Source organism: Pseudomonas sp. P9_2 (assembly GCF_034008255.1).
GTDB classification, from domain to species: Bacteria; Pseudomonadota; Gammaproteobacteria; order Pseudomonadales; family Pseudomonadaceae; genus Aquipseudomonas; species Aquipseudomonas synxantha_A.
The window spans coordinates 2011912-2242597 of record NZ_CP125376.1; the positions used below are offsets into that span (position 1 = coordinate 2011912).

A 230686-nucleotide genomic window follows, 5' to 3' on the forward strand; every position below is an offset into this window, starting at 1 on the left:
CCCTTGCTGGCACTGGCCATTTCCATGGCCTGTGGCACTGCATCGACGTATTTGCAGGCCGCCGAGACTACGCAAGCCCAGACGTACCGTTTTGATATTCCGGGGCAAAGCCTGGACGGCGCGTTGGCGGCGTTTTCGGCGGTGACGCGCGTTCAGGTGCTGGTGTCGGGTGAGTTGACCCAGAGGGTGATATCGCCAGGTGTGAAAGGCAATCTCGGTCAGCGCGAAGCGCTCGCGCAACTGCTTGGCGGCACGGGATTGAGCGCGGCGTTTATCAATGCCGATACGGTCACCCTGGAAAAGCGCGTGGCCAGCGGTTCGGCCATCGAAGTCGGCGCCACCACCATCAGCGCCGAACGCCTGGGCGCCACCACCGAGGGTAGCGGCTCTTACACCACGGGCGCGGTGACCCTTGGCAAAGGCGAACAGAAGCTCAAGGACATCCCGCAATCGGTCAGCGTCATGACACGCAAGCAGATGGATGACCAGAACACCACCAAGCTGTCCGAAGTGGTCAAGCGCACCCCCGGCCTGACAGCGACCAAATCCCCTGGGCCCGGTATGTTCATTTTCTCCCGTGGCTTTGAGGTCGGCACCCTGCAATACGATGGCGTGGGCATCCCGCGTAACACCTATGCGTTGGGCAGCTACCTCACTGAAAACATGGCCATCTATGACCGTGTAGAAACCCTGCGCGGCCCGGCCGCCTTGCTGCAAGGCGCCAACAGCCCGGGCGGCACCATGAACCTGGTGCGCAAGCGTGGCCAGCAGGACCCGACCGTGACGATCACCGCAAAAGCCGGCTCCTGGGACCACTACGGCACCCAGGTCGATGCCGGTGGCCCGCTCAATGCCGAAGGCACCCTGCGCGGCCGGTTTGTGGCGGATTACGACACGACGGACTCGTTCGTTGACTATGCCGGTGGCTGGAATCAGACGGTGTATGCCGCCGTGGACTACGACTTCACGCCAGACACCACCGTCGGTGTGGGGGTCAGCAACCAGAAAGGCCACTCGCGCCCCAACTTCATGTCACTGCCCCGTTACGCCAATGGCAGCGATATCGGCCTGCCGCGCTCGACTTTTGTCGGCGCCAGCTGGAACCGCAACGTCAATAACCAGACCCAGGTGTTTGCCGATATCGAGCATCGCTTCAACGATGACTGGAAGGTGAAAGCTGCCCTCGTGGCCATGGATGAACACAACGACGCGACCTACCAGGCGACCTGGGATGAGATTCCCAACCCCGGCACCGCCGGCAATGTGCGTTATGTGGACTGGGTCACCGACTTCAATACCAAGAGCCGTGGGGTGGATGTGTATGTGAACGGCAAGTTTGAAGGTTTGGGCTTGCAACAGGAGATGGTGCTGGGCGCCAACTATTCCAAACTCACCACCAACGACCAGTGGGCGCGAGCAGCGACGGCCGGCGCGGACATTTTCAACATCGATCACAACCGTCCACAGCGCGACAAAAACCAGCTTTTCCAGGCGGGCAATGCTACGAAAAGTTGGTATGACATTCGCCAGAAAGGGGTTTATGGCACTTGGCGCGTCAAGGTTGTGGACCCACTGACCTTGATTCTCGGTGCACGTACCAGTTGGTATGACTATGGCTACACCGACGAGAGCGGTTCCCGGGGTGTGTATGGCGACCCAACCCGCAGCACCACGCAGAGCAATGGTCACGTTACCCCGTACGCCGGCCTGGTCTATGCCCTCAATGACCAATGGTCGGCCTACGCCAGCTACGCTGACGCGTTCGAACCCCAGACCAACCTGACCACGTCTTTGACCGTGCTCAAGCCCATCGAAGGCCAGAACTACGAACTGGGCCTGAAGGGTGAACTGGCGGACGGTCGTCTGAATACCTCGTTCGCCATCTTCCGTTATGACCAGGAAAACCGTGCGGCTCAAGACCTGCAAGGCGGCAAAGTCTGCGGCGGCTGGTACTGCTCGCTCGCCTCGGGCAAGGTTCGCAGCCAAGGCTTCGAAGCCACTTTGAGCGGCGAAGTGCTGCCGGGTTTGCAACTGGTCTCCAGCTACACCTACAACACCACCAAATTCCTCAAAGACGACACTTACGAAGGCAAGATCTTCAGCACCTGGACACCCAAGCACCTGCTCAAGGTCTGGGGTGACTACCAGTTGCCGGGCGATTGGCAGCAGTTCAGTGTCGGTGCCGGCGTAACCGCACAAAGCAGCACCGAAGCCTACGACCGCAACTTCAGCGTACCCGGCAATGCACTGTGGGATTCGCGGGTGGCCTACAAGATCAACCAGGAATTCACCGTGGCGGCGAACCTGAACAATATGTTCGACAAGAAGTACTACATCCCTGCGTATAACGCGACGTGGGGCAGTAACTACTATGGCGACCCGCGTAACGTGATGTTCAGCATGACCTACACCCCACAGTTCTAAAGCCTGACGCATCACTTCTGTGGGAGGGAGCAAGCCCCCTCCCACATTTTGATCATCATTGTGCTTGGGGTTATCTCCAGGCAAAAAAATGCCCCGCACCTGGCGGGGCATTTTGATGCGCGGGGCTTACAGGCCGTCGAGCATTGCCTTGTTACGTACAGCACCTTTGTCGGCACTGGTGGCCAACAATGCGTAAGCCTTCAACGCGGTAGTAACTTTTCGCGGGCGTTTTTCTACCGGCTTCCAACCCTTTTTGTCCTGCTCAACCCGGCGTGCCGCCAGTTCTTCATCGCTGATCAACAGGTTGATCGAGCGGTTCGGAATGTCGATCAGCACCTTGTCGCCATCCTGCACCAGGCCAATCGCGCCACCGGCAGCGGCTTCCGGGGAAGCGTGGCCGATGGACAGGCCCGAAGTCCCGCCGGAGAAACGCCCGTCGGTCAGCAGCGCGCAGGCTTTGCCCAGACCTTTGGATTTCAGGTAGGACGTGGGGTAGAGCATCTCCTGCATACCCGGGCCGCCTTTGGGGCCTTCGTAGCGGATGATCACGATGTCGCCTTCCTTGACTTCGTCAGCGAGGATGCCGCGTACCGAGCTGTCCTGGCTTTCGTAGATCTTGGCGCGGCCTTCGAAGACGTGGATGGACTCATCCACTCCGGCGGTTTTCACCACGCAGCCATCGAGAGCGATGTTGCCGTACAGCACGGCCAGGCCACCTTCTTGCGAGTAGGCGTGCTCGACACTACGGATGCAGCCGTTTTCGCGGTCGGCGTCCAGGGTGTCCCAACGGGTCGACTGGCTGAACGCGGTCTGGGTCGGGATACCGGCCGGGCCAGCCTTGAAGAAGGTGTGCACGGCTTCGTCGTCAGTCTGGGTGATGTCCCATTTGGCGATGCCTTCGGCGATGGACTTGCTGTGCACGGTCGGCAGGTCGGTGTGCAGCAGGCCGCCGCGGGCCAGGGAGCCGAGGATCGAGAAGATCCCGCCGGCGCGGTGCACGTCTTCCATGTGGTACTTCTGGATGTTCGGCGCGACCTTGCACAGTTGCGGCACGTGGCGGGACAGGCGGTCGATATCGCGCAGGTCGAAGTCGATCTCGGCTTCCTGGGCGGCGGCCAGCAAATGCAGGATGGTATTGGTGGAACCGCCCATGGCGATGTCCAGGGTCATGGCGTTCTCGAACGCCTTGAAGTTGGCGATGTTGCGCGGCAGCACCGACTCATCGTTCTCGGTGTAATAGCGTTTGCACAGCTCGACGATGGTGCGGCCGGCCTGCAGGAACAGTTGCTCGCGGTCGCTGTGGGTGGCCAGTGTGGAACCGTTACCCGGCAAGGCGAGACCTAAGGCTTCGACCAGGCAGTTCATCGAGTTGGCGGTGAACATGCCGGAGCACGAACCGCAGGTCGGGCAAGCGCTGCGCTCGTATTCCGCGACCTTCTCGTCAGAAGCGCTGGAATCGGCGGCGATCACCATGGCGTCAACCAGGTCGAGGCCGTGGGAGGCGAGCTTGGTCTTGCCGGCTTCCATCGGGCCGCCGGAGACGAAGATCACCGGAATGTTCAGGCGCAAGGCAGCCATCAACATGCCGGGGGTGATCTTGTCGCAGTTGGAGATGCACACGATGGCGTCGGCGCAGTGGGCGTTGACCATGTACTCCACGGAGTCGGCGATGATCTCGCGGCTCGGCAGGGAATACAGCATGCCGTCATGGCCCATGGCGATGCCGTCGTCCACGGCGATGGTGTTGAATTCTTTCGCTACACCGCCGGCGCGTTCGATCTCGCGGGCGACCAGTTGGCCCAGGTCCTTGAGGTGGACGTGGCCCGGTACGAACTGGGTAAAGGAGTTGGCAATCGCGATGATCGGCTTCTTGAAGTCGTCATCCTTCATCCCCGTGGCACGCCACAGTGCGCGGGCGCCGGCCATGTTGCGGCCGTGGGTGGATGTTTTCGAGCGGTAATCTGGCATGGAGCACTCCGGGCGGCTAATCACTTATTAATCAGGTGCAAAGGGGAGTGAGCTTCTAATTGACGACTGGAACACCCGAAAAATGGCCGTGTGTCCGGAAGTTGCCACTCGCATCGCGGGATCGCCGCTTGCTTGGGCCTCGAGCTCATAAACCCGCCGGGGGATGACTGGCGATGAATAGGGCCGATTCTACACCGCTGGCGGCTGGAGGGAATGGCCGTAACCTTGAAGATAGCCGCTACAGGACATGTGGGCGCTGCTTGATCAGCGCATTCAGGGCGAGCCCGGCGGCACTCAGGATTAGAAAGCACAGGGCTAGCGCGGTGGTCAGGTTGGCGGTGGCCAGGTTGATCACCAGGCTGATCAGGCCGCCGCACATGAAAATCAGCAAGCTACCGGCAGAGGTCGCCGTGCCAGCCAGTTGCGGGTAGAGGCTCATGGCCTTGGAGTTGGCAATGGGTCGACAGATGGTGGTGCCGGCTGTGCAGATCAACATCGGGATCAGCACCGTGGCGGCCGACAGGCCGAACTGCCAGGCCAGCCAGAGCATGACCAGACCTGAAACAGTGATCAGCAACAGGCCAGTGTTGATTTGCCGGTCGGCGTCCATTTTGCGATGCAGGATACTGGCAATCACTCCGCCGCAGACGTAGGCCGCGCCATATAGCAGCAATGCCCAGGCGAATTGATACGTCGACAGGTTCAAGCGCTCCATGAAGATCAGGGGCGACATCACGATAAACGAGAAATGGCAGGCAAAGGCCAGGGCGGAAATCAACCAATAGCTGACGAAACGGAGGTCGGAAAACAGCAGCCAATAGCCGTTGAAGAACTGTAGCGGTGAAGGGCGATGGCTGCTGCGCGAGTCGTGCAGCAGGCGTGCGGACCAGAGCCACACCACTGTGGCTAACACGATAAACACGTAAAAACTCGCCTGCCATCCGCCATAAATTTGCAGCCAGGTGCCCATCAGTGGCGAGCTTGAGATGAACACTCCGCCGGCGGTGGTCATCCAGATTCGAATCCGTTGCAGCTCCCGTCCTGTAAACAAGTCCTGGATAAGCGCCTGCGACAGGGCAAACGCCCCGCACCCTACGGCCTGAACCACGCGAAAGCCGATAAACCAATTGAAATCCGGGGCCAGCAAACAACCGGCTGCACCCAGCGCCGATAAGGCAATACCTGCCAGCAGCAGTTTTTTGCGGCCGAACATGTCAGACAACGGGCCTATCAGCAGCAACGAGACGGCCAGGCCAATGGCAAAAATGCTGACGGACTGGGCGATTTCTGAAGGCGTGTGGCCAAAGTGATTGGAGAGGGCGGGAAAGGACGGCAGGACTACGTCGAGGGGGAAGACGGCGAGCAGGGTCATGGTCATCAACAGTACGATGAAATATGACTTGTTCGATGTGGCTGTACTAATAGGCATCAACCGGACCGCTCTATCCTTCCTTGCTGGGGGGAAGAGAGTCGGTTTGGCGGCAAGGGAAGTCAATGGAAGTGGCAGTGGGAAACATCTGAAAGGCCCGTAGGATCAGTCGTTGACTGTTCCTACGGGGAGCATCCCGCTGTCAGCTATTAGGCAGCAAGCGACAAGTAATGCTCTTGATATACCGAGTCTCGACAATCGCCGGATGCACCGGGTGGTCCGGGCCCTGGCCGCCGCGTTCGAGCATCTGGATATTGCGGTCCAGGTGACGGGCGCTGGTCAGCAGGATGTTTTGCAGATCGTCTTCCGGCAGGTGCATCGAGCACGAAGCGCTGACCAGGATTCCGTCCTTGCTGAGCAGGCGCATGGCTTGCTCGTTGAGGCGGCGGTAGGCGCCTTCGCCGTTTTTCATGTCTTTTTTGCGTTTGATGAAAGCCGGCGGGTCGGCGACGATCACGTCGAAGCGTTCTTCGCTGGCTTTCAGTTCCTTGAGGGCCTCGAACACGTCGCCTTCGATGCAGGTCATCTTCTCGGCAAAGCCGTTCAGCGCGGCGTTGCGCTCTACGCCGTCGAGGGCGAAGGCCGAAGCGTCGACGCAGAACACTTCACTGGCGCCAAAGGCTGCAGCTTGCACGCCCCAGCCGCCGATGTAGCTGTACAGGTCGAGCACGCGCTTGCCTTTGGCATACGGGGCCAGGCGGGCGCGGTTCATGCGGTGGTCGTAGAACCAGCCGGTTTTCTGGCCCTGGATCACCGGGGCTTCGAATTTCACGCCGTTCTCTTCCAGCGCCACCCACTCCGGCACCAGGCCGAAAACCGTTTCGACGTAGCGGTTGAGGCCCTCGGCGTCGCGTGCGGCGGAGTCGTTCTTGAACAGAATGCCGCTGGGCTTGAGCACCTGGGTGAGGGCCGCGATCACGTCTTCTTTATGCGCTTCCATGGTCGCCGAAGCGATCTGCACCACCAGGATGTCGCCGAAACGGTCGACCACCAGGCCCGGCAGCAGGTCGGAATCACCGTAGACCAGGCGGTAGAACGGCTTGTCGAACAGGCGATCACGCAGGGACAGCGCGACGTTGAGGCGGTGCACCAGCAGTGACTTGTCCAGCGGCAACTTGATGTCGCGCGACAGCAGGCGGGCGCAGATCAGGTTGTTCGGGCTCATGGCCACGATGCCCAGGGTCTTGCCGCCGGCTGCTTCCAGGATAGCCTGGTCGCCTGCCTGGAAGCCGTGAAGTGGGGTGGCGGCCACGTCGATTTCATTGCTGTAGACCCACAGGTGGCCGTTGCGCAAACGACGATCGGCGTTGGCTTTGAGACGCAGGCTTGGCAGGGACATGACGTCGCTCCGGAAAAAAGATCGGGAGTATACCCTTTGCGCACTCTTTCATGTGGGAGCTGGCTCGCCTGCGATGCGGGCGGTGCGGTGTATCAGACGTACGGTGGTGATGCTATCGCAGGCAAGCCAGCTCCCACATTCGATCGAGTTTCACTTGGGTTTTTGGGTGTCGGTCACGGCTGCATAAGGGGTAGAATTCGCGCCTAGTCCAGAGTGTGTATTTATGTCCCAAGAGCTTTCCGCCGAGCAGATTCAACAGGCCCTGCAAGGCATCAGCGTGCCGCCCCAACCGCAAATCATGGTGGATTTGCAGATGGAGCAGTACATGCCCGACCCGGACCTGGAAGTGATCGCACGGTTGATCTCCCAGGACCCGGGCTTGTCTGGTGCGCTGCTGAAGATCGTCAATTCGCCGTATTACGGCCTGAGCAACAAAATTGCATCGATCCAGCGTGCGGTAAACCTGTTGGGCAGCCGCTCGATCATCAACTTGATCAACGCGCAGTCGATCAAGGGCGAGATGAGCGACGACACCATCGTTACCCTCAACCGTTTCTGGGACACCGCCCAGGATGTGGCGATGACCTGCCTCACGCTGGCCAAGCGCACCGGCTCGCAAACCGTCGACGAAGCCTATGCCTTGGGCCTGTTCCACGATTGCGGCGTACCGTTGATGCTCAAGCGTTTTCCCAACTACATGTCTGTGCTGGAACAGGCTTACGCCAACGCCGGCCCGGATTGCCGCGTGGTCGATACCGAAAACAACGCGTTCCACACCAACCACGCAGTGGTCGGCTACTACACCGCCAAGTCCTGGCGCCTGCCGGAGCATGTCACCGACGCCATCGCCAATCACCACAACGCCCTGGCGATTTTCAGCGATGAGTCGTCGCGCAACCCGCAGCTCAAGAACCTGCTGGCTATCTTGAAGATGGCCGAGCATATCTGTTCGTCGTTTCGCGTACTGGGGAACCAGGCGGTGGACCATGAGTGGAATGCAATCGGGCACCTGGTGCTGGATTACGTGGGCCTGTCGGATTACGACTTCGAAAGCCTGAAGTTGTCGATCCGCGAACTGGGCGCGCACTGAACCGTCATTCAAGAGGTACACATGCCCGAGTTACCTGAAGTCGAAACCACCCGACGCGGCATTGCCCCGCACCTGGAAGGCCAACGCGTCAGCCGCGTGGTGGTGCGTGAGCGGCGCCTGCGCTGGCCGATCCCGGAAGACCTGGATGTGCGCCTGTCTGGCCAGCGCATCGTGCTGGTGGAGCGGCGGGCCAAGTACCTGTTGATCAATGCTGAAGTGGGCACCTTGATCAGTCACTTGGGTATGTCGGGCAACCTGCGTCTGGTTGAGGTCGGTATGCCCGCGGCCAAGCATGAACATGTGGATATCGAGTTGGAGTCGGGGATGGCCCTGCGCTACACCGACCCTCGGCGTTTCGGCGCGATGCTCTGGAGCCAGGATCCGCACAACCACGAACTGCTGCTGCGTCTGGGCCCGGAGCCGTTGACCGAGCTGTTTGATGGCGAGCGTTTGTTCCAGCTGTCACGCGGCAAGTCCATGGCGGTGAAGCCGTTCATCATGGACAACGCGGTGGTGGTGGGCGTGGGCAATATCTATGCGACAGAGGCGTTGTTTGCGGCGGGGATTGATCCGCGTCGCGCCGCTGGTGGTATTTCACGCGGGCGCTATTTGAAATTGGCGATTGAGATCAAGCGGGTGCTGGCCGCCGCTATCGAGCGGGGCGGCACCACGCTGCGCGACTTTATCGGCGGTGATGGGCAGCCGGGGTATTTCCAGCAGGAACTGTTCGTGTATGGCCGTGGCGGCGAGGCGTGCAAGGTCTGCGGGAGCGAGTTGCGCAATGTGGTGCTGGGGCAGCGGGCGAGTGTGTTTTGCCCCAAGTGCCAGAGCTGATTGCTGGGTGAGGGCTGAGATCGCTATCGCAGGCAAGCCAGCTCCCACATTTGAATGTATTCACATATCCAAGTGTGGGAGCTGGCTTGCCTGCGATCAGGCCTTTACGGGCAATGAAAAGGCTTAGGCCTTACCGGTAATCTTGCGGTACTTCTCCATCAACTGCTCTTCAGTCTCTGGGTGCGCTTCATCCAGCGGAATGCAATCAACCGGGCAAACCTGCTGGCACTGCGGTTCGTCGTAGTGGCCGACGCACTGGGTGCACAGGTTGGGGTCGATCACGTAGATCTCTTCGCCTTGGGAAATGGCGGCGTTCGGGCACTCGGGTTCGCAGACGTCGCAGTTGATGCAATCGTCGGTGATGATCAGGGACATGGAAACTCCTGCCAGGGCACTCTGCCAAGGCATCTGAAAACTAATGCGCGCAATTGTGCCGCATTGGCGCCCGCAGTGCGAGCAGGCACCGATTGAGCGGTCTTACTTCTTGAAGCGCAATGTCAGTGCGTCAGCCACGGCAGGATGCACGAACTTGGTGATATCTCCGCCCAAAGCAGCAATTTCACGAACTAACGTCGAGGAAATGAACGAATAACGCTCCGACGGCGTGAGGAACAGGCTTTCCACGTCCGGCGCCAGTTGGCGGTTCATGTTGGCCAGCTGGAATTCGTATTCGAAATCCGACACCGCCCGCAAGCCACGCAAGAACACATTGGCGTTCTGCTCCTTGGCGAAATGTGCCAGCAGGGTGGAAAAACCCACCACTTCCACATTCGGCAGGTGCTTGGTGACCTCTTGCGCCAGCTCCACACGTTGTTCCAGGGGAAACAGCGGGTTTTTCTTGGGGCTGGCTGCGACCGCGATGATCACATGGTCGAACAGGCGAGAGGCGCGTTCGACCAGATCGCCATGGCCTTTGGTAATCGGGTCGAAGGTACCTGGGTACAACACTCGGTTCATCGCGTCGTCCTGGCGGAGTCCGTTGGGGAACCGGATGGTATCGCAGCCATCCCGGTCGGCCAAGTCGACTTACGTAGATAAATGCCGTGAATCGAACGGTTTTTCACGCTGTTTTCAGACGTTCGGCCAAGGCTGACGCCAGTTGGGCGCTCAATCCATACACCGACAACTGGGGATTTGCGCCGATGCTGGTAGGAAACAGCGAGCCGTCATGAATCGAAAGGTTACGCAGTTGGTGGTGGCGACCGAGGCTGTCGGTTACCGCATGCTTCGGATCTTCGCCCATGGCACAGCCGCCCATCACATGGGCACTGCCAAGGGTTGTGCGGTGCAACTCCAGGTTCAAACCGTCAATCATGCTGCGCGCTTCGGCCAGGCTGTTCACGTACCGTGCGTCGTGATGCAACGGTTTGACCGATTTGGCCCCTGCCGCGAACTGAATCTCGGCCATGCTGTGGAAGGCCCGGCGCAGGCCGTCCCAGGCGTAGGGCGAAACCTGATAATCAAGCACGGGTGTGCCATCGCCGCGTAAATCCACGCTGCCGCCCGGGCTGTCGGGGTGAAAGCCGTCGCGCAGCAGGGCGAGCATGGCGTGGGTGTGAGGCAGTTGGCTCATGTCCAACGCGTTCTGTTTGCCGTAGCCGCCAAACAAGGTGCTGGCCAATCCTGGGTGTAAGGGTGGCGCTTCGAGCTTGTAGGACATTTTGCCGGTAGTGCCGTCCTGCCATTGGAAATGGTCGGAGTAAATCGACTGCGGCGCACCGTAGAACGGGTTGATCACTTCGTCGAACAGCCCCGCCGAGAAGTTGACCAGGTGCAAGAAGGTCCGCTTGCCCAGCCGCGAATGCGGGTCGGGCGCGTCCGAGCGCATCAGCAGGGCCGGGCTGTTGATGCCGCCGCCTGATAGCACGTAGTGTTTGGCTTTCACGCTGATCTTGCGCCCGGTTGGCGCCACGCAGCGCTCGTCCATCGCCACGCATTCCAGGCTGCTGATGGTGTCGCCGCTGTATTTGAGCTGCTCGGCGCGGGCGAGGTACAGCAGTTCGCCGCCTTTCTCCAGGGTGGAGGGGATGGTCGTCACCAGCATCGATTGTTTGGCGTTCACCGGGCAACCCATGCCGCAATAACCCAGGTTGAAGCAGCCGCGCACATTGCGCGGGATCACATGCCAGCTGTAGCCAAGCTTTTCGCAGCCTTTGCGGATCACATCGTTGTTGGCATTCGGTGGAAGCGCCCAGGGTGCGATGCCCAGGCGCTGTTCCATTTTTTCGAACCAGGGCGCCATCTCGGCGCTGCTGTGGCCCTTCACCGCGTATTCGCTGGCCCAGTGGGCGAGGGTGGCGTCGGGTGTACGAAAGCTGGAGGTCCAGTTGATCAAGGTGGTGCCGCCCACAGCCCGACCTTGCAGGATGGTGATGGCGCCGTCCTTGCTCATGCGGCCGATGCCTTCCTGGTAGAGGCTGGCGTAGGCTTCGTCTTCGAGCAGCTTGAAGTCACTGCTGGTCTTGAGTGGGCCCTCTTCGATCAGCAACACCTTGTAGCCAGCGGCGCTGAGAATCTCGGCGGTGGTGCCACCACCGGCACCGCTGCCGATGATGGCCACATCGGCTTCCAGGGTCAGGTCGTTGTCGAGGGCGGCGCCATTGTGGGTTTTCCAGCCACGGGCCAGGCCATCGCGGAACAGATCGGGTACGGGCATCAGGGTCGTCTCTGGTTTTTATTGTGAGGGATGCGAATCAGATCTTCGGCGGGCCGGGATAACCGCAATGGGCCCAGGAGGCGGGCCGGAAATACCAGGCCATGATCACCAACTTGAGCAGCGAGCCCTGGCCCATGCGCAGCAGGTTCAGGTAGCTGTTTTCCCAGCGGTGCAGGAAGTTGCGGATCTGCTCGCTGCTGGCATTTTCCCAACTGCCCCAGATACCGGTCAGCGGGCCGCGGGTGATGCCCATGCCCAGCACGTCGAATAACTGCTGGGTGAGCTTGAACATCTCCGGCGACAAGTTTTGCAGGCTGTAGTCGAGTTTTTTCAGGGTGTCTTCAATGCCTGCGACCACTGTCTCGGCGCTGGCCGCACCCTCCAGCAGCACTGGGATCACTGCGCGCAAGAACGGCAAATCACTGGCGCGCAACATCGCGAAGCCGCTGGCCGGCGTACTGCTGGAGCAACCGCTGAGACTGGCGCCAATCCCGGCCGTGGCGAGGAAAGCGCTGGCGCACAGGCCGATTTTCAAGACGCCGCGCCGAGACAGTGCGGGTGAATCGTTCAGGCTGGGGTTCATTGTTTTTATCGTCCTGAAGGTGACGGTTATCAGCGGATAAACAACTTCTGGATCAACTTCTGAATCGATTTGCCGTAAGGGGGGTAGATCAACTTCGCCGCGTTCAGGCGCTGTTTAACCAGCACGCCCTTGGCCTTGCTGAATGTCAGGAAGCCTTCATGGCCGTGGTAATGGCCCATGCCCGACGGGCCGATGCCACCAAATGGCATGTCGTCCTGGGCTACGTGCAGCAAGGTGTCGTTCAGGCATACGCCGCCGGAATGGGTTTCGTGAAGCACACGCTCCTGCTCGTTCTTGTTGTAGCCGAAGTAATATAGGGCCAGTGGGCGTGGACGCTGGTTGATGTAGGCAAAGGCTTGGTCAAGGCCGCGATACGGCACGATGGGCAAGAGCGGGCCGAAAATCTCGTCCTGCATGACTGTCATGTCGTCGCTGACATTCAGCAGCAGGCTGTGGGCCATACGTCGAGCCTGGCCTTGCTCGTACAGTGGGACCAGGGTAGCGCCCTTGTCGGTAGCGTCCTTGGCGTAGGCATTGAGCCGGGCCAGTTGCCGCTCGTTGATGATGGCGGTGTAGTCCGGGTTGTCGGCCAGGGTCGGATAAAACCCACGTACGGCCTTGGAATACGCCTCGACAAACCCTGCGACGCGGTCCTCCGGTACCAACACATAGTCTGGCGCCACACAGGTTTGCCCGGCATTCAGGGCTTTGCCGAAGGCGATGCGCTCGGCGGCGTCCTTGAGCGGTACATCGGCCGAGACGATGGCTGGTGACTTGCCGCCCAGTTCCAGGGTGACCGGCGTGAGGTTTTCGGCCGCCGCACGCATCACGTGTTTGCCAATGCTGGTGGCGCCGGTAAACAGCAGGTGATCGAAGCGCAATTTGGAAAACGCCATGCCCACTTCGGCTTCGCCCAGCACCACGCACACCAGGTCCTCGGGGAAGATCCTGGCCAGCAGCGCCTTGAGCAGTTCGCCGGTGGCCGGTGTGGACTCGCTGAGCTTGAGCATCACCCGGTTGCCGGCGGCCAAAGCCCCGACCAGCGGGCCGATAGCCAGATACAACGGGTAGTTCCACGGCACGATGACGCCGACGACGCCCAAGGGTTGATAAATGACTTTGGCCGAGGCGGGCTGGAAGGCAATGCCTACAGCGCGGCGGGAGGGTTTCATCCAGCCCTTGAGGTGTTTGCTGGCATAGTGAATGCCATGCAGGCTGGGCATCAATTCGGCGAACAGGGTTTCGTCTGCGCTGCGATGGCTGAAGTCCTGGCTGATCGCAGTGATCAGCGCCTGGCGTTCGTCGCTGAGCACATCGCGCAGGGCCTTGAGCCATTGTTGGCGTTGCGCAGCCGGTGGCATCGGGTTGGCGGCGTAGGCGCGACGCTGGGCTTCGAACAGCTCCTGGAGGTGGTCCAAGGCCTGGGCATCTTGCAGGTAGGCAACGTTGGCAGACATGGCGCAGTTCCCGATTGTTATAGGTCTGCCTGGATTTTTAGAGTCATTGCTCTAAATTGTCAAATAACATTGCAGTAACATCCAGATTTAACCTGGCCAGCATAGGCCGTAAGATGCCCCATCCCGTGTTTGGAAGCTGATCCCCCATGGCACCACGAGTAAAGACCAGCGAGCGCATTGTGCAAACCAGCCTGGAGCTTTTTAACCAGCAGGGCGAGCGCAGTGTCAGCACCAACCATATCGCCGCCCATATGGAGATTTCTCCGGGCAACCTGTACTACCACTTCCCCAACAAGCAGGCGATCATCGCCGTGCTGTTTCGCGAATATGAAGCCCTGGTGGACAGTTTCCTGCGCCCGCCCCAGGGGCGCACGATGGTGGTGGAGGACAAGCGCTTTTATCTGCAAGCCGTACTGGCGGGCATGTGGCGCTATCGTTTCCTGCACCGCGACCTCGAACATCTGCTGGAGAGCGATCCGGAACTGGCCACGGGCTATCGGCGGTTTTCCCAGCGTTGCCTGATCCAGGGCGGTGCCATTTACCAGGGGTTTGTCGATGCCGGCATTCTGAATATGGACCCGGTGCAAACCGAAGCCCTGACCCTGAATGCCTGGATCATCCTGACTTCCTGGGTGCGGTTCCTGTGCACCACCAACGAAAAGTCCACCCACCTGAGCGCCGAGGCGATCAAGCGCGGGGTGTACCAGGTGCTGGTGTTGGAGGCGGGGTTTGTCACGCCCCAGGCCAAAGAAGCGGTGGATGCGTTGTTCAAGGAATTTTACGTGCCCCTGAACCAGGCACTGGAAGAAGTGAAGTAAGACCTTTCCCCTTTGTATTCACAGGAGTCAGTCATGCCGCTTGCCCAACTGATCAGCCCCCAGCAATTGGCCGAGCGCCAGAAGTCGGCAGGGCTGGTGATCCTGGATTGCCGCTTTGCCCTGGAAGACCCGGATTACGGCCTGTGCAGCTACGCCGAAGGGCATATCGAGGGCGCGCAATACGCCGACCTGGAGCGCCATCTGAGTGGCCCGGTGACCAAGGGCTTGACCGGCCGCCATCCTTTGCCTGCGGCGGACACCTTCGCCAAACAGCTGCGAGCTTGGGGCATCAGCGCCGACACCGATGTGGTGCTGTATGACGACGGCCCCGGTGCCTATGCCGCCCGTGCCTGGTGGCTGCTGGCCTGGCTGGGCAAGCGTGATGGGGTGTTTATTCTCGATGGTGGCCTCAAGGCCTGGCACAGCGCCGGTTTCCCCTTGAGCCTGGATGCGCCGCTGACCGAGCCGGGCACCTTCACTGGTGCGCCGGATAATCGGCTGGTGCTGGATGCCGATCATTTGCAAAAACGTCTGGGTCAGCCCGGCCTGACCTTGATCGACGCCCGCGCCCAGCCGCGTTTTCGTGGCGAAGTAGAACCCATCGACCCGATTGCCGGGCATATTCCCGGCGCGCAGTGCGCGGCATTCAATGAAAACCTGGGCAGTGATGGTCGTTTCTTGCCGGCCGAGCAACTCAAGCAACGCTATGCCGCGCAATTGCAGGGGCGCCCGCCGCAGGAACTGGTGGCGTATTGCGGTTCGGGGGTGACGGCGTGCCATAACCTGTTTGCGCTGGCGTTGGCGGGGTATCCGTTGGGCAAGTTGTATGCGGGGTCGTGGAGTGAGTGGATTACGGATCCGGCGCGGGAAATTGCAACAGGCGACTGAGCAATTGGCCCTGTAAACCCTCCCACATTTTTAACTGCGTTGTGTCAGTAACCACTGTGGGATGCGGCGTTCCAAGTAATAGCCGGGACGTTTCAGTGAACCCTCCACAAAGCCCACATGCCCACCCTTTGTCAGCAATTCAAACTCGGTGCACTCCGACAGCTCACTCGCTTCCGGCAGGCTATGAGCAAACACAAACGGATCATCGGCCGCCTGGATGATCAGTGTTGGTGTGCGGATATCGCCCAGGTAGTAGCGACTGGAGGCGCGGCGATAGTAATCCTCAGCACTCAAGAAGCCATGCAACGGCGCAGTCACTCGCCCATCGAAGTCCCAGAACGTGCGCATCTTCTCCAGGGAGCCCAGTGCCTCCAGAGTTTTCAGACCTTCCTCACGTCCATCTTGCAAAAACTGGCGTTGCTTTACGCGAATGTACGCCAGCATCTCGCGCATGAAGTGCTTCTGGTAGATCCGCGAAAACCCCAGCCCGATGCGATCAGCGCATTGGTCCAGGCGGAACGGCACCGAGACCGCCGCCGCGCCTTGCAGCCCCGAGGTCACGCCGGTTTCGCCCAAGTGCTTGAGCAACACATTGCCGCCCAGGGAATACCCCACGGCATACAGCGGTGCCAGTGGCCGTTTGGCGCGCAGATGGGCAATCGCCGCGGCCAGGTCTTCGCTGGCCCCGGAGTGATAACTGCGCGCCAGAAGGTTGGGCTCGCCCGAGCAGCCGCGCCAGTTCAGCGCAACGCTGGCCCAACCTTGGCCGGCGAGGGCTTGTTGCAGGCCGGCCACATAGGGCGAATTGGACGAACCGGTCAGCCCATGCAGCACCAGTACCAACGGTGCGTGCAGGTCATGGGGACCATGCCAGTCGAGGTCGAGGAAGTCGCCGTCTTCAAGCCATAGACGTTCGCGTTGGCGTTCGATATGGGTCGCCGGGCGCCACAGCGGCCCCCACAGTGTTTGCAGGTGCGGGTTGCCGAGGCCGAAGGCGGGTTTGAACAAATCGGAAGAGGGGGTCATGAAACTCTCGGTAGCCAGTGAGCTCGCCGTGGCAAGCTCCCCTGCCACAGGTTAAGCGGCGTTTTCGACCAAGCGGTGCCACAACGCGTAATACACCCGCCCGGACTTTTGCTCCCGATGCAGCCGCCAACTGCCCGGCAGGCCGAGCGTAGACGGCGCGGTCTCGCTTTCAGTGTAGATCCAGGCATCCGCTGCCAGCCACTGGCGCTCTTCGAGCAAAGTACACACAGTCGGCAGCAGGTTCTGGTTGAACGGCGGGTCGAGAAACACCACGTCGTATTCAGTCACCGCCTGGGTTTCCAGGTAGCGCAGCGCGTCAGCCGTCTGTACCTGGCCGGTGGTGCAACGCAGCGTACCCAGGTGTTCCTTGAGGCTGGACACCGCCACATTACTGGCATCCAACGCCTGGCCCTGGGCTGCGCCACGGGACAGCGCCTCCAGGAACAGCGCGCCACTGCCGGCGAACGGGTCCAGCACCTTGGCCCCGCCGATGTATGGCGCGAGCCAGTTGAACAGGGTTTCACGCACGCGATCCGGCGTCGGGCGCAGGCCCACAACGTCGGGGAAGCTCAGCTTGCGGCTGCCCCATTCACCGCCAATGATGCGCAGTTGGCCCACACCGTTATGCACGTTGTGGACAGGTTTTTTCGGGCGAGATGAACTGGCCATTAATGCTCCGGAACCCCGAGCGGCTGCTCGGCAGGTTTATCAGTGGGGGGCGGTAGTGGCTTTTGCGCAATCGTCGGGCCGGCGGTCACGATGACCATCTTGTCGGCGCTCAAGTGTTTGTTCATTGCAGCCTTGACCTGCTCTACGGTCAGGGCCTGGGATTGTTTCATGAAATCTTCCAGATAGCTCAGCGGCAGGTTGTAAAAACCCATGGCGCCCAGCTGCCCGACGATATCGGCGTTGCTGGCGGTGGACAGCGGGAAGCTGCCGGCCAGTTCGCGCTTGGCGTCGTCCAGTTCTTTTTGCGTGGGGCCGTTCTTGAGGTAGTCAGCCAGTACATCCTCAACCAGGCGCAGGGTGCCGCCGCTCATTTCGGCGCGGGTCTGCAGGTTGATCATGAACGGGCCGCGCACTTGCATCGGCGAGAAACCGGAGTACACGCCGTAGGTCAGGCCGCGTTTCTCGCGCACTTCGCTCATCAAGCGGGTGCCGAAGCCACCGCCGCCAAGGATCTGGTTGCCCAGGGACAGAGCTGCGTAGTCCGGATCGGCGCGGTCGATGCCCAATTGCGCAAACAGCAGGTGGGTTTGCTTGGAGGGAAACTCGATACGGCTCAGGCCGGCTTTTGGCTCGGTCGGTTGAGCGATCTTGGCCATGGCCGGGCCCTTGGGCAGTGAGGCCGACACTTTGGCCGTCATGGCCTCGGCCTCGGCGCGAGTCAGGTCGCCGACCACCGCAATCACAGCATTACCCGCCGCGTAGGCTTTGGCGTGGAATGCCTTCAACTGCGCCAGGGTGATCTTCGGCACACTCTCGGGGGTGCCTTCGCTCGGGTGCGCGTAAGGGTGATCGCCGTACAGGCGCTTGAACAGTTCGATGCTCGCCAGCTTGGCGGGGTTCTGCTTCTGATACTCGAAGCCGGCCAGGATCTGGTTCTTGATCCGCGCCAGGGAGTCTGCCGGGAACGTCGGTTGGCCAATAACCTGGTCGAACAGTGCCAGGGCTGCGGTGCGTTTATCGCTGTCGCTCAGGCTGCGCAGGGTGACCAGCGCCATGTCGCGGTAGGCACCATTGCCGAAGTCGGCGCCGAGGCCCTCAAAGCCACTGGCGATCTGGCTGACATCCTTGCCCGGCACGCCTTCGTTGAGCATGGCGTTGGTCATCAGCGCCAGGCCCGGTGTGTCGCCATCCTGGCTGCTGCCGGCGGCGAACAGGATGCGCATGTCGAACATCGGCAGTTCATGGGCTTCGACAAACAGCACCTTGGCGCCTTCGGCGGTGGTCCAGGTTTGCACATCGAGCTTGCGGTTGGTTGGCGCCTTGCCGTCCAGTTCCGCCAGCGACTGCAGGGTGCTGGCCGATTGGGCCTTTTCCAGAGCCTGGCTGGCGACCGACTCGCTCGGGCGCAGGAAATACACGGCACTGGCCGCAACCAGGGTGACTGCGATCAGGCTGGGCAGGATCAGGCGGCTGCTTTTACGATCACTCATGAGCGGTCTCCTCAGGCAAAACATGGGCGACGCTCAGACGTTCGCGGGTGAAATAGGTGCGCGCAGCTTTCTGGATATCTTCTGGCGTCACGCTTTGCAGGTCGGTCAGTTCGGTGTCCATCAGCTTCCAGGACAGGCCGACGGTTTCCAGGGAGCCGATGGCAGTGGCCTGGCTGGTGATGGAGTCGCGTTGGTACACCAGGCCGGCGATGACCTGAGCACGGATGCGCTCCAGTTCTTCAGCGGTCGGCGGCTTGGCTTTCAACTCATCAAGCAGGCGCCACAGGCCGGCTTCGGCTTGGGCGACGGTCTTTTGTTTCTGCTGGTTGGGCGTGGCCGAGAGCATGAACAACGTATCGCCACGGGTATAGGCGTCGTAGTTGGTGGACGCGGCGGATACCAGCTCCTCACCACGTTCCAGTTGCTCGGAGATACGTGCACTGTAGCCGCCGTCCAACAGGGCCGAGATCAGGCGCAAGGCTTGCACCGAGCGTTTGTCTTCGGCGGTGGCCAGGCCCGGTACGTTGAAGCCCAGGAACACGCTTGGCAGTTGGGTCTGCACCCGCAGGGTCAGCAGGCGCTCGCCGGGTTCGGCCAGCTCCAGTGGGATCTTCGCCGGTGGCACATCACGCTTGGGGATCGGGCCGAAGTACCGCTGGGCCAGGCTTTTCACCTCGTCCGGGGTCACATCGCCGACCACTACCAGGGTAGCGTTGTTGGGCACATACCAGGATTGGTACCAGTGGCGCAGCTCCTCAACCTTCATGCGCTCAAGGTCAGCCATCCAGCCAATGGTCGGCGTGTGGTAGCCGCTGGCCGGGAAGGCCATGGCCTTGAAGCGCTCATAGGCCTTGGACATCGGGTTGTCGTCGGTGCGCAGGCGGCGTTCTTCCTTGATTACCTCGATTTCGCGGCTGAACTCGTCGGCCGGCAGGCGCAGGCTGGCCATGCGGTCGGCTTCCAGCTCAAAGGCCACGCCCAGGCGGTCGCGGGCCAGCACCTGGTAATACGCGGTGTAGTCATCGCTGGTGAACGCGTTTTCTTCGGCGCCCAGGTCACGCAGGATCAGCGAGGCTTCGCCGGGGCCGACCTTGGCGCTGCCTTTGAACATCATGTGTTCCAGGGCGTGGGACAAACCGGTCTGGCCCGGGGTTTCGTAGCTTGAACCAACCTTGTACCAGACCTGGGAAACCACCACTGGCGCGCGATGGTCTTCGCGCACGACCACTTTAAGGCCGTTATCCAGAGTAAATTCATGGGTGGGTTGTGGGTCGGCAGCGAAGGCCGAAAGGGGCAGACAAACTGTGCTGAGCAGCAGGCCTGCGGCGCGGCGGGCTAGAGCATTCATTCGTTTTTTAACCTGTTGGGCTGCCCGCTTGGTCTTAGCGTCGGCGGGCGAGGAGGTGCTAGGATACTGATCCGATTTAGGGACGGCCACTGCGGTCGTCATCTAGTCCTGGGTTCAGTCGTAGGAAAGTTGGAGTAGTTGGCGTTTTTCCCCGACAATCTTCCACGTTTCGCCGATTTTATCGCTTCAGTCCCATATTGAAACGATTTGCCAAGGCACTTATTTACGCCTTACAAAATGTTGCGCATGAACAAGCGGGCGTTAAAGCAGTCTGTTCTGCATCGAATTTATTTACCGAGGCGCCCTGGCGCATCGCTACTTTGAGATAGCCGTCCTCCATGTTTGGTTCCAACGACGACAAGAAGAGCCCAGCTGCGGCTGGCGAGAAAAAAGGCCTGTTCGGATGGCTGCGCAAAAAGCCGCAGGAAACCGTCGTCGAACAGCCACAGGTTCAAGCCGAGCCTATTCCAGAGCCTATAGTAGAAGCCGAGCCGGTTGCCGAGACGCCGGCGCCGGTGGTGTTGCCCATCGCGGAGCCGGTATTGCAGCCGGTGGTCGAGGCAGAACCCGAGCCGGAGCCCGAGCCCGAGCACAAACCGTGGCTTGCGCTACCGGTAGCCGAAGAGCCGGTGGCACTGGTTGAAGATGTGCAGGCTGAACACGTGACGCCGCCCATTCCGGTGGCGCCACCGGTAGAGGTAGTGGTCCAAACGCCGCCAGCGGTCGAAATCCCGGTTGAAGTGCCTGCTGTCGTTGCCGCGCCTGCTGTGATCGAAGAGCCTGTCGCGCCTGCCGAAACCAGCAAGAGCGGCTTTTTCGCCCGCCTCAAGCAGGGCCTGAGCAAGACCAGCGCCAGCATCGGCGAAGGTATGGCCAGCCTGTTTCTGGGCAAGAAGGTCATTGACGATGAACTGCTGGAAGACATCGAAACCCGCCTGCTCACCGCTGATGTGGGGGTCGAAGCCACCGCCGTAATCATCCAGAGCCTGACCCAGAAGGTCGCGCGCAAGCAACTGACCGACGCCGATGCGTTGTACAAATCCTTGCAGGCCGAACTGGCTGCAATGCTCAAGCCCGTGGAAGCGCCGCTGGTGATCACCCCGAACAAGCCGTTCGTGATCCTGGTGGTCGGCGTCAACGGCGCGGGCAAAACCACCACCATCGGCAAGCTGGCCAAGAAGCTGCAGGGCGAGGGCAAGAAAGTCATGCTCGCCGCCGGTGACACCTTCCGTGCCGCCGCCGTCGAGCAGTTGCAGGTATGGGGCGAACGCAACAAGATCCCGGTGATCGCCCAGCACACCGGTGCCGATTCCGCTTCGGTGATCTTCGATGCCGTGCAAGCTGCCAAGGCGCGTAATATCGACGTGTTGATCGCCGATACCGCCGGGCGCCTGCACACCAAAGACAACCTGATGGAAGAGCTGAAGAAAGTGCGCCGTGTGATCAGCAAGCTCGACGCCGATGCGCCGCATGAAGTCTTGCTGGTGCTCGACGCCGGTACTGGTCAGAACGCCATCAGCCAGGCCAAACAATTCAACCAGACGGTGCAGCTGACCGGCCTGGCATTGACTAAGCTCGACGGCACGGCCAAAGGCGGAGTGATTTTCGCCCTGGCCAAACAGTTCGGGTTGCCGATTCGTTATATCGGTGTCGGTGAAGGTATCGACGACCTGCGCACCTTTGAAGCCGAACCCTTTGTACAGGCACTGTTTGCCGAGCGGGAGCGTTCATGATTCGATTTGAACAGGTCGGTAAACGCTATGCCAACGGGCATGTGGGCTTGCATGAGCTGAGCTTTCGAGTGCGTCGCGGCGAGTTCTTGTTTGTCACCGGTCACTCGGGCGCTGGCAAAAGCACGCTGTTGCGCCTGTTACTCGCCATGGAGCGCCCGACCACTGGCAAGTTGCTGCTGGCGGGCCAGGACCTGGCTACCATCAGCAATGCGCAAATTCCGTTTCTACGCCGCCAGATCGGCGTGGTATTCCAGAATCACCAGCTGCTGTTCGATCGCACGGTGTTCAACAACATCGCGCTGCCGCTGCAGATTCTCGGGCTGTCCAAAGCCGAAATCGTCAAGCGCGTGGATTCGGCGCTGGAGCGCGTGGCCTTGTCGGACAAGACCGACCTTTACCCGGGGGACCTGTCCACCGGCCAGCAACAGCGCGTCGGTATTGCCCGCGCCATCGTCCACCGCCCGGCCTTGCTGCTGGCGGACGAACCCACCGGTAACCTCGACCCGCGCCTGGCGGCCGAGATCATGGGGGTGTTCGAAGACATCAATCGGCTGGGCACCAGCGTATTGATCGCCAGCCACGACCTGGCCCTGATCGCCCGTATGCGCCATCGCATGTTGACCTTGCAACGCGGCCGCTTGATCGGTGATGGGGAGGCTGGCGTATGAGTGCTACCCGTAGCCCCAAAGTATCCGAACGCGTGGCACCCAAGCCTGCCGATCCGCAACCGCCGAAGAAAAAGCGTGACGAAGACGATGGCCCGGACTTCGGCACCTTGCTGCACGCCTGGATCGAAAGCCATCGCGCCAGCCTGCTTGACAGCCTGCGGCGCCTGGGCAAACAGCCGATCGGCAGCTTTTTCACCTGCCTGGTCATGGCCGTAGCCTTGAGCCTGCCGATGGGCTTGTCGCTGCTGCTTAATAATGTGGAACGCCTCGGCGGTTCCTGGCAGCGGGCGGCGCAGATATCGCTGTACCTGAACCTGGACACCAGCAGCAAGGACGGCGAAGCGCTGCGCGACGACATCAAGAACATTCCGGGCGTGGCGGATGCCGAATACATCAGCCGCGATCAAGCCCTTGAAGAGTTCCAGCAGCAATCCGGCCTGGGCGAGGCGCTCAAGGAACTGCCGCAGAACCCGCTGCCGGGCGTGGTGCTGGTGACGCCGAATGAGGTCGACAAGCCGGCGCTGGAGGCCCTGCGACAAAAACTCGCAGAGATGCCCAAGGTGCAACAGGCCCAACTTGATCTAGTCTGGGTAGAGCGCCTGGCCGCGATCCTCAAGCTGGGTGACCGCTTTGTGTTCGGCCTGACGGTGTTATTAGTGTCTGCATTACTTTTGGTGATAGGTAATACCATTCGTCTTCATATTGAAAACCGTCGCACCGAGATAGAAGTGATTAAACTGGTCGGCGGCACGGACAGCTATGTACGCCGTCCTTTCCTGTACATGGGCGCGCTTTATGGCCTGGGTGCCGGGGTGTTGTCCTGGGGCGTGCTGGCGTTTGGCCTGAATTGGTTGAACGACGCGGTTGTCGGGCTGGCCGGTTTGTATGGCAGTGATTTTGCCCTGGCCGGGGTGCCGGTAGCCGATGGTCTGAGTCTCTTGCTTGGCGCGGTGTTGTTGGGGTATATCGGTGCCTGGATTGCGGTAGCACGGCATTTACGTGAACTGGCGCCGAAGTAGTTAATGCCAGATTAATGTGGTTTCGTTTGTATTGACCGTATCAGTGGTTTAGGGAACTTGTCCTACGGTTCCCAGGTCAATTTTCGCAGTGCTGAACTGCACGAGTTATGTGAGTCGGAGGTTTTTTCGTATGACCACTTCTTTGCAACCTGCTTATGCCTTGGTCCCGGGTGCGAACCTGGAGGCCTATGTGCACACGGTCAACAGCATTCCATTGCTGACACCCGAGCAGGAGCGTGAACTGGCCGAGAGTCTCTACTATGAGCAGGATTTGGGGGCGGCTCGGCAGATGGTGCTCGCCCACCTGCGTTTTGTCGTACATATCGCCCGTAGCTATAGCGGCTACGGCCTGGCCCAGGCTGACCTGATTCAGGAAGGCAACGTTGGCCTGATGAAGGCTGTAAAGCGCTTCAACCCTGAAATGGGTGTGCGCCTGGTGTCGTTTGCCGTGCACTGGATCAAGGCGGAAATCCACGAGTTCATCCTGCGCAACTGGCGCATCGTGAAAGTGGCGACCACCAAGGCCCAGCGCAAGCTGTTCTTCAATCTGCGCAGCCAGAAAAAACGCCTGGCGTGGCTGAACAACGAAGAAGTCCACCGCGTGGCCGAAAGCCTCGGTGTGGAGCCTCGTGAAGTGCGCGAGATGGAAAGCCGCCTGACCGGCCATGACATGGCCTTCGACCCAGCCGCCGAAGCGGATGACGACAGCGCCTTCCAATCGCCTGCCAACTACCTGGAAGACCACCGGTACGACCCGGCGCGTCAACTGGAAGATGCCGACTGGAGCGACAATTCCAACCACAACCTGCACGAAGCGCTGGAAGTGCTGGACGAACGCAGCCGTGACATTCTCTACCAGCGCTGGCTGGCGGAAGAGAAAGCCACGCTGCATGACCTGGCGCAGAAGTACAACGTGTCGGCTGAGCGGATTCGTCAGCTTGAGAAAAGCGCGATGAACAAGTTGAAGTTGTCGATTGCTGCGTAAAGCGCTGTGAACAAAAAATGCCCCGATCGAAAGACCGGGGCATTTTTGTTTGTGTTCGAAAGTTTCAAATCCGGCACAGTCCACTGTGGGAGCTGGCTTGCCTGCGATAGCGGTGTGTCAGTTTGCAGATGAGTTGGCTGACCTGCCCTCATCGCAGGCAAGCCAGCTCCCACAGGTCCCGTATTGTGTCAGTCGGACCAAGGTGCTTTTCGGGAGTTGTTCAGCTCCGCCAAGTAACCACTGCCACCTAATTGACTCATCTGCTGGCGAATCCAGGCCGCTCGTCTGGCCACATACGCGGTCGGATGACTGGCACTCCACACCCTTGGATTAGGCAACACCGCCGCCAGGTAACTGGCTTGTTGCCGTGAAAGCCCCTTGGCGCTCACGCCAAAGTGATGTCGCGCCGCCGCCTCTGCACCAAACACGCCTTCATCCCATTCCACGCTGTTGAGGTACACCTCAAGAATCCGCTCCTTGGGCCACAGCACCTCGATCAACCCGGTAAACCATGCCTCCAGGCCCTTGCGCAAATAGCTGCGGCCGGCCCACAGGAACAGGTTTTTCGACACTTGCTGGCTCAGCGTACTGGCGCCGCGAATCGAACCGCCGCGCTCGTTGTGCAGGATCGCGGCCTGGATCGCGCCAAAATCAAAGCCCCAATGTTGCGGGAAGCGCTGGTCTTCACCGGCCATCACCGCCACTTTGAGGTCATCGCTGATTTCATCCCACGGCACCCAGTTGCGTTGCAGGTCAATGGGTTCGCCGTCGATCCAGGACTCGACCTTGCGCTCCACCATCAACGCGGTGAACGGGGGCGGGACCACACGAAACAGCAGCACCAGCAACACACTGCCGATGGCGAACCATTTCACGACGTTGAGAAAGCGTTTGAAGAGGACACGCAGCATAGAGATGGCTTGGCCGAACCCGTTGAGCGGGCCATTATACAGACCCTGCCCGATGAGTCTGACTGGAGTTCCCCATGCTGCGTAGCTTTCTGATGCTGGCTGCCTTTTTCGGTTTTACCGGTGTCGCCCTGGGGGCGTTCGCCGCCCACGGCCTGAAAAACCGCCTGAGCGCCGACTACCTGGCGATCTTCCATACCGGCGTGACCTACCAACTGGTGCACGCCCTGGCGTTGTTCGGCGTGGCGTTGCTGGCGGCGCATATTCCCGGTCGATTGGTCAGTTGGGCGGGTATCTCGTTTACCGTCGGTATCCTGCTGTTCTCGGGCAGCCTGTATGTGTTGACGATGACTGGCATCAGCAAACTCGGGATCATCACGCCGTTTGGCGGGCTGGCGTTCCTGCTTGGCTGGTTCTTCCTTGGCCTGGCAGCGTGGCGCTTGCAGCTTTGACCGCTTGACGCTTGGAGCTGACCGGCAGGTCCCAATCGCGCTAGAATGCTGGCCCCTAAAAACGATGGCGGCCCGTGGCATGCGCATTCAGTTGAACGGCGAACCCTTTGAACTGCCCGACGGTGAAACCGTCGCGGCCCTGCTGACCCGCCTGGACCTGACCGGGCGTCGCGTCGCAGTGGAGCTCAACCTGGATATCGTTCCGCGTAGCCAGCACGCCGAGATCTCGCTGAAGGAAAACGACCAGGTCGAAGTGGTCCACGCCATCGGTGGCGGCTAGTCCGCCACGGCGGTAACGCATTCTGCAGAACCTCATCCAAACAGAGGATTTCCCATGAGCATCGTTCGTAACGACAAGCCTTTCGTCCTGGCCGGTCGTACCTACCAGTCCCGCTTGCTGGTCGGCACCGGCAAATACCGCGACATGGAAGAGACCCGCCAGGCCATCGAAGCCTCGGGTGCCGAAATCGTGACGTTCGCCGTGCGCCGCACCAACCTGGGCCAGATCGAAGGCGAACCGAACCTGCTCGAAGTGCTGTCCCCAGACCGCTACACCTTCCTGCCGAACACCGCCGGTTGCTACGACGCCATCGAAGCCGTGCGCACCTGCCGCCTGGCCCGTGAGTTGCTGGACGGCCACAACCTGGTGAAGCTGGAAGTGCTGGCCGACCAGAAAACCCTGTTCCCCAACGTGATCGAAACCCTCAAGGCCGCCGAGACCCTGGTCAAGGAAGGCTTCGACGTGATGGTCTACACCAGCGATGACCCGATCATCGCCCGGCAGCTGGCAGAAATCGGCTGTATCGCCGTGATGCCACTGGCTGGCCTGATCGGTTCCGGCCTGGGCATCTGCAACCCGTACAACCTGCAGATCATCCTCGAAGAAGCCAAAATCCCGGTGCTGGTGGACGCGGGTGTGGGCACGGCCTCCGACGCGACCATCGCCATGGAGCTGGGTTGCGACGCGGTGCTGATGAACTCGGCCATCGCCCATGCCCAGCAGCCGGTCATGATGGCCCAAGCCATGAACCACGCCATCGTCGCGGGCCGCCTGGCCTACCTCGCCGGGCGGATGCCGAAAAAACTCTATGCCAGCGCCTCTTCGCCGCTGGATGGTCTGATCAAGTAAGAGCCATTGATGACTGAATCAAACGAAACGCCGAACACCGTGGAAGCGGGCGACGAGTCCAAGCACCGCCGCATCAAGAGTTTTGTGATGCGCGCCGGCCGTATGACCGAAGGCCAGCAAAAGGGCCTGGAGCAAGGCACGCCGCTGTACGTGTTGCCGCTGGCCGACGCGCCGGTGGATTACGACCAGGTGTTCGGTCGTTCGGCCCCGCGGTCCCTGGAAATCGGATTCGGTATGGGTCACTCCCTGCTGGAGATGGCCGCTGCCGCGCCGGAGCAGGATTTCATCGGTGTGGAAGTCCACCGTCCAGGTGTCGGCGCATTGCTCAATGGCGTGCTGACCCAGGGCCTGACCAACCTGCGAGTCTACGACTGCGACGCGATTGAAGTGCTCAACCGCTGCATCGCCGACAACAGCCTCGACCGCCTGATGCTGTTCTTCCCGGACCCATGGCACAAAGCCCGTCACCACAAGCGCCGTATCGTCCAGGCCTCCTTCGCGGAGCTGGTACGCAGCAAGCTCAAGGTGGGCGGCATCCTGCACATGGCCACCGACTGGGAACCGTACGCGGAATACATGCTGGAAGTGATGAACGTTGCCCCTGGCTACCGCAACCTGGCGGAAGACGGCAAATGCGTGCCACGCCCGGCCGAGCGGCCGATCACCAAGTTCGAACGCCGTGGTGAGCGGTTGGGGCATGGGGTGTGGGACTTGAAGTTCGAGAAGTTGGCTTAAACAGTCATCAGCTTGAAATGCAATCAAATGTGGGAGCTGGCTTGCCTGCGATACAGACACCTCGGTATATCAGTGATACAGAGGTGATGCTATCGCAGGCAAGCCAGCTCCCACATTTGTTTTGTAGTGCCTGCTGGATCAGCGGCGGTCTGCCACTACCCCAATCAACACCAGCACCACGATCAACACCGGCGCCAGGCTGTAGTTGTTGAACTGGCTCAGTCCCCGCACAATCCACGGCGTAGCGTAGATCAACGCCGCACCGCTGCCGATCAGGCACAGCAGGGCCATCAAGGGTACGCGCAAGGCGCCGGCAATGTTGCCCAGGCGTGCTTCGACCCAGCCCTTGATATCTGCGCCGAACAGCACCAGCAGACAACCCACCAGGGCCAGGGAGATTTCCGACAGGTTGCTACGGCTCCAGCGGGATACGGTGGCGAGCAGGTCGAGTACCAGATCCATTCGATTTCCTTAAGAGCGATCAGCTCAAAAACGTCTGCAACAGGTCATTGAGAAAGAGTTGCCCGCGGTCGGTTGCCGCCAGGCGTGACGGTTCGACCTGCATTAATCCACTTTGTTCTGCCTCGCGGCGGCCTTCATCGAGGCTGGCCAGATCAAGGCCGGTGCGTTCGGCGTAGAGCTTGGCATCGACCCCTTCGGTGAGGCGCAGAGCGTTCATCAGAAACTCGAACGGCAGTTCGTCGTTGGTCAGCTCTTTCGCTCCGGCCTGGAAGCTTTTGGCCGGGTTGAGGTAGTCCTTGGGTGCGCGGGTTTTCCAGGTGCGGACGATGCGCCCGTCCGGGTGGCTGAGCTTGCCGTGGGCGCCGGCGCCGATGCCGATAAAGTCGCCAAAGCTCCAGTAATTCAGGTTATGCCGTGCCGGCCGCCCCGGTTGGGCATAGGCCGACACCTCGTATTGCGCGTAACCGTGTTCGGCGAGCAGCGCCTGGCCGGCTTCCTGGATATCCCACAGCGTATCGTCTTCGGGCAGCGCGGGCGGCTGGTTCCAGAAGACGGTGTTGGGTTCCAGGGTCAGTTGGTACCAGGACAGGTGGGTTGGCTTCAACGCAATGGCCTGGCGCAGGTCGCTCAGGGCATCGTCGAGGGATTGATTGGGCAGGCCGTGCATCAAGTCCAGATTGAAGTTATCGAACCCGGCCTGGCGCGCCATGCCAGCGGCGCGCACGGCTTCATCGCCATTATGGATGCGGCCCAGGGCTTCAAGCTTCTCTTGCTGGAAGCTCTGGATGCCGATGGACAGGCGATTGATCCCCAGTTTGCGGTACGCCACGAACTTCTCTTGCTCGAAGGTTCCGGGGTTGGCTTCCAGGGTGATCTCGATATCTGCGGCGAACCGAATACGGGCTTCAACGCCTTTGAGCAAGCGGCCCAAGGCGGCGGCGCTGAACAGGCTGGGCGTGCCGCCACCGAAGAAAATCGAGCTCAGTTCCCGGCCATAAACGGCGTGCAGGTCTTGATCCAGATCCGCCAGCAATGCATCTACATACTCTTCTTCCGGCAGCACCTTGCTGGCGGTGTGGGAGTTGAAGTCGCAATACGGGCATTTGCGCACGCACCACGGGATGTGGATGTATAGCGCCAGGGGCGGCAGATGGGGCAGGGCCGCCCGTGGTGTTTGCGCGCCACCGTGGATCAGCGGCTGCGCAGAGGTGTTCTGGGTCATTTCAAGCCCAGGCGCTGGCGCAGCAAGGCCATGGCGCGGGCGCGGTGGCTGATCTGGTTCTTGTCGGCCGGGCTCAGTTCGGCGCTGGAGACATTGCGCTCCGGCACCCAGAATAGCGGGTCATAACCGAAGCCATGCTCACCGCTGGCGGCGTGCAGGATGCGCCCGTGCCACAAGCCTTCGCACAGGATCGGCAGCGGATCATCGGCATGTCGCACCAGGGCCAGCACGCAGACGAACTGTGCACCACGTTCGGCGTCGGGCACGTCCTTGAGCGCGTCGAGCAGCTTGGCGTTATTGGCTGCATCGCCCTTGCCGTCAGCGTAACGGGCCGAATAAATGCCGGGCGCGCCGCCGAGAAAGTCCACCGCCAGGCCCGAGTCATCCGCCAGGGCCGGCAGGCCGGAGATGCGTGCTGCGTTGCGGGCCTTGAGGATCGCGTTCTCAACGAACGACAAGCCGGTTTCTTCCGGTTCGACCTGGCTGAACTCGCCAATCGAACGCAGTTGCACGGATTCACCGAGCATGGCCTGCAGTTCTTTGAGTTTGCCGGCGTTATGGCTGGCCAGTACGAGTTGGGTAAGGTTCATCATTCGGCCGGAAACAGTTCTTGGTTGAATTGGAAACCATGGGCTTTGCCGCCGGTTTCAACGTTGATGGTAAACGTCTTGTATTCGCGCTGGGTCACCGAGTAGGGCGCGAGGTAGCTGATGCCGCCTTTCTCTTCGATTTGCTTGAACGTCAGGATTTCGCTTTTGCCGCCCAGGTCTTTGATGGTACCCGTCACTTGCGCCGCGACCGGGGCCACGCCCTTGATCACGGTCACATTGATCAAGCCCTTCTCCTTGCTGCGCACCACGCCAACATTCTGCGCGGTCTCCGGTGGCAGGAAGCTGGAGGTGAAGGTGTTGTAGTGAACGGTGATATCGCCGAAGTCTTTTTTGCGATTAGCGTCGATAGTGTCGGCGGCCATGGCGCTGGCGCCCAGGCATGCGGTCAATAGAAAAATAGCCAAACGACTCATGAACGTCCCTCTTGAAGATGATTAGACGGCAACTTTGTGGTCGGTCAGGCCAGGACTGCTGACCCGGTAAATACCGATTTCGCCCAGTAGATTGGGCCATAGCTTACTCGCCCAGCCGTGGCGGTGCTGTTGATCGACGGCAAGGCGGTTGATGACCTTGGCTTCACGCTCGCCACACAGGGCTTCGAAGTCTTCGAAGGTGCAGAAGTGGATGTTCGGCGTGTTGTACCACGTGTACGGCAGGAAATCCGAGACCGGCATACGGCCCTTGGTGGCCAGGTACCAGCGGCAGCGCCAGTGGCCGAAGTTGGGGAAGGTGATGATGCATTGGCGCCCGACCCGCAGCATTTCGTCGAGGATGCGGTCCGGGTAGTGCACGGCTTGCAGGGCCTGGGTCATCACCACGATGTCGAAGCTGTTGCTGGCGAAGTTGCCCAGGCCCTTGTCCAGGTCCTGCTCGATTACGTTGATGCCCTTGGCCACGCATTGGGCGATGTTGTCCGGGTCGTTTTCCAGGCCGTAGCCGGTGACTTGCTTGTTGTCGCGCAGCCAGCTCAGCAGTTCGCCATCGCCGCAGCCCAGGTCGAGCACGCGGCTGCCGGCGGGGATCCAGTCTTGGATGATTTCCAGGTCGGCTCTCATGGCGTTCTCACAGTGCGATTCGATTCATGTAGTTGCTAAAGGCCTGCAGGTAACGCGGGATCGGAATCAGGAAGGCGTCGTGGCCTTGCGGTGCATCGATCTCCAGGTAGCAGACGTCCTTCTTGGCGGCCATCAGCGCATCCACCAGCTCACGGGAGCGGGCCGGCGAGAAGCGCCAGTCGGTAGTGAATGACATCACGCAGAACTTGGCCGTGGCGTGTTCGAAGGTTTTCGCCAGGTCGTCGTCATGGTTGGCCGCCGGGTCGAAGTAGTCCAGGGCCTTGGTCATCAACAGGTAGGTGTTGGCATCAAAACGACCGGAGAATTCTTCACCCTGATAGCGCAGGTAGCTTTCCACCTGGAACTCGACGCTGTGGAAGTCGTAGTTGAGCTTCTCGCTCTTGAGGCCGCGGCCGAATTTTTCGCCCATGGAGTCATCGGACAGGTAGGTGATATGCCCCACCATCCGCGCCAGCATCAGGCCACGCTTGGGGATCACGCCGGCTTCCTGGAACGAACCGCCGTGGAACTCGGGGTCGGTGAGGATGGCCTGGCGCGCCACTTCGTTGAAGGCGATGTTCTGCGCCGACAGCTTGGGCGCCGAGGCGATGGCCAGGCAATGGCGCACACGGTCGGGGTAGCTGATGGTCCATTGCAGCGCCTGCATACCGCCCAGGCTGCCACCAATTACCGCGGCCCACTGGTGGATGCCCAGCAGGTCGGCCAGGCGTGCCTGGCTGTGTACCCAGTCTTCTACGGTCAACACCGGGAAGTCCGCGCCGAATGGCTTGCCGGTGTCCGGGTTGAGGCTGCTGGGGCCGGTGGAGCCATTGCAGCCGCCGAGGTTGTTCAGGCTGACCACGAAGAACTTGTTGGTGTCGATGGGCTTGCCGGGGCCGATGCAACTGTCCCACCAGCCGGGTTTGCGCTCGTCAACGCTGTGGAAACCGGCGGCGTGATGGTGGCCGGACAGGGCGTGGCAGATCAGCACGGCGTTGCTCGCCGTGGCGTTCAGTTGGCCGTAGGTTTCGTAGATCAGGTCGTAGGCAGGCAACGAACGGCCGCAGGCCAGGGCCAGCGGTTCGCTGAAGTGCGCCACTTGAGGCACGACCAGTCCAACAGAATCGGGGGGAAAGGCAGCTGGCATCGACCCTGCTCTCGTTTAAATGAGGCGTAAGTCTAAAGAGCGGGGACCCTAGCGGCAAGCAATGGTCTGTACCAGTACGCAGATACAAAATGTGGAAAGGGTTTATGTGGGAGCCGGGCTTGCCCGCGATGCAGGCACCGCGGTTTTCAGACACACCGAGGTGATGCTATCGCAGGCAAGCCAGCTCCCACACAAGCCAGCTCCCATAGGGGCTACGGCATTCAGATCAGGCCGAACAGCTCTTTGGGCATGTAGGCAAAGTACGCCAGGCGTGGAATCACCCAGCTCTGCAGCAACTGAATCACGATAAACGCAAAGATCGGCGAGATATCCAGACCACCCAGGTTCGGGATCAGGCGACGGAAGGGTGCCAGCACCGGTTCGGTGATCTGAGCCACCAGTTCGGCACCCGGGCTACGGCTGCCGGGTGCGACCCACGAGAGAATCACGCTGATGATCATCGACCAGAAAATGATCTTCAGGAACAGCGAGAAAATACCGATCAGGCCCCACGGCAACAGCAGCACGGTGAACGCCTGGTAGCCGTTGAGCATCAGGATCACCACGAACAGCAGGATCTGCAGCAGCAACGCCAGCACCAGCGACGACATGTCCAGGCCGAACAGGCTCGGGATCACCCGGCGCAGTGGCTTGAGCAGCGGTTGGGTAGCCTTGACCACGAACTGGCACAACGGGTTGTAGAAGTTCGCCCGCACCAGTTGCAGGATAAAGCGCATCAGCACGATCAGCAGGTACAGGCTGCCCAAGGTCTGAATGATGAAAATGGCAGCGTCATTGATTCCGAGCATGTTTGATTACCTTGGTAAGGGACGACTATTTGCCCAGTTGCTCAGCCATCTCGGCCGAACGATGTGCCGCGGCACCCAGTGCTTTTTCCACCAGGGCCTCAAAGCCCCCGGCCTGGAACGATTCAATGGCGGCTTGCGTGGTGCCGCCCGGCGACGTTACCCGCCGGCGCAGTTCGGCGGCATCGACATCGCTGCCGACAGCCATTTTCGCGGCGCCCAGGGCCGTTTGCTCAGCCAGTTGTTCGGCAACCTCGTGGGGCAGGCCCAGCTTGACGCCAGCGGCGGTCATGGCCTCGATCAACAGGAAGAAGTAGGCCGGGCCGCTGCCGGAAACGGCGGTGACCGCATCCAGTTGCTGCTCCTGCTCCAGCCATACGGCAAGGCCCACCGCAGACAGCAACTCCTGAGCCTGGTCACGCTGCTGCGCGCTGACTTCAGCGGTGGCGTACAAACCGCTTACGCCCTGGCGCAGCAACGCTGGGGTATTGGGCATGCAACGTACGATCGGCTGGTCACCGAGCCAGGTTTTCATGCTGGCACAGGTGATGCCGGCGGCAATGGACACCACCAATTGATGCGGCTGCAGGCTTGGACGCAGGCTCTCGCACACGGCCTTCATGGCTTGTGGTTTGACCGCCAGCACGATCACGTCGACGCCGTGGATGGCTTCGGCGTTGTCGGCAAAGGTCTTGATGCCGTGTTCGGCGCTGACGCGCTCGCGGGTTTCGTCACCCGGGTCGCTGGCGCGGATCTGTTCGGCGTCCAGGCCCTTGGCCCGCAGGCCACCGATCAGGCTGGCCGCCATGTTACCGGCGCCGATAAAGGCAATACGCGTGTTGCTCATGACAGGTCCTTATTTTCGAGGGAAGTCAGCCGTTTTGCGGCTGGCTGTAGTCGCGGGCGCCAAACAGGGCGGTACCGATCCGCACCCAGGTGGCGCCTTGGGCGATGGCCGACTCAAGGTCATGGCTCATGCCCATGGAAAGTGTGTCCAGCGCCAGGTTCAAGCTGGCTTGCAGGTCGCGCACGCTGGCAAACGCCGCATCCTGTGCGGCCCGGTCTTCAGTCGGCTCGGGGATCGCCATCAGGCCGCGCAGCTTCAAGCGCGGCAGGGCGCTGATCGCGTTGGCCAGGGCCGGCAGGTCGGCCGGCGTACAGCCGGATTTGCTGGCCTCGCCACTGACATTGACCTGGATGCAGATATTCAGCGGCGGCAGGTCGGCCGGGCGTTGTTCGGACAGGCGTTGTGCGATTTTCAGGCGGTCCACGGAATGCACCCAAGCGAAGTTCTCGGCGATCGCGCGAGTCTTGTTCGATTGAATGGGGCCGATGAAGTGCCAACTCAAGGGCAGGTCGGTTAAATCCGCCTGTTTGCCCAGGGCTTCTTGCAGGTAGTTCTCGCCAAAATCGCGCATCCCGGCGGCATAGGCGTCGCGCACGGCTTGTGCGGGTTTGGTCTTGCTCACGGCCAGCAGGTGGATGCTGCTTGCGTCACGTTGCACGGCGTCGGCTGCGGCGCGGATGCGCTGGCTAACTAGGCCAATGTTGTCTGCTATCGTCGACATTCAAGATGCGCCCGTGGATATGGAGTCCGCGGCATTCTACTGGAAATGGAAAGCCCTATGGATATCACGCAATTGCTGACGGCCAGCGTAAGCCGTGGCGCCTGTGACCTGCATTTGTCGGCCGGCCTGGCGCCGATGCTGCGAGTCGATGGCGAGGTCTGGCCGATGGATGAGCCGGTGCTGAACGCAGCGCAACTGGTCGATCTGGTGAGCCCTTTGTTGAATAAACACCAACAAAAGGATTTCGAAACATCTCTTGAAACGGATTTTGCCTTCGAATTGCCGGGAGTCGCACGCTTTCGGGCGAACGTGTTTCGCCAGAATCGCGGTATAGGCGCGGTGTTTCGCGCCATCCCGACCGAGGTCCAGAGCCTGGAAGACCTTGGGTTGGGCGAGGTCTTCCAGCGTATGGCTCAGTTCCCCCGTGGCCTGGTGCTGGTCACCGGGCCTACGGGTTCGGGCAAGTCCACGACGCTGGCGGCGATGATCGATTATCTGAACCGGCACCGGCGCCAGCACATCCTCACGCTTGAAGACCCCATCGAATTTATCCACAGGCCGAAACTGGCCCTGATCACCCAACGCCAGGTGCACCGCGACACCCACAGCTTCTGCGTGGCCCTGCGCTCGGCCCTGAGGGAAGACCCTGATGTGATCCTGGTAGGCGAATTGCGCGACCTGGAAACCATCCGCCTGGCCTTGACGGCAGCTGAGACCGGGCACCTGGTGTTTGGCACCCTGCACACTTCATCGGCTGCAAAGACTGTAGACAGGCTGGTGGACGTCTTCCCGGCCGGGGAAAAGGCCATGGTCCGCTCGATGTTGTCGGAGTCGTTGCAGGCGGTGGTGTCTCAGGTACTGGTGAAGAAGGTCGGCGGCGGCCGTGTGGCCGCCCATGAAATCATGCTGGGCACGCCGGCGATTCGCAATCTGATCCGTGAGGACAAGGTGGCGCAGATGGTTTCGGCAATTCAGACCGGTGGCGCGTTGGGGATGAAGACGCTGGATATGAGTTTGAAGGCGTTGGTCGGCGCGGGGCTGGTCAGCCGGGAAGAGGCGCGGGAGAAGGCGAGGGTGCCTGCAGATATCTAAAACGCACAGATACTCAATGTGGGAGCTGGCTTGCCTGCGATAGCGGGCTGTCAGGCGCTCTCTCTGCCAACTGACACACCGTCATCGCAGGCAAGCCAGCTCCCACATTTGATTGCATTTCAAATGGGGAGCTTCAGTGGCGCCTGGCTTAGCGCTGCACGATCCGCAGGTTGCTGTTCTGCTCTTTAGGCAGCACACGCTTGGCAATCACGTAGTTCTTGTCCCAGAACGGCTTTTTCAGCGTGTCGATGCTCACCGACTTGCCACGACGCGGCGCGTGGATAAAACGGTCGTTGCCCAGGTAGATGGCAACGTGGTTGACCTGGCGGCTCTTGAGCTTGAAGAACAACAAGTCTCCGGGCTTCAGGTCTTTGCGATCAACCTTCAAGCCGTGGCCGGCAGCCATGGCGTTGGAGGTGCGTGGCAAATCCACCGCTTTTACATCGTTGAATGCATATTTAACCAGCCCGCTGCAGTCGAACCCTTTACTTGGGCTGCTGCCGCCCCAACGATAAGGAGTACCCAGCACGTTGACGGCACGGCTGAGGACGTTGCTGCTTTGCTTGGTGTTGACAGCCATCAGGCCGGGTGTTGCTTTACCGTGTGCCTTGCTCAGTTGAGTCGGGCGGTTGACGGTCAGCTTTACCGATTTGGCCTTGGTGGTTGTGCTGTGGACTTTAGGGGTGAAACCATTGACGTTCGGAAGTCGTTGCTCACGATTGGTGGCGTGGGCGGCCAGTGGCATTAATAGGCAGATGGTCAGCCATGTCTTGAAAAATGGTCGCATTAGGCGTGGCTCTTATGGGTTTGCGCGCAACTTTATAACAGCTTTTTGTGTCGTTCTCAGGCCGTTTGTCGACTGAACCTTGGGGTCAAATCCAGGAAAAACGCGACGAATTGCCGCAATTGTCCTACACAAGTCAGGTGGCATAAGGCTTTGAGGGCAGGAAGATACCATTTGCCGTACGTCGGGCGCTCGTAAAAAAGTCACAAAGAAAATGAAAAAATTTATCTATCGAAGCAAAAGAGGTACTCCATGAACACCTATCAACAGGTTGGTCAGCAGCAAGATACCCATAGCAAGGTGATCGGTTACCTGCTGTGGATTTTCGGTTTTACCGGGGCGCATCGCTTTTATTACGGCAAACCCGTGACCGGCACGATCTGGTTTTTTACCTTCGGCCTGCTGGGCATTGGTTGGTTGATCGACGTATTCCTCATCCCGGCCATGGACCGTGAAGCCGACCTGCGTTTTACCGCCGGGCCTATCGAATACAACGTCGCGTGGATCCTGTTGGCGTTCCTGGGCCTGTTCGGTGTGCACCGTATGTACCAGAGCAAATGGATCACCGGCCTGATCTACCTGCTGACCGGCGGTTTGTTCCTGATTGGGGTGCTGTATGACTTCTGGACGTTGAATACGCAGATCTCGATCCGCAATGCCGAGCGCAACAGCGGCCGCTGAATAACCTGTAGGAGCGAGCTTGCTCGCGAAGAACGTCAACGATGACGCAGTGCTGACAGGCTGCCCTCGTCGCCTATGCGTTTTTCGCGAGCAAGCTCGCTCCTACAGTTTTGCCAGCATCAGGCCTGGTAGCTGATCCGCCCATCCATCAAGGTGTAGCGCACCGTCGCCGGCAGGCTGTGGCCAATGAACGGGCAGTTTTCACCCTTGGACAACCAACGCTCCCCTGCCACCGTCGAGCTGCCCAGGTCAAACAGCACCAGGTCCGCTGGCGAACCGACTTCAAGCTTGCCCGCCGGCAAGCGCAGGGCGTCGGCCGGGCCGGCGCTCAGGCGGGCCAATAGCGTCGGCAGGTCGAGCAAGCCGTCTTCCACCAACGTCATCGCCAGCGGCAACAACAACTCCACGCTACTGATACCCGGCTCGGTTGCGCCAAATGGCGCCAACTTGGCGTCACGCTCGTGAGGCTGGTGATGGCTGGAAATCGCCGACACCACCCCCGACTTCACTGCCGCGCGCAAACCGTCACGGTCGGCCTTGGTTCGCAGGGGAGGTTGCACGTGATACAGGCTGGAAAAGTCGATCAGCGCCTCATCCGTCAGGATCAATTGGTACAACGCCACATCCGCCGTCACTGGCAAGCCACGGGCCTGGGCCTGGGCGATCAGGGCAACGCCGCGGGCGCTGGTCAGCTGGCTGAAGTGTGCGCGTACGCCGCTTTGCTCCACCAGCAACAGGTCACGGGCCAGGGCCACGGTTTCGGCGGTTTCCGGGATGCCCGGCAGGCCGAGGAAGCTGGCGACTGCCCCTTCATGGGCCAGGCCGCCTTCGGCCAGGTCGCGGTCCTGGGAGTGGAAGATCACCGTCAGGTCGAAGGTGGCCGCGTATTCCAGGGCACGGCACAGCGTGCGGGTGCTGCGAAAACTTTCCAAGCCGTTGCTGAAGGCCACGCAACCGGCATCGCGCAGTGCGATCAGTTCGGCCAGTTGTTCGCCATCCAGGCCTTTGCTCAGGGCGCCGACGGGAAACACCTTGCAATTGCCGGCTTCACGGGCGCGGTCCAGGATCAGCTCGGTCACCGCCGAAGTGTCCAGCACCGGCTTGGTGTTCGGCGGGCAGCACAGGCTGGTCACGCCACCGGCCGCAGCGGCCTGGGTTTCGCTGTTGATGTTGCCTTTGCGGCTGTAGCCCGGTTCGCGCAGGGCGACATTCAGGTCCACCAGCCCGGGCGCGGCTACAAGGCCCTTGGCGTCGATGCTTTCGATGGCGTTGAAGCCGGCAGGTGCGGCGCCAATGGCGATGATCTTGCCGGCGTCCAGATAAAGATCGGTAACTTGGTCCAGGCCACTGGCTGGATCGATGACTCGGGCGCCGAGAATGCTGAGCTTCACTGGGCCTGCTCCTGCTCGAATTGACGTTGCGCGGTCTGCCCGCTCATGGCCATGGACAGCACGGCCATGCGTACCGCGATGCCGTAGGTCACTTGGTTCAAGATCACCGACTGCGGGCCATCGGCCACCGCCGACTCAATCTCCACCCCGCGGTTGATCGGCCCCGGGTGCATCACGATGGCATCCGGCTTGGCCCCGGCCAAACGGGCGGTGGTCAGGCCGAACAGGCGGTAGAACTCGCCTTCGCTGGGCAGCAAGCCACCGGCCATGCGCTCGCGTTGCAGACGCAGCATGATCACCACGTCCACATCCTTGAGGCCCTCGGCCATGTCGGTGTAGACCTTCACGCCATACTGTTCGATGCCGATGGGCAGCAGGGTTTTCGGCGCGATCACGCGGATATCCGGGCAGCCCAGGGCTTTGAGGGCCAGCATGTTCGAGCGTGCTACACGGGAGTGCAGGATATCGCCGACGATGGCCACCGAGAGGTTTTCAAAGCCGCCCTTGTGCCGACGGATGGTGAGCATGTCGAGCATACCCTGGGTCGGGTGGGCGTGGCGGCCGTCGCCGCCGTTGATGACCGCGACCTGCGGGCACACATGCTCGGCGATGAAGTGCGCGGCGCCGGAGTCGCCGTGGCGGACCACGAACATGTCGGCGGCCATGGCTTCGAGGTTGCGCAGGGTGTCGAGCAGGGTCTCGCCCTTGCTCGCCGACGAGGTGGACACGTTCAGCGTGATCACGTCGGCCGACAGCCGTTGGGCTGCCAGTTCAAAGGTGGTGCGGGTACGGGTGGAGTTCTCGAAGAACACATTGCAGATGGTCTTGCCGCGCAACAGCGGCACCTTCTTCACCGCCCGGCCGCCGACTTCAAGGAACGAATCGGCGGTATCGAGGATTTCGGTGAGCAGTTCGCGGGGCAAACCGTCGAGGGACAAGAAATGTTGCAACTGGCCCTGAGCATTGAGCTGCAGCGGGCGCTTGGCATCTAGAGGCGTCATCGCGGGGACTCTGTACAAGGCGGTTTAAAGGGCAAGGTCTTGCAGTTCGAGTTCGAGCGGCGTGGGACCGGACAATTTTACCCGCTGCCGGGCTTGCAAAGACAGTGTTGCGCCCACGACATCCGGGCTGATCGGCAATTCGCCAGCATCCAGGTCCAGCAGGCAGACCAACGTAATGCTGGCCGGGCGCCCGTAATCGAACAGTTCGTTCATGGCGGCGCGTATGGTACGGCCGCTCATCAATACGTCATCGATCAGGATCAGGTGCTGGCCCTCAACCTCGAATGGCAGGGCCGAAGGTTGCACCTGTGGGTGCAGGCCGTTCTGGCTGAAGTCGTCGCGGTAGAAGGACACGTCCAGCGTACCCAGGGGCGAATCGCTGCCCAGTTCTTCCAGTAACGCCTGGGCTACCCAGACACCGCCGGTGCGGATGCCGATAAAGCGCGGTTCGCTGATGCCGCGGTGTTCCAGGTGCGCCTTGAGGCGTAATGCCATCTGGCTGATCAGTTCGGCGGGATTGGGCAGGCTCATGGGGGCTCCTTTTTAAGTGTGTAGGAGGGAGCTTGCTTGCGAAAAACTCATGGTCACCGCGTTCATCCAGCCTTCACGCGGTATCGTTAACGTTCTTCGCGGGCAAGCCCGCTCCCACAGGATCGCGGCGGGTCAGGATTCAAATAAAGCGGTGTTTTCATCCAGCCAACCCTGCAACAGCAAGGCGGCGGCGATGGCGTCCACGGGGTTGTCGCGGTAACTGCCCTTCTGCCCGCCGCGGTCACGACGCTCACCCTTGGCTTCAAAGGTGGTCAGGCGCTCATCGTGGGTATAGAAGGGCAGGTTGTAGCGGCCATTGAGGCGGCGCGCGAATTTTTCGGCGCGCAGGCACATGTCGCTGGGGGTGCCATCCATGTTCAGGGGCAGGCCGACCACCACAGCGTCGGGCTTCCACTCTTTGATAAGGGCTTCAACCTGGTTCCAGTCCGGTATGCCGTTCTGGGCCTTCAAGGTGCACAGCTCCCGGGCCTGTCCGGTAATAACCTGGCCGACCGCTACGCCGATCTGTTTGGTGCCGTAGTCAAAACCCAGGATCAGACGCAAGGCCATCAGGCGTGCCCCGCCTGGCTGGTCAACAGGCTGAGGTTGACCCGCAGCTTGGCAGCGGCAGCATCAAGGCGCAGTTCGCTGGCGGTGTTGAACAGGATGTCGGCGTCGAACGGGCAGGTCAGCCAGGCATTGCTCGCCAGCTCGGCCTCCAGTTGCCCGGCTTCCCAACCGGCGTAGCCCAGGGTAATCAGGCTTTGCTCAGGGCCGACGCCATCGGCGATCGCGAACAGCACGTCCTGAGACGTGGACAGTGACACGCCCTCAAGATCCACCGTGGCCTGGTATTGTGGCCCGGTGGGGTGCAACACAAAGCCGCGATCGGTCTGCACCGGCCCGCCGATATAGATCGGCACATCCTGGCAGCGGGTTGGTGGGTCGAGTTCCGGGCGCAATTGCTCAAGGATATCGGCCAGGCTCAGCTCCTGTGGACGGTTGACCACCAGCCCCATGGCACCATTGGCCGTGTGCTCGACGATGTAGGTCAAGGTCTGCGCAAAGTTCGGGTCGGCCATATGGGGCATGGCGATCAGGAATTGGTGCTTGAGGTAGGTCGGGCTGACGTTTTTCATGTCCGCTAGTGTGGCGTTGGAGGGGCGAACTGACAAGTGTAGGAGCGGTGTCAGTTGCTGGACAGCCGGTCGCCCTTGGCAAACTTCCAGGTGCGGATGATTTCCAGGCGGTCCACGTCATTCAAGTCGCCGCTGAACGGCGCAAAAGGCGCGGCCAGGCGCACGATGCGCTGGGCGGCCTGGTCCAGCAGCGGTTGGCCGGAGGACTCCAGCACCTGCACTTCATAGAGCGAACCGTCACGGTTGATCGATACCAGCAAGCGCAAGTTGCCATAAATCTGCTGACGCCGGGCTTCGTCCGGGTAATTGAGGTTGCCGATGCGCTCGACCTTCTTGCGCCACTCGTCTTTATACCAGGCACCTTTGTCGCGCATGGTCGACGCGGCGTTCAGGCGGTAGATGCGCGGGCGCTTGGCATACAGCTGTTGTTCGTGAGCCAGTTCGGCTTCCAGGCTGGAAATTTCGTCGGACAGCGTCGAACTGTCGAAGGTTGGCGCGGGCTTCACCGGCTCGGGCTTGGGTTCAGTCCTGGTTTTTTCGCGCTGGGTCGGGGCCTTTTGCGGCTTGGGCGCAACGGTGGTCACGGCGGCCTTGGGCGTTGCCTGCTTGACCTCGGGCTTGGGCACCGGCGGCGGGGTGACCTTATTGACCTTGTTGTCCTGGAAGGGCGCTACTTCAGTGGTCTTGGGCACGGCTTTCTTGTCGAGCGTACCGCTGCCCTGCTGGTTGTCCTGGGCAAGAAAGTCGGCCTTTTCGGGCTTCTTCTCACTTTTGAACGTAGCGAGGGTGATTTCCAGGGTCTTGGTGATCTGCTTGGGCTCGACCATGGTGAAGCCCACGCCCAGCAACAAGGCGAGGTGAATCAATGCGGCGAGAAACAGGGTAAATCCGAGCCGATCAGCCGGGCGCACGCCTTGATGGGTGAGTTCTGGGGGCAGTTCGGACGGGAGTGTCATGACAAGAAAACCAACATCGCGCGTTTCACAGGTTGCGCATGATAACGCAATGTTGGTGTGTGTCCGGCTGTTCTATGTCACTTGGCTTGTAGCTTGCGCTCAATGGCGGCCATCAGCATTTCGCCGATGTTCGTGCCAAATGCATTGTCGATCTCGCGAATACAGGTTGGACTGGTGACGTTGATTTCCGTGAGGTTCTCACCAATTACGTCGAGTCCGACAAACAGCAGACCTTTTTCCCGCAGGGTCGGGCCAACTTGAGCGGCGATCCAGCGGTCCTTGTCCGACAACGGCCGTGCTTCACCACGACCACCGGCCGCCAGGTTGCCACGGGTCTCGCCCGCTGCCGGGATGCGCGCCAGGCAGTAGTCCACCGGCTCGCCGTCGATCATCAGGATGCGCTTGTCGCCGTCCTTGATCGCCGGCAGGTAAGCCTGGCCCATGATCTGCTGGGTGCCCAGCGCAGTCAGGGTTTCGAGGATCACCGACAGGTTCGGGTCGCCAGCGCGGTGGCGGAAGATCGAAGTGCCGCCCATGCCGTCCAGCGGTTTGAGGATCACATCGCCATGCTTGGCAGCGAATTCACGCAGTACATCGGCGCGGCGGCTGACCACGGTCGGCGGCGTGCACTGCGGGAACAGGGTGGCAAACAGCTTTTCATTGCAATCGCGCAGGCTCTGCGGCTTGTTGACGATCAACACGCCGGCGCGTTCGGCCTGCTCCAGCAGGTAGGTGGAGTACACAAACTCCATGTCGAACGGCGGATCCTTGCGCATCAGGATCACATCGAGGTCGCTCAGGGGGCTGTCGATTTCATCCGAAAGCTCGAACCATTTCTCGGGGTTGGCGAATACCTGCAACGGACGCATCCGCGCCCGCGCCTCGCCGTCGCCCTGGTACAGGTCGTGCTGTTCCATATAGAACAACGTCCAGCCGCGGGCCTGGGCGGCCAGGAGCATGGCCAGCGAGCTGTCCTTTTTATAGGAAATGCTGGCGATAGGGTCCATGACAATGCCGACGCGAACGCTCATGGGGGGTTTCCTCTAGCAAATTAGGGCGCATAAAAGTGGCGTCAGAGTGGCGCTGTGGTTGTTGTGGGTCAAGGAAAAACCACCGGGTGGGTGCCTCGATAGATTGCGCCCGGAGACTGTGCTAAAAAGACTGCCACGGCGTAGCAGCCCTTGAATTCCAAGGCTTGCGGCGCTCATCCTGTGCAACATCAGGCAGTACACACCGAAAACCGATTCGCTGTGGCGATGGTAGAGCAGATATGGAACAGCATTCCAACGCCTTGAGAGTGATGGTGATCGACGATTCGAAAACGATCCGCCGCACCGCCGAGACACTGTTGAAGAACATGGGGTGCGAGGTCATCACCGCCATCGACGGTTTCGATGCCCTGGCGCGGATTGTGGATCATCACCCGCACATTATCTTTGTCGACATCATGATGCCGCGCCTGGATGGCTACCAGACCTGCGCCCTGGTGAAGAACAACCCGGCGTTCAAGGCGATCCCGGTGATCATGTTGTCCTCCAGGGATGGCCTGTTCGACAAGGCCAAGGGGCGCATCGTGGGTGTCGATCAATTTTTGACCAAGCCTTTCAGCAAGGAAGAACTGCTGGGTGCGATCAAGGCCTATGTGCCTGCCTTCGCCGCAGTAGAACAAGCACACTGACGCCACCTCACAAGGGCCGGCGCCGACCAATGTAGTGGGGAAAACCATGGCACGTGTTCTGATCGTCGACGACTCGCCGACTGAAATGTACAAACTGACCGGCATGCTGGAAAAGCACGGCCATCAAGTCCTGAAAGCCGAAAACGGCGCGGACGGCGTAGCGCTGGCCCGTCAGGAAAAGCCCGACGCCGTGTTGATGGACATCGTGATGCCGGGCCTCAACGGCTTCCAGGCCACGCGCCAGTTGTCCAAGGAGCCGGAAACCAACGGTATTCCGATCATCATCATCACCACCAAGGATCAGGAAACCGACAAGATCTGGGGTGCACGCCAGGGCGCCAAGGATTACCTGACCAAGCCGGTGGACGAAGACACACTGATCGCCACCCTGAACAAGGTACTGGCCGGCTAAAGGCTCGCGATCATGACCGAGTCGCAAACTGCTTTCGAGCTGCTGCTGGACATCGACCGCCGTTGCCGCCTGCTGGCCGCCGACCTGCCGTCCCAGGAAACCCGCCTGCAACGCTGGAGCGGTATCGGCTTTCGCCTGGGGCCACACTGGTACGTGGCGCCCATGGGCGAGGTCGCCGAGGTGTTGCATGAACCGCGCTGCACCTTGATGCCGGGGGTCAAACCCTGGGTCAAGGGCGTGGCCAACCTGCGCGGGCGCTTGCTGCCGGTGCTGGACCTGGGCGGTTTCCTTGGCCTTGAGTTGTCCAAGGCGCGCAAGCAAAGGCGGGTGTTGGTCGTGGAGTTCAATGACGTGTTTGTCGGGCTGCTGGTAGACGAAGTGGTCGGTATGCAGCACTTCCCATTGGATGCCTGGATAGCCAGCACCGCGTCCGGCGCGCCGTTTATCCAGGGCCAGTTCGACGGCGACCCGCAGTGGCAAGTCTTCAGCCCCTTCGCTTTGGCCCAGGCCCCTGGCTTCATGGATGTCGCCGCATGAGCACCGTTACCACGCCCAAACCCCAGGCCGCTTCGCGCAGCCGTTCGCAGATCATTGTGCTGTTTATCGCCTTGATCGTGTTCATCATGTTGCTGTTCGCCAACTTTGCGTACCTCAACACCCAGTCCACCTACGACAAGCAGTACATCGGCCACGCCGGTGAGCTGCGCGTGCTGTCCCAGCGCATTGCCAAGAACGCCACCGAAGCCGCCGCCGGCAAGGCCGCCGCGTTCAAGCTGTTGGGCGAGGCGCGCAACGATTTTGCCCAGCGCTGGGGCTACCTGAAAAAGGGTGATCCGCAAACCGGCTTGCCCGCCGCACCCAGCGCGGTACGCGCCGAAATGCGTGCGGTGCAGACCGACTGGGAAGCGCTGCTGAAAAACACCGATGCGATCCTCGCCAGCGAACAGACCGTTCTGTCCCTGCATCAGGTGGCTGCGACCCTGGCCGAAACCGTGCCGCAACTGCAGATGGAGTCGGAAAAGGTCGTCGATATCCTGCTGCAACGCGGCGCCCCGGCCAGCCAGGTGGCGTTGGCCCAGCGCCAGTCGCTGCTGGCCGAGCGGATCCTGGGGGCGGTCAACACCGTGCTTGCGGGCGATGAAACCGCCGTGCAGGCCGCCGATGCCTTCGGTCGCGACGCCAACCGTTTTGGCGTGGTGCTCAACGGTATGCTCAACGGCAACCCCGGGCTGCGTATCACTCAGGTCGAAGACCCTGACGCCCGTACGCGGTTGGCGGAGATTGCAGAGCTGTTCGAGTTTGTCTCAGGCTCCGTGGATGAAATCCTCGAAACCTCGCCGCAGTTGTTCCAGGTGCGGGCTTCGGCGAGCCATATCTTCAACCTGTCGCAAACCCTGCTCGATGAAGCCTCGCACCTGGCCACCGGTTTTGAAAACCTCGCCGGCGGGCGCAGTTTCGACACCATCGGCGGCTATCTGCTGGGCCTGTTGGCGCTGGCCTCGATCATCCTGATCGGCCTGGTGATGGTGCGCGAAACCAACCGCCAACTGCGTGAAACCGCCGAGAAGAACGAGCGCAATCAGAACGCGATCATGCGCCTGCTGGATGAAATCGAAGACCTGGCCGACGGCGACCTCACCGTCACCGCCTCGGTTACCGAAGACTTCACCGGCACCATCGCCGATTCGATCAACTACTCCGTGGACCAATTGCGCGACCTGGTCGCCACCATCAACCTGACGGCCGGGCAAGTCGCCGGTGCGGTGCAAGACACTCAGGCCACCGCCATGCACCTGGCCCAGGCGTCGGAGCATCAAGCGCAGCAGATTGCCGAAGCGTCTACCGCGATCAACCAGATGGCGCAGTCGATCGACCAGGTATCGGCCAACGCCGCCGAGTCCTCAGCGGTGGCAGAGCGCTCGGTTGAGATCGCCAACAAAGGCAACGAGGTGGTGCACAACACCATCCATGGCATGGACAACATTCGCGAACAGATCCAGGATACCGCCAAGCGCATCAAGCGCCTGGGCGAGTCGTCCCAGGAAATTGGCGACATCGTCAGCCTGATCGACGACATTGCCGACCAGACCAATATCCTCGCCCTCAACGCCGCGATCCAGGCCAGCATGGCAGGCGATGCCGGGCGCGGTTTTGCGGTGGTGGCCGATGAGGTGCAACGCCTGGCCGAGCGCTCGTCGGCGGCCACCCGGCAGATCGAAACTCTGGTGCGGGCGATCCAGGCCGACACCAACGAAGCAGTGATCTCCATGGAGCAGACCACCACCGAGGTGGTGCGCGGCGCACGCCTGGCCCAGGATGCCGGGGTCGCGCTGGAAGAGATCGAAGGCGTGTCGAAAACCCTGGCGGCGCTGATCCAGAGCATTTCCAATGCGGCGCAGCAGCAGACGTCTTCGGCTGGGCAGATTTCCCTGACCATGAATGTGATCCAGCAGATCACCACCCAGACGTCGTCGGGGTCGACCGCGACCGCCGAGAGCATTGGTAACCTGGCGAAGATGGCCAGTCAGTTGCGCAGGTCGGTGTCGGGTTTCACCTTGCCGCCACCCAAGCAGGTGGACGATTGAAATACGACCTGAAGAACGCCACAGTCCAATTGTGGGAGCTGGCTTGCCTGCGATAGCGGTCTGTCAAATACAGATGTATTGCTGACCCACCGCTATCGCAGGCAAGCCAGCTCCCACATTGGATCTCCATTGTTTGTGAGATACCAGCAACCCACGAATTCAAAGCGGAGCAGTTATGGTTGATCGGCACGACTACGTGGCCCTCGAATGGGTCAAGGGCGACATTGCCGAAACCCTGAAACAGGCCCGTTCGGCGCTGGACGCTTACGTTGAAACCGGCGACGGCGACACCCTCGACAATTGCCTGGCCGGGATCCACCAGGTGCATGGTGCGCTGCAAATGGTCGAGTTCTACGGCGCGGCGCTGTTGGCCGAAGAGATCGAGGAACTGGCCCTGGCGCTCCAGACCGATCGCGTCAGCCAGCGCGAAGAAAGCATCCGCCTGCTGCAACAAGCCCTCGGCCAGTTGCCGCTGTACCTGGACCGCGTACACAGCGCCCGCCGCGACCTGCCGCTGGTGGTACTGCCGCTGCTCAACGACCTGCGCACTGCGCGGGGTGAAAGCCTGCTGTCGGAAACCAGCCTGTTCAGCCCGCAACTGCTGTCGATCGCGCCGCTGCCTGATGAAACACTGGCCCAACGTGCAACGCCGCAGTTGCATGAGCAGTTGCGCCAATGGCACCCCCTGCTGCAACAAGCCCTCGCCGGGTTGCTGCGTGAAGACCACGGCCCGAGCAACCTGGAAGACATGGCACGGGTGTTCGCACGCCTTGAGGCGTTGTGCCAGGGCGCGCCGTTGTTACCGCTGTGGCAGGTGGCCTCGGCACTGGTCGAGGGCATGTTGACCGGCGTGGTCGCCAACAGCCCGGCGCTGCGCAGCCTGCTCAAGGCCAGCGGCAAGCAACTCAAGCGCCTGCTGGCCCAGGGCATTGGCGGCATCAATCAGCCTGCGCCGGATGAACTGCTCAAAAGCCTGTTGTTTTACGTGGCCAAAGTCACCCGACCGACGCCGCGCATGCAAAGCCTTAAAGAGCGCTACGGCCTGGATGAAGCTTTGCCCGACAGCGCCGTGGTCGACGCCGAGCGTGCGCGAATGGCCGGGCCGGACCGCAATGCCATGGGGTCGGTGCTCGGTGCCTTGTGTGAGGAGCTGGTGCGGGTCAAGGAGCGCCTCGATCTGTTCGTACGCAGCGACCGTCAGCACATCGACGAACTCGACGCGCTGCTGGCGCCCCTGCGGCAGATCGCCGACACCCTCGCCGTACTGGGTTTTGGCCAGCCGCGCAAAGTGATCATCGACCAGTTGGCTGTCGTGCTGAGCCTAGCCCAGGGGCAACGCGAACCCAATGACGCGGTGCTGATGGACGTGGCAGGCGCGTTGCTCTACGTCGAAGCCACGCTGGCGGGCATGATCGGCACGGTGGAGCCGCAAAGCCGCGAAGAAAGCCGGCTGCCCACCACCGACCTGACCCAGATCCATCAGTTGGTGATTGCTGAATCCTGCCAGTGCCTCAAACAAGCCAAGGAACTGGTGATCGACTGCATCGAAGCCCATTGGGACCGCCAGCGCCTGGAGTCCTTGCCGCAATTGCTGAGCCAGGTGCGTGGCGCGCTGGCGATGATCCCGTTGCCGCGTGCGGCGAGCCTGATGCGCGGCTGCACCGATTATGTCGACGAGCAGTTGATGATCAGCGACGTCGCGCCTTCGCCGGTGCAACTGGAGCAGTTCGCCGATGTGATCAGCAGCCTGGAGTATTACCTGGAACGCATGCTCCAGGACCCTGACGCCGCTGGCGAGCGTGTGCTGGAGCGGGCCACCCAAAGCCTGGCGGCGCTGGGTTATCTGCCGGCCGAAAAACCCTGGCGCCAGGCATTGGTCGCGCCCGATGGCGCACTGTCGACCGAACAGGCACCGAGCCAATCCCAATTTGACGCACTGGCAAGCCCCACGTCAGGCCTTAATCCTCCGGCTCTGCAACGCCCCGGCAGACTGTTGCCACCGCCGGCGGGTGAAGAGCCGATTGACGATGAGCTGCGCGAAGTCTTCCTCGAAGAAACCGACGAAGTCCTCGACGTGCTGCACCGCAACCTGCCCAACAGTACGGACAAAACCGCCCAGGGCGAAATGCGCCGTGCCTTCCATACGTTGAAGGGCAGCGGTCGCATGGTCCGTGCCCTGGTGCTGGCCGAACTGGCCTGGGCCGTGGAAAACCTGCTCAACCGTGTGTTGGAACGCAGCGTCGCCCTTGGCGCCGAGGTGCAGCAGGTGCTGGATGAGGCCGTGGCCGTGCTGCCGGAATTGATCGCCGATTTTGCCATCGACGACCAACGCCAGCGCGACGAAGTCGACGCCCTGGCCGCCCGCGCCCATGCCTTGGCCAGTGGCGCGGCAACAACCGCTGGCGAGCCCCATGACCCGATGCTGATGGAGATCTTCCGCAACGAAGCCCAGAGCCATCTGGACAGCCTCAACCACTTCCTGCACCACGCCGCCGAACAGGTGCCGTTGCAGGTCAGTGATGAACTGCAACGCGCCCTGCATACGCTCAAGGGCAGCGCCTACATGGCCGGGGTGTTGCCCATCGCCGAACTGGCGCGCCCCCTCGACCACCTGACCCGCGAATACAAGGCCCATCGCTTGCCCCTGGACCTGGACGAAGTGGAGTTGCTGCTGGAGGCCCAAGGGCTGTTCCAGGGTGGACTGCGCGACCTGGACAGCGATCCCCTGGCACCCATCCAGGGCGCGGCGGATCTGATCAGACGCACCCAAAGCCTGTTGGACCAGCAGCTTGCCGCGTTGCTCGAAGCCCCTGGCAGCGGCCTGCCGATCAAGCGCGATCGGCATCTGATCACCAACTTCCTGGCCCAGGGCATGGACATTCTGCTCGACGCCGACAACCTGTTGCGCCGCTGGCAGCAACATCCCGGCGAACGCCAGGAACTGACCGCCTTGCTGGATGAGCTGACCACCTTGGGGGAGGGTGCACACATCGCTGACCTGCACGCCATCGACGCGTTGTGCGAGGCCTTGCTCGACCTGTATGGCGCTGTGGAAGAAAGCAGCCTGGCGGTCAGCGAGCGGTTTTTCCATGAGGCGGAACAGGCTCATGAGGCGCTGATCAACATGCTCGACCAACTGGCTGCCGGCCAGGAAATCAGCCCGGCGCCTGCGCGGGTACAAGCCTTGCACGCGTTGCTGGATGACGCGCTGGACCCGTCCGCCACCGGCCTGATCAAAAGCGACGGCAGCCGCGCCCTGAGCATTTCGGAACTGGGCGCTGCCACTGCGCAGTTGGATCAGCAAACAGCCATGGATGATGAGATTGTCGACATCTTTCTTGAGGAGGCCGTCGATATCCTCGACAGTGCCGGGCAGTCCCTCAAGCGCTGGTTGCTGGAGCCCGAAAGCGCCGCGCCGTTGTCCTCACTGCAACGGGACCTGCACACCCTCAAGGGCGGTGCGCGCATGGCCGAAATCGACCCGGTGGGCGACTTGGCCCATGAGCTGGAGTGCCTGTACGAGGGCCTGGTGGACCGCCGCTACAGTTACACCCCCGAGCTGTCCCAGGTGCTGATGGCCAGCCACGAACGGTTGGCCTTGCAACTGGAAGAACTGCAACAGCAGCAGCCTTTGAGCGACGCTGCCGAGCTGATCGCCAAACTGCGTGAGCTGCGCCAGAACAGCGCGCCGGCGACTCCGGCTGCGGCGGCGCCGGCCTCGGGTGCAGACCCTGAATTGCTGGATATCTTCCTCGAAGAGGCCGCCGATATTCTCGACAGTTCAGGCAGCGCGTTGCTGCGCTGGCAGGCCGAGCCGGGCAACCGCCAGGAAGTCGAAACCCTGCTGCGTGACCTGCACACCCTCAAGGGCGGGGCGCGCATGGTGGAGATCGGGCCGATTGGCGATTTGGCCCATGAGCTGGAGTTTCTCTACGAGGGGCTATCCGCCGGGTTGCTGGCGCCGACCCCAGAGCTGTTTGCGCTGCTGCAAGGTTGCCATGATCGTTTGGCGCAGATGGTCGACGCCGTAGCGGATGGGCTGCCGGTGGGGGCGGTGGACAAACTTATCGAGCGCATCAAAAGCCTGGTGCACCCCAGTGTAGAGCCGGTGGTGCCCGTGGCGTTGCCTGCGGGCAAGGCTGAAGCCGTGGTCGACCCCGCTGCCGACATGGTGAAAATCTCCGCCGAACTGCTCGACGACCTGGTTAACCTCGCCGGTGAAACCTCGATTTTCCGTGGCCGTATTGAGCAGCAAGTCAACGATGCGCGCATTGCATTGAATGAAGTGCAAACCACCATCGAGCGGATGCGCGATCAATTGCGCCGGCTCGACAGCGAAACCCAGGGGCGCCTGCTCAGTCGTCAGCAGGCCGAGGCCGAACGCCTGGGCTACGAAGAGTTTGACCCACTGGAAATGGATCGCCATTCGCAGTTGCAGCAGCTGTCCCGCGCGCTGTCCGAATCGGCCTCCGACCTGCTCGACCTCAAGGACACCCTGGAGCAGCGCCATCAGGATGCCCACGATTTGCTCCAGCAACAGGCGCGCATCAACACCGAATTGCAGGAGGGCCTGATGCGCACGCGCATGGTGCCTTTCGAGCGGATGCTGCCACGCCTCAAGCGCATCGTGCGCCAAGTGGCGCAAGAGCTGGGCAAGGACGTGGAGTTCATCGTCGGCAATGCCGAAGGCGAGATGGACCGCAACGTGCTCGAACGCATGGCGGCGCCACTGGAACATATGCTGCGCAATGCCGTCGACCACGGCCTGGAATCGCGCGAGGTGCGGTTGCAGGCGGGCAAGCCGGAAAAGGGGCGCATTACCCTGGACCTGACCCACGAAGGCGGCGACATCGTCTTTGACATGCGTGACGACGGCGCCGGCGTGCCCCTTGAAGCGGTGCGACGCAAGGCGATCAAGCGCGGCCTGCTCGGCCCGGATCAAACCATCAGCGACCGCGACGTGCTGCAGTTCATCCTGCAGCCGGGCTTTTCCACGGCAGAAAAAATCACCCAGATCTCCGGGCGCGGCGTGGGTATGGACGTGGTACACGAAGAAGTGCGCCAACTCGGCGGTTCGATGGTGATCGATTCGACGCCGGGGGCGGGCGTGCATTTTCGCATTCGCTTGCCGTTTACGGTGTCGGTCAATCGGGCGCTGATGGTGCAATGCGCAGACGACCAATACGCGATTCCCCTCAACACCATCGAAGGTTTGGTGCGCGTGCTGCCCCATGAGCTGGCGGGGCACTACCAGCAAGACCCGCCGCACTATGAATATGCCGGCCAGCGCTACGAGTTGTTCTACCTGGGCGACCTGCTGCACACCGTCAGCCGCCCGAAACTGCTGGGCCAGTATCAGCCGGTGCCGGTGCTGCTGGTGCACTGCAATGAACGGCGCGTGGCGGTGCATGTGGACGCCATGGCCGGAACTCGGGAGATCGTGGTCAAGGGGCTGGGCCCGCAGTTTGCCGGGGTGCAGGGCTTGTCCGGGGCGACCATTCTCGGCGATGGCCGCGTGGTGTTGATCATCGACCTGTTGGCGCATATCCGCGCCCGCCAACCGGCCTTGCCGGCCCAGGCAGTGGATGTGCCACTGGTCCTCAACGACCCGCTGAAAAAACGCCCGCTGCTGGTGCTGGTGGTGGACGACTCGGTCACTGTGCGTAAAGTCACCAGCCGCCTGCTGGAGCGCAACGGCATGAACGTGCTCACCGCCAAGGACGGCATCGACGCCCTCGCCGTACTTGAAGAACACACCCCGGACCTGATGCTGCTCGACATCGAAATGCCGCGCATGGACGGCTTTGAAGTGGCCATCCAGATCCGCAACGACCCGCGCCTGATGCGCCTGCCGATCATCATGATCACCTCGCGCACCGGCCAGAAACACCGCGACCGCGCCATGGCCATTGGCGTCAACGACTACCTCGGCAAGCCGTACCAAGAGTCGGTGCTGCTGGAAAGCATCGCCTACTGGAGCAAGTCCCATGCTTGACCACCGCGCCAGCCAACTCACCGGCCTGCTGCTGCCCCTGGCCGACCGCCACCTGGTGCTGCCCAACGTGGCCATCGCCGAGCTGATCGACTTCCAGCGCGGCGAACCGGCCAGCGATGCACCACCGTGGTACCTGCGGCAAGTGACCTGGCGTGATCGGCAAATCCCCTTGATCAGCTTTGAAGCCGTGTGCGGTGAAGCCAGCGTGACCGGCGAACGCTCGCGGATCGTAGTGTTGAATGCCTTGGGTGGCAGGCCCACGTTGAAATTCATTGCACTGGTGATCCAGGGCATTCCCCGCTCGTACAAACTCGACAGCGAGTTGAGCTATGTGGACGTGCCGCTGTGCCCGCTGGAACTGGCGGCGGTGCAGGTGGGCGAGCAGGTGGCGAAGGTGCCGGATTTGATGGGGCTTGAAGCGTTGTTGGTAGAGTCCGGCCTGGCCTGAACATAAGCCTTGTGAAATTCCAATGTGGGAACTGGCTTGCCTGCGATAGCGGTGGGTCAGCAATACATCTGTATTTGACAGACCGCTATCGCAGGCAAGCCAGCTCCCACACTGAATTGTGCTTGGCCCAAGATCTCAATCAATCCGCGCAAACCGCTCAATTACCGGTTGCTCCCGATGCTCGGCCTGCCATAAGTCGTAGGCACTTTGCATCGACAACCATAATTGGGCTTTACTCACGCCAGCCCGTTCCAACCGAACGGCAAGGTCCGGGCTGACCGGGGCGTGGCCATGCAAGATCCTTGAAAAAGTCTCGCGGGCGAAGCCAAGACGTCGCGCCATCTCGGTAATGGTGATGCCCAGGGCTGGGATAACGTCCTCAAGTAAAATTTCACCTGGGTGAGGTGGGTTGTGCATCGGCATGTTGGTGCGTCCTTCGACTATGGGCATTCAACCGTGAAGGCTAGAAAGACTAGTTCCAAGCAACAACCCCAAAACGCTGTATGAAACTTCCTGCATGCTCTTCGACATAAAAGGCTTCGGATTTTTCCTGCAAGATTTTGGGCCGCGCATGAACTTGTGGTGAGAGGTCCGCACGCCTAGTCTTCGTCCCGTCATCGCAAAAAACGGTGACACGGACGTGCAAGTCCGGTTACATGTCGGCGCACCAACGCCCATAGCCATTCAACGGGCGTTTTTTATGCCTGCTGTACTCGTTATGGCGGCTGTGCGTGGGAGACTCTTCGGAGTCTGCCGGGGTCCGATATGCCCGGTCTTGCACACCTGCGCACAGCTGCCACCTTGATTCGCGTGCAAGCGGAAGAGGGCAGCTTCCATCACATATCGGAGCTGTAAATCATGATCAAACCTACCCCCAATCCACCCCTCTTCACCGTAAACCCCCACCAAAACACCGAAACCCTGCTGGTCAACGCCAGCGAAACCCTGTCCTCCCTCAACGCACTCACCTGCAACCTGGCTTTCGACCTGGACACTTCCCAGCGCGCCGTCATGCTTGGGATCCAGCAAATGGCAGAGTTCGGTCAGTTGTTGGTCGATAGGGCACTTGAGCAAATCAGCCCTTCGCCGGAATTTTCAAACGGTCCCAAATAGGGACTGATCGGTCCTTGTTTGGGACCGCTATCTAGCAGGCGCTACTAAGCAAGTGTGGGAGGGGGCTTGCCCCAATGTCAGTCAGTTAAGGACTTTTTGTAGGAGCGAGCTTGCTCGCGAAAAACTCACAGGCGCTGCGTTCATTCAGCAAGCCCCCGTTATCGTTGACGTTTTTCGCGAGCAAGCTCGCTCCCACCGTAGGCGATGACCGCTTAACTGACTGGCATTGGGGCAAGCCCCCTCCCACATTTTGAGCTTTGTTACTCCAGGCGTAACGGTCTGCCGCTGAGCTTGATTGATGGCCCCCGAATTCACTCCTAAGGTACAGCCCCACGACAGCAAACCCCGTGGAGCGACCATGACAACAACCATCACCCCCGACTCGCGCTGGACGCGGCGGCGCGACGAGAAGCAGCGGCGGCTCGGGCTGGTCAAACAGTATGCAGACGGGGCGGTGTTGCCCAGCGACAGGGTCGTCGAGGCCCTGGAAGCGCTGATCCTCCCAGGCGACCGCGTGGTGCTGGAGGGCAACAACCAGAAGCAGGCCGACTTCCTCTCGCGCTCCCTGGCTAAGGCCAACCCGGCCAAGCTCCACGATTTGCACATGATCATGCCCAGTGTCGGGCGCGCCGAGCACCTGGACCTGTTCGAAAAAGGCATCGCCCGCAAGCTCGACTTTTCCTTCGCCGGCACTCAATCCCTGCGCATCAGCCAGCTGCTGGAAGATGGCCTGCTGGAAATCGGCGCGATCCATACCTACATCGAACTCTATGCGCGTCTGGTGGTGGACCTGATCCCCAACGTGGTGCTTTCCGCCGGCTTCATGGCCGACCGCGCCGGCAATATCTACACCGGCGCCAGCACCGAAGACACCCCGGCGCTGATCGAACCCGCGGCGTTCAGCGATGGCATTGTCATTGTGCAGGTCAACCAGTTGGTGGATGACGTCACCGACTTGCCCCGCGTGGACATCCCCGCAAGCTGGGTCGATTTCGTGGTGGTGGCCGACAAGCCGTTCTACATCGAACCGCTGTTCACTCGCGACCCGCGCCATATCAAACCGGTGCATGTGTTGATGGCGATGATGGCGATCCGTGGCATCTACGAAAAACACAATGTGCAGTCACTCAACCATGGCATCGGCTTCAACACCGCCGCCATCGAATTGATCCTGCCCACCTACGGCGAATCCCTGGGGCTCAAGGGCAAGATCTGCCGAAATTGGACCCTCAACCCACACCCCACGCTGATCCCGGCGATTGAAAGCGGTTGGGTCGAGAGCGTGCACTGCTTCGGCACCGAACTGGGTATGGAAAACTACATCGCCGCCCGCCCGGATGTGTTCTTCACCGGCCGCGACGGCTCGATGCGCTCCAACCGCATGTTCTGCCAACTGGCCGGCCAGTACGCGGTGGACCTGTTTATCGGCGCCACCCTGCAAGTCGACGGCGACGGGCATTCCAGCACCGTGACCCGTGGCCGCCTTGCCGGTTTCGGTGGTGCGCCGAATATGGGCCACGACCCACGTGGTCGTCGGCACGGCACACCGGCCTGGCTGGATATGCGCCATGACGATGCGCCCGAGGCCTTGCTTGAGCGCGGCAAAAAACTTGTGGTGCAAATGGTCGAGACCTTCCAGGAGGGCGGCAAACCGACCTTTGTCGACACCCTCGACGCGGTGGAAGTGGCACGCAAAAGCGGCATGCCGCTGGCGCCGATCATGATCTACGGCGACGACGTTACCCACTTGCTCACCGAAGAAGGCATCGCCTACCTCTACAAGGCGCGCTCCCTGGAAGAGCGCCAGGCAATGATCGCTGCCGTCGCCGGGGTGACGGCAATCGGTATGCGCCATAACCCCAAGGACACCGCCCGTATGCGTCGCGAAGGCTTGATCGCCTTGCCCGAAGACTTGGGTATCCGCCGCACCGATGCCACCCGCGAACTGTTGGCCGCCAAGAGCGTGGCCGACCTGGTGGAGTGGTCCGGTGGCTTGTACAACCCGCCCGCCAAATTCAGGAGCTGGTAAATGCGCGCTCTCAAACAGCATGAACTGAGCCTGGCCGATCGCCTGGCGGATATGGCCGTCGACGCGCTGATCGATGAAGCGGATTTGTCGCCTAAACCCGCCTTGGTAGACCGGCGCGGCAACGGCGCCCACAGCGATTTGCACCTGGGCCTGATGCACGCCTCGGCGCTGTCGTTGTGGCCGATGTTCAAGGAAATGGCCGAGGCCGCCCTTGAATTTGGTGAAGTCGGTGTACCCCTGCGTGAAGCGCTCGGCCGTATTGGCCGTGAAGGCGAGCAAGCGATGCTCATCACCACCCACGGCGTAAATACCCATCGCGGTGCGATCTGGGCCCTTGGTTTGCTCACTGCTGCAGCGGCCCTGCAACCACGTGCCGTTACGCTGAATGCAGCCAAACTGGCGCTGATTAACGATCGCTTTGCGCCGCAACCACTAAGCCATGGCGCACAGGTCGCGCAACGCTACGGCGCACGCGGTGCTCGCGAAGAGGCACAGCTGGGTTTCCCCTCGGTGATGCAACGCGGCCTGCCGCAATTGCATAAAAGCCGCGGGCAAAACGCCGGTGAGCAAAATGCCCGCCTGGATGCCTTGCTCGCGATCATGACCGAGCTGGCCGACACCTGCGTGCTCTACCGCGCTGGCTACGAAGGCTTGACCACCATGCAACAGGGCGCCCAGGCCGTGCTCGATGCCGGTGGCAGTGCAACCCTTGCGGGCCGCCGCCAACTGCACGCCCTGGACCAGCAACTGCTCGCCCTGAATGCCTCCCCTGGCGGCGCTGCTGACTTGCTGGCCGCTTGCCTGTTTATCGACCGCCTCGACGGAGCGTTGTGATGGAAACCTTATCCTTTGAATTCCCTGCCGGGCAGCCGCCAAAAGGCCGTGCGCTGGTGGGGTGTGTCGGTTCCGGCGACCTCGAAGTGCTGCTGGAACCAGGCACCGCCGGCACGCTGACTATCCAGGTGCAGACCTCGGTGAATGGCGCGCAGCAACGTTGGCAGCACCTGTTCGAACGCATCTTCCAGGAGCAGACACCGCCTGCATTGAAGATTGATATCCACGATTTCGGTGCCACCCCCGGCGTGGTGCGTTTGCGCCTGGAGCAAGGTTTCGAGGAGGTCGGCCATGACTGAATTGCTCACCAAGCACAGCTTTGTCGAACTCGGTGCGCGGCAGCGCGCCAAGGCGCTGCTGGATGCTGGCACCTATCGCGAGTTGATCGACCCGTTCCAACGGGTCATGTCGCCGTGGCTCAGCCGTCAGGGCGTAGTGCCCCAGGCGGATGACGGCGTGGTCATCGCCAAAGGCAGCGTCGCTGGTCTACCGGTGGTGATTGCCGCGATCGAAGGTAACTTCCAGGGCGGTAGCCTTGGCGAAGTCGGCGGCGCGAAGATCGCAGGCGCTCTGGAACTGGCCGCCGAGGATAACCGCAACGGCATCCCGACCCGCGCCGTATTGCTGCTGGAAACCGGCGGCGTGCGCTTGCAGGAAGCCAACCTGGGCCTTGCGGCGATTGCCGATATTCACGCTGCGATTGTCGACCTGCGTCAGTACCAGCCGGTGGTCGGTGTGGTGGCGGGCAGTGTCGGTTGTTTCGGTGGTATGTCCATCGCGGCCGGGCTATGCAGTTACCTGGTGGTCACCCGTGAAGCGCGCCTGGGTTTGAATGGCCCGCAGGTCATCGAACAGGAGGCCGGCCTGCAAGAGTACGACTCCCGCGACCGGCCTTTCATCTGGAGCCTTACCGGCGGCGAGCAACGTTTCAACAGTGGCTTGGCCGACCGTTACGTGGCGGACGATGTGGTGCAGATCCAGCAGACCGTGAGCGCGCTGTTGCAACAAGGTGCGCCCGAACAACCCCGCAGCCGGCGCGCTGATTTCTACCTGTCGCGCCTGGCCGAACTCGACGCAACCGCGCAAATCGAACCCGCAACGGTTCGCGCTCTGTATCAGGGAGAACGCTCATGAGAGGGTTGCAGTGGTTCAACGCATTGAGCGTCGGCGCGACACTCGTAGAGGGCTTGCCGGACTCATTGAAAGTCGCAGACGGCGTATTGGGTGAACAGGCGGTGCGCTTTATCGCCGTGGTCCCCGACCCCAATAACCGCTTCCCGCGTGCACGCAATGGCGAAGTCGGGTTGCTGGAAGGTTGGGGGCTTGCCAAGGCCGTCGATGAAGCCATCGTGACGGGTGACAAACGCCCCATCATCGCCATCGTCGATGTGCCCAGCCAAGCCTATGGTCGCCGTGAAGAAGCCCTCGGCATTCACCAGGCCCTGGCCGCCGCTGCCGACAGCTACGCTCGCGCACGCCTGGCCGGCCACCCGGTGATTGCACTGCTGGTGGGCAAGGCCATGTCTGGCGCATTCCTGGCCCACGGTTACCAGGCCAATCGCTTGATTGCCCTGCGCGACCCTGGGGTGATGGTGCATGCCATGGGCAAGGCTTCGGCGGCGCGGGTGACGCTGCGCAGCGTCGAAGAATTGGAAGCCCTGGCCGCCAGCGTGCCGCCGATGGCCTATGACATCGACAGCTATGCCAGCCTGGGTTTGCTCTGGGAGACCTTGTCGGTGAGCCAGATTGAACAGCCGACGCCGGACGATGTGGTACGGGTCAGCGATTGCCTGGTGCATGCCATCAACGATGTCGCGCAGCCCGATTTAAAAGGACGTCTCGGTGCGACTAATCGCGCCGCCTCAAGCCACGTACGTCAACTGCTGCGGGAACAATGGTGAACGCCCACGATTTGCTCTGGGGCATGATGCCGGCGCATCTGCCCGCTGGCGCTCCGGCCTGGGCGCGGGACGCGCTGAGCGCCGGTCATCCAGTAGTGGTGCGGCGCGCCATTACCGAAGCGGGTCAAGTGGCGGTTGGCGTACGTGGGCGTCTACGTGAGCAGCGTTATGGGGCGGTGATGCCTGTTGCTGCGGTGCAACGGCGCGTGGCGCCCGAAGACTTGCGCCAGGTGATCTCGCCACGGGATTTACCGGCGCTGCGGGCGCTCCATCAACTGCGGCCAGTGTTGGCGCAGTATCACTGGGGCGTCAGCGGCAGCGCCGGATTTGAATTGGCGAGCGGCGTCGAAGCGTTGCATGCCATGAGTGACCTGGATTTGATCCTGCGCACGCCCGAGCCGCTTGATCGCAACTCGGCGCGTGCATTGCTGGCGAAACTCGACACCGCGCCATGCGCCGTTGACCTGCAATTGCAAACCCCGTTTGGTGCTGTTGCCTTGCGCGAATGGGCCGCAGGCTCACACCGCGTACTGCTCAAAACCGTTGGCGGCGCACACCTTGTGCTCGACCCCTGGCAGGCCGTGGCATGAGCAGCCTGATGGTGTTTCCGGGGCAGGGCGCCCAGCGCGTGGGCATGCTCCAGGCGCTATCGGCCGAGGTTCTGGAAGAAGCCAGTGATGCCTTGGGTGAAGATGTTCGTCGGCTCGATTCGGCGCAAGCCTTGGCGAGCACGCGTGCGGTGCAACTGTGCCTGCTGATCGTCGGCGTTGCCCATGCACAGCAGTTGCGCCATACGCCTGACTACGTGGCGGGCCTGTCCATCGGCGCTTACCCGGCCGCCGTCATCGCCGGCGCTCTGGACTTCGCTGATGCGCTGAAACTGGTCAGCCTGCGTGGCGAGCTGATGCAACAGGCTTATCCACAGGGCTACGGCATGACCGCCCTGATCGGCCCCGATTTATCCACGGTTGAAGCCTTGCTGGCAGATATCCACAGCGCTGCAACTCCGGTGTATCTGGCCAATATAAACGCCGACAACCAGACCGTGATCGCCGGCAGCAATGAGGCGATGCAGCGTGTCGCCGAGCGCATCAAAGGCAACGGCATCGCCAAGCGTCTGGCAGTGAGCGTGCCGTCCCACTGTGCGCTGCTGGAAGCGCCGGCCAAGGTGCTTGCCCAAGCGTTCGTGCCACTCAAGGCGCCGCGTATCTCCTACCTGAGCAGCACGCGCGCGCGACCTATCCACAACCCCGAGCAACTGCGCGATGACCTGGCTTTCAATATGTGCCGCGTCGTCGACTGGCGCGGCACCGTGCAAAGCGCCTACGAGCGTGGCGTACGCCTGCAAATCGAACTGCCCCCGGGCGCGGTGCTCACTGGTCTGTCACGTCGCGTGTTCGAACAAGGCACGGTGATCGCCTGCGAAGGCGCACGCCTGGATACCTTGCAGGCCCTGCTGCAAGAGGAGGAACGCCGCCACCGATAAAGCAGCACCCAAGGCTTTCGAAGCACAAAAACAACAATTTCGAACGAGCACTTTGAGGACAACAATAATGATTATCTACGGTGTGGCATTGCTGGCGATCTGCACGCTTGCAGGCGTGATCATGGGCGACATGCTTGGCGTGTTGCTGGGCGTCAAATCCAACGTAGGCGGCGTGGGGATCGCGATGATCCTGCTGATCTGCGCGCGGTTGTGGATGCAAAAGCGCGGTGGCATGACTAAGGACTGCGAGATGGGCGTGGGCTTCTGGGGCGCCATGTACATCCCGGTGGTGGTGGCGATGGCGGCGCAGCAAAACGTAGTAACGGCGCTGCATGGCGGCCCGGTTGCAGTGCTCGCGGCCATTGGTTCGGTCGTGGTGTGTGGCTGCACCATCGCCTTGATCAGCCGCACCCACAAGGGCGAGCCCTTGCCGCCCGAAGAGCCGCTGATTCTCGTTGCGGGAGGTCGCTGATATGTGGGACCTCATTGAAAAAGGTTTGGAACATAACGGTCTGATTACCGCTTTCGCGTTCGTTGGCGTGGTGATGTGGATTTCTGTGGTGCTGTCCAAGCGCCTGACGTTCGGGCGCATTCATGGCTCGGCGATTGCCATTGTTATCGGCCTGGTCTTGGCCTGGGTCGGCGGCACGCTTACGGGTGGGCAAAAGGGCCTGGCGGACCTTGCGCTGTTTTCCGGGATCGGCCTGATGGGCGGTGCGATGTTGCGTGACTTCGCCATCGTCGCCACGGCGTTCGAAGTGCAAGCCACCGAGGCGCGCAAGGCCGGGATGATCGGCGTGATTGCACTGCTGCTGGGCACGATCCTGCCGTTTATTGTTGGCGCGAGCATGGCCTGGGCCTTTGGTTATCGCGATGCGATCAGCATGACCACTATCGGAGCTGGCGCTGTAACCTACATCGTCGGCCCGGTGACCGGCGCGGCGATTGGCGCGACCTCGGATGTGATGGCGCTGTCGATCGCAACGGGGTTGATCAAGGCGATACTGGTGATGGTTGGCACGCCGGTGGCGGCACGCTGGATGGGCCTGGATAACCCGCGTTCGGCGATGGTGTTCGGTGGGTTGGCCGGCACCGTGAGTGGTGTGACGGCGGGCCTGGCGGCGACGGATCGGCGGCTGGTACCGTATGGCGCGCTGACGGCGACGTTCCATACCGGGCTTGGGTGTTTGCTTGGCCCTTCGCTGCTGTACTTCATTGTGCGTGGGTTGGTGGGGTAGGTTTGCAGATTGTGGTGTTTGATCGGGCGCAATCGGGGGCAAGCCCCCTCCCACACTTGACCGAGTTTCAACCTGAGAATGCGGTCAAAATGTGAGAGGGGGCTTGCCCCCGATGGCATTTTCAAGCCTGGCGATTGGCATACATCCGACACTCTGCCAACAACGCCAGCAGGTTCGGGTCACGCTCCTTGGCCTTCAAGAACACCACGCCGATCTGCTGCTGCAACTGATACCGGGGTTGCAGCGGTATCAGCTTCACGCGGTTTTCATACACTGCTGCAATCCGCCCCGGCAGCAAGGCATAACCCACCCCTGAACTGACCATGCTCAGCAGGGTGAAGATGTCGTTCACCTGCATCGCCACCTTCGGCTCGAACCCCGCCTGCTTGAACACCCGATTGCCGTCCTGGTGCGTGGCAAAACCCTGGGTGAGGGTGATGAAGGTGGCGTCGCGCACGTCGGCCAGGTCGATTTCCAGATTGCGATCCAGAGGCGAATCGGCCGGGGTGGCGAGGAAGATGTCATCGCTGAACAGGGCGATCTGCTCACAGTCGGGGTCGTTGGCGTGTTCGTCGAGGGAGATGAGGATCGCGTCGACTTCCATGTTCTTGAGTTTGTAGAGCAGGTCGAAATTGGAGCCGAGGATCAGGTCGATGTTGAGTTCGCTGCGGCGGATCTTCAGGCCCATGATCAGTTGCGGTACGGTTTTTACCGTCAGCGAATACAGCGAGCCGAGCTTGAAACGCTCAGCGGAGAAGCCGGCGGCTTCGCGGGTCAGGCGTACGCTGTCGACCACATCGGCCACCAGTTTTTGTGCGCGTTCTTCAAGCACATAGGCGCTTTCCAGCGGGGTGAGGTTGCGACCTTCGTGTTTGAACAGCGGGCAGCGCAGGGCATTTTCCAGGGAGTGGATGGCGCGATGAACGCTGACATTGCTGGTTTGCAACTCGGCGGCGGCGCGGGCCAGGTTGCCGGTGCGCATGAACGCCAGGAAGATTTCCAGCTTCTTGAGGGTGAACTCTTCGTCGATCAGCATGGCCGTGGGCTCTTGTTCGATTGCGCTCGATTGTGCCTGCAAACGCAGCCCTCGTCGCTGGAACGTCACACGCTGCTTGCACTCTTATGCGCAAGGCTGGAGGCTTGCCGACAGTCGTCAACGATGAGGGGAGGTTAACGATAGATGTATCACGGGGAACGGTTCAACGCCTGGAGCCATTTGCTCGGTGCAGTCGCGGCGTGTATTGGCGCCGTGTGGATGTTGGTGGTGGCGAGCCTGGACGGCAGCCCCTGGAAGATCGTCAGCGTGGCGATTTATGGCTTTACCCTGATGGTGCTGTACAGCGCGTCGACCGTGTACCACAGCGTGCGGGGGCGGCGAAAAGAGATCATGCAAAAGGTCGATCACTTTTCGATCTACCTGTTGATCGCCGGCAGCTACACACCGTTCTGCCTGGTGACTCTGCGCGGGCCGTGGGGCTGGACGCTGTTCGGGATTGTGTGGGGGCTGGCGGTGATCGGCATCCTGCAGGAGATCAAGCCGCGCTCGGAGGCGCGGATTCTGTCCATCGTGATCTACGCGGTGATGGGCTGGATCGTACTCGTGGCAGTCAAGCCGCTGATAGCGGCGCTGGGCACGGCAGGGTTTATCTGGTTGGCGTCGGGCGGCGTGTTGTACACCGTGGGCATCATCTTTTTTGCCCTGGAAGATCGCCTGCGCCATTCCCATGGGATCTGGCATTTGTTTGTGATTGGCGGCAGCCTGCTGCATTTTGTGGCGATCATGCATTACGTGCTTTGAATGTGGGAGGGGGCTTCGGTGGTATTAGAGACGTGCCAGTAGCTCACAGGCGCGACTGCCGAAGATCTGCAGCAGCTTGGCCAGCATATGCGGCGGTGGTTCATCGCCACGGGTCAGGGCGTAGAGGGTGATCGGCAGGGGGGGCGTGAGGGTGCGGATGCAGGTGGTTGCCGTCGATGCGCCGAGGGCGGTAAAGGGGTCAATGACCGTCAAACCGGCGCCTGACTCCACCATCGCCCGGGCCAGGGAATAGGTTTGCACCGAGAGGGTCACGCGTGGCGGTGGATCGACGTTCTCCAGGTAGCTGTCCAGCTTGGTCGCCAGCGGATCAGCACTGGACAGCCCGATCAATGGCGCGCCCGCCAGTTCGCTCAGCGGCAATGGCTGGTTGATTTCAGCCGCCGACCAATAGCCCTTGGACGCCAATGCAACCAGCACGCCATTGGCCAGCACCTGGGTGGTCAACCCAGGATGGCCGGAAAAGTTGAGGGTCAGCGCCAGGTCGATTTCGCGCATCAACAACTTCTGGACCAGCTCACGGCTATGGTCGCTGGACAGCTCGCAAGCCATGTCGGGGTATTCGCGCTTCCATTCCAGAATCGCCGGAGGCAGCAGCGACAAGGCCAACGCCGGAATCGCACCAATGCGCACGCTTTGCCCTGGGGCGCGGCGCAGGCTCTTGGCTAGACGCCTTACACCTTGCAAGCTCTCGGTGACTTTCTCGACTTCGCTTTCCAGTGCCAAGGCTTCCGGCGTGGGCTGCAATTTGCCGCGCACCCGCAGAAACAGCGCAAAGCCCAGCTGCAATTCGGCGTGCTGCAACACTTTGGTCACCGCTGGTTGCGAGACGTGCAGCAACTGCGCGGCAGCACTGATCGAGCCAGTCTGGCGAATGGCCTGGAAGATTTCGATATGACGCAAGCGCATGGCAAGTCCATAACCTTTGTTTATAGGTGACCCATCTTTATTCATTGTCGGTGGCCTGTCACCTGCGCCTACGCTTGGTCTTCAGTTAATCAACGGTCGGGGGCTGGGATGGCCAGGCAGGTTTGCATCATCGGTGGTGGGGTTATCGGCTTGGCCAGTGCTTATGCTTTGGTACGGGCTGGCCATGAGGTAACGGTGATCGACGCCCGCGATACCTTGGGCAGCGAAACCAGTTTCGCCAACGGTGGGCAGCTGTCCTATCGCTATGTTGCGCCATTGGCCGACGCGGGCGTGCCGCTGCAGGCGATTGGGTGGCTGTTGCGCGGCGACTCGCCGCTGAAGCTGCGCCCACGGCTTGACCTCCAGCAATGGCGCTGGATGGCCGCGTTCATCGGTGCCTGCCGGGGCTCGGTGAACAAGCGCAACGCTGCCCACTTGCTGCGGCTGGCGAGCCTGAGTCAAGGCACCTTGCAGCAATGGCGTGTCGATGATCGCCTGGACGGCTTCGACTGGCGGCGCAACGGCAAGCTGGTGACCTTTCGCAATGCCGAGACGTTTGAGCGTGCACGCGCCAACGTCACTGACATCCTGCAGCAGCAGGTCCTGTCGATGGCCGATTGCCAACGCCTGGAACCTTCGTTGGCGGTGCAGGGTTTTGTCGGAGGCATCTATACGCCCAGTGAAGAAGTTGCAGACTGCCATTCCTTTTGCCAACGCCTGGCTGCAAGGTTGGAAGCGTCCGGGCGTTGCACATTTTTGCTGGGGCGCAAGGTTACCGGGATTCGTCACGCCGACGGTGCGGTGCAGGCCATCGAGTTGGGCCATGAAGTGATGCCGGTCGACCAACTGGTATTGGCTGCCGGGCATCGCAGCGCCGAGTTGGCATTGCCGCGCTTGTCCCTGCCGCTGTATCCGCTCAAGGGCTACAGCCTGAGCGTGCCGATCGGCGCGCAGCACAAGGCGCCGAACGTGAGCATCACCGACTATGACCGCAAGATCGTTTACGCGCGCATTGGTGAGCAACTGCGGATCGCGGCCATGGTGGATATTGTCGGCTTTGATGCGCGTCTTGAGCCCAAGCGCCTGGCGTTGATAAAGCGTCAGGCGCTGGAAACGTTTCCTTTGGCCGGTGACTACGCCCATGCGGTCGAGTGGGCCGGTATGCGCCCGGCAACACCGACGGGCGTGCCGTTGATCGGTGCCAGCGCCTACCGCAATTTGTGGTTGAACCTGGGGCATGGCGCACTGGGCTTCACCCTGGCCTGCGGTAGCGGCCAACTGCTGGCCGAGTTGATCGATCAGCGTTCCCCTTCCATTGATATGCAGGGCCTGACGCCCCGCGCCGCTTGAGGATACCCCTGTAACGCGGCGTGATTGCGGTACGTAAATAACCTCAAAAACCAACGGAGAATAACAATGAAAAAGATCCTGTTGACCGGCTGCACCCTGGGGCTTTTGTTGGGGGCAAACGTCCATGCGGCCGAAACGCCTCTGGAGGGCACCTTGAGCAAGATCGCCAGCGCCAAGGCCATCACCCTGGGGTATCGCGATGCGTCGGTGCCGTTTTCTTACATTGGGGATAACAGTGGCAAGCCGATGGGCTACTCGGTGGATCTGGCGAGCAAGATTGTCGAGCGCATCCAGCAGAAAATCGGGGTGAGTGAGCTCAAGGTGAAGTACAACCTGGTGACGTCCCAAACCCGTATCCCGCTGGTGCAGAACGGCACCGTCGATCTGGAATGTGGCTCCACCGGCGTGACCGCCGAGCGGCAGAAGCAGGTAGCATTTTCCTACGGGTTCATCTACGTGAAGGGGCAGTTGCTAACGGCCAAGGACAGCGGGATCAAAGGCTTTGTCGACCTCAAGGGCAAGAACGTGGTGACCACTGCCGGCACCACCAATGAACGCTTTCTCAAAAGTTACAACGCTGAACACAAAGCCAATATGTTCGTGATTAGCGCCAAGGACCATGGCGAGGCTTTCAAGATGCTCGAGACCGGCCGTGCGGTCGCGTTCTATATGGATGATGCGTTGCTTTACGGCGAGCGCGCCAAGGCCAAGGACCCGCACCACTGGGTGGTGGTGGGCGAGGAGCAGTCGCGGGAGATCTACAGCTGCATGGTGCGCAAGGACGACCCGCAGTTTCTCGCCGTGGTCAACGAGACTTTGGGTGATCTGTACCGTTCGGGAGAGATCAACGGGATTTACCAGCGCTGGTTTGAACAGCCGATCCCGCCGAAGGGTCTGAACCTGGAATTCCCGATGACCAGCGAGTTGAAGGCGATCATTGCCAAGCCGGTGAGTGATCCGGTGGAGTGATCGCTCCGTTTAGAAATCACCCCAGAGTTGCTGGGCGACCGACAGCGCCACCACGGGCGCGGTTTCGGTACGTAATACCCGTGGCCCCAACCGCGCAGCATGGAAGCCAGCGCCTTGGGCGGTGTCGACTTCGCCGTCGGTCAAGCCACCTTCCGGCCCGATCAGAAACGCCAGGCTCGAAGGCTTCGCGTGACTGATCATCGGCTCGGCGACTGGGTGCAGCACCAGTTTCAGGTCGGCTTCAGTTTGCTTCAGCCAGTCGGCCAGCAACACCGGTGCGTGAATCACCGGCACCGTTGAACGCCCACACTGCTCGCACGCGCTGATGGCAACCTGACGCCAGTGCAGCAGGCGTTTGTCGGCGCGCTCATCCTTGAGGCGCACTTCGCAGCGCTCGCTGAAGATCGGTGTGATCGCATTGACGCCCAGTTCAGTGGCTTTCTGGATCGCCCAATCCATGCGCTCACCCCGGGACAGGCCCTGGCCGAGGTGGATGTGCAGCGGCGATTCATCTTGGCCGGCAAAGCTTCGCGTCAGTTGCACGGTGACGCGTTTTTTACCGACTTCCAGCAGCGTGCCACTAAACTCCTGGCCAGAGCCGTCGAACAGCTGCACGGCATCGCCTTCACCCATGCGCAACACACGGCTGATGTAGTGCGCCTGGGCTTCGGGAAGTTCGTGATCGCCGAGGCTCAGCGGGGTGTCGGTGAAAAAGCGGGACAGTCTCATTTCTGTTCTCTGAAGAGGTGTATGCAGGAGCGAGCTTGCTGTGGCAAGTCGGTTCTTACAGGGGTTGGTATCAACCCGGGTCACGAAAGCCTGGGTGAAAATCTTTCGGCACCGCCACACTGACGTTGCTGTTAGTGGCGATATCAATCCCCTCGCTGGCCACTTCGGCCAGGAAGTCGATCTGCTCCGGTGTAATCACATAGGGCGGCAGGAAATACACCACGCTGCCCAGTGGCCGCAACAGCGCGCCACGCTCCAGTGCGTGTTCGAATACCTTCAAGCCACGGCGTTCCTGCCACGGGTAGGCGGCCTTGGTGGCTTTGTCCTGCACCATCTCGATCGCCAGCACCATGCCCGTCTGGCGCACTTCCGCAACGTGAGGATGGTCCACCAGGTGCGCGGTGGCGGTCGCCATGCGCTGGGCCAGGGCCTTGTTGTTTTCGATCACGTTGTCTTCTTCAAAGATATCCAGCGTCGCCAAGGCTGCCGCGCACGCCAGCGGGTTGCCGGTGTAGCTGTGGGAGTGCAGGAAGGCGCGAAGGGTAGGGTAGTCGTCGTAGAAGGCACTGTAGACATCTTCGGTGGTGACCACGGCGGCCAGCGGCAAGTAGCCGCCGGTGAGGGCCTTGGACAGGCACAGGAAGTCCGGGCGGATGCCGGCCTGTTCACAGGCGAACATGCTGCCGGTGCGGCCGAAGCCCACGGCGATTTCGTCGTGGATCAAGTGCACGCCGTAGCGGTCGCAGGCCTCGCGCAGCAGCTTGAGGTACACCGGGTGGTACATCCTCATGCCGCCGGCGCCCTGGATCAGTGGCTCGACGATCACCGCGGCAACGGTATCGTGGTGGTCAGCCAGGGTCTGTTCCATGGCCAGGAACATGTTGCGCGAGTGTTCTTCCCAGCTCATGCCGTCGGGGCGCAGGTAGCAATCGGGGCTCGGCACTTTGATGGTGTCGAGCAGCAGCGCCTTGTAGGTCTCGGTAAACAACGGCACGTCGCCTACCGACATCGCGGCGATGGTTTCGCCGTGGTAGCTGTTGGTCAGGGTGACGAAGCGCTTCTTGTTCGGCAGGCCGCGGTTGAGCCAGTAGTGAAAGCTCATCTTCAATGCGACTTCGATACAGGATGAACCGTTATCGGCGTAGAAGCAGCGCGTCAGGCCTTCAGGCGTCATCTGCACGAGGCGCTCGGACAACTCGATCACTGGCTGGTGGCTGAAACCGGCGAGGATCACATGCTCCAACTGATCGACCTGGTCCTTGATGCGCTGGTTGATGCGCGGGTTGGCGTGGCCGAACACGTTGACCCACCAAGAGCTGACGGCGTCGAGGTAGCGTTTGCCTTCGAAGTCTTCCAGCCATACGCCTTCACCGCGCTTGATCGGAATCAGCGGCAGTTGCTGGTGGTCTTTCATCTGGGTGCAGGGATGCCACAGCACCGCGAGGTCGCGTTGCATCCACTGGTTGTTCAAGCCCATCGGTGATCTCCTCGAAGCGGTCCTGCGGCGCGCGCAGGCGAAACAATCGCGCAAGCCTATGCAATGGTGGCGAGTGTCACAAGCCATTGTGGGGCAATTGGCGGTAAATGCAGGACGGTCTGTCGCGTTTCTTGGGAATAGTCTTAATCCCTTGTTAATTTATGATACCTAGCCTCTTCATCGTATTTCTCGATATTTCAAAGCGAAATTTTCCGCTTTAATTCGATAGGTAAAACGCTAGTCTTGGGCACAGTTCTTACGGGATTAAGTACATGCAGCTACGCAATTCGCCGGCCCGCTATGGTTGGGTCAGCATGGTTTTGCACTGGGGCGTAGCCCTGGTTGTGTTCGGTTTATTCGCCCTGGGCTTGTGGATGGTCGGCCTCGACTACTACAGCGCCTGGCGCAAAGATGCGCCGGACCTGCACAAGAGCATTGGCATCACGCTGTTCGCGATCATGCTGGTACGTATCGTCTGGCGCCTGGTCAGCCCGCCGCCGCCACCGCTGGCCAGCTATAGCCGCCTGACGCGGATCGGTGCTGCATTTGGCCATGCGTTCCTGTATCTGGGGCTGTTTGCCGTGATGATTGCCGGTTACCTGATTTCCACCGCAGACGGTGTCGGTATCCCGGTGTTTGGTCTGTTTGAAATTCCTGCCGTGGTTTCCGGTCTACCGGACCAGGCAGACACAGCCGGTTGGGTGCATCTTTACCTGGCCTGGGTGTTGGTGGTCTTCGCCGGTTTGCATGGCGTGGCTGCATTGAAACACCACTTTATCGATCGTGATGCGACCCTGACACGAATGCTGGGGCGCAAAGCCTGATGTTCAACCTCGACTCACAAGGAATAGAAAGCATGTTGAAAAAAACACTCGCTGCGCTGGCAATCGGTTCTGCTCTGCTGTCCGCAGGTTCGGCGATGGCCGCTGACTACGTGATCGACAAGGAAGGCCAGCACGCCTTCGTCGATTTCAAGATCAGCCACCTGGGCTACAGCTACATTACCGGTACCTTCAAGGACCTGGACGGCAAGTTCAGCTTTGACGCCGCCAAGCCGGAAGACGCCAAGATTGAAGTTAACGTGCGTACTGCCAGCGTGTTCTCCAACCACGCCGAGCGCGACAAGCATGTCAACAGCAAGGACTTCCTGGAGTCGGGCAAATTCCCTGATGCCAAGTTCGTCTCCACCAGCGTCAAGCCAACTGGCAAAAATGCTGATGGCAAGCTGACTGCTGATGTGACCGGCGACCTGACCTTCCACGGTGTGACCAAGCCGATCCTGGTCAAAGCCACGTTCCTGGGCGAAGGCAAGGATCCATGGGGCGGCTACCGTGCCGGCTTTGAAGGCACCACTAACATCAGCCGCAAGGAATTCAACAAAGACGGTATGGACGTAGGTCCACAGTCTGACAACGTTCAGCTGTACATCACGTTTGAAGGTGTGAAAGCGAAGTAATTTTCGCCGCGCATAAAAAATGCCCTGCATCGAAAGATGCGGGGCATTTTTTTGGCTGACGATTCGTGTTGCCTAGCCGGGCCTCATCGCAGGCAAGCCAGCTCCCACAATTGAAATGCATTCCCTTGTGGGAGTGGGCTTGCCCGCGATGGCGTTGTAACAGTCAACGCCTATGGCTTTGGAACTCAGCGGTTGCGGGTCAGCAGCGCCGGTTTTTCACCACGAGGACGGCCTGGCAGTTGGTCCAACTGCTCAGGTGTCGGGAAGCGATCAGCTTTCGACTCCTTGTGGATAATCTTCGGCGCCGGGCCTCCACGCGGGTTTTGCACCGCTGGCTCGGACAGGCGTGGCTGGTCGTCACGGGCCGGGCGGCGGTTATTGCTGCGCGAGTCCTCGCGACGGGCCTGGCCGTCACGCGGTGCACCGTTGCGCGGGCCGCTGCGCTTGGCAGGCGGAGTACCGGTGGTGCCGCCGCTGCTGTTGCGCGGGCCGTTCTGACGGCCACCCTGTGGCTGGCCGCCACGGGGAGCACCCGCACCGGCGCCTTGTGCCGGAGCACCTGGACGACGGCCACGGCCCTGGGCCGGTTTGGCCTGGGGCACGTAGTCGACGCGGTTACCGAAGTTATCCACATCGTCGTCGAGGAACTCGTCCGGGGCACGGTCAGCGGCGGCGCGTGGCGGCTGGCTCGGCTGGCGCTGTTCGCGGGCCGGGGTGCCTTCACGTGGCTTTTGCTCACGGGCCGGGCGTTCACCTCGGCTGCTGGTGGCGGACTTTTCCTTGCCCTTGTCCTTGCCTTTGTCGCGACGACCACCGCCACCACCGCCGCCGTTCGGGCCATCGCCCTTCGGACCGCGTGGGTTGCGCGGGTTACGCACATCCGGACGCTCGCGGGCTTCAGGTTTCTCGGCCTCCACGGCGCTGGCATCGAAGCCCATCAGGTCGCCGTCGGCGATTTTCTGCTTGGTCATGCGTTCGATGCTTTTCAGCAGTTTTTCTTCGTCCGGAGCGACCAGGGAAATGGCCTCACCCGAACGACCGGCACGGCCAGTACGGCCGATACGGTGCACATAGTCTTCATCGACGTTCGGCAGTTCGAAGTTGACCACGTGTGGCAACTGGTCGATATCCAGGCCGCGGGCGGCGATATCGGTGGCGACCAGGATGCGCACAGTGCCGGCCTTGAAGTCGGCCAGGGCTTTGGTGCGCGCGTTCTGGCTCTTGTTACCGTGGATGGCGACAGCGGTGAGACCGTGCTTGTCCAGGTACTCGGCCAGGCGGTTGGCGCCGTGCTTGGTGCGGGTGAAGACCAGCACCTGTTCCCACGCGCCGTGGGTGATCAGGTGCGCCAGCAGCGAGCGCTTGTGGCTGGCGGCGAGGCGGAATACGCGTTGCTCGATACGCTCGACCGTGGTGTTCGGTGGCGTGACTTCGATGCGCTCCGGGTTGTGCAGCAGCTTGCCGGCCAGGGCCGTGATGTCCTGGGAGAACGTTGCCGAAAACAGCAGGTTCTGACGTTTGGCCGGCAGGCGTGCGAGGACCTTTTTCACGTCATGGACAAAGCCCATGTCGAGCATACGGTCGGCTTCGTCCAGCACGAGGATTTCCACGTGGGACAAGTCGACGCTGCCCTGGCCGCACAGGTCGAGCAAACGACCCGGGCAAGCGACCAGTACGTCAACGCCACGGGACATGGCCTGAACCTGTGGGTTCATGCCGACACCGCCGAAGATGCAGGCGCTGACGAACTTCAGGTCGCGGGCGTACAGCTTGAAGCTGTCATGGACCTGGGCTGCGAGTTCGCGGGTAGGGGTCAGGACCAGTACACGCGGTTGGCGCGGGCCGTGACGCTGGGATTTGTCCGGGTGACCGTTGGGGAACAACCGCTCCAGAATCGGGAGGGCGAAACCACCGGTTTTACCGGTACCTGTCTGAGCCGCGACCATCAGGTCGCGACCTTGCAACACGGCGGGAATGGCCCGCTGTTGCACCGGAGTAGGCTCGGTATAGCCCGCTGCCTCGATGGCGCGGACTAAAGCCTCGGAGAGACCGAGGGAAGCAAAGGACATGAGTAATCCTGTTTTAGTTAGGGCTTGGCCCAAAGGGATAATCTTGCCGGGCGTGAATGGCGCTTAGGGGAGCGCAATCCCGTCCGGTCCTGCTGTGTCTGGCGGGCACTCCACCGGCTCGCGCGGGCTGCAAAGCTGCGCAGTAGCTGGGTTGGGTGCCTTTTTCAAGACCCGAGCGGCCGGGCGTAAGCCTGGCGGAAAGGCCGGAGTATAACAGAGCAATCACGGCGCGCTGCTTTCCTGCTGCTCAACGGCGTGTTCGGAGGCTGATATCGGTGCGGTTTGCGCCTGCATCCCACCATATTTGGCGCTCAAGGCGGCATAGGCCGGCTCTTGCTTGAAACGCTTGAGCTCGGCGGCAAAGCGCTGTACCAACAGGTCCATGCCGGCTCCACGGCGCACCGCGAGAAATTGTTGTTGGCGGCTGACCACCACTGCCGCCTGGCTGACTTTGCCCTCAAGGCCCAGCGTCTTGATGATGTGCTGCCCCACTCGCCGGTCAGTCACGACCATATCGATGCGCCCGAGCATCAGCTTGCCGAAATTGGCTTCATGGCTGGGGGCAGGCTCGCGCTCGAATGCGCTGGACCCACTGAATGTCTCGCCATAGAGGTAGCCGGGCGAGATGCCGACAGTCAGGCCACGCAGCTCATCAAGGGTTGTGGCGGGGTGAGGGCGATCATTGGCGTAGAACAGGACGAATTCGACTTCCGACAAGGGTTCACTGGGGTAGAGCAACTGGGCGTCGCGTTCATGGCTGTGGAAAATATCCAGCGCGCCATCGGCGTGACCCTGCTCGAGCATCGCCAGGCAGCGCTTCCAGGGCAGGAATTGCCATTGCACTTCCACGCCCAGACGTTGGAACACGGCCACTGTGGTTTCGTAATCCAGGCCGGCCCTGGTGCCGTTATCGTCGTAGACATAGGGCGCCCAGGGCTCGGTGACAATGCGCAGTTTCTCGCCATGAGCGACCAGGCTCAGGCAAGAAAAAAGCACAGCGGTCAGTAGCTTGAAAATGGCGGGCATACCTTGAGGTTACGACGCTCCCGACAGAAAGAGAAGCTCTACCACGCGCATTGGCGGGCGGTGTTATTTCGCCGGAGCGTCCAGCAAGTGTTCGTGGATCGCGGCGCGGCGCTCGCCCAGTATCAGCCGCACCACGGGGTTGGCGAACCAGTGTTCCAGTTGGTGGGCATCCAGTGGACGCTTCTGGCGTTCTTCCTGGTTTTGTCGTGCCTTGTCCCACCAAACCGGACCGCAGGCCTGATCGAATTCGTTTTCGTGTTCGTAGCAGCCATAGAGGATTTCACGAATGAACTGCTGCTGGTGCTTGGGCAGCAGCAAGGTAATCAGCTTGTACATCATGCGCTGCACGCGCGGCGGGCGCGGCAGGTGCGAGGAGACCTGGCGGGTATCGGCCAGGGCCTGTGCACTGGTTGGGGCACTGGCGTGTTTGGCGATCCACGCCTTGACCTTGGCCCGGAACAGCTGTTTGCGGCTCCAGTAATGGTGGATCAGGTCCGGGCATTCGCGCACGTTGACGGTGCGGTAGGCGGCGATGGACAGGCAGAACTCTTCCAGGGTGTAGGCGCCCTGGGCGTGGGGGAACAGTTCATCCATCAATTCGATGGAGCGGTCGAGGATGTGTGCATCCTGTTGGGTCAGGCCCATGACCCCGGAATTGAGGGTCATCATGTCATCGTCGGCCACGCCCATCTCCAGCAGGCGCTGATGCAGGGCGGTGTAGAGGATACTTTCGTGGTTGTCGCCGTACTTGGTGTAGAAGGCGTTGCACAGCAGGGTGCCGGGCTGCACGCGCTCGAACAGGGCGATGGGCGAATGTTGGAAGAACGTGTCGGTGTCGATCAGCAGCGCCACCTCGGACTCTTCCAGTACCTGGCGCAGTACCACGTGTTTGGTGCGGAAATGATAACCGTGGGGCTCGCTCCAGCGTTTGCGAGTGGCCTCGTCCAGTGGGCGCACGCGTACCGGCAGCAGGTGATAAGGCTCGGGATTGTCGGTGAACACCTGGATGTCCACGTTCGCGTCCGGGGTGTCCTGCAGGAACGCCAGTGCGCTGGCGATGCTGAATACCGCTTCCTGGTGGTAGGTCTGGGCACCGAAGACCAGATAGACCAGTTGCGGGCGGGAAGTCGGGGACACTGTATTCATGGACTGCGGGGTTCCGTGGGTCACGTAAAACGACAAAGGCCCTCGTCTGAGGGCCTTGGTACAACCGAACAGACCTCAGCGTGGCAGCTTGAGGTTGTTCCAGACAGCAAGACTGGGTTCAGATTGGTTCAGGGTATAGAAATGCAACCCTGGCGAACCACCCTGCAACAATTGCTCACACATCTCGGTGATGACCTGTTCGCCGAAGGCCTGGATGCTTTTGACGTCGTCGCCATAGGCTTCCAGTTGCTTGCGCACCCAGCGGGGGATTTCGGCACCGCAGGCGTCGGAGAAACGTGCCAGCTTGCTGTAGTTGGTGATCGGCATGATGCCCGGCACGATCGGGATATTCACACCCATCGCTTGTACACGCTCGACGAAGTAGAAGTAACTGTCGGCGTTGAAGAAGTACTGGGTGATTGCACTGTTGGCGCCGGCATTGGCCTTGCGCACGAAGTTCTGCAAATCGTCTTCGAAATTGCGCGCCTGGGGGTGCATCTCCGGGTAAGCGGCCACTTCGATATGGAAGTGATCGCCGCTTTCTTCGCGGATGAAACTCACCAGGTCATTGGCGTAGCGCAGCTCACCGCTGGCCATGCCCATGCCGGACGGCAGGTCGCCACGCAAGGCGACGATACGCTTGATGCCGGCAGCTTTGTATTGGGTCAGCAGACCACGCAGGTCGGCCTTGCTGTCGCCCACACACGACAAGTGCGGAGCGGCGGGAATTTTGACTTCGCTTTCCAGCTGCAACACGGTGTTGATCGTGCGGTCGCGGGTCGAACCGCCGGCGCCGTAGGTGCAGGAGAAGAAGTCGGGGTTGTAGCTGGCCAGCACCTTGGCAGTGGCCATCAGTTTTTCATGCCCAGCATCGGTCTTGGTCGGGAAAAACTCGAAGCTGTAGCGACGGTCTTGGGACATGGTAATACCCTTGGAAACTCGAAAGCCTGGAAGGCATACGCAATCGATGCGGGTGCCTGGCTTTCTGTGGGAGCTGGCTTGCCTGCGATAGCATCAGCTTGGTGTTACTGGAACACCGAGGCGTCTGCATCGCGGGCAAGCCCGGCTCCCACAGAAGAGCCGGCGCCAGCAAGGCCGATCAGTAGCGGTAAGCGTGCGGCTTGAACGGACCTTCAACCGTCACACCGATGTAGTCGGCCTGGGTCTTGGTCAGTTGAGTCACGACGCCGCCGAAGCCGCGGACCATTTCCAGGGCCACTTCTTCGTCGAGTTTCTTGGGCAGTACTTCAACGGTCAGGCGCTCGGCTTTCTGGGCTGGCGACAGGTCGGCGTACTTCTGTTCGAACAGGAAGATCTGCGCCAATACCTGGTTGGCAAACGAGCCATCCATGATGCGGCTTGGGTGACCAGTGGCGTTGCCCAGGTTCACCAGGCGGCCTTCGGCCAGCAGGATCAGGTAGTCATCGTTCTGTGGGTCGAAATTGCCGGCGCCGGTACGGTGAACCTTGTGCACCTGCGGCTTCACTTCTTCCCACGCCCAGTTCTTGCGCATGAATGCGGTGTCGATCTCGTTGTCGAAGTGGCCGATGTTGCAGACAACGGCGCGCTTCTTCAGGGCCTTGAGCATGTTCGCATCGCACACATTCACGTTACCGGTGGTGGTGACGATCAGGTCGATCTTGCCCAGCAGGGCCTTGTCGATGCTTGCTTCGGTGCCGTCGTTGATACCGTCGATGAACGGCGAAACCACTTCGAAACCATCCATGCAGGCTTGCATGGCGCAGATCGGGTCAACTTCGGAGACCTTGACGATCATGCCTTCCTGACGCAGGGACTGGGAGGAACCCTTGCCCACGTCACCGTAGCCGATCACCAGGGCTTGCTTGCCCGACAGCAGGTGGTCGGTGCCGCGCTTGATCGCATCGTTCAGGCTGTGACGGCAGCCGTACTTGTTGTCGTTCTTGCTCTTGGTCACCGAGTCGTTGACGTTGATGGCCGGGATCTTCAGCTCGCCCTTGGCCAGCATATCCAGCAGGCGGTGCACGCCCGTGGTGGTTTCTTCGGTCACGCCGTGGACGCGGTCGAGGATCTGCGGGTACTTCTTGTGCAGCAGTTCGGTCAGGTCGCCGCCATCGTCGAGGATCATGTTGGCATCCCATGGCGCGCCATCCTTGAGGATGGTTTGCTCCAGGCACCACTCGTACTCTTCTTCGGTCTCGCCCTTCCAGGCAAATACCGGGATACCGGCGGCAGCGATAGCGGCGGCGGCCTGGTCCTGAGTCGAGAAGATGTTGCACGAGGACCAACGCACTTCGGCACCCAGGGCAACCAGGGTTTCGATCAGTACGGCAGTCTGGATGGTCATGTGGATGCAGCCCAGAATCTTCGCGCCCTTGAGCGGCTGTTCAGCGGCGTACTTGCGACGCAGGCCCATCAGGGCCGGCATTTCGGATTCGGCGATAAAGGTTTCGCGACGGCCCCAGGCAGCGAGGGACATGTCGGCGACTTTGTAGTCGTTGAAATCTGCAGGCGTCATTACAGCGCTCATAGAGAGCCTCCATTCGTAGTGTGCGAATGGGCGCCGTTGTGCGTTTAGTATCAGGCCAGGGCAACCAGGCCGGACAACGCCCCATCCGAGCCTGACAGGTTGAACCTGCTGCAGCGCCCCTCGGACAGGTGGCGGGAGAACGGTATCAATCGAAGATGACCGTTTTGAAACGGAGGCGATTATAGCCGTGTATGTGGCACTTCCCAAGCCTTTCTGTCGGCGGCATGAAGATCGCGCATGGGGGCGATAGGCAATGGCTCATAGAGCTTGGGCCCTGGCTCTGCCATGATGTTGCCCATCATTTGGCAAGACGCTTTGGAGTGATCATGAACTTCCACACCCGCAAATGGGTAAAACCCGAAGACCTCAACCCCAACGGCACCCTGTTCGGCGGCAGCCTGCTGCGCTGGATCGATGAAGAAGCAGCCATCTACGCGATTGTCCAATTGGGCAACCAGCGCGTGGTGACCAAATACATCTCCGAAATCAACTTTGTCAGCGCCTCGCGCCAGGGCGACATCATTGAACTGGGTATCACCGCCACTGAGTTCGGCCGCACCTCCATCACTCTGACCTGTGAAGTGCGCAACAAGATCACCCGCAAAAGTATCCTGACGGTGGAAAAAATGGTCTTCGTCAACCTGGGCGAAGATGGTTTGCCGGCGCCCCATGGCCGTACCGAAATCAAGTATGTGAAGGACCAGTTCCAGGACGAAGGTCTTTCTGAGTAACACCTGCGCGACGTGATTTGCGTTACCGAATCATTCCGTGTGGATCCTTGCGAGGCTCTCTCATCACTCAGGCCTACACCCTGTAGAGAGAGCCTCATGTATGAAAGTCTCCAGTTCCGTTGTAGAAAATAAGCCTCTTTCGTCTCAAACCTTCAGCCAGGACGTGAAGACGCCTTTGGTCAAGGGCGTGGGCGAGCGCAACCTGAGTATTTATCGGCATAGCGATGGCCGCGTCGAGGTGGTGCTGTCCCCGCCGCCGCCTGCTCATTTGGTGCTCAGTGGCGGTGGTGCCAAGGGCATTGCCTTTCCCGGGATGGTGCAGGCGCTTGAAGACGCCGACAAACTCAAAGACGTCAAGGTGGTGTCGGGCTCGTCTGCCGGTGCGATTTCTGCAGCGTTACTCGCCAGTGGCATGGACGCGAAGGCGTTCACGCAGTTGTCGAACAGTCTCGACTTACCTAGCCTGCTCAACAGCAAGGATCCGATCCTGGCCTGGCTGCAGGATGCCAGTTCCAAACTTGGCAAGCTTGCCGGCAATCTACCTGGCCCGGGCGGCAATATTTCGCAACTGCTGCTGACCCTGCTGCCGCGCCTGCAAACCGAGGGGCAGCCCCTGGAAGAATTGATTCGCAACCAGTCACGTCAATCGATTCTTGCCCATGTCGAGCGCATGCCCATGGCGGACCGCCCGCCTGAAGTCACGCAAATCGTCGACCGGCTCAAAGCCGGAGCCGGGCCCACCTTTCGCGACCTGGAGGTGTTGAGCCGCCATATTCCGGCGATCAAGCAACTGAACATCACGGGCACAGGCATGTTCGACGGTCGTCCACAGTTGGTGGTGTTCAATGCCAGCCTGACGCCAGATATGGACATCGCCCGTGCTGCGCTTATTTCGGGGGCGTTGCCGGGCCTGTTCAAGAGCCCGTCCGAACAGGGCCATGGGTTTCAGGCGGATGCAGAGGTTACGGCGTTTCAAGACGGAGGGCTGCTCCTCAATACCCCTGCCCCCGGTGTCATTGAACGTTCGTTTGCGGAGAGCCCTTTGGGCAAGGACGAATCGCTGATCGTCAAGTTCGAATCCGAGCAGAGCTCACCACCGCGCCAGAGCGGTGACTTTTTCAGCCATTTGGCTGACACGTTCACAGGCACGCCGCATACCGCGGCTGAAACCTACCAAAATGACCGGCTCAAGGCGTTCTCGGATCAAACGGTGACATTGCCGTTGAACTCGAACAAAGGCGATTTTCGCGGCCTGCTCAACGGCACCGTCAACTTCACCATGACCCTTGAACAAAAACAGCATTTGCAGGCCCAGGCTCGCCAATCGGTGTCGAGCCACCTGCAAAAGCGTGAGCTGACACGTGAGCGCCATGAGTTCGCCTCCCTGGACGATGCTGTGTTGGCGATGGATGATCAAATGCTTGCCAGCGTGCAGGGTGAATTGCGCAAGGACCCCGCCAGCGTAGACGCACTGCGGTTTCGCGATGAGGCGAAACAGGTGTTGGAGGCGTTGAACAGTGCAATTACCGAAGCCAACCAATCCGACACGTCCCTGAAGATTACTCCGAAGATTGCTGCGGCCTTACGCAATCTGGACTCTCTCGCCAGCAGGCCCGAGCACATCGAGTGGTTGGGCAAACGTCTGAATACGCCGGGCCAGCGTAATTTCCAGCAGCTTTTACAGGTGGGCGCCAAGCAAAAATCGGACAGTGTGCCAAGTATGTCCAAGGTATTCAGCAGCGCGGTCGCCGAGATGCAAAGTCGGGATATCGGGGTGAAAACTGAGAACTTTACGCGGGAGGTCATCTACCCATCGCTGTACCGTCCTGGCCAGCCGGCATCCAACGTTGAGCTGCTGCAGCGTGCGGTGCGTGACTTGAAAGAGGCGAAGACGCCGCAAGACTTCAATAGCGTGCTCGATGGCATCATCAAATACTATCAAGCGCGCAATAAACCCTGGAGCAAACCCTTGAGTTCCACCACCGTGGAACAGGCCAAGGCGTGGCGCATTCCGGTTTAATTGCCGGGCCATTGAACAGCCATCGTCGCGGCATGTCGTAGCTTCAGGCACCCCTCGGACTTTGGTACATCATGGCCACTCAAGCAGACGGCAAGACCCCCAACCTGTCGCAGGAAGAGCAGCAGGACGTCGACAAGAACCAGCCGCCCCGTGCGGCGGTTCTTCACGAAATCATCCGTACCCAGGGCGACCAGGAGCTGGAGCGCAGTGTCGCCGCCTTATGGTGGTCGGCACTGGCCGCCGGACTTACCATGGGCCTGTCGTTGATGGCGATGGGTTTGCTCAATTCACGCCTGCCGGACGCCGAGGGCTTCAAGGTGATAGCCAGTTTTGGCTATTGCGCGGGGTTTCTGGCGGTGATCCTCGCACGCCAGCAACTGTTCACCGAAAACACCCTGACCGCGGTGCTGCCGGTCATGAGCAAACCCACTCTGGGCAATGCTGCACGTCTGCTACGGCTATGGACAGTCGTGCTGGTAGGCAATCTGTGCGGTACTTTGCTGGTGGCTTACGTGATGTTGCATTTACCGATTTTCGATACCAAGACCGACCTGGCCTTTCTTGAAATCGGACGCAAGATCATGGAGAACGATTCTGGCCAGATGTTTGCCAAGGGCATCGTTTCCGGCTGGATGATCGCCACCATGGTGTGGATGATCCCATCGATGGAAAGCGCAAAGATGTGGATCATTATCCTGATCACATACCTGATGGCCCTGGGTGACTTCACGCATATCGTCGTCGGTTCGGCGGAAGTGTCTTACCTGGTGTTTGCCGGCGAGCTGCCGTGGAAGGATTTCTGGCTGGTGTTTGCCGGACCGACCCTGGCGGGCAATATCATCGGCGGCAGTTTTATCTTCGCCCTGATCAGCCATGCGCAGATTCGCAGTGAGAGCAGCTTGCCAGGCAAAGCTGCTGCGGACCCGAGGCATCCGCAGCCGACTAGAAAAGATCAGTGATGTTCAGGCGTGGCCTGGGGTTCGCCCCGGGTCACGTGTTTGACCAGCTTGCCGATGCTCAACCCCTGCAACAGGATCGATGACAGCACCACGATGTAGGTGATGCTCAGCAACAAGTCGCGCTCCGGACCCAAGGGCAGCGCCAAGGCCAAGGCCACCGAGACACCGCCACGCAAACCACCCCAGGTCAGGATGCGGATAGTGCCGCGCGGTACCGTGCGCCAGCGCCGCAGCAGCAAGATCGCCGGGGCCACCGTCAACAGGCGCGAGAGCAGGATCGCCACGGCGAGCAAACTGGCCGCGAATACGTGCAGCCAGTTGAATGGCAACAGCAGCAACTCCATGCCGATCAACGCAAACAGCAAGGCGTTGAGCATGTCATCAAGCAGTTCCCAGAAACCATCCAGGTAGCGACGCGTCATGTCGTTCATCGCCAGCTTGCGCCCCAGGTTGCCGATGATCAGCCCCGCGACCACCATTGCAATCGGTGCGGACACGTGCAGTTCCGAAGCCATGGCCGAACCGCCGATCACCAGGGCAAGGGTCAGCATCACTTCGATCTGGTGCTGTTCGATACTCTTGATCATCAGGTACACGAGGTAGCCGATCAGCCCGCCGAATACCACGCCGCCTATGGCCTCGTGGGCAAACAGCAGGGCAGTGGCGCCCACGGTGGGCGTCTCGCCCAACTGCGCGATACCCAGCAGCACGGTAAACACCACCACGGCGGTGCCATCATTGAACAGCGACTCGCCGACAATGGTGGTCTTCAGTGGTTTCGACGCATTGGCGGTACGCAGCACGCCGAGCACCGCAATCGGGTCTGTAGGCGAAATCAGCGCGCCGAACAGCAGGCAGTAGAGGAAGCTCACGTGCCAGCCGAACAGGGCGAAGATGTAGTACGCCAGGCTGCCGATCACCACGGTGGCGATCAACACACCAAAGGTGGCCAGCAGGCCGATGGGCCAGCGGTAACTGCGCAAGTCGTTCAAGTTGACGTGCAAGGCGCCGGCGAACAACAGGAATGACAGCATCCAGTTCATCAGCAAATCGCCGAAGTCGATCTGGCCGATCAGTTGCTGGATGCGCTCCTCCAGGCCGGGATAGCCGATAAAGCTCAGGCCCTGCAGGATCAGGGAAAAAATCAGCGCAGTGACCATTACACCGATGGTCGGCGGCAGGCCAATAAAGCGGAAGTTCACATAGGTGAGCAGGGTGGTGAGGCAAATGAAGGCGGCGACAAGTTCGAGCATCCGGGGTCCTTGGAGCAGGGAAATGTAGGCGCATGGGGTGCGCCGAGGTGGCGTTTAGTATAAACAGGTGAAGTTACATCACGAATCAATTGAGGCGGTTCTGGTGGTAGCGACAGCCCTGGTGCTGGTGCGCAAGCGTGCGGCCTTCAGCCTGTTCTGGCGCACTCAATGGCGGTTGGGCCTGAGCGTGGGATTGTGCGTGTTGTTGAGCTACGCTTTGGTGCTTTGGGCCATGCAGTTGGGCTCGATTGCCGAGGCGGCGGCGTTGCGGGAAGTCAGCGTGATCCTGGTGGTGCTGTTCGGCATGCGTTACTTGAAAGAACCTTTTGGCCGGCCACGGCTCATAGCTTGTGGGTTGGTGCTGATCGGCATGTTCGTGATGAAACTCTAACCGTCGGATAAATCCAAAAAAGGAATGAGTGATGACAGTCGCTTTCTGGTGTGTGTTGATCGCAATTTTTCTGCCCTATCTATGCACGGGTGTCGCCAAGTTCAGCACGGGAAAGTTCGGAGCTCGGCACAACCACGACCCGCGTGCTTTCCTCGATACCGTTGAGGGTGTCGCCAAGCGCGCCAACAATGCGCAACTCAACAGCTTTGAAGTGACCCCGGCGTTTGCCGCGGCAGTGATCATTGCGCACATGGCCGGCAACGCCGAGCTGGTGACGATCAATGTGCTGGCGGTGCTGTTTATCACCAGCCGCCTGCTGTACATCATTTGCTACCTGGCCGATTGGGCGATTTTGCGTTCGCTGGTGTGGGTCGTGGGAATGGCGTTGATTGCGAGTTTCTTCTTTGTCTCGATCTAACGCCTGAGCAAATCCTTTGTGGGAGGGGGCAAGGGGAGTCGTCTCACCGCCCCTCCCACATTTCATTATCAGCGTCTGTCAGGTGCCGGCGGGGGCATCCGGTACTTGCGGCAGCGCCGCGCCTTTGGGCCACAGCATCCAGATTTGCCCTTGTTGTTTCATATTTCCTGCCAGCTCTCCCGCCGCATCACCTGTGCCCCAGAACAAGTCTGCCCGTACTTCGCCGGTGATTGCGCCGCCGGTGTCCTGGGCCGCGACAGGTCTGGTGATCGGTGAACCATCGGGTTTGGTGGTCGACAACCACAATAGGCTACCCAGCGGGATGACCTTGCGGTCCACTGCCACGCTGTAGCCGGCGGTCAATGGCACGTTCAGCGAACCGCGTGGGCCTTCGTTACTGTCGGGGCGTGCGCTGAAGAATACGTAGCTGGGGTTGCTCGCCAGCAGTTCGGGAATGCGCTGCGGATGTGCCTTGGCCCAGGCGCTGATGGCGCCCATGGTCACCTCTTCTTTTTTCAGCTCGCCTTGCTCTACCAGCCAACGGCCGATTGGGCGGTACGGGTAGCCGTTCTGGTCGCCGTAACCTACGCGCAGTTGGCGCCCACCCGCCAGTTGAATACGCCCTGAGCCCTGGATTTGCAGGAATTGCAGGTCCATTGGGTCGGTCAGCCAGGCGATCGGCTTGGCAGTGGAGCCCTGGCTGTTGACGGTGCTGGCGTCGTCATAAGGTTTGAGCACCCGACCTTCCAGGCGTCCACGCAGGCGCTTGCCTTTAAGCTCCGGGTAGATGCTTTCGAGGTTGACGATAATCAAGTCATCCGGCACGCCGTAGACCGGCACATGGGCGGTAGCAGTTTTGGTCAGGCTGCCGGGGTAGACCGGCTCGTAATAACCGGTGATCAAACCATTGGGTGTGTTGTTGGCCGAACGCAAGCCGAAGACATCGAGGTGTTCCTTGAGAAAGCCGCGAACCGCCACGGCATCGCCCGGTACGCTGGCCGCTGCCGCGCAGGTGGTGCCCCATACCGGGTCGGCCTTGAGGCGCTGGCAGGCGCTGCGCCAGGATTCAAAACCGGCCAGCAAATCGCTGTCGGAAACCACCGGCAAGGCTTCCCAGGGTGCGCTCACATAGGTGGCGACCGCATGGGGTTTGGCTTCTTCTTTGGCGACCTCTTTGCCGGCATCTTTACCTGCATCGCAGCCGGCCAGCAGTGCGATCATTGGCAGAGCCCACGCGAGTCGGCGGCTCCAGGGTTTCGCGGTGATATTCATGTAAGCACTTCCTGAAGCGATTACCCATGCTTCACGGCATTCGGGCAACCCTTATTATTAATAGGGCTATTGGTCTTTGCGGGCGGGGCGAGGATACTGGCCGCCGTTTCCCGTGACCTGAAGCCATCATGATTCTAAAAAAACTGACCGTTGTACTGCTGGCCTGCCTGGCCTTGTCCGCCTGTGGCGGTGTTGACCCCAATTCCCCACTGGGCCAACGCAAGGCGATCTTCAAGCAGATGCTCAAGACCGGCGAAGACCTGGGCGGGATGTTGCGCGGGCGTATCCCGTTCGACGGTGCCAGGTTTGCAGAAGGCGCGGTCAAGCTGGATGCGTTGTCCCATGAGCCGTGGAAGCACTTTCCAAGCGTGCGCGAAGAAGATCACACCAGCGCCAAGGACGACGTGTGGCAGAAACAGGCGCAGTTCCAGCAACTGGCCCGCGACCTTGAGGCGGCCACCGGTGAATTGATGATCGCCAGCCAAGTGCAACCCTACAAGGCCAGCAACCTTCAGCCGGCGGTGCAAAAAGTCGAAGACGCCTGCAGCGCCTGTCATAAACAGTTCCGCGATCACTGATCGTTTTTACTGGTCGAGTTCTTCCACCGCGTCCTGTAGTTCTTTGCGCGACTCGGCCAGTTTGTCCTTACGCTTGTTGATCTTGTCCGGATCGCCTTTTTTCATGGCCTTGTCGAGGTCGGCCTGACGGCGGGAGACTTCGTGCTTGGCGTCGAGCACCTTGTTTTCACGTTCTTTTTTCAAGGAGGCGTCGGTACAGTTGGCGGTGACTTCGCTCAGGGCTTTTTCCAGGCCGGCCTGTTGGGCGCTGTTACCGTGGGCCTTGGCTTGTTCGATCTGGGTGCTGATGGCCTGGCGCTTGGCGGCGCAGCCGGTGAGCGGTTGCGCGTCTTCGGCGGCCAGCAGTGGCATGGTTGTGATACTTGCGAGAGTCAGCAAGGCAAAGGGGGCGAGAAATTTCATCTATAAAGCTCCAAGGTCGCAATCAGGTGGCCGGGTGGCGTTCAAAACCCATCTATCCCGGCCTCGCGTAATGTTTCAGCCAAGGCTTGCACCTGCGGGTCGCGAAAAAACGCGCTCAGTTGCGCTGCACGACCCGGGCCGATGCCGTCTGAGGCCAGCCAGGCTTGGGTGTCTTTGGCGGCCAGCGTCTGCCAGTCGCCCTCCAGGTTGTTGCGCGCCGCTGGCGGTACGCCCAAGGCCTTGAGCCATTGTGAAAAAGGGCGTTGCCGGGCGTTGTTAAAACTGTCGAGCACTCGCTCACGAGTGCGATCACCGAAGCCCTCAATGGTAGCAAGCTGCGCCGCATCCAGGGTTAACCAATCGAGAAAGCCTGCGATTAGACCGGCCTGGATCAATATGTTCCAGGTTTCACGGCCCATATGTGGCAAGGCCAGGCCCTGTTTGCCGCTCAGCCAGGTGAGGCGGGCGAGTAATTGATCTTCGCAGCCGGGCTCCAGTTGCCAGCAACTCAGGGCGTGAAAATCGCGAGGGTTGGGTAGCTGCATGTCCACACGGGTTTCGTTGCGCAGGATCACCTCGTCCAGTCGGGGAATAACCTGGCCCGCCAGGCTGATCGACACATGGTCGCCGGGGCGGATATCCAGGGCTTGCCAGCGTTTCAGGGAGCCGGCGCTGACCCGGCTGATCTGCCGATCATCCAGCCACACGGGTTCCAGTTCGAGGATGGGGGTGATGCGCCCGGTGCGACCGATCCTGAATTGCACCTTGCGCACCAGTGCCAGGGCTTTGATGGCTGGGTACTTCCAGGCGACCATCCAATAAGGCGCACTGGCTTGCCAACGCTCGGCGGGTGCCCGTGCAGCCTGGTGCAGCACCACGCCATCGCTGGCGAAGGGCAGCGGTGCGTTGTACCAATGCGTGCGCCAATGAGTGGCTTCGCTGATGTGCTCAATGGGGTGGCTATAACGCTGTGTATCGCTGAAGCCCCAACGCGTCAGGGTGGCCAGGCGCTCGGTGAAGTCCACCGGGCCGTCAGGCCAGGCCCAGACGAACAAGCCGATGCCTGCCGCTTCAGTGTCGCTCAATTGTCGCCGGTTCATCAGCCCGGCCACTTTGCTGCGCGCATTGAGCCCACCGTTTATCGCTTGCACATGGTGATCAAGGCGCCAGTAAAGTTCGCCTTGCAGCACCACATCAATCGCGTCTGGCAGCTGTTGGACGATACCGGGGATCCTGGCGGCCGAGGCCGACCAATCGTGGCCCAGCACGCCATCGCCTCGGCTGATGAGCTGCTGCAAGCGGCCCTCGCGATAGACGAGCGTCACCGCCACCCCATCCACCTTGGGTTGGATCCATACGTCCTCGCGGGTGCTGAGCCACTCCTTGACTGCCGGTTCGTCTGGCAGCTTTTCCAGGCCGGTGTGCGCGACTGGGTGGCGTAACGTGCCGCGTGAACTGGCCAGCGGGTTATTAACCTGCGGCGCAGGTTGGTGGGTGCATTCGCGCCAATGCGCCAGGCGCTGGCGGGCCTGGTCGTAGAGTTCGTCACTGATGGGGGATTGGCCCTGGCGGTGGTAACTGTCGTCCCACTGGCTGATCTGCCTGGCCAAGCTGTCGAGTTGCAGGTGAGCGTGATCGGCGCACGTTTCTGCCCACGTCCAGCTGGATAAAACACTGAGAAAAAAAGCCATGAACTTATGCATCATGAGCATCCGTGCTCGAAAAGGGAGCCCAGCCTAAGTCATCCAGGCGCCCACAAAAAAGCCCCGATTGCTCGGGGCTTTTTACCGGGTGTTTCTGTATACAGCGCGAACGCTTACAGGCCGGCAGCGATACGCAGGTCGTTGGCGCGGTCGGTTTTTTCCCAGGTGAAGGTGCTGAAGGTGTCTTCGCCAACAGTCTTCTGCGCAGGGGTACGGCCGAAGTGTCCGTAGGCTGCGGTTTCCTGATACATCGGGTGCAGCAGGTCGAGCATGGTGGTGATTGCGTAGGGGCGCAGGTCGAAGATTTCACGCACCAGCTTGACGATTTTCTCGTCGCTGATCTTGCCGGTGCCGAAGGTGTTCAGCGAGATCGACGTAGGCTGCGCCACGCCAATAGCGTAGGAAACCTGAATTTCGCAGCGCTCGGCCAGGCCGGCAGCCACGATGTTCTTGGCCACGTAACGACCGGCATAAGCGGCCGAACGGTCAACCTTGGACGGGTCTTTACCCGAGAACGCGCCACCGCCGTGACGGGCCATGCCGCCGTAGCTGTCGACGATGATCTTGCGACCGGTCAGGCCGCAGTCGCCCACTGGGCCGCCGATGATGAACTGTCCGGTCGGGTTGATGTGGAACTGGGTGTCCTTGGTCAGCAACTCGGCAGGCAGCACGTGCTTGACGATCAGCTCCATCACGCCTTCGCGCAGGTCGGCGTAGGACACGTCCGGGTTGTGCTGGGTCGACAGCACAACGGCGTCGATACCCACGACTTTGCCGCCTTCGTAACGGCAGGTCACCTGGGACTTGGCGTCCGGGCGCAGCCAAGGCAATACCCCGGATTTACGTGCTTCGGCCTGGCGTTGCACCAACTGGTGCGAGAAGGTGATCGGCGCCGGCATCAGCACGTCGGTTTCATTGCTGGCGTAGCCGAACATCAGGCCCTGGTCGCCGGCGCCCTGGTCTTCAGGCTTGGCACGGTCTACACCCTGGTTGATGTCGGGCGATTGCTTGCCGATGATGTTCATCACGCCGCAGGTCGCGCCGTCGAAGCCGACGTCGGAGCTGTTGTAGCCAATGTCGGTGATCACGTCACGAACGATCTGCTCCAGGTCGACCCAGGCGGTGGTGGTGACTTCGCCGGCGATGATCGCCACGCCCGTTTTCACCAGCGTCTCGCACGCCACACGGGCGAACTTGTCTTCAGCGATGATAGCGTCCAGCACCGCGTCAGAAATCTGGTCGGCGATTTTGTCCGGATGCCCTTCAGACACGGACTCGGAGGTGAAAAGGGAGTATTCGCTCATCTCGATGTTTTCCTGATATTTACCGATGGTGAGTGTCGCCAGCCGGTCGCTGAAAATGGCGGACCTGAATCTGGAAACCATTACGTAAACCTACATAGAGGCTTTCCCCGGGAACGAGTCCCGCAGCGGTGGCCCAACGGGCCAGATCGTCCTGTTCAAAACCCAGCCAGAGATCACCGCAGGCCTCCTTGGCCCAATTCTGGTTGTGGCTGCATAAATCCGTAACCAGCAGGCTACCGCCGGGGTGCAGTAACCCGGCCATTTGCTTGAGGGCGTCGGCGGGGGCGGCGAAATGGTGCAAGACCATGTTCAGCACCACGCAATCGGCCCGCAGGCTGGTGTCATTCAAGGCGTCGGCCAACTGCAGGCGCACATTGCCCAGGGCTTCGCGTTCACAGAGTTGGCGCGCCAGTTCAAGCATTGCCGGGCTGTTGTCCAGCGCCGTCACCTGCCCGAAACGTCGTGCCAGGTCGGGCAGAAAGCCGCCATCGCCAGGGCCGACTTCCACGGCCGTTGCTTCACTACTGAAGCTCAGCTTGTCCAACAGCGCCAGTACGCTTTCGCGGTACTGGGGCAAGCCGGCGATCAGGTCCTGCTGGGCGCGAAACTTGTCGGCAACCCGGGAGAAAAAGTCCTGGCTGGCGGCGGCGCGTTGCCCGTGGACCTGGCCGATGCGCGACTGTACGTCGCTCGGCAGGCCCAGGTTATCCACTTCCTCAAGCAAGGCGGCGTGCAGTTTGCCGCCCAGCTGTTCGGTATGGGGCAGGGCGCGGCGGTAAAAAATCGCATTACCTTCGCGGCGCGTGGCGACCAGGTCGGCCTGGGCCAGCACCTTCAAGTGGTGGCTCATGCCGGATTGGCCGATGGCGAAGATCTGCGCCAGTTCCAGCACCCCGAACGAATCGTTGGCCAGTGCGCGCAATACGTTCAGGCGCAACGGATCACCTGCAGCCTTGCAAAGGGCTGCCAGTTCATCGCCGTCGTCAGGACGCAGGGAGGGCACGGGTAGGTTCATAAGGCCAGCAGTCTAGTGACGGGTGTAAATCCCTGCAAGGCCAATATCAAAAAGTTTTGATATTGATCGATAAGTGGCGGTTATAAGCCGCCGCTATAACCTTTAGACGAACCAGTTAAAGGTTTCTGCAACCTATTGCCGTCCAAACCACAGGAAAAACACCCTCAAGTGACTATCTGTCATTGCCCGCAGGCGGTGGCTGAGGGAAAATGCCGGTCCTTTTTTCCGTTTCTTTATAAGTAAACTCCAGGAGATCAGCGATGCCCAGCCGTCGTGAGCGTGCCAACGCCATTCGTGCCCTCAGCATGGATGCCGTGCAAAAAGCCAACAGCGGCCATCCCGGTGCCCCGATGGGCATGGCGGATATCGCCGAGGTACTTTGGCGTGACTACCTGAAACACAACCCGAGCAACCCGTCGTTCGCCGACCGTGACCGCTTCGTGCTGTCCAACGGCCACGGCTCGATGCTGATCTATTCGCTGCTGCACCTGACCGGCTACGACGTCACCATCGACGACCTCAAGAGCTTCCGTCAGCTGCACAGCCGCACCCCCGGTCACCCGGAATTCGGCTACACCCCAGGCGTGGAGACCACTACCGGTCCCCTGGGTCAGGGCCTGGCCAACGCTGTCGGCTTCGCGCTGGCTGAAAAAGTTCTGGGCGCGCAATTCAACCGCCCCGGCCACGACATCGTCGATCACCACACCTATGTGTTCCTGGGTGATGGCTGCATGATGGAAGGCATCTCCCACGAAGTCGCCTCCCTGGCCGGCACCCTTGGCCTGGGCAAGCTGATTGCCTTCTACGATGACAACGGCATTTCCATCGACGGCGAAGTCGAAGGCTGGTTCACCGATGACACCCCCAAGCGTTTCGAAGCCTACAACTGGCAGGTGATCCGCAACGTCGACGGCCACGATCCGGAAGAAATCAAGATCGCCATCGACACCGCTCGCAAGAGCGCGCAGCCAACCCTGATTTGCTGCAAGACCACCATCGGTTTCGGCTCGCCGAACAAGCAAGGTAAAGAAGACTGCCACGGCGCCCCACTGGGTGACGCGGAAATCGCCCTGACCCGTGAAGCGCTGAAGTGGAACCACGGCCCGTTTGAAATCCCGGCCGATATCTACGCCGAATGGGACGCCAAGGAAAAAGGCCTGGCCACCGAAGCCGAGTGGGACCAGCGTTTCGCGGCCTACTCCGCCGAATTCCCGGAGCTTGCCAACGAGCTGGTTCGTCGCCTGGCCGGTGACCTGCCTGCCGACTTCTCGGCAAAAGCCTCGGCCTACATCGCCGAAGTCGCGGCCAAGGGCGAGACCATCGCCAGCCGTAAAGCCAGCCAGAACACCCTGAACGCCTTTGGCCCGCTGCTGCCTGAGATCCTCGGCGGTTCGGCTGACCTGGCCGGTTCCAACCTGACCCTGTGGAAAGGCTGCAAAGGTGTCTCGGCCGAAGACGCCAGCGGCAACTACATGTACTACGGCGTGCGCGAGTTCGGCATGAGCGCCATCATGAACGGCGTGTCCCTGCACGGCGGCCTGGTGCCTTACGGCGCGACCTTCCTGATGTTCATGGAGTACGCACGTAACGCCGTGCGTATGGCTGCGCTGATGAAGAAGCGTGTGATCCATGTGTACACCCACGACTCCATCGGCCTGGGTGAAGACGGCCCGACGCACCAGCCGGTCGAGCAATTGACCAGCCTGCGCACCACGCCGAACCTGGACTGCTGGCGCCCAGCCGACGCGGTCGAATCCGCCGTGGCCTGGAAGCACGCCATCGAGCGCAAGGACGGCCCTTCGGCGCTGATCTTCTCGCGTCAGAACCTGCAACACCAGGTGCGTACCGATGCGCAGATCGCCGACATCAGCCGTGGTGGTTATGTGCTCAAGGACTGCATCGGCGAGCCGGAGCTGATCCTGATCTCCACCGGTTCCGAAGTGGGCCTGACCGTTCAGGCCTACGACAAGCTGACCGCGCAGGGCCGCAACGTTCGCGTTGTATCCATGCCATGCACCAGCGTGTTCGAAGCCCAGGACGCCGGCTACAAGCAATCGGTGTTGCCGCTGCAGGTCAGCGCGCGTATCGCGATCGAAGCGGCTCACGCTGACTACTGGTACAAGTACGTGGGCCTGGAAGGCCGCGTGATCGGCATGACCACCTATGGTGAGTCGGCGCCGGCGCCAGCGTTGTTCGAAGAGTTCGGTTTCACCCTGGAAAACATCCTGGGTCAGGCTGAAGAGTTGCTGGAAGACTAAGTCAGTCTGCGTTGTCTGCACTGGCGCTATCGCGGGCAAGCCCGCTCCCACATTTGGATCGCGGTCCAATGTGGGAGTGGGCTTGCCCGCGATGGCGTCAGAACATTCAACACCGAACTAACCTTGATCGAGAACCCCATGCCCCAACCGCGTCCCTACAAAGTTGCACTCAACGGCTACGGCCGCATTGGTCGTTGCGTCTTGCGTGCTCTGTTCGAGCGAGGGGCGGCAGCCGGGTTTGAAATTGTTGCAATCAACGATCTGGCCGACATGGCCAGCATCGAATACCTGACACGCTTTGACTCCACTCACGGGCGCTTTCCCGGCGAAGTGCGGGTCGACGGCGATTGTCTGCATATCAATGGCAACTGCGTACAAGTGTTGCGCAGTGCCACCCCCGAAGGCATCGACTGGAAAGCACTGGGCGTCGACCTGGTGCTGGAATGCTCCGGTGTCTATCACACCCGTGCCGATGGCCAGCGTTTTCTCGACGCCGGTGCGCCGCGTGTGCTGTTTTCCCAGCCGATGGCCAGCGAGGCGGATGTCGACGCCACCATTGTCTACGGCATCAACCAGGATTGCCTGACCGGTGATGAGCTGCTGGTGTCCAACGCTTCGTGTACCACCAACTGCAGCGTGCCGTTGTTGCGTCTGCTGGATCAGGCGATCGGCCTGGATTATGTGTCGATCACCACGATTCACTCGGCGATGAACGACCAACCGGTGATCGACGCCTATCACCACGAAGACCTGCGCCGCACGCGTTCGGCGTTCCAGTCGGTGATTCCGGTATCCACAGGCTTAGCTCGCGGCATCGAGCGGCTGTTGCCGGAACTTGCCGGGCGAATCCAGGCCAAAGCCGTACGTGTGCCGACGGTGAATGTGTCTTGCCTGGATATCACCATGCAAACCGTCAGCGACACTGATGCGACGGAGGTCAACCGGATACTGCGTGACGCCGCGACCAGCGGCCCGCTCAAAGGCTTGCTGGCCTACACCGAGTTGCCCCACGCCAGTTGTGATTTCAACCATGACCCGCATTCGGCGATTGTCGATGCCAGCCAGACTCGCGTTTCCGGCCCCAGGCTGGTGAACATCCTGGCCTGGTTCGACAACGAATGGGGCTTTGCCAACCGAATGCTGGATGTTGCGGAACATTATCTGCACATCGCCGCTAAACAACCTCAACAGTAATTCAGGAACTGCGACCCATGACCGTGTTGAAGATGACCGACCTCGATCTGCAAGGTAAGCGCGTACTGATCCGCGAAGACCTCAACGTCCCAGTCAAGGACGGTGTGGTCACCAGCGATGCGCGAATCCTGGCCTCGCTGCCGACCATCAAGCTGGCCCTGGAAAAAGGCGCGGCCGTGATGGTCTGCTCCCACCTGGGCCGCCCGACCGAAGGTGAGTTCTCCGCCGAAAACAGCCTCAAGCCTGTCGCCGAGTACCTGAGCAAGGCCCTGGGCCGTGACGTGCCACTGGTCACAGACTACCTGGGCGGCGTGGACGTGAAAGCCGGCGATATCGTGCTGTTCGAAAACGTGCGCTTCAACAAGGGCGAGAAAAAGAACAGCGACGAACTGGCCCAGCAATATGCCGCTTTGTGCGATGTGTTCGTGATGGACGCTTTCGGCACTGCTCACCGCGCTGAAGGTTCGACCCACGGTGTGGCCAAGTTCGCCAAGGTTGCTGCTGCCGGCCCACTGCTGGCTGCTGAGCTGGATGCGTTGGGCAAGGCCCTGGGCGCTCCGGCCCAGCCAATGGCGGCCATCGTTGCCGGTTCCAAGGTTTCCACCAAGCTGGACGTGCTCAACAGTCTCAGCCAGATCTGCAACCAGTTGATCGTCGGCGGCGGCATCGCCAACACCTTCCTGGCCGCAGCCGGCCACCCGGTGGGCAAATCCCTGTACGAACCGGACCTGCTGGATACCGCCCGCGCCATCGCCGCCAAAGTCAGCGTGCCATTGCCGGTGGACGTGGTCGTTGCCAAAGAGTTCGCTGAAAGCGCCGAAGCCACCGTCAAGCTCATCGCTGACGTGGCCGCTGACGACATGATCCTGGACATCGGCCCGCAAACCGCGGCCAATTTCGCTGAACTGCTCAAGGCATCCCAGACTATCCTGTGGAATGGCCCGGTAGGCGTGTTCGAGTTCGACCAGTTTGGCAACGGCACCAAAGTGCTGGCCAAAGCCATTGCTGAAAGCTCGGCTTTCTCCATCGCCGGCGGCGGTGACACCTTGGCGGCCATCGATAAATATGGCGTTGCTGATCAGATCTCCTACATTTCTACCGGTGGCGGCGCCTTCCTCGAATTCGTCGAGGGCAAGGTTTTGCCGGCCGTGGAAGTGTTGGAAACCCGAGCCAAGGGCTAAGGCTCGCGTGATCAGGAAAAGGAGCGTTCCCATGATCAAGTCGTTGGCACTGGTGATCGCAGCGGGCCTGTTGGCCGGCTGCAGCGGCACACCCAGCGCGGCGCCGGAGGCGGACAACGCCAAGGCACCGTTGAACAAAAGCTGTTACCAGGCTGACTGGCAAGCCGAGACCATGCCGGTGATCAACAAGCGCATCGGCAACGAACGGCTGGAGAAATACGACTCCGCGCCCAACGGTCAGGAACAGGGTTGCCCTTGACGGGTCTGATCCACTAACCAACAGCAACGGCGGCCCCAGGTCGCCCTGCGAGGATTGGCAATGAAAGGCGTTTTCGCCCTGGCAGCCCTGGCCCTGTTGGCCGGTTGCAGCAGCATGAACATGTTCAGCAAGGCCGCAGAGCCTGCCGACAAGTGGACCACCTGGACCTGCGACAGCAAGGCCGAGCTCAACTGGCGCTTCGCCAACCAGGCCCGTTCCGAAGTGGATGTACGCCTCGGCGGTTCGGACCAGGTTTACCGTCTCAAGCAAGAGGTAGCCGCCTCGGGCGTGCTGTACAGCGACGGCCAATTGGCGTTTCACACCAAAGGTGAGGAAGGCCTGGTGTACTGGGTGGCCACCGATGATTTGATTGGGCGCGGCTGCAAAGCCAACTGAACCCATCAGCAATAACGATTCAGCAGCTCAAGCTCAACCTCTTGATCTGCAATAACTTGAATAGCAGCCGCCGCTACGGCAGGCTTGCACGATTAACGACCCTCGACCGGGAGAGACAACACAATGGCACTTATCAGCATGCGTCAAATGCTGGACCACGCAGCCGAGTTCGGCTACGGCGTCCCAGCCTTTAACGTCAACAACCTTGAGCAGATGCGCGCCATCATGGAAGCCGCTGACAAGACCGACTCCCCTGTGATCGTCCAGGCTTCGGCCGGTGCGCGCAAATACGCCGGTGCCCCGTTCCTGCGTCACCTGATCCTTGCGGCCATCGAAGAATTCCCACATATCCCGGTGTGCATGCACCAGGACCACGGCACCAGCCCTGACGTGTGCCAGCGCTCCATCCAACTGGGCTTCAGCTCGGTGATGATGGACGGCTCCCTCGGCGAAGACGGCAAGACCCCAACCGACTACGAGTACAACGTACGCGTCACCCAACAAACCGTGGCCATGGCTCACGCCTGCGGCGTTTCGGTCGAAGGCGAGCTGGGCTGCCTGGGTTCGCTTGAAACCGGCATGGCCGGCGAAGAAGACGGCATCGGCGCCGAAGGCGTGCTGGATCACAGCCAGATGCTGACCGACCCGGAAGAAGCGGCCGACTTCGTCAAGAAGACCCAGGTCGACGCCTTGGCCATCGCCATCGGCACCAGCCACGGCGCCTACAAGTTCACCAAGCCACCTACCGGCGACGTGCTGGCTATCGACCGCATCAAGGAAATCCACAAGCGCATCCCCAACACCCACCTGGTGATGCACGGTTCTTCCTCGGTACCGCAAGAATGGCTGGCGATCATCAACCAGTACGGCGGCGACATCAAAGAAACCTACGGCGTACCGGTTGAAGAAATCGTCGAAGGCATCAAGTACGGCGTGCGCAAGGTCAACATCGACACCGACCTGCGCCTGGCCTCTACTGGCGCAATGCGTCGCCTGATGGCCACCAACCCGAGCGAATTTGACCCACGTAAATTCTTCGGTGCCACCGTGACCGCAATGCGCGACGTGTGTATTGCTCGCTACGAAGCGTTTGGTACTGCGGGTAATGCTTCGAAGATCAAACCGATCTCGTTGGAAGCAATGTACCAGCGTTACCTCAAAGGTGAGTTGAACGCTAAGGTGAATTAAGCCTTATGCGTTTGAAGAGAAGCCCGCAGTGATGCGGGCTTTTTTTAGCTGCGATTCCATCATGCTCATCGCCTGCGCGCCCTCTTCGGTCAAATAAAGTTGTTTCCCAGGTTTGTCGGCCATACCTATAATTTCGAAAAGGCATAACCATTATTTCTAATTTATTTAAATAACTGTCAAGAATTACAGTATCGAGCCCTGTCATCTTCCTTCAGTATGAGCTTTCAAAGAATCTAAAGGAGTGGCTGATAATGAAAGGTGTCAATGCCGCAAAAGCGGTATCAGCTCGATCAACTATCAATGTGTTATTGCGTGTGATGGCAGTGATGAGTATGGCCGCCTCGATCGGACATGCATACGCGGCCACTACCTGTCCCACCAGCGAACAAGTCACCTCCACGGACCAACATGAATGATTGCCTGACACTTCGCTAACATAACCTGTTTAAAATTTGGCAGTGCTCGACGTCACGGTATTGGCGAACTTCTTTAAAACAATAACGAAGCGTGTATTTATGAGGAGTGGAATGATGGGGCGCAAGGGTATGAATCTATTGTTTCCAGCCGCTTTGGTTGGGCTGGCAGCTTTGGCCGGATGTGCTCGGCAGCATCCTGCAGCGGTATCAATGTGCCCGGCCATCGGTGCCATTCAGCAAGAGAAACAGGAGCAGGGCTATCGTTACGTCTCTGTTGCGCCGGGCGCTGGTTGGAGTGGAGAAAATCCCTATGCACAGGAGTCCTATCTGGCTGGATTGAAGTTCATTTCCGCCGGGATCAGACCCGGGCAAAACGGACCTTTTGTTGCCTGTGATTATGAGGGCCCTGAACAATTTGCCTTTCTGCGTATGTCCCGGCGTTTCTTGACGCTGCCACAACCCGTACAACCGAACTGGGACGATAATGCCTTCTGCAAGCCAGGCTCTGGCAATGTAGCTGATTGCAGGTTTCTCGGCTATTGAGCTAAAAAAGCTTCCCGAGTGTAGGTATTTACCCTCTCATTGGTAACTAGTTTCTAATTTCAATGTGCGTCGTTGACAGTGCCTCGGTTATTGTTTTGGATAGGTTTTATGGCTGTTCGGCCATGCATTCAATTGACGAACTTGTGGGAATTAGAATATGAGGTTAGGGAAGTTGCTCGCACTCACCGCTGTTGCATTTGCAACCGCTGTTGCGGGGCGTTTTGCGCTGGCGGAGGTCATGACAGCGACGATAGATGCCAAAGGGGAAGTCGTGAAGCAATCCCCCATTTGGATAAAACAAGTAGAGCGCTCTGCACATCCTGACTACTTCTCCGACTACAAAGTCAGGTTCGTACCCGGCGTTTTCAAAGAGGTTCCGTCATTTTGCTCGGTGTCGGTAGTTGATGTCCGTTCCGACGATCATATTTATTACGCGCATGCAAAGTTGGGAAGCATTCCGGCTATCAACTATGTCAACGTGCTGACACTGAAAGTAGGTGATAACAAACCAGCTGGGGATTCCTCGATGAGCTTTATGTTGATGTGTATCAAGTAACCTGATGTGACCCAGAAAGAACCCGCGCTGTCGGCGGCGTACACGCTGAGCAACCCGGCTTTGTTGATGTTGATCACATAGGTGAAGCTCTTCTCCAGCGGCACGTTGGAGGCGACGATGATGACCTGGCTCTCGGCCTCGTCCGGGCGCATGCGCACCTTGGCGACGATGTTGCCGGTCTGGGTTTTTTCCTTGAACTGGTACTCCAGCTTGATCAGTGGTTTCTGGCTGTCATAGGCGTGGATCTGGCCGGATGAGGGCACCTGATTGACCGCCAGGGTGGCGCGCAGGAAGTTGTCGGCCTCGGGGTAGGTCCAGTTGCGCAGGCGCCCGTCGGCGTAGGTTTCGCGCAGTTCGCTGCGTGGGTAAATGGCGTTTTCGGTGCGGGTGCCGGTCACGGGGGGCCAGAACTGCACGTCGCTGCTTTTGGCCTGAATTGCATCAGACGTAAGGTAATTGAAATGTCCGTCATAAGGGACATAATCAGATTAATTTAGTTGAAAGTTCGATATAGGTGACATTTTGCTCATCACGACCCCTCCGCTATTTGAAAAGTGAGTTGAGCGCTAAGGTGAGCTGAGCCTTAGGCGCTTAAAAAGAAGCCCGCAATAATGCGGGCTTCTTTTTAAGACGTTTGCTCACCCGGGGGGCTGGCCAAATCTAACCTTGCTTGTCCTCCTTTTTCCGCATTAGCGAATTTATATGTTCCGCTGATTGAATTGGCCCTGGCTCCGTCATGGTAGAGTGCTTTTACGTCACCGGTATGGCTGTCGGCACTTGTGATTGTCAAGTAACGAGGCTGAGTGGGATTGGCAGTTGTTTCCGGCATACGTTCCCATTGGATTAGGCATTGTTCATGATAAATTTCCCTATAACGTTTGATAAAGGATTAGCTTAAAGCGGCGCATTTTTTGTTGTGCCGTTTTTGTAAGGCTATAGAGAGTTGGTCTGCATGGCGCCTGTGAAATATGACAGTGTCTTATACTGTTTTGGAATTGAAAGTAAATGGCGGCAGATATACAGATAGGCCTCGAAATCTTGCGATTGAGCGAGAACGACCTATTTGTTGTACCTCGCTGAACGATAGGGTATGGAAAATTGGGCAGTTCCATGCTTGGCAGCAGAAAACAGTGTTAATGCATTTGTCTTCATAAAGGAAGGGAGGCGCAATCGAGTTGAACGCAATTACATTTGCGTTGCTTATTTCTAAATTGTATTAAAACCTGTCAATGTTGACAGTGTCGCTAGTTAACGCTCTTGCGCATGCTTGGCTCACTCATCCAGGAAGGGGAATATGCTATGTCACATTCAACTCTTAAGTGGCTTCAGTTTTTTGCGGCGACGGGTGCGTTGATGCTGATAGGTAATGCACAGGCGGCGCAGTTATCTTGCCCAGATTCTTCAACTATCAAGGTTGTGAGCATTCAGTTTTCAGCTGGAGAGCAAGAGCAGCAATGGAGTGGCGAACAGCTCATTGACGATTATTCTGGGGCTGAGGGCGTCAAGTTTCTGGGCGCAGCGATCAAACAAGGTGCAGACAGCGAAACGAAATTGCCTTATCACTACGTAATCTGTAATTACAGCGGGAAAGGCAAGGACGATTATTTTAGGTTGTCTAAGCGGTTTGTCTTGCCTCCCGTGGCTAACGGTTCTGGTTGGAATGAGCATAAAGAGTGTACAAATAGTAAAGTCACGGACTGTGCTTTTGAGCTGATGAACTCAAAGGGGCCTGCCAAGTTCACATTGCCTGTTCAGAAGTAGGGGCGGGGGATTTTCCAATCTTTCGTCGCCTCAAGAAAACCCGCAGAAATGCGGGTTTTTTGTGTCCGGGTTTCGATCAGCTTGGCGGTGATGTATCGAATCCACGGTGTTCAATGACCCGAAACACATCACTCACGTCCTGCACCAGAATGCGTGCGGTGTTGGCCACGTTGTTCAGGTCGCGCTCGGCAAAGTCCGGCAGGCTGGAGCAGGCCATCAGGTTCAGGTGTTCCAAAGCAGCGTTGAGGCGTTCGCGCAGGCAGGCGTGAAGGTCGAGCAGTGGGGCGTCGCTGTCGATGAGAAGCACGGGGTAGTCGGTGGCGGTTTCGGTGCAGGGGGTGAAACGGCGGGGTGGAAGCTGTTGGGTCATGGCAAATATCCTCGTATCTGAAAAGGACTACCGCCATTCGCTGCGAAACGAAGTGGGTGGTAGCTGTGCGCGGGTTCGCAGACCGAGGATACGAGGAACCCGGCAGACCCGGAGGTCTCCCACACACAGCCACCATAAAACAGACGACGGGCGCCGAAGCGCTCATCGTTGTATTCATGATGCTTGGTTACACACGTATCGTTAGGGCTGCGAAACCCTATCGCTGATCAACGCCAGCGACGGGGCGAACTATAAGCGGCGAGCTGGCTGACCGCAACGGTCCTGTAGGACGAACACCAGGCCCTCAGGCCACACAGGCCAAATGTGGGAGGGGGCTTGCTCCCGATTGCGGTGGGTTAGTCACAGCTATTGGAGCTGACACACCGCAATCGGCAGCAAGCCCCCTCCCACAGGGGATTTAATCGTCTGGATTTATCGGGGAATGATCCTTGGGCTTATCGGACGTTGCCTACTCGAAATAGGCTAATCCATTTACTCGTGATCAATATCCAACTTCGCAAACGTCACCCGCGCGCCTTCCTTGCTGTCCCCACTGTTGTCCTGCACATACACCCCCGCCTTGAAGTACAACGGCTTGTCGCCCCAGGCAGCGCCAATGCGTTCATTCCACTCGCTGTCGGCGGCGTACACGCTGAGCAGCCCGGCTTTGTTGAGATTGATAACGTAGGTGAAGCTCTTCTCCAGCGGCACGTTGGAGGCGACGATGATGACCTGGCTCTCGGCCTCGTCCGGGCGCATGCGCACCTTGGCGACGATGTTGCCGGTCTGGGTTTTTTCCTTGAACTGGTACTCCAGCTTGATCAGTGGTTTCTGGCTGTCATAGGCGTGGATCTGGCCGATAACGACTTTGCCGGAGGTGGGTACCTGGTTGACCGTGAGGGTGGCGCGCAGGAAGTTATCGGCCTCGGGGTAGGTCCAGTTGCGCAGGCGCCCGTCGGCGTAGGTTTCGCGCAGTTCGCTGCGTGGGTAAATGGCGTTTTCGGTGCGGGTGCCGGTCACGGGGGTCCAGAACTGCACATCGCTGCCTTCGGCCTGGAAGTATTGATCGTTGAAGCCACTCAGCAGCCTTGGGGTGTCGATGGTCGTGGGCGGGGAGCCGACCGGAATGCTCAGGTTCCAGGTGGAGAGGTCGATCATGGTGTTGGCCTTTTACAGAGGGTGAAAACGTTGGCCCAGAGGCCTTACCGGTTCTTTATAGGCGGTGCTGGTGCAATTGTTAAACAATCGCTGGCAATTAATTGGCGTCAGAGGAATGCCAAAAAGCCATGTTGCCCATGAGCCGCGGGCTGCAGGGCCTTACCGTTAGTCGGCTTCCTGGCTTTTGTTTCAATGAGGGCATCCACGTCACTTCTGCTTTTTTGGAACCGAGGCTAGAGTGAGCCCTCAGTATTTATCCGGGTTTGGTAACAGAACTGACCGGTGCAGCTCCCCAAGGAAGAGACGTAGCATGGATTGCGCTCCACACCCAGGCGATGCCAGTTCGGTCCTTTTGGTGGTCGATGACTACCCGGAAAACCTCGTCAGCATGCGTGCGCTATTGCAGTGTGAAGACTGGCGGGTAATGACCGCCGCTTCCGGCCTGGAAGCCTTGGAATTGCTGCTGGCCCACGACGTCGACTTGGTGTTGCTGGACGTGCGCATGCCCGGTATGGATGGCTTTGAGGTGGCACGTCTGATGCGTGGCAGCCAACGCACGCGCATGACGCCGATTATCTTCCTGACAGCCACTGCCCATTCACCCGACGCGGTGCTTGAAGGGTATGCCAGCGGTGCGATCGACTACCTGTTCAAGCCGTTTGACCCACTTATCCTCAAGCCCAAGGTGCAGGCGTTGCTGGATCACCAGCGTAATCGCCGCGCTTTGCAGCGCCTGAGCCATGACCTGGAACTGGCCCGCGCCTTCAATGCCTCGGTGCTGGATAACGCCGCCGAGGGCATTCTGGTGGTGGGCGAAACCAGTGTGATCGAATACGCCAACCCGGCCATTTCGCGGCTGCTCAATGCCACGATGGCCGAGTTGCAGGGGGAGAGTTTCCTCAGTTTTCTGCAAAAACCTCATGTGCCCACTTGGCTGGGCTTCCCGATGTACGAGGCGTATCGCAAGGGCCAGACGTGGCGCCAGCACGATGCCATTTTGCGTACGGGTCGCGGCCAGCAGGTGCCGGTGGCGTTATCCTGCGCGCCCTTGCCTGCCGAGCAGCAGGCGATGGTGGTGACAGTGCTGGACATGTCTGAAGTGCGCCACCTGCACCAGCAGCTGGAGTTCCAGGCCGTGACCGACCCGTTGACCGGGCTGCTGAACCGGCGGGGTTTTCATCAGGCGGTGGAGAATACGTTGCTGCGCGGCGAACGCAGCGAGCAGGCGCTGGTATTGCTGTACCTGGACCTTGATGGCTTCAAGCGGGTCAACGATACGTTGGGCCACGACGCCGGTGATCGTGTGCTGCGTTGGGTTTCTGAACAAATGCAGGCATGTCTGCGTTCCTACGACATTCTCGGACGCATCGGCGGGGACGAGTTCACCGCCTTGCTGGAGCTGGAGTTCCCCGAGCAGGCTGCGAAGATCGCGGAGAAGCTGATCGAGCGAGTGTCTGTGTGCCAGCAGGTCGACGGTCTGGATGTGATGCTCGGCGTCAGTATTGGCATTGCGACGTTTCCCGATTGCGGCTCGGACCTGAGCGGTCTGTTACGGGCAGCAGATATCGCTATGTACGAAGCCAAGCGCGCCGGACGTCAGCAGTACCGTTACTACGACCAGGAAATGAACGGCCGCGCCCGTTCGCGGCTGATGCTCGAAGACAGCGTACGCACAGCCATTGCGAACAAGGATTTCACCTTGGTGTACCAACCCCAGGTGTGCCTGGAAGATGGGCGTCTGCGCGGTGTCGAAGCACTGTTGCGCTGGCAGCATCCGAGTGTCGGCGATGTGCCACCAGGTTTGTTTTTGCCGCTGTTGGAAGAGGCGCGCTTGATCAGCCAGTTGAGCACCTGGATCTACCAGCAAGTCGCTGCCCAGCGCCAGGCCTGGCAAGCTACCTTCGACCCTGAGCTGGTGCTGAGCGTGAGCCTGAGCAGCAGCCAGTTCAATATGCCCAACCTGGCCAACCAACTGCAGCAGGTACTGGAGCGACATGGGCTGCGTGGGCGGCAGTTGGAGGTGGAAATCGGTGAAGACTGCCTGATGAATAATCTTGAGGAGTCGACCAAACAGCTGCAGTTACTGCGCCGCATTGGCGTGCGTATAGCCCTGGATGACTTTGGTGCCGGCCACTGCTCCCTGGCCCATTTGCGCGATCTTGCGTTCGACACCCTCAAGCTTGACCCGCAGTTGGTGGCGCGCCTGCCGGGCTCGTCGCGGGATGCCGCAATGGCACGCAGCATCATCCAGTTGTGTGGGCATTTTGATGTGTTGGTGATCGCTGAAGGCGTAGAGACCCTTGAGCAAACGGAGTGGCTCAAGGCCAATGGCTGCACGTATATCCAGGGGCCGTGGGCGGCGTTGCCGTTGATGGCCGAGGACGTTGCCGGCTGGTCGTACCCTCGCGTGCGTTGAATTCGCTACACTGGCGCCCGTCCCATTTGCGTTGCACACCCCATGACTGCGTTGAAATACCTCCAGGCCTATCCCGCTGCGCTTCAGGAGCAAGTGCGTCAACTGATCGCCAAGGACCAGTTGGGTGCCTATCTGGAGCAGCGTTACCCCGAACGCCACGCCGTGCAGAGCGATAAGGCGCTGTATGCCTACGCGCTGGCCCTGAAGCAGGAACACTTGCGCAACGCACCGTCCATCGACAAGGTGCTGTTCGATAACCGGCTGGACCTGACCCATCGCGCCTTGGGTTTGCACACCACGATTTCCCGGGTACAGGGCGGCAATCTCAAGTCCAAGAAAGAGATTCGCATCGCTTCGCTGTTCAAGGAGGCCGCCCCGCAGTTTCTACGCATGATCGTGGTGCATGAACTGGCGCACTTCAAGGAATCTGACCACAACAAGGCGTTCTACAAACTCTGCCAATACATGATGCCGGACTACCATCAGGTGGAATTCGACCTGCGGGTGTACCTTACCTGGCGCGATTTGCAGGGCAAGCCCTAACCACAAGGCGACAGACCATGGATGTGAGCAAGACCAAAAGCAGTTTCTATCGCCGCCTGTATGTGGCGTATTTGATCGACAGCCAGTTGGCCAGCAGCGTCCCGGCACTGACCGAGGCCACTGGTATGCCACGGCGCACGGCCCAGGACACGATTGCGGCGTTGGCTGACCTGGATATCGTGTGCGAGTTTGAGCAGGAAGAGGGGGCGCGTAATCACGCTGGGCATTATCGGATTCGTGATTGGGGTGCGATTGACCGGGGGTGGATCGCGGCCAATCTTGCGATGATCAAGCAGGTGTTGGGTTACCCCTGACATAGGTGGTGGCTGGGCTTGCCCCCGATGAGCATGGGTATCTACACAACTTTGGTGCGAAGCCGGACCCTGTGGGAGGGGCGGTGCGACGATTCGACTTGCTCCCGATGGCGGCCTTAGGGCCGACCAGGATGCCGGATCAAACCGAGTACATATCCGTTATTTAGGTAACGGCCACTTAGGGTTCCGCTCTGACAGCGGGTCACTTTGGAAAAGCCTGTACGGACCGGACACATGGTTGACGGGTGTGCGGGGACATGGTGGACACTTTTCGGCGAGCCAACTTCGCCGGAAAGCCATCATGCCTTGGAACACGAGAGATACCATGAGCCTGAAAGAAGAGTTCGTTGCCTTAGCACGGCAGCCCGGCAGTAATAAAAGAGAACTGTGTCGACGCTTCGGCATCAGCCCGCAAACGGCCTATAAATGGCTCAAACGATACGAGATGCAAGGGCAGTCGGGGCTGCAAGAAAAGTCCCGAAAACCAGCTACCAGTCCCAAACTGACCAATGCGGCCCTGGAGGCGGAGGTCGTAGCGCTCAGGCAGGAACATCCGGCCTGGGGCGGACGCACAATCAGCAGCATCTTGAAAAAGCAAATTGCTCCCAGCACAGTAACTAACGTGCTGCACCGACACGACCTGATTCAGCCCGTTCAGAAGGAACAGGAAGCAAAGCTGAGATTTGAACACGATGCGCCTAACGACCTTTGGCAGATGGACTTCAAAGGGCATTTCGCAACTCAAGAAGGTCGATGCCATCCCCTGACCTTGTTGGATGATCACTCGCGATTCAATTTAGCTATTCAGGCGTGTGATAACGAACGCGGGGGCACAGTGAAGGAGAAGATGATTGAGGTATTCCAACGCTTCGGATTGCCCGCTCGTATCAATGTTGATAACGGTCCTCCATGGGGATCGCCGCGCAACCCCGGTGAAATCACAGAGTTAAGTATCTGGTTGATTAGCTTGGGAATCCGGATCAGTTTCAGTCGCCCCTATCACCCTCAAACCAACGGAAAGATCGAGCGCTTTCATCGATCACTCAAGGCGGAGGTGCTTAATGGACGGCAATTTTCCACGATCAAGGAGGCTCAAACCGCATTTGATCAGTGGCGTGAGGTTTATAACCTGCAGCGTCCTCATCAAGCACTGGACTACAAGGTGCCCATGGACCGGTATCGGTCCAGCCCTTGGGCTTACCCGCAGCAGTTATCACCCTTCGAGTACGGGCCGGATGATGTGTCGATCAAGGCGTATCACAGCCGATTTCGTTTTCAGAAACGCTATTTCAGCATCGCCAAGGGCCTGAATGGTCATCACATCGGAATACGACCTAACCCTGAAAAAGACGGTCTCTTTGATGTTTACTTCTGCCATCACTTTCTAAGAACGATCGACCTGAGCAAACCTGACTATGGCCCATAATGTGTCAACCATGTCCCCGCACATGTGTCCACCATGTGTCCGGTCTATACAAAAAGCCCCAAAGTAACCAAAGGGCTCTTGCCCCACCACTCGGCACCTCGCCTGGGCTCGGTGTGCCCGTAATCCGCCAGTGATTTGGGGGGCCGCCGCCACGCGCCATCCATGGCGCGGGGGGGCTAAACCGGCATCCCTGCCGGTTTAGCCCCCAAATCCCTGTCGAATTCCGGCCAGCGTGGTTTAACGGGGCGCCCAAGATCAAAAGCAGATCAAGATCAAGAGCGGCTCGCTTCGCATCGTGGTTACTGGTGGCTGCTACGAAGTTGTGTAGATACCCATGCCCCCGATGAGGCCATCAAGCCCGCCGCATACCAATATGTGGAATATCGTCTTCCAGGTATTCCTCACCCACCACCACAAACCCATACCGTCCGTAATACCCCTGCAAATGCGCCTGGGCCGAGAGAAAAATCGGCATTTCTGGCCAGATACTCTCAATGCGCTTGAGCGCTTCCTCCATCATTTGATGCCCCAGCCCGGTGCCCCGTGCCACCGGCGCGACGATGACGCGGCCGATCACTACGTCGTCGCCCTGGGATTCAGGGTCCAGTAACCGCAGGTAGGCCACCAGCTCATCATCTTGCCAGGCCATCAAGTGGTGGGTATCGCCCGCCAGATCCTGGCCGTCGATGTCCTGGTAAACGCATTGTTGCTCGACGACGAAGACCTCGCTTCGCAGGCGCAGGATGGCGTACAGCTGTTCCTTGCCCAAGTCGTCGTGATGTTTGCAGACCCAATCGACCGTCATGATGTGTGCTCGTATAAAGACGTGCCAAGAATAGTAAGCGCGGCGGGCGCTGGTGTCTAAAATGGTAATTTTGTGAATGGCGTCAATTTGCCATCATTCGGCGCGGGCGCAGCGGGCTTCTTTGTGTAATCTGCAGTGCACGCTCATTGATGAGCTACTGTTATCAGGCCACTGCCTGCCCGCCAAGGACTTTGAGCATGCCGCGATTGACTCGTGCCGTTGCTTTGATCGCCGTGTTGTTACTGGCCCAACCGGTGTTGGCACAACGCCTGCGCCTGGTGGCGGATAGCTGGCCGCCGTTTACCGATGCCACCCTGATCAATGGCGGCCTGGCCACGGATATCGTCAGCACGGCCCTGGCCCGTGCGGGGTATGCCAGTGATTTTGACCAGGTGCCTTGGGCTCGCGCCTTGAAGGGGGTGGGTGATGGGCGCTACGACGTGCTGATCAACGCCTGGTACGACGAGGCCCGTACGCAGTTGGGGCAGTTTTCCCGCGAGTATTTGCTTAACCGTGTGCGCTTTCTCAAGCGTAGCGACGATCCCATTGCTTATCGCAACCTGACAGAACTGCACGACGAGAAGATCGCCGTGGTGCGCGGCTACGCCTACTCGGCAGCGTTTGACCAAGACACACTGTTGCAGAAAGTGCCGGTGCACAACTTTGCCATGGCCGTGCGCATGTTGGCGGCCCAGCGCGTGCGGTTGACGTTGGAGGATGAATACGTAGCGCGTTACTACCTGGCGCGGGAATCGCCGCGGGTGCGCAATGCTGTGGCGTTTGTGGGCGAGCCCTTGAGCCAGAACAGCTTGCATATCCTGGTCAGCCTGAAGAACCCCGAACACGCGCAGATTGTTGCCGGTTTTGATCGGGAAATTGCACGGATGAAGGCGGATGGCAGTTATGCGCGGTTGATGAAGGCGCATGGGATGTAGCGTCTGTGCGGGCCTCATCGGGGGCAAGTCGAATCGTCGCATCGCCCCTCCCACAAGGGAGCGGCATACACCAATCGAATGTGGGAGGGGCGGTGCGACGATTCGACTTGCCCCCGATAGCGGCCTAAGCCGCGCTGGTGTCTTTGATCAAGTGCGCGGCCAACGTGCGCAACGGCCCCAACTGCCGACAAATCAACGCCAACTGCGTTTGCACCAGCCGCTGCGCCTCATCGATCTCATCCGGCATTTGCTCCAACTCTGCCGCCAACCCTTCCTCGGCATCACTCTGGATCGCAATCGGCTGTTTGTTGGCCAGGCCGCTTGCGATCTCATCAATGCTTGCCGCCAGGCTGTTGCCTGCGCCTTCGATCAAATGCTCACGCACGTCGGCCGGAAGCTGGGTTTCGCGGTGCGCACCCAAACCCGACAAATAGCTGAGCAAGGTGTGTGACAGCACCAGAAAGCGAAAGCCTACGTCGGCCTCCTTACGAAAGTGCCCAGGCTCCATCAGCATATTGGCCAGGGTGGTGGATAGCGCGGCATCGGCGTTATGCGCGTTGCGCCGGGCCAGGCGGTAGGCCAGGTCGTCGCTCTTGCCGGCGGCGTATTGCTGCATGATCTGGCGCAGGTAGATGCTGTTGCAGGTCAGGGTGTTGGCCAGCACTTTGTTCAGGCGTCGGCCTTGCCAGTCGGGCAGGAACAGGAACACCGCCAGGCCCGCGATCAGGCTGCCAAGCAGGGTATCGAACAGGCGAGGCAGAAACAGCCCGTAGCCATCGCCCACCTGGTTGAAGCAGAACAGCACCATCAGGGTGATCGCTGCAGTCGCCAGGGTATAGCGCGTGGTGCGGTTGATAAAGAACACCAGGCCCGCAGCGATGGCGAACATCGATTGCACGACCGGGTTGGGGAACAAATCGAACAGCGCCCAGGCCACGGTCAGGCCGATGGCGGTGCCGATGATCCGCTGGCCGAGTTTGCGCCGGGTGGCGCCGTAGCTCGGCTGGCAGACGAACAGGGTGGTGAGGATGATCCAGTAACCTTGGGACGCGTGGATGGCGTGCAGGGTGCCATAGCCGATGGTCAATGCCAGTGACAGGCGCAAGGCGTGGCGAAACAGCAATGACGTCGGCGTGAGTTGGGTGCGCAGGCGCGTCCACATTTCCTTGAAGTTGCGCGGGGCACGGTCCAACAGGTTGCTGTCGGTAGCGTCGGCCAGGGCATCGGGGTTGCTGGCGTCGCCCAGCAGGCGGTCAAGGGTGGACAGGTTGGCGGCCAAGGCGCGCAACGAGCGTAACAGGCCACGCCAGGCGGGGTTGCTCTGGATGCGCAGGTGCTCCAGGGAGGCGTTCAGGTCGCCCAGGGCCTCGGCGAAGCTGTCGTCATAGATGAACGGTTGGCGCAGTTGGATCGACTCGGCCAGGGTCTGGCAGGCTTTGCCTTGCTGGCGCAGCAGGCGCTGGCAGCGAAACAGCACATCGCTGTGGAAAAAGGCATCGGTCAGGGCGTTGTACGGGTAGTGAGACGAACTGGCGCGTTCGTGGATGTCCTGGGCCAGGAAATACAGCTTCAGGTAACGGCTGACCTTCGAGCCCGGTCGACCATTGCCGACACGGTGCAGAATGATTTCCTTGGCCGCATTCAGCGCGGCGACCACCCGGCCATTTTGCTGGGCCAGTTCCAGGCGTCGGGCTTCCACATCCAGTTGGCGGATCGGCTCGAACAAGGATGACTTGAGCTTGAGATAGCGCCCCAGCTCACGGAACAACCGCGCCAGGCTCTGCTGCACCGGCTGGTTGGAAAACAGCGCCTGCCACAGCACTGACAGCACGCCGTACCAGGCGGCGCCGGCCACCAGCAGCAGCGGCTCATGCCAGAAGTCGGTGACGGCGCCGCCGCGTTGGTCCACGCCGATCATGGTATAGACCGACAGAATCAGGGTGGCCGAGGCAATCGCGCCATAGCGTTCGCCCAGCGCACCGAGCATGGTCAGGGAGAAACTGGCCAAAGCCAGGGCGATGGCGAAGATCCAGGGGTAGGGGAACAGCAATTCCACCGACAGCGCGGCGATGCTGAAACACACCAGTGTCACCGCCAGGGCGTTGAGGCGGCCCTGCCAACTGTCATCAGTCTCGGCCAGGGCGCTGGCGATAATCCCCAGGAACAGCGGGATCAACAGCGTCATTTCATCCTGGTACCAACACAGCGCCATGCTGCCGGTGAGGGCGATGAACACCCGTACGCTGTAGCTGAATTTATCCAGCGCCCACAGGCGCCGCATGGACTGCTTGAACGAGGTCGATGACATGAAGTCTGGAGTCTTCCGGGACGTTGTCGCTAAATTGAGCTATCAAGGACGCCACGGCAAGTGTGCTGATCACATCCAACCGCAAATTATTCAAGATCACTACAAAACCAATGTGGGAGGGGGCTTGCTCCCACATTTTTACCGCTTTATGTCAGGCGTATTGCGCGGCTGCGTAGCCCGACGCCCACGCCCACTGGAAGTTGAACCCGCCCAAGTGACCGGTCACATCCAGCACTTCGCCGATGAAGTACAGGCCAGGGCTTTTCAGTGATTCCATGGTCTTGGAAGATACTTCCCGCGTGTCCACTCCACCTAAGGTTACCTCGGCAGTGCGATAGCCCTCGGTGCCGGCCGGTACGAGTTGCCAGCTCCCAAGCTTTTGCGCGATATCGGCAATTTCAGCATGGGTGTACTGCTTCATCGGTTTGGATTCGAACCAGCTCTGGGCCAGCAGGTTGGCCATCTTCTTGGTGAAAATCTCCCCCAGCAGGGTCTTTAGCTCGCTGTTGGGATGCTCGGCCTGTTGCTGTTGCAGCCAGTCATGGGCGTCATGATCGGGCAACAGGTTGATTTCCACCGTGTCGCCGGATTCCCAGTAAGACGAGATCTGCAAAATCGCCGGCCCGCTCAGGCCACGATGGGTGAATAGCATGTTCTCGCGAAAGCTCTGGCCGTTGCAGCTGACCAGGCAATCCACCGAGGTGCCGGACAACTCGCTGCACAACTCCTTGAGCTGGTCGGTGATGGTGAACGGCACCAGCCCGGCGCGGGTCGGCAACAGTTCATGGCCGAATTGCCTGGCCACTTGGTAACCGAAACCGGTGGCGCCCAGTGTGGGGATCGACAAGCCACCAGTGGCAATCACCAGCGACTCGCAGTGCAACTCGCCGAGCGTGGTCTGCAATTGGTAACCGTTATCGAGCCTGGCGATTTCCTCGATGGAGGTGTCCAGGTGCAGGCTCACGCCGGTCTGGATGCACTCATCGAGCAACATGCCGAGGATGTCGCTGGACTTGTTATCGCAGAACAGCTGGCCGAGTTTTTTCTCGTGGTACGGCACGCCGTGCTTGGCCACCAGCCCAATGAAATCCCACTGGGTGTAGCGCGCCAGGGCCGACTTGCAGAAGTGCGCGTTATGCGAGAGGAAGTTGGCCGGCTCGGTGTACATATTGGTGAAGTTACAGCGGCCACCACCGGACATCAGGATCTTCTTGCCGGCCTTGTTGGCGTGGTCGATCAGCATCACTTTGCGCCCACGCCCGGCGGCGGTCAGTGCGCACATCAAGCCTGCCGCGCCGGCGCCAATGATCACAACTTCGGTCGAGCGCAAAACGGTGTCCTCATACAAATTCTGAATTGAAATACAGTCAAATGTGGGAGGGGGCTTGCTCCCGATGGCGGTGGTTCAGTCACATCTATATTGACTGAGACTCCGCTATCGGGAGCAAGCCCCCTCCCACATTTGAATCTCCATTGGTGTGCGAGATATTTACAGGATCCGCACGCGCAACGAACGGCCTTTGATCTTGCCGTCATTCAAGCGCTGCAACGCCTGCTTGGCGATTCCGCGTTCTACGGCCACGAATGCCTGGAAGTCAAAGATCGCAATCTTGCCGACCTGGGCGCCCGGAATGCCGGCTTCACCGGTCAATGCACCCAGAATGTCGCCTGGGCGGACCTTGTCTTTACGCCCGGCGGCGATGCACAGGGTACTCATCTGCGGCAGCAACGGGCCACCGCTTTGCGGCTTGAGGTTGTCCAGTTGGTCCCAGTTCAGCGGCGACTTCTGCAGTTGCTCGATGGCCTGGGCGCGGTGCGCTTCGGACGGTGCCACCAGGCTGATGGCGATACCGGTCTCGCCGGCACGACCGGTACGGCCCACGCGGTGAATGTGGATCTCCGAGTCGCGGGCCAGTTCGACGTTGATCACCATGTCCAGCGAGTCGATGTCCAGGCCACGGGCAGCCACGTCGGTAGCCACCAGCACTGAGGTGCTGCGGTTGGCGAACATCGCCAGTACCTGGTCACGGTCGCGCTGTTCCAGGTCGCCGTGCAGGCCGACGGCGGAAATGCCTTTGGCCGTCAGGTGGTCGACAGTTTCCTGCACTTGCTGCTTGGTGAAGCAGAACGCCACGCAGGAGGCAGGGCGGAAATGCGCCAGCACCTTGGTCACCGCGTCCATGCGTTCTTCTGGGGAGATTTCGTAGAAGCGCTGTTCGATCTGGTCGTCGGAGTGGAACGCCTCGGCCTTCACCTGCTGCGGCGCACGCATGAACTTGGACGCCAGCTGCTTGATGCTCACCGGGTAGGTGGCCGAGAACAGCAGGGTCTGGCGGCGTGGCGGGGTCTTGCTGATGATGTCTTCGATGGCGTCGTAGAAGCCCATGTCGAGCATACGGTCAGCTTCGTCGAGGATCAGGGTGTTCAGGCCATCCAGTACCAGCGAGCCTTTGCGCAGGTGCTGCTGGATGCGGCCCGGAGTGCCGACGATGACGTGGGCGCCATGCTCCAGGGAGGCGATCTGCGGGCCGAGGGACACGCCGCCGCACAGGGTCAGCACCTTGATGTTGTCTTCGGCACGGGCCAGGCGACGGATTTCCTTGGCGACCTGGTCGGCCAGCTCACGGGTGGGGCACATCACCAGCGCCTGGCAACCGAAGTAACGTGGGTTGATCGGGTTCAACAAGCCGATGCCGAAGGCGGCGGTCTTGCCGCTGCCGGTCTTGGCCTGGGCAATCAGGTCCAGCCCCTTGAGGATCACCGGCAAGCTTTGCGCCTGGATCTGCGTCATCTCGACGTAACCCAGCGAGTCGAGGTTAGCCAGCATGGCGGCGGACAGGGGCAAAGTATTAAAAGCGGTGGCGATGGTAGTCACGGGACTGGCTCTGCAAAACAAAATGTCGCGCAGTGTACCAGCCCTGTGGGATTTTCCCCGCAAGTTCTCGACGAGAAGCCCGTCAATGCTCGATATCGTGCTCGCGGCTGACCACGCGTTTGCCGTCTTTTGGCGACAATTGCAGGAAGATCGCCGCCGCCAGCATCGCCATGATGCCCACGGTGAGGAAGGTCAGCTGGAACGCGCCGAGGACACTTTCCACACCGTCATTGCCGGCCTCGGCAGTAAACCCGCCAAGCAACGCGCCGGCACAGGCCACGCCGAGGCTGAGGGACAACTGCGCCACCACCGACAACAAACTGTTGCCGCTGCTGGCCTGGGCGTCGTCGAGGTCGATCAGGGTCACGGTGTTCATCGCCGTGAATTGCAGCGAGTTGATCGCCCCCAGCACCGCCAGCATGGCCAGCAGCAGCGGGTAGGGCGTGTGCTCGCTGACCAGGCCCATGCTCGCCAGCATGATGCCCAGAGCCAAGGTGTTGCCGGTCAGCACGATGCGATAACCGAGGCGCTCGATCAGCGGCCTTGCCACGGATTTGGCAAACATCGCCGCCGCCGCGAGTGGCAGCATGCTCATCCCGGCTTCTGATGGCGAGTAACCTAGTGCCACCTGCAACAAAAGCGGTACCAGGAAGGGCAGTGCGCCGCTGCCCAGCCGCGCAAACAGGTTGCCCAGAATGCCCACGGCAAAGGTGCGGGTCTTGAACAGCACCGGCGAGAACAACGGGTTATCAATATGCCCGGCGCGCAGCCAGTACGCCGCCAGGCAGGCGAACCCGCCGAACAGCAGCAATATGACCCGCAGGTGCGGCAGGTGCAGTTCGCCCAGACCCTCCATGGCGATGGTGATCAGCACCATCGCCGCGCCGAACAGCAGGAAACCCAGGCCGTCGAAGCGCGTGCGCTCGCTGCCGCGCAGGTCGGGGATGAACTTCCATACGGCATAGCAGCCGATCATGCCCACCGGCAGGTTGATCAGGAAGATCCAGTGCCAGGTCAGGTATTGCACCATCCAGCCGCCCATGGTCGGGCCCAGTAAGGGGCCGAGCAGGCCGGGGATAGTGATGAAACCCATGATGCGCACCAGCTCGGAACGCGGATAGGCGCGCAGCACCACCAGCCGCCCGACTGGCAGCATCAGCGCACCGCCTAAGCCCTGGATTACCCGGGCGCCCACCAGCATGGTCAAACTGCTGGACAGTGCGCACAGCAGCGAGCCGAGACTGAACAGCATGATCGCGCCAAAGAAAATCTTCTTGGTGCCAAAACGGTCGGCGATCCAGCCCGATGCGGGGATCAGAAGGGCGACGGTGAGCATGTAGGCAATCACCACCCCCTGCATGCGCAGCGGGTTCTCCGCGAGGTCCCGGGCCATGGCCGGCAGAGCCGTGTTGAGGATCGTCCCATCCAGCGATTGCATGAAGAAGGCAATCGCTACCACCCAGGGGAGCCAGCGGGCGGTCTTGGCATCGAGAGGGGCACGATTCGGCATGGGGACCCTTTTATTAGCAGGCTATGTGTTGGCGATTATGCGCCATTCGTCGCTCATTTTCCCACTGGCGGTTCGTCTAAGTCCGACAACGTTGCGTGCTCTCCGACCAGGAAATCCAGCAATGCACGGTGAACTGCCAGCGCCGCTTCCCGAGACTCCAGGTCCAGCAGGTGGCCGGTATGCTCGGCCACCGCAAAGCTGCTGCGGCCTACATATTGTTTGAACAGCTGGGTCTCGGCGGCCGGGGTGTATTCGTCCAGGGCACCGTTGAGAAAGTGCACCGGCGTCTCGATCTGTCGCAGCGCCGGCAAATAGTTGCCATCGCCCAAGGCCAGGACCTGGTGAATGTGAAAGCGCGCCTGGCGGTACTCGGTAGTGGCCATGGTCGACAGGTGCCGATGGTTGTTGCGCTTGAGGCGCGGCGACAGGTATTTGCCGACCGTCTCGTTGAGCAGGTGGCCGACCGCGGACTTGTCATCGGCCTCGATCAACACGCGCACGCGCTCCACGTATTCAAGCATGGCCTGATTGAGGTTGGGGGCCAGGGCCATCACCACGGAGCTTTCGATGGAGGGTGGGTTGTACGCCAGGGTCAGCAATGTGGAGATGCCGCCCCACGAGGCGGACACTAAATGGTTGACCTCAAAGCGCTCTACCAGGGCGCGCAGGATTTGCACCTCATCGTCCTTGGTAACCAAGTCGAGGTCGGTGTTGTGCTCGCGCGAGTAGCCGGAGAATGGCAAATCGAACAGCAGCACATTGAAATGCTCGGCCAGGCATTTGCTGGTGCGGGCAAAGGAGCGCGTGGTGGACAGGGCGCCATTGACCATCAGCACGGTTTTTCTTTGCGGGTTATTACCGAGCTGCTCTACGTGAACGTTGTAGTGTTTGAACAGCCTTTCAATGACGAAACTTCCATGGTTCATATCAGCGCTCCAGCTTGCCGTTTACCGGGCAAGGTCATGCATCACGTGTGGGCACGTGGGTGGGGTGGCGGGATGCCACTAACCGTTATAACGAGGTTTTTTACAGGCGACAACCAACCGGGCGCTCAAGACGGTGAGTTGGGAATTTGCGGTAGGAAACGGCGAAAAGTCTGACTGAGAGGGTGCAATTCCCTCTGTAGGCGCGGGTGCGCTCGCGCCTACAGAGGGCCGGATTACCGGGGTTTACAATGTCAAGGTCAGGCGTTTGACCAAGGCACCTGGCAGCAGGTTGGAGGCGGTATTGCGCTGGCTGTAAGTGCTGGCCGACAGTAGCAGTTCCCGATCAGCGGTCAGGGCTTCGAGCTGAGAACCCAGCAAGTGATACACACTGTCATCAAAGCGCATGGTGCTGACCGGCGCCTTGATTTCGCCGTTTTCCACCCAGAACGTGGCGAAGCGCGTCATGCCGGTCAGGCGCGCCGCTGGCAGGTCGGAATAGTTCAGGTACCAGAGGTTGCTGATATATAACCCGGTGCCCAACTGCTTGAGGATATCGGCCTGGACCAGGCTGCCTGCCGCCATTTGCAAGGCGCTGGGAGACTCGTCGCTGCTGGCGCCGTTGGTGCTCAAACCGTATTCGGCGGCGCTGCGAGAGTTGATCAACTGGCCCTCGGCCTTGCCTGCCCGGATCAGGGGCACATCCGCGCGCGGGTAGCCTTCGGTGGAAAACGCCTGGCTCAGGGAACCGCTGATCTGTTCATTGATTGTCACCAGCGGGCTCAGTGATTGCTCACCGGCATACAGGCGCTGCAACGAACTGCCTTTGCTGGCGATGGCCTGGGCCGAAAAACCACCCCAGGTAATGATGCTGATGATTTCTTCCAGCGCTGGCGGTGCAAGGTAGGCACGGTATTGGCCGGGCGCCAGCTTGTGCAGCGGCCGCCCCAGGAACGCCAGTTGCTCGCGGGCCTGTTGAAAGCGTGCGGCAAATTCGGTGCTGTCCCAGGTGTGCCCGGCGTAGCTGGCCTTGACCGCTTCGCCATTGGCGTGGAACAGGCTGAAATCGAAGTTGAAGCTGTTGGCGCAATGCCAGCCGAACGCGCCCGAGGAACTGGCGAAACCACGGCTGATGGGGCCGGCGGCGTAGAAGCCGACCAGATCGACGCCGTCGGCAGCCTGGCTGATGTCGTCCAGCACCTGGGCCAGGGCCGGCAGCGGCCGTCGCTGTTCGTTGCTGCTTTGCCAGGCGTTGTGGCTGAGCAGCAGGTACGGATCACGTGGCAGCAGCGGCAGGGTTTCACGCAGCTGTTGCAGGGCATTGGCCAGACGCTGGCGATCCAGTGCCGCCTCGCCGGACAGGGTGATGCCCAGGTCGGCGTGGCGGCCATCGTTGATCAGCTTGAGGTTCAGGCTGGCCTGTTGCACCTGGCCGGCCTGGCGCACCTGTGCGTGGTTGAAACGCACGAACTCGGACGATTCATCCGCGTAACCCAGGTGGAACTGCTCCTTGTCGGTGACGGCCTGCTTGAGCCAGTCCACCAGTGCCTTGAAGTGGTTCATCAGGCATCGCCCCCAAATACGTCAATGTTACTGAATACACAGGCCGGCGACGCATGGCCGACGCGGATCACCTGGTTGGGCTCGCCCTTGCCGCAGTTGGGCGTACCCAATACCTTGAAGGTGCTGGCGTCGCCGACCGCGCTGAGGTTGCGCCAGAATTGCGCGGAAATTGCCCGATAGTTGGGGTTCTTCACCACGCCCTTGAGTTCGCCGTTTTCAATCAACTGGCCCCACTCGCAACCGAACTGGAACTTGTTGCGCGCATCGTCGATGGACCACGAACGGTTGGTCGACATCAGGATGCCGTTTTCAATACCGCCCACCAATTGCGCCATGCTTTTATCGCCGGCCTCGATATTCAAGTTGGCCATGCGATCGATGGGCGGGCGGTTCCAGCCGCAGGCGCGGCTGTTGGCGACGCCTGGCAGGTTGGCGCGAAATTGCGACAACGCACCGCCCAAGGGCTTGAGCAGCAGGCCATCGCGGATCAGAAATTGCTTGCTGGCGCGGGTGCCGTCGTCGTCATGGCCGTAGCTGGCCAGTTGCTCGGGGATATCGGGGTCGAAGGTCACGTTAAGCAACGGCGAGCCGTATTGCAGATGGCCGAAGTCGCTGGCCTTCACAAAGCTGGTGCCGGCGTAATTGCGCTCGTCACCGAGGATACGGTCCAGCTCCAGCGGGTGGCCGATGGATTCGTGGATCTGCAGGATCATCTGGTCGGGCATCAGCAGCAGGTCGCGTGGGCCATGGGGCGTATTCGGCGCGAGCAGCAATTGCAGGGCTTCGTCGGCCACCTTGCGGGCGGCGCCCACCAGGCCAAAGCGCTGGATCACACCGGCACTGCCTTGCTGGCCGAAGTTGGTACCGCCCAGGGTACGGGTCTGGCTGTCGTTGCCGTCGAAGGCGGTGACACTCAGGCCAGGGAAGACGAAGCGCTGGGCCTGGCGCAATTGCGCGCCGGCGCTGTTGAGATAGATCTGTTCAACCTGCGTAGTGCCAAGGCTCACTTCCCAGGTCACCAGGCGCTCATCCCTGGGCACGGCAGCAGATTCATCGCCGAGCAATTGGTAGCAGTCGCTCAGGGACGGGAAGGGCTGGTCGAGGTCAGGGGACAGGTAGTCGGCGACGTCGCTGGACACTGGCTGTTGGTGCAGGTCGAGCAGGGCGTGGGGCTGGATCAGCCGGGCTTGCTGTTCGGCGCGCTCAAGGGCCGCTTGCAGGCCGGCAAGGGAAATGTCGTTGGTCGCGGCATAGGCTTCTACGCCATTGAGACGCACGGTAAGCATGGCGCCTTCATCGTGGCTCAGGTGCGGTGGTTCGGCGACGTTCTTGCGTACCGACAGGTATTGGCCGGATTCGCGTACGTAGCGCAGGGAGAAGAATTCGGCACGGGTGCGCAGGGCACTGAAGTGCTGCTTGAGAGTGGCGTGGTGTTCGAACATGGGGCCTTCCTTGTGGGCGGCTCGGCGCGCGGCAGGCCAACAGAGTAGGCCGGGGCGCAGAGCTGATCAAGGAAAGTGTAGGGGGGGCTTGCGGTGTCGGGTCGGGCCTCATCGCGGGCAAGCCCGCTCCCACATTTTGATTTGTGAACACAGTCAAATGTGGGAGCTGGCTTGCCTGCGATATCAGGCACCGCGGTGTATCAGTTACTGCGCAGTAGGGCCTACTTCACGCATCGGCTTGCCACGCACCGGCGCATCGCCTGCCACGTAGTAGTCGGCGGTGCTGCGCGGCAGTGGCTTGCGGCCACGGATCTTGTCGGCGATTTTTTCGGCGATCATGATCGTCGGCGCGTTCAGGTTACCGGTGGTGATGATCGGCATGATCGACGCATCGACTACACGCAAGCCCTGCATACCATGCACGCGGCCTTCGCCATCCACTACGGCCATCTCGTCGGTGCCCATCTTGCACGAGCAGGACGGGTGGAACGCGGTTTCGGCGTGCTCGCGGATGAACTTGTCGAGTTGCTCATCGGTTTGCACTTCAATACCCGGGCTGATTTCGCGGCCACGGTATTGATCCAGTGCCGGCTGCTGCATGATTTCACGGGTCAGGCGGATGCCATCGCGAAATTCCTGCCAGTCCTGCTCGGTGGCCATGTAGTTGAAGAGGATGCTCGGGTAGTCCCGTGGGTTCTTCGACTTCAATTGCACGCGGCCACGGCTTGGCGAACGCATGGAGCCCATGTGCGCCTGGAAACCGTGCTCTTTCACACCGTTGCTGCCGTTGTAGTTAATCGCCACCGGCAGGAAGTGGTACTGGATGTTCGGCCACTCGAATTCCGGACGCGAACGGATAAAACCGCCGGCTTCGAACTGGTTGCTGGCGCCGATACCGGTGCCGTTGAACAGCCACTCGGCACCGATGGCCGGCTGGTTGTACCAGAGCAGCGATGGGTACAGCGACACCGGCTGGGTGCACGCATATTGCAGGTACAGCTCAAGGTGATCCTGCAGGTTTTCGCCGACGCCCGGCAGGTCGTGGACTACTGGGATGTCGAGGCTTTCCAGCAGCTTGGCCGGGCCGACGCCGGAGCGTTGCAGCAGTTGCGGCGAAGCGATCGCGCCGCTGCACACCAGCACTTCTTTACGCGCACGGGCTTCAACGCGCTCTTCGGCGGCGCCGATCAGGTAGCGCACGCCAACGGCACGCTTGCCTTCGAACAACACTTTGTCGGTAAGGGCGTGGGTGACGATGGTCAGGGTCGAACGCTTTTTAGCTGTGTCCAGGTAACCGCGTGCGGTGCTGGCGCGACGGCCGTTCGGCGTGACGGTACGGTCCATCGGGCCGAAGCCTTCTTGCTGGTAACCGTTCAAGTCTTCGGTACGCGGGTAACCGGCTTGTACGCCGGCTTCGACCATGGCGTGGAACAGCGGGTTGTTGCCCGCTTTCGGCGTGGTCACGCTGACCGGGCCTTCACCGCCGTGGTAATCGTTGGGGCCGATGTCGCGGGTTTCGGCCTTGCGGAAATAAGGCAGGCAGTCGAGGTAGGTCCAGTCTTCCAGACCGGGCAGCTTCGACCAGTTGTCATAGTCCATGGCATTGCCACGGATATAGCACATGCCGTTGATCAGCGAAGAACCACCCAGGCCCTTGCCGCGCCCGCATTCCATCCGGCGGCCGTCCATGTGTGGCTCTGGATCGGTTTCGTAGGCCCAGTTGTAACGGCGGCCTTGCAGCGGGAAGGCCAGGGCGGCTGGCATCTGGGTACGGAAGTCGAGGCGGTAGTCCGGGCCACCGGCTTCGAGCAGCAAAACAGTGACGCCTTCGTCTTCGGTCAGACGGGTCGCCAGGGTGTTACCGGCGGAGCCGGCACCCACAATGATGTAATCGTATTCTTGGGACATGAATGTACCCTCTTTGAAGTGTGGTCAGGTCTGGCGAGTGCTTCGCACTCGATCGCAGGCAAGCCAGCTCCCACATTTGATCGGGTTCACACAGCGCAAATGTAGGAGCCGGGCTTGCCCGCGATGGCCTCACGGGCAATACAAGACTCGCAGGTGTTAGAACACCGAGGCGTAATCGCCCAGCTCAACCTGTACCGATTTGATGCGGGTGAAGTTGTTCAGCGAGCTGATCCCGTTCTCACGGCCCACACCGGATTGCTTGTAACCACCGACCGGCATCTTGGCGTCGGACTCGCCCCAGGCGTTGATCCAGCAGATACCCGCTTCCAGTTGATGAATCACGCGGTGGGCGCGGTTCAGGTCGCGGGTCACCAGGCCGGCAGCCAGGCCGAAGTCGGTGTCGTTGGCGCGACGGATCACTTCTTCTTCGGTCTCGTAGGTGAGGATGCTCATCACTGGGCCGAAAATTTCTTCACGCACTATGGTCATCTCATCGGTGCAGTCGGTGAACACGGTCGGGGCCACGAAGGCGCCTTTGGCGAAGTCGCCGTCGGTCAGGCGATCGCCGCCGCACAGCAGGCGGGCGCCTTCTTCCTTACCTTTGGCGATGTAGCCCAGCACGCTTTCCATGTGGGCGAAGCTGACCAGCGGGCCGAAGTTGGTGTTGTCGTCCTGCGGGTCGCCGACACGGATGCGCGCAACGCGCTCGACAATCTTGGCTTCAAACGCAGCTTGCAGATGCTTGGGCACGAACACACGTGTGCCGTTGGTGCAGACCTGGCCGGAGCTGTAGAAGTTGGCCATCATCGCGATGTCGGCGGCGCGATCCAGGTCGGCGTCTTCGAACACGATCAGTGGCGACTTGCCGCCCAGTTCCATGGTCACTTCCTTGAGCGACGAACTCGAGGCGCTGGCCATGACTTTCTTGCCGGTGTCGGTGCCGCCGGTGAACGAGACTTTCTCGATGCGCGGGTGCTCGGTCAGCCAAGTGCCGACTTCTCGGCCGCTGCCGGTCAGTACGTTGAACACGCCAGCCGGAACGCCGGCTTCGGTGTAGATCTCGGCCAGTTTCAGGGTGGTCAGCGAGGTGACTTCGCTTGGCTTGAAGATCATCGCGTTGCCGGCAGCCAGGGCCGGAGCGGATTTCCACAGGGCGATCTGGATCGGGTAGTTCCACGCGCCGATACCGGCGACTACACCCAGCGGCTCGCGGCGGGTGTAGACGAAGGAGGTGTCGCGCAGCGGGATCTGCTCGCCTTCGATGGCTGGCACCAGGCCTGCGTAGTATTCCAGCACGTCGGCGCCGGTGACGATGTCGACGTACTTGGTTTCGGAGAAGGCTTTACCGGTGTCCAGTGTTTCCAGGGCGGCCAGTTCATCGTTGCGCTCGCGCAGGATGTCGACAGCACGACGCAGGATGCGCGAACGCTCCATGGCGGTCATGGCAGCCCAGATTTTCTGGCCCTTTTCAGCGCTGACCACGGCACGCTCGACGTCTTCTTTCGTGGCGCGTTGCACTTGGGCGAGAACTTCACCGTTAGCCGGGTTGATGGCTTCGAAGGTGGCATCGCTGCCAGCGTCGCTGTAGCCGCCGTCAATGTAGAGTTTTTGCAGGTCGAAACGGGCCATAAAGTCCTCGCAAGTGCATAAGTGGTTGGCGTTACCCGACGTACAGTGGGCCATGGAGTTGTGGCAACACTGAGCGGCGGACGTTCAGGGGTTGAGCGTTTATAAGTGCTCTAACTCACCTGCTTGGCCAATTGGAAATCCATGTATTCGTAAGCGATCCGTTGCGCTTGCTCCGTGTCGAAAGCGTCTCCCGACAGGGCGCCGCGCAACCACAAACCGTCGATCAAAGCCGCCAGGCCGCGGGCTGCGCTGCGTGCCTCGGGTAACGGCATCGCACGGCGGAACTGGCAACACAGGTTGGAATACAGACGGTGATCGTTGATCCGCTGCAACCTGTGCAATGACGGGTGGTGCATGCTGGTGGCCCAGAAGGCCAGCCAGGTTTTCATTGCCGGGCCGTTGACCTGGCTGGCGTCGAAGTTGCCTTCGATGATCACCTGAAGGTGTGCCCGTGGGCTGTCATCCTTCAAGGCACGCCTGCGTTCGTGGACGTTCTCGATCAACGCATTCATCAGGTAGCGCATGGTCGCTGCAATCAGGCCGTTCTTGTCCTGAAAGTAGTGACTGATGATGCCGTTCGAGACGCCGGCCAGCCGCGCAATCAGCGCAATGCTGGCATCTCCCATTCCGACCTGATCGATGGCCGTCAAAGTGGCTTCGATCAACTGCTGGCGGCGTATGGGTTGCATACCGACCTTGGGCATGTAGCACCTCTCCTTAGGCCTGCCGATGGGCGATCCACGTCCGTCGGCTTGAGGGCCAGTCTATTTTGTTTTGATTGAACGTTCAATCAACAAAGAATAAGATCTGCGACAAATGGTCGCTGCCTACAGATATTTCCTACCTGCGAGCTGCAACCTCTGACACCTGCAAAAACCCTTGAAACAGGCCACTTCAGCGCCTGATCACCGCTTCGGCGGGCTCAAGAATTTTCGGGGTGTCTTTATAACACCCGTCCGTCGACTGCCGAAAAATCGATGTCCCGGGATAACCGTTGCCTTGTGTTTCTCTCTCGCACTGCCTGGAGCATCTGCGCCATGAGTTCTGCCTCTCTTATAAAGACCCCGCCGGAAAAGGTCCGGGTCAACGGTTGGGTGTTCTACACCTCCACCGCGCTGATTCTGATATTGACCGCCATCCTGATCATCGCCCCGCAGGAGGCCGGGCGCATGCTCGGCGTAGCCCAGGCCTGGCTTTCCAAGAGCTTTGGCTGGTACTACATGGTGGTCATCGCCGCCTACCTGGTGTTTGTGGTCGGTCTGGCGTTTTCGTCCTACGGGAAATTGAAACTGGGTAGTAAGGACGACACCCCGGACTTCAGCTACGGCGCCTGGGCCGGCATGTTGTTCTCGTCGGGCATCGGCATTTCGCTGTTGTATTTCGGTGCGTCCGAGCCGCTGGACCACTACTTCAACCCGCCCGAAGGCGCAGCGGCCAGCAATGGCGCGGCCCGCCAGGCGCTGCAGCTGACCTTCCTGCATTGGGGCCTGCACGGTTGGGCGATCTATGCCCTGGTCGGCCTGGCTGTGGCGTATTTTGCGTACCGTCATAACCAGCCGCTGGCCTTGCGTTCGGCGCTTTACCCACTGGTGGGCGAGCGTTGGGTGAGGGGCGCGGCCGGCCATGCGGTAGACGGTTTCGGCATGTTCGTCACCTTGCTGGGGCTGGTGACCAACCTGGGTATCGGCTCGATGCAGGTGTCCTCGGGGCTGGAAAACCTGTTCGGCATGGAGCACAGCAACACTAACTTGCTGATCGTGATCATCGTGATGAGCACCGTGGCAACCATCGCCGCTGTATCGGGCGTGGAAAACGGTATTCGCCGCCTGTCCAACCTCAACATCGTGCTGTTCAGCGGCTTGCTGATTTTTGTGCTGCTGTTCGGCCCGACCCTGCACCTGCTCAACGGCCTGGTGCAGAACACCGGCGATTACCTCAACGGCATCATTCTGAAAACCTTTGACCTGTATGTGTACGAAGGCGACGCCGACAAGACCGAGCGCTGGATGGGCCTGTGGACCCTGTTCTACTGGGCCTGGTGGATTTCCTGGGCGCCATTTGTGGGCATGTTCATCGCACGTATTTCCCGCGGTCGTACCGTGCGTGAGCTGGTAGCTGGCGTGTTGCTGATCCCGCTGGGCTTTACCCTGGCGTGGCTGTCGATCTTCGGTAACTCGGCCCTGGACCTGGTGTTGAACCACGGGGCGGTGGAGTTGGGCAAGACGGCGCTGGAGCAACCGTCCATGGCCATCTACCAACTGCTTGAGCATTACCCGGCATCGAAAATTGTCATCGGCGTATCGATCTTCGTGGGCTTTGTGTTGTTCCTGACCCCGGCGGATTCCGGCGCGGTGATGATGGCCAACCTGTCCTGCAAAGGCGGCAATGTGGACGAAGATGCGCCGCACTGGTTGCGGATCTTCTGGTCGGCGGTCATTACGCTGGTGACGATCGGCCTGTTGTTTGCCGGCAACTTCGAAGCCATGCAAACCATGGTGGTGCTGGCAGGGCTGCCGTTCTCGGTGGTGCTGATCTTCTTTATGTTCGGTTTGCACAAGGCGATGCGCCAGGACGTGGCCATCGAACAGGAGCAGGCGCAACTGGCTGAACGCGGGCGTCGTGGGTTCAGCGAGCGCTTGACGGCGCTGGACCTGCAACCGAGCCAGGCCACCGTGCAACGCTTTATGGACAAGCACGTAACGCCGGCGCTGGAAGAAGCGGCGGTTGCGCTGCGTGAGCAAGGGCTGGAAGTGCAGACACTGCTGGGCAAGTCCAAGCGCTGCATCGGCGTGCGGATCGAGATGGAAGAGGGCAACCCGTTTGTCTACGAAGTGAGCCTGGATGCTTACTCGTCGGCGCCGGCTGACTTGCCTGAAGAAGAGCGCACCCGTTATTACCGCGCCGAGGTGTACCTGCACAACGGGCCTCAGGAATACGACCTGATGGGCTTCACCCAGGAACAGATCACCCGGGATGTGCTCGATCAGTTTGAAAGCCATCGGCAGCTCCTTGGCCGGGTCTATAGCTGATAGTTGAGCTGGCGGCGCCTTCACTGGCGCCGCTGTTGCAAGCATTGAATGCGGTCGAATGTGGGAGCTGGCTTGCCTGCGATAGCAAGGGTGAATCCAACATCGCTATCGCAGGCAAGCCAGCTCCCACATTGACCGCATTGCTTTAGTGAGCGTCAGCCCAGGTTCTTGCCCAGCAGGGCATGGTAGAGCTCACTGTCACCCAAGATCCCCACCACCTTGTTGTTGTCATGCAACACCAGCTTGTTCCCCGTCTGGTAGCGAATCTGCAACGCATCGCGCATACCGATGTTGGAGTCCACCAGCGTCGGCACCCGGCCCAGACCTTCCACCGCTTGCCCCGGCGCCCAATTCTGCAGGTTCATCGCCACGCCATTCTGGCGTGCGCCCTGGATGGTGTTGCCTTCGGCCAGGTCCAGCCACGAGTCACCACCCGGATCAAGGCACACCGAACCGTTCACGCGCTTGCAGTTGTCCAGCGTGCGCATCAGGCTGCGTCCGCACAGCACGTTCAGCGGGTTGGTGTGGGCGACGAAGGTGCGCACATAGTCGTCCGCCGGGTTCAGCACGATCTCTTCCGGCACGCTGTACTGGATGATTTTGCCGTCTTTCATGATCGCGATACGGCTGCCCAGTTTCAGCGCTTCATCCAGGTCGTGGCTGACGAACACGATGGTCTTGCTCAACTTGCGTTGCAGCTCCAGCAGCTCATCCTGCAAGCCTTGGCGAATCAGCGGGTCGAGGGCCGAGAAGGGTTCGTCCATCAGCAGGATATCGGCGTCCATCGCCAGGGCGCGGGCCAGGCCGACGCGTTGCTGCATACCGCCGGACAGCTCGTCGGGCTTCTTGTTGCGCCATTGGCTCAGGCCCACCAGTTCAAGCTTTTCATCCACCAGCGTGCGCCGTTCCTTCTCCGGACGGCCCTGCATTTCCAGGCCGAAGCTGATGTTCTCGCGCACCGTCAGCCAAGGCATCAGGGCGAACTTCTGGAACACCATGGCGATGCGTTTGGTGCGCATCATTTTCAACTCGGCGGGGGTGCAGGAGGCGATGTCGATCTGGCGACCTTCATGCTCTACAAACAGTTGGCCACGGCTGACGGTGTTGAGGCCGTTGATGCAGCGCAGCAGGCTCGACTTGCCGGAACCCGACAAGCCCATCAGCACACAGATCTCGCCTTTCTCGATATCCAGGCTGGCCTTTTCAACGCCGACAATCTGCCCGGTCTTCTTCAGAATTTCGTTACGGCTCATGCCCTGGTCCAGCAGCTTGAGCGCTTCGCGTGGGTCTTTGGAAAAGATCACGTCGACATTGTCGAATCGGATAATGCTCATGCATCACCCCCTACTTTAGCGTCGGGTTGTTTGCAGATACGGTCGAGCATGATGGCCAGCAAGACGATCGCCAGACCCGCTTCAAAGCCCAAGGCGATGTCAGCGGTGTTCAGTGCGTTGACCACCGGCTTGCCGAGGCCGTCGGCACCCACCAGGGCGGCGATCACCACCATCGACAACGACAGCATGATGCATTGGGTAATGCCGGCGGCGATGCTCGGCATGGCGTGGGGCAACTCGATGCGCGAGAGCAACTGGCGGCGCGAGCAGCCAAAGGCTTTACCGGCGTCCATCAACTCTTGCGGCACATCGCGGATACCCAGGTAGGTCAGGCGGATCGGCGCGGCAATCGCGAACACCACCGTGGAAATCAGCCCGGGCACCACCCCCAGCCCGAAGAGGGTCAGGGTAGGGATGAGGTAGACGAAGGTCGGTACGGTCTGCATCAGGTCGAGCACCGGCCGCATCATGGTGTAGAACATCGGCTTGTGCGCGGCAACAATGCCCAGCGGCACGCCGATGACCACGCAGACCAGGGTGGCGAACAACACCTGCGCCAGAGTCTCCATGGTTTCCTGCCAGTACCCCAGGTTGAGGATCAGCAGGAAGGAGGCGATGACAAAAACCGTCAGGCCCCACTTGCGTTGAATGAAGTGAGCCAGCAGCGCAATCAGACCGATCAATGCCAGCGGATTGAACCAGGTCAGCGCAAACGTCACGCCGTGGATCATCGTTTCCAGTGTCGATGCGATTGCGTCGAAATAGTTGGCACCGTGTTGGGTCAACCAGTCGACGAAGGCAGCGATGTACTGGCCTAGAGGGATTTTCTGTTCAGTCAGCATGGTAGTGAATGTCCACATGCGAAGGGGAAAACATCCCGGGCCAGCGCACCGGCCCGGGGTCAGCGGGTGCTATTTGGCGAGGTAAGCTTTAACGGCATCGAGCCCTGGTTTGCCATCGACGGTGGTGACACCGGCGAGCCAGGTGTCGAGCACTTGCGGGTTCTTCTGCAGCCAGGCCTTGGCGGCGGCGTCGGCCTTCATCTTGTCGTCCAGGACGTTACCCATCAGGGTGCTTTCCATGTCCAGCGTGAACACCAGGTTTTTCAGCAACTGGCCGACGTTGCTGCATTCCTGGGTGTAACCCTTGCGGGTGTTGGTGTAGATGGTGGCCTGGCCATAGTTGGGGCCGAACGAATCGTCGCCGCCGGTCAGGTACTTCATCTTGAAGCGGGTGTTCATCGGGTGCGGTTCCCAGCCGAGGAACACGATGGCCTGGTTGCGCTTGGAGGCGCGTTCAACCTGGGAGAGCATCCCGGCTTCGCTGGACTCGACCACCTTGAAACCGGCGGTCTTGAGGCCGAAGGCGTCTTTGTCGATCAGTGTCTGGATGGTGCGGTTGCCGTCGTTGCCCGGCTCGATGCCGTAGATCTTGCCGCCCAGCTCATCCTTGAATTTGGCGATATCGGCGAAGTCTTTCAGGCCCTTGTCGTACAGCGCCTGTGGGACCGCCAGGGTGTACTTGGCGTTCTCCAGGTTGGCGCGCACGGTTTCCACGGTGCCGGCATCACGGTACTGCTTGATGTCGTTTTCCATGGTTGGCATCCAGTTGCCGAGGAAGATGTCCATGTTCTTGCCGTCGGCCAGGGACTTGTAGGTCACCGGTACCGAAATCATCGTGGTGCGCGGCTTGTAGCCCAGGCCCTTGAGGATTTCGCTGGTGGTCGCGGTGGTGACGGTGATGTCGGTCCAGCCGACATCGGAGAAGTTGACGGTCTTGCACTGTTCCGGTTCTGCGGCGTGTGCCATGAGGGGCAGACTCAGCATGGCGGCCAACAACAACGAGGGTGAACCTTTCATCGGGGTAGACTCCTGTGTCTTTTCTGGCGGCATTCGCCGCGCTTTATAAGTGTTGCGGTTGGAGCGTGCGAGAACAGCTCTGGCGCGGTGCCTTGCAAACGAGTCGAGACTGATCATGTACCAGTGAAAATCTGACGCCTACAGGGGGCGTCGTATCCAGTACAGGGAGGGTCGCATCCAGTACCGATGACGTCGCTTACAGCTTTTTCCCAAGGTAAAACTGCTGTTTTTACCCATCTGCACCGCAAAAAACGGCCAAAACAGGCGTTCGCACGCGAGCGACGCTGGTGAGCATGGATGCGTCGGTGTGAGACGCCGTGGCGAGCAACAAAAGCTTGATGATGCCGCCATCTGGGCGATCTGAGCGTAGCACCTCGTTCAAGCCCGGCCCGCGCTTATCGAGGAGTTACACGTTAATGGCTATCAGCGTTTTCGACCTGTTCAAGATCGGCATCGGGCCTTCGAGTTCTCACACCGTGGGCCCCATGCGCGCCGCGGCGTTGTTCGTGCAGGCGTTGCGTGAGCGTGAACTGTTGGAACGGGTTCGGCGTGTCGAAGTGCAACTGTACGGCTCGTTGTCAGCCACTGGCATCGGCCATGGCAGTGACACCGCAACCATCATGGGCCTGATGGGCGAGTGGCCGGACGCAATCGACCCCTCGCAAATCGGCGTACGCATTCAAACCTTGCGTGAAACCGACACCCTGTTGCTGGACAGCCGCTTGCCGGTGCCGTTTGTGTGGGCGCGGGACATGCGTTTGCTCGACGAGAACCTGCCGTTCCACCCCAACGCCATGACCCTGGTGGTATGGGGCGATGACGGCGAACTGCATCGCGATACCTACTATTCGGTCGGCGGCGGCTTTGTGGTGGATGAGGCCCAGGCCCGAAGCGGCGTGGCCGATATGGACCGCACCGAATTGCCTTACGATTTTTCCAGTGCGGTTGAGCTGTTGCAGCTGTGCAAGACCCACAACCTGCGCGTCGCCGAACTGATGCTGGCGAACGAAAAGACCTGGCGCTCCGAAGAAGAAATCCGCAGTGGCCTGATGAAACTCTGGCGCGCCATGCAGGATTGCGTGGAGCAGGGTCTCAAGCACGAAGGCATCCTGCCCGGCGGCCTCAATGTGCGCCGCCGCGCCGCCAAGTTGCATCGCAGTTTGCAAGAGCTGGGCAAACCCAATGTGATCGGCTCGACCTTGAGCGCCATGGAGTGGGTCAACCTGTTCGCCCTGGCGGTCAACGAAGAAAACGCCGCCGGTGGGCGCATGGTGACGGCGCCGACCAATGGCGCGGCGGGGATCATCCCGGCAGTGCTGCACTACTTCATGAAGTTCAGTGAGGAGGTCACCGAAGCCAACGTGGTCGACTATATGCTCGGCGCGGCGGCGGTAGGTATCTTGTGCAAGAAGAACGCTTCGATCTCCGGTGCTGAAGTCGGCTGTCAGGGTGAAGTAGGCTCGGCTTGCGCGATGGCCGCAGCTGGCTTGGCGGAGATTCTAGGTGCCACGCCGGAGCAGGTGTGCAACGCCGCCGAAATCGGCCTGGAACATAACCTCGGCCTGACCTGCGACCCGGTCGGCGGCCTGGTACAGGTGCCGTGTATCGAGCGCAATGCGATTGCGGCGGTGAAGGCCATCAATGCGGCGCAAATGGCCCTGCGTGGCGACGGCCAGCACTTTATCTCCCTGGACCGGGTGATCCGCACCATGCGTGATACCGGGGCCGATATGCATGACAAGTACAAAGAGACATCACGCGGTGGGTTGGCGGTGAGTGCGGTTGAGTGCTGAGACCCAGTCGCCTGCATCGGGGGCAAGCCCCCTCCCACACTTGATTTGTGAACACCTTCAAAATGTGGGAGGGGGCTTGCCCCCGATAGCAATAGTGCAGACACAATTGCTCATAAAGTGAACACCAGATCAAAAAACGCCACCTTTTAGCGCGTCGCAAACAGATAAGTAGCTACCAAACGATTTCCCTCTCGTCACCTGCGCATTGTGCTTTGGGTGACAGACATGTCCTACGCCCGCAAAGCGCCTTCCCACAAGTGCTACCGATTTGCTCACACGCTTTGAGTAGCACCCTTCTCACGTCATATCCCGCACCCCACGCGCGGGCTTATATAGACGCATCAACAGGTCGTTTTCAGGAGTTATTGAATAGCCATTCAATTTTCGGCATGGCATTTGCTCTGTCAATTCAAAGCCTCTCTCCCCTCGCAGGGGATGAGCGCAATAACAAGAGCCTCGCCTGAGGCCATCACCCGCTTTGTGTGAGGAGATACCGCGATGACGTCGTTCAACTCCGGGGCCCAACCCCAGAACCGTGCGCCTCAATCCATCGGCTTTTTGCTGCTGGACAATTTCACGCTGATTTCACTGGCGTCGGCCGTGGAACCCCTGCGCATGGCCAACCAGTTGTCCGGCCGCGAGCTGTACCGCTGGACAACCCTGAGCGTGGACGGCAACCAGGTATGGGCCAGCGACGGCCTGCAAATCACCCCGGACGCCTCCATGCACAAAGCGCCAGCGCTGGACACGGTCATCGTCTGCGGAGGCGTGGGTATCCAGCGCACGGTCACCCGTGAGCATGTGTCGTGGCTACAAAGCCAGGCGCGCCAATCCCGTCGCCTGGGTGCCGTGTGTACCGGCAGTTGGGCGCTGGCTTGCGCGGGTTTGCTCGACGGTTTTGATTGCAGCGTGCATTGGGAATGCCTGGCGTCGATGCAGGAAGCCTTCCCGCGCGTCGCGATGAGCACGCGTCTGTTCACGCTCGACCGCAACCGCTTCACCAGCTCCGGCGGCACTGCGCCGTTGGACATGATGCTGCACCTGATCAGCCGCGACCACGGCCGTGAATTGTCGGCTGCCATCTCCGAGATGTTCGTCTACGAACGCATCCGCAACGAACAGGATCACCAGCGCGTGCCGCTCAAGCACATGCTCGGCACCAACCAGCCGAAGCTGCAGGAAATCGTCGCGCTCATGGAAGCCAACCTGGAAGAGCCGATCGACCTGGATGAGCTGGCGGTGTATGTCGCCGTGTCGCGCCGCCAGTTGGAGCGGCTGTTCCAGAAATACCTGCACTGCTCGCCGTCGCGGTATTACCTCAAGCTGCGCCTGATCCGTGCACGGCAGTTGCTCAAGCAAACACCGATGTCGATCATCGAAGTGGCGTCGGTGTGCGGGTTCGTGTCCACGCCGCACTTCTCCAAGTGCTACCGCGAATACTTCGGCATACCGCCACGCGATGAACGTGTCGGTTCCAACACCACCCAGCAAGTGGCGATGATGCCGATTCCGCAGGCACTGGTGTTGTCACCGTTGTCGGGGCCGATGTCGGCGTTGAGCCAGGCCAGGAACGAGTCGACGTTTGCCAGTGTAAGGCTCTAAACCGAGTCGTCTGCATCGCAGGCAAGCCAGCTCCCACCTTGGAATGCGTTCTCCTGTGGGAGCTGGCTTGCCTGCGATAGCGGTATTTTCAGGCGCCGGAGTTCTGTTTGAATTGCATCAGCGCCGGCAACAGCTGCTTATCGATCGCCTGGCGTACCGCCGGCAAAATGGTCGCCTTGCCGGTATACATCTGCTCCACCATCCCCTTGAGCGCCTTGGCTCGCGCTTCGCTCAAACCGCGCACCGCACATTCACACGCCTGCTCGGCACTGGAGCCGCTGGATACTTCAAACCCCAGCGAGCGCAGTTGGCTCAGCAGGTCATCCTGGTCAATCAAATCCGCGTGCATCATGACGTTTATCCTGGTGTAGGGAACAGGGATTGACCTGGATTCTGGTAGGCCCCCGCCGGGTGGGCAAGCGCAGAATCGAGCAATGGCTTGGATGGCTATGAACAGGTCGTTTTCGGGTCACTTGGCAATACGGTTAATAGGCACACTGATCCCAGGCACGCAGCTTGACGGTTTGGTCACCCTCCAGATGCACAGCTCACACAAGGCCCCTCTGCCCCGATCCAGTCACGGCTGGCTCGGGGCTTTTTTTGCCGGTAAACCGATGACGCGGCCAAGCAGGGCGGGCCTTGGCAGCTCGGCCTGTGCAGCGCTGATCGCGGCGAGCCGTTGCAGCGTGGCCTCGGTGAACGGCGTAGCCTGCGGCCCGGCCAGATCGACGTGCAGCAGCATCTGTTCATTGCCGGCCAGTTCCTTGTCATCGCCCACCCGGTGCAGGCTGTGATAAAGGTGCAGGCGCTTGGCGTCATGGGCGATCAGTTGGGTGTGCACTTCAACCTCGGCGCCCAGTTTCACTTCGTGCAGGTAGTTCAGATGCAACTCCAGGGTGAACAATGAGTGGCCGCTGGCTTCACGGTTGTCGCTGTCCAGGCCCAGGGTGTCCATCAGCGCGTCGGTGGCGTAGCTGAAGATCAGCAGGTAGAACGCGTCGCGCAGGTGGCCGTTGTAGTCCACCCAGTCGGGAAGGACTCGGGTGGTATAGGTGGTCAATGCGGGCATTATCGGTTCCCTTTATTCGGCGAAGGTCATGCCGTGCCGGGCCTTGGTGGTTTTCACCGCCTCAAGCACTGCCAACAGGCAATCATCACGATAGCGCTCCAGCGCCGAAATGCTGTGTTGGCCCAACTGATCGCTAGTGCCATCGACCACGTCGTCAATCAGCTTGTCGGTCAGTTCCGGTGCTGGCAGGTAGGTCCATGGCAACTGCAATGCCGGGCCGAACTGCGCCATGAAGTGCCGCATACCGGCATCACCGCCTGCCAGGGTGTAGGTGAGGAAGGTACCCATGAACGACCAGCGCAGGCCGGCGCCAAAGCGAATCGCGTCATCGATTTCGCCGGTGGTGGCCACGCCGTCATTGACCAGGTGCAGCGCCTCGCGCCACAACGCTTCGAGCAGCCGGTCGGCAATAAAACCGGGCACTTCCTTGCGCACATGCAGCGGGCGCATACCGAGGGATTCATACACCTTGATGGCCGCCTGGATCGCTTCAGGCGCAGTGTGCTTGCCGCCCACCACCTCCACCAAGGGCAGCAGGTAAACCGGGTTGAACGGGTGGCCGACCACGCAGCGTTCCGGGTGGGTCGAACCTTCATAGAATTCGCTTGGCAACAGCCCGGACGTGCTCGAACCGATCAACGCATTCGGCTTGGCCGCCGCGCTGATCTGGCTGTGTAGCTGCAGCTTGAGCTCCAGGCGTTCCGGGGCGCTTTCCTGAATGAAGTCGGCGTCCTTGACGCATTCCTCGATGGTGCTGACAAAGCGCAGCCGATGCTGGGATGCACCCGGTGCCAGGCCTTGTTTTTCCAGCGCGCCCCAGGCATTGGCGACGCGTTTGCGCAAGGCTGCTTCGGCACCGGGGGCAGGGTCCCAGGCGACCACATCGAGGCCGTGGGCGAGGGCACGGGATACCCAGCCGCTGCCGATAACACCGCTGCCCAAGGCAGCGAAGGTTTTGATGTCAGTGATAAAGCTCATTGGCACATTCCTAGAGAGTTCGGGGATCCCCTGTGGGAGGGGCGGTGCGACGATTCCACATGTTTAACCGCGTTTGGTCATGCCCATCTTGATTCGCCCCTCGGCCGGGGTCATGACCCGCGCACCCAGCCGGCTGAGGATTTCAATGGCGCGTTCCACCAACTGGCCGTTGGTGGCGAGCACGCCTTTGTCCAGCCACAGGTTGTCTTCCAGGCCCACCCGTACATTGCCGCCCAGCAGCACCGCTTGCGCGGCCATCGGCATTTGCATGCGACCAATCCCGAACCCTGCCCACACCGCGTCGGCGGGCAGGTTGTCGACCATGGCTTTCATGGTGGTGGTATCGGCCGGCGCGCCCCAGGGAATGCCCAGGCACAGTTGGAACAGCGGGTTATCGAGCAGCCCTTCCTTGATCATCTGCTTGGCGAACCACAGGTGGCCAGTGTCGAAAATTTCCAGCTCGGCCTTTACGCCCAGGGCCTGGATACGCTTGGCGCCGGCCCGCAGTTGCGCCGGGGTGGACACATAAATGGTGTCGCCGTCGCCGAAGTTGAGGGTGCCGCAGTCCAGGGTGCAGATCTCCGGCAGCAGTTCCTCCACATGCGCCAGGCGGGTCAGTGGGCCGACCAGGTCAGTGTTGGGGCCGAAGTCCATCGGGTTCTCGCCGCCACCGATTTCCAGGTCGCCGCCCATGCCGGCGGTGAGGTTGACGATGATGTCGATGTCGGCCTCGCGGATGCGCTCCATCACCTCACGGTACAGGGCTACATCGCGGCTGAATTTGCCGGTGTGCGGGTCGCGTACATGGCAGTGCACCACGGTGGCGCCGGCCTTGGCGGCTTCTACTGCGGCGGCGGCAATTTGTTTGGGGGTGACCGGCACGTGCGGGCTTCTGGCGGTCGTGTCGCCAGCACCGGTGAGTGCGCAGGTGATGATGACGTCGTGGTTCATGAGGCGGTTCCTTACAGGCGTGGTGGTGCCGTTCGCGGCCGCAAGTGGCCGCGAAACGGTGGTTCGGAGAAGGTTATTTGCGGGTGAGTTTCAGGTTGGCGGCCGCGGGTTTGCCATCGAACGTGGTCACGCCCTCCAGCCAGCGCTGTTGGTCTTGAGGGTGATCCTTGAGCCACTGCCTGGCGGATTCCAGGGCATCCTTGTGATCGAGCAGCGGCTGCATCATGCGGCTCTCGTCGGCGGCGGTGAACGTCAGGTTGGTCAGCAGCGTGTGCACGTTGGGGCACTGCTCGGCGTAGGTTGGCGACGTGACGGTCCATACGCTGGCCCGGCCTTCGTTCGGCCCCAGGGCGTCTTCGCTGCCGGTGAGGTAGGTCATCGCCACATTCACGTTCATCGGGTGCGGCGCCCAACCAAAGAACACCACGGCTTCCTTGCGGCGCACGGCGCGGTCCACAGCGGCCAACATGCCGGCTTCGCTGGACTCCACCAGTTGGAACTTGCCCAGGCCAAACTGGTTCTTGGCAATCATCGCCTTGATCTGGGTATTGGCACCTGAGCCGGGCTCGATGCCGTAGATCTTGCCGCCCAGCTCTTTCTCGAACCTGGCGATGTCAGCGAAGGTCTTCAGGCCCTTGTCTGCCAGATAAGTCGGCACCGCCAGGGTGGCGCGTGCGTCTTCCAGGCTGGGTTTATCCAGGACCTTGACCTGCCCGGCTTCGACAAACGGCGTGATGGTCTGGGTCATCAGCGGGTTCCAGTAGCCCAGGAACAGGTCCAGGCGTTGGTCGCGGATACCGGCGAAGATGATTTGCTGGGAGGCGCTGGTTTGTTTGGTCTTGTAGCCGAGGCCGTCGAGCAGCACTTGAGTCATGGCGCTGGTGGCGATCACGTCGGTCCAGTTCACCACGCCCATGCGTACGTTCTGGCATGAAGCGGCATCCGCTGCCATGGCGTTAGTGCTCAAAACGGCGCTGGCGCTGAGTGCAAGTACGCAACGGCGAATCAGTCGGTTCATGGTGGGTCCCTCGGCAGGTCGTTATTGTGGGGGCCGGTGTCTTTGTGCACCGTGACGCCACGTTACGCAGCTTGGCGAGCCACAAAACGCACGACGGCGACCGGCTCTTGCACTGCAGCGACCTGTCCCCTTGAATCCGTGCATGAACGGGAGTATCACAGTGCCACGCTGCCCGCCCCACGAGAGCGCCACCATGTCCCAGGATTTCTACTTCTTGCTGATGCCGGGTTTTTCGGCCATCGGTTTTATCTCAGCCTTGGAACCGCTGCGGGTCGCCAACCGCTTTCGTGGCGAGTTGTACCGCTGGCACATATTGAGTGCAGATGGCGGCGCGGTGCTGGCGAGCAACGGTATGTCGGTCAACGCCGACGCCGCGCTGGAGCCGCTGGAAAAAGGCGCCACATTATTAGTGGTGGCCGGTTTCGAGCCTTTGCAATGCTCTACCCCGGCGCTGGAGCATTGGCTGCGTCGCCTCGATCACGACGGCGTGACCCTGGGCGCCATCGACACCGGCGCCTGTGTGCTGGCCGAAGCGGGGCTGCTCGATGGCCACCGCCTGACCCTGCACTGGGAAGCCATCGACGCCTTCAAGGAAGCCTATCCGCAGTTGAGCGTGACTCAGGAGCTGTTCGAGATTGACCGTCGCCGCATCACCTGCGCCGGCGGCACCGCGTCCATCGACTTGATGCTCGATCTGATCGCCCAGGCCCACGGCTCGGAACTGGCGGTCCAGGTCTCGGAGCAATTCGTGCTCGGCCGTATACGCCCACGCAAAGACCACCAGCGCATGCAGATCGCCACGCGCTACGGCATCAACAACAAGAAACTGGTGCACGTGATCGGCGAAATGGAACAACACACTGAGCCGCCCCTGAGCACCCTGGCCCTGGCCGACGCGATCAAGGTCACCCGGCGTCAACTGGAGCGCCTGTTTCGTCTGCACCTGAACGACACCCCGAGCAACTTCTATCTCGGCCTGCGCCTGGAGAAAGCCCGGAAACTGCTGCGCCAGAGCGACATGAGTGTGCTGGAAGTGAGCATTGCGTGTGGGTTTGAGTCGCCGTCCTATTTCACCCGCAGCTATCGCGCCAGGTTTGCCAAGTGTCCTAGGGAGGATCGGCGACGGGAGGTGGTTTGACGGACAATTATAGTCAATTATACTCTTCGCTATAATTTATAGTCCTTTCCATAATTGAGTATAAAACCATGTCCACGCACAGCGGCTTTGTGTTTCGCCGCCCCACCCTGGCAAGCAGTATTGCCGATGGCCTAGTGGGGGCCGGTATTCAGGATTTCACCTCCGGCCTGTTTCTTGCGGCGCCCCGACGCACGGGCAAAAGCACTTTTCTGCGCGAAGACCTGATTCCGGAATGTCAGCTCCGGGGCTGGCTGGCGGTGTATGTCGACCTGTGGGCCAACAAGGAAAAAGACCCCGCCGAGCTGATCGCGAGTGCCATTGCGGGGGCGTTGGTGCCGTTTGAAAAGGGCATTCGCAAACTGGCAAAGAACATTGGCATCGAGAAACTAAGCTTTCTGCGTACGCTTTCCTGGGACTTTACCAAGCCACAATTGCCTGTCGGTGCGACGCTGACCCAAGCGTTGGAATTGCTCCATCGGGCTGCAGGAAAACCCGTTGTGCTGGTGATTGACGAAGCACAGCACGCATTAACCACCGAATCAGGTATCAATGCGATGTTCGCGTTGAAGGCTGCGCGGGATCAGCTCAACCAAGGCCGTGACGAGGAGGGCAGCGGTTTGCGCCTGGTGTTTACCGGATCCAATCGCGACAAACTCGCCCATTTGGTATTGGGTAAAAGCCAGCCATTCTTCGGTTCCAGCATCACGCCGTTTCCGCTGCTGGGCAAAGAGTTCACCCAGGCCTACACCGTGCACCTCAACGCGCACCTGGCCAAGAACAACCAATTCAACGCGGCTGATATTGATGAGGCGTTTGAGCGGGTAGGTCGGCGTCCCGAGATGTTGCGCACGATCATCGGTGAAGTCGCATTGGAGCTGGGCGAGGCGAGCAATCTGGGCCAACTGCTGCACAGTCGTGCAGAACTGCTGCGCGCGGGTGTATGGACCGAGTTCGAAAGCGCCTGGAACGCCCTGACCATCCCTCAGCGCGCCGTGCTGGAGGTGATGGTGGAGCGTTCTCAAAACAACGAACCCTTTGCGCCATTCACCGATAGCACCCTCACGGCTGTCAGCAAGGCGCTGGAAAAGATGGGTAGCGACGTGGTGCCGGGTACCCAGACCATCCAGGCCTGCATCGATGCCCTGCGCGACAAGGAACTGGTGTGGAAGTCGAGCCGAGGCGGCTATGCCCTGGAGGACAAAACCTTCGGTGACTGGCTGCAACACAAGAACCCTGCACCGCGCTAAAAGGCCGGCTCCTAAAGAGAGCGGGTGTGGCTTATTTCTTTACCAGGGCCGAGCATGCCGCCTTGTAGGCTTCATGCTGGTACTTGTTCAGCGTCGCGGGCAGATCAAAGGTGTGCTTCTTGTTCTGTGCATTGATGGTCTGCGGCGACAGCAGCGTCACCTCCACCCCGCCCAGCAACTGAAACACCCCTTCAATCTTGAACGTCGTCGGGCCACCGGCGAATTCGCCTTTCTTGCTGCGCTTCTTGATGGCGATGCGTTCAATGGCGTTGTCCTGCACGAACGCCTTCACCTGGGCGGCGAAGGCTTTGACATTGGCGGCCTCATCGTCGTCATCGAGGGCGATTTTCTTGGTAGCCAGGGCGACGTGGGTCAGCGCCTGATTGTCCAGAGCGGCGAGGGCGATGATGGCTTCGCTGCCTTTGATTTCGATGCCGCAGATGATCATGACGTTGCCTTGAGCGGATAAAGAGGGCGTGAATGGTAGCAGCCCGGGCCTGGTTCGCGGTGTAGACCGTTCGTCAGACACTGTGCCGAACCTGTCAGATCTGACAGTAGCTCCTGATGCTGGATCTCAACTAGATTCAAGGCTGGAGCCCGTGCGCGGTTCCATGCTTTCGGATGGAGTGGGTTAGCAATGAATATACGCAAGGAAATTCGAACACTGAGCGGGCCTGAACGACTAGCGTTTACCAATACTCTGTTGGCCCTCAAGCGCAATGGCGGATATGACAAGTATGTGCATTGGCACCACGCAGTGATGGTGCCTACGGTTCATCCCGATGAACCCCAAGACCCCGACTATCGTAACGGGGCTCACTTGGGTCCGGCCTTTTTGCCGTGGCACCGTGAGATGTTGTTGCAGTTGGAGGCCGACCTGCAATCGATTACGCCTGGCATCACGATACCTTACTGGGATTGGACGTTGGATGCGGCCGACCCGACGAACTCACCGGTGTGGGAGCAAAGCTTGATGGGTGGTGACGGTAACGCTACCGATGAGTCCAGGGTGCAAGATGGGCCCTTTGCACACCGTTACGGCAATTGGCCCGTGCCTGCGTACCCTGAAGACGACCTGCCGGGCCCGGGCCTGAAGCGACAATTCTCGCAATGGGTCACCTCGCTGCCTACGGCTGCCGACGTGAAGATGGCAATGAATGAAGGTTTGTATGACGAGCCCAACTACAACGCCAGCCCGTTCAACCGAGGCTTCAGGAACCGACTTGAAGGATGGATCACCCAGAAGGGCGACCCGCAAGTCAGCACACCGGGCTCGCAGTTGCACAACCGAGTCCATCTGTGGATCGGTGGCAACATGTTGGCAATGACGTCCCCCGAGGATCCGGTGTTTTTTCTGCATCACTGCTTTATCGACAAGATCTGGGCCGACTGGCAGGCGCAAATGAAGCTGGATAAGCCTGATCTGGCGCCTCATTACTGCCCAATGCAAGATGGTCCGGCCGGGCACAATTACGATGATGTGATCAAACCCTGGCAGCGTCGTATCCGCGACGTGATGGACATCACTACCCTGGGTTATGCCTACGCACCAGGCGTGCCGCTGACCAAGAGGCCGTTCAAGTCACCTTTCATGGCTTGAATGGGGCAAGGCCCTTCCCGCGTCTCAGCCGTGTGGAAGGGCGTTTACTCCTGCCCAATCGACTCCAGAAACTCTGACCGCTCATCACTCATCCGCGCCAGGCAATCATTCTGCGCAATCGCATACTCCTTGCTGCCATTGACCGCCGGGAAGGTGTCCACCGCGCAATCGGCATCGCGCAGTTTTTCCCATTTCTGCTGGGCGTCCTTCAGACGGGCGGTAATGTCGGCCAGTTTGGTCTTGTCGCTGCCGTAGGTTGAAGCCATGCGCTCCAGCAGGCCCTGATAGTTATCCTTGAGCAATTGCTCGGCGGTGGTTTTGTTGTAGGCGGCGCAGGCCAGGGTCTGTTTGTCGTTTTCGATGCCGTCGCACGGCGTGCTGTCGGTGTCTTCGGCTGCGTGAACGCCGGTTGCGATGAGTGCCAAAGCCAGGAAAATCGATTTCATTGCGCCGTCTCATATCACGTGATGCGCAATTCTGGCTCAAGCGTAAGACAAAGAACAGTCGCCCGTCAGGCATGTCTGCACAGCCTTTGTCGTGGATTGACGCTTTCGGCAATTCCCCTGTCGTTTTTGCACCCGGCTCGGGTTGTCCCTGGGCATATGCTGGCCCCAAAGCGCCGGCAGACGATTCGGCGCATGAATCGCCAATAAGGGGACGCCTGATGAGCCCAGCCGAGTTGCACGCCGACAGCATCGTTATCGACGGTCTGATTATTGCCAAGTGGAACCGCGACCTGTTCGAAGACATGCGCAAAGGTGGCCTCACCGCCGCCAACTGCACAGTATCGGTGTGGGAAGGCTTCCAGGCCACGATCAATAACATTGTCGCCAGCCAGACCCTGATCCGCGAGAACAGTGACCTGGTGATCCCGGTGAAAACCACCGCCGACATCCGCCGTGCCAAGGAACAGGGCAAGACCGGCATCATCTTCGGCTTCCAGAATGCCCATGCGTTTGAAGACCAGCTCGGCTATGTCGAGATCTTCAAGCAGCTCGGCGTTGGTGTGGTGCAGATGTGCTACAACACCCAGAACCTGGTGGGCACCGGCTGCTATGAGCGCGACGGCGGGTTGTCGGGCTTCGGGCGCGAAATCGTCGCCGAGATGAACCGTGTCGGCATTATGTGCGACCTGTCTCACGTCGGTTCCAAGACCAGCGAAGAAGTCATCCTCGAATCGAAAAAGCCGGTGTGCTATTCCCATTGCCTGCCGTCCGGGCTCAAGGAACACCCGCGCAACAAGTCCGATGAAGAACTCAAGTTCATCGCCGACCACGGTGGGTTTGTCGGTGTGACCATGTTCGCGCCGTTCCTGGCCAAGGGCATCGATTCGACCATCGACGACTACGCCGAAGCCATCGAATACACCATGAATATCGTCGGCGAAGATGCCATCGGCATCGGCACCGACTTCACCCAGGGGCATGGCCAGGATTTCTTCGAAATGCTCACCCATGACAAGGGCTACGCCCGCCGCCTGACCAGCTTCGGCAAGATCATCAACCCGCTGGGCATCCGCACCGTGGGTGAATTCCCCAACCTCACCGAGACCCTGCTCAAGCGTGGCCACCCCGAGCGCGTGGTACGCAAGATCATGGGCGAGAACTGGGTCAACGTCTTGAAGGACGTCTGGGGCGAATAAGCCAGACACCTATCGGCAACACCACAACGAATTTTTCTGGAGTTAAGTTTCCATGGCCAAGATCGCCCCGCAATTGCCAATCGAAGTCGACAGCGAAACCGGTGTCTGGACCTCCGACGCCCTGCCCATGCTGTACGTGCCGCGCCATTTCTTCGTCAACAACCACATGGGTATCGAAGAAGTGCTGGGCGCTGATGCCTACGCCGAGATCCTCTACAAGGCCGGCTACAAATCCGCCTGGCACTGGTGTGAAAAGGAAGCCGAGTGCCACGGCCTGGAAGGCGTCGCGGTGTTCGAACACTACATGAAGCGTCTGTCGCAACGCGGATGGGGCCTGTTCAAGATCCAGGACATCGACCTGGATAAAGGCACCGCCAGCGTCAAGCTTGAGCACTCGGCGTTCGTCTACGTGTACGGCAAGGTCGGCCGCAAGGTCGACTACATGTTCACCGGCTGGTTTGCCGGTGCCATGGACCAGATTCTTGAGGCTCGTGGCAGCAAGATCCGCACTGTCGCCGAACAAGTCTACGGAGGCTCCGAAGAGGGCCACGACGATGGCCTGTTCACCGTCAAACCGTTGTAAGCCGAGGACCGTGCCATGGCTTTCGAAGCAATGTTTGCGCCGATCCAGATCGGCAAGCTGACCATCCGCAACCGCGTGCTCAGTACCGCCCACGCCGAGGTGTATGCCACCGACGGCGGCATGACTACCGACCGCTATGTGAAGTATTACGAAGAGAAAGCCAAGGGCGGTATCGGCCTGGCGATCTGCGGCGGCTCCTCGGTGGTAGCCATCGACAGTCCCCAGGAATGGTGGAGCTCGGTGAACCTGTCCACCGACCGCATCATCCCGCACTTTCAGAACCTGGCCGACGCCATGCACAAGCATGGCGCCAAGATCATGATCCAGATTACCCACATGGGCCGTCGCTCACGCTGGGACGGCTTCAATTGGCCGACCCTGATGTCGCCGTCCGGCGTGCGTGAGCCGGTGCACCGTGCTACCTGCAAGACCATCGAGCCGGAAGAAATCTGGCGCGTGATCGGCAACTACGCCCAGGCGGCGCGTCGTGCCAAGGCTGGTGGCTTGGACGGGGTTGAACTGTCTGCCGTGCACCAGCACATGATCGATCAGTTCTGGAGCCCGCGGGTCAACAAGCGTACCGACGAATGGGGCGGCAGCTTTGAAGGCCGCATGAAGTTCGGCCTGGAAGTCCTGAAAGCCGTGCGTGCCGAGGTCGGTGACGACTTCTGCGTGGGCATGCGCCTGTGCGGTGACGAATTCCACCCGGACGGCTTGTCCCATGAGGACATGAAGCAGATCGCCAAGTATTACGACGACACCGGCATGCTCGATTTCATCGGCGTAGTGGGGTCGGGGTGCGACACCCACAACACTCTGGCCAACGTTATCCCCAACATGAGTTATCCACCGGAGCCTTTCCTGCACTTGGCAGCCGGGATCAAGGAAGTGGTCAAGGTCCCGGTGCTGCACGCGCAGAACATCAAGGACCCGAACCAGGCCACGCGCATCCTCGAAGGCGGTTATGTGGACATGGTCGGCATGACCCGTGCGCACATCGCTGACCCGCACCTGATCGCCAAGATCAAGATGGGCCAGATCGACCAGATCAAGCAATGCGTAGGCGCCAACTACTGCATCGACCGCCAGTATCAAGGCCTGGACGTGTTGTGCATTCAGAACGCCGCGACCTCCCGTGAATACATGGGCGTGCCGCACATCATCGAGAAGACCACCGGGGCCAAGCGCAAAGTGGTCGTGGTGGGCGCAGGCCCCGCCGGTATGGAGGCTGCACGTGTCGCCGCCGAACGCGGCCACGACGTAACCCTGTTGGAGAAAAAAGAGTTCATCGGCGGGCAGATCACCACCGCTTCCAAAGCGCCGCAGCGCGACCAGATCGCCGGTATCACTCGCTGGTACCAGCTGGAGTTGGCGCGCTTGAAAGTCGACCTGCGCCTCGGCGTGGCGGCGGATGCCGAGACCATCCTGGACCTGCGTCCGGACGTGGTGGTGCTGGCGGTGGGCGGGCATCCGTTCATCGAACAGAACGAACATTGGGGCGCCGCCGAAGGCTTGGTGGTGAGCAGTTGGGATGTGCTCGACGGCAAAGTCGCGCCGGGCAAGAACGTGTTGGTGTACGACACCATTTGCGAGTTCACCGGCATGTCGGTGGCGGACTTCCTGGCCGACAAAGGCTGCCAGGTGGAAATCGTCACCGACGACATCAAGCCCGGTGTGGCAATTGGCGGTACGTCGTTCCCGACTTACTACCGCAGCATGTACCCCAAGGAAGTGATCATGACTGGCGACATGATGCTGGAAAAGGTCTATCGCGAGGGCGACAAGCTGGTGGCGGTACTGGAGAACGAATACACCGGCGCCAAAGAAGAACGGGTGGTGGACCAGGTGGTGGTGGAGAACGGCGTACGCCCGGACGAAGCCCTCTACTACGGCCTCAAGGAAGGCTCGCGCAACAAGGGCCAGATCGACGTCGAAGCGCTGTTTGCGATCAAGCCGCAGCCATGCCTGAGCGAAGCGGGTGAAGGGTACTTGCTGTTCCGCATTGGTGACTGTGTGGCCCAGCGCAACACCCACGCCGCAATCTACGACGCCCTGCGCTTGTGCAAGGATTTCTGACCCGACACCGAACCAATGTGGACTCGGTTCAAATGTGGGAGGGGCGGTGCGACGATTCGCCTTGCCCCCGATGGCGGAGTGTCAGTTGATACAGCTGTAGCTGACCCACCGCTATCGGGGGCAAGCCCCCTCCCACATTTCAAGGCCAGTTTCACAGTAGACCTGTGTGGTCTGTGGGAGCTTCATCATGTTGAACACCTTGTTGCCTATTCTCTTGTTTGCCGCTTTGGGGCTCGCCGTCCTCGGCGCCTTGCGCCGCATGAGCATGTGGCGCCGTGGACGTGCATCCAAAGTCGACTTGCTTGGCGGTCTTTTGGCTATGCCCAAGCGCTACATGGTCGACTTGCACCACGTTGTCGCCCGCGACAAATACATCGCCAACACCCACGTCGCCACGGCGCTGGGCTTTGTGCTCTCGGCGTTGCTGGCGATTGTGGTGCATGGCTTTGGCCTGCATAACCGCATCCTCGGCTATGCGTTGCTGCTGACGTCGGTGCTGATGTTTGTCGGTGCCATCTTCATGTACCTGCGCCGCCGCAATCCGCCTGCGCGCCTGTCCAAGGGCCCATGGATGCGCCTGCCGAAAAGCCTGATGGCGTTTTCGGTGAGCTTTTTCCTGGTGACCTTGCCGGTGGCCGGGATTCTGCCCGCTGACTTTGGCGGCTGGCTGCTCGCTGCGCTGCTGAGCGTGGGCGTGCTGTGGGGCGTGTCGGAAATGTTCTTCGGCATGACCTGGGGCGGGCCGATGAAGCACGCCTTCGCGGGTGCCCTGCACCTGGCCTGGCACCGCCGCGCCGAGCGCTTCGGTGGTGGCCGCTCCACCGGTCTGAAGCCGCTGGACCTCAGTGATAAAACCGCGCCGCTTGGCGTGGAAAAGCCCAAGGATTTCACCTGGAACCAGCTGCTCGGCTTCGACGCCTGCGTGCAATGCGGCAAGTGCGAAGCAGCGTGCCCGGCGTTCGCTGCCGGCCAGCCCCTGAACCCGAAAAAGCTGATTCAGGACATGGTCGTTGGCCTGGCCGGTGGCACCGATGCCAAGTTCGCCGGTAGCCCATACCCAGGCAAACCGGTGGGCGAACACGGCGGTAACCCGCATCAGCCGATCGTCAATGGCCTGGTGGATGCCGAGACGTTGTGGTCGTGCACCACCTGCCGCGCCTGCGTGGAAGAGTGTCCGATGATGATCGAGCATGTCGACGCCATCGTCGACATGCGCCGCCACCTCACCCTGGAAAAAGGCGCCACGCCGAACAAGGGCGCCGAAGTCCTGGAAAATCTGATTGCCACCGACAACCCCGGCGGTTTCGCACCGGGCGGTCGCCTCAACTGGGCGGCTGACCTGAACCTGCCGTTGCTCAGTGACAAGGGCAGCTGCGAGGTGCTGTTCTGGGTCGGCGACGGTGCCTTCGACATGCGTAACCAACGCACCCTGCGGGCGTTTGTCAAAGTGCTCAAGGCGGCGGGGGTGGACTTTGCGGTACTTGGCCTGGAAGAACGCGACAGCGGTGACGTAGCGCGGCGTCTGGGCGATGAAGCAACTTTCCAATTGTTGGCCTCGCGCAATATCCAGACGTTGGGCAAATATAGCTTCAAGCGCATTGTTACCTGCGACCCGCACAGTTTCCATGTGCTGAAAAACGAGTACGGCGCCTTCAACGGCAATTACTTCGTACAGCATCACAGCACCTTCATGGCCGAGTTGATCGGCGACGGCGCGCTCAACCTGGGTCAGCACAAAGGCAGCAGCGTGACCTACCACGACCCTTGTTACCTGGGCCGCTACAACGGCGAATACGAGGCACCGCGCCAAGTGCTGCGGGCGTTGGGCATCGAGGTCAAGGAAATGCAACGCTCAGGCTTCCGTTCGCGCTGCTGCGGCGGTGGCGGCGGCGCGCCGATCACTGACATTCCCGGCAAGCAACGTATCCCCGACATGCGCATGGAAGACATCCGCGAAACCGGTGCCGAACTGGTGGCCGTGGGTTGCCCGCAGTGCACAGCGATGCTGGAAGGTGTGGTCGAGCCGCGACCATTGATCAAGGACATTGCCGAGTTGGTGGCCGACGCTTTGCTTGAAGACCCCGTGCCGGCAAAAGCGCCTAAACGTGAACCCGCGGAGGTGCATTGATGAGCGACATTATTCGCCGTGACCCTCGGGCCGAATGGATCGCCCGTAACCGTCTTCACCCCTTGCACGCGGCCATGCAGCCCGTGCAGCAGAGCTGGATGGGGCCCAACGGCATCATTCGTAAAAACGTGCACGGTGTCGGTTTTATCGGCCCCAACGGCATCAAGCGTATTGACCGCAGCGGCGCCCAGCAGGGCGGTGCGGCCAAGCGTACAGCGGCGGTGGAAGTGCAGTTGCCACTGCATCAGGTGCCAACGCCCGCGTTCTACATCAGTGTGGTGCCGGACATGGTCGGTGGCCGCTTGAGCAGCCACGACCGTGACTTGCTTGGCCTGGCCAGGCAACTGGCTGGCAGCGACGGCGCGGTGCTGGCCGTGGTGTTTGGTGAACACAAGGAAAACGCCTTTGCCACTGCCGGTGTCGATCGCCTGCTGGTACTGGATGGCCACGCGTTCGACGGTTATTCACCGGAACAACGCGTGCAAGGCCTGCGGGCTGTGGATAACCAGTTCAATCCACGCCACTGGCTACTACCGGACAGCCGCAGCGGCGGCGGCGAACTGGGTCGGCGCTTTGCCGCCAGCCTCAAGGAACGCCCGGCGACACGTGTTTGGCAAATCAAGGGCGATGAGTGCATCGGCCGTGCGGGGGCGGGCCAGCAAGATTTGGCCCGGCCGCTGCCGCGCCTGATCCTGGCGGCCGTTGAGTGTGCCGACCCGGTCAGCGAGACCCGGCATGAAGTACTGCCCGTAGAGTTATCCACAAGCCTGGCGCGCAGTTTGTCGCGTATCGAGGACCTGGGGGCGGTGGCGGTGGATCCGGCGGCGATTCCCATGGCCGAAGCGGAATTCATTTTCTCCGGTGGCAATGGCGTGAAGGACTGGGCGCTGTTCCACCAGACCGCCGCGGCCCTGGGCGCCACCGAAGGTGCGTCGCGGGTGGCGGTGGACGATGGCTTCATGGCGCGTGATCGTCAGGTCGGCGCCAGCGGCACCTGGGTCACGGCGCGGGTGTATGTGGCCGTGGGTATTTCCGGGGCGATCCAGCACCTGCAAGGCATCGGGGCCTGCGACAAGGTGGTGGCGATCAACTTCGACCCGACCTGCGACATGATCAAGCGTGCCGACCTGTCGGTGATCGGCGAAAGCGCCGCGATTCTGCAAGCCTTGATCGATGCGGTGCAGGCCTACCGCAACGGCGCCAAGCGCGATGCAGCTTAGGGACATGACCATGACAACCACTGTAATCAGCTTGGTATCCATCGGCGCCCACCCCACTTCCGGGCGCCCGCGCCGTGCGGAGCAGGACGCCCGCGCTGTCGAGCTGGGCCTGCAAATGGCTGGGGATAAGTTGCAGGTGCTGCACGCCGGCGATATCAACGAGCCGACCTTGCGCAGCTACCTGGGGATGGGGCTGGCGCAACTGCATGTACTGGAACAACCGCCCGGCGCCGATGCCTTGCCGGTACTCAGTGAATACCTGCATGACGCCGGCGCCCAGGTGGTACTCACCGGCAGTCAGGCGGAAACCGGTGAAGGCTCGGGCATGTTGCCGTTTCTGCTGGCAGAACAATTGGGCTGGCCCCTGGTTGTAGGGTTGGCCCAGGTGGAATCCATCGACGCCGGCGTGGCCCATGTACTGCAAGCCTTGCCTCGCGGCCAGCGGCGGCGCCTGAAAGTGCGCCTGCCGTTTCTGGCCACCGTGGATAACGCTGCGCCCAAACCGCGCCAGAGTGCATACGGCCCGGCGCAACGTGGCGAACTGGCGGCCCATGAGGTGGAGATCGAACAGGACGAGTTATTCACAGGCGCCCTGCTGCAACCGGCCAAGCCAAGGCCCAAGCGTCTCAAGGTGATCAAGGCCAAGAGCGGCGCCGACCGTATGAAGGCTGCCACAGCCAAGGCCAGTGGCGGTGGTGGGCAGGTGCTCAAGGGTGTGAGTGCTGAAGAGGGCGCTCAGGCGATTCTCAAGCTGTTGATTGAAGAGGGTGTCGTACGCTGATCCGCTGTGGGAGGGGGGCGCTCCCTCCCACAAGAGTTCTGCGGTTTACCCACAATCGCTGTTGATCCGCTTGTGGATAACCTGTTCGCGGTTGTCCACACCCCCTGTGTATCAAGCCTTGCAGCCCTCTGTACGAAAAATAGCCAGCCTAAGCTGCGGTTTTTCCAGGAGTTTTCCCGGTTGGCAGTACTGACTTTCCCCCAAAGTCTGTTGGCGCATCTGTGGATAAGATGTTCGCTATCGTCTGTAAGCCACGTAAACAAAGGCTTTAAGAGGGTCGATCAAAAATTGATCAATTTCGGCTTTTTTCTGCATTGAAACCCCGGGAAGCCCGATTTATACAGGGTTTGTGCGCTTTTCCACAGGTTGGATAAAGTTGCCCCCAAAGTCTGTTGGTGCATCTGTGGATAAGGTGTTCGCTTAGTGCTGTAGGCCATATGAATCGAGGTCTGCACGGATATGATCAATAAATGATCAGGTAAGGATAGATACCTTGGTTTCAAATAAGTCACGGATTTTCTTGATTTAATTTAAGCCGCACACCGACTTGCCCACAATTGCTGTGGGTGGCTTTGTGGATAAGTTGTTGGGCAAAGGCTGGAGGGCAGGGTGTTAGCGGTCTGCACGAGAGTTGATCAAATAGTAGGCAGCGCCTGCTTGAAGTGTGGAGGGGGGCTTGCTCCCGATAGGGATGGCTCAGCTTGCACATGCATTGGCTGATACTCCGTTATCGGGAGCAAGCCCCCTCCCACCTTTTGATCCTTGGGGTGTCAGTTACTCGTGTGCAGCCACACCTTTGAGGTACGGCGCAGGCGCGGCCCCCAAGTTGTTCAACATGCGCTCGCTGTACCAATCCACAAAGTTCACCACGCCAAACTCATAAGTCTTGGAGTACGGGCCAGGTTGGTAGGCGGTTGAGTTGATGCCGCGCTGGTTCTCCTCGGCCAGGCGACGGTCCTGGTCGTTGGTGGCGTCCCACACCTGGCGCATGCGCTCCACATCGTAGTCCACGCCTTCCACGGCGTCCTTGTGCACGATCCACTTGGTGGTGACCATGGTTTCCTGGGCGCTGATCGGCCACACGGTGAACACGATGATGTGGTCGCCCATGCAGTGGTTCCACGAATGGGGCAGGTGCAGGATGCGCATCGAGCCCAGGTCCGGGTTCTTGATGCGACCCATCAGTTTGGCGCAGCCCTGCTTGCCGTCCAGGGTCATCGACACAGTGCCCTTGAGCAGCGGCATACGCACGATGCGGTTACGCAGGCCGAAGCTGGCGTGGGCGTAAGGGATCTTCTCGGCATCCCAGGCGGCGGCGGAGGCGGCTACGTGGTCCTTGAACGCCTGGTCGGCGCGCGGGTCGGTGACGTCGTCCCATTCCAGCAGGGTTTTGAGCAGTTCCGGGTGCGAGGCGTTGCAGTGGTAGCACTCGCGGTTGTTTTCCAGCACCAGCTTCCAGTTGGCTTTTTCGAACAAGGTGGTCTGGATCGCCACCTTGGTGTTTTCCATGTCGTAGGGTTCCATGTAATGGCTGAGCGTCGACAGGAAGTCATCGATGGCCGGCGGGGTCTCGGCCAGGCTGATGAAAATGTAGCCGCCGGCAGTCTTCACGTTTACCGGTTTCAAGCCGTACTGCTTCATGTCGAAGTCGGCGCCCATCTCGGTACCGGCGAACAGCAGGCGACCGTCCAGTTCGTAGGTCCACTGGTGGTAGTGGCAAACCAGTTTGGCGACCTTGCCCTTTTCGCTGGTGCACAAGCGCGAACCACGGTGGCGGCAGACGTTGTGGAATGCATGCACCACCCCGTCAGCGCCACGGATCACGATGATCGGGTTCTTGCCCACTTGCAGGGTCAGGTAGTTGCCCTTGGCGGGGATTTCGCAGGTCATGCCGGCGATCAACCACTCTTTCTGGAAGATCTCCTGCATGTCGATATCAAACAACCGCTCGTCAGAGTAAAACGGCTGCGGCAGCGAATAAGTGCGCTCGCGCTCTTGCAGCATGTGCGCGGTGGCCTTGCGTGCGGGTTCCAGCGGATCGCCCAAGCTTAAGGTTGCGGTGACGTCCATCGTGTGTGTCCTCATGGCCATTCTGTGTGGCCGGCGAATAGTGGCTGATCAGGTTTGCAGCAAGGCGTAAAGAACGCGTCTTTGTTGGGAGCGAGTGTGGGCCCGGCGTTGGGTCGAACCTTATCCATGGGCGACATGGCCCAATCTGATCCCGACGCGCAAGGCCCTGTCTTTGGGGGCTGGTCGCCGTAAGTATGTGAATGTCGCAGATAGGTAAATGGGTGGCCCCGGCGTTACGCAGAATCGCCACCATAAGGCCGACGTCGGCGGTGGAGAACAACATGTCTAGCAATTTCCTGAATCCGGTAACCACCCAGACCTGGGCCAATGGTCGGCACATCGTCCGTTGCGTCAAAGTCATCCAGGAAACCTGGGACGTGCGCACCTTCTGTTTTATGGCTGACCAGCCGATTCTGTTCTTCTTCAAGCCCGGGCAATTCGTCACCCTGGAGCTGGAAATCGAAGGCCAGCCGATCATGCGCTCCTACACGATCTCCAGTTCACCGTCGGTGCCTTACAGCTTTTCGGTAACCATCAAGCGTGTACCGGGCGGGCGTGTGTCCAACTGGCTGCATGACACGCTGCACGAGGGCCAGGAGCTGGCGGTGCACGGACCTGTCGGGCTGTTCAACGCGATCGACTTCCCCAGCCCGAAAGTGCTGTACCTGAGCGGCGGGGTGGGGATCACCCCAGTCATGTCCATGGCGCGCTGGTTCTACGACACCAACGCTAATGTGGACATGACGTTTGTTCACAGCGCGCGTTCACCCAAGGACATCATCTACCACCGCGAGCTGGAGCACATGGCGTCGCGGATCGACAACTTCAGCCTGCACCTGATTTGCGAAAAGCATGGCCTGGGTGAACCCTGGGCCGGCTACCGCGGTTATCTGAATCACAAGATGCTGGAACTGATGGTGCCGGACTTCCTGGAGCGCGAAGTATTCTGTTGCGGCCCGACGCCTTACATGAGCGCAGTGAAACGCCTGCTGGAAACCGCCGGTTTCGATATGGCGCGTTATCACGAAGAGTCTTTTGGTGCGACGCCGCCGGAAGCGCGGGCCGACGCCGTGGAGCAGGCCGAGCAAGCGGCGGATGCGCCGGAAGTCGACCTCGCGGATCTGCATCAGGTGGAGTTCATCGCATCGGGCAAAAGCATTCGGGTGGCACCCGGCGAGACTGTCCACGCGGCAGCTGCCAAGCTTGGCCTGTTGATCCCCAAAGCCTGTGGCATGGGTATCTGCGGCACGTGCAAGGTGATGAAGCTGGGCGGGGAGGTGGAGATGGAGCACAACGGCGGGATCACCGAGGAAGACGAAGCCGAAGGCTACATCCTGTCGTGCTGCAGTGTGCCCAAGGGCGATGTGCGCATCGAGTTCTAGTCAGTACAGAACGGGCCTTCGATCATGGTGAACATGGTTATGCTCGCTGATGAACTTGTCTCTGGCCTCGGCCAGAGGCAGTTGAGCGACTAGCCGCTGTTCCCGCTGATGGGAGACTGCGCCGGCCAACGGGTAACCGTCGGCATCGACAATGGTCGAGCCGCCTACCCAATTGATGCCTCGCTCCTCGCCGTAGCGGTCGCAGGCGGCAATGAACATGCGATTGACTGCCGCGCTGGCTTGGACGCGGACAATTTCCCCCGGCCGCTCGCCGGCCGGGCGTGGACCTTCCGGCCAGTTCACTGGAGCGCATAGCAGGTCGGCACCGGCCAACGCGGCCAGACGCACCCACTCAGGCAGTTCCAGGTCGTAGCAGATCATCGTGGCGATCCGGCCGACCTGGGTGTCGACGACCGGAGGTGGCTCGGCACCCGGCGTGAAGATCAGCTTTTCCCGGTTCCATAAGTGCACTTTGCGATACACCGTCAGCCGGCCTGCGGGTTGGATCAGTGCGACGCTATTGGCGACCCGTCCAGCACTCAGGCGCTCACAGAACCCGGCGACGATGATGAGATCCAGTTCACTGGCCAGGGCACACCACAGGCGCAAGGTTGGGCCGTCTTCTGTCTCGGAAGCCGCATAGGCTTCAGCGCGATTATTGAAGGCGTAACCGCTTTGCATCAGTTCGGGTAGAACGATGACCTGGGCGTCGCTTGCGCCACGGATCGCGCTTTCACTGAGCGTGCGGTTGTAATCAAGATCGCCAATACGGGGTGCCAGTTGATGGCAAACGACCGTTATCGATGTCATTGGCTATTCTCCTTCCAGAAGCCGGTCACTGGCCTCTACGGCGCGGGTCTCAAGAGCGTGATCGCGGTGACGGGCCATGATGCAGTAGGTGGCTGCCGAGACCGTCAGGCCGACCACGAATGCGATGTCAGCGCCGCCCAGCCACAGCGCAACAGGGCCTTGATAGAACCCCAGAGACATGAACGGCACCATCGCCGCGATGCCCAGAAAATAGGCAGTGAGCCCGGCGCTTGACCAGCGACCGTAGATGCCAGCAGGGTTGAACAGGTCGCTGATTGCGTAGCGCCCTTTACGTACTGCATAAAAGTCCGCGAGATTTACTGCCGTCCAAGGCACCAGAAAATACAGCATCAAGAGTACGAAGTTATTGAAGCTGTGCAGGTAACTCTCAGGGATGCTCAGGGCGATCACAAAAATCACTGCGGCTACCAGGCTGATGCCGATGATTCGACTCTTGAGGCGTGGTTTGATCGAGATGAAACCATCGATGGCACTGATTCCGGTGAGCATGGCGCCATAGCAGTTGACCGCCATGATGCCCACCAGTGCTGGTACCGCGATCAATACGGTGAAGGTACCAAAGCCGGGTATGACTTGGTTGCCCACGGCCTGAACGCTGGCGATAGCATCAGGGGAGGGCAGGGCTGATGCAAGGAAAGCCCCCAGTGACATCAGCCATAGCGCCGAGCCGGCGGCTCCCAGGTAGGTCCAGGTAACGACGCTTCGCGTGGGTGTGGTATGCGGCAGGTAGCGCGAGTAATCCGAAACGTACACGGAGTAGCTGATCTGGTACCCCGCAGCGGCTGACAGTTGAATCAAGAAGGCCGACCAGGAAAAGTGTGCGTCGACCACTGCCGAGTCGGCTTGCAGGCTCATTAATGCAGCCACCGTCAACACGGCAAAAACACTGATCATCACGTACGTCAGCCAGCGTTGTATGGTGTGCAGGAGGTCGTGGCCGACTACTGCAATGATCACTGCCAGGATGATCATCAAGGCGTACCAGGGCGCGCGCTCGCCGGGCAGCACGGTGTTGATCGCGTCGGTTGCGAGAATCACGTTGAAGACGTTGAAACCGATGTACACGAAGACCACCGCGATGAACGGTACTATCGCCCCCCGCAAGCCGAACTGCGCCCGCGACTGGACCATCTGCGGCAAGCCCATGCGTGGGCCTTGGTTGGCGTGGAAGGCCATGGCAAAGGTGCCCAGGCCTACACCGATGACAATCGCTAGAAGCGCATACACCAGGCTCAGGCCCAAGGCTGCACCGGTAAACCCGGTAACCATGGTCGTCAGTACGAAGTTGCCGGTGAACCAGAAAGGCGCCTGGTGCCAGACTTTGCCGTGGCGTTCATGACGCGGTACGTAGTCAATGGAACGGGTTTCGATCTTCAGTGTGGGGCTGGAGGCTGCCGCTCGGTCGCAGGATGTGCTCATAGGTTTCGCGGTCTGTTTTTATTGAGTGATCGGCGAAGAGTCTGTCAACCAAAAGTACAATTGAATCGGTATTTGTAAATAATCACTTCAGGAATTTCTGAACTGATTGCGCAAGACCTTGCAAAGGTGAGGTTTGCCTTGGGAGGCGTTTTTATCTCGAAGTGATATAGAGACAATTCCTACGATCTTCTACGCTAAGAGTTGAATTCGTCGTTGTCGCCCTTCGCAGTGAAGCAGTAGGTGGACGTCCTCTTCTTGCCAAGGATGCTCAACATGTCTGCTATTCCTTCCCGCACTAAAGGCGCGGTGCGCTTGCTGGCTAACGATGTCACCGCACTTGTTCCAGACTTCCCTTTTCATTACGCCCGGTTCCTTGATCAGGCTGCCAGCAACGGTACGCCGTTGGGGCAGGTTTCCAGTAGTGCCCTGGGCAGCAAGGTACTGATCGTCGGGGCGGGCGTTGCCGGCCTTGTCGCGGCTTATGAAGCCATGCGCATGGGCTTGCACCCTGTGGTAGTGGAGGCTGGCGACCGCATTGGCGGGCGACTCTATTCCTATGTGGCGGGCGATCCAAAAGACCCAGCCAACAGTGTCATCTGCGAGATGGGCGCCATGCGTTTTCCCGTTTCCGGCAAGGCGTTGATGCACTATTTCGACAAGGTCGACATGAGGGCCAATTCGGCGGATTTTCCTAATCCCGGTTCGCCCGCAACCCCCAGCACATTGGTCGATTATCAGCAGCGCCAGGTCTATTACGAAGGTGATAACTTGCCCGAGGAATATGCCGAAATTGAGCGTAAGTTGTTCGATGTTTTCCTGGAGCAGGACCCAATCAAGTTCAGTGAGATGGAAGCTGCAATGTCCGAGGGCAGCCTTGATCAGGCGAAAATCAAGACACTGTGGAACGCGATTATTGACGCAGGGTGGGACAATCTCAGTTTTTTTGCTGCCATGGTCGAGCAGGCTGGCTGGAGCCGCGAAGACATCGACCTGTTTGGCCAGATCGGTTTTGGTACGGGCGGGTGGAATACCGACTATCCGAACTGCTTTCTTGAGGTGCTGCGAGTGCTGTACACCGGCCTGGATACCAACCATAAATTGATGTACGACGGTTCCAGCGAGCTGCCTTGCCGGCTGTGGGGACGTAGCCCTGATGCGATGGGCGACAGCATGGCCCACTGGTCTGCAGGTACCACCGTCGAGAGCCTGAGCACCCAGGTCATTCCCCAGATTTTCAAGCAGGAGGTGCGACAGATCATGCGGCGCTCGGACGGCCAGTTCGACGTGTGGATTTTTGATCACAACCTGGGAAGCAGCCACCAATACACTTTCCCTGCCGTGGTCTATACACCCCACAAACGGATTCTGGACAAGTTCCGCTATATGGACGGTGCCGAACGCTTCAATCTCATGAATGGCCTGCTGTCTGCTAAGGAATGGGAAGCGGTGATGTACACCCATTACATGCAGTCGGCCAAAATCTTTGCCCAGACCAAGAAGCCCTTCTGGACCGATGTGGGTGTGGACCAACAATACCGGATGAGTGTGACGTTATCGGACCGTATTACCCGAGGCACCTACCTGCTGGACTACACTGCGAGTCACGGTGCCTACAGGGGCAGCGGAATGTTTTTGTCTTACACCTGGAATGACGACAGTCTCAAGTTCCTGGGTGATCGCGTCGCGCCGTTGCCGTCCCATGTGGCGGTATGTTCGACCTTGCTGGATTCGGTGTATGCCCATCATCAGTTGGACCTTGCCGCAGAGTTCGGCATGACCGATCCATTTGTCGAAATCAACTGGGAAGAGCAGCCGTTTTTTCTATGTGCTTTCAAGATGAACCTGCCGGGGCAGTACGAATACCAGCGCCTGTTGTTTTCACAGTTCATGAACGGTGTGCATAGCGAGAATCCCGATGGGTTCATTCTTGCAGGGGATGATGTGTCCTTTACCGGCGGATGGGCGGAAGGCGCGGTGACCACTGCGCTGAACGCGGTTAACAAGCTGGCGGTGAAGTTCGGTGGAGGCACCTTTATCAATAACCGCGGCCCCATTGACGATTGGACGGCGCTCCAGCCGAAGGCATTGTAGGTAAGCGATGGTCAGTACCGCGTCGGAGGTCATGAGTCTTCGGCGCGGGCCCTGGGCGTTAACAGGATTATTGGGCGTAAATATGGACGACGAAGTGCTGGCCTTGTGCTGTCAATTCATAGACTTTTTCGTAAATCCTCAACGTCTTCGATGGCTCGCGGATGGTATCTCCGACTTTGGCGTACTTTCTGAATTCATCCCAGTCGATAACGGTGGTGCTGATGGTGCCGTCACTTTGCAGGGTATTGCCATTGCTTTGATATTCCATGATTAAGCTCTCCATTGGATTCACGTTTCCAGCCGGTTATTCGGCGGGCAGCGAGCCCGGAAGGCGGCAGATATCACTGCGTTTTCCTTCCGGGTTCCAAGAGGCTAGTCAACGAAGATCCAGCGTGCTGCTGTCAGAAATATCAAAAAACAGACTCGGCAATCGGCCATTACTCGCTGGCCTAACTCCCACGTTAAGCCCTCATGACTTCCCTGATATCGGCGGCTAATTCTCTTACGCGCTCTTCTTCTGTGTCCCACGCGCACATGAATCGCGCGCCACCTTTGCCGATAAAGGTGTAGAAGCGCCAACCCTTGGCTGTAAGCCCTGCAATGGCGGGTTCCGAGAGCTGCAGGAACACGCCGTTGGCTTGCACAGGGAACATCAATTCCACGCCGGGGATGTCCGCAACCAGGCTGCTGAGCAATTGCGCGCAGTGGTTGGCATGGCGTGCGTGCTTGAGCCAGGCATCGTTTTCCAGCAAGCCTACCCATGGGGCAGACAGGAAGCGCATCTTGGATGCCAACTGGCCGGCCTGTTTGCAGCGGTAATCGAAATCTTCGGCCAGTTTGTGGTTGAAGAACAGGATGGCCTCACCTACCGCCATGCCGTTCTTGGTGCCGCCAAAGCACAGCACGTCCACCCCGGCCTTCCAGGTCAGGTCGGCCGGTGAGCAACCCAGGAACGCGCAGGCGTTGGAGAAGCGGGCACCGTCCATGTGCAGGTTCAGGCCCAGCTCTTTGCACGTGGCGCTGATGGCGCGGATTTCTTGCGGGGTGTACACGCTGCCCACTTCGGTGGCTTGGGTCAGGGTGACCACACGCGGTTTGGGGTAGTGGATGTCCTGGCGCTTGAGGGCGATCTCGCGGATCGATTCCGGGGTCAGCTTGCCGTTCTCGGTGCGTGCAGTGAGCAGCTTGGAGCCATTGGAGAAAAACTCCGGTGCGCCGCATTCGTCGGTTTCAACGTGGGCGGTTTCCGAGCAAATCACGCTATGGTAGCTCTGGCACAGCGAGGACAGTGCCAGGGAGTTGGCGGCGGTGCCGTTGAAGGCGAAGAACACTTCGCAGTCGGTTTCGAACAAATTGCGGAAACCGTCGGCGGCGCGATGGGTCCACTCGTCATCACCGTAGGCGCGTTGATGTCCGTGGTTGGCTTGTTCCATGGCGGCCCAGGCTTCCGGACAGATGCCGGAATAGTTGTCGCTGGCGAATTGTTGGCTCTTGTCGGTCATGGCCCATTCCTGTGGTCGATGTTGGTGCGCACTGTAACCAAGATTGTCGCGGGTGCGCACGCACTGTAAATGCAAAGTCACTGGGGAATTATGCACGGTACACAAACGTTGGCTGTCGGACGCGTCCGCGATGGCGCACTGGATCTGCTCAAGTGGCTGGCGCTGCTGAGCATGGTTCTGGACCATTTGCGCTATGTCGGTTTGAGCCTGGACGGCCTGTACGTGCCGGGGCGCCTGGCGTTCCCGTGGTTTTGCCTGGCAATTGCAGCCAATTTGCATCGGACCAGGAATCTGCCGGTGAGCGGCCAGTGGCGCTACTTGGGCTGGCTGTTGCTGTTCAGTGTGATCAGTGAAGTGCCCTATCGGATGTTTATCGAGGATGCCGATACGTTGAACGTGCTGCCCACCTTGGCATTGGGTCTGTTGGTTGCGCGAGGGTGGCAGCAGAAGACGTTTATTGATCGAGGATTGGCGCTGATCGCGCTGGTAATTGCTGAGGTGTTCAGTGCGCAGTTGATGTTCGGATTCTTTGGTGTATTGCTGCCGATGGCGACGTTATTGGTATTTCATCGGCCGTGGTATTTCAGCATGTTGCCGGGGTTGGTATGTGTCGCCGCCAATCAATGGCAGATCTTGCTCGGTAGCGGCACGCAGGTCGCGCTGGCGGGCTTGGCGACCTGCTTGATTGCTCCTCTGGCAGGTGTGCATCTGTTGCGTCAGGCCCGCCAGTTTTCACCGCCCCCGATGCGGCGTTGGGCATACGCGTTGTATCCGGTACACTTTCTATTGCTACTGGCGGTTCGTCTGGTTATTGAGTGACGATGTCTTGTTAGCCATGAAGGAGAGAAAGGATGCGTTTCATACAGTTCGCGCATCCTTGTTACGTCGCGGTATGCAGCGTCACTCAAGCATCAGATTCGTTTCCAGGGCTGTGCTGCCTGTTTTCGTAATATACATTGTGGCCATACGAGGAACGTCAGGGTGTCCATCACGGCTACGTCCACTTTGTCGAACGCGCTGGAGGGGGAAAGCTGACTGCGGGTCAGTTCAAATCGATATACGCTTGCGTTTGTAATATCGACGGGTTTTGCGTCGGCCTTAACCTGCTGAAGATCGTCGTTGGTTGCAACTCGAAATGACGTCACTCTCCACTTTTGATAAGCAGGGCCCATCGAGCGACGCACTTGCCATAATGCATAAACACGCTGTTGATATTCCTGGCTGTTAACTTTGCCAGTGAGCGCCAAGGTGAACTTTCCGTTCAGTGCGTTCTGTGTGTAGTCGCCATATAGATATGATGTATATGAGATGTAAGATTTTTCATTATTGATGTAATGCTTGGGGGGCGTGATACCGTCCCAGGATAATCCACCATTCAAGCCGATTTCGGTGTCCAGCATCGGCTTGATGGTTTGGCCATTGGAAGACTCAAATTCCTGTGCCGAGTCAGGCGCCACGGCAGGCCAGTATGAGCTACGCGCGGCGCAGAGCTTGGCATCTTCGGGAAACGGGCTGCCTAGTGTATAGGCTGCCAAGTGCAGTAACTCATCTTCATTGGTATCCAGGCCGGTATCCCAGCCAGGGGCGAACGTTCCGGCGGCGGCATCTGGCAGGCATGACGCACGTTGTGCTGAAGCGACCTTCGGTCCGATTGGGAAGGAGGTATCTGCATATGAGTTTTGCGCAACAATCGCCGTGATCCCGACATCATCTTTGTCAAAGGAAGACGCAAATGATTGGATGTTGGCGGGCATGCGGTTGTCGGACAAGCACCTGGGAGGCACTGGAAAAATTTCCCTCGCATCCTCGATAGGCAAACTGTCTAACCAGTCACTCAGACGGCGTTGAGTACACAGCGGATAAAAGTCCGGCGCACACAATAGTGAATACGCGGCAATGCGTCTGGGAATGCTGTTATCCAGCGCAACGCACTGACTATTGATCGAACCGTCTGCCGTAAAGTCCAGATAGTGCTGCGCGTTGTAGCTGCCTTTGCGCAGTTCATCCATCATGTCGGCTTGTTGATTGAGGTCAACGACGTTACCGTCGGCGTCCACCTCATGGCGCAGATGCACAAATTGGGGGGCGCCAGGAAATAGCACCATGCTCGATTCCACCAGATCGGGGCGCGCGGGCACTCTGAACGTCAGCGGTTTATCCAGGTAATGTGCGGGCTCAACCAGGCGGTTATGAGCGAGGGCGCAGAGCAAGCCTGCTCCGTAACGGTCTTCTTCAAGCCATCGAGCAAGCCCTTCTGTCATTACGAATGGCGGATGACTGATATCGGGTTCGCCCCAGCCTGAGTCTGCCCCCAGATAGGTGTGAATACGACGCAATTTTTCATTCTTGTGACAGGCCTGAAGTTCAACGTCCAGGTGCATCCCTGCGATGCATTCGTCGCCATTGAACAGTTTATGCAGAGGCACCCAGAAGTCCCGCGTGTCGTCATCCTGGGTAAAGCGCATTGGGCCGAAGCTTGCAAGGTTCCCCTTGCGCTGGATCGCCACGTAGGCACTGTAGCGTGCGGGTAAAACACGGATGCCATGGTCATCACCCTCAATGAAAGGTAAAAAGCCTCGGCGCTGTGCGTCATAAAGAGCAGGGGCTGTGCCCACCCGTGATACGCCGGTTCGCGAAAAGCACAGGTCTGCATGGGTTTTGTGAACGGTATCGGGGGCGGGGCGATATTCGTAGGCAAACACGACAACCGCCAGCGGTGCACCTTGAGCGCGTTCTTTGAGTTGTTCGATGCTGGGCGGTTCTATGGCATAAACCCAGTTCAGCACGGTTTCCAATTCAGCGGGGGTGGGGTACGTCTGTAGTGGATTTCCCAGTGCATCTTGCGCCACGTTCGGGTTGGCCAGTGCGTGGTACAGCAGGCTCTGCGCAGGCACGCCAGGTTCGATACCGCGCGTGGCTGTCGCGCAGAAATCCTCGAACCCCGATTGGGACCTATCGATTCGCAGAGGTTTGCGAAGCTCATGTTCAAGCGAGGGGGCCAGTATGTCGAGGCCGTGGTGCAGCAGCAAGTTATGCCAGCCGCCTGAGGCCAGGCGATTACACAGAGCAGTTACTTCACTAATCAATGTCATGCGGTATCTCCTGATGGACGTCAGTATCATGAACGCAGTAATGGACGTTGCACGGTGAGTTATACGCCGAGAAATTATTGGTAACTCGAATAGTCAGTAAGTCCAATGGGGTTTGTGTAAGAACTTATTTGTTTAATTATTTTGATTTTATATTTTTAAATGAAATTTTATGTTTTTTATGAGTTGAGGGAACTCTGAAAAAGACTTCCAGATTTGGTGAAGTGCATACCTCTAACGCGATTGAGCCTCGATGAAACAGATGTCCTTCGCCGATGCCGAGTACGCTGGCAAACGTAAACATCGCGTAACAGGCCACGCTATCTGCCTTGTCGAACCTTTGGATGGTGCGAAAACGGTTGTTGAGAATGGGGGAACTGCGTCCGTGATGTGAGTTAAGTGCCCCCAAGGTCTGATTATTCGACCGAGTTTGATTTTTTGAACCTTGGGCAACGAGGCCTGCAAAAATCGGTGAGTACTTCAGACCGTCCATTGCTGTTACTTATGCGTGACATCCTCGCAGCTTAATTGATGGCGTCAAATCCTTGGATTGGCTCATATTTTAAACGTCATGTTAATTGTTCCCAGCAGATATCTGCGCTGATGATCAAGCGCGTCGTCATTATCGCGATTGAGCGGTAGATGAACGTCCCCTCCTGAACACTGAGGACACTCAACATGACTGCTATTCCTTCGCGCACCCAAGGTGAGGTGCGGTTGCTGGCCAATGACGTCAGCGCACTTGTTCCGGACTTTCCCTTTCACTATGGCCGTTTCCTCGATCATGCGGCCAACAACGGTGCGCCGTTGTGGAACGTTTGCAGCGCACAGTTCGGTCGCCAGGTATTGATTGTGGGCGGTGGCGTCGCCGGTATGGTGGCGGCTTATGAGGCCATGCGATTGGGTTTGCATCCCGTGGTGGTGGAGGCCAGCGATCGCATTGGCGGGCGCTTCCATTCCCATGTAGCAGGCGACCCCCAAGACCCCAATAACAGTGTTATCTGCGAGTTGGGCGCTATGCGCTTTCCGGTGTCCGGTAAGGCATTGATGCACTATTTTGACAAAGTTGGCATGATGGCCAACTCGACGGATTTCCCCAGCGCAGGTACATCTGCAACGCCCAGTACTGTGGTGGACTACAAGGGCGACCAGGTCTATTTCGAAGGCAATAATCTGCCGCCCGAATATGCCAGTATCCAACAAAAGTTCGGCGCCTTTTTGTACCAGGATCCGATCAGATTCGCGGAAATGGAAGCGGCAATGTCAGAGGGGACCCTTGATCAGGCGAAGATCAAGACACTCTGGAATGCCCTTCTGGACGCGGATTGGGACAATCTCAGTTTTTTTACCGCCATTGTGGAAAAAGCTGGCTGGAGCCGTGAGGAGATTGACCGGTTCGGCCTGGTCGGCTTCGGTACGGGCGGTTTCAACGCTGGCTTCGGAGCCTGCTTTCTAGAGGTCTTGCGGGTTTTGTACACCGGCCTGGATGCCAACCATAAGTTGATGTATGACGGTTCCAGCGAGTTGCCTTGGCGGCTGTGGACGCGCAGCCCGACAACATTGGGCGATACGATGGCTCATTGGCCAGCAGGCACTACCGTGATGGACTTGAGCACCCGAGTTATTCCCCAGGTGTTCAAGCAGGAGGTGCGGCAAATCATACGGCGTCCTGATGGCCATTTCGATGTCGGGATTTTTGATCATAACCAGGGAGTCATCCAGCAATACACTTTTCCCGCAGTGGTTTATACACCCCATAAGCGGATACTGGACAAGTTCCGCTATATGAACGGTGCCACCTGCTTTAACCAAATGAGTGATCTTCTGTCTCCCCAAGAGTGGGAGGCGGTGATGTATACCCATTACATGCGGTCGGCGAAAGTGTTCGCGCAGACCAAACGGCCTTTCTGGACGGACCTTGGTGCCGATCAGCAATACCGAATGAGTGTGACGGTATCGGACCGTATCACTCGTAGTACCTACCTTTTGGACTACGGTCCCAGTCAAGGCGCGCACAGAGGAAGCGGGGTGTATCTGTCTTACACCTGGAATGAAGACAGCAGCAAGTTCCTGGGAGATCGCGATGCACCTTTGCCGTCTCATGTGCAGTTATGCACAAGCATGCTGGATTCGTTATATGCCCCCCATCAATTGAACCTGGCTGCTGAGTTCGGTATGACTGATCCCTTTTCCGAAATCAACTGGGAAGAGCAACCGTTTTACCTCGGCGCATTCAAAATCAACTTGCCGGGGCATTATGAGTACCAGCGTCTGTTATTTTCGCAATTCATGAACGGTGTGCATGAGGCGAATCCCGACGGGTTCATTCTTGCCGGGGATGATGCGTCCTTTACTGGCGGTTGGGCGGAAGGTGCGGTCACCACGGCCTTGAATGCTGTGAATAAATTAGCGGTGAAGTTCGGTGGAGGCACGTTTATCAATAACCGTGGCCCCATTGATGAATGGACTGCGCTCCAGCCGAAGGCTTTGTAAGGGGCGATCAGCCGCTCAGGCTTGGCGCTGCCCTTTATCCCGACTCAATCAGCGGGTGTTTTGCCAGTTCCAGCGCAAATATTCACCTGTGGGTGATGTTTAGGCGTACCTCGCCTAAACATGCGACCCACGCCACCAGCCTGACAAGCTCCCCAAACGGATCAACTGGTATACCGAAAAGCCCAGCAGCAACTGGGCGCTGAGCTTTTCGCGACCGATCAGCTTGGTCTTGCGCAGACCGCCCACGGTCTTTAACCAGCCAAATCCTTCCTCGATTCTTTTTCGTATTTTCATGCTGACGCCATACCCCGGATGACGTGTCGTGCGACCATCGATTGCGCTTTTGGCCATTACCCATGATCAGCTTCTTGAACGGTCGACAGGTTACACGGCGTTTACGGGTAGACGCTTGAGCTTCATGGGCCGAATAGCCAGCAACGATTCGGTTTCACGAAGTTCACGACTGATCGTGGACGGGCTACGCCCCAACATCCGGGCTATTTCACGCTGACTGAGTTTCTTGTATTGCCCGACTTGAATCGTCGCGCTCATCTTCAATGCTGAGTTCTGTATAGGACATGGCGGCACCCTTACCGGAGGGTGAGGTGTCGTACTCCGTTTTTGCGGCCGCCATGCTATTGGCGGTTCGGCAGACGCTTGCCTGACGGCCAATACTTATTCGGGCAAACGGTCGTCCAGCCAATGAGGAGCAAAAGGATGGGCGGCGTAGAACTCGTGCATTTTGCGCACATCCTTTTCGAACCAGTCCTGTATCCATTGGTGATATTGCATTGAAATAGCCTGTGCATTTGTTGGTGCGGCATATTCGTCGGTGATGCATTGTGCAGCCATCATTCCGGACATCAAGGCTTTGAGCACGCCATGGGAGGCGCCAGGATCCAGCACCGTAGCGGCATCTCCGATGATGAAATAGCCGTTGCCAGCCATTCGATTGCAGGCTCTCCAGGTGACGTCTGCCCCGTGTATTTTTCCCGCGCTGGCCAATTCTGCAACGGACTGCGGAGCCGCAGAAGCCTTGCACACCTGATCCAGTGCAAAGTACAGCCGCGTCCAGGTGTACAGCTGCGGGCCGATATGAGCTGTCCAGTACCAACCCGATCGATCCGCGAAGATTCCGAGGGCGCTCTGCTCGAGGCGTCCTCGCTTATAGCCGTAAAGCGCTGTCAGCGCAGGTGAGTAGCGGTGCGTTGTCAATTGAAGCTGGCGTGTCAGCCAGCCATGAGCCCCGCTTGCGTCAACCAGGTGCCTGCAAAACAGCGGTTCGGTTCGGGTCTGGATGCCAATGACACGACCTCTTTTCACAAATACTTTGTTTGCCTCGCAGGGTTGCAGGACGTGTACACCCGATGCAATTGCTCTTTCCAGTAAAAGCTCGTCAAGCGTTGCCCTCGGAATTTGAAACCCGCGCCAGGCTCCACTGGCATCGTTTCCGAAAGGAATGAACATTCGTTCTTTTTCCCACTTCACCCAATTTCCTGCAGGCCGGATAAATTTTTCACTTAGGACTCTTTCAATCACACCCAGTTCTTGAAGAAGAGGTTCTATGCCCGGATGTAATGTTTCACCCGGACGATGGCGTGGAAAGGCAAGGCGCTCAACAATGGCCACTTTCAGGCCACGTTGAGCGCACGAAATAGCTGCCGAACAACCCGCGGGGCCGGCACCTATTACGATAACGTCGTAGTTATTCATTGTGTATGATCAGAGACTTTTCTAGAGGCGCCGCCAAGGTTGAATGCCCTGTTGGTGCAAAATACCGGTTGGCCAAATGAGGTATGTAGAAGTTTCTATCAGTGTGATACGTACTTGGTCATGCATGGGTGATTCAACCGGCTCATAACGAAACATCTTCAATTGGTAACCCACTTCCTGTGGGGTCGCAGCTAAGTCGGTATTCTGCATAGATACTTTAAAGTCTTCGGGCGTTGCAATATTGAAACTGTCAATAAACCACTCTGCAGCCGAATCGCCTAATGACAGTTTGACGCGCCGAAAGGCATCGATACGACGCCGGTACTCCTGTGAGTCGACTTTACCCGTGAGCGCCAGCGAGAACTTTCCTTCCAGTGCGTTTTCCGTGTAGTCGGCGTAGAGGTAAGCTTGATAAGCCCTATGTGGCATACCATTAGTGTTATAGCTTTGCGGGGGCGGAGTGCCGTCCCACGGGAAGCCGGCACCTTTGCCAATTTCCTGATCCAGCATCGGTTTGATGGTCGGTCCGGCTCCCCCATCCGGCTCATAGGATTGGGCTGAATCTGGTGCAACTGCCGGCCAGAATGAACTCAGCGCAGCACAAAGCTTGGCGTCCTCAGGAAACGGGCTGCCCAGCCTGTAAGCCGCCAGGTGTGTGATGTCGTCCAGCTCGGTTTCGTGAGCAACGATACCAACGTCCCAGCCTGGCGCGAACACCCCGGCTCCAGCGTCAGGTAGGTACGAGGCGCGTCTGGCAGAAGCGGCCCTTGGCCTCTTCAGATCGGTAGCAAAGGCGGGCGCGGAATGAAGCTGGGCAACGATCGCCGTAATGCCGACATCTGTACCGCTGAAGGTCTCTGGAAAAGATTGGATGTTGGCAGGATAACGAGAATCCGACAGGCATTGCGGTGGGGTAGGAAATACGTCGTTGCGCACGTCTGGAGCCAGGTTGTCCAGCCATTCGATCAGGTGTCGCTGATTGCACAGAGGATAAAAGTCAGGTGCGCAGAGCAATGAATAAGCGGGTATGCGTTGTGTAATCGCGATGTCCAATGCGGCGCACTTGGCTTGAATCCACCCATCGGCGGTATAGTCCAGATAGTGCAGGGCTTTGAAATTGCCCTTCTCCAATACCTCGAGCATGTTCGGTAGTTGATTGAGGTTGATGACCTGTCCAGCGTCGTCGACTTTATGGCGAATGTGCGCGTATTCCGGGGCATTCTCGGGAATGCGCAAGCTGGAAACCAGCAATTGAGGCGCGTTCGGGACATTAAACGTCAGCGGTTGACCCTGGTACCGGGCCGCTTCAACCAGATGTTTTCGGGGGGTGGCGGCCATTAATCCGGGGCCGAACACGGGCTCGGGAAGCCAGTCACCGAGGCCTTCGGTCAGTACAAAGGGAGGTTGGCTGATATGGGGCTCCTCCCAGCCTGACTCTGCTCCTAATTGCAGGTGTATGCGGCGTAGTTTCTCGTTTTTGTGTTGGGCCTGGAGCTGTACGTCCAGGGTTATGTCGGCAATACACTCGTTACCGTTGAACAGTTTATGCAACGGCACCCAGAAGTCATGGCTGATGTCTTTTTCACCAAAACGCATAGGCCCGAAACTGGCACTGTCGCCTTTGAGCTGGACCGCGATGTAGGCGCTGTATCGCGCCGGCAGGACTCGAATTGCATGACTGTTCTCTTCGACAAAAGGTAGAAAACCTCTGCTTTGAGCATTGTATAAAGGTGCCATTGTTCCGACCCGAGATACACCGGTTCGTGAAAAGCACAGATCGGCCTGCACCTTATGTACGGTGTCCGGCGCTGGGCGGTATTCGACCGCAAAGACGACGACCGCCATCGGGTGTCCATTAGCACGCTCTTTGAGTTGCTCAAGGCTGGGTGGCTGGCAGCCATAAACATAGTTGATAACGGTTTCAAGTTCTGTGGCTGTGGGATAAGCCTGGAGGGGGTTGCCTTGGGCGTCCGTTGTAACGTTGGCATGGGCCATCGCGTGGTACAGCAAACTGTGTGCTGGCTTGCCTGGCTCAATGCCACGTGTGGCGGTCAAGGCGAAGTCTTCAAAACCAGGAAGTGTGCGGTCCGCACTTAGCGGTTTACGAAGTTCCTGTTCAAGATTGGGCGCGAGAATATCGAGACCGTGGTGCAGCAGTAAGTTGTGCCACCCACAGGGGGCCAGCCGTTTGCATATATCGATAACTTGGTTAAGTAAGGTCATGCCTGTGCTCCTGACTTGGAGGTGGTTTTCAAGCTGGGTTTACAAGGTTTGGTGTGGGTGGTTACGTGCCGCATAGTTGATGTTGATGTGTTTTTTTTGCAAAAATAACTTTGTAAAGAGTTATTTGTTTTGGGTTTTTTAATTTTTAATTTCTATGTTTGTTTTTATGATTTTGTAGGCTGTAGCTGTCAGATGTCATGGTATTCAAATGTTTTGTTTAGTTGGAGGCGCACTTTAAATACGTGTTATCGGTTCTCTGTGGGACCAGGCCGTGCTCGTTTTTATTTGCTTGCACGTGATGCCATGTCGTAAACGCACCTTTGCGTGGCGTGCGCAGGCATTTGACCTGTACGCGCCAGCCCTACCATCGCATCAAAGGGCCCTGCGAGGGCTTCAACAATACGAAAGGCTGGGAGAGACGCGATGTTCAGCAAACAAGACCAGATCCAGGGATATGACGACGCACTGCTGGCGGCCATGAATGCCGAGGAGCAGCGTCAGGAAGACCATATCGAGCTGATCGCGTCGGAGAACTACACCAGCAAGCGCGTCATGGAAGCCCAAGGCAGCGGCCTGACCAACAAATACGCCGAAGGCTACCCGGGCAAGCGCTACTACGGTGGCTGCGAGCATGTGGACAAGGTCGAGGCCCTGGCCATCGAGCGCGCCAAGCAGCTGTTCGGCGCCGATTACGCCAACGTGCAGCCGCACTCCGGTTCGTCCGCCAACAGCGCGGTGTACCTGGCGCTGATCAATGCCGGTGACACCATACTGGGCATGAGCCTGGCCCACGGCGGTCACCTGACTCACGGTGCCAAAGTGTCGTCCTCGGGCAAGCTGTACAACGCAGTGCAATACGGCATCAACACCGACACCGGCCTGATCGACTACGACGAAGTCGAGCGCCTGGCGGTCGAGCACCAGCCGAAGATGGTGGTGGCCGGTTTCTCTGCCTACTCCAAAACCCTGGATTTCCCACGCTTCCGTCAGATCGCCGACAAAGTGGGTGCGCTGCTGTTCGTCGACATGGCCCACGTCGCCGGCCTGGTGGCCGCCGGCCTGTACCCGAACCCGCTGCCCTACGCCGACGTGGTCACTACCACTACCCACAAGACCCTGCGCGGTCCTCGGGGCGGCCTGATTCTGGCCAAGGCCAACGAAGCGATTGAAAAGAAACTCAATGCTGCGGTGTTCCCCGGTGCCCAGGGCGGCCCGCTGATGCATGTGATCGCCGGCAAGGCGGTGTGTTTCAAGGAAGCGCTGGAGCCTGGCTTCAAGGCGTATCAGCAACAAGTGATCGACAACGCCCAGGCGATGGCCGAGGTGTTCATCAAGCGTGGCTACGATGTGGTCTCCGGCGGCACCGATAACCACTTGTTCCTGGTCAGCCTGATCCGTCAGGGCCTCACCGGCAAAGACGCAGACGCCGCCCTCGGTCGCGCCCACATCACCGTCAACAAGAACGCCGTGCCGAATGACCCGCAGTCGCCGTTCGTGACCTCGGGCCTGCGCATCGGCACTCCGGCGGTGACCACCCGCGGTTTCAAGGTGCCGCAGTGCATCGAGTTGGCAGGCTGGATCTGCGACATCCTCGACAACCTCGGCGACGCCGATGTCGAGGCCAACGTGGCCAAACACGTGTCTGCCCTGTGCGCTGATTTCCCGGTTTATCGCTGAGCGCGGTTTTGGAGTAATGACTATGCAACGCTACTCAGGCTTCGGCCTCTTCAAGCACTCCCTCAGCCATCACGAAAACTGGCAGAAAATGTGGCGCACGCCCACGCCGAAAAAAGTCTACGACGTGGTCATCGTCGGTGGCGGCGGGCATGGTCTGGCGACCGCCTACTACCTGGCCAAGGAACACGGAATCACCAACGTGGCCGTGGTCGAGAAAGGTTGGCTGGGCGGCGGTAACACCGCGCGCAACACCACCATCGTGCGTTCCAACTACCTGTGGGACGAGTCGGCGCACCTGTACGAACACGCGATGAAACTCTGGGAAGGTTTGTCCCAGGACCTGAACTACAACGTGATGTTCTCCCAGCGTGGCGTGTACAACCTGTGCCACACCCTGCAAGACATCCGCGACTCCGAACGCCGCGTGAGCGCCAACCGCCTCAACGGTGTGGACGGCGAACTGCTCAATGCCCAGCAAGTAGCTGACGAGATTCCATACCTGGACTGCTCGAAAAACACCCGCTACCCCGTGCTGGGCGCCACCGTGCAACGTCGCGGCGGCGTGGCCCGTCACGATGCCGTGGCCTGGGGCTTTGCCCGTGCCGCCGATGCCTTGGGCGTGGACTTGATCCAGCAAACCGAAGTGATCGGGTTCCGCAAGGAAAACGGCGTGTGCATCGGTGTGGAAACCAACAAGGGCTTTATCGGCGCCAAGCGCGTCGGCGTCGTCACTGCCGGTAACTCCGGGCACATGGCCTCGCTGGCCGGTTTCCGCCTGCCGATCGAATCTCACCCGTTGCAAGCGTTGGTGTCGGAGCCGATCAAGCCGATTATCGACAGCGTGATCATGTCCAACGCCGTGCACGGCTACATCAGCCAGTCCGACAAGGGCGACCTGGTGATCGGCGCCGGTATCGACGGCTACAACGGCTACGGCCAGCGTGGTTCGTACCCGGTCATTGAGCACACCATTCAGGCCATCGTCGAGATGTTCCCGGTGCTGTCGCGGGTGCGCATGAACCGCCAGTGGGGCGGCATCGTCGACACCACGCCGGATGCCTGCCCGATCATTTCCAAGACCCCGGTACCGAACATGTTCTTCAACTGCGGTTGGGGCACCGGTGGCTTCAAGGCCACACCGGGCTCAGGCAACGTGTTTGCTGCGAGCCTGGCCAAGGGTGAAATGCACCCGCTGGCCGCACCTTTCTCCATCGACCGTTTCCACAACGGTGCGTTGATCGACGAACACGGCGCTGCGGCCGTCGCCCACTAACAGGAGAAATTCCCTATGTTGCATATCTTCTGTCCTCACTGTGGCGAACTGCGCTCCGAAGAGGAATTCCACGCGTCCGGCCAAGCGCACATCCCGCGCCCGCTGGACCCGAATGCCTGCACCGACGAGCAGTGGGGCGATTACATGTTCTTCCGTGACAACCCGCGTGGGCTGCACCACGAACTGTGGATCCATGCCGCCGGTTGCCGCCAGTATTTCAACGCCACCCGCGACACCCTGACCTACGAAATTCTTGAAACCTACAAGATCGGCGAGAAGCCGCAATTCACCGCCAAGGCTGCTGGAGAGAAGGTATGAGCCAGATCAATCGCCTGTCCAACGGTGGCCGCATCGACCGCAACAAAGTCCTGACGTTTACGTTCAACGGCCAGAGCTACAAAGGCTTTGAAGGCGACACCCTGGCTGCCGCCTTGCTGGCCAACGGCGTCGACATCATCGGCCGCAGTTTCAAGTACTCGCGCCCTCGAGGTATCTTTGCCGCCGGCGCCGAAGAGCCGAACGCCGTGCTGCAGATCGGTGCTACCGAGGCCACGCAAATTCCTAACGTGCGCGCCACCCAGCAGGCGTTGTACCAGGGCCTGGTTGCCACCAGCACCAACGGCTGGCCGAACGTTAACAACGACGTGATGGGCATTCTCGGTAAGGTCGGCGGCAAGCTGATGCCGCCGGGTTTCTACTACAAAACGTTCATGTACCCGCAGTCGTTCTGGATGACCTACGAGAAGTACATCCGCAAGGCCGCAGGCTTAGGCCGCTCGCCGACCGAGAACGACCCGGACACCTACGACAACTTCAACCGTCATTGCGACGTGCTGGTCGTGGGCGCAGGCCCTGCCGGCCTCGCGGCTGCATTGGCCGCTGCGCGCAGCGGTGCGCGGGTGATCATCGCCGACGAGCAGGAAGAGTTCGGCGGCTCGCTGCTCGATTCCCGTGAAAGCCTCGACGGCAAGCCGGCCACTGAGTGGGTTGCCAGCGTCATTGCCGAATTGAAAGCCCTGCCGGACGTAGTACTGCTGCCCCGCGCCACCGTCAACGGCTACCACGACCATAACTTCCTGACCATTCACGAGCGCCTCACCGATCACCTCGGTGACCGTGCGCCGATTGGCGTGGTGCGTCAGCGTATCCACCGTGTGCGCGCCAAGCGCGTGGTGCTGGCCACCGGTGCGTGCGAGCGTCCGCTGGTGTACGGCAACAACGATGTGCCGGGCAATATGCTCGCGGGTGCGGTCTCCACCTATGTGCGCCGCTACGGTGTGGCGCCGGGCAAAAAACTGCTGCTGTCGACCAACAACGATCATGCCTATCGCGTCGCGTTGGACTGGTTTGATGCGGGCCTTTCGGTGGTGGCGGTGGCTGATGCCCGTCACAACCCACGTGGCGCGCTGGTGGAAGAAGCCCGCGCCAAAGGCATTCGCATCCTCACCGGCAGCGCCGTGATCGAAGCGCGTGGCAGCAAGCATGTGACCGCTGCCCGCGTGGCCGCGATTGATGTGAAAGCGCACAAAGTCACCAGCCCCGGCGAGTGGCTGGACTGCGACCTGGTCGCCAGTTCCGGCGGCTACAGCCCGGTGGTCCACTTGGCCTCGCACCTGGGCGGCAAACCGACCTGGCGTGAAGATATCCTCGGTTTCGTGCCGGGCGAAGCGCCGCAGAAACGCGTGTGCGTCGGCGGTATCAACGGTGTCTACGGCCTTGGCGATTCCCTCGCCGATGGTTTTGAAGGCGGCGTGCGTGCGGCCAGTGAAGCTGGTTTTGCGCCGGTGGAAGGTGTGCTGCCTAAAGCCTTGAGCCGTCTGGAAGAGCCGACGCTGGCGCTGTTCCAGGTGCCTCACGAAAAAGCTACTGCCCGGGCGCCGAAGCAATTTGTCGACCTGCAAAATGACGTCACTGCAGCCGCCATCGAACTGGCCACACGTGAAGGTTTCGAATCGGTCGAGCACGTCAAACGCTACACCGCGCTGGGCTTCGGTACTGACCAGGGCAAGCTGGGTAACGTCAACGGCCTGGCCATCGCCGCCCGTTCGCTGAACGTGACCATCCCGCAGATGGGCACCACCATGTTCCGTCCCAACTACACGCCAGTGACCTTCGGCGCGGTGGCGGGCCGTCACTGTGGGCACATTTTCGAACCGGTGCGCTACACCGCGCTGCAAGCCTGGCACGTGAAGAACGGCGCCGAGTTTGAGGATGTCGGCCAGTGGAAACGCCCATGGTATTTCCCGCGTAACGGTGAAGATCTGCACGCTGCGGTGAAGCGCGAATGCCTGGCGGTGCGTGACAGCGTCGGCCTGCTGGATGCCTCCACCCTCGGCAAGATCGATATCCAGGGCCCGGATGCGCGTGAGTTCCTCAACCGCATCTACAGCAACGCCTGGACCAAGCTCGATGTGGGCAAGGCGCGCTACGGTCTGATGTGCAAGGAAGACGGCATGGTGTTCGACGACGGCGTCACTGCCTGTCTGGCCGACAACCACTTCCTGATGACCACCACCACGGGCGGCGCCGCCCGCGTTCTACAGTGGCTGGAAATCTACCAACAGACCGAATGGCCGGACCTCAAGGTGTACTTCACCTCGGTCACAGACCATTGGGCGACCATGACCCTGTCCGGCCCCAACAGCCGCAAGCTGCTGGCGGAAGTCACCGACATCGACCTGGACAAGGATGGCTTCCCGTTCATGACCTGGAAGGAAGGTTTGGTCGGCGGCGTACCGGCGCGGGTGTTCCGTATCTCGTTTACCGGTGAGCTGTCGTACGAAGTCAACGTGCAGGCCGACTACGCCATGGGCGTGCTGGAAAAGATCGTCGAGGCCGGCAAAAAGTACAACCTGACCCCGTACGGCACCGAGACCATGCACGTCCTGCGCGCCGAGAAGGGCTTCATTATCGTCGGGCAAGACACCGACGGCTCGATGACCCCGGACGACCTGAACATGGGCTGGTGCGTAGGCCGTACCAAACCGTTCTCGTGGATCGGCTGGCGCGGTATGAACCGTGAAGACTGCGTGCGTGAAGAGCGTAAGCAACTGGTGGGCTTGAAGCCGATTGATCCAAATGTATGGCTGCCGGAAGGCGCGCAGTTGGTGTTCGATCCAAAGCAGACGATTCCGATGAAGATGGTCGGTCACGTCACTTCAAGCTATGCGCACAACTCCCTGGGTTATTCGTTTGCCATGGGTGTGGTGAAGGGTGGCTTGAAGCGCATCGGTGAGCGGGTGTTCTCACCGCAGGCCGATGGCAGCGTGATCGAGGCGGAGATTGTGTCCTCGGTGTTCTTTGACCCGAAAGGTGATCGCCAGAACATCTGATAGACCGAGTCGCGGCCATCGCAGGCAAGCCAGCTCCCACAGGGGAATGCATTCCAAGTGTGGGAGGGGGCTTGCCCCCGATGAGGCCAGAACAGTCACCACAGAATTCAGGAAAGGTGCTTTATGACAGCAGCCAATGTTTACCAACAACGCCCCACCACCAGCGCCAAGGCCGAATCGTCGCTGCACCATGCCGACCTCGCCAGCCTGGTCGGCAAGGGCCGCAAGAACGCCGGCGTGACCGTGCGCGAAAAGAAACTCCTCGGCCACCTGACTATCCGTGGCGATGGCCATGATGCCGCCTTCGCCGCTGGCGTACTCCAGGCCGTCGGCATTGAACTGCCCGGCCCGCTAAGCGTGACCGTCAACGGCGAGACCAGCCTGCAATGGCTCGGCCCGGATGAGTGGCTGTTGATCGTGCCGAGCGGTGAAGAATTTGCCGCTGAACAAAACCTGCGTGCCGCCTTGGGGGATTTGCACATCCAGATCGTCAACGTCAGCGGCGGCCAGCAGATTCTCGAACTCAGCGGCCCTAATGTGCGCGATGTGCTGATGAAGTCCACCAGCTACGACGTACACCCCAATAACTTCCCGGTGGGCAAGGCGGTAGGCACGGTGTTCGCCAAGTCGCAATTGGTGATCCGCCATACCGCTGAAGACACCTGGGAATTGCTGATCCGTCGCAGCTTCTCCGATTACTGGTGGTTGTGGCTGCAGGATGCCTCGGCCGAATTCGGTCTGAGCGTTCAAGCCTGAGGAATCACCCATGAGCCGCGCACCCGATACATGGATTTTGACCGCCGACTGCCCCAGCGTGCTCGGCACGGTGGACGCGGTCACCCGCTACCTGTTCGAGCAGGGCTGCTACGTCACTGAACACCATTCGTTCGATGATCGCCTCTCGGGCCGGTTTTTCATTCGTGTGGAGTTTCGTCAGCCTGACGGTTTTGACGAGCAGGCGTTCCGCGATGGCCTGGCGACCCGTGGTGAAGCCTTCGGCATGATCTTCGAGCTGACGGCGCCGAACTATCGGCCGAAAGTGGTGATCATGGTCTCCAAGGCCGATCACTGCCTCAACGACCTGCTGTACCGCCAGCGCATCGGCCAACTGTCGATGGACGTGGTCGCGGTGGTGTCCAACCATCCGGATCTCAAGCCGTTGGCCGACTGGCACCAGATTCCCTACTACCATTTCCCGCTCGACCCCAACGACAAACCATCCCAGGAGCGGCAGGTGTGGCAAGTGGTGGAAGACACCGGCGCCGAACTGGTGATCCTTGCGCGCTACATGCAGGTGCTGTCGCCGGAGCTGTGCCGCAAGCTGGATGGCAAGGCCATCAACATTCATCACTCGTTGCTGCCGGGCTTCAAGGGCGCCAAGCCGTATCACCAGGCGTACAACAAGGGCGTAAAACTGGTGGGGGCCACGGCGCATTACATCAACAACGATTTGGATGAGGGGCCGATCATCGCCCAGGGTGTGGAGGTGGTTGATCACAGCCACTATCCCGAGGATTTGATCGCCAAGGGGCGCGATATCGAAGGGCTCACATTGGCGCGTGCGGTGGGGTATCACATCGAGCGGCGGGTGTTCTTGAACGCCAATCGCACCGTCGTTCTTTAGATCGCTATCGCAGGCAAGCCAGCTCCCACATTCCAGGATGTGTGAACCCGATCCACTGTGGGAGCTGGCTTGCCTGCGATGAGGCCCTTACAAGCAACACAAGAAACAGCATCTGTACCCGAGCACTAACGCGCTGCCCACCCAAGCGGCAACGCAGTTCCATAAAAACAACAGCGAGGTGAAAGCATGTCTGGTAATCGTGGTGTCGTGTATCTCGGCAATGGCAAGGTCGAAGTACAGAAAATCGACTATCCCAAAATGCAGGACCCCCGTGGCAGGAAGATCGAGCACGGCGTCATCCTGCGCGTGGTCTCCACCAACATCTGCGGCTCCGACCAACACATGGTGCGCGGCCGCACCACTGCCCAGACCGGCCTGGTGCTCGGTCACGAGATCACCGGCGAAGTGATCGAGAAGGGCAGCGACGTCGAAAACCTGAAAATCGGTGACCTGGTTTCCGTACCGTTCAACGTGGCGTGCGGCCGCTGCCGCTCGTGCAAGGAACAGCACACCGGCGTATGCCTGACTGTTAACCCGGCCCGTGCCGGTGGTGCCTACGGCTATGTAGACATGGGCGACTGGACCGGTGGTCAAGCGGAATACGTGCTGGTGCCGTATGCCGACTTCAACCTGCTCAAACTGCCCGACCGCGACAAGGCCATGGAGAAAATCCGCGACCTGACCTGCCTCTCCGACATCTTGCCCACCGGCTACCACGGCGCCGTCACTGCCGGCGTTGGCCCGGGCAGCACCGTTTACATTGCTGGTGCCGGTCCGGTCGGTCTGGCCGCTGCCGCCTCGGCACGGCTGTTGGGTGCAGCCGTTGTAATCATTGGCGACGTCAATTCCATCCGCCTGGCCCACGCCAAGGCCCAGGGTTTTGAAATCGTCGACCTGTCTACCGATACGCCGCTGCACGAACAGATTGCTGCGCTGCTGGGCGAACCTGAAGTGGATTGCGCCGTCGACTGCGTAGGCTTTGAAGCTCGCGGCCATGGCCACGACGGCGTCAAGGCCGAAGCCCCGGCCACCGTGCTCAACTCACTGATGGGCGTGGTGCGTGTGGCAGGCAAGATCGGTATCCCTGGCCTCTACGTCACCGAAGATCCGGGTGCTGTCGATGCCGCCGCGAAAATGGGCAGCCTGAGCATTCGCTTTGGTCTGGGCTGGGCCAAATCCCACAGTTTCCACACCGGGCAGACGCCGGTGATGAAGTACAACCGCCAGTTGATGCAGGCGATCATGTGGGATCGGATCAATATCGCCGAGATCGTCGGCGTGCAGGTGATCAGCCTGGATGATGCGCCACGCGGGTATGGCGAGTTCGACGCGGGTGTACCGAAGAAGTTTGTGATTGATCCGCATAAGTTGTTCAGTGCGGCGTAAAGCGTTGGGCAAATGATAAAGGGCGACCCTTGGGTCGCCCTTTTTTGCGTCTGCGCTTAAGCCTGCAAACGCCGGCTGATGAAGATCAAATGTGGGAGGGGGCTTGCTCCCGATAGCGGTAATTCAGTCAGTACTGTTGTGACTGACCTGCCGCTATCGGGAGCAAGCCCCCTCCCACAAGGGTTTTATGGTGTTTAGGGATCAGCGAGTAGCCAATGCACCCTGATAGACGGTCGGGCCTGTGGGTTGTTTGCTGATGGAGCCACCCTTGGTCTCCGAACTCACCATCAACTCCACCGGCTTGCTGATGGTTTCCTGCTGGCGCGGGTTCAGGCCGATGATGCCCTCGCCGTCTTCCGGCAACAGGCCCAGCGACACCGGTGTGCCATCTTTAGGGATTGCCCACAGCTCCAGGCTTTGGTCTGGCGCCGGCGCCGTGGAGGCAATCGGCTGCACTTCAAGATAATCCTTGTGGGCCATGATTTGCGCGGCCGGCTGCTGGGTAGTGTTCACCAACGTTGCGGCGGATTTGACGCTGTCCTGGGTGTAGAGCGCGCCGCCGATACCGGCAACCACCACCACACAGGCGCCGATGAACAGGCGTGGGCGGCTCCAGAATGGAGGCTTTTGCTCAATCACTTGGGGTTGGATCGCAGTCATAAGTCTCTTCTCGACAAATTTTGTAGTCAGTCCATGGACCCGATTATCCCGATTGGGTTCCGGGCAGGGCCTGGAACAACCGACGGGATACCTAGTCCAACGCTTGCTTTTGCATCCATCTCCTGAGGTTGTATTGATGAAGATTTCACGCGGTTTTGCCCTTTCCTGTCTGCTGTCCATGGCCGCCGGCCCGGTGTTCGCTGCAGGTTTCAGCCTTGGCGATGCAGCCAACGCCATTTCCGGTATGCAGGGTGGCAACAATAAAGCCGCTGCCGCCGCACCCTCGTCCGAGACGGCTGGCCTGCTGAGCGCTCTGACCTCGCAACTGAATATCACCCCCGAGCAAGCGGTGGGCGGCACGGGCGCCATGTTGGGGCTGGCCAAGAATAAACTGAGCGGCAACGACTATTCGCAACTGGGCAACAGCGTGCCGGGCCTCGATCAGTTGTCGGGCAACAACGCACTGGGCAGCCTCGGCGCGTTGAGCGGGATGCTCGGCCAGAGCGGCGGCAGCAAGACCAGCGGCCTGGACGGCTTGTTGGGTAATGTGAAGAGTACTAACGACTTGAACACCGCGTTCAGCGCCCTGGGCATGGACAGCGGTATGGTCGGCCAGTTTGCTCCGGTGATCCTGCAGTACCTGGGTGGTCAGGGTGCCAGCAGTTCAGTGTTGGGCAAGTTGGCTCAGGCGTGGGGGACGGGTAGCTAGTTACCTGCGTGCGCACGGAGTCATTTTTATTGATATGAGCGCTGAAAAATCCCACCTGTTAAAAATCATTCGGTTGTAGGGAACCGTAGGAAGAAATACGCCACATATCGTTACCTTTCAACGGTCGCTCACAACGACCTTGGAAGGTTTTCCCTAGTGATGTATGAGAGGTGGCGTTATGGATTTTAAGGGCCTGAGCATCCCAGACATAAAAAACTATATCAATGTGTCTGGGCTTCAGCGGGACGAGAGTCCAGAGAGCTCATATGAACAAGCGCTGCGTGAGCGCCTTGAAGAGCTGGGTATTAACTATGATGATTACAAGAAATCAACGGCTCGCTCCAAAAGGAATTCACAAGAACCACCCGCTGACCTTCGCCTTACTGTGCAAGACGCACTACACAACCTCGCAAAAGCAAGGGATCCTGAACAGCCCCTTAGCCAAATACTCGCTGGCGTGGCCGATTATTTTGCCCCTGGTGCAGAGAATCGTTTTGATTCAACGGCATTGCTTGACCACTTGCAGTCTGAGGCGATAGGGGTGGCAGACAGTTCGAAGAGTCATTTTGCCAAGTCTGAAACGCTGAACAATCCTGATCCAGAGATGTACGACAAAGTAGCAGGGGATTTGGCCGATAGTTTACTTAAGTTCTCCGGCTCAAACTTCAATGGCAAGCATTTTGGCGAGTCGCTGAGAGCCGCGCTCAAAGAGGCAAACCAGGCCGGCCTGGATTCGGCACAGTTGGTCTCTAAAGTTATGGAGGTTTTAAAAGAAGCTGTTTGAGGGGATTTATACCCGTGGTGATCTTTCGCAGGTTCATTCAAGAACCTCGTCTATCCGCTGATCTTTCTCAAGCCAGAGCTGGTTAACCCAGTTCTGGACGGTCTGGCGAAACGCCGGATCATTCTCGTAATCCCCTTGCCACAACGTCGGATCCAGTTCGCGGGTGCGGATATCCACGATCACCTTCGGCACCGCACTGCTGATCAAGTCCCAAAACCCCGGAATCTTTTGCTGCGGATAAACCACCGTCACATCGAGCACTGCATCCAGTTGTTCAACTACCCGCTGCTGATCGGCGCCAAGGCCCTGCGTGAATTTGGCGCGGCGGTAAACCCGGCACGTCGCTACACTGCCGACAAACCGGACTGCTGATTGAACCCATGCCGAACATCCTGATTGTCGAAGACGAAGCGGCGATAGCCGACACGCTGATCTTTACCTTGCAAGGCGAGGGCTTCACCACCACCTGCGCCGGTTCAGCGAAGTGCCAGTGATGTTCCTCAGTGCCCAGGCTTGGGGGGGGCGGCGGCTAAGCTGCCTTTCTCCAAGGATCGCGTTTCCTATAATTATCAATGAGTCATATTTCATGATGAGTGGGATGTAGGCGAAATAAATTGTAGTGGATCAGTAGGAACGGTAGGAAAGTTGGGCGCCACATAGTAGTCACCTTCGTAACACCACAGCAGTACTGTTTGAAGGGTAATCGACCGAATAACTACATGGTGATCTGATGAATTCTATTAACCTGCAAACCACGCTCCAGAATCTATACAACCAGGTTGGCGCCCATGTGCCGACCAGCAAGGCTAGGCTGATCGACCCCAATGTGTTGCATAACCTGGGATTGAGCGCGAATTTGCTGCAGAACTTGCGCAACGATCTGAGTGGCGTCGCTAATGGGTCGAATCCTGAGCGGGCACTCAATAATTTGATGTCTGGGCTGAAACAAGTTTCGGGTTCTAGCAATGCTCTGGCCAAAGAGTGGCCGGCCGGCAAACCAGTGCCTGAAGGTGGCGTGCGTCTTGCGGACCTCGGTGCCCAAGAGTGGCCGGCAGACAAACCGTTGCCTGAAGGTGGCGTGCGTCTTGCGGACCTCGGTGCCAAAGATTGGCCGGCAGGCAAACCATTGCCTGAAGGCGCCGTGCGTCTTGCGGACCTCGGTGCCCAAGAGTGGCCGGCAGACAAACCGTTGCCTGAAGGTGGCGTGCGTCTTGCGGACCTCGGTGCCAAAGATTGGCCGGCAGGCAAACCATTGCCTGAAGGCGCCGTGCGTCTTGCGGACCTCGGTGCCAAAGATTGGCCGGCAGGCAAACCATTGCCTGAAGGCGCCGTGCGTCTTGCGGACCTCGGTGCCCAAGATTGGCCCGCAGGCAAACCATTGCCTGAAGGCGCCGTGCGTCTTGCGGACCTCGGTGCCCAAGATTGGCCGGCAGACAAACCGTTGCCTGAAGGTGGCGTGCATATTGTGAAGGGCGCGGACGGCCAGCTACGTGAGGTCGATGCATCCGGAGCGCCGCGCAGCGATTTGGCAAATGTGCCCTCGTCTGTGCAGACTTCCGCTGACGCAGTGATTTCCAATCTCCTTGGAGTGTTGGGCGCCCAGGCCGCTGGAGGCAATATCTCGCAAGCATCAGAAAAGATGCGTGCGGCTTTGGATTCCCTTTTTGACAGGACCAACCCTACGCAGGTACGAGATGCTCTGCGCAACAGCATAAATGAGCTGGCTTGAGCGGTAGCTTCGAAACAGTAGGGAACTGTAGGAAGCAAGACACCACTATGGATTACCTTTCAAGGTCTCGTGTATGACCTTGGAAGGTTCCATCATCGCTGGCTTTCGCATTGCATGCCTTCGTTTTCCAGCAGTTCATGGATTCGACGGTCCTTTTCCGTCCAGAGCTGGTTGACCCAGTTCTGGACGGTCTGGCGAAAGGCCGGATCGTTTTCGTAATCCCCTTGCCACAACGCCGGGTCCAGCTCGCGGGTGCGGATATCCACGATCACCTTCGGCACCGCGCCACTGATCAATTCCCAGAACCCCGGAATCTTTTGTTGCGGGTAGACCACGGTCACGTCGAGTACCGCGTCCAGCTGTTCACCCATTGCGGCCAGCACAAACGCGACGCCGCCTGCCTTGGGCTTGAGTAGCCGGGTAAAGGGTGAATCCTGTTGCGCGCGCTTGGCCTCGCTGAACCGCGTGCCTTCCAGGTAATTGACCACCGTCACCGGCTGGCGCTTGAATAGCTCGCAGGCCTTCTTGGTGATTTTCAGATCCTGCCCTGCCAGTTCAGGATGCTTGGCCAGAAATGCCTTGGTATAGCGCTTCATGAACGGGTAATCCAGCGCCCACCAGGCCAGGCCGAGGAAGGGCACCCAGATCAGCTCTTTTTTCAGGAAGAATTTGAAGAACGGTGTGCGCCGGTTCAGCGCCTGGATGAGTGCCGGAATATCTACCCAGGATTGGTGGTTGCTGATGACCAGATAGGAGGTGTCACTGCGCAGGTCCTCACCGCCGCGGATATCCCATTGGGTTGGAATGCACAGCGAGAAAATCAACTTGTCGATCTCGGCCCAGGTCTCGGCGATCCACATCACCGCCCAGGACGCATAGTCACGCGAGCGGCCCGGCGCCACCAGCTTGAGCAGGGCAAAGACCATCAAGGGGCCGATCAGGATCAGCGTGTTGAGTAACAGCAGTAGTGTGACCAAACAGCCGGTGAGCAGGCGGCGCATAAATAACTCTTGGGATCGTGTGGGCGGGTCATGATAAGCAAGGTGAGTCTAGAGGCCAAATCGCAAATCAGCGGACGAATGTTTCACAATGTGCCGTGTAGGGTGGCAGTCACTAACTAAGTGCCGCGTTTGCGGTCTAGAATCCGCCTACTTCTTTCCGAGGAACTCACTTCGTGAAACTGTTATTTGCCTCCCTCGCTCTGCTGGCCCTGCCTGTCATGGCTGCCGAACCGACCCTTTATGGTCGCTACGAATACATCCAGTTGCCGGAGATCGGCGAAACCTTCAAGGCCAAGATGGATACCGGCGCACTGACCGCCTCGCTGTCGGCCCGGGACATCGAGACCTTCACCCGCGACGGCGACGATTGGGTGCGTTTCCGCCTCGGCGGCAAGGACGCCGGCAACAAGGTCTACGAGCACAAGGTGTCGCGCATCAGCAAGATCAAGAGCCGCGCCGACGAAGATGACGACAAGGACGAAGCCAGCGTGGCCAAGCGTCCGGTGATCGATCTGGAGATGTGCCTGGGCGACGTCAAGCGCACCGTCGAGGTCAATCTCACCGACCGCAGCAGCTTCAACTACCCGCTGTTGATCGGCGCCAAGGCCCTGCGTGAATTTGGCGCGGCGGTGAACCCGGCACGTCGCTACACTGCCGACAAACCGGACTGCTGATTGAACCCATGCCGCACATCCTGATTGTCGAAGACGAAGCGGCGATAGCCGACACGCTGATCTTTGCCCTGCAAGCCGAGGGCTTCACCACCACCTGGCTGACGCTCGGCCAGGCGGCGCTGGAGCATCAGCGCCAGAGCCCGGCCGACCTGATCATCCTCGACATCGGCCTGCCGGACATCACTGGCTTTGAAACCTGCAAGCACCTGCGCCGGTTCAGCGAAGTGCCAGTGATGTTCCTCAGTGCCAGGGATGCCGAGATCGACCGGGTGGTGGGGTTGGAAATCGGTGCCGACGATTATGTAGTCAAGCCCTTCAGCCCTCGGGAAGTAGCGGCGCGGGTGAGGGCGATTCTCAAGCGTGTTGGTCCGGGTGCGGCCCCGATGCTGTTCCAGGTGGACCTGGAGCGCATGCAGATCCACTATCGCGGGCAACCCCTGAGCCTCACGCGCCATGAGTTCCGCCTGCTGCAAAGCCTGTTGGAACAACCCGAGCGCGTGTTCAGTCGCGAGCAACTGCTGGACGCCGTAGGTGTGCCCGCCGATGCCGGCTACGAGCGCAATATCGACAGCCACATCAAAAGCCTGCGCAGCAAATTGCGTAGCGTGGCGGCGCAGGCCGAGCCGATCCAGACCCATCGCGGCCTGGGCTACAGCTACAGCCCGAGCCACAGCTGATGCGCCTGGGGCTGCGGATTTTCCTGGTGTATGCGCTGTTTATCGGCCTGACTGGCTACTTCGTACTCAACACGGTGATGAAAGAAATCCGCCCCGGCGTTCGCCAGTCCACCGAAGAAACATTGGTGGACACCGCCAACCTGCTGGCTGAAATCCTGCGCGAAGATGTGAAGAACGGCACCCTGGGCCAGAGTCATTGGCCAGCGCTGCTCAAGGCTTACGGCAATCGCCAGCCGGGTGCGGTGATCTGGGGCCTGCCGAAAAACCAGGTCAACCATCGTATTTATGTGACCGACGCCAAGGGCAGGGTCCTGCTTGACTCCAGCGGTGAAGCGGTGGGCCAGGACTATTCGAAGTGGAACGATGTGTACCTGACCCTGCGCGGCGAATACGGTGCGCGCTCCACTCGCAGCGACGTGGACGATCCCACGTCATCCGTGATGCACGTGGGAGCGCCGATTCGCGATAACGGCCAGATCATTGGCGTGGTCACCGTGGCCAAGCCCAACAGCTCGTTGCAACCCTACGTGGATCGCACTGAGCGCCGCCTGCTGTGGTATGGCGCGGGGCTGGTGATTCTGGGCCTGTTGCTGGGGGCGCTATTGTCGTGGTGGTTGACCGTCGCCCTCCGACGCCTTACCGCCTATGCCGAAGCCGTGAGCGAGGGCCGCCGCGCCGAGTTGCCGCATTATCGCGGCGGCGAGCTCAAGCAGTTGTCCACCGCCGTGGAACACATGCGCACGCAGCTGGAAGGCAAGGCTTATGTAGAGCGCTACGTGCACACGCTGACCCATGAATTGAAAAGCCCGTTGGCGGCGATTCGCGGTGCGGCGGAGCTGTTGCAGGGCGATATGAGCCGTGAGCAGCAGCAGCGGTTTGTCGGCAATATCGACAGCGAAAGCGCGCGCCTGCAACAGTTGATCGAACGCCTGTTGAACCTGGCCCAGGTTGAGCAACGTCAGGGGCTGGAGGAGCAATCGTACATCCCGCTGGCGGTGTTGGTCGATGAGGTGCTCAAGGCCCAATGTGCGCGAATCGAAGGTGCCGGCTTGCAGGTGGAGCAGGTCATCGCTGCCGATGTGAAGGTATTTGGCGAACCCTTCCTGCTGCGTCAGGCCCTGGGCAACCTGCTCGACAATGCGCTGGATTTCACCCCACCCGGCGGCACGCTGAGGTTCAGTGCCCAGGTGCGGCATAACGATGTGCAGGTCAGTCTGTTCAACCAGGCCGCGGCGATTCCCGATTACGCGCTGCCGCGCCTGAGCGAGCGGTTCTACTCGCTGCCACGTCCGGCCAGCGGGCGTAAAAGCACGGGCCTGGGGCTCAACTTTGTCGAGGAGGTGATGAAGCTGCACGGCGGCTCGCTGCAGATCGGCAATGTGCCAGGCGGCGTGCAAGCGGTGCTGCATCTCCACACAGTCTCCACATTGCCCACATAAATCCCCCATATCGGCTGGGCAGACTCTCCCCCATTCAAACAGGGAGAGACCCATGAACCGCAGCCTGCTTTTCAAACTTGGCGCGATTGCGCTGCTGATTCTGCTGTTGCTGATTCCGTTGCTGATGATCAACGGCATCATCACCGACCGCCAGCAACTGCGCGACGGCGTATTGATGGACATCGCCCGCAGTTCCAGTTACGCCCAGCGCCTCACCGGGCCGGTGATGGTGGTGCCGTTTCGCAAGACGGTGCGTGAATGGAAGCTCAATGAAAAGCTCAACAAACGCTACGAAGAAACCCGTGAAGAGCGTGGCCGGTTGTATTTCCTGCCGGAGCATTTCGAGCTCGACGGCAAGGTGCAAACCGAACTGCGTGCGCGGGGTATCTACCAGGCGCGGCTGTTCCATGCTGACAACCGCATCAGCGGGCGTTTTGAATTGCCTGCGCAGTTGGGGATCACCGAAGACTTTGCTGATTACCGCTTTGAGCCTGCGTTTCTGGCGGTGGGCATCAGCGATATTCGCGGCATTGAAAACGCTTTGAAGCTGGAGCTGGGTGATCAGCGCCTGGAGTTCTCGCCGGGCTCGCAGGTGGACTGGCTGGGCGAGGGCGTGCATGTGGTGTTGCCAACGCAAGACGGCAAGAAACCTGCCGTGCTGGATTTCGCCTTCGACCTGCGTCTGCAAGGCACCGAACAACTGCAAGTGGTGCCGGTGGGCAAGACCAGCCAGGTGTCCCTGGCGTCCAACTGGCCGCACCCGAGTTTCATCGGCAACTTCCTGCCAGCTCAACGGGAAGTCAACGACCAGGGCTTCAGTGCCAGTTGGCAGACCTCATTCTTCTCCACCAACCTTGAACAAGCGCTGCAAAGCTGCCTGGACCGCCAGGGCTGCGAAGACTTCAACAACCGCAGCTTTGGCGTGAACTTCATCGACCCGGTGGACCAGTACCTCAAGAGCGACCGTGCGATCAAATACGCACTGTTGTTTATCGCCCTGACCTTCGCTGGCTTCTTCCTGTTCGAAGTGCTCAAGAGCCTGGCGGTGCACCCGATTCAGTATGCATTGGTGGGCGTGGCGCTGGCGTTCTTCTACCTGTTGCTGTTGTCGCTGTCCGAGCATGTGGGCTTTGCCTTGGCGTACCTGATATCGGCCAGTGCCTGTGTGTTGTTGATCGGTTTTTACGTGTGCCATGTGCTGCGCAGCGTCGTCCATGGGCTGGGGTTCTCGGCAGGGTTGGCGGCGTTGTATGGCTTGTTGTTCGGGTTGCTCAGTGCCGAGGATTACGCGCTGCTGATGGGTTCGCTGTTGCTGTTTGGCCTGCTGGGCACGGTCATGGTGCTGACGCGCAAACTGGATTGGTATGGGGTGGGTAAGCGCAAGGTGGAGCAAGGGCAATGATTGGGTTGCGGGAGGATCAGCAAGCGGGGGCGCAGTTGGCCTTAAGGATCGCCACCTTCCTCAATACCACCACCGTCCCCTGTGGGAGCGGGCAAGCCCGCGATAGAGGGGGTTCAGAAGCAGATGTACTGAATGACACGCCGCAATCGCGGGCAAGCCCGCTCCCACAGGGGGTAGGTATACATGTCAGGCGGGCGGTTGGGTCTGCTGCATCGAAGGCCGCTGGCTGACCTCGGCGTACCAGGCGGCGAGCTTGGGGGTGTCCGAGCGCCACTGCATATCCGGATGGCGAAAGTCGAGGTAGCCCAGGGCGCAGGCGACGCTGATCGAAGCGATATCGAAATGGCTGGCCAGTTCGGCGATGGCGTCCTGCTCCAGCTCGGCGAGAGCGCGACGAATCTTGTTGCGCTGTTCGTCCAGCCATTGATCCCAGTGTTTTTCCAGCGGGCGCATGGCGGTCTCGTAACGCACCAGCACGGCGGCATCCATGATGCCGTCGGCCATCGAGGCCAACGTCAGGCGCCGCCAGCGCACCGAGCCATCACGGGGGATCAGCGGGTTGCCGACATGCTGGTGGTCGAAGTAATCGAGGATCACCCGGCTGTCGTGCAGGACCGAACCGTCGGCCAGGCGCAGCGCCGGGATCTTGCCCACGGGGTTGCCTTGCAGCACTTGGGCATCCGGGTTGACCGGTGTCGGCAGGCAAGCGTGCAGGGCCACACGGTCCTGCTGGCCGGTCTCGATCAGCAGCACGCGCACTTTACGCACGAAGGGCGAGGCCGGGTTGTGGAACAAGGTCATGCTGGGGGCGGACATGGGCATTCCTCGAAATGGACTGGGGCTAGCGTAGATGCTTGCGCAGTGGCTGGCGAGGGGGATTTTTGTGATCCTGAGGGCCTCATCGGGGGCAAGCCCCCTCCCACAGTGGACGGCGTTCACAAATCAAATGTGGGAGGGGGCTTGCCCCCGATAGCGCCCTCAGCCGCGCCGCTTGCCCAACGCCCAAGCGCCAATGGCAGCAGGTACGCCCAACCCCACCCAGCTCAAAGAATCCCACACCCCATCCCCCAGCAACGCCGCAAACAACCCGGCGGCACTGAGCAGGCCAATTCCCAGCGGAATGCCAAACACCTTCCAGAAATTCGACTGCCGAGGCTTCATACCTTGGCCGCCTTGCGCCGCACGATCCACAAGTAAATGCCGCTGACCAGCACGACGATGGTCAGCACATCCAGCACTGCCCACAAGATCTTCATCGGCATCCCGCCGTAATCACCGAAGTGCAGCGGTTGGGACATGCCCATGGCGTCCATGTACCACGGGCGCTCGGCGATGGCGGTGACGGCCAGGGTGCTGGCGTCGATCAGCACCGGCGTGAGCAGATGGGAGGTGAGGTGCGTGCTGCCTTTCATGAACACCGCATAGTGATGCTCGCTGGAGAAGCGCGTGCCGGGGAAAGCGATAAAGTCCGGCTCCATGCCCGGCGCTGCCTGGGCGGCAATGCTCAGCAGCTCGGTGGCCGGTGCGCGGTGGGTCAGCGGCGGGGCGTTCTGGTAGGGTTCGATCATGGCGCTGAGGCTGTCCTGGCGCCAGGCGGCGATGATCAGGTCGGCGCAGGCGCTGATCACGCCGGTCACGCCCACCACCAGCGCCCACGTCAGGGTGACCACGCCGATCAGGTTGTGCAGGTCGAGCCAGCGCAGGCGGGTGGACTTGTCCTGACGCACGGTGGCGAACTTCAAGCGGCGCATGAACGGCAGGTACAACACCGTGCCCGAAACAATCGCCAGCACAAACAGAAGGCCCATGAACGCCAGCAGCAACTTGCCCGGCAGGCCGGCGAACATGTCCACATGCAGGCGCAGCAGGAACAGGGTCAGCCCACCATTGGCCGCCGGGGTTTCCACTGCTTCGCCAGTGCGGGCGTCGAGCATGAAGGTGTGCGACGAGTTCGGCTCGGTGCCGGCCGTGGCGGCCATGATCGCGATCACACCGTTCTTGTCGTCTTCGTCCCACGCCAGGTACTGCATGGCCTCGCCGGGTCGATGGGCCTGGGCTTTGGCCACAAGCTGCTCAAGGTTGAGCTGCGGCGTATCGGCCGGCATCTGTGCCAACTCGGGCTCGTTACCCAGCAGGTGGTCGATCTCGTGGTGGAACACCAACGGCAAGCCGGTGAGGGCGAGCAGTAGCAGGAATACGGTGCAGATCAGGCTGGTCCAGGTGTGGATGAAGGACCAGCGGCGGATGGTTTTGCTTTTCATTTTCGAGCCTTCAGATGCACTCAAGCCGCCCTGTGGGGCGGCCTGGTTGTTAACTCAAGCTGATCACCACTGATAGGTGGCGCTGGCGACGACGCTGCGTTGGTCGCCGAAGTAGCAGTACGAGCCATCACAGGTGGAAATGTAGTCCTTGTTGAACAGGTTGGTCGCGTTCAGTTTCACCGACGCGCCTTTAAGGCTGTTGTCGAGGCGACCGAGGTCGTAGTGCACGGCGCCGTCGAACACGGTGTAGGCATTGGCCTTGCCGGCCCAGGTATTGGCTTGGTCGCCATAGGTATTGCCGGTGTAGCGTGCGCCGAAGCCGATGCCGAAACCGTCGAGGGCGCCGGTGTGCCAGGTGTAGTCGGTCCACAAGGAGGCTTGTTGGTTGGGCATCAATTGCAGGCGATTGCCCTTGAAATCGCCTTTTTGCACTTCGGATTTGGCCAGGGTATACGCCGCGATTACCTTGAGGTTTTCGGTGACGTCAGAGATGGCTTCCAGCTCCAGACCTTTGACTTTCACTTCGCCGGTCTGGTCGGTAACAGATACACCACCGGACTGGAAGCTGCTGACCAGAACGTTCTTCTGGGTCAGGTCATACACCGCTGCACTGAGCAGCGTGTTCGAGCCCGGCGGTTGGTACTTGATCCCCAATTCCCACTGCTTGCCCTCGGTGGGTTTATAGGACTCTGTAGGTGAAGCGCTGGCGTTGCTCGCCGGTTGGAACGATTCGGCGTAGGAAATGTACGGTACGAAGCCCGAGTCGAACACATAGCTCAGTGCCGCGTTACCGCTGAAATTCTTGCTGCGGTCAGTATTGGTCGCGTCGTTTTTGTTGAAGTAAGTTGTACCTTGGTGCACCCAGTCTTCACGGCCGCCCAGGGTCAGGCGCCAGTTGTCCAGCGCCATTTGGTCCTGCACGTAGAGACCGGTCTGGATGGTTTTCTGGTTGTAATCGTAGAAAGCGCCGGAGCGTGCGGGGCGTTCAACCGGCGTGGTGTTGACCGGGTTGAAGATGTTGACTCTTCCGGCCTGCCCGTAAATCGACAAGTACGAGGTATCGGTACGCTGGTGGTCCAGTCCGAGCAGAAGGGTGTGGGTGACGTCACCGGTGGCGAAGTCGGCCTGAAAGTTGTTATCGACCGCCAATTGTCCGATGTTCTCGTCCACGTTGGTGGACGATCGATCGATATTGCCCTCAGCGTCGACCGGCGCCCAGCCATAGGCCCCCACGGTCAATTGCTGGAACGACAGTTCTGATTTGGTGTAACGCAGGTTCTGTTTGAACTGCCATGTATCGTTGAAACGGTGCTCGAATGCGTAGCCGAGTGCGTAATAGGTACGGTCGTAGTACTCGTAGTCCGGATCGCCCAGGTTCTTATGATGCGAAACGTCACCCAGCGGCGACTTGATCTTGGTGCCGACTATCGGCAGGAACTGGCTGGTGGCCCCGGTATCGTCACGGGTGAACTGTGACAGCAAGGTCAGCTTGGTATCCGTGTCGATATTCCAGGTCAGGCTCGGTGCGATGTTGTAGCGCTTGTTGTCGATGTGATCGACCTGGGTACCGGCATCGCGCACCACGCCGCCAACGCTGTAGAGAAACTGGCCTTCATTATCGATCTTGCCAGTGCTTTCGAAATTGATCTGGCGGTAGTTGTCACTGCCGTATTGCACCTGGATGGCGTGGCTCGATTCAGCGCTGGGGCGGCGGCTGACCATGTCCAACAGGCCACCCGGTGGGGTCTGGCCGTAGACAGACGAGGCCGGACCGCGCAGCAAAGCGAGGCGATCCAGGTTCCAGGTTTCGGCTTTCGGGTTGGCATACACCCCCCGTGGCAGTGGCAGGCCATCGAGGAATTGCGTCGGCTCGAAGCCGCGTACGCGCATCCAGTCGTAGCGAGTGTCGCTGCCGTAGCTGGCGGACACGATACCGGGCATGTATTTGACGGCATCGTCGAGGTTTTGGACGTTGCGGTCTTGCATCTGCTCGCGGGTGGCTACCGAAATCGAGCGTGGCGCCTCGACCAGCGCGGTATCGGTTTTGGTGCCGGCGGCGGTGCGCTTTGCCACATACCCCTCCACCGGCCCCCAAGCGCTTTCATAGCTGCCCTGGCCGGTGATGTTGGTAGTCGGCAAGGCGACGACGCCCTCCGGAACCGGCACCAGGGTGTAAGTGCCCGTACTGCTTTGTTCCAACTGCAAGCCAGTACCGCGCAACGCCTCACGCAACGCGCTCTGTGCATCGAACTGGCCCTTGACCGGGGCCGAGGTTTTACCGGCGGCGAGTGCCGGGTTGAGGGTCAGCGCCAGGCCAGCCTGGCTGGCGATCTGGTTCAGGGTGCTGGCCAATGGGGCGGCCGGCAGGTTATAGGCGCGCACGCTCAAGGCTTGTTCAGCAGCGATCAGCGAAGTGCTCGCCAGCGGAGCGCTGAGGGCGATGGCCAGGGCTAACAGACTGGGGCGCAACAAGGTGTCTAGCGTGCGGGACATAAGGGCGGCTCCTGAATGGAAATATTTCTCAATTGCCTAGGTGCCGAGCGAGAATCGGAAAGTGATAGGGCTGGGTGAAACTATTTTTTGGCGGTGTGTTTCAGGGCCTCATCGGGAGCAAGCCCCCTCTCACATTTTGATGCGTGAGTACCTTCCAATGTGGGAGGGGGCTTGCTCCCGATGGCGATTGCCCGGTCACCACAGAATCTAAGGCTTGGCAGCGACAGTCACCCACCACGGCGTGTGCTGCTTGATCTGCACCGGCAAGGTCGGCAACAGCGCATTCAACGCCAGCGTGGTGTCGTGCAGGGGGAAGCTGCCGGTGATGCGCAGGTCGGCCACGTTGTCATCCACGCCTAGATGCCCGGTGCGGTAGCGGCCCAGTTCTTCGATCACATCGCCCAGACGGGCGTTGTCGACCACCAACATGCCACGGGTCCAGGCGTCGGTGGCGTGGGTCACGGCCAGCAGCGGGCCAAGGCCATCGCTGCGCATCAACACTTGCTGGCCTGCTTTGAAAACGTGCTCCTGATGCAGCGCTTCAGGCTGGGCAGCCACGGCGGACTGCAACACGCTCAAGCGCGTAGCGTCGTCTTCGCGCTTGACGATAAACCGGGTACCCAGCGCTCGCAGGCTGCCGTCGCGGGTTTGCACATAGAACGGGCGTGAATCGTCGTGGCCGGTTTCGACGAGGATTTCGCCCTCCTGCAACACAATCAATCGGCGCTTTTCGTCGAAGCGCACATCTATGGCGCTATGGGTATTGAGGTTGATCGAGGTGCCATCGTCCAGTTTCAGCGTGCGTTGCTCGCCGGTGGCGGTGCGCTGGTCGGCCAGCCAGTAGTGGATCGGCACGTAACGCTCGCCGGCAAACAAGCCCAGGCCACACACCAGTACGATACTCGCCAGGCCACGGCCCAACTTGCGTACGCGCTGGCGAATGCCGTGGCGCGATTGCAGCAACGCCGCCCGGGCCGGGCCGGCGGCCACGCTGAAGCGCTGATCGAGCATGCCCAGTTGGCGCCAGGCGCGGGCATGTTCCTCATCGCTGGCCAGCCATTTGGCGAACTCTTGCTGTTCCACCGCGCTGCCGTCGCCCGAGTCCAGAGACAGTTGCCACGCAATCGCGGCATCCAGCACCCGTGCCGAAACCGGTTTGGAGCCAATGGCTGTCACGAGGGCTCGCCATACAGCGCGATGTAGCACTGGCGTATACCCTGGGCCAGGTACTGGCGCACACGGGGCACCGACACACCGAGGCGCTGGGCGATTTCGGCGTGGCCCAGGCCGTCGAGGCGGTTGTAGAGGAACGCGGCGCGGGCCTTGCTCGACAGCTTGCCGAGCAGGCGGTCGATGGCCTTGAGGTCTTCAAGGATCAGTTGCTGTGCTTCCGGCGATGGGTGTTCGCTTTCGGGGATCAGCATCAATTCGGTGAGATACGCCTGTTCCAGAGCGGCTCGACGGAAGTAGTCGAACAGCAGGCCCTTGGCTATGGCCACCAGGAACGCCCGGGGTTCACGGGGCTCGCGCAAGCCGTCGCGGCCCAGCAGGCGCATGAAAGTGTCCTGGCTCAGGTCTTCGGCGCGGCTCGGGCAGGCCACATTGCGGCGTAGCCAGGCCAGCAGCCAGCCACGATGGTCGCGATACAACGCGCCAACAAGCTCACTGTGTGGGGTCTGGACCGACGACAAGGCATCACCGAATAAATAGTAGGTTTAAACTAACGAGAATTATTCGCGATTGTGTCAGAGGCGTGGGATGGGCGCAATTAGCGTCTGTCGGGAGGTGACATTAAAACGATGGCGCTTGTTGGCGCCGTTTCCACTGGGCCAAACGCTCTTGCAGCGCGTGGGGCGTGTCGATCTGCTGCTGCCGTGCACGGCTGAACAGGATCAGCATCAGCTCCGCCGTGACCAGTGCATCGGCGCTGGCGTGATGACGCTCGCCGACCTGCAGTTGGAAATGCTTGACCCAGTCGTCCAGCCCGGCCTCGCGTAGCGTGGCGTCGGGGCACAAGAGCGGTGCCAGGTCGGCCACGTCGAGAAACGGGTGAGCCAGGCGATAACCCAGGCTGTCCTTGAGCGCGCGGCCCAGCATGTGTTGATCGAACGGTGCATGGAAGGCCAGCAACGGGCTGTCGCCCACGAATGCCATGAAATCCAGCAGCGCCTCGGCCGGGTCGCTGCCGGCGGCAATCGCACTGGGGCCGAGACCATGAATCAATACGCTGGGGCTGAGCTTGGTGTCGGTGCGTTGCAGGGTGCGTTCGAACAGTTGCGAAAAATCCACCGCACCGTCCTCGATCACCACGGCGCCGATGGACAGCACCTGGTCACGGTTCAGGTTCAGGCCGCTGGTTTCCAGATCCACCACGACCCAGCGTTGGTTGCGCAACGAACCATCGCCCAGTGCGCAAGGCTTGGGCAGTTGTTCCAGGCGCTGTTGTTGCGCGGCATTCAGCCCGGGTTTTTGCTTATGAAACCAGCCGAACCAACTCACAGTTGATACCGCAAGGTCAGGCTGCTTTGCAGGCGCTGGGCCTGGCGCAGGGATTCACGCAGGATGCGTCGGTCGAGGTGGTTGAGGCTGTCGGGGTCGACGCGGTTGGAGTAGGGCTGGTTCTCGCGGGTCTGCAATTGGTGCTGCTGCATACGGGTTTGCTGAATGAAGTGGTAGGCCTCTTCGTAAGCCGCGCCATCCAGGGGCTCGATCACTTGCTTGTCGACCAACTGACGCAGGCGCTCCAGGGTGTTGTTGGCGTGGATACCATTGGCCAGGGCGAGCAGGCGTGCGCCATCGACAAAGGGAGTCAAGCCCTGCACCTTGAGATCCAGGGTGGCCTTTTCGCCGCCCTTGCGGGTCAGCACGAACTCGCGAAAGCGTCCCACCGGCGGGCGCTGGCGTAATGCGTTTTCGGCCAACATGCGCTGGAACAAACGGTTGTCCGCGACCTGATCGAGAATGCCCTGACGCAGTTGCTCGCAACCACGCTCGTCGCCCCACACTGCACGCAAATCAAAATAGATGCTCGAGCTAAGCAGGTTCTCCGGCGTCGCCTCGCGAATAAACGCGCCGAAGCGCCGCGCCCACTCCACTCGGGACAAGCACAGCTCGGGGTTGCCGGCCATGATATTGCCCTTGCACAGGCTGAAGCCGCACAGCGCCAGGCTTTGATTGATGTGCTGTGCCAGGGGAAGCAGCCGGTCACGGATCTGGGCAGCTTCGACGGCGTCCTTGGCCTCGAACAGAATGCCGTTGTCCTGGTCGGTGTACAGCGTTTGCTCGCGGCGGCCTTCGCTGCCGAAACACAGCCAACTGAATGGCACGCCGGGGTCGCCTTTTTCCGCCAGGGTCAGCTCGATCACCCGGCAGACGGTGTGGTCGTTGAGCAGCGTAATGATGTGGGTGATCTGGGTGGACGACGCGCCATGAGCAAGCATACGTTCCACCAATTGGCCGATTTCACCGCGGATTGCCACCAGGTTGTCGACCCGGGGCGCGTTGCGGATAGTGCGGGCCAGGTGCACCAGGTCCACGCGTTGCAACGAGAACAAGTCACGCTCGGACACCACGCCGCACAGGCGCTGGTCTTTGACCAGACACACATGGGCGATATGCCGTTCGGTCATGGCGATAGCGGCGTCGAAGGCACTGTGGTCCGGGCTCAGGAAGAACGGCGCCTGGGTCATATGGCCGTCAATGCCCTGGCTGAAATCGCTGGTGCCGTCGGCCACCACCTGGCGCAGGTCACGCAGGGTAAAAATGCCCAAGGGCGCCTTGTGTTCGTCCACGATCACAATGCTGCCGACCTGTTGCTCGTGCATCAACGTGACCGCTTCACGCAACGGCGTGTGCGGGCTGCACGTCACCGGGTGGCGCATGGCCAATTCGCCCAGGCGGGTATTCAGGGAGTATTGGGTGCCGAGGGTTTCCACGGCTTTTTGCTGCACTTGCTGGTTGACCTGGTCGAGCAGACTGCTGACGCCACGCAAGGCAAAATCACGAAACGGGCTGGAAAGGGCAAACAGCTTGATAAACGCCGGCTTGTTCAGTTGCAGGCAGAAGGTGTCTTGCGCGGCTTTATGTTCGGTGCGGGTCGCACGTTCACCCAGCAACGCAGCGAGGGGGAAGCACTCGCCGGTGGTGATTTCGAAGGTGGGATCTGGCGAGTCAGGCCGCTCGCCAACCACCCGACCCTGTTTGACGATATAGAAATGCTCGACCGGCCCGCCCGACGGTTTGAGGATGCTGTCGCCCTGGCCATAGAAGCGCAGTTGGCACTGTTCCACCAGGAAGGCCAGGTGCGCTGGCTCCATCTGGTTGAACGGCGGGAAGCGTTGCAGCAATTGCAAGGTGCCGTGGATGTTCTGCAACACAGCAGTTTTACCCGCCTGTGCGAATGCATCAGCTTTACTCATAACAGTGACCGCAGTTTTTTTGTCGTTATCGTACTGCATGGTCGACTCCTGCACCGCGGGTGCCCATTGGACGTAAGTCTAGGTCGGTGAAAACGCTACAAAACTAGGGAAAAACCTTACATGACTATCGTCCAAACCCCGTAGAACGCCCACTAGGCAAACTTTCCGACGAAGTGCACATTGTTCGACCTTGCACAGATGTCTGACGAGTGCTGGGAGATTGATTCAGAACTGCTGAGAAACGTATGTCCGACCACGATATTTTGAGTGATGCCGAGCGCGAGGCGTTGAGCGCCGTGATGCTCGAGCCTGATTTACCGCCCCAACGCGTATTGATCGTGGACGACGACAAGGATGCGCGTGAACTGTTGGCGGAAATCCTGGGGCTGGACGGTATTCGTTGCTTGACCGCCGACAGTGGTGAGGCGGCGTGGGATTTGTTGAAATCGAGCAGCTCTATCGGTTTGCTGATCACCGACCTGCGCATGCAGCCCAGCAACGGCCTGGAGTTGATTCGTCAGGTGCGTGAGTCGACCCGGGCGGCGCTGCCGATCATCATCATGTCGGGTGACGCCGAAGCGCCGGATGTGATCGACGCGATGCACTTGAGTGTGGTGGACTTTTTGCTCAAGCCCATTGATAGCGTGAAGTTGGCGAAGTTGGTGAAGCGGGAGTTGGGGATGGTGCAGTAAAACGGCCGTTGGTCTGGAGTCATGCAGAACTGTCAACTTTGACAGTAGCAAGGACGCTTGTACGAGCTGTTTACTGACTTGGAACGTGCTGATGGATGATCGGTACTTCATAAGCCTGCCTGTTAACAGGAGTTATCATGAGCACTGGTTTCTTTTCTGGAATAAAAAGTCTAAGCGTTGCTCAGGGAACTGCGTCCTTTGAAATATTAATAGATGGGCGACCCGCGCCAACCTTTACACCCAATGATTTCTTGGCTACCCCGGGCCTCACTCAATTTTATGGTGAGCAGCTAACGCAGTTCCATATTAGGTATCGCAAATCCTTAGGTCCCGGCGATTACAAACTCGATGCATCGGAGCTGGGGCTGGCTATTCTTTGTAGAGACCACAATTATCTTCCTTACGCGCGAGACGAGAGGGCCGAAGGCCAAGTCATAGTGTCCGTCGAGCGTACGGGTATAGATTGGCGTTTTAAAGGCAGCGTGGATATAACGTACCCTCGTCCTCTGCCAATCATTCGGGTAAAAGGCACCTATGATGTTTCGTTTTTATATGAATAGTCTGTGACCGACAAAAAAGCCCTGATCGCAAGATCAGGGCTTTTTCTTTTACAGGCCGTTTTTAGCCTTGAACTCCCGACGCCTGCGGTGCAACACCGGCTCGGTATACCCATTAGGCTGCTTGGTCCCTTCAATTACCAACTCCACCGCTGCCTGGAACGCGATATTGCTGTCGAAATCCGGCGCCAACGGACGATACAACGTGTCCCCGGCATTCTGACGGTCCACCACCGGCGCCATGCGCTTGAGGCTTTCCATCACCTGGTCTTGGTTGACGACGCCGTGGCGCAGCCAGTTGGCAATGTGCTGGCTGGAGATACGCAAGGTGGCGCGGTCTTCCATCAGGCCCACATCGTTGATGTCCGGTACTTTCGAACAGCCAACGCCCTGGTCAATCCAACGGACCACATAGCCAAGGATGCCCTGGGCGTTGTTGTCCAGTTCATTGCGGATCTCTTCGTCCGACCAATCGGTGTTGCTGGCCAGAGGAATGGTGAGGATATCGTCCACCGAGGCGCGTTCGCGCTTGGCCAGTTCGGCCTGGCGGGCAAATACGTCGACCTTGTGATAGTGCAACGCGTGTAGCGCCGCAGCGGTCGGCGACGGTACCCAGGCGGTGTTGGCACCGGCCAATGGATGGGCGATTTTCTGCTCAAGCATCGCCGCCATCAGGTCGGGCATGGCCCACATGCCTTTACCGATTTGTGCACGGCCTTGCAGGCCGGTGCTCAAGCCGATATCGACGTTCCAGTTTTCGTAGGCGCCGATCCATTTTTCCGCCTTCATGGCGGCCTTGCGCACCATCGCGCCGGCTTCCATGGAGGTGTGGATTTCGTCGCCGGTACGGTCGAGGAAGCCGGTGTTGATAAACACCACGCGCTCGCTGGCGGCCTTGATGCAGGCCTTGAGGTTGACCGTGGTACGGCGCTCCTCGTCCATGATCCCGACTTTGAGCGTGTTGCGCGCCAGGTTCAGCACCTCTTCGATGCGACCGAACAACTCGTTGGTGAACGCGGCTTCTTCCGGGCCGTGCATCTTCGGTTTGACGATGTACACCGAGCCTGTGCGGCTGTTCTTGCGCGTGTTGTTGCCATTGAGGCTGTGAATCGCCGCCAGGCTGGTGATCAGGCCGTCGAGGATGCCTTCGGGCACTTCGTTGCCGTCTTTGTCGAGGATCGCGTCGATGGTCATCAGGTGGCCAACGTTGCGCACGAACAGCAGCGAACGGCCGTGCAGGGTCACGTCGTTACCGTCGATGCCGGTGTAGACGCGATCAGGGTTCATGGTACGAGTAAAGGTCTTGCCGCCCTTGGCCACTTCTTCGGCCAGGTCGCCCTTCATCAGGCCGAGCCAGTTGCGGTAGATCACCACCTTATCATCGGCATCCACGGCGGCAACGGAGTCTTCGCAGTCCATGATGGTGGTCAGCGCGGCTTCCATCAGCACGTCTTTGACGCCGGCGGCATCGGTCTGGCCGACCGGAGTGCTGGCGTCGATCTGCAACTCGAAGTGCAGGCCGTTGTGTTTGAACAGGAGCGCAATCGGCTCGGCCGCGGGGCCCTGGAAACCTATCAACTGGGCATCGTCACGCAGGCCGCTGTTGCTGCCGCCTTTGAGGCTGACGATCAGCTTGCCGTCGACGATCTTGTAGCCGGTGGAGTCGACGTGGCTGCCGGCGCTCAGCGGTGCGGCTTCGTCGAGGAAGGCGCGGGCGAAGGCGATGACCTTGTCGCCACGCACCTTGTTGTAGCCCTTGCCCTTTTCGGCGCCGTTGGCTTCGCTGATGGCGTCGGTGCCGTACAACGCGTCATACAGCGAGCCCCAGCGCGCATTCGAGGCGTTGAGGGCAAAGCGCGCATTCATCACCGGCACCACCAGTTGCGGGCCGGCCATGCGCGCGATTTCGTCGTCGACGTTTTGGGTCGAGGCCTGGAAGTCTGCGGCTTCTGGCAGCAGGTATCCAATGTCTTGCAGGAAGGCTTTGTAGGCCACCGGGTCGTGGGCCTGGCCGGCGTGAGTCTTGTGCCAGGTATCGATCCGCGCCTGGAAATCGTCGCGTTTGGCGAGTAGGGCTTTGTTCTTCGGTGCCAGGTCGTGGATGACCTTGTCGGCACCGGCCCAGAACTGGTCGGCAGTAATGCCGGTACCGGGAATGGCTTCGTTGTTCACGAAGTCGAACAGGACTTTGGCGACCTGCAGGCCACCGACTTGAACGTGTTCAGTCATTGCTTGCCTCACTCTGCGGAGCTTATGCGCTTTTTCAGATTTTCATTATGTAGTGCACGGTTGGGCATACTACATGATGACTTGCGGTTGTGAAAATTAGACTAAATACGTCGTTTAGCGACCCACTTTGGTCGTACGGTCACAGCGGAGAACCGGATGTTCTCAAAAAACTATTGGATTGTTCCAGATAAATATAAAAATGGTACACGATTTGTTTTCGAGGGCTCCCGGGTCCACCTTGTAGATTGAATTCCAGAGGGCTTCGCCATGGACCATCTTGTACTCACAATTATCGCCGCCGACAAACCCGGCCTGGTTGAACGCATCGCGCAGAACATTGCCGCCCACGGTGGTAACTGGCTGGAAAGCCGCATGGCCCACATGGCCGGGCAGTTTGCCGGGATCCTGCGGGTCAGCGTGCCGACGGAGCAACGTCAGGCACTGGTGGGCGCGCTGGAAGACTTATCCACACACGGCATACGCGTGCTGGTGGGCGAGGGCAGTACAGGGCAGGCGGCAGTGTCCAAATCGATTGTGATGACGCTGGTGGGCAATGACCGCTCGGGCATCGTGCGCGAGATTACTGCGCTGTTGAGCCAGCAGGGTGTCAACGTGGAGCGCTTGAGTACCGATGTACGCCCGGCGCCCATGAGCGGGGACCCCTTGTTCAACGCCGAGGCTTTGTTGCAGGTGCCGTCCACGTTGTCTCTGGAGCGCTTGCAGGAATCGCTCGAGACCTTGGCCGACGATTTGATGGTGGAACTGCGCAACGAGGAATAACCACCCACAGGGTTATGCATGGAAATCTTGCATGGGCCTGTGGATAACCTGTAGAGACCCGGCGCCAGGCCACGTCGGCCGGACTTCTCCGTCAGCTGAGCAAAAAACGAGCAGTTTCAAGGGCTTGTGCACAAATGGCGGGGATCAGGCTGTGGATAACCTTGGGGTGAAACGCTGCAAGCCACGGGCGCCGTGGCTTGCAAAGGTTTGTGCGTTATTTGATCAGCGTTTGCGCACCGTCAGCCATGCATCCACGCTGTAGATCACCAGCCCGGCCCAGATGAAGGCGAAGGCAATCAGCGTGGCTGGCGCCAGGTGTTCGCCGAACAGCAATACCGCTTCCAACAGCACCAGGGTCGGCGCCACGTACTGCAAGAAGCCCAGTGCGGTATAGGGCAAATGCCGTGCTGCGGCGTTGAAGCAGACCAATGGAATCAGGGTTACCGGGCCTGCGGCCACCAACCACCAGGCTTCGGAGGTGCTCCAGAATTCCAGTTGTGCACTGTGGGCCGATGGATTGAACAGCAACCAGGCGACGGCAATCGGCACCAGCATCCAGGTTTCCACCACCAGCCCCGGAAGTGCCTTGACCGGGGCCTGTTTACGGATCAAGCCGTAGAAACCGAACGTCAACGCCAGCGCCAGCGACACCCATGGCAAGCTACCCACCTGCCACACTTGTTGCGCCACACCGACCGCTGCCAACCCCACCGCCACCCATTGCAGGCGGCGCAGGCGTTCACCGAGGATCAACATACCCAACAGCACATTCACCAGCGGGTTGATGTAGTAACCCAGGCTGGCTTCAAGCATGCGCCCACTGTTCACCGACCACACATAGGTCAGCCAGTTGGCCGCGATCAGCGAACCGCTGAGTGCCAGGATCGCCAGGCGCTTGGGGTTGTCACGCAGTTCGCGAAACCAGCCAGGGTGCTTCCACACCATCAACAGCAAGCCGCCGAACAGCGCTGACCACAGCACGCGGTGCACGATGATCTCGGCGGCGGGCACGCTGGCGATGGCTTTGAAATAGAGCGGGAACAGACCCCAGATGACGTAGGCGCTCAGGCCCAGGATGTACCCCTTGCGAGGGTTGGCGGCTTGCATTGCAGAATCCTTGCTTAGGCAGCTAACAAAGCGCGATTGTAAGGATATTTGTCAGATAATGGGGACTTGCTTGGCAATGGGGATTTTTATGTGGGAGGGGGGCTTGCTCCCACATAAAGCAAAGCAGTCAGAAGAGTTTTAGCGGTTCTTCATTGAGCGCCGACAGTTGCTCACGCAACGCCAGCACCTGGTCGCCCCAATACCGCTCGGTGCCAAACCAGGGGAAGCTGTGGGGAAACGCCGGATCGTCCCAGCGCCGTGCCAGCCAGGCGCTGTAGTGCATCAGGCGCAAGGCGCGCAACGGTTCGATCAGGGCCAGTTCGCGAGGGTCGAAGTCGTGGAACTCCTGGTAGCCGTCCATCAGTTCCGACAGCTGGCCCAGGCATTCCTGGCGGTCGCCAGCGAGCATCATCCACAGGTCTTGCACCGCCGGGCCCATGCGGCAGTCGTCGAGGTCGACGATATGGAACATCTCGTCGCGGCACATCATGTTGCCGGGGTGGCAATCACCGTGCATGCGGATGTTCTTGTGCGGCGTGGCTTTATAAACCTCTTCCACACGCTTGAGCAGGTCGCGGGCCACGGATTCATAGGCCGGCAACAGGCTTTTGGGAATGAAGTTGCCTTCGAGCAAGGTGGTGAGGGAGTCGTGACCGAAGTTCTTCACGCCCAGGGCTTCGCGATGTTCGAACGGGCGGGTGGACCCCACGGCGTGCAAACGGCCGAGCAACTGCCCAAGGCGATAAAGCTGGTCGAGGTTGCCTGGCTCCGGCGCGCGGCCGCCACGGCGGGGAAACAGGGTGAAGCGGAAACCTGCGTGTTCGAACAGGCTCTCGCCGTTGTGAATCAGCGGGGCCACCACGGGTACTTCGCACTCGGCCAGTTCGAAGGTAAAGCGGTGCTCTTCGAGGATCGCCTCGTTGGTCCAGCGTTGGGGCCGGTAGAACTTGGCGATCAGCGGTTCGGCGTCTTCGATACCCACCTGGTACACGCGGTTTTCGTAGCTGTTGAGCGCCAACACGCGCGCATCGCTGAGAAAGCCGATGCTTTCGACAGCGTCCAGGACCAGATCAGGGGTGAGTGTTTCAAACGGGTGGGCCATGCGAACTCCTGCGCGCAGCAGGGCGCCGCGTCCGGCCGGGTATGGTAACGCACCGGGGCAGGGATAGGTGGTGGCTGTGCAACTGCTATCGGGAGCAAGCCCCCTCCCACAATTTTGATTTGCGAATACATTCAAGTGTGGGAGGGGGCTTGCCCCCGATGAGGCCCTGTCAGGCGCCGACAATCCCACCATCATCCCGCCGAATCGCCATCACCGACGAACGTGGCTTGCCATTGGGCAGATGCTCAGGCCAGGTTGACCCCCCGGTTTCGCCTGGATGCTGAATGCCCACGAACAGCGTCTTCTGATCCGGCGCAAAACTGATCCCGGTGACCTCACACGCCACCGGCCCGACCATGAAACGGCGGATTTCCCCGGTGCTCGGGTCGGCACACAGCATCTGGTTGTTGCCCATGCCGGCAAAGTCGCCCGCGTTGCTGTAGTCGCCGTCGGTGAGGATCCACAGGCGCCCGGCCTTGTCGAAGCCCAGGCCATCGGGGCTGTTGAACATGTTCTGTGGGTTGATATTGGACGAGCCGCCCTTCGGTGTACCACCGTGCACACCCGGGTTACCGGCCACTACGAACAGGTCCCAGGTAAAGTCTGTGGCGCCGTGGTTATCGGCGTCGGCTTTCCAGCGCAGGATCTGGCCGTAGACGTTTTTCTCTCGCGGGTTGGGGCCGCCCACCGGCTGGCCGTCTTCGCCGCGCTTGGCGTTGTTGGTCAGGGTGCAATAGACCTGGCCGTCGGTGGGGCTGACGACGATCCATTCCGGGCGGTCCATGCGCGTGGCCTTCACTACGCTGGCGGCCAGGCGCGCATGGATCAGCACCTCGGCCTGGTTGGCGAAACCGCTGCCGGCGTCGATGCCGTTTTTGCCATGGCTGAGTTCAACCCATTGGCCCTTGCCCTTGGGATGGTCGGCGTTACCGTCGCCCGCATCGAAGATGGCCACGTACAAGGTGCCGTGGTCGAGCAGGTCTTTGTTGGCTTTCGGATTGCTGTGGTTGATCTGATCGCGGCTGACGAACTTGTAGATGAACTCGCCGCGTTCGTCGTCGCCCATGTACACCACAGCGCGGCCGTCGCGCGTTTCGGCCAGCGCCGCGTTTTCATGTTTGAAGCGGCCCAGGGCCGTGCGCTTGACCGGAGTGGATTGCGGATCGAACGGGTCGATTTCCACCACCCAGCCATGGCGGTTGAGTTCGTTGGGGTTCTTGGCCATGTCGAAGCGTGGGTCGTGCGGGTGCCAGTTGATGTCTTTGCTGGCGGCCACTACGCCGTAGCGTTTCTGCCCGGCGTCGAACGCTTGCTGCGGGTTGCTGCTGCCGAAGCAGTCGGTGAAGTTCTCTTCGCAGGTCAGGTAGGTGCCCCACGGTGTCTTGCCGTTGGCGCAGTTCTGAAAAGTACCAAGGACTTTCTTGCCGGTTTTGTCGGCAGCGGTTTTCAACCAGTCATGGCCGGCAGCGGGGCCGCTCACGCGGATCGGTGAATTGCCATGGATGCGCCGGTTGTAGCGTGAGTCCTGGACGAACTGCCAGGTGTCGCCCTTGCGCCGTACTTCGATCACCGAAACGCCCTCGCTGGCCAGGGCCTTGCGTACCTCCTCGGCCGATTGCGGCGCGCCGCCGTGGGCGTAGAGGTAGCGGTAGTTGGTGTATTCGTTGTTGATCGCCATCAAGGCACGGTTGTCGTCGCCCGGGAACGGAAACAGGCTCATGCCGTCGTTGTTGTCGCCAAATTGCTGTTCCTGGGCCTTGGCTGTGCCATTGCCCGACGGGTCGAAAGCCGGGGCGTTCTTGTGCAGCGGCTGGCCCCAACTGATCAGCACAGAAGCGCTGTAGCCAGGGGGCAGGGTGATGGTGTCGCTGGTGGCGGCGGCGATGCTGGTAAAACCCAGCAGCGGGCTGGCGGAGGCAGCATTCACCGCCAGGGCGCTGCGGCTCAGCAGGTTACCGCCGAGGAACATCGCGGCGCCGCACAGGGCGCCCGCGCCGATAAAGCGACGGCGGGTCAGGCCGACCATTTGTTCAAGGTCAGTGGCTTGGTTTTCTTCTAATAGGCTCATCTCAGGCTCCCGCGATTTTTGCAGATACCTTAAGGAGCGACTGTGACCAAATTGTTGCAGCCTGAAGACGTTATACCGGGGTCCCGAGCAGCACATTGCTGGGTGCGAATTGCACCTGGATCGGCTGGCCCTCGGCAGCGTTGAGTACCAGGAGTGCAGCGGGCGGTGCCAGCGCGCATAACACCTGGCCGTTGGGCAAGGCGATACGCACCTCGCTGGGGCCGTCCTGAGCATCTAGAATCGTCTCGATCACACCGCTCATGCAATTGTGTCCAGGTGTTTCTGGGTGCCCGATCGCCCGCAATTCCAGCCATCCCGCTTTGATCAGGGCGACCACTTCCACGCCGGCCTGCAGCTCCAGTCGTTGGGTGCTGTCGTGGGTAATCTGGGCGTCGAGGTACAGGTCGCCGGCCAGTTGCAGGCGAATCCTGTCGTTGCGGCCCTGGCTGTCGATGGCGATGACCTGGCCGTGCAATTGGTTGCGCGCACTGGTGCGCAGCATCAAGCGGCCGAGCAGGTTGAAGTCACTGGCCGCTTCGTCCGAACCGAGCAGCTCGGCCTGCAGCACTTGCAGGCGCTGATAAAGGCGCAGCACTCGTTCACCTTCTTGCGTCAGCTTGGCGCCGCCACCGCCTTTGCCCCCGACGCTGCGTTCCACCAGCGGTTTTTGCGCCAGGTTGTTCAGTTCATCGATGGCGTCCCAGGCGGCCTTGTAACTCAACCCCGCACTTTTGGCGGCGCGGGTGATGGAGCCCTGCTCGGCGATATGCCCCAGCAAGGCAATGCGTTGGGGGCGACGGATGATGTGCTGGCTGAGTGGGCTGGGCAGAGACATGGGCATACGCTTGGATGAGATAAGCCGACGTTGCCGCTCTGAAGCAGGGGAGTCAAGTCAGGGGCCGGGCTTGGGGGTGCGGGCCAGGCAATAGACATCGACCTGGCGTGCGCCGGCGCCCATCAATAACCGCGCCAGGCTGTGGGCGGTAGCGCCGGTGGTGAGTACATCGTCCACCAGCGCCAGGTGTTGCCCTGCGACTTGAGCGCCGGGCGCCAGGGCAAAGGCGTTGAGCAGGTTACGCTTACGCGTCTTGGCGTCGAGGTCTTGCTGCGCCACGGTTTCAAGCGGGCGCAGCAGCGCGTGCTCATTGAGGGGAATGTCGAGCGCGCTACTGAGCCAGCGAGCCACCATCTGCGCCTGGTTAAAGCCGCGTTGGCGCAGGCGTTTGCGGGCCATGGGGACCGGCAGTAGATAGTCGGGGCGGTTGAGTTCGGCGTTATCGAAGCGGTGTTGCAGGTGCTGCCCCAGCAGGCGCGCCAGCATGTGGCCCAGCGGCCAGCGCGCCTGATGCTTGAAGCGGCTGACCAGGGTGTCGATGGGGAAACTGTAGGTCCAGGGTGCGATCACCTGGTTAAAGGCCGGAGGGTGTTTTTGGCACTGGCCGCAGATCAACCCGTCCATCGGCAAAGGCAAGGCGCACTGCTCACAGTGCTCAAGCAGCCATGGCAGTTCTGTTTCGCAGATATTGCATACGTTATCGGCGGAGTCTGTGAATTCGTCACAGATCAGACAGGTTTGTTTGTTTTTTAACCAGATGTAAGCTTCGTGTTTGTACTCAGGTTGACAGTGCATGAATCTTCCTTAAATATGCCGAGCATCCGTGTCGTGCCTGTGGGTATTGCCCTTCCCGCAGCGTTAGCCAAAGCATAATCAAGGAATCGCCCATGAGCGCCAGCACCTCTGCCACCCTGCGTCACGACTGGTCTTTGGCCGAAGTCAAAGCCCTGTTCGTGCAGCCGTTCAATGACCTGTTGTTCCAGGCGCAGACCGTGCACCGCGCGCATTTCGACGCCAACCGCGTGCAGGTATCGACCCTGCTGTCGATCAAGACCGGCGCCTGCCCGGAAGATTGCAAATATTGTCCGCAGTCGGGCCACTACAACACCGGCCTGGAAAAAGAGAAGCTGATGGAGGTGCAGAAGGTCCTCGAAGAGGCCGCCCGCGCCAAGGCCATCGGCTCGACGCGCTTTTGCATGGGCGCGGCGTGGAAACACCCGTCGGCCAAAGACATGCCCTACGTGCTGGAGATGGTCAAAGGCGTAAAGGCCATGGGCCTGGAAACCTGCATGACCCTGGGCCGTCTCGATCAGGACCAGACCGAAGCGCTGGCCCAGGCCGGCCTGGATTACTACAACCATAACCTCGACACATCGCCAGAGTTCTACGGCTCGATCATCACCACCCGTACCTACAGCGAGCGCTTGCAAACCCTGGCCTACGTGCGTGATTCGGGGATGAAGATCTGCTCGGGCGGCATCCTCGGCATGGGCGAGTCCCTCGACGACCGTGCCAACCTGCTGATCCAACTGGCCAACCTGCCAGAGCATCCGGAGTCGGTGCCGATCAACATGCTCGTGAAGGTGGCTGGTACGCCGTTGGAGAACGCCGAGGACATCGACCCCTTCGACTTCATCCGTATGCTGGCGGTGGCGCGCATCCTGATGCCGCAATCCCACGTGCGCCTGTCCGCTGGCCGCGAAGCCATGAACGAGCAGATGCAGGCCCTGGCGTTTTTTGCCGGCGCCAACTCGATCTTCTACGGCGATAAATTGCTGACCACCGCCAACCCTCAGGCTGACAAGGACATGCAGCTGTTCGCACGCCTGGGCATCCTGCCCGAAGCTCGTGAAGAGCACGCCGATGAAGTGCATCAGGCGGCGATCGAGCAGGCGCTGGTGGAGCAAAAGAGCAGCGAGCAGTTCTATAACGCCGCTGTTTGATCGAGGCCAGCATGTCTTTTGATCTCGCCGCGCGCCTCGCGGCCCGCCGTGCCGAACATCTTTACCGTCAACGCCCGTTGCTTCAGAGCCCCCAAGGCCCTGAAGTGGTGGTGGATGGCCAGCCATTGCTGGCGTTCTGCAATAACGATTACCTGGGCCTGGCCAATCACCCGCAGGTGATCGAAGCCTGGCGCGCCGGTGCGGCCCGCTGGGGCGTGGGTGGCGGCGCTTCGCATTTGGTGGTGGGCCACGTCACGCCGCACCATGAGTTGGAAGAAGCCCTGGCTGACTTGACCGGGCGCCCGCGTGCGTTGCTGTTTACCACCGGCTATATGGCCAACCTGGGCGCGGTCACGGCGCTGGTGGGGCAGGGCGATACGGTGCTGGAAGATCGCCTCAACCATGCTTCGTTGCTGGATGCCGGCTTATTGTCCGGGGCGCGATTCAACCGCTACCTGCATAACGACGCGGACAGCCTGGCCAAGCGCCTGGAAAAGGCCACCGGCAGTACGCTGGTGGTCACCGATGGTGTGTTCAGCATGGACGGCGACCTGGCCGACCTGCCAGCGCTGGCCCGGGAAGCCAGGGCCAAAGGTGCCTGGCTGATGGTGGATGATGCCCATGGTTTTGGCCCGCTGGGCGCCCATGGCGGCGGCATCGTCGAACATTTTGGCTTGAGCCAGGACGATGTACCGGTGCTGGTTGGCACCTTGGGCAAAGCCTTCGGCACCGCCGGGGCATTTGTGGCAGGCAGTGAAGACTTGATCGAAAGCCTGATCCAGTTTGCCCGGCCGTATATCTACACCACCAGCCAGCCACCGGCACTGGCCTGCGCCACCCTCAAAAGCCTGGAGTTGCTGCGCAGCGAACACTGGCGGCGTGAGCACCTCAATGGGTTGATCCGCCAGTTCCGTCGCGGTGCCGAGCAGTTGGGCCTGGCATTGATGGACAGCTTTACGCCGATCCAGCCGATCCTGATCGGCGACAGCGCCCGGGCGTTGCAGCTGTCACAGATGCTGCGCGAGCGTGGGCTGATGGTGACTGCAATCCGCCCTCCGACTGTTCCGGCCGGCAGTGCAAGGTTGCGCGTGACATTGACGGCCGCGCACAGCGAAGCGCAGGTGCAGCTATTGTTAAACGGATTAGAGCAATGTTTCCGGTTGTTGAACGCAGCGGAGCCCGACCATGCGTGATCGCCTGATACTGCTGCCCGGTTGGGGGCTCGGTGTGTCGCCGCTGGAACCGTTGGCCGCGGCACTGCAGGGCCTCAACGAGCACCTGCGGGTACAGATCGAACCCTTGCCGGCGCTGGACTCCAGCGATCTGGATGAGTGGCTTGACGAGCTCGATGCGACGCTGCCGGACGATGTCTGGCTCGGGGGCTGGTCGCTGGGTGGGATGCTCGCTTCAGAGTTGGCGGCGCGCCGTGGTGAGCGTTGCTGCGGTTTGCTGACCCTGGCGAGCAACCCGTGTTTCGTCGCCCATGATGGTTGGCCCCACGGGATGCCCGCCGAGACCTTCGATGCGTTTCTGGCGGGCTGCCACGCCGACTCTCAGGTCACCCTCAAGCGCTTCGGCCTGTTGTGTGCCAAGGGCGCGCAGGAGCCTCGCGGGCTCTCGCGTTTGCTGGTCAGCGGTGCGCCGCATACCGCCCCCAGCGTATTGATGCCCGGCCTGGAGCTGCTGGCCCAACTGGATACCCGGGCGGCCTTGCAGGCATTTCGCGGGCCGCAGTTGCATCTGTTTGCCGGCCTGGATGGGCTGGTGCCTGCCGAAGCCGCCAGTGACCTGCTGGCGTTGCTCCCGGATGTAGAAGTCGGCCTGATTGAGCAGGCCGGTCACGCGTTTCTTCTGGAAGACCCCCACGGTGTAGCGGGGGCCATCCAGGCTTTTTTGCATGAGTGTGTTGATGACTGACTTATCCCACCCTTGTCTGCCGGGTGCCTTGCCGGACAAGCGCCAGGTTGCTGCCTCGTTCTCCCGTGCAGCGGCCAGCTACGACAGCGTGGCCGAGTTGCAGCGCGCGGTCGGGCATGAATTGCTCCGCCGTTTGCCCAGCGAGCTTTCGCCACACCGCTGGCTGGATATGGGTTGCGGCACAGGGTATTTCAGTCGAGTGCTGGGTGAGCGTTTGCCCGGGAGCGAGGGCGTGGCGCTGGATATCGCCGAAGGCATGCTCAACCACGCGCGTCCGTTGGGCGGCGCCGCGCATTTCATGGCTGGCGATGCTGAACGCTTGCCGCTGAAGGCTGACAGCTTCGAGCTGCTCTTCTCCAGCCTCGCTGTGCAATGGTGTGCCAACTTCGATGCAGTGCTCAGCGAAGCTCAGCGCGTATTGCAACCTGGCGGTGTGTTGGCGTTCGCAAGCCTGTGCGTGGGTACCCTGGATGAACTGCGCGAAAGCTGGCGAGCGGTAGACGGCCTGGTGCACGTCAATCGCTTTCGCACCTTCGAGGCTTATCAGCAGTTATGTGCGGCCAGCGGCTTGCGGGTGGTGAGCCTTGCGCGACAGCCCCATGTGCTGCATTACCCGGATGTGCGCAGCCTGACCCACGAGCTCAAAGCGTTGGGCGCCCATAACCTCAACCCCGGCCGCCCCGGCGGCTTGACGGGGCGCGCGCGGATTGTTGCACTGGTAGACGCATACGAGCAGTTCCGTCAGGCTCAGGGCCTGCCCGCCACGTATCAGGTGGTGTACGCCGTACTGGAGAAACCGCTATGAGCGTCGCTTACTTCATCACCGGCACCGACACCGATGTGGGCAAGACCACTATCGCGGCCGGCCTGTTGCATGCTGCCAGGCTCGCGGGCAAAAGCACGGCCGCCGGGAAGCCGGTGGCGTCGGGGTGCCGGTTGACTGCCCAGGGTTTGCGCAATGCCGATGCCCTGGCGTTGCTGGCCGAGTGCTCATTGCCGCTCAGTTATGCCGAGGTCAACCCGGTGGCATTCGAGCCGGCTATCGCGCCGCATCTGGCTGCGCGCGAGGCGGGCGTGGGGTTGACGGTGCAATCGTTGCTCAAGCCGATGCAACAGATTCTGGCCCGTGGAGCCGACTTTACCTTGATCGAAGGGGCGGGCGGCTGGCGCGTGCCCTTGGCCGATCAGGCCAACCTGTCTGACCTGGCCATCGCGCTCAAACTGCCGGTGATCCTGGTGGTGGGTGTGCGCCTGGGCTGCATCAGCCACGCGTTGTTGACCGCCGAAGCGATCGCACGGGACGGCTTGCCGCTGGCCGGTTGGGTGGCGAATATCATCGATCCCAAGACCTCCCGTCTGGAAGAAAACCTCGCCACCCTGGCCGAGCGCTTGCCGGCGCCCTGCCTGGGGCGCGTGCCGAAGCTCAAGGATGCAGGTGCCGCCGCCGTGGCGGAGTACCTGGAGTTGGACCTGCTTGACTGATTTTGGCTATCGCAAGGCATTATGCCATTAGTGTTTTTGACGGGCCTTTTGCCGGGATGTCTGCTTCAATCCACCTTCACGATTCTCTCAAGGCAGGCTTAAGCCATGGAAATCTCTGGAAGCAGCGCGTTTTATTCGGGCCTGAGCAGTATTCAGACCGGGCAGAGCCGTGTCGACCAGGCGGCCGGCAAGATTGCCAGCGCCGCAACAGCCCAGCCATCGGCCGCGCAAAGCGATCGTCTGCAAGCCAATGACCGCGCCCAAGCATCAAGCTCGGCGAGCAATATGGTGGAAATGGCCCAGGGCAAGTTTCAAGTCGAGCTGGGGGCAAAAGTCGCCAAGGCTTCGGATGAAATGCTCGGTACGTTGATCGATACCTACGCCTGATCCCGTCCCACCCTGTAGGAGCGAGCTTGCTCGCGAAAAACGCCAACGATAACGCGTGCCGCCTGAACTGGCGCGGTGTGCTGATGTCCTTCGCGAGCAAGCTCGCTCCTACATAAAACTTCATCTTTCCTGAAAATTCTGTGTGGCATCCCGCCGCAGGCCTTGCCGTGCCTGGCGATGACCTGCGTCAAGACAAACGGCATCTGGCCGACGCTTGACAACCCTGGGTCGTAAACGTATGTTTCAAACACCTGTTTGACCGCCATAACAAATCCACGCGGTTGTTCATCCCAGATACATCAGCAGAGGTTTATCGCTATGCCTGACTACAAGGCCCCCTTGCGTGATATTCGCTTCGTTCGTGACGAACTGCTCGGTTATGAAGCGCACTATCAGAGCCTGCCGGCTTGCCAGGACGCTACCCCGGACATGGTCGACGCCATCCTCGAAGAAGGCGCCAAGTTCTGTGAGCAAGTGCTGGCACCGCTGAACCGCGTGGGCGACATCGAAGGGTGTACCTGGAGTGAGTCAGGCGTTAAGACCCCTACCGGTTTCAAAGAAGCCTACAAACAGTTCGTCGAAGGCGGCTGGCCGAGCCTGGCCCATGACGTGGAGCACGGTGGCCAAGGCCTGCCGGAGTCCCTGGGCCTGGCTGTGAGCGAAATGGTCGGCGAAGCCAACTGGTCGTGGGGCATGTACCCTGGCCTGTCCCATGGCGCGATGAACACCATTTCCGAGCACGGCACCCCCGAGCAGCAAGACGCTTACCTGACCAAACTGGTGTCGGGCGAATGGACCGGCACCATGTGCCTGACCGAGCCACACTGCGGTACCGACCTGGGCATGCTGCGCACCAAGGCCGAGCCTCAGGCTGACGGCTCCTACAAAGTCTCCGGCACCAAGATCTTCATCTCGGCCGGTGAACACGACATGGCCGACAACATCGTCCACATCGTACTGGCCCGCCTGCCCGACGCACCGGCCGGCACCAAAGGCATCTCGCTGTTTATCGTGCCCAAGTTCCTGCCTAACGCCGATGGTTCGGTGGGCGAGCGCAACGCGGTCACCTGTGGTTCCCTGGAACACAAGATGGGCATCCACGGCAACGCCACCTGCGTGATGAACTTCGACGCGGCCACCGGTTTCCTGATCGGCCCGGCGAACAAAGGCCTGAACTGCATGTTCACCTTTATGAACACCGCTCGCCTGGGCACCGCCCTGCAAGGCTTGGCCCACGCCGAAATCGGCTTCCAGGGCGGCCTGAAATATGCGCGTGATCGCCTGCAAATGCGCTCCCTGACCGGCCCTAAAGCACCGGAAAAAGCCGCTGACCCGATCATCGTGCACCCAGACGTACGCCGGATGCTGCTGACCATGAAAGCCTTCGCCGAAGGTAACCGCGCGATGGTGTACTTCACCGCCAAGCAAGTGGACATCGTCAAGTACGGCACCGACGACGAAGCCAAGAAACAGGCCGATGGCCTGCTGGCATTCATGACCCCGATCGCCAAGGCGTTCATGACCGAAGTCGGTTTTGAATCGGCCAACCACGGCGTGCAGATCTACGGTGGCCACGGCTTCATCGCCGAGTGGGGCATGGAACAGAACGTGCGCGACAGCCGTATTTCGATGCTGTACGAAGGCACCACTGGCATCCAGGCCCTGGACTTGCTCGGCCGCAAAGTGCTGATGACCCAAGGCGAAGCGCTCAAGGGCTTTACCAAGATTGTGCACAAGTTCTGCCAGGCCAACGAAGGTAACGAAGCGGTTAAAGAGTTCGTGGCACCGCTGGCGGCACTGAACAAGGAGTGGGGCGAGTTGACCATGAAGGTCGGCATGGCCGCGATGAAAGACCGCGAAGAAGTCGGTGCCGCTTCGGTGGATTACCTGATGTACTCCGGCTACGCGTGCCTGGCGTACTTCTGGGCCGACATGGCGCGCCTGGCCGCCGAGAAACTGGCTGCCGGCACCAGCGAAGAGGCGTTCTACACCGCCAAGTTGCAGACCGCGCGCTTCTACTTCCAGCGCATCCTGCCGCGTACCCGTACCCACGTGGCAACCATGCTGTCGGGCGCCAACAACCTGATGGACATGAAAGAAGAAGACTTCGGCCTGGCTTACTAAGCCTTACCGGTTCTTTCTGAAACCGCCGCCTCCCTCGGGACGCGGCGGTTTTTTTTGCCCTTCTACAGAGTGTGGGCATAAAAAACCGCAGTAATGCACTCAGGGATTACAACCCGCTGCCGTTACAGTAGTGGCAATGTGATACGTGTCAGCCCGGTTGTGCTTAACTGGCTGCATAAAGGCACAGTGCCACTATTTTTGCGGGTCGGAGTTTTACCCTTGTCACGCGTGTCTGCTGTACGTTTCAGTCATTTCCTACCTTCGCTGCTGCTGTTGCTGGCCGGGCTTTCGGCTGCGTACGTCAAGGACCTCAACGTCTTCTTCACCTCGCTCTTCAACGTGTTGCCGACCCTGGTCCTGCTGCTCGGCGGCGCCTACTGCGCGGTCTATCGGCGCCAGCGTGAACTGTTCCTGATGATCACGGTGTACGTCGCCTATTTCCTGCTGGATACCCAGACCGATTTCTACCGCGACAATGGTCGCGTGCGTGACGACGCCGCGGTGGTGTTCCACCTGTGTTGCCTGCTGTTGCCGCTGCTGTTCAGCATCTACGCGCTGTGGCAGGAAAAAACCCATCTGTTCCGTGATTTCGTCGCCCGCTGCGCGGTGTTGCTGGCGGTGGGCAGTGTGGCGCTGGCCCTGGAGCAAAGTTTCCCCCAGGCTTTGCTGGGCTGGTTGGCGGAGATTCGCTGGCCGATGCTGCATGGCGCGTGGATGAGCCTGATCCAGCTGTCCTATCCCATGTTCCTGATCGGCTTCCTTACCCTGGCCGCCCAGTATTGGTATCAGCCGCGCCCGCTGCACGCTGCCCAATTGGTGGGGTTTTTGGGCCTGTTCTGGATGTTGCCGCAAACCTTCATCCTGCCGTTCACCCTCAACATCATGTGCAGCCAAGTGATGTTAATGATTGCTGCCGGTGTGGCCCACGAAGCCTATCAAATGGCGTTCCGCGACGAACTGACCGGCTTGCCGGGACGACGCGCCCTCAACGAACGCATGCAACGGCTGGGGCGCAACTATGTGCTGGCGATGAGTGACGTTGATCACTTCAAACGTTTCAACGACACCCATGGCCACGACGTGGGCGACCAAGTGCTGCGCCTGGTGGCGAGCAAGCTGTCCAAGGTCAACGGCGGCGGGCGCGCCTACCGGTATGGCGGTGAAGAATTTGCCGTGGTGTTTGCCGGCAAGACCTTGGATGAATGCATGCCGCACCTGGAGGAGATTCGCGAGATCATTGCCGGCTACGCCATCAAGTTGCGCAACCCGGATCGTCCTTATGACGACCATCAAGGCCGTCAACGGCGTGCGGGCAGCGGTGCCTCCAGCGTGTCGGTGACGGTCAGCATCGGCGTGGCCGAGCGTCAGGCCGAGCAGCGTAACCCTGAAGACGTGCTCAAGTCCGCCGACCAGGCGCTGTACGCCGCCAAGGGCGCCGGGCGTAACTGCGTGATTGCGGCAGGGCAGAACCGCCGTGGTGCGGTGCGCACGCAAAGCGCTGTGGGTTGAGTCAGCGCGCTGTATTTACTGTGACTTAAAAATACCAGATAGTCACAAGCAGACCCTATGTGTCTGAAAAGTTGTTCGGGTACACTCGGGGTCTGTAAAACCGATCCTATCGAATCACTTTTCATGTTCCCACGAGGTTTGCCATGGCTGATTACAAAGCGCCGTTGCGTGATATGCGCTTCGTCCTCAACGAAGTTTTTGAAGTCGCCAAGACTTGGGCCCAACTGCCGGCATTGGCAGACACCGTTGATGCCGAAACCGTTGAGGCGATCCTCGAAGAGGCCGGCAAGGTTACCGCCAAATCCATCGCGCCCTTGAGCCGCGGCGGCGATGAGCAAGGCTGCCATTGGACCGACGGCGCGGTGCGTACCCCGGACGGTTTCCCCCAGGCTTATGCGACCTACGCCGAAGGCGGCTGGGTGGGTGTGGGCGGCGATCCGACCTATGGCGGCATGGGTATGCCCAAGGCGGTGTCGGCGCAGGTTGAAGAAATGATCAACTCGTCGAGCCTGGCATTCGGCCTGTACCCGATGCTGACCTCCGGCGCCTGTGTCTCGATCAACACCCACGCCAGCGAAGAGCTCAAGGCCGCGTACTTGCCGAAGATGTATTCCGGTGAGTGGGCCGGTTCCATGTGCTTGACCGAAGCCCATGCCGGCACCGACCTGGGCATGATTCGCACCAAGGCCGAGCCTCAGGCGGACGGTTCCTACACGGTCAGCGGCACCAAGATCTTCATCACCGGTGGCGAGCACGACCTGACCGAGAACATCATCCATCTGGTGCTGGCCAAACTGCCGGATGCTCCGGCGGGGCCCAAGGGCATCTCGCTGTTTCTGGTGCCCAAGTTCATGGTGAACGCCGACGGCAGCCTTGGCGCGCGCAACCCGGTGACCTGCGGTTCGATTGAACACAAGATGGGGATCCAGGCGTCCGCGACCTGCGTGATGAACTTCGACGAAGCCGTGGGTTATCTGGTCGGTGAGCCTAACCGTGGCTTGGCGGCGATGTTCACCATGATGAACTACGAGCGTCTGGGGGTGGGCATCCAGGGCCTGGCGTCCGGCGAGCGCTCCTATCAGAACGCGATTGAATACGCCCGCGACCGCCTGCAAAGCCGCTCCCCGCTGGGTGCACAGGCCAAGGATAAAGTGGCAGACCCGATCATCGTGCATCCGGACGTACGCCGTATGCTGCTGACCATGAAGGCGGCCAACGAAGGCGGTCGTGCGTTCTCCACCTACGTGGCGACGCAGTTGGACATCGCCAAGTTCAGCGACGATGCGCAGGCGCGCGAGCGCGCCGATAACCTGGTGGCGTTGTTGACACCCGTGGCCAAGGCGTTCCTCACCGACCTGGGCCTGGAAACCACTGTGCTCGGCCAGCAAGTGTTTGGTGGCCATGGCTACATTCGCGAATGGGGCCAGGAGCAGCTGGTGCGTGACGTGCGCATCACCCAGATCTACGAAGGCACCAACGGCATTCAGGCGCTGGATTTGATGGGACGCAAGATCGTCGGCAGCGGCGGTGCGTTCTACACGCTGTTCGCCGATGAGATCCGCCAGTTCATCGCTGAATCGGGGGCCGAGCTGGCCGAGTTCACCACGCCGCTCAGCGCAGCGGTGGATAACCTGGATGAATTGACGGCCTGGGTACTGGACCGCGCCAAGAGCAACGCGAATGAAATCGGCGCAGCGTCGGTGGAGTACTTGCATGCATTCGGCTACATGGCCTACGCCTATATGTGGGCGCGCATGGCCAAGGCCGCGTTGGGCAAAGAGGCCGAGGAGGCTTTCTACGCCAGCAAATTGGGGACTGCACGTTTCTACTTTGCCCGTCTGCTGCCGCGTATCCATTCGTTGAGCGCGTCGGTAAAAGCCGGTAGCGAATCGCTGTTCCTGATGGATGAAGCACTGTTTTAAGGGCCTGTAGGGCGTGTAAGCAATCTCTTACATGACGTGCTGCTAATCGTCCTCTATCGCCAAATTGGATCCACGGATAATCTACTTCACATGGACGTCGCGCAGGAAGCGCAAAGCAACAACACGGACACGTAGGATTCTGCCAGGACGGCGGAGTGAAATGGATGTCAGGGAAACAGTCTGCAAAGCCCCGCTTCGGCGGGGTTTTCTTTTGCCCGCGAAAAAGTCAGGCGCTTGCCTGCGGGGCATTCATCACGTCTTCCAGCAGGGTGCGCAGCAATGCGACGGTGGCCTGTTGGCGTTGCACATCGCGGCAGACTAGCCCCACCTTCAATGGCACCCTCGGTTCGCTCAAGGGTTTCCACAAAAGCGCCTGGCTGTTGTGTTCGTCCTGGGAGCGCCCCGGTAGCACCGTCGCCAGCTTGGTGTGGGGCAGGCTGTCGAGTATTCCCACCATGGTGTTGAGCTCCGCTTGCACCTGCGGGCGCCGCCCCAGGTTGGCCAACTGGCCCTGCCAGATCTGCCTGACTTGAAACTCCTCCCCCAACAGCAGCATCGGTAACTCGGCAGCTTGTTTGAGCGAGACTTTCTTGAATTCGCGCAGCGGATGGTCGTCGGGAATCACCACCTTCAACTCATCTTCATACAGCAGCACACCGTGCAGGCCCGGCTGACGTGGCGGCAGGTAGCTGATGCCAATGTCGAGGGAGCCGTTGAGCAACCGCCGTTCAATCTCAAGCCCCGTCAGTTCGTAAATCTGCACCACCAAATGAGGCTGGGCCTTGCGCACGCGCTCAAGCATTTGCGGCACCAGGCTGGTGTGCACGGTTTGCAGCACACCGATGGCCAGCGTCCGCATGGCCTGGCCCTTGAAGTTGCGTAGCGCTTCGACGGCTTGCTGCATGCCATCAATGAGTGGCAACGCGTGGTTGTATAAAGTGTGCGCCGCCAGGGTCGGCAGTAGCCGCTTGCTGCTGCGTTCGAACAGACTTACATCAAGGTTCTGCTCCAGCTGGCGAATCTGCTGTGACAAGGCCGGTTGCGAGATCGAAAGACGTTCCGCAGCACGCCCTACGTGGCCTTCCTCATACACCGCGACGAAATAACGCAGTTGCTTGAAATCCATAAGGCTTACTTATCGAAAAAGCTGGAAAATCGAAATGGCCGCTGGCCCGCGAGGGGCCTAGTCTAGCGCCTATTCGCAGGGCTTACAGGGCCGGATCGGACAATGAACAGCGTTTTTGTTGATAGCGTTTACATAGGCAAGGCAAAAAAACCTCAGGTGCAATGGTCCGGCCGTAACCACCAAGGTCAGGTTGCAAACGGGGGTAAGTTGTGAATCTGTTCAACATCCGCCGCCCCGCCCCGAGCCTGGATGACCTGATCCAGGATGCCCCACGCGACACGCATTCAACCGAGCATTTGATGCCCACTGTGGCGCGCCCACCTCAAGTGTTTGTGCGGGGCCAGGGCTCGTGGCTGTGGGACAGTGATGAGCGTGCCTATCTGGACTTCAGCCAAGGCAATGCCGCCAACAGCCTGGGCCATAGCCCACAGGTATTGATCAAGGCCCTGGCTGCGCAAACCCAGGCGCTGATCAATCCCGGCAATGGCCTGCACAACCGTGCCCAACTCAATCTCGTCGAGCGTCTTTGCCAGCATACCGGCAGCGACCAGGCTTACCTGCTCAATAGCGGCGCGGAGGCCTGCGAGGCGGCAATCAAACTGGCACGCAAGTGGGGGCAACTGCACCGTGGCGGCGCCTATCGCATTATCAGCGCCAGCAACGGTTGCCATGGACATGGCTTCGCTACGCTGGCGGCTTCGGCCGGTACCTTGGTAAACCGTTTCGAACCGCAATTGCCGGGCTTCAGTCACGTCCCCTTCAATGATCTTCCCGCCCTGCATGCTGCCGTGGATGCCCAGACGGTGGCCATTCTGCTGGAGCCGATCCAGTGCGAAGCTGGCGTGATCCCGGCGACCGAACACTATCTCAAAGGCGTCGAGCGGCTGTGCCGCGAACTGGGGATCCTGCTGATCCTCGACGAAGTGCAAACCGGCATGGGCCGCTGTGGCACCTTGCTTGCCGAGCAACAGTACGGCGTGCATGCCGACATCATCACCCTGGGCAAGGGCCTGGGCGGCGGTGTGCCGTTGGCGGCGCTGCTGGCACGGGGCAAGGCCTGTTGCTTTGAAGTGGGTGAGCTGGAAGGCACCCATCATGGCAATGCATTGATGGCCTCGGCTGGGTTGGCCGTCACCGATACCGTGCTTGAGCCCGGTTTTCTTGAGCATGTACGCGTGTCGGGCTGTCACCTGGGCGAAGGGCTTGCCCGCCTGGCCTATCGCTACGGCCATGGCCCATTGCGCGGGAATGGCCTGATGTGGGGGCTTACCTTATCGGATGATTCTGCAGATGCGGTGGTAAAAGCCGCGCTGCAAGAGGGACTGATCCTCAGCGCGCCGCAACCCGACTGCCTGCGCTTCACACCGGCGCTGACGGTGAGCAAAAGCAACATCGACGAAATGCTCCTGCGCCTGGCCCGCGCCTTCTCACGGGTGCGCACCGCGCAACTGCAATGCCGAAAGGGCATTGCTGTTTAACCGTCCAATTCCTGAACCGTCTCGCGGTATACGCGGCGCCCTCAGCCTGATTCTTTTGGCTGGGGGCGTTTTTTTGCCTGAGTAATTTCTGGTGTGAAAACGTTTATTGAGTCTCTTTGGAAACGATGGCTTTTTAGCGAGCGTCGGCAAGGACTGCCGGTGGGGCACGACGTGCTCGACTTTTAATCTATACCACTGGGTGGTATGTTTTAGGAAGGGATCTCCATGAGGCTCAGGTTGTTCAAAACAAGGCGATTTGCCGAGGCGGCCACTAAAGTCTGGATCTGCGATTCTGAGTTGAGGAAGGCGTTTGGCGAAATGTTGAGGGGGCAGGCAGATAATCTGGGAGGTGGTGTCTGGAAAAAACGTCTCAACCAGAATCGGCATCGGTCTGTTGTATTGGCCAAGGGCAGGCATTATTGGGTTTATCAGTTTCTGTTCGCGAAGCAGGATCAAAGCAATATAACGCAGAGCGAACTTGTCTGGTTTCGAACACTTGCCAAAACTTATGAAGGGTTAAACGAAGCACAGATTCAGCGCATGCTGGATCTCAGGGAGTTTGTGGAGATATATCATGACCAAGAAGTATAAAAGTGAGGCGCTTGAGTCCATTCATCAGTCTGCCGAAGCGCTTCATGCCATCGGCGCCATCAGCAAAACCACGCTTCGAGAATATGATGAAGCATGCTTATCTGCCATGCCGGACCAAATCCCTGCCGAACAGATCAAGCAACTGCGTGAAAGCAGCCATGTCAGCCAACCTGTATTTGCCCGCTACCTGAACACCAGTGCTTCCACGGTCAAAAAATGGGAGTCGGGCGAGAAACGGCCCAGCGGCATGGCACTCAAGTTGTTGAGCGTCGTGAAGAAGCATGGTCTGCAGATTCTGGCGTGAGATGGCCCGATGCCAGAATCCACTGAACCCTCACGAACCGCCAATGTCGATTAGCTACACGGCTCACACGAGCCGATTTTCTGGAGCTGACCCATGGACATTATTCGTATCATCATCGCTATTCTGCTGCCGCCACTGGGTGTGTTCCTGCAAGTAGGTTTCGGCGGTGCATTCTGGCTGAATATCCTGCTGACCCTGTGCGGTTACTTCCCTGGCATCATCCACGCGGTGTACATCATCGCCAAGCGTTGAAGCCCTCAGCCTTTTGCAATGAGCCGTGAGTTGCGCTCATTGCGAAAGGCCAGTTGCTCGATGGTCTGGGTGGCATGTTCGGCTTCTTCCCGTGCCTGAAGGATGATGCCGTGCTGCTCGGACTTACTGCATACAGGGTCGGCATTGCTGGCGTCACCGGTGAGCATGAACGCCTGGCAACGGCAGCCGCCGAAATCCTTTTCCTTTTCATCGCATGAGCGGCAGGGCTCGGGCATCCAGTCGTAGCCGCGAAAGCGATTGAAACCAAACGAGTCGTACCAGATGTGCTGCATGCTGTGGTCGCGCACATTGGGAAACTGCACCGGCATCTGCCGCGCGCCGTGACAGGGCAGGGCGGTGCCGTCCGGTGTCACCGTCAGAAAGATGCTGCCCCAGCCGTTCATGCAGGCTTTCGGACGCTCTTCATAATAATCCGGTGTCACGAAGATCAGCTTGCACGGATGACCTTCGGCTTCCAGTTTGGCGCGGTATTCATTGGTGATGCGTTCGGCGCGCACCAACTGGTCTCGGGTCGGCAATAAGCCCACGCGATTAAGCTGCGCCCAGCCGTAGAACTGGCAGGTGGCGAGTTCGACAAAATCCGCTTCCAGCGCGATACACAGCTCGATGATGCGGTCGATCTTGTCGATATTGTGCCGATGGGTGACGAAGTTCAGCACCATCGGGTAGCCGTGCGCCTTGACCGCACGGGCCATTTCCAGTTTTTGCGCGAAGGCTTTTTTCGAGCCTGCCAGCAGGTTGTTCACCTGTTCGTCGCTGGCCTGGAAACTGATCTGGATATGGTCCAGCCCGGCCTTTTTGAAGTCGCTGATTTTCTGCTCGGTCAGGCCGATACCGGAGGTGATCAGGTTGGTATAGAAGCCCAGCTTGCGGGCCTCGGCGATCAGTTCGGCCAAGTCCTGTCGCACCAGTGGTTCACCCCCGGAAAACCCCAGCTGTGCGGCACCCATCTCGCGGGCTTCGCGAAACACCTTGATCCATTGCTCGGTGCTCAGCTCTTTGCCCTGCTCGGCGAAATCCAGCGGGTTGGAGCAGTACGGGCACTGCAGCGGGCAGCGATAGGTCAACTCGGCCAGTAGCCACAGCGGCAGGCCGATGGCGGGTTTTTCAGGCAAGGGTGATCCAGTGCTCAGCACGAGCGACCTCCATGAATTGCTCGATGTCTTCACCGAGCTCCGGTACGTCGGGGAATTGTTGGTCCAGCTCGGCGATGATGGCTGCCACGTCGCGCTCGCCGTCGATCAAACCGCCGATCAACGCGGCGCTGTCGTTGAGCTTGATCATGCCTTCCGGATAGAGCAACACATGGCCTTTTTGCGCAGGCTCATACTGGTAACGGTAGCCCTGGCGCCAGGTCGGTATTTTGCTGCGATCAAAGCTCATAGGGTGATCCCTTTATGCCACACCCGCTGCTCGGTCACGCTGTGATAGGGCGGGCGTTTGAGTTCGTAGGCCATGCTCATTGCATCGAGCATGCTCCATAGAATATCCAGTTTGAACTGGAGAATTTCCAGCATGCGCTCCTGACCCTCGCGGGTGGTGTAGTGCTGCAAGGTGATCGCCAAGCCATGTTCCACATCGCGACGAGCCTGGCCCAGGCGGGTGCGGAAGTATTCGTAGCCGGCCGGGTCGATCCACGGGTAGTGCTGCGGCCAGCTGTCGAGGCGCGATTGGTGGATCTGCGGCGCGAACAGCTCGGTCAGCGAGCTGCTGGCAGCTTCCTGCCAACTGGCGCGGCGGGCGAAGTTGACGTAGGCGTCCACCGCGAAGCGTACGCCGGGCAGCACCAGTTCCTGGGAGCGCAGCTGGTCCGGGTCGAGGCCAACGGCCTGGCCCAGGCGCAGCCAGGCCTCGATACCGCCGTCTTCCCCCGGTGCGCCGTCGTGGTCGAGCAAACGCTGGATCCACTCGCGGCGGATCTCACGGTCCGGGCAGTTGGCCAGGATCGCGGCGTCTTTCAGGGGGATGTTCACCTGGTAATAGAAGCGATTGGCGACCCAGCCCTGGATCTGCTCGCGGGTAGCGCGGCCTTCATACATCGCCAAATGGTAGGGGTGATGGATATGGTAGAAGGCGCCCTTGGCCCGCAAGGCTGCTTCGAACTCGGCGGTCGTCAGCGGTGTGTCAGTCATTTCAGTGGCTCCTACAATTCAATGCTCATGCCGTCGTACGCCACTTCGACATTGCGCCGCACCAACTCGGCTCGCTCGGGGGAATCTTCATCGAGGATCGGATTGGTGTTGTTGATGTGGATAAGCACCTTGCGCTGCTTGGGTAGTTGCTCCAGCACTTCGAGCATACCGCCAGGGCCGTTCTGCGCCAGGTGGCCCATCTCGCGACCGGTGCGGGTGCCGACGCCACGGCGCTGCATTTCATCGTCATCCCACATCGTGCCGTCTACCAAAAGGCAATCGCTGCCGCCCATGATATCCAGCAGCGGCGCGTCGACCTTGCCCAGGCCCGGGGCGTAGAACAGTTTACCGCCGGTGCGCAGGTCTTCGACGATCAGGCCGATGTTGTCACCGGGGTGCGGGTCGAAGCGGTGCGGCGAGTAGGGCGGCGCGGCGCTGCGCAACGGCAGTGGGGTGAAACGCAGGTTGGGGCAGGCCGGTATGGTGAAGCTGGCGTCCAGTTCGATGCGGTTCCAGGCCAGGCCGCCGTTCCAGTGGGTCAGCATGGTGAACAGCGGGAACCCGGTGCTCAGGTCTTCATGGACCATGTCGGTGCACCACACCTGATGCGGGCAGCCTTCACGCAGGCTCAACAGGCCAGTGGTGTGGTCGATCTGGCTGTCCATCAGGATGATTGCGCTGATACCGGTATCGCGCAGGGCGCGCCCGGGTTGCATGGGCGCAAAGCCCTGGAGTTGCGCGCGGATATCCGGCGACGCATTGCACAGTACCCAATTCACACCGTCGTCGGAGATCGCGATGGACGACTGGGTGCGCGCCTGGGCCCGCAGGCTGCCATCGCGAAAGCCTGCGCAGTTCACGCAGTTGCAGTTCCACTGCGGGAAGCCACCGCCGGCGGCGGAACCTAGAATCTGGACAAACATGATCGCTCCATCAAGCACAGCTCAAAACAAAAACGCCCCGGGCGAACCGAGGCGTTGTATTACTCAGCCAATCAACGGCTGGCGAAGTACATGGTGACTTCGAAACCAATACGCAGATCAGTGTAAGCAGGTTTGGACCAGGTCATATTCTTACTCCTATCAAGGGATGGGACGTTCACTACCAAGTAATACATATAGTCCACCTCCCATTGGAGATGTTCAGATATTGCTGCGCAATGTTACGCAATTCTTTTCAAGTTAGCGCTGTCTCGATGGAAAAAGCCTGTTGCAGGGTTGGCAACGATCATTGTGCCGCTTGCCAGTCATCGCTGATACGCGGGCCGTTAGCCACGCAGCGCCAGCCGCCTGCTGCTTCAAGGAGTTGTTGGGCTGCGTGCTGCAAGTCCTCGCGTGTGCGGCTTTGGATCAGGTGTTGAAGTTGATCCAGGTAACTCGACGAATGACCCGCTAACTGCGCGTGCCAAAGCAAATCGGCGGCTTGGCTGACGGGGAGTGCCTGCGCCGTGAATTGCTGCGCAAGAGGCTGATTGCCGACGTCTGCGCTGCGTTTGATCAAAGACGGCAGTTGTTGCAGGAAGGTTTGCAGGTGTTCGGCGATCCTGCCCAGTGACAGGCTGGGCGATTGCACGCCAAACAACAGGCCGGTTTGCCCGTCGACTTGTCGGATGCCGCTGAACACGGCGTAGCCGATTTGCAGCTCAACTCTCAAACGTTGGTAGAACGGGCCCTGGAGCATATGCCCGAGCAGCCGCCAGTTGGCCTCATCGACGAGAGATTGGCTCGGCACTGGACAAAAAAGCAGCAGCGCAGCGTCGCTGGATGCAGTGTTCACTGGGTGCCAGATCCGCTGCCCTTCAAGAACTTCAGGTGTGCATTGAATATGGGCCGGCTGCCCTGGCAAGCGGGCGGCTGCGATTTTGATCGCCGCTTCACAGGCTGCCGGCAAACCCGCACCCAGCCCCTGCCAGTGAGCGGTGGACCACGACGCTGGTGTCTCCGAGGAGTCGGCTGAAACACCGACGCAGCAAGCCGGCAACGCCTTGAGAAGTTCGCGAATGGCGATCATCGGCGGGGGCGTCGGTGATGACAGATGTGCATCCGAGCTGCTCAGGCAGCGCGCCAACGCTTCGAGCACGGCCGGCATCGGTTCGTGAAGGCCGTGCATGTTCACCCGCCAATCGTTGCCAATGGTTTCGCAAGACAACTCGACACCCGCTTGACGGGCTTGCTCGCGCAACGGCTGCAACAAGCTTTCCAATCCGGCGGGTACGGCAGCGTCAAACCGCCAATGCAGGTACAGCGCGCCTTCGTCGGTGTCATCCGCCAGTGCGTTGCTGAAGGTCAGCGCCGATAGCTCCCTCCGGCCCCGTAAGCGATCCTGGGCAAAGGTACGCAAGCCCCGATGGGCGCTGGTTTGGCCGCGGATCAAACCGGCGCGTTCTTCCTTGGCCGGCGGACGAAGAAAGGGGTTGCCAGGTGGGAGTTGCCAACTGTGTTCAGACGCGGGCAGATGCAGCGATGCAAGCATGGCCTTGAGGGCTGCAATGCCTTGGTCCGACAGGTCTTCGCTGTTGTCGCGAGCCAATGTCAGGGCGCCTTGAACCTGCTGTTGACGCGCATTGAGCAAGGCAAGCTCTTCACGTAATGGATTCCAGTCGCTGTGTGCGAAAAAGCTCAGCCAGTCATACAACAAGGCTTCGATCTGCGTCGCCGGTTGGCGGTCGCTATCGAGGGTAACGTCGATATCCAGTACCGCCTGGTCCGCGTAGTGGTACAGCACAGACGCATGCAGCGCGCTGGCCAGTTGGCGAGCTTTCAATTCGGCCAACAACCCGCCCGACGCCGAAGCGTTGAGCCAGGTGCAGAGAAACTCCAGTGCTTGGCGAGGGGCGTTACAGGTGATGACCTGATGCAGGTGCCGGCTGGCGGTGTATTGATAGCTGCGTGCCTGGCCGTGCATCAGGGGTGGTGGTGCGGTTTGCGGGTGCAGGGGGCCGGCAATCAGTTCGTCACCGAACTGCTGGGCAAGGGCTTGCAAGTCTGCCAGCGATTGCGGACCGGCGAGGCTCAAGGTCATCTGCCCGCTTTGATAGAAGTGCCTATGGAATTCGCGCAAGGTTTGCTGAAAATCGTCGCTTTCCACCGTCAGGCTGTCGCGGTTACCGGCATGGAATCCTCGCAGCGGGTGATCGGCCGCTAAACCTTGCAACAACGCAACTTGGTGTTGTGCCCTGGCGTCCTCGGACCAGGCCACGAACTCCGCGTGCAGCACTTCGCGTTCACGTCGTTGATCGTCGAGCGTCAGGCGTGGATGAGTCACCATGTCTGCCAACCGCGCCAGCCCGTCAGCGAAGGCCGACCCCGGCAGCTCAAAGAAATACTCGGTGGTTCGCTCGCGGGTACTGGCATTGACCTGCCCACCGAGGCGCTGCACGTAGGCCATCAATCCTTCCCCGGCCGGAAAACGCTCGGTACCGAGAAACAGCAAATGCTCAAGAAAGTGTGCCAGCCCCGGCCAGGCCAATGGCACATCGTGACTGCCGGCAGCCACACGCAGAACGGCGGCGCAACGCTTCAAGCGCGGCGCATGGCGCAGGGATACTCGCAGGCCATTGGCCAGGGTCAGATGAACGGGGTGAGGGTGAACCGGCGCAGGCATGGGCACTTCCGAGGCGTGAGAAGTGCCTATGCTAGCAAACCCGTGGGGTCAGGGCTTGTGCAGCGCGCCGTAGAGTTCGGGGCGGCGGTCTTGCAGGTAGTGGTTGGCGGCGCGTGCGCTGAGGATTGACTGGCGGTCCAGGGTGCCGACGATCAAGGCTTCGTCCAGGCCGGCCTGGGCGATACGTTGGCCATCCGGTGCGGCAATGCTGCTTTGTCCACAGTAATGAATCTCGCCTTCGTGCCCGCAGTAATTGGCATAGGCCACAAAGCACTGGTTTTCAAACGCCCGCGAACGCACGGTGACGTCGGCGACAAAATCGAACGGCACCATGTTGGCGGTGGGCACCAGAATCAGTTCGGCGCCGGCCAGGGCCAGACGCCGGGTATTCTCCGGAAACTCCAGGTCGTAGCAAATCAGAAACCCCAGCTTCCAGCCGTTGAGTTCTACCACCGGAAAATCATCGTCGCCTGCGCTGAACATGGCGTGATCCAGATCGCCAAACAAGTGGGTCTTGCGATAGTTACACAGGCGTTGACCCTCGGCGTCGATCAACTGGACGGCGTTGTAGATCTGCCCATCGTCAGCCCGCTCCGGATAGCCGTAGAGAATGGCCAGCCCGGCGTTTTTCGCGATCTCGGCAATGGCTTGGGCAGACTCCGCATCCCGCGCCTCGGCCAACGCGCCAACGGCTTCGGCGCCGATGTTATAGCCCGAGAGAAACATCTCTGGCAGCACCAGCACATCGGCGTCGGATGCCTCTTGCGCCAGTTGGCGCAGGCGCTGGATATTACCGGCCACATCCAGCGGCAGCGGCGGGCATTGGTACAGGGCGACACGCATGTTCAGCTCCTTACTCGGCCAGGGCGATTGGCCCGATTTCATCGAACACATCGCCGGGGCCCGGGTTCTCTGGGTGGGTGCTGCCACCGAAGTGGGTCATGATGCCCCACACCGCGTTGAGCGAGGTTTGTACGGCGCCTTCGACCCACGCGGGCGTCCACGATACGTCGTCACCGGCGATGAAAATCCCGCGTTGTTCGGCGGGCATGTCTTTCTGCATGAAGTGCGCGTACATCCGCTGGTTGTAGCGATAGTGGCCGGGCAGTGCACCTTTGAAAGCCCCGAGGAAGTGCGGGTCGGCTTCCCAGGAAACCGTGATCGGGTCGCCGATGATGCGTGCCTTGATATCGACGTTGGGGTAGATCTTGTTCAACGCGTCCAGGGCCAGCTTCACCCGCTTGTCGATAGGCTGGGGTAGCATTTTCAGGGCGTCGCTCATCCACGAGTAGGAAAGGCAAATCACCCCCGGCTTGTCGTCGCCATTATCGAACAGATAGGTGCCGCGGGTCAGGCGGTCGGTGAGGGTCATGCTCATCAGGTCGCGGCCGGTTTGCGGGTCTTTGTCTTTCCAGAATGGGCGGTCAACCATCACGAAGGTTTTCGACGACTGCATGTAGCGCGTGCGGTCCAGGGCCATCCACATTTTTTGCGAGAACAAGGTTTCGTCGCATTCAATCTGGGTGGTCAGCAGCCAGCTTTGGCAGGTGGTCAGCACCGCGGCGTACTCGCGGGTATCACCGTAGTTGTCAGTGACGGCGAAACGGCCATCGGCCGCATGAGCAATGCGTTTGACCCCTGCCCGTGGTGCACCTCTATGCAGCGAGCTGAGGCTGGTGCCGGCCGGCCAATGGGCGCAGCGCTCCGGCACATGACGCCAGATGCCCATGGGCACTTGCGCTACGCCGCCGACGACCAGGTGTTGATGGTCGTCGCAGTTGGTCATCACCACGCGGAAGATTTCCAGCATGGAGTTGGGGAAGTCCGAGTCCCAGCCGCCGGTGCCGAAGCCGACCTGGCCAAACACCTCGCGGTGATGGAACGACAACTTGGCAAAGGCCTTGGAGGTTGCGACGAAGTCGTAGAAGGTACGGTCATCCCACAGCGGCACGAGCTTGTTCCACAGTTCTTTGAGCCGCGGTACATCACGGTCGCGGATCGCCTGCTGGATATCGCCGAACTGCGAGCCGGCTTCCAGTGCATCGGCCCAGGCATCGGCCACTTCCTGAAACAGCGCAGGCAAGTCGGAGAGTTTTTGTGCGTAGTGGGTCTGGCCTTCCAGATCAATCACAGTGCTGCCGGACGCCGGGGTCAGCGGGTTGGGAAAGGGTTTGGTTTCCAGGCCCAACTTGTCTACGTAATGGTAGAACGCCGTCGACGACACCGGGAAACGCATCCCGCCCAGCTCGGCGATGATGCCTTCGGCGCCTTCGAAGGCCTGGGAGCGCAAGCGGCCACCCATCTTCGAGGCTTCATACACCACTGGCTTGAGCCCCAGCTTCATCAGCTCGTAGGCCGCGACCAAACCAGCGATACCGGCGCCCACGATCGCCACTTCGGCCCCATGGTTGGCGGCGGGAATACTGCCCAGCCCGGCGGGGTGCTCGATCCAGTCATCAAATGCGAACGGGAAATCCGGGCCGAAAATGGTGATGGGTTTCTTGCCGTCTGCTGGGTGGCGATTGGTCTTGCTGATAGTGCTGGACGGAATGCTCATGGCTGACCTTACTGACGGCTCGGCGGGATATGGCCCGTTGAGTATAGGAAAAGATGGCAGCCAGTTTAGGGAGCGTAGCGCTCGTTAATAAGACGCAATGTGTCGTCGGATTGCACTGATTTTTGTCAATATGACGAAGTGATCGATCAGATTGGCTGTCCGCGATCCAATTTGTTGCTGAGGATGATCGAGGTGGTGGTTTTCTCCACACCGTCGACACTGCCGATCTGATCGAGCAGTTGATCCAGTTGTTCCGGCGAATCGGTGCGCAGCCATGCCACGTAATCGAACTCGCCGCTGACCGCACACAACTGCTGCACCTGCGCCATGGCACTCAGCCTGCGCAGCACCTCTTTGCCTGAGCGTGGTTGCACGGTAATCCCCACATAAGCCTGCAAACCCCCATCCGCTACGCGCTGGCCCAGGCGCACGCCGTAACCGGTGATCACCTGGGTTTTCTCCAGGCGTGCCAGGCGTGACGTGACTGTGGTGCGCGCAATCCCCAGTTGCCGGGCAAGCATGGCCACGCTTTCGCGGGCATTGAGCTGCAGGGCGGCGATCAGTTGGCGGTCGATTTCGTCTAAGGCGGGCAAGGGGGGACTCCGGTGCGGACGACAATGAGCACGCATGGTACAGGCTGGGTCCGGCCGAAAGAACCGTTACACCAGACACGCAAAAGCCGCGCAATGCGCGGCTTTCAAGTTGGTGGGCCCAGCAGGACTCGAACCTGCGACCAAGGGATTATGAGTCCCCTGCTCTAACCAACTGAGCTATAGGCCCTCAGTAGGTCGCGGATTATAACGATGGTTTGTTCACTGTGCCATCCGAAAAATCCTCCAGCTTCGTACGAAGGAAGCTCGCGGCAAAAAGCTCCGGCGGCAGGGGCAGGCTGACGATGTAGCCTTGCATCTGTTCACAGCCTTCGGCGGCGAGGAATGTTTGCTGTGCGGGGGTCTCCACGCCTTCGGCAATGATGGTGAATTGCATGCTGTGGCCCAGCGCGATGATGGCGCGCACGATGGCGACGTCGTGGGGATCGTCGGGCAGGCCTCGAACGAAGGATTGGTCGATCTTGAGGAAGTCCAGGGGCAGGCGCTTGAGGTAGCTGAGGGACGAGTAGCCAGTGCCGAAATCATCGATCGCCAGCTGGACGCCCAAGCGTTTGAGTTGATGCAGAACCCCCAGGGCTTCTTCGGCCTGGCTCATGATGAAGTTCTCGGTGATCTCCAATTGCAGGCAGCCAGGTTCAAGGCGGTAATCGCGCAGCAGTTGTTCGATGCGTGACAACAGGTTGGGGTGACGCAGTTGCGCGCCTGCGAGGTTGACCGACAGTGGCCCGAAATCGTCGAAAGCCTCTTGCCAGGCGTGCAACTGCCGACAGGCTTGTTCCAGCACCCAGTCGCCAATTTGCAGGATCGTGCCGTTCTCTTCGGCCAGGGCGATGAAGTGTTCGGGCGGGACGTCGCCCAAGGTGGGGTGACGCCAGCGGATCAGGGCTTCGGCGCCGATCAGCTCTTGGGTCAACAGGCTGCGCTTGGGTTGGTAATAGAGGCTCAGCTCTTCACGTTCGATGGCACGGCGCAGCTCGTGCTCCAGCGCTACGCGTTCATTGGCTTGGGCCGTCAGGTCGCGGGTATAGCTTTCCACACGGTTGCGGCCCTTGGCCTTGGAGCGATACATCGCAGCATCGGCGTTCTTGACCAGAGTAGCGACGTCGGTGCCATCCTGTGGGTAAAGGCTGGTGCCAATACTGGCGCTGATAAAAAACTCATGCTCACCGGCCTGGAATGGGGGGGTAAAGCAGTCGAGCAGCTTGTTCGCCAGATACTGGGCATCGCCGGCCTGCTGCAAGCCGGGCAGCAAGATGATGAATTCATCCCCGCCCAGGCGGGCGACGGTGTCGACGTCGCGCAGTTGCTGCTTGAGGCGTACGGCGATGTCTTTGAGCAGCAGGTCGCCGACCGGGTGGCCGAGGCTGTCGTTGATGTGTTTGAAACGGTCCAGGTCAAGAAACAACACCGCGCCTTGCCTGCCGCTTTCCTGCTGGCCGTTAAGGGCGGCCTGCAGTCGATTTTCAAACAGGGTGCGGTTGGGCAACCCGGTCAGCGGATCGTGGTGGGCCTGATAGTCCAGGCGTGCCTGGGCCAGCTTGAGGCTGGAGATGTCGGCAAACACGGCAACGAAGTGCGTGATCAATTGGTCGCGGTTACGCACGGCGCTGATGGTCAGCCAGCTTGGGTACACCTCGCCGTTCTTGCGGCGGTTGGAAATCTCTCCCTGCCAGTGTCCATGGGCCGTCAATTGGTGCCACATCGCCGCATAGAATGCGCTGTCATGCAGGCCCGAGGCGAGCAAGCGCGGGGTATGGCCGAGTGCTTCGATTTCGCTGTAGCCGGTGATCTCACTGAAGGCGCGATTGACGGCACTGATGTTCTGTCGTGTGTCGGTGATCAAGACGCCTTCAGCGGTGCTCTCGAATACCGTGGCGGCCTGTTGCAGTTTTTCCTGCATCTGCTGGCGTTCGGTGATGTCCCGAGCGATGGTCAGCATGCAGTCTTCGTCACCGATGGGCAGCGGGCGACTGGAGACTTCGCAGAGGCGAAGCTGGCCGTCGGCGCGACGGATATGGCAGATGAAATCACGCACGAAGCCGTCGCGCTGCATCAATTCCAGCATGTGCTTGCGTTCGTTGAGATCGACCCAGATACCCAGGTCCAGGGTTGATTGGTCGAGCGAAGAGGCGCTGGTGAAGCCGGTCAGATGGCTGAAACCTTCGTTCACCTCAATCAATAGGCCATCCCTTTGGCGACTCAGCAGCAAGCCGTCGGGGGACGCATGGAACGCCTTGGCGAATTTCTCTTCGGAGGTTTGCAGTTGCTGTTGGGTTTCCTTGAGCTGGGTGATATCGCGCACCACCACCACCAGGGCTTCGGTGGTGTCGAGTTGGAAGGGCTCAGCTGAGATCAGCCCCGTAAACGCTTCGCCGTTGCTGCGCAGAAAGGACATTTCCAGGTTGCGGATACTGGTGGTCTGTACCCGCTGCAGCAAATCCGGCCCGACGCCCTGAATACGCCATATATTCAGATCTGAGGCGGCTTTGCCTACCACCTCGTCGGCGGTCAGGCCAATCTGGTCCTCGAATGCCTTGTTGACCTCCAGCAGGCAGCCATCGGATAGCCTGGCGATCACCAGAATGTCGGGGCATTGCTGGAACACCGACGCAAACTTCTGCTCGGACAGTTGCAGGGCTTCCTCCGTGCGCTTGGCTTCGCTGATATCGATCATCAGGCCGCGCAGCACTGGCTCATGGCCGTGTTCAATCAGGCTGACAATATCGCGCACCCACAAGCAACGGCCGTCCGCCGTGATGACCCGGTAATCGACGCTGTGATCACGATTGGCACGGGTTTCCCGGTAGCAATACGCTTCGGTGCGCGTGAGGTCGGCCGGGTGAATGATGTTGCGCCAGAAGCCCGGAATCAGCCAGTGGGCGCGCGGATAGCCGAGCAAGTCTTCAGCATGGGGCGATACGTAGCTGTAGGTGAAGTCGCTGATGCTTGCTTCCCAGGCGATGGCGGACAAGCTCTCTACCAGGCCGCGATAGTGGTATTCGCTGCTGCGCAGTTCTTGTTCAAGGGCGACCCTGCGGGAAATTTCCGAACTGAGCCGGCGATTGATCCGAATGACCACCGCCAGCACGGTACTGAGCAACAATACGGCGGGCAGGCCGTACGTCAGCAGGTCGACCCAGAAGGTGCGGTGATCGGTGAAGCTGCCGACCCAATGTTGCTGGATCGCATCGGTTTCGGCTGAGCTCAGGTCGGCGAGGACTTTGTCCAGGATGCCCACCAGCATTTTCTGTTCCTGCGGCACGCCCATTGCCAATTGGTAGCGATAGGGCGTTTCGCCGCTGACGTACAAGCCATCGAGCTTGAGCTGGCGCAGACTCCAGACGCTGGATGCCAAGTCGCCGACGACGGCGTCCACTTCATCGGTGGCCAGGGCTTGCAGCGTCGAACTGACGTTGGGCATCGCCACCAGATTCAGGTCCGGGTGGTGAGTGCGCAGCAATTCATGGGGCGCATAGTTTTCCACCACGGCAATTTTCAGCCCGTACAAACCCTTTAGGTTGCGTGGTTTCGCGCCGCCTTCATGGGCAAGGATGACGATGGGAAAGTCGAGGTAGGGGCGTGTAAAGGCCAGGTAGCTTTGGCGCTCCGGAGTGGACATGATGCCGGGTAGCAAGTCGAGCTGGTTGCTCCGGGCTTGTTCAAGTACAGCGGTCCAATTTGCCGGTTCGATCAGCTTGATCCTGACACCCAGTCGGTCCTGGATCAGGCGTACATAGTCGGCAGCCAGGCCCTGGTAACGACCAT

Annotated in this window: 205 protein-coding genes, 1 tRNA gene, 7 pseudogenes and 1 riboswitch (2 of these 214 running past the window's edge); of the genes and pseudogenes, 103 read left to right on the plus strand and 110 right to left on the minus strand. The window is 60.1% G+C overall.

Going from position 1 to position 230686, the window contains the following annotated elements:
• Positions 1-2424 carry the 3' portion of a TonB-dependent siderophore receptor gene (locus QMK52_RS08835; RefSeq protein ID WP_194439499.1) on the plus strand. It extends 24 nt beyond the left edge of the window, so the window shows 2424 of its 2448 coding nt (coding positions 25-2448); its start codon lies off the left edge, out of view; it ends in the stop codon at positions 2422-2424.
• Positions 2425-2550: 126 nt separating this feature from the next.
• Here the strand turns inward: QMK52_RS08835 and ilvD are convergent, their stop codons facing one another.
• The 3 genes from ilvD to QMK52_RS08850 form a co-directional block, all read right to left on the minus strand.
• The gene (ilvD, locus tag QMK52_RS08840) at positions 2551-4392 is read right to left on the minus strand and encodes a dihydroxy-acid dehydratase (protein ID WP_005792304.1); all 1842 of its coding nucleotides are present in this window, start codon (positions 4390-4392) and stop codon (positions 2551-2553) included.
• 238 nt (positions 4393-4630) lie between these two features.
• Positions 4631-5821: an MFS transporter gene (locus QMK52_RS08845; RefSeq protein ID WP_005792303.1), complete on the minus strand. Its 1191-nt coding sequence runs from the start codon at positions 5819-5821 to the stop codon at positions 4631-4633.
• A gap of 142 nt (positions 5822-5963) precedes the next feature.
• Positions 5964-7160, minus strand: a complete 1197-nt coding sequence (locus QMK52_RS08850; protein WP_005792302.1) for a class I SAM-dependent rRNA methyltransferase — start codon at positions 7158-7160, stop codon at positions 5964-5966.
• Positions 7161-7437: 277 nt separating this feature from the next.
• On the opposite strand from QMK52_RS08850, the gene QMK52_RS08855 reads away from it, so the two are divergent.
• Complete coding sequence (locus QMK52_RS08855) at positions 7438-8250, plus strand: HDOD domain-containing protein (protein WP_194440714.1); 813 nt, start codon at positions 7438-7440, stop codon at positions 8248-8250.
• A 21-nt stretch (positions 8251-8271) separates the two neighbouring features.
• Entirely contained in the window at positions 8272-9084 is an 813-nt protein-coding gene (gene mutM, locus QMK52_RS08860; RefSeq protein ID WP_005792299.1) for a bifunctional DNA-formamidopyrimidine glycosylase/DNA-(apurinic or apyrimidinic site) lyase, read from the plus strand.
• Positions 9085-9207: 123 nt separating this feature from the next.
• On the opposite strand, the gene QMK52_RS08865 is transcribed toward mutM, so the two are convergent.
• The 5 genes from QMK52_RS08865 to QMK52_RS08885 form a co-directional block, all read right to left on the minus strand.
• A complete protein-coding gene (locus QMK52_RS08865; RefSeq protein ID WP_003195146.1) occupies positions 9208-9459 on the minus strand; it encodes a YfhL family 4Fe-4S dicluster ferredoxin in 252 nt (83 codons plus the stop codon).
• 102 nt (positions 9460-9561) lie between these two features.
• A complete protein-coding gene (gene coaD / locus QMK52_RS08870) occupies positions 9562-10041 on the minus strand; it encodes a pantetheine-phosphate adenylyltransferase (RefSeq protein WP_003195136.1) in 480 nt (159 codons plus the stop codon).
• 103 nt (positions 10042-10144) lie between these two features.
• Positions 10145-11740: a GMC family oxidoreductase gene (locus QMK52_RS08875; RefSeq protein WP_320404019.1), complete on the minus strand. Its 1596-nt coding sequence runs from the start codon at positions 11738-11740 to the stop codon at positions 10145-10147.
• A gap of 37 nt (positions 11741-11777) precedes the next feature.
• Positions 11778-12323, minus strand: coding sequence for a twin-arginine translocation pathway signal protein (locus QMK52_RS08880; protein ID WP_194439495.1), 546 nt, complete (start codon positions 12321-12323; stop codon positions 11778-11780).
• A gap of 29 nt (positions 12324-12352) precedes the next feature.
• Positions 12353-13780 (minus strand): coniferyl aldehyde dehydrogenase, encoded by a 1428-nt coding sequence (locus QMK52_RS08885; RefSeq protein ID WP_032878902.1) that lies wholly within the window; start codon positions 13778-13780, stop codon positions 12353-12355.
• 146 nt (positions 13781-13926) lie between these two features.
• Between QMK52_RS08885 and QMK52_RS08890 the strand changes: the two genes are divergently transcribed.
• Together QMK52_RS08890 and QMK52_RS08895 are read left to right on the plus strand one after the other, a co-directional pair.
• Positions 13927-14598 (plus strand): TetR/AcrR family transcriptional regulator, encoded by a 672-nt coding sequence (locus QMK52_RS08890; RefSeq protein WP_005792294.1) that lies wholly within the window; start codon positions 13927-13929, stop codon positions 14596-14598.
• A gap of 33 nt (positions 14599-14631) precedes the next feature.
• Entirely contained in the window at positions 14632-15486 is an 855-nt protein-coding gene (locus QMK52_RS08895) for a sulfurtransferase (protein WP_320404020.1), read from the plus strand.
• A gap of 30 nt (positions 15487-15516) precedes the next feature.
• Here the strand turns inward: QMK52_RS08895 and QMK52_RS08900 are convergent, their stop codons facing one another.
• Genes QMK52_RS08900 through QMK52_RS08915 form a run of 4 tightly spaced genes read right to left on the minus strand, consistent with a single transcriptional unit; the run spans position 15517 to position 20019 of the window.
• On the minus strand, positions 15517-16512 hold the full coding sequence (locus QMK52_RS08900; RefSeq protein WP_005792292.1) for a hydrolase: 996 nt from the start codon (positions 16510-16512) through the stop codon (positions 15517-15519).
• A gap of 51 nt (positions 16513-16563) precedes the next feature.
• The gene (rsmD, locus tag QMK52_RS08905; protein ID WP_194439491.1) at positions 16564-17181 is read right to left on the minus strand and encodes a 16S rRNA (guanine(966)-N(2))-methyltransferase RsmD; all 618 of its coding nucleotides are present in this window, start codon (positions 17179-17181) and stop codon (positions 16564-16566) included.
• The gene (locus tag QMK52_RS08910; RefSeq protein ID WP_078822563.1) at positions 17181-18671 is read right to left on the minus strand and encodes a M16 family metallopeptidase; all 1491 of its coding nucleotides are present in this window, start codon (positions 18669-18671) and stop codon (positions 17181-17183) included. Before QMK52_RS08910 ends, rsmD begins: the two co-directional genes overlap by 1 nt.
• Positions 18664-20019, minus strand: coding sequence for a pitrilysin family protein (locus tag QMK52_RS08915; RefSeq protein WP_320404021.1), 1356 nt, complete (start codon positions 20017-20019; stop codon positions 18664-18666). The genes QMK52_RS08910 and QMK52_RS08915 overlap by 8 nt, the downstream gene beginning before the upstream one ends.
• A 338-nt stretch (positions 20020-20357) precedes the next feature.
• Here QMK52_RS08915 and ftsY point away from each other — a divergent pair, with 338 nt between their 5' ends.
• From ftsY to rpoH, 4 genes are all read left to right on the plus strand, one after another.
• Entirely contained in the window at positions 20358-21752 is a 1395-nt protein-coding gene (gene ftsY, locus QMK52_RS08920; protein WP_005792288.1) for a signal recognition particle-docking protein FtsY, read from the plus strand.
• Complete coding sequence (gene ftsE / locus QMK52_RS08925) at positions 21749-22420, plus strand: cell division ATP-binding protein FtsE (RefSeq protein ID WP_003213784.1); 672 nt, start codon at positions 21749-21751, stop codon at positions 22418-22420. Before ftsY ends, ftsE begins: the two co-directional genes overlap by 4 nt.
• Complete coding sequence (gene ftsX, locus QMK52_RS08930; protein WP_005792287.1) at positions 22417-23439, plus strand: permease-like cell division protein FtsX; 1023 nt, start codon at positions 22417-22419, stop codon at positions 23437-23439. Before ftsE ends, ftsX begins: the two co-directional genes overlap by 4 nt.
• 130 nt (positions 23440-23569) lie before the next feature.
• Positions 23570-24424 carry an RNA polymerase sigma factor RpoH gene (gene rpoH, locus QMK52_RS08935; protein ID WP_005792286.1) on the plus strand — a complete coding sequence of 285 codons (855 nt, stop codon included), beginning with the start codon at positions 23570-23572 and terminating at the stop codon, positions 24422-24424.
• Positions 24425-24612: 188 nt separating this feature from the next.
• Here rpoH and mtgA read toward each other — a convergent pair whose 3' ends face one another.
• Positions 24613-25335, minus strand: coding sequence for a monofunctional biosynthetic peptidoglycan transglycosylase (gene mtgA / locus QMK52_RS08940; protein ID WP_005792285.1), 723 nt, complete (start codon positions 25333-25335; stop codon positions 24613-24615).
• A 74-nt stretch (positions 25336-25409) separates the two neighbouring features.
• On the opposite strand from mtgA, the gene QMK52_RS08945 reads away from it, so the two are divergent.
• From QMK52_RS08945 to trmB, 4 genes are all read left to right on the plus strand, one after another.
• On the plus strand, positions 25410-25784 hold the full coding sequence (locus QMK52_RS08945; protein WP_005792284.1) for a DUF423 domain-containing protein: 375 nt from the start codon (positions 25410-25412) through the stop codon (positions 25782-25784).
• A 79-nt stretch (positions 25785-25863) separates the two neighbouring features.
• The gene (thiS, locus tag QMK52_RS08950) at positions 25864-26064 is read left to right on the plus strand and encodes a sulfur carrier protein ThiS (protein ID WP_032803743.1); all 201 of its coding nucleotides are present in this window, start codon (positions 25864-25866) and stop codon (positions 26062-26064) included.
• A 54-nt stretch (positions 26065-26118) separates the two neighbouring features.
• Positions 26119-26913, plus strand: a complete 795-nt coding sequence (locus tag QMK52_RS08955; protein WP_005792282.1) for a thiazole synthase — start codon at positions 26119-26121, stop codon at positions 26911-26913.
• Positions 26914-26922: 9 nt separating this feature from the next.
• The gene (trmB, locus tag QMK52_RS08960) at positions 26923-27648 is read left to right on the plus strand and encodes a tRNA (guanosine(46)-N7)-methyltransferase TrmB (RefSeq protein WP_005792280.1); all 726 of its coding nucleotides are present in this window, start codon (positions 26923-26925) and stop codon (positions 27646-27648) included.
• Positions 27649-27786: 138 nt separating this feature from the next.
• Here the strand turns inward: trmB and QMK52_RS08965 are convergent, their stop codons facing one another.
• From QMK52_RS08965 to QMK52_RS09005, 9 genes are all read right to left on the minus strand, one after another.
• Positions 27787-28110 carry a DUF3392 domain-containing protein gene (locus QMK52_RS08965; protein ID WP_005792278.1) on the minus strand — a complete coding sequence of 108 codons (324 nt, stop codon included), beginning with the start codon at positions 28108-28110 and terminating at the stop codon, positions 27787-27789.
• 19 nt (positions 28111-28129) lie between these two features.
• On the minus strand, positions 28130-29332 hold the full coding sequence (gene hemW / locus QMK52_RS08970; protein ID WP_005792277.1) for a radical SAM family heme chaperone HemW: 1203 nt from the start codon (positions 29330-29332) through the stop codon (positions 28130-28132).
• On the minus strand, positions 29329-29925 hold the full coding sequence (rdgB, locus tag QMK52_RS08975) for an RdgB/HAM1 family non-canonical purine NTP pyrophosphatase (RefSeq protein ID WP_005792276.1): 597 nt from the start codon (positions 29923-29925) through the stop codon (positions 29329-29331). Before rdgB ends, hemW begins: the two co-directional genes overlap by 4 nt.
• Positions 29922-30356 (minus strand): DUF4426 domain-containing protein, encoded by a 435-nt coding sequence (locus QMK52_RS08980; protein ID WP_005792275.1) that lies wholly within the window; start codon positions 30354-30356, stop codon positions 29922-29924. The genes rdgB and QMK52_RS08980 overlap by 4 nt, the downstream gene beginning before the upstream one ends.
• 21 nt (positions 30357-30377) lie before the next feature.
• A complete protein-coding gene (metW, locus tag QMK52_RS08985) occupies positions 30378-30998 on the minus strand; it encodes a methionine biosynthesis protein MetW (RefSeq protein WP_005792273.1) in 621 nt (206 codons plus the stop codon).
• Positions 30999-31005: 7 nt separating this feature from the next.
• Entirely contained in the window at positions 31006-32145 is a 1140-nt protein-coding gene (metX, locus tag QMK52_RS08990) for a homoserine O-succinyltransferase MetX (protein ID WP_005792271.1), read from the minus strand.
• Between the two features lie 221 nt (positions 32146-32366).
• A complete protein-coding gene (locus QMK52_RS08995) occupies positions 32367-32954 on the minus strand; it encodes a YggT family protein (RefSeq protein WP_003195087.1) in 588 nt (195 codons plus the stop codon).
• A 25-nt stretch (positions 32955-32979) separates the two neighbouring features.
• Complete coding sequence (proC, locus tag QMK52_RS09000) at positions 32980-33798, minus strand: pyrroline-5-carboxylate reductase (RefSeq protein ID WP_005792268.1); 819 nt, start codon at positions 33796-33798, stop codon at positions 32980-32982.
• A 25-nt stretch (positions 33799-33823) separates the two neighbouring features.
• Positions 33824-34519, minus strand: a complete 696-nt coding sequence (locus QMK52_RS09005; protein ID WP_005792267.1) for a YggS family pyridoxal phosphate-dependent enzyme — start codon at positions 34517-34519, stop codon at positions 33824-33826.
• Positions 34520-34576: 57 nt separating this feature from the next.
• Here QMK52_RS09005 and QMK52_RS09010 point away from each other — a divergent pair, with 57 nt between their 5' ends.
• Positions 34577-35611, plus strand: a complete 1035-nt coding sequence (locus QMK52_RS09010) for a type IV pilus twitching motility protein PilT (RefSeq protein WP_005792266.1) — start codon at positions 34577-34579, stop codon at positions 35609-35611.
• 148 nt (positions 35612-35759) lie between these two features.
• Here the strand turns inward: QMK52_RS09010 and QMK52_RS09015 are convergent, their stop codons facing one another.
• The gene (locus QMK52_RS09015) at positions 35760-36398 is read right to left on the minus strand and encodes a C40 family peptidase (RefSeq protein WP_005792265.1); all 639 of its coding nucleotides are present in this window, start codon (positions 36396-36398) and stop codon (positions 35760-35762) included.
• A 249-nt stretch (positions 36399-36647) separates the two neighbouring features.
• On the opposite strand from QMK52_RS09015, the gene QMK52_RS09020 reads away from it, so the two are divergent.
• Positions 36648-37076 carry a TM2 domain-containing protein gene (locus tag QMK52_RS09020; protein WP_320404022.1) on the plus strand — a complete coding sequence of 143 codons (429 nt, stop codon included), beginning with the start codon at positions 36648-36650 and terminating at the stop codon, positions 37074-37076.
• A gap of 119 nt (positions 37077-37195) precedes the next feature.
• Here QMK52_RS09020 and QMK52_RS09025 read toward each other — a convergent pair whose 3' ends face one another.
• From QMK52_RS09025 to gshB, 7 genes are all read right to left on the minus strand, one after another.
• A complete protein-coding gene (locus tag QMK52_RS09025) occupies positions 37196-38467 on the minus strand; it encodes a dihydroorotase (protein WP_005792263.1) in 1272 nt (423 codons plus the stop codon).
• Positions 38464-39468 (minus strand): aspartate carbamoyltransferase catalytic subunit, encoded by a 1005-nt coding sequence (locus QMK52_RS09030; protein ID WP_005792261.1) that lies wholly within the window; start codon positions 39466-39468, stop codon positions 38464-38466. Before QMK52_RS09030 ends, QMK52_RS09025 begins: the two co-directional genes overlap by 4 nt.
• 24 nt (positions 39469-39492) lie before the next feature.
• On the minus strand, positions 39493-39999 hold the full coding sequence (gene pyrR, locus QMK52_RS09035) for a bifunctional pyr operon transcriptional regulator/uracil phosphoribosyltransferase PyrR (RefSeq protein ID WP_005792260.1): 507 nt from the start codon (positions 39997-39999) through the stop codon (positions 39493-39495).
• A gap of 132 nt (positions 40000-40131) precedes the next feature.
• On the minus strand, positions 40132-40569 hold the full coding sequence (gene ruvX, locus QMK52_RS09040; protein WP_005792259.1) for a Holliday junction resolvase RuvX: 438 nt from the start codon (positions 40567-40569) through the stop codon (positions 40132-40134).
• Positions 40569-41138 carry a YqgE/AlgH family protein gene (locus QMK52_RS09045; protein WP_005792257.1) on the minus strand — a complete coding sequence of 190 codons (570 nt, stop codon included), beginning with the start codon at positions 41136-41138 and terminating at the stop codon, positions 40569-40571. Before QMK52_RS09045 ends, ruvX begins: the two co-directional genes overlap by 1 nt.
• Positions 41139-41188: 50 nt before the next feature.
• The gene (locus QMK52_RS09050; RefSeq protein WP_122735896.1) at positions 41189-42094 is read right to left on the minus strand and encodes an energy transducer TonB; all 906 of its coding nucleotides are present in this window, start codon (positions 42092-42094) and stop codon (positions 41189-41191) included.
• 77 nt (positions 42095-42171) lie between these two features.
• Entirely contained in the window at positions 42172-43125 is a 954-nt protein-coding gene (gene gshB / locus QMK52_RS09055; protein ID WP_320404023.1) for a glutathione synthase, read from the minus strand.
• 239 nt (positions 43126-43364) lie between these two features.
• Between gshB and pilG the strand changes: the two genes are divergently transcribed.
• The 6 genes from pilG (at position 43365) to QMK52_RS09085 (ending at position 53212) form a co-directional block, all read left to right on the plus strand.
• Positions 43365-43772, plus strand: a complete 408-nt coding sequence (pilG, locus tag QMK52_RS09060; RefSeq protein WP_005792254.1) for a twitching motility response regulator PilG — start codon at positions 43365-43367, stop codon at positions 43770-43772.
• Positions 43773-43818: 46 nt separating this feature from the next.
• On the plus strand, positions 43819-44184 hold the full coding sequence (gene pilH / locus QMK52_RS09065) for a twitching motility response regulator PilH (protein WP_003234583.1): 366 nt from the start codon (positions 43819-43821) through the stop codon (positions 44182-44184).
• Between the two features lie 12 nt (positions 44185-44196).
• Positions 44197-44721 carry a chemotaxis protein CheW gene (locus QMK52_RS09070; protein WP_005792252.1) on the plus strand — a complete coding sequence of 175 codons (525 nt, stop codon included), beginning with the start codon at positions 44197-44199 and terminating at the stop codon, positions 44719-44721.
• Positions 44718-46769 carry a methyl-accepting chemotaxis protein gene (locus QMK52_RS09075; protein WP_005792250.1) on the plus strand — a complete coding sequence of 684 codons (2052 nt, stop codon included), beginning with the start codon at positions 44718-44720 and terminating at the stop codon, positions 46767-46769. The genes QMK52_RS09070 and QMK52_RS09075 overlap by 4 nt, the downstream gene beginning before the upstream one ends.
• Before the next feature lie 175 nt (positions 46770-46944).
• Positions 46945-52764, plus strand: a complete 5820-nt coding sequence (locus QMK52_RS09080) for an Hpt domain-containing protein (protein ID WP_320404024.1) — start codon at positions 46945-46947, stop codon at positions 52762-52764.
• Positions 52757-53212, plus strand: coding sequence for a chemotaxis protein CheW (locus QMK52_RS09085; protein WP_005792246.1), 456 nt, complete (start codon positions 52757-52759; stop codon positions 53210-53212). The genes QMK52_RS09080 and QMK52_RS09085 overlap by 8 nt, the downstream gene beginning before the upstream one ends.
• Before the next feature lie 135 nt (positions 53213-53347).
• On the opposite strand, the gene QMK52_RS09090 is transcribed toward QMK52_RS09085, so the two are convergent.
• Positions 53348-53635, minus strand: coding sequence for a HigA family addiction module antitoxin (locus QMK52_RS09090; RefSeq protein ID WP_005792245.1), 288 nt, complete (start codon positions 53633-53635; stop codon positions 53348-53350).
• Positions 53636-54070: 435 nt separating this feature from the next.
• On the opposite strand from QMK52_RS09090, the gene QMK52_RS09095 reads away from it, so the two are divergent.
• From QMK52_RS09095 to madM, 10 genes are all read left to right on the plus strand, one after another.
• Entirely contained in the window at positions 54071-54325 is a 255-nt protein-coding gene (locus QMK52_RS09095; RefSeq protein WP_005792244.1) for a DUF6124 family protein, read from the plus strand.
• 358 nt (positions 54326-54683) lie between these two features.
• Positions 54684-56354 carry a malonate decarboxylase subunit alpha gene (gene mdcA, locus QMK52_RS09100; protein WP_320404025.1) on the plus strand — a complete coding sequence of 557 codons (1671 nt, stop codon included), beginning with the start codon at positions 54684-54686 and terminating at the stop codon, positions 56352-56354.
• Entirely contained in the window at positions 56355-57188 is an 834-nt protein-coding gene (locus QMK52_RS09105; protein WP_005792242.1) for a triphosphoribosyl-dephospho-CoA synthase, read from the plus strand.
• Positions 57188-57487, plus strand: coding sequence for a malonate decarboxylase subunit delta (locus tag QMK52_RS09110; protein ID WP_005792241.1), 300 nt, complete (start codon positions 57188-57190; stop codon positions 57485-57487). The genes QMK52_RS09105 and QMK52_RS09110 overlap by 1 nt, the downstream gene beginning before the upstream one ends.
• A complete protein-coding gene (locus tag QMK52_RS09115) occupies positions 57480-58322 on the plus strand; it encodes a biotin-independent malonate decarboxylase subunit beta (RefSeq protein WP_320404026.1) in 843 nt (280 codons plus the stop codon). The genes QMK52_RS09110 and QMK52_RS09115 overlap by 8 nt, the downstream gene beginning before the upstream one ends.
• Positions 58319-59089, plus strand: a complete 771-nt coding sequence (mdcE, locus tag QMK52_RS09120; protein WP_005792239.1) for a biotin-independent malonate decarboxylase subunit gamma — start codon at positions 58319-58321, stop codon at positions 59087-59089. The genes QMK52_RS09115 and mdcE overlap by 4 nt, the downstream gene beginning before the upstream one ends.
• Positions 59083-59679 carry a malonate decarboxylase holo-ACP synthase gene (locus QMK52_RS09125; RefSeq protein ID WP_320404027.1) on the plus strand — a complete coding sequence of 199 codons (597 nt, stop codon included), beginning with the start codon at positions 59083-59085 and terminating at the stop codon, positions 59677-59679. The genes mdcE and QMK52_RS09125 overlap by 7 nt, the downstream gene beginning before the upstream one ends.
• On the plus strand, positions 59676-60575 hold the full coding sequence (gene mdcH, locus QMK52_RS09130; RefSeq protein ID WP_005792237.1) for a malonate decarboxylase subunit epsilon: 900 nt from the start codon (positions 59676-59678) through the stop codon (positions 60573-60575). Before QMK52_RS09125 ends, mdcH begins: the two co-directional genes overlap by 4 nt.
• A 67-nt stretch (positions 60576-60642) precedes the next feature.
• Complete coding sequence (madL, locus tag QMK52_RS09135; protein WP_046069910.1) at positions 60643-61047, plus strand: malonate transporter subunit MadL; 405 nt, start codon at positions 60643-60645, stop codon at positions 61045-61047.
• 1 nt (position 61048) lies between these two features.
• Positions 61049-61813: a malonate transporter subunit MadM gene (gene madM, locus QMK52_RS09140; RefSeq protein WP_046069909.1), complete on the plus strand. Its 765-nt coding sequence runs from the start codon at positions 61049-61051 to the stop codon at positions 61811-61813.
• A 121-nt stretch (positions 61814-61934) separates the two neighbouring features.
• Here madM and QMK52_RS09145 read toward each other — a convergent pair whose 3' ends face one another.
• Positions 61935-62849 (minus strand): LysR substrate-binding domain-containing protein, encoded by a 915-nt coding sequence (locus QMK52_RS09145; protein WP_320404028.1) that lies wholly within the window; start codon positions 62847-62849, stop codon positions 61935-61937.
• A 144-nt stretch (positions 62850-62993) separates the two neighbouring features.
• Here QMK52_RS09145 and trhA point away from each other — a divergent pair, with 144 nt between their 5' ends.
• Positions 62994-63611, plus strand: a complete 618-nt coding sequence (trhA, locus tag QMK52_RS09150; protein WP_005792233.1) for a PAQR family membrane homeostasis protein TrhA — start codon at positions 62994-62996, stop codon at positions 63609-63611.
• Positions 63612-63635: 24 nt separating this feature from the next.
• Here trhA and QMK52_RS09155 read toward each other — a convergent pair whose 3' ends face one another.
• Positions 63636-64538, minus strand: a complete 903-nt coding sequence (locus QMK52_RS09155) for a LysR family transcriptional regulator (protein ID WP_194439472.1) — start codon at positions 64536-64538, stop codon at positions 63636-63638.
• Positions 64539-64646: 108 nt separating this feature from the next.
• Here QMK52_RS09155 and QMK52_RS09160 point away from each other — a divergent pair, with 108 nt between their 5' ends.
• The gene (locus tag QMK52_RS09160) at positions 64647-65888 is read left to right on the plus strand and encodes a D-amino acid dehydrogenase (protein WP_005792230.1); all 1242 of its coding nucleotides are present in this window, start codon (positions 64647-64649) and stop codon (positions 65886-65888) included.
• Between the two features lie 66 nt (positions 65889-65954).
• A complete protein-coding gene (locus QMK52_RS09165) occupies positions 65955-66857 on the plus strand; it encodes a transporter substrate-binding domain-containing protein (RefSeq protein ID WP_005792229.1) in 903 nt (300 codons plus the stop codon).
• Between the two features lie 9 nt (positions 66858-66866).
• Here QMK52_RS09165 and QMK52_RS09170 read toward each other — a convergent pair whose 3' ends face one another.
• Together QMK52_RS09170 and QMK52_RS09175 are read right to left on the minus strand one after the other, a co-directional pair.
• Positions 66867-67586 (minus strand): 16S rRNA (uracil(1498)-N(3))-methyltransferase, encoded by a 720-nt coding sequence (locus QMK52_RS09170; RefSeq protein WP_005792227.1) that lies wholly within the window; start codon positions 67584-67586, stop codon positions 66867-66869.
• Between the two features lie 70 nt (positions 67587-67656).
• Positions 67657-69063 (minus strand): adenosylmethionine--8-amino-7-oxononanoate transaminase, encoded by a 1407-nt coding sequence (locus QMK52_RS09175; RefSeq protein WP_194439471.1) that lies wholly within the window; start codon positions 69061-69063, stop codon positions 67657-67659.
• 272 nt (positions 69064-69335) lie between these two features.
• Between QMK52_RS09175 and QMK52_RS09180 the strand changes: the two genes are divergently transcribed.
• Both QMK52_RS09180 and QMK52_RS09185 read left to right on the plus strand, forming a co-directional pair.
• Positions 69336-69887 carry a cytochrome b gene (locus QMK52_RS09180; protein ID WP_005792225.1) on the plus strand — a complete coding sequence of 184 codons (552 nt, stop codon included), beginning with the start codon at positions 69336-69338 and terminating at the stop codon, positions 69885-69887.
• A gap of 32 nt (positions 69888-69919) precedes the next feature.
• Positions 69920-70519: a YceI family protein gene (locus QMK52_RS09185; RefSeq protein ID WP_014720298.1), complete on the plus strand. Its 600-nt coding sequence runs from the start codon at positions 69920-69922 to the stop codon at positions 70517-70519.
• A 185-nt stretch (positions 70520-70704) separates the two neighbouring features.
• Here QMK52_RS09185 and QMK52_RS09190 read toward each other — a convergent pair whose 3' ends face one another.
• The 5 genes from QMK52_RS09190 to ahcY all read right to left on the minus strand — a co-directional run bounded on the left by QMK52_RS09190 (position 70705) and on the right by ahcY (position 77269).
• Positions 70705-72588, minus strand: coding sequence for a DEAD/DEAH box helicase (locus QMK52_RS09190; protein ID WP_005792223.1), 1884 nt, complete (start codon positions 72586-72588; stop codon positions 70705-70707).
• A 222-nt stretch (positions 72589-72810) separates the two neighbouring features.
• Positions 72811-73614, minus strand: coding sequence for a substrate-binding periplasmic protein (locus QMK52_RS09195; RefSeq protein WP_005792222.1), 804 nt, complete (start codon positions 73612-73614; stop codon positions 72811-72813).
• 63 nt (positions 73615-73677) lie between these two features.
• On the minus strand, positions 73678-74760 hold the full coding sequence (locus QMK52_RS09200; RefSeq protein WP_320404029.1) for a hypothetical protein: 1083 nt from the start codon (positions 74758-74760) through the stop codon (positions 73678-73680).
• A 75-nt stretch (positions 74761-74835) separates the two neighbouring features.
• Positions 74836-75681, minus strand: a complete 846-nt coding sequence (metF, locus tag QMK52_RS09205; RefSeq protein WP_320404030.1) for a methylenetetrahydrofolate reductase [NAD(P)H] — start codon at positions 75679-75681, stop codon at positions 74836-74838.
• 178 nt (positions 75682-75859) lie between these two features.
• Positions 75860-77269 carry an adenosylhomocysteinase gene (gene ahcY / locus QMK52_RS09210; protein ID WP_005792218.1) on the minus strand — a complete coding sequence of 470 codons (1410 nt, stop codon included), beginning with the start codon at positions 77267-77269 and terminating at the stop codon, positions 75860-75862.
• A 21-nt stretch (positions 77270-77290) separates the two neighbouring features.
• Positions 77291-77397, minus strand: a riboswitch (S-adenosyl-L-homocysteine riboswitch).
• Between the two features lie 198 nt (positions 77398-77595).
• Between ahcY and QMK52_RS09215 the strand changes: the two genes are divergently transcribed.
• The 3 genes from QMK52_RS09215 (at position 77596) to QMK52_RS09225 (ending at position 80979) form a co-directional block, all read left to right on the plus strand.
• Complete coding sequence (locus tag QMK52_RS09215) at positions 77596-78000, plus strand: acyl-CoA thioesterase (protein WP_005792217.1); 405 nt, start codon at positions 77596-77598, stop codon at positions 77998-78000.
• A gap of 100 nt (positions 78001-78100) precedes the next feature.
• A complete protein-coding gene (locus QMK52_RS09220; protein WP_320404031.1) occupies positions 78101-80020 on the plus strand; it encodes a patatin-like phospholipase family protein in 1920 nt (639 codons plus the stop codon).
• A gap of 71 nt (positions 80021-80091) precedes the next feature.
• The gene (locus tag QMK52_RS09225) at positions 80092-80979 is read left to right on the plus strand and encodes a formate/nitrite transporter family protein (protein ID WP_005792214.1); all 888 of its coding nucleotides are present in this window, start codon (positions 80092-80094) and stop codon (positions 80977-80979) included.
• Here QMK52_RS09225 and QMK52_RS09230 read toward each other — a convergent pair.
• On the minus strand, positions 80973-82232 hold the full coding sequence (locus QMK52_RS09230; RefSeq protein WP_005792213.1) for a cation:proton antiporter: 1260 nt from the start codon (positions 82230-82232) through the stop codon (positions 80973-80975). The two genes, QMK52_RS09225 and QMK52_RS09230, sit on opposite strands and share 7 nt — an antisense overlap.
• Before the next feature lie 118 nt (positions 82233-82350).
• Here QMK52_RS09230 and QMK52_RS09235 point away from each other — a divergent pair.
• Positions 82351-82623 (plus strand): annotated as a pseudogene (locus tag QMK52_RS09235) (EamA family transporter); the annotation flags it as partial.
• A gap of 31 nt (positions 82624-82654) precedes the next feature.
• A complete protein-coding gene (locus QMK52_RS09240; protein ID WP_320404032.1) occupies positions 82655-83041 on the plus strand; it encodes an MAPEG family protein in 387 nt (128 codons plus the stop codon).
• Between the two features lie 78 nt (positions 83042-83119).
• Here the strand turns inward: QMK52_RS09240 and QMK52_RS09245 are convergent, their stop codons facing one another.
• Positions 83120-84313 carry a murein transglycosylase A gene (locus QMK52_RS09245; RefSeq protein ID WP_078822541.1) on the minus strand — a complete coding sequence of 398 codons (1194 nt, stop codon included), beginning with the start codon at positions 84311-84313 and terminating at the stop codon, positions 83120-83122.
• A 128-nt stretch (positions 84314-84441) separates the two neighbouring features.
• On the opposite strand from QMK52_RS09245, the gene QMK52_RS09250 reads away from it, so the two are divergent.
• On the plus strand, positions 84442-84891 hold the full coding sequence (locus QMK52_RS09250) for a cytochrome c (protein ID WP_320404033.1): 450 nt from the start codon (positions 84442-84444) through the stop codon (positions 84889-84891).
• Between the two features lie 6 nt (positions 84892-84897).
• On the opposite strand, the gene QMK52_RS09255 is transcribed toward QMK52_RS09250, so the two are convergent.
• The 4 genes from QMK52_RS09255 to QMK52_RS09270 form a co-directional block, all read right to left on the minus strand.
• The gene (locus QMK52_RS09255; RefSeq protein ID WP_320404034.1) at positions 84898-85293 is read right to left on the minus strand and encodes a DUF1090 domain-containing protein; all 396 of its coding nucleotides are present in this window, start codon (positions 85291-85293) and stop codon (positions 84898-84900) included.
• 41 nt (positions 85294-85334) lie between these two features.
• On the minus strand, positions 85335-86999 hold the full coding sequence (gene ligB / locus QMK52_RS09260) for an NAD-dependent DNA ligase LigB (RefSeq protein WP_320404035.1): 1665 nt from the start codon (positions 86997-86999) through the stop codon (positions 85335-85337).
• A gap of 110 nt (positions 87000-87109) precedes the next feature.
• Entirely contained in the window at positions 87110-88300 is a 1191-nt protein-coding gene (metK, locus tag QMK52_RS09265) for a methionine adenosyltransferase (protein ID WP_005792204.1), read from the minus strand.
• 19 nt (positions 88301-88319) lie between these two features.
• On the minus strand, positions 88320-89315 hold the full coding sequence (locus QMK52_RS09270; RefSeq protein ID WP_005792202.1) for an ArsR/SmtB family transcription factor: 996 nt from the start codon (positions 89313-89315) through the stop codon (positions 88320-88322).
• A gap of 260 nt (positions 89316-89575) precedes the next feature.
• Between QMK52_RS09270 and tkt the strand changes: the two genes are divergently transcribed.
• From tkt to QMK52_RS09305, 7 genes are all read left to right on the plus strand, one after another.
• On the plus strand, positions 89576-91573 hold the full coding sequence (gene tkt / locus QMK52_RS09275) for a transketolase (protein WP_005792201.1): 1998 nt from the start codon (positions 89576-89578) through the stop codon (positions 91571-91573).
• A 138-nt stretch (positions 91574-91711) separates the two neighbouring features.
• Positions 91712-92767, plus strand: coding sequence for an erythrose-4-phosphate dehydrogenase (epd, locus tag QMK52_RS09280; RefSeq protein WP_005792200.1), 1056 nt, complete (start codon positions 91712-91714; stop codon positions 92765-92767).
• A 17-nt stretch (positions 92768-92784) separates the two neighbouring features.
• Positions 92785-93948 (plus strand): phosphoglycerate kinase, encoded by a 1164-nt coding sequence (locus QMK52_RS09285; RefSeq protein WP_320404036.1) that lies wholly within the window; start codon positions 92785-92787, stop codon positions 93946-93948.
• Positions 93949-93979: 31 nt separating this feature from the next.
• Complete coding sequence (locus QMK52_RS09290; protein ID WP_005792197.1) at positions 93980-94207, plus strand: hypothetical protein; 228 nt, start codon at positions 93980-93982, stop codon at positions 94205-94207.
• Positions 94208-94267: 60 nt separating this feature from the next.
• Positions 94268-94603, plus strand: coding sequence for an MliC family protein (locus QMK52_RS09295; RefSeq protein ID WP_005792196.1), 336 nt, complete (start codon positions 94268-94270; stop codon positions 94601-94603).
• Between the two features lie 123 nt (positions 94604-94726).
• The gene (gene fba / locus QMK52_RS09300; RefSeq protein WP_003177554.1) at positions 94727-95791 is read left to right on the plus strand and encodes a class II fructose-bisphosphate aldolase; all 1065 of its coding nucleotides are present in this window, start codon (positions 94727-94729) and stop codon (positions 95789-95791) included.
• A gap of 458 nt (positions 95792-96249) precedes the next feature.
• The gene (locus tag QMK52_RS09305; protein WP_320404037.1) at positions 96250-96750 is read left to right on the plus strand and encodes a hypothetical protein; all 501 of its coding nucleotides are present in this window, start codon (positions 96250-96252) and stop codon (positions 96748-96750) included.
• A 582-nt stretch (positions 96751-97332) separates the two neighbouring features.
• Here QMK52_RS09305 and QMK52_RS09310 read toward each other — a convergent pair.
• Positions 97333-97740 (minus strand): annotated as a pseudogene (locus QMK52_RS09310) (polysaccharide lyase family 7 protein); the annotation flags it as partial.
• 865 nt (positions 97741-98605) lie between these two features.
• On the opposite strand from QMK52_RS09310, the gene QMK52_RS09315 reads away from it, so the two are divergent.
• On the plus strand, positions 98606-99067 hold the full coding sequence (locus QMK52_RS09315; protein WP_320404038.1) for a DUF3757 domain-containing protein: 462 nt from the start codon (positions 98606-98608) through the stop codon (positions 99065-99067).
• 76 nt (positions 99068-99143) lie between these two features.
• Here the strand turns inward: QMK52_RS09315 and QMK52_RS09320 are convergent, their stop codons facing one another.
• Together QMK52_RS09320 and QMK52_RS09325 are read right to left on the minus strand one after the other, a co-directional pair.
• A complete protein-coding gene (locus tag QMK52_RS09320) occupies positions 99144-99437 on the minus strand; it encodes a hypothetical protein (RefSeq protein ID WP_005792189.1) in 294 nt (97 codons plus the stop codon).
• Between the two features lie 492 nt (positions 99438-99929).
• Positions 99930-100595, minus strand: a complete 666-nt coding sequence (locus tag QMK52_RS09325; RefSeq protein WP_005792188.1) for a polysaccharide lyase family 7 protein — start codon at positions 100593-100595, stop codon at positions 99930-99932.
• Positions 100596-100905: 310 nt separating this feature from the next.
• Between QMK52_RS09325 and QMK52_RS09330 the strand changes: the two genes are divergently transcribed.
• From QMK52_RS09330 to QMK52_RS09345, 4 genes are all read left to right on the plus strand, one after another.
• Complete coding sequence (locus QMK52_RS09330) at positions 100906-103011, plus strand: putative bifunctional diguanylate cyclase/phosphodiesterase (RefSeq protein WP_320404039.1); 2106 nt, start codon at positions 100906-100908, stop codon at positions 103009-103011.
• Between the two features lie 42 nt (positions 103012-103053).
• Positions 103054-103554, plus strand: coding sequence for a M48 family metallopeptidase (locus QMK52_RS09335; RefSeq protein ID WP_032879017.1), 501 nt, complete (start codon positions 103054-103056; stop codon positions 103552-103554).
• Positions 103555-103571: 17 nt separating this feature from the next.
• Positions 103572-103868 carry a winged helix-turn-helix domain-containing protein gene (locus tag QMK52_RS09340; protein WP_005792184.1) on the plus strand — a complete coding sequence of 99 codons (297 nt, stop codon included), beginning with the start codon at positions 103572-103574 and terminating at the stop codon, positions 103866-103868.
• Positions 103869-104169: 301 nt separating this feature from the next.
• Positions 104170-105294 (plus strand): IS481 family transposase, encoded by a 1125-nt coding sequence (locus QMK52_RS09345; protein WP_216091764.1) that lies wholly within the window; start codon positions 104170-104172, stop codon positions 105292-105294.
• Between the two features lie 352 nt (positions 105295-105646).
• On the opposite strand, the gene QMK52_RS09350 is transcribed toward QMK52_RS09345, so the two are convergent.
• Positions 105647-106099 (minus strand): GNAT family N-acetyltransferase, encoded by a 453-nt coding sequence (locus tag QMK52_RS09350; RefSeq protein WP_005792183.1) that lies wholly within the window; start codon positions 106097-106099, stop codon positions 105647-105649.
• 197 nt (positions 106100-106296) lie between these two features.
• Between QMK52_RS09350 and QMK52_RS09355 the strand changes: the two genes are divergently transcribed.
• Complete coding sequence (locus QMK52_RS09355) at positions 106297-107034, plus strand: substrate-binding periplasmic protein (RefSeq protein WP_005792182.1); 738 nt, start codon at positions 106297-106299, stop codon at positions 107032-107034.
• Between the two features lie 124 nt (positions 107035-107158).
• Here QMK52_RS09355 and yccS read toward each other — a convergent pair whose 3' ends face one another.
• From yccS to betI, 10 genes are all read right to left on the minus strand, one after another.
• Entirely contained in the window at positions 107159-109342 is a 2184-nt protein-coding gene (gene yccS / locus QMK52_RS09360) for a YccS family putative transporter (RefSeq protein WP_005792181.1), read from the minus strand.
• A gap of 151 nt (positions 109343-109493) precedes the next feature.
• The gene (locus tag QMK52_RS09365; RefSeq protein WP_005792180.1) at positions 109494-110672 is read right to left on the minus strand and encodes an NAD(P)/FAD-dependent oxidoreductase; all 1179 of its coding nucleotides are present in this window, start codon (positions 110670-110672) and stop codon (positions 109494-109496) included.
• 159 nt (positions 110673-110831) lie between these two features.
• Complete coding sequence (dbpA, locus tag QMK52_RS09370) at positions 110832-112169, minus strand: ATP-dependent RNA helicase DbpA (protein ID WP_232289440.1); 1338 nt, start codon at positions 112167-112169, stop codon at positions 110832-110834.
• Between the two features lie 130 nt (positions 112170-112299).
• On the minus strand, positions 112300-113727 hold the full coding sequence (mdtD, locus tag QMK52_RS09375) for a multidrug transporter subunit MdtD (protein WP_032879027.1): 1428 nt from the start codon (positions 113725-113727) through the stop codon (positions 112300-112302).
• A gap of 53 nt (positions 113728-113780) precedes the next feature.
• The gene (locus QMK52_RS09380) at positions 113781-114653 is read right to left on the minus strand and encodes an alpha/beta hydrolase (protein WP_320404040.1); all 873 of its coding nucleotides are present in this window, start codon (positions 114651-114653) and stop codon (positions 113781-113783) included.
• A 243-nt stretch (positions 114654-114896) separates the two neighbouring features.
• Positions 114897-116213 (minus strand): TldD/PmbA family protein, encoded by a 1317-nt coding sequence (locus QMK52_RS09385; RefSeq protein ID WP_194439452.1) that lies wholly within the window; start codon positions 116211-116213, stop codon positions 114897-114899.
• On the minus strand, positions 116213-117655 hold the full coding sequence (locus tag QMK52_RS09390; protein ID WP_194439450.1) for a TldD/PmbA family protein: 1443 nt from the start codon (positions 117653-117655) through the stop codon (positions 116213-116215). Before QMK52_RS09390 ends, QMK52_RS09385 begins: the two co-directional genes overlap by 1 nt.
• Positions 117656-117859: 204 nt before the next feature.
• Positions 117860-119563, minus strand: a complete 1704-nt coding sequence (gene betA, locus QMK52_RS09395; RefSeq protein ID WP_005792174.1) for a choline dehydrogenase — start codon at positions 119561-119563, stop codon at positions 117860-117862.
• Between the two features lie 156 nt (positions 119564-119719).
• Positions 119720-121192 carry a betaine-aldehyde dehydrogenase gene (gene betB, locus QMK52_RS09400; RefSeq protein WP_005792173.1) on the minus strand — a complete coding sequence of 491 codons (1473 nt, stop codon included), beginning with the start codon at positions 121190-121192 and terminating at the stop codon, positions 119720-119722.
• 110 nt (positions 121193-121302) lie between these two features.
• The gene (gene betI / locus QMK52_RS09405) at positions 121303-121896 is read right to left on the minus strand and encodes a transcriptional regulator BetI (RefSeq protein ID WP_005792172.1); all 594 of its coding nucleotides are present in this window, start codon (positions 121894-121896) and stop codon (positions 121303-121305) included.
• A gap of 390 nt (positions 121897-122286) precedes the next feature.
• Here betI and QMK52_RS09410 point away from each other — a divergent pair, with 390 nt between their 5' ends.
• Positions 122287-124221, plus strand: coding sequence for a BCCT family transporter (locus QMK52_RS09410; protein ID WP_320404192.1), 1935 nt, complete (start codon positions 122287-122289; stop codon positions 124219-124221).
• A 155-nt stretch (positions 124222-124376) separates the two neighbouring features.
• Here the strand turns inward: QMK52_RS09410 and choV are convergent, their stop codons facing one another.
• The 3 genes from choV to QMK52_RS09425 all read right to left on the minus strand — a co-directional run bounded on the left by choV (position 124377) and on the right by QMK52_RS09425 (position 127414).
• A complete protein-coding gene (gene choV, locus QMK52_RS09415) occupies positions 124377-125555 on the minus strand; it encodes a choline ABC transporter ATP-binding protein (protein WP_005792170.1) in 1179 nt (392 codons plus the stop codon).
• On the minus strand, positions 125552-126397 hold the full coding sequence (choW, locus tag QMK52_RS09420; RefSeq protein ID WP_003194913.1) for a choline ABC transporter permease subunit: 846 nt from the start codon (positions 126395-126397) through the stop codon (positions 125552-125554). Before choW ends, choV begins: the two co-directional genes overlap by 4 nt.
• A 69-nt stretch (positions 126398-126466) precedes the next feature.
• The gene (locus tag QMK52_RS09425; RefSeq protein ID WP_320404041.1) at positions 126467-127414 is read right to left on the minus strand and encodes a choline ABC transporter substrate-binding protein; all 948 of its coding nucleotides are present in this window, start codon (positions 127412-127414) and stop codon (positions 126467-126469) included.
• Between the two features lie 416 nt (positions 127415-127830).
• Here QMK52_RS09425 and QMK52_RS09430 point away from each other — a divergent pair, with 416 nt between their 5' ends.
• Positions 127831-129207, plus strand: coding sequence for an L-serine ammonia-lyase (locus QMK52_RS09430; RefSeq protein WP_005792168.1), 1377 nt, complete (start codon positions 127831-127833; stop codon positions 129205-129207).
• Positions 129208-129705: 498 nt separating this feature from the next.
• Positions 129706-130809 (plus strand): GlxA family transcriptional regulator, encoded by a 1104-nt coding sequence (locus QMK52_RS09435; protein WP_005792167.1) that lies wholly within the window; start codon positions 129706-129708, stop codon positions 130807-130809.
• Positions 130810-130897: 88 nt separating this feature from the next.
• Here QMK52_RS09435 and QMK52_RS09440 read toward each other — a convergent pair whose 3' ends face one another.
• The 5 genes from QMK52_RS09440 to QMK52_RS09460 all read right to left on the minus strand — a co-directional run bounded on the left by QMK52_RS09440 (position 130898) and on the right by QMK52_RS09460 (position 134825).
• A complete protein-coding gene (locus tag QMK52_RS09440; protein ID WP_005792166.1) occupies positions 130898-131161 on the minus strand; it encodes a hypothetical protein in 264 nt (87 codons plus the stop codon).
• A 225-nt stretch (positions 131162-131386) separates the two neighbouring features.
• Positions 131387-131878, minus strand: a complete 492-nt coding sequence (locus QMK52_RS09445) for a thioesterase family protein (protein WP_005792165.1) — start codon at positions 131876-131878, stop codon at positions 131387-131389.
• Between the two features lie 12 nt (positions 131879-131890).
• Positions 131891-132856 (minus strand): L-carnitine dehydrogenase, encoded by a 966-nt coding sequence (locus QMK52_RS09450; RefSeq protein ID WP_320404042.1) that lies wholly within the window; start codon positions 132854-132856, stop codon positions 131891-131893.
• A 63-nt stretch (positions 132857-132919) separates the two neighbouring features.
• Positions 132920-133807, minus strand: coding sequence for a 3-keto-5-aminohexanoate cleavage protein (locus QMK52_RS09455; protein WP_005792163.1), 888 nt, complete (start codon positions 133805-133807; stop codon positions 132920-132922).
• A gap of 73 nt (positions 133808-133880) precedes the next feature.
• Entirely contained in the window at positions 133881-134825 is a 945-nt protein-coding gene (locus QMK52_RS09460; protein WP_194439446.1) for a choline ABC transporter substrate-binding protein, read from the minus strand.
• A 193-nt stretch (positions 134826-135018) separates the two neighbouring features.
• Between QMK52_RS09460 and QMK52_RS09465 the strand changes: the two genes are divergently transcribed.
• Both QMK52_RS09465 and QMK52_RS09470 read left to right on the plus strand, forming a co-directional pair.
• The gene (locus tag QMK52_RS09465; RefSeq protein ID WP_005792161.1) at positions 135019-135963 is read left to right on the plus strand and encodes a GlxA family transcriptional regulator; all 945 of its coding nucleotides are present in this window, start codon (positions 135019-135021) and stop codon (positions 135961-135963) included.
• Positions 135964-136031: 68 nt separating this feature from the next.
• Positions 136032-137210 (plus strand): AAA family ATPase, encoded by a 1179-nt coding sequence (locus QMK52_RS09470; protein WP_194439444.1) that lies wholly within the window; start codon positions 136032-136034, stop codon positions 137208-137210.
• A 31-nt stretch (positions 137211-137241) separates the two neighbouring features.
• Here QMK52_RS09470 and QMK52_RS09475 read toward each other — a convergent pair whose 3' ends face one another.
• Positions 137242-137658, minus strand: a complete 417-nt coding sequence (locus tag QMK52_RS09475; protein WP_122735950.1) for a DUF3010 family protein — start codon at positions 137656-137658, stop codon at positions 137242-137244.
• Positions 137659-137847: 189 nt separating this feature from the next.
• Between QMK52_RS09475 and QMK52_RS09480 the strand changes: the two genes are divergently transcribed.
• Positions 137848-138810, plus strand: coding sequence for a tyrosinase family protein (locus QMK52_RS09480; RefSeq protein ID WP_320404043.1), 963 nt, complete (start codon positions 137848-137850; stop codon positions 138808-138810).
• 44 nt (positions 138811-138854) lie between these two features.
• Here QMK52_RS09480 and QMK52_RS09485 read toward each other — a convergent pair whose 3' ends face one another.
• Positions 138855-139256 carry a lysozyme inhibitor LprI family protein gene (locus tag QMK52_RS09485; protein WP_005792155.1) on the minus strand — a complete coding sequence of 134 codons (402 nt, stop codon included), beginning with the start codon at positions 139254-139256 and terminating at the stop codon, positions 138855-138857.
• A 218-nt stretch (positions 139257-139474) separates the two neighbouring features.
• Here QMK52_RS09485 and QMK52_RS09490 point away from each other — a divergent pair, with 218 nt between their 5' ends.
• The 6 genes from QMK52_RS09490 to QMK52_RS09515 all read left to right on the plus strand — a co-directional run bounded on the left by QMK52_RS09490 (position 139475) and on the right by QMK52_RS09515 (position 147240).
• On the plus strand, positions 139475-140452 hold the full coding sequence (locus tag QMK52_RS09490) for a dipeptidase (protein ID WP_005792153.1): 978 nt from the start codon (positions 139475-139477) through the stop codon (positions 140450-140452).
• 52 nt (positions 140453-140504) lie between these two features.
• Positions 140505-141035 carry a DUF5943 domain-containing protein gene (locus QMK52_RS09495; RefSeq protein ID WP_005792152.1) on the plus strand — a complete coding sequence of 177 codons (531 nt, stop codon included), beginning with the start codon at positions 140505-140507 and terminating at the stop codon, positions 141033-141035.
• Between the two features lie 15 nt (positions 141036-141050).
• Positions 141051-143111, plus strand: a complete 2061-nt coding sequence (gene dgcA / locus QMK52_RS09500; protein WP_032879068.1) for a dimethylglycine demethylation protein DgcA — start codon at positions 141051-141053, stop codon at positions 143109-143111.
• Positions 143112-143298: 187 nt separating this feature from the next.
• Positions 143299-145239 (plus strand): dimethylglycine demethylation protein DgcB, encoded by a 1941-nt coding sequence (gene dgcB / locus QMK52_RS09505; protein WP_320404044.1) that lies wholly within the window; start codon positions 143299-143301, stop codon positions 145237-145239.
• Positions 145239-146459, plus strand: coding sequence for an electron transfer flavoprotein subunit alpha/FixB family protein (locus tag QMK52_RS09510; protein ID WP_005792148.1), 1221 nt, complete (start codon positions 145239-145241; stop codon positions 146457-146459). Before dgcB ends, QMK52_RS09510 begins: the two co-directional genes overlap by 1 nt.
• Before the next feature lie 10 nt (positions 146460-146469).
• Positions 146470-147240, plus strand: coding sequence for an electron transfer flavoprotein subunit beta (locus tag QMK52_RS09515; protein ID WP_005792147.1), 771 nt, complete (start codon positions 146470-146472; stop codon positions 147238-147240).
• Positions 147241-148014: 774 nt separating this feature from the next.
• Here the strand turns inward: QMK52_RS09515 and gbcA are convergent.
• Positions 148015-149310, minus strand: a complete 1296-nt coding sequence (gbcA, locus tag QMK52_RS09520; RefSeq protein WP_005792145.1) for a glycine-betaine demethylase subunit GbcA — start codon at positions 149308-149310, stop codon at positions 148015-148017.
• A gap of 281 nt (positions 149311-149591) precedes the next feature.
• On the opposite strand from gbcA, the gene gbcB reads away from it, so the two are divergent.
• The gene (gene gbcB / locus QMK52_RS09525) at positions 149592-150692 is read left to right on the plus strand and encodes a glycine-betaine demethylase subunit GbcB (RefSeq protein WP_005792144.1); all 1101 of its coding nucleotides are present in this window, start codon (positions 149592-149594) and stop codon (positions 150690-150692) included.
• Here gbcB and QMK52_RS09530 read toward each other — a convergent pair whose 3' ends face one another.
• Both QMK52_RS09530 and QMK52_RS09535 read right to left on the minus strand, forming a co-directional pair.
• Positions 150693-151502, minus strand: a complete 810-nt coding sequence (locus QMK52_RS09530; protein ID WP_005792143.1) for a nitrilase-related carbon-nitrogen hydrolase — start codon at positions 151500-151502, stop codon at positions 150693-150695. It lies immediately after the preceding gene.
• A 3-nt stretch (positions 151503-151505) separates the two neighbouring features.
• Positions 151506-152942 (minus strand): purine-cytosine permease family protein, encoded by a 1437-nt coding sequence (locus tag QMK52_RS09535; protein WP_005792142.1) that lies wholly within the window; start codon positions 152940-152942, stop codon positions 151506-151508.
• A gap of 273 nt (positions 152943-153215) precedes the next feature.
• Between QMK52_RS09535 and QMK52_RS09540 the strand changes: the two genes are divergently transcribed.
• Positions 153216-155033 carry a flavin monoamine oxidase family protein gene (locus tag QMK52_RS09540; RefSeq protein WP_320404045.1) on the plus strand — a complete coding sequence of 606 codons (1818 nt, stop codon included), beginning with the start codon at positions 153216-153218 and terminating at the stop codon, positions 155031-155033.
• Positions 155034-155100: 67 nt separating this feature from the next.
• Here the strand turns inward: QMK52_RS09540 and QMK52_RS09545 are convergent, their stop codons facing one another.
• Positions 155101-155301: a hypothetical protein gene (locus QMK52_RS09545; protein WP_320404046.1), complete on the minus strand. Its 201-nt coding sequence runs from the start codon at positions 155299-155301 to the stop codon at positions 155101-155103.
• A gap of 193 nt (positions 155302-155494) precedes the next feature.
• Positions 155495-156535 (minus strand): threonine aldolase family protein, encoded by a 1041-nt coding sequence (locus tag QMK52_RS09550; RefSeq protein WP_005792139.1) that lies wholly within the window; start codon positions 156533-156535, stop codon positions 155495-155497.
• A 90-nt stretch (positions 156536-156625) separates the two neighbouring features.
• Here QMK52_RS09550 and QMK52_RS09555 point away from each other — a divergent pair, with 90 nt between their 5' ends.
• The gene (locus QMK52_RS09555) at positions 156626-157354 is read left to right on the plus strand and encodes a TraX family protein (protein WP_005792138.1); all 729 of its coding nucleotides are present in this window, start codon (positions 156626-156628) and stop codon (positions 157352-157354) included.
• A 92-nt stretch (positions 157355-157446) separates the two neighbouring features.
• On the opposite strand, the gene QMK52_RS09560 is transcribed toward QMK52_RS09555, so the two are convergent.
• Together QMK52_RS09560 and QMK52_RS09565 are read right to left on the minus strand one after the other, a co-directional pair.
• The gene (locus tag QMK52_RS09560; protein WP_005792137.1) at positions 157447-159627 is read right to left on the minus strand and encodes a hypothetical protein; all 2181 of its coding nucleotides are present in this window, start codon (positions 159625-159627) and stop codon (positions 157447-157449) included.
• A gap of 136 nt (positions 159628-159763) precedes the next feature.
• Positions 159764-160117: a hypothetical protein gene (locus QMK52_RS09565; protein WP_194439434.1), complete on the minus strand. Its 354-nt coding sequence runs from the start codon at positions 160115-160117 to the stop codon at positions 159764-159766.
• A 185-nt stretch (positions 160118-160302) separates the two neighbouring features.
• On the opposite strand from QMK52_RS09565, the gene QMK52_RS09570 reads away from it, so the two are divergent.
• Positions 160303-162117: a flavin monoamine oxidase family protein gene (locus QMK52_RS09570; RefSeq protein ID WP_005792136.1), complete on the plus strand. Its 1815-nt coding sequence runs from the start codon at positions 160303-160305 to the stop codon at positions 162115-162117.
• Positions 162118-162231: 114 nt separating this feature from the next.
• Here QMK52_RS09570 and QMK52_RS09575 read toward each other — a convergent pair.
• The 4 genes and pseudogenes from QMK52_RS09575 to QMK52_RS09590 form a co-directional block, all read right to left on the minus strand.
• A pseudogene (locus QMK52_RS09575) lies at positions 162232-162459 on the minus strand (transposase); the annotation flags it as partial.
• A 7-nt stretch (positions 162460-162466) separates the two neighbouring features.
• Positions 162467-162697, minus strand: a pseudogene (locus tag QMK52_RS09580) (helix-turn-helix domain-containing protein); the annotation flags it as partial.
• Positions 162698-162792: 95 nt separating this feature from the next.
• Positions 162793-163830, minus strand: coding sequence for an NAD(P)/FAD-dependent oxidoreductase (locus QMK52_RS09585; protein ID WP_005792132.1), 1038 nt, complete (start codon positions 163828-163830; stop codon positions 162793-162795).
• 21 nt (positions 163831-163851) lie between these two features.
• Positions 163852-166053: a hypothetical protein gene (locus tag QMK52_RS09590; protein WP_194439433.1), complete on the minus strand. Its 2202-nt coding sequence runs from the start codon at positions 166051-166053 to the stop codon at positions 163852-163854.
• Positions 166054-166476: 423 nt separating this feature from the next.
• On the opposite strand from QMK52_RS09590, the gene glyA reads away from it, so the two are divergent.
• From glyA to fdhA, 7 genes are all read left to right on the plus strand, one after another.
• A complete protein-coding gene (glyA, locus tag QMK52_RS09595) occupies positions 166477-167730 on the plus strand; it encodes a serine hydroxymethyltransferase (protein WP_005792130.1) in 1254 nt (417 codons plus the stop codon).
• Positions 167731-167752: 22 nt separating this feature from the next.
• On the plus strand, positions 167753-169003 hold the full coding sequence (locus QMK52_RS09600; RefSeq protein WP_003176546.1) for a sarcosine oxidase subunit beta: 1251 nt from the start codon (positions 167753-167755) through the stop codon (positions 169001-169003).
• A gap of 15 nt (positions 169004-169018) precedes the next feature.
• Entirely contained in the window at positions 169019-169321 is a 303-nt protein-coding gene (locus tag QMK52_RS09605) for a sarcosine oxidase subunit delta (RefSeq protein ID WP_005792128.1), read from the plus strand.
• Positions 169318-172335 (plus strand): sarcosine oxidase subunit alpha, encoded by a 3018-nt coding sequence (locus tag QMK52_RS09610; protein ID WP_005792127.1) that lies wholly within the window; start codon positions 169318-169320, stop codon positions 172333-172335. The genes QMK52_RS09605 and QMK52_RS09610 overlap by 4 nt, the downstream gene beginning before the upstream one ends.
• Before the next feature lie 123 nt (positions 172336-172458).
• A complete protein-coding gene (locus QMK52_RS09615; RefSeq protein WP_320404047.1) occupies positions 172459-173091 on the plus strand; it encodes a sarcosine oxidase subunit gamma in 633 nt (210 codons plus the stop codon).
• Positions 173092-173101: 10 nt separating this feature from the next.
• The gene (purU, locus tag QMK52_RS09620; RefSeq protein WP_005792124.1) at positions 173102-173959 is read left to right on the plus strand and encodes a formyltetrahydrofolate deformylase; all 858 of its coding nucleotides are present in this window, start codon (positions 173102-173104) and stop codon (positions 173957-173959) included.
• 186 nt (positions 173960-174145) lie between these two features.
• Positions 174146-175345, plus strand: coding sequence for a formaldehyde dehydrogenase, glutathione-independent (gene fdhA / locus QMK52_RS09625; protein ID WP_005792122.1), 1200 nt, complete (start codon positions 174146-174148; stop codon positions 175343-175345).
• Positions 175346-175546: 201 nt separating this feature from the next.
• Here fdhA and QMK52_RS09630 read toward each other — a convergent pair whose 3' ends face one another.
• On the minus strand, positions 175547-176005 hold the full coding sequence (locus QMK52_RS09630; RefSeq protein WP_005792120.1) for an anti-sigma factor domain-containing protein: 459 nt from the start codon (positions 176003-176005) through the stop codon (positions 175547-175549).
• Positions 176006-176141: 136 nt separating this feature from the next.
• Here QMK52_RS09630 and QMK52_RS09635 point away from each other — a divergent pair, with 136 nt between their 5' ends.
• The gene (locus QMK52_RS09635) at positions 176142-176714 is read left to right on the plus strand and encodes a DUF2780 domain-containing protein (protein ID WP_005792119.1); all 573 of its coding nucleotides are present in this window, start codon (positions 176142-176144) and stop codon (positions 176712-176714) included.
• Positions 176715-176892: 178 nt separating this feature from the next.
• Positions 176893-177498 carry a hypothetical protein gene (locus QMK52_RS09640; RefSeq protein WP_005792118.1) on the plus strand — a complete coding sequence of 202 codons (606 nt, stop codon included), beginning with the start codon at positions 176893-176895 and terminating at the stop codon, positions 177496-177498.
• A gap of 33 nt (positions 177499-177531) precedes the next feature.
• Here QMK52_RS09640 and QMK52_RS09645 read toward each other — a convergent pair.
• Positions 177532-177774, minus strand: a pseudogene (locus QMK52_RS09645) (acyltransferase); the annotation flags it as partial.
• On the opposite strand from QMK52_RS09645, the pseudogene QMK52_RS09650 reads away from it, so the two are divergent.
• The 3 genes and pseudogenes from QMK52_RS09650 to QMK52_RS09660 all read left to right on the plus strand — a co-directional run.
• Positions 177772-177870, plus strand: a pseudogene (locus QMK52_RS09650) (ATP-dependent zinc protease); the annotation flags it as partial. The pseudogenes QMK52_RS09645 and QMK52_RS09650 sit on opposite strands and share 3 nt — an antisense overlap.
• Positions 177871-177878: 8 nt before the next feature.
• Positions 177879-177965 (plus strand): annotated as a pseudogene (locus QMK52_RS09655) (two-component system response regulator CreB); the annotation flags it as partial.
• Positions 177966-178228: 263 nt separating this feature from the next.
• The gene (locus QMK52_RS09660) at positions 178229-179227 is read left to right on the plus strand and encodes a hypothetical protein (protein WP_320404049.1); all 999 of its coding nucleotides are present in this window, start codon (positions 178229-178231) and stop codon (positions 179225-179227) included.
• A gap of 92 nt (positions 179228-179319) precedes the next feature.
• Here the strand turns inward: QMK52_RS09660 and QMK52_RS09665 are convergent, their stop codons facing one another.
• Positions 179320-180228, minus strand: a complete 909-nt coding sequence (locus tag QMK52_RS09665; protein ID WP_005792113.1) for an acyltransferase — start codon at positions 180226-180228, stop codon at positions 179320-179322.
• Positions 180229-180401: 173 nt separating this feature from the next.
• Here QMK52_RS09665 and QMK52_RS09670 point away from each other — a divergent pair, with 173 nt between their 5' ends.
• From QMK52_RS09670 to creD, 4 genes are read left to right on the plus strand one after another with little or no spacing between them, the layout of a single operon-like run.
• Positions 180402-180902, plus strand: coding sequence for an ATP-dependent zinc protease (locus QMK52_RS09670; protein WP_005792112.1), 501 nt, complete (start codon positions 180402-180404; stop codon positions 180900-180902).
• 8 nt (positions 180903-180910) lie between these two features.
• Positions 180911-181579, plus strand: coding sequence for a two-component system response regulator CreB (gene creB / locus QMK52_RS09675; RefSeq protein WP_320404050.1), 669 nt, complete (start codon positions 180911-180913; stop codon positions 181577-181579).
• A complete protein-coding gene (creC, locus tag QMK52_RS09680) occupies positions 181579-183018 on the plus strand; it encodes a two-component system sensor histidine kinase CreC (RefSeq protein ID WP_320404051.1) in 1440 nt (479 codons plus the stop codon). The genes creB and creC overlap by 1 nt, the downstream gene beginning before the upstream one ends.
• A 52-nt stretch (positions 183019-183070) precedes the next feature.
• Complete coding sequence (gene creD, locus QMK52_RS09685) at positions 183071-184420, plus strand: cell envelope integrity protein CreD (protein ID WP_320404052.1); 1350 nt, start codon at positions 183071-183073, stop codon at positions 184418-184420.
• 186 nt (positions 184421-184606) lie between these two features.
• Here creD and QMK52_RS09690 read toward each other — a convergent pair whose 3' ends face one another.
• The 8 genes from QMK52_RS09690 to QMK52_RS09725 all read right to left on the minus strand — a co-directional run bounded on the left by QMK52_RS09690 (position 184607) and on the right by QMK52_RS09725 (position 193592).
• On the minus strand, positions 184607-185236 hold the full coding sequence (locus QMK52_RS09690; protein ID WP_005792108.1) for a glutathione S-transferase: 630 nt from the start codon (positions 185234-185236) through the stop codon (positions 184607-184609).
• A gap of 162 nt (positions 185237-185398) precedes the next feature.
• Positions 185399-185581 carry a hypothetical protein gene (locus tag QMK52_RS09695; protein ID WP_005792107.1) on the minus strand — a complete coding sequence of 61 codons (183 nt, stop codon included), beginning with the start codon at positions 185579-185581 and terminating at the stop codon, positions 185399-185401.
• A complete protein-coding gene (locus tag QMK52_RS09700; protein ID WP_005792106.1) occupies positions 185578-186681 on the minus strand; it encodes a PepSY-associated TM helix domain-containing protein in 1104 nt (367 codons plus the stop codon). The genes QMK52_RS09695 and QMK52_RS09700 overlap by 4 nt, the downstream gene beginning before the upstream one ends.
• Before the next feature lie 63 nt (positions 186682-186744).
• Positions 186745-189174 (minus strand): TonB-dependent siderophore receptor, encoded by a 2430-nt coding sequence (locus tag QMK52_RS09705; RefSeq protein ID WP_320404053.1) that lies wholly within the window; start codon positions 189172-189174, stop codon positions 186745-186747.
• A gap of 207 nt (positions 189175-189381) precedes the next feature.
• Positions 189382-190350: a FecR domain-containing protein gene (locus QMK52_RS09710; RefSeq protein WP_194439422.1), complete on the minus strand. Its 969-nt coding sequence runs from the start codon at positions 190348-190350 to the stop codon at positions 189382-189384.
• Positions 190347-190865, minus strand: a complete 519-nt coding sequence (locus QMK52_RS09715) for an RNA polymerase sigma factor (RefSeq protein ID WP_005792103.1) — start codon at positions 190863-190865, stop codon at positions 190347-190349. The genes QMK52_RS09710 and QMK52_RS09715 overlap by 4 nt, the downstream gene beginning before the upstream one ends.
• Positions 190866-190965: 100 nt before the next feature.
• Entirely contained in the window at positions 190966-191673 is a 708-nt protein-coding gene (locus QMK52_RS09720) for a PolC-type DNA polymerase III (protein WP_005792102.1), read from the minus strand.
• Complete coding sequence (locus QMK52_RS09725) at positions 191670-193592, minus strand: putative nucleotidyltransferase substrate binding domain-containing protein (RefSeq protein WP_005792101.1); 1923 nt, start codon at positions 193590-193592, stop codon at positions 191670-191672. Before QMK52_RS09725 ends, QMK52_RS09720 begins: the two co-directional genes overlap by 4 nt.
• 245 nt (positions 193593-193837) lie before the next feature.
• Between QMK52_RS09725 and QMK52_RS09730 the strand changes: the two genes are divergently transcribed.
• Positions 193838-194284: a response regulator gene (locus tag QMK52_RS09730; protein ID WP_005792100.1), complete on the plus strand. Its 447-nt coding sequence runs from the start codon at positions 193838-193840 to the stop codon at positions 194282-194284.
• 137 nt (positions 194285-194421) lie between these two features.
• The gene (locus tag QMK52_RS09735) at positions 194422-194844 is read left to right on the plus strand and encodes a hypothetical protein (RefSeq protein WP_032803738.1); all 423 of its coding nucleotides are present in this window, start codon (positions 194422-194424) and stop codon (positions 194842-194844) included.
• A gap of 48 nt (positions 194845-194892) precedes the next feature.
• Here QMK52_RS09735 and QMK52_RS09740 read toward each other — a convergent pair whose 3' ends face one another.
• Positions 194893-197070 (minus strand): malate synthase G, encoded by a 2178-nt coding sequence (locus tag QMK52_RS09740; RefSeq protein WP_005792099.1) that lies wholly within the window; start codon positions 197068-197070, stop codon positions 194893-194895.
• A 267-nt stretch (positions 197071-197337) separates the two neighbouring features.
• Here QMK52_RS09740 and QMK52_RS09745 point away from each other — a divergent pair, with 267 nt between their 5' ends.
• Positions 197338-197850, plus strand: coding sequence for a glycine cleavage system protein R (locus QMK52_RS09745; protein WP_005792098.1), 513 nt, complete (start codon positions 197338-197340; stop codon positions 197848-197850).
• A gap of 222 nt (positions 197851-198072) precedes the next feature.
• Here QMK52_RS09745 and rarD read toward each other — a convergent pair whose 3' ends face one another.
• From rarD to QMK52_RS09770, 5 genes are all read right to left on the minus strand, one after another.
• Positions 198073-198957: an EamA family transporter RarD gene (gene rarD, locus QMK52_RS09750; RefSeq protein ID WP_005792097.1), complete on the minus strand. Its 885-nt coding sequence runs from the start codon at positions 198955-198957 to the stop codon at positions 198073-198075.
• Between the two features lie 127 nt (positions 198958-199084).
• Positions 199085-200059, minus strand: coding sequence for a serine/threonine protein kinase (locus tag QMK52_RS09755; RefSeq protein WP_005792096.1), 975 nt, complete (start codon positions 200057-200059; stop codon positions 199085-199087).
• 169 nt (positions 200060-200228) lie between these two features.
• On the minus strand, positions 200229-202127 hold the full coding sequence (locus QMK52_RS09760) for a PhoX family protein (RefSeq protein WP_194439420.1): 1899 nt from the start codon (positions 202125-202127) through the stop codon (positions 200229-200231).
• 70 nt (positions 202128-202197) lie between these two features.
• Positions 202198-202962: a TOBE domain-containing protein gene (locus QMK52_RS09765; RefSeq protein ID WP_194439418.1), complete on the minus strand. Its 765-nt coding sequence runs from the start codon at positions 202960-202962 to the stop codon at positions 202198-202200.
• 57 nt (positions 202963-203019) lie between these two features.
• Positions 203020-203757 (minus strand): ComF family protein, encoded by a 738-nt coding sequence (locus tag QMK52_RS09770; RefSeq protein ID WP_320404054.1) that lies wholly within the window; start codon positions 203755-203757, stop codon positions 203020-203022.
• A 92-nt stretch (positions 203758-203849) separates the two neighbouring features.
• Here QMK52_RS09770 and bioB point away from each other — a divergent pair, with 92 nt between their 5' ends.
• From bioB to QMK52_RS09815, 9 genes are all read left to right on the plus strand, one after another.
• The gene (bioB, locus tag QMK52_RS09775; RefSeq protein WP_005792092.1) at positions 203850-204905 is read left to right on the plus strand and encodes a biotin synthase BioB; all 1056 of its coding nucleotides are present in this window, start codon (positions 203850-203852) and stop codon (positions 204903-204905) included.
• 11 nt (positions 204906-204916) lie between these two features.
• On the plus strand, positions 204917-206098 hold the full coding sequence (gene bioF / locus QMK52_RS09780; protein WP_194439416.1) for an 8-amino-7-oxononanoate synthase: 1182 nt from the start codon (positions 204917-204919) through the stop codon (positions 206096-206098).
• On the plus strand, positions 206091-206822 hold the full coding sequence (locus QMK52_RS09785) for an alpha/beta fold hydrolase (RefSeq protein ID WP_005792090.1): 732 nt from the start codon (positions 206091-206093) through the stop codon (positions 206820-206822). The genes bioF and QMK52_RS09785 overlap by 8 nt, the downstream gene beginning before the upstream one ends.
• On the plus strand, positions 206815-207627 hold the full coding sequence (gene bioC / locus QMK52_RS09790) for a malonyl-ACP O-methyltransferase BioC (RefSeq protein WP_005792089.1): 813 nt from the start codon (positions 206815-206817) through the stop codon (positions 207625-207627). The genes QMK52_RS09785 and bioC overlap by 8 nt, the downstream gene beginning before the upstream one ends.
• Complete coding sequence (gene bioD / locus QMK52_RS09795; RefSeq protein WP_078822489.1) at positions 207624-208304, plus strand: dethiobiotin synthase; 681 nt, start codon at positions 207624-207626, stop codon at positions 208302-208304. Before bioC ends, bioD begins: the two co-directional genes overlap by 4 nt.
• Before the next feature lie 105 nt (positions 208305-208409).
• Entirely contained in the window at positions 208410-208691 is a 282-nt protein-coding gene (locus tag QMK52_RS09800) for a hypothetical protein (RefSeq protein ID WP_005792087.1), read from the plus strand.
• A 318-nt stretch (positions 208692-209009) separates the two neighbouring features.
• On the plus strand, positions 209010-210815 hold the full coding sequence (locus QMK52_RS09805) for a phenylacyl-CoA dehydrogenase (protein WP_005792086.1): 1806 nt from the start codon (positions 209010-209012) through the stop codon (positions 210813-210815).
• Positions 210816-211034: 219 nt separating this feature from the next.
• Positions 211035-212324: a GGDEF domain-containing protein gene (locus QMK52_RS09810; protein ID WP_320404055.1), complete on the plus strand. Its 1290-nt coding sequence runs from the start codon at positions 211035-211037 to the stop codon at positions 212322-212324.
• Positions 212325-212467: 143 nt separating this feature from the next.
• Complete coding sequence (locus QMK52_RS09815) at positions 212468-214246, plus strand: acyl-CoA dehydrogenase C-terminal domain-containing protein (RefSeq protein WP_005792084.1); 1779 nt, start codon at positions 212468-212470, stop codon at positions 214244-214246.
• Positions 214247-214472: 226 nt separating this feature from the next.
• Here QMK52_RS09815 and QMK52_RS09820 read toward each other — a convergent pair whose 3' ends face one another.
• Positions 214473-215372, minus strand: coding sequence for a LysR family transcriptional regulator (locus tag QMK52_RS09820; protein WP_005792083.1), 900 nt, complete (start codon positions 215370-215372; stop codon positions 214473-214475).
• Positions 215373-215581: 209 nt separating this feature from the next.
• On the opposite strand from QMK52_RS09820, the gene QMK52_RS09825 reads away from it, so the two are divergent.
• The 4 genes from QMK52_RS09825 (at position 215582) to QMK52_RS09840 (ending at position 217997) form a co-directional block, all read left to right on the plus strand.
• Positions 215582-216850, plus strand: coding sequence for an aspartate aminotransferase family protein (locus tag QMK52_RS09825; protein WP_320404056.1), 1269 nt, complete (start codon positions 215582-215584; stop codon positions 216848-216850).
• Positions 216851-217075: 225 nt separating this feature from the next.
• A complete protein-coding gene (locus QMK52_RS09830) occupies positions 217076-217441 on the plus strand; it encodes a type II toxin-antitoxin system RelE/ParE family toxin (RefSeq protein WP_320404057.1) in 366 nt (121 codons plus the stop codon).
• The gene (locus QMK52_RS09835; RefSeq protein WP_032879122.1) at positions 217425-217745 is read left to right on the plus strand and encodes a helix-turn-helix domain-containing protein; all 321 of its coding nucleotides are present in this window, start codon (positions 217425-217427) and stop codon (positions 217743-217745) included. The genes QMK52_RS09830 and QMK52_RS09835 overlap by 17 nt, the downstream gene beginning before the upstream one ends.
• Positions 217746-217838: 93 nt before the next feature.
• The gene (locus QMK52_RS09840; protein ID WP_003194776.1) at positions 217839-217997 is read left to right on the plus strand and encodes a YqaE/Pmp3 family membrane protein; all 159 of its coding nucleotides are present in this window, start codon (positions 217839-217841) and stop codon (positions 217995-217997) included.
• 5 nt (positions 217998-218002) lie between these two features.
• Here the strand turns inward: QMK52_RS09840 and pqqE are convergent, their stop codons facing one another.
• The 11 genes from pqqE to QMK52_RS09895 all read right to left on the minus strand — a co-directional run.
• Positions 218003-219133: a pyrroloquinoline quinone biosynthesis protein PqqE gene (gene pqqE, locus QMK52_RS09845; RefSeq protein ID WP_050549385.1), complete on the minus strand. Its 1131-nt coding sequence runs from the start codon at positions 219131-219133 to the stop codon at positions 218003-218005.
• Positions 219126-219401, minus strand: a complete 276-nt coding sequence (pqqD, locus tag QMK52_RS09850) for a pyrroloquinoline quinone biosynthesis peptide chaperone PqqD (protein WP_005792077.1) — start codon at positions 219399-219401, stop codon at positions 219126-219128. The genes pqqE and pqqD overlap by 8 nt, the downstream gene beginning before the upstream one ends.
• On the minus strand, positions 219398-220150 hold the full coding sequence (gene pqqC / locus QMK52_RS09855; protein ID WP_194439411.1) for a pyrroloquinoline-quinone synthase PqqC: 753 nt from the start codon (positions 220148-220150) through the stop codon (positions 219398-219400). Before pqqC ends, pqqD begins: the two co-directional genes overlap by 4 nt.
• A gap of 11 nt (positions 220151-220161) precedes the next feature.
• Positions 220162-221073, minus strand: coding sequence for a pyrroloquinoline quinone biosynthesis protein PqqB (gene pqqB, locus QMK52_RS09860; protein WP_005792074.1), 912 nt, complete (start codon positions 221071-221073; stop codon positions 220162-220164).
• 71 nt (positions 221074-221144) lie between these two features.
• The gene (gene pqqA / locus QMK52_RS09865; RefSeq protein WP_003194766.1) at positions 221145-221219 is read right to left on the minus strand and encodes a pyrroloquinoline quinone precursor peptide PqqA; all 75 of its coding nucleotides are present in this window, start codon (positions 221217-221219) and stop codon (positions 221145-221147) included.
• A 158-nt stretch (positions 221220-221377) separates the two neighbouring features.
• Entirely contained in the window at positions 221378-223753 is a 2376-nt protein-coding gene (gene pqqF, locus QMK52_RS09870) for a pyrroloquinoline quinone biosynthesis protein PqqF (protein WP_005792073.1), read from the minus strand.
• A gap of 48 nt (positions 223754-223801) precedes the next feature.
• Positions 223802-224596, minus strand: coding sequence for a carbon-nitrogen hydrolase family protein (locus QMK52_RS09875; protein ID WP_320404058.1), 795 nt, complete (start codon positions 224594-224596; stop codon positions 223802-223804).
• Positions 224597-224606: 10 nt separating this feature from the next.
• Positions 224607-226289 carry a flavin monoamine oxidase family protein gene (locus QMK52_RS09880; protein WP_032803990.1) on the minus strand — a complete coding sequence of 561 codons (1683 nt, stop codon included), beginning with the start codon at positions 226287-226289 and terminating at the stop codon, positions 224607-224609.
• A 167-nt stretch (positions 226290-226456) separates the two neighbouring features.
• Positions 226457-226903 (minus strand): Lrp/AsnC family transcriptional regulator, encoded by a 447-nt coding sequence (locus tag QMK52_RS09885; RefSeq protein WP_003194755.1) that lies wholly within the window; start codon positions 226901-226903, stop codon positions 226457-226459.
• 110 nt (positions 226904-227013) lie between these two features.
• Positions 227014-227090: transfer RNA gene (locus QMK52_RS09890), tRNA-Ile, on the minus strand.
• 15 nt (positions 227091-227105) lie between these two features.
• A protein-coding gene (locus QMK52_RS09895) for a bifunctional diguanylate cyclase/phosphodiesterase (protein WP_005792070.1) crosses the window boundary here: on the minus strand, positions 227106-230686 show its 3' portion. 163 nt of this gene lie beyond the right edge of the window; the window shows 3581 of its 3744 coding nt (coding positions 164-3744); its start codon lies beyond the right edge, outside the window; it ends in the stop codon at positions 227106-227108.

Coding starts and splice junctions, on each gene's coding strand:
- ilvD (WP_005792304.1), bottom strand. CDS start 4,392: ATGCCAGATTACCGCTCGAAAACATCCACCCACGGCCGCAACATGGCC.
- QMK52_RS08845 (WP_005792303.1), bottom strand. CDS start 5,821: ATGCCTATTAGTACAGCCACATCGAACAAGTCATATTTCATCGTACTG.
- QMK52_RS08850 (WP_005792302.1), bottom strand. CDS start 7,160: ATGTCCCTGCCAAGCCTGCGTCTCAAAGCCAACGCCGATCGTCGTTTG.
- mutM (WP_005792299.1), top strand. CDS start 8,272: ATGCCCGAGTTACCTGAAGTCGAAACCACCCGACGCGGCATTGCCCCG.
- QMK52_RS08865 (WP_003195146.1), bottom strand. CDS start 9,459: ATGTCCCTGATCATCACCGACGATTGCATCAACTGCGACGTCTGCGAA.
- coaD (WP_003195136.1), bottom strand. CDS start 10,041: ATGAACCGAGTGTTGTACCCAGGTACCTTCGACCCGATTACCAAAGGC.
- QMK52_RS08875 (WP_320404019.1), bottom strand. CDS start 11,740: ATGCCCGTACCCGATCTGTTCCGCGATGGCCTGGCCCGTGGCTGGAAA.
- QMK52_RS08880 (WP_194439495.1), bottom strand. CDS start 12,323: ATGAACCCCAGCCTGAACGATTCACCCGCACTGTCTCGGCGCGGCGTC.
- QMK52_RS08885 (WP_032878902.1), bottom strand. CDS start 13,780: ATGTCTGCCAACGTTGCCTACCTGCAAGATGCCCAGGCCTTGGACCAC.
- QMK52_RS08890 (WP_005792294.1), top strand. CDS start 13,927: ATGGCACCACGAGTAAAGACCAGCGAGCGCATTGTGCAAACCAGCCTG.
- QMK52_RS08895 (WP_320404020.1), top strand. CDS start 14,632: ATGCCGCTTGCCCAACTGATCAGCCCCCAGCAATTGGCCGAGCGCCAG.
- QMK52_RS08900 (WP_005792292.1), bottom strand. CDS start 16,512: ATGACCCCCTCTTCCGATTTGTTCAAACCCGCCTTCGGCCTCGGCAAC.
- rsmD (WP_194439491.1), bottom strand. CDS start 17,181: ATGGCCAGTTCATCTCGCCCGAAAAAACCTGTCCACAACGTGCATAAC.
- QMK52_RS08910 (WP_078822563.1), bottom strand. CDS start 18,671: ATGAGTGATCGTAAAAGCAGCCGCCTGATCCTGCCCAGCCTGATCGCA.
- QMK52_RS08915 (WP_320404021.1), bottom strand. CDS start 20,019: ATGAATGCTCTAGCCCGCCGCGCCGCAGGCCTGCTGCTCAGCACAGTT.
- ftsY (WP_005792288.1), top strand. CDS start 20,358: ATGTTTGGTTCCAACGACGACAAGAAGAGCCCAGCTGCGGCTGGCGAG.
- ftsE (WP_003213784.1), top strand. CDS start 21,749: ATGATTCGATTTGAACAGGTCGGTAAACGCTATGCCAACGGGCATGTG.
- ftsX (WP_005792287.1), top strand. CDS start 22,417: ATGAGTGCTACCCGTAGCCCCAAAGTATCCGAACGCGTGGCACCCAAG.
- rpoH (WP_005792286.1), top strand. CDS start 23,570: ATGACCACTTCTTTGCAACCTGCTTATGCCTTGGTCCCGGGTGCGAAC.
- mtgA (WP_005792285.1), bottom strand. CDS start 25,335: ATGCTGCGTGTCCTCTTCAAACGCTTTCTCAACGTCGTGAAATGGTTC.
- QMK52_RS08945 (WP_005792284.1), top strand. CDS start 25,410: ATGCTGCGTAGCTTTCTGATGCTGGCTGCCTTTTTCGGTTTTACCGGT.
- thiS (WP_032803743.1), top strand. CDS start 25,864: ATGCGCATTCAGTTGAACGGCGAACCCTTTGAACTGCCCGACGGTGAA.
- QMK52_RS08955 (WP_005792282.1), top strand. CDS start 26,119: ATGAGCATCGTTCGTAACGACAAGCCTTTCGTCCTGGCCGGTCGTACC.
- trmB (WP_005792280.1), top strand. CDS start 26,923: ATGACTGAATCAAACGAAACGCCGAACACCGTGGAAGCGGGCGACGAG.
- QMK52_RS08965 (WP_005792278.1), bottom strand. CDS start 28,110: ATGGATCTGGTACTCGACCTGCTCGCCACCGTATCCCGCTGGAGCCGT.
- hemW (WP_005792277.1), bottom strand. CDS start 29,332: ATGACCCAGAACACCTCTGCGCAGCCGCTGATCCACGGTGGCGCGCAA.
- rdgB (WP_005792276.1), bottom strand. CDS start 29,925: ATGATGAACCTTACCCAACTCGTACTGGCCAGCCATAACGCCGGCAAA.
- QMK52_RS08980 (WP_005792275.1), bottom strand. CDS start 30,356: ATGAGTCGTTTGGCTATTTTTCTATTGACCGCATGCCTGGGCGCCAGC.
- metW (WP_005792273.1), bottom strand. CDS start 30,998: ATGAGAGCCGACCTGGAAATCATCCAAGACTGGATCCCCGCCGGCAGC.
- metX (WP_005792271.1), bottom strand. CDS start 32,145: ATGCCAGCTGCCTTTCCCCCCGATTCTGTTGGACTGGTCGTGCCTCAA.
- QMK52_RS08995 (WP_003195087.1), bottom strand. CDS start 32,954: ATGCTCGGAATCAATGACGCTGCCATTTTCATCATTCAGACCTTGGGC.
- proC (WP_005792268.1), bottom strand. CDS start 33,798: ATGAGCAACACGCGTATTGCCTTTATCGGCGCCGGTAACATGGCGGCC.
- QMK52_RS09005 (WP_005792267.1), bottom strand. CDS start 34,519: ATGTCGACGATAGCAGACAACATTGGCCTAGTTAGCCAGCGCATCCGC.
- QMK52_RS09010 (WP_005792266.1), top strand. CDS start 34,577: ATGGATATCACGCAATTGCTGACGGCCAGCGTAAGCCGTGGCGCCTGT.
- QMK52_RS09015 (WP_005792265.1), bottom strand. CDS start 36,398: ATGCGACCATTTTTCAAGACATGGCTGACCATCTGCCTATTAATGCCA.
- QMK52_RS09020 (WP_320404022.1), top strand. CDS start 36,648: ATGAACACCTATCAACAGGTTGGTCAGCAGCAAGATACCCATAGCAAG.
- QMK52_RS09030 (WP_005792261.1), bottom strand. CDS start 39,468: ATGACGCCTCTAGATGCCAAGCGCCCGCTGCAGCTCAATGCTCAGGGC.
- pyrR (WP_005792260.1), bottom strand. CDS start 39,999: ATGAGCCTGCCCAATCCCGCCGAACTGATCAGCCAGATGGCATTACGC.
- ruvX (WP_005792259.1), bottom strand. CDS start 40,569: ATGGCCTTGCGTCTGATCCTGGGTTTTGACTACGGCACCAAACAGATC.
- QMK52_RS09045 (WP_005792257.1), bottom strand. CDS start 41,138: ATGAAAAACGTCAGCCCGACCTACCTCAAGCACCAATTCCTGATCGCC.
- QMK52_RS09050 (WP_122735896.1), bottom strand. CDS start 42,094: ATGACACTCCCGTCCGAACTGCCCCCAGAACTCACCCATCAAGGCGTG.
- gshB (WP_320404023.1), bottom strand. CDS start 43,125: ATGAGCGTTCGCGTCGGCATTGTCATGGACCCTATCGCCAGCATTTCC.
- pilG (WP_005792254.1), top strand. CDS start 43,365: ATGGAACAGCATTCCAACGCCTTGAGAGTGATGGTGATCGACGATTCG.
- pilH (WP_003234583.1), top strand. CDS start 43,819: ATGGCACGTGTTCTGATCGTCGACGACTCGCCGACTGAAATGTACAAA.
- QMK52_RS09070 (WP_005792252.1), top strand. CDS start 44,197: ATGACCGAGTCGCAAACTGCTTTCGAGCTGCTGCTGGACATCGACCGC.
- QMK52_RS09075 (WP_005792250.1), top strand. CDS start 44,718: ATGAGCACCGTTACCACGCCCAAACCCCAGGCCGCTTCGCGCAGCCGT.
- QMK52_RS09080 (WP_320404024.1), top strand. CDS start 46,945: ATGGTTGATCGGCACGACTACGTGGCCCTCGAATGGGTCAAGGGCGAC.
- QMK52_RS09085 (WP_005792246.1), top strand. CDS start 52,757: ATGCTTGACCACCGCGCCAGCCAACTCACCGGCCTGCTGCTGCCCCTG.
- QMK52_RS09090 (WP_005792245.1), bottom strand. CDS start 53,635: ATGCCGATGCACAACCCACCTCACCCAGGTGAAATTTTACTTGAGGAC.
- QMK52_RS09095 (WP_005792244.1), top strand. CDS start 54,071: ATGATCAAACCTACCCCCAATCCACCCCTCTTCACCGTAAACCCCCAC.
- mdcA (WP_320404025.1), top strand. CDS start 54,684: ATGACAACAACCATCACCCCCGACTCGCGCTGGACGCGGCGGCGCGAC.
- QMK52_RS09105 (WP_005792242.1), top strand. CDS start 56,355: ATGCGCGCTCTCAAACAGCATGAACTGAGCCTGGCCGATCGCCTGGCG.
- QMK52_RS09110 (WP_005792241.1), top strand. CDS start 57,188: ATGGAAACCTTATCCTTTGAATTCCCTGCCGGGCAGCCGCCAAAAGGC.
- QMK52_RS09115 (WP_320404026.1), top strand. CDS start 57,480: ATGACTGAATTGCTCACCAAGCACAGCTTTGTCGAACTCGGTGCGCGG.
- mdcE (WP_005792239.1), top strand. CDS start 58,319: ATGAGAGGGTTGCAGTGGTTCAACGCATTGAGCGTCGGCGCGACACTC.
- QMK52_RS09125 (WP_320404027.1), top strand. CDS start 59,083: ATGGTGAACGCCCACGATTTGCTCTGGGGCATGATGCCGGCGCATCTG.
- mdcH (WP_005792237.1), top strand. CDS start 59,676: ATGAGCAGCCTGATGGTGTTTCCGGGGCAGGGCGCCCAGCGCGTGGGC.
- madL (WP_046069910.1), top strand. CDS start 60,643: ATGATTATCTACGGTGTGGCATTGCTGGCGATCTGCACGCTTGCAGGC.
- madM (WP_046069909.1), top strand. CDS start 61,049: ATGTGGGACCTCATTGAAAAAGGTTTGGAACATAACGGTCTGATTACC.
- QMK52_RS09145 (WP_320404028.1), bottom strand. CDS start 62,849: ATGCTGATCGACGAAGAGTTCACCCTCAAGAAGCTGGAAATCTTCCTG.
- trhA (WP_005792233.1), top strand. CDS start 62,994: ATGTATCACGGGGAACGGTTCAACGCCTGGAGCCATTTGCTCGGTGCA.
- QMK52_RS09155 (WP_194439472.1), bottom strand. CDS start 64,538: ATGCGCTTGCGTCATATCGAAATCTTCCAGGCCATTCGCCAGACTGGC.
- QMK52_RS09160 (WP_005792230.1), top strand. CDS start 64,647: ATGGCCAGGCAGGTTTGCATCATCGGTGGTGGGGTTATCGGCTTGGCC.
- QMK52_RS09165 (WP_005792229.1), top strand. CDS start 65,955: ATGAAAAAGATCCTGTTGACCGGCTGCACCCTGGGGCTTTTGTTGGGG.
- QMK52_RS09170 (WP_005792227.1), bottom strand. CDS start 67,586: ATGAGACTGTCCCGCTTTTTCACCGACACCCCGCTGAGCCTCGGCGAT.
- QMK52_RS09175 (WP_194439471.1), bottom strand. CDS start 69,063: ATGGGCTTGAACAACCAGTGGATGCAACGCGACCTCGCGGTGCTGTGG.
- QMK52_RS09180 (WP_005792225.1), top strand. CDS start 69,336: ATGCAGCTACGCAATTCGCCGGCCCGCTATGGTTGGGTCAGCATGGTT.
- QMK52_RS09185 (WP_014720298.1), top strand. CDS start 69,920: ATGTTGAAAAAAACACTCGCTGCGCTGGCAATCGGTTCTGCTCTGCTG.
- QMK52_RS09190 (WP_005792223.1), bottom strand. CDS start 72,588: ATGTCCTTTGCTTCCCTCGGTCTCTCCGAGGCTTTAGTCCGCGCCATC.
- QMK52_RS09195 (WP_005792222.1), bottom strand. CDS start 73,614: ATGCCCGCCATTTTCAAGCTACTGACCGCTGTGCTTTTTTCTTGCCTG.
- QMK52_RS09200 (WP_320404029.1), bottom strand. CDS start 74,760: ATGAATACAGTGTCCCCGACTTCCCGCCCGCAACTGGTCTATCTGGTC.
- metF (WP_320404030.1), bottom strand. CDS start 75,681: ATGTCCCAAGACCGTCGCTACAGCTTCGAGTTTTTCCCGACCAAGACC.
- ahcY (WP_005792218.1), bottom strand. CDS start 77,269: ATGAGCGCTGTAATGACGCCTGCAGATTTCAACGACTACAAAGTCGCC.
- QMK52_RS09215 (WP_005792217.1), top strand. CDS start 77,596: ATGAACTTCCACACCCGCAAATGGGTAAAACCCGAAGACCTCAACCCC.
- QMK52_RS09220 (WP_320404031.1), top strand. CDS start 78,101: ATGAAAGTCTCCAGTTCCGTTGTAGAAAATAAGCCTCTTTCGTCTCAA.
- QMK52_RS09225 (WP_005792214.1), top strand. CDS start 80,092: ATGGCCACTCAAGCAGACGGCAAGACCCCCAACCTGTCGCAGGAAGAG.
- QMK52_RS09230 (WP_005792213.1), bottom strand. CDS start 82,232: ATGCTCGAACTTGTCGCCGCCTTCATTTGCCTCACCACCCTGCTCACC.
- QMK52_RS09240 (WP_320404032.1), top strand. CDS start 82,655: ATGACAGTCGCTTTCTGGTGTGTGTTGATCGCAATTTTTCTGCCCTAT.
- QMK52_RS09245 (WP_078822541.1), bottom strand. CDS start 84,313: ATGAATATCACCGCGAAACCCTGGAGCCGCCGACTCGCGTGGGCTCTG.
- QMK52_RS09250 (WP_320404033.1), top strand. CDS start 84,442: ATGATTCTAAAAAAACTGACCGTTGTACTGCTGGCCTGCCTGGCCTTG.
- QMK52_RS09255 (WP_320404034.1), bottom strand. CDS start 85,293: ATGAAATTTCTCGCCCCCTTTGCCTTGCTGACTCTCGCAAGTATCACA.
- ligB (WP_320404035.1), bottom strand. CDS start 86,999: ATGATGCATAAGTTCATGGCTTTTTTTCTCAGTGTTTTATCCAGCTGG.
- metK (WP_005792204.1), bottom strand. CDS start 88,300: ATGAGCGAATACTCCCTTTTCACCTCCGAGTCCGTGTCTGAAGGGCAT.
- QMK52_RS09270 (WP_005792202.1), bottom strand. CDS start 89,315: ATGAACCTACCCGTGCCCTCCCTGCGTCCTGACGACGGCGATGAACTG.
- tkt (WP_005792201.1), top strand. CDS start 89,576: ATGCCCAGCCGTCGTGAGCGTGCCAACGCCATTCGTGCCCTCAGCATG.
- epd (WP_005792200.1), top strand. CDS start 91,712: ATGCCCCAACCGCGTCCCTACAAAGTTGCACTCAACGGCTACGGCCGC.
- QMK52_RS09285 (WP_320404036.1), top strand. CDS start 92,785: ATGACCGTGTTGAAGATGACCGACCTCGATCTGCAAGGTAAGCGCGTA.
- QMK52_RS09290 (WP_005792197.1), top strand. CDS start 93,980: ATGATCAAGTCGTTGGCACTGGTGATCGCAGCGGGCCTGTTGGCCGGC.
- QMK52_RS09295 (WP_005792196.1), top strand. CDS start 94,268: ATGAAAGGCGTTTTCGCCCTGGCAGCCCTGGCCCTGTTGGCCGGTTGC.
- fba (WP_003177554.1), top strand. CDS start 94,727: ATGGCACTTATCAGCATGCGTCAAATGCTGGACCACGCAGCCGAGTTC.
- QMK52_RS09315 (WP_320404038.1), top strand. CDS start 98,606: ATGTCACATTCAACTCTTAAGTGGCTTCAGTTTTTTGCGGCGACGGGT.
- QMK52_RS09320 (WP_005792189.1), bottom strand. CDS start 99,437: ATGACCCAACAGCTTCCACCCCGCCGTTTCACCCCCTGCACCGAAACC.
- QMK52_RS09325 (WP_005792188.1), bottom strand. CDS start 100,595: ATGATCGACCTCTCCACCTGGAACCTGAGCATTCCGGTCGGCTCCCCG.
- QMK52_RS09330 (WP_320404039.1), top strand. CDS start 100,906: ATGGATTGCGCTCCACACCCAGGCGATGCCAGTTCGGTCCTTTTGGTG.
- QMK52_RS09335 (WP_032879017.1), top strand. CDS start 103,054: ATGACTGCGTTGAAATACCTCCAGGCCTATCCCGCTGCGCTTCAGGAG.
- QMK52_RS09340 (WP_005792184.1), top strand. CDS start 103,572: ATGGATGTGAGCAAGACCAAAAGCAGTTTCTATCGCCGCCTGTATGTG.
- QMK52_RS09345 (WP_216091764.1), top strand. CDS start 104,170: ATGCCTTGGAACACGAGAGATACCATGAGCCTGAAAGAAGAGTTCGTT.
- QMK52_RS09350 (WP_005792183.1), bottom strand. CDS start 106,099: ATGACGGTCGATTGGGTCTGCAAACATCACGACGACTTGGGCAAGGAA.
- QMK52_RS09355 (WP_005792182.1), top strand. CDS start 106,297: ATGCCGCGATTGACTCGTGCCGTTGCTTTGATCGCCGTGTTGTTACTG.
- yccS (WP_005792181.1), bottom strand. CDS start 109,342: ATGTCATCGACCTCGTTCAAGCAGTCCATGCGGCGCCTGTGGGCGCTG.
- dbpA (WP_232289440.1), bottom strand. CDS start 112,169: ATGCTGGCTAACCTCGACTCGCTGGGTTACGTCGAGATGACGCAGATC.
- mdtD (WP_032879027.1), bottom strand. CDS start 113,727: ATGCCGAATCGTGCCCCTCTCGATGCCAAGACCGCCCGCTGGCTCCCC.
- QMK52_RS09380 (WP_320404040.1), bottom strand. CDS start 114,653: ATGAACCATGGAAGTTTCGTCATTGAAAGGCTGTTCAAACACTACAAC.
- QMK52_RS09385 (WP_194439452.1), bottom strand. CDS start 116,213: ATGAACCACTTCAAGGCACTGGTGGACTGGCTCAAGCAGGCCGTCACC.
- QMK52_RS09390 (WP_194439450.1), bottom strand. CDS start 117,655: ATGTTCGAACACCACGCCACTCTCAAGCAGCACTTCAGTGCCCTGCGC.
- betA (WP_005792174.1), bottom strand. CDS start 119,563: ATGTCCCAAGAATACGATTACATCATTGTGGGTGCCGGCTCCGCCGGT.
- betB (WP_005792173.1), bottom strand. CDS start 121,192: ATGGCCCGTTTCGACCTGCAAAAACTCTACATTGACGGCGGCTACAGC.
- betI (WP_005792172.1), bottom strand. CDS start 121,896: ATGCCCAAGGTCGGTATGCAACCCATACGCCGCCAGCAGTTGATCGAA.
- choV (WP_005792170.1), bottom strand. CDS start 125,555: ATGAGCATTATCCGATTCGACAATGTCGACGTGATCTTTTCCAAAGAC.
- choW (WP_003194913.1), bottom strand. CDS start 126,397: ATGCTGACTGAACAGAAAATCCCTCTAGGCCAGTACATCGCTGCCTTC.
- QMK52_RS09425 (WP_320404041.1), bottom strand. CDS start 127,414: ATGAAAGGTTCACCCTCGTTGTTGTTGGCCGCCATGCTGAGTCTGCCC.
- QMK52_RS09430 (WP_005792168.1), top strand. CDS start 127,831: ATGGCTATCAGCGTTTTCGACCTGTTCAAGATCGGCATCGGGCCTTCG.
- QMK52_RS09435 (WP_005792167.1), top strand. CDS start 129,706: ATGACGTCGTTCAACTCCGGGGCCCAACCCCAGAACCGTGCGCCTCAA.
- QMK52_RS09440 (WP_005792166.1), bottom strand. CDS start 131,161: ATGATGCACGCGGATTTGATTGACCAGGATGACCTGCTGAGCCAACTG.
- QMK52_RS09445 (WP_005792165.1), bottom strand. CDS start 131,878: ATGCCCGCATTGACCACCTATACCACCCGAGTCCTTCCCGACTGGGTG.
- QMK52_RS09450 (WP_320404042.1), bottom strand. CDS start 132,856: ATGAGCTTTATCACTGACATCAAAACCTTCGCTGCCTTGGGCAGCGGT.
- QMK52_RS09455 (WP_005792163.1), bottom strand. CDS start 133,807: ATGAACCACGACGTCATCATCACCTGCGCACTCACCGGTGCTGGCGAC.
- QMK52_RS09460 (WP_194439446.1), bottom strand. CDS start 134,825: ATGAACCGACTGATTCGCCGTTGCGTACTTGCACTCAGCGCCAGCGCC.
- QMK52_RS09465 (WP_005792161.1), top strand. CDS start 135,019: ATGTCCCAGGATTTCTACTTCTTGCTGATGCCGGGTTTTTCGGCCATC.
- QMK52_RS09470 (WP_194439444.1), top strand. CDS start 136,032: ATGTCCACGCACAGCGGCTTTGTGTTTCGCCGCCCCACCCTGGCAAGC.
- QMK52_RS09475 (WP_122735950.1), bottom strand. CDS start 137,658: ATGATCATCTGCGGCATCGAAATCAAAGGCAGCGAAGCCATCATCGCC.
- QMK52_RS09480 (WP_320404043.1), top strand. CDS start 137,848: ATGAATATACGCAAGGAAATTCGAACACTGAGCGGGCCTGAACGACTA.
- QMK52_RS09485 (WP_005792155.1), bottom strand. CDS start 139,256: ATGAAATCGATTTTCCTGGCTTTGGCACTCATCGCAACCGGCGTTCAC.
- QMK52_RS09490 (WP_005792153.1), top strand. CDS start 139,475: ATGAGCCCAGCCGAGTTGCACGCCGACAGCATCGTTATCGACGGTCTG.
- QMK52_RS09495 (WP_005792152.1), top strand. CDS start 140,505: ATGGCCAAGATCGCCCCGCAATTGCCAATCGAAGTCGACAGCGAAACC.
- dgcA (WP_032879068.1), top strand. CDS start 141,051: ATGGCTTTCGAAGCAATGTTTGCGCCGATCCAGATCGGCAAGCTGACC.
- dgcB (WP_320404044.1), top strand. CDS start 143,299: ATGTTGAACACCTTGTTGCCTATTCTCTTGTTTGCCGCTTTGGGGCTC.
- QMK52_RS09510 (WP_005792148.1), top strand. CDS start 145,239: ATGAGCGACATTATTCGCCGTGACCCTCGGGCCGAATGGATCGCCCGT.
- QMK52_RS09515 (WP_005792147.1), top strand. CDS start 146,470: ATGACAACCACTGTAATCAGCTTGGTATCCATCGGCGCCCACCCCACT.
- gbcA (WP_005792145.1), bottom strand. CDS start 149,310: ATGGACGTCACCGCAACCTTAAGCTTGGGCGATCCGCTGGAACCCGCA.
- gbcB (WP_005792144.1), top strand. CDS start 149,592: ATGTCTAGCAATTTCCTGAATCCGGTAACCACCCAGACCTGGGCCAAT.
- QMK52_RS09530 (WP_005792143.1), bottom strand. CDS start 151,502: ATGACATCGATAACGGTCGTTTGCCATCAACTGGCACCCCGTATTGGC.
- QMK52_RS09535 (WP_005792142.1), bottom strand. CDS start 152,942: ATGAGCACATCCTGCGACCGAGCGGCAGCCTCCAGCCCCACACTGAAG.
- QMK52_RS09540 (WP_320404045.1), top strand. CDS start 153,216: ATGTCTGCTATTCCTTCCCGCACTAAAGGCGCGGTGCGCTTGCTGGCT.
- QMK52_RS09545 (WP_320404046.1), bottom strand. CDS start 155,301: ATGGAATATCAAAGCAATGGCAATACCCTGCAAAGTGACGGCACCATC.
- QMK52_RS09550 (WP_005792139.1), bottom strand. CDS start 156,535: ATGACCGACAAGAGCCAACAATTCGCCAGCGACAACTATTCCGGCATC.
- QMK52_RS09555 (WP_005792138.1), top strand. CDS start 156,626: ATGCACGGTACACAAACGTTGGCTGTCGGACGCGTCCGCGATGGCGCA.
- QMK52_RS09560 (WP_005792137.1), bottom strand. CDS start 159,627: ATGACATTGATTAGTGAAGTAACTGCTCTGTGTAATCGCCTGGCCTCA.
- QMK52_RS09565 (WP_194439434.1), bottom strand. CDS start 160,117: ATGGACGGTCTGAAGTACTCACCGATTTTTGCAGGCCTCGTTGCCCAA.
- QMK52_RS09570 (WP_005792136.1), top strand. CDS start 160,303: ATGACTGCTATTCCTTCGCGCACCCAAGGTGAGGTGCGGTTGCTGGCC.
- QMK52_RS09585 (WP_005792132.1), bottom strand. CDS start 163,830: ATGAATAACTACGACGTTATCGTAATAGGTGCCGGCCCCGCGGGTTGT.
- QMK52_RS09590 (WP_194439433.1), bottom strand. CDS start 166,053: ATGACCTTACTTAACCAAGTTATCGATATATGCAAACGGCTGGCCCCC.
- glyA (WP_005792130.1), top strand. CDS start 166,477: ATGTTCAGCAAACAAGACCAGATCCAGGGATATGACGACGCACTGCTG.
- QMK52_RS09600 (WP_003176546.1), top strand. CDS start 167,753: ATGCAACGCTACTCAGGCTTCGGCCTCTTCAAGCACTCCCTCAGCCAT.
- QMK52_RS09605 (WP_005792128.1), top strand. CDS start 169,019: ATGTTGCATATCTTCTGTCCTCACTGTGGCGAACTGCGCTCCGAAGAG.
- QMK52_RS09610 (WP_005792127.1), top strand. CDS start 169,318: ATGAGCCAGATCAATCGCCTGTCCAACGGTGGCCGCATCGACCGCAAC.
- QMK52_RS09615 (WP_320404047.1), top strand. CDS start 172,459: ATGACAGCAGCCAATGTTTACCAACAACGCCCCACCACCAGCGCCAAG.
- purU (WP_005792124.1), top strand. CDS start 173,102: ATGAGCCGCGCACCCGATACATGGATTTTGACCGCCGACTGCCCCAGC.
- fdhA (WP_005792122.1), top strand. CDS start 174,146: ATGTCTGGTAATCGTGGTGTCGTGTATCTCGGCAATGGCAAGGTCGAA.
- QMK52_RS09630 (WP_005792120.1), bottom strand. CDS start 176,005: ATGACTGCGATCCAACCCCAAGTGATTGAGCAAAAGCCTCCATTCTGG.
- QMK52_RS09635 (WP_005792119.1), top strand. CDS start 176,142: ATGAAGATTTCACGCGGTTTTGCCCTTTCCTGTCTGCTGTCCATGGCC.
- QMK52_RS09640 (WP_005792118.1), top strand. CDS start 176,893: ATGGATTTTAAGGGCCTGAGCATCCCAGACATAAAAAACTATATCAAT.
- QMK52_RS09660 (WP_320404049.1), top strand. CDS start 178,229: ATGAATTCTATTAACCTGCAAACCACGCTCCAGAATCTATACAACCAG.
- QMK52_RS09665 (WP_005792113.1), bottom strand. CDS start 180,228: ATGCGCCGCCTGCTCACCGGCTGTTTGGTCACACTACTGCTGTTACTC.
- creB (WP_320404050.1), top strand. CDS start 180,911: ATGCCGCACATCCTGATTGTCGAAGACGAAGCGGCGATAGCCGACACG.
- creC (WP_320404051.1), top strand. CDS start 181,579: ATGCGCCTGGGGCTGCGGATTTTCCTGGTGTATGCGCTGTTTATCGGC.
- creD (WP_320404052.1), top strand. CDS start 183,071: ATGAACCGCAGCCTGCTTTTCAAACTTGGCGCGATTGCGCTGCTGATT.
- QMK52_RS09690 (WP_005792108.1), bottom strand. CDS start 185,236: ATGTCCGCCCCCAGCATGACCTTGTTCCACAACCCGGCCTCGCCCTTC.
- QMK52_RS09695 (WP_005792107.1), bottom strand. CDS start 185,581: ATGAAGCCTCGGCAGTCGAATTTCTGGAAGGTGTTTGGCATTCCGCTG.
- QMK52_RS09700 (WP_005792106.1), bottom strand. CDS start 186,681: ATGAAAAGCAAAACCATCCGCCGCTGGTCCTTCATCCACACCTGGACC.
- QMK52_RS09705 (WP_320404053.1), bottom strand. CDS start 189,174: ATGTCCCGCACGCTAGACACCTTGTTGCGCCCCAGTCTGTTAGCCCTG.
- QMK52_RS09725 (WP_005792101.1), bottom strand. CDS start 193,592: ATGAGTAAAGCTGATGCATTCGCACAGGCGGGTAAAACTGCTGTGTTG.
- QMK52_RS09730 (WP_005792100.1), top strand. CDS start 193,838: ATGTCCGACCACGATATTTTGAGTGATGCCGAGCGCGAGGCGTTGAGC.
- QMK52_RS09735 (WP_032803738.1), top strand. CDS start 194,422: ATGAGCACTGGTTTCTTTTCTGGAATAAAAAGTCTAAGCGTTGCTCAG.
- QMK52_RS09740 (WP_005792099.1), bottom strand. CDS start 197,070: ATGACTGAACACGTTCAAGTCGGTGGCCTGCAGGTCGCCAAAGTCCTG.
- QMK52_RS09745 (WP_005792098.1), top strand. CDS start 197,338: ATGGACCATCTTGTACTCACAATTATCGCCGCCGACAAACCCGGCCTG.
- rarD (WP_005792097.1), bottom strand. CDS start 198,957: ATGCAAGCCGCCAACCCTCGCAAGGGGTACATCCTGGGCCTGAGCGCC.
- QMK52_RS09755 (WP_005792096.1), bottom strand. CDS start 200,059: ATGGCCCACCCGTTTGAAACACTCACCCCTGATCTGGTCCTGGACGCT.
- QMK52_RS09760 (WP_194439420.1), bottom strand. CDS start 202,127: ATGAGCCTATTAGAAGAAAACCAAGCCACTGACCTTGAACAAATGGTC.
- QMK52_RS09765 (WP_194439418.1), bottom strand. CDS start 202,962: ATGTCTCTGCCCAGCCCACTCAGCCAGCACATCATCCGTCGCCCCCAA.
- QMK52_RS09770 (WP_320404054.1), bottom strand. CDS start 203,757: ATGCACTGTCAACCTGAGTACAAACACGAAGCTTACATCTGGTTAAAA.
- bioB (WP_005792092.1), top strand. CDS start 203,850: ATGAGCGCCAGCACCTCTGCCACCCTGCGTCACGACTGGTCTTTGGCC.
- bioF (WP_194439416.1), top strand. CDS start 204,917: ATGTCTTTTGATCTCGCCGCGCGCCTCGCGGCCCGCCGTGCCGAACAT.
- QMK52_RS09785 (WP_005792090.1), top strand. CDS start 206,091: ATGCGTGATCGCCTGATACTGCTGCCCGGTTGGGGGCTCGGTGTGTCG.
- bioC (WP_005792089.1), top strand. CDS start 206,815: ATGACTGACTTATCCCACCCTTGTCTGCCGGGTGCCTTGCCGGACAAG.
- bioD (WP_078822489.1), top strand. CDS start 207,624: ATGAGCGTCGCTTACTTCATCACCGGCACCGACACCGATGTGGGCAAG.
- QMK52_RS09800 (WP_005792087.1), top strand. CDS start 208,410: ATGGAAATCTCTGGAAGCAGCGCGTTTTATTCGGGCCTGAGCAGTATT.
- QMK52_RS09805 (WP_005792086.1), top strand. CDS start 209,010: ATGCCTGACTACAAGGCCCCCTTGCGTGATATTCGCTTCGTTCGTGAC.
- QMK52_RS09815 (WP_005792084.1), top strand. CDS start 212,468: ATGGCTGATTACAAAGCGCCGTTGCGTGATATGCGCTTCGTCCTCAAC.
- QMK52_RS09820 (WP_005792083.1), bottom strand. CDS start 215,372: ATGGATTTCAAGCAACTGCGTTATTTCGTCGCGGTGTATGAGGAAGGC.
- QMK52_RS09830 (WP_320404057.1), top strand. CDS start 217,076: ATGAGGCTCAGGTTGTTCAAAACAAGGCGATTTGCCGAGGCGGCCACT.
- QMK52_RS09835 (WP_032879122.1), top strand. CDS start 217,425: ATGACCAAGAAGTATAAAAGTGAGGCGCTTGAGTCCATTCATCAGTCT.
- QMK52_RS09840 (WP_003194776.1), top strand. CDS start 217,839: ATGGACATTATTCGTATCATCATCGCTATTCTGCTGCCGCCACTGGGT.
- pqqD (WP_005792077.1), bottom strand. CDS start 219,401: ATGAGCTTTGATCGCAGCAAAATACCGACCTGGCGCCAGGGCTACCGT.
- pqqC (WP_194439411.1), bottom strand. CDS start 220,150: ATGACTGACACACCGCTGACGACCGCCGAGTTCGAAGCAGCCTTGCGG.
- pqqB (WP_005792074.1), bottom strand. CDS start 221,073: ATGTTTGTCCAGATTCTAGGTTCCGCCGCCGGCGGTGGCTTCCCGCAG.
- pqqF (WP_005792073.1), bottom strand. CDS start 223,753: ATGCCTGCGCCGGTTCACCCTCACCCCGTTCATCTGACCCTGGCCAAT.
- QMK52_RS09875 (WP_320404058.1), bottom strand. CDS start 224,596: ATGCGTGTCGCCCTGTACCAATGCCCGCCGCTGCCGCTGGATGTGGCC.